This window comes from Capnocytophaga sp. ARDL2, assembly GCF_041530365.1.
In the GTDB taxonomy this organism is placed as follows: Bacteria; Bacteroidota; Bacteroidia; order Flavobacteriales; family Flavobacteriaceae; genus Flavobacterium.
Map to the genome: position 1 here is coordinate 2,012,283 of NZ_CP168034.1, position 230,686 is coordinate 2,242,968.

The following is a 230,686-nucleotide window of genomic DNA, read 5'->3' on the forward strand; positions in this document are numbered from 1 at the left end:
ATATGAAAAAATGGTATGCAATAGTATTGTTTTCAGCGTATTTGGTTGGTTGTAATACCTATCAAAACGCTTTGAAAGTTGATGACTCTATGTATAAAAACGAAGTAGCGGATCAACTGTTTGAACAAAAAAAATATAAAAAAGCCATTAATCTCTATGCTCAAGTGTTTAGCAAAGAAAAATGGGATCAAAAATTGGCTTCTACTTATTACAAATACGGTAAATCTTTGTATTTAGTAGAAAGATATGAGCTGTCAAGTGCTTTTCTTAAAGGATACAACAACAATTTTCCTTTGAGTCCATTTAGAGAAGAAACCATGTATTTAGAGGCAATGTCTGATTATCACTTATCAGACGATTATTCGCAAGACCAATCCAATACAATCGGAGCTATTGCAAAATTTGAAAATTATTTAGCTCAATTTCCCGAAGGTGAAAATGCTGAAAAAGCAACACAAGCAATTAGCGAACTCAAAGGAAAAATAGAGAAAAAAGCCTACGAAGCAGCAAAGTTGTACAACCAAATTGGTGAATACACACGCGATTACAATGCCGCTATTGTCGCTTTGGACAATTTTCTTTTAGATTATCCAGGATCAAAATATAAAGAAGATGCCTTGTTTTACAAATTTGATTCTGGTTACCGTTTGGCAATGAATAGTGTACAACATAAAAAAGAAGAGCGATTGAAAAACGCAATTTCTTTGTATGAATCACTCATTTCATTCAACGAATCTACAAAATACAAGTCGCAAGCTGACGATATGATTAAAAGAGTACAAAACGAATTGAAACAATTTTCTAAATAGTCAACGAAAATGAATTTAAAAAAGAGTAAAGCACCAGTAAACACGGTAACTTACAACAGAGATGCTGTAGAAGAAGCTACAGGAAATATCTACGAAGCAATCACAATTATCGCAAAAAGAGCAAGCCAAATCAACACCGAAATTAAAAAAGAATTGGTGGACAAATTGGACGAATTTGCTACTTACAGCGATAGCTTGGAGGAAATTTTTGAAAATAAAGAGCAAATCGAAGTGTCTAAATACTACGAAAAATTGCCAAAACCTCAAGCATTGGCTGTTGAAGAATGGTTAAACGGCGAAATTGCTTACAGAGAAAACAAAAAACAATAAACTGATTTGAGATGGTTTTAAGCGGTAAAAAAATAGTACTGGGTATAACTGGTGGTATCGCCGCCTATAAAACCCCAATCTTGATTAGACAATTTATAAAAGCAGGTGCAGAAGTCAAAGTAATAATGACTTCTGCAGCTGCTTCTTTTGTTTCTCCTCTCGTGTTGGCTACACTTTCCAAAAACGATGTCATCACTGATTTTACTTCAGAAAACAACGATTGGAACAATCATGTTGAACTCGCTCTTTGGGCTGATGCTATCATTTTTGCTCCACTCACTCTCAACAATTTGGGCAAAATGGCTAATGGCTTGTGCGACGAATTTCTTCAAGCCGTTTACTTTTCTGCCAAATGTCCAGTGTTTTTTGCTCCTGCAATGGATTTGGATATGTACCAACATCCAACTACTGAGCAAAATATCAACTTGCTAAAATCTTTTGGAAATATCGAAATCGAAGCCGAAGAAGGCGAATTAGCCTCTGGATTGATTGGTAAAGGTCGAATGGCAGAACCTGAAACGATTTTTCAATCGGTGGTAGATTTTTTTACTCAAAAACAGACACTTACTGATAAACATTTCCTCATTACCGCTGGTCCAACCTACGAAGCTATAGACCCTGTGCGTTTTGTAGGTAATCATTCTACAGGAAAAATGGGCTATGATTTGGCATTAGAAGCTGCCAATCAAGGTGCAAAAGTTATCTTGGTTTCTGGCCCCTCTTACCTAAAAATCAATCATCCAAATGTGCAATTAATCAAAATTCAATCGGCTCAGCAAATGTTGGAAATATGTGAACAAAATTTCCCAACTACTGATGTATTTATTGCAGCTGCAGCTGTAGCTGATTATCGACCAAAAAATATTGCAACCCAAAAAATTAAGAAAAACAAAGATTCATTTATCATAGAATTAGAAAAAAATCCCGATGTTTTGGCTACCTTAGGCAATAAAAAAACACATCAATTTGTGGTGGGATTTGCCTTGGAAACCGAAAATGAAATCGAAAATGCCAAAGGAAAAATTCAAAGAAAAAATCTAGATCTGATTGTCCTCAATTCGCTCAACGACAAAGGAGCAGGTTTTGGACATCCTACTAATAAGGTAACTTTTATCGATAGGAAAATGAATATTTTTCCTCAGGAATTAAAATCAAAAAAAGAAGTTGCCAAAGATATTATCAACCAAATCATCAATTATTATGAAAAATAAATGGATTTTTAGTGTAATTGTTCTCATCTTTTCAGGAGTATCTTATGCTCAAGAATTGAATTGCAATGTAGTAATCAATCACGACAAATTAGCTCAGTCCAATACTCAAATTTTCAAGGCATTGGAATCTTCTGTGCGTGATTTTATGAACAATACAAAGTTTACTTCGTACGAGTTCGCTACAAATGAAAAAATCGACTGTCAATTGATTTTCAACATTGTAGGCTACGAAAACAATAGCTTTACAACCACATTGACGGTTGGTTCATCACGCCCTATCTACAATAGCAATTACAACTCTCCAGTGTTTTCGTATAGCGAAGAAGGTGTAGTATTTCGTTATATAGAATTTGAACCTATTGTGTATTCCGAAAATGCCTATACCTCTGAATTGGCTGCCCTCCTATCTTTTTATGCCAATCTTTTTATAGGTCTGGATGGAGATACATTTGCTGCTAATGGTGGAACAGAAAATCTGAACAAAGCACGAGCAATCATGCAATTTGCACAGGCAAACGGAGGATCAGGTTGGCAACAAGGTTCATCAACCAACAACAGATATTATTTAATAACTGATATATTATCAACGCAATTTTCGAGTTATCGTCAAGCCTTATATCAATATCATATCAACGGAATCGATTTGTTGGCAAGCGAACCAGAAAGAGCGAAAAAGAATATGAATAACGCATTCAAATTGCTAAACAACAATCACAACACCAGACCAAACAACCTTACTAACCAATTGTTTTTCAATGCAAAAGCAGATGAAATCATCAATATATATTCAGGAGGACCAGAATTTGATAAAAAAGAATTGGTAGAATTATTAAATAAAATCAACCCTGGTAACAGTATGAAATGGTACCGTTTGTAGTGACAAATCGCAATTTGCCCCTACCGTTATATTATCAATGAAATAAATTTTATGTTAACAAAATTAAACATCAAAAATTTCGCATTAATCAGCCATACTACGGTTGATTTTTTTTCCGATTTTTCAATTATTACAGGAGAAACAGGTGCAGGAAAATCTATTATATTGGATGCATTGGGATTGGTTTTAGGAAAAAGAGCCGATTTAAATGCCTTGCGTGACAAAAAAGAAAAATGTGTAATTGAGGCTGTTTTTTCGATTGAAAATTATCCTTTACAAGCATTTTTTAATGAGAATGATTTGGATTACGAAACAGAAACCGTGATTCGTAGAGAAATTTTACCTTCTGGAAAATCGCGTGCGTTTGTCAATGATACCCCTGTAGCATTGGCTACTTTGCAAGAATTAGGAAATTTTCTCATCGATATTCATTCCCAACATCAAACACAGGAATTATTTGACGAAAATTACCAATTACAATTGGTTGATGCATTTGCTAAAACTGATTCGTTGATAGAAAATTATAAAATCGAGGGAAAATCATATAAAAATTTGTTGAAAGAACTCGAACATCTAAAAGAAACACAAGACCAATTGACCAAAGAATTGGATTACAACAGTTTTCTTTTAGAGGAATTGTCACAGCTCAATTTGCAAAAAGACGAAGAAGAAGAATTGAAAGAAGAGGAAAATCTATTATCAAATGTAGAACGTATTCAAGAGGGTTTTTCGACAGTTTTACAATTGTTTTCGGAAGAAAATTATGGAATTTTAGAACAATTGAGAGAAATAAAAAATCAATTGAATAAATTGGACAATTTCTCAGATTTGTCGCAGCGAGTAGCTTCTGCTGAAATCGAATTGCAGGATATTTCACAAGAAATCCATCAAAAAACAGACGGATTGGTTGCCGATCCACAACGATTGGAGTTTATCCAAACTAGATTACAAACTATCGAGCAATTGTACCGTAAACACAAGGTACAAACCATCGCCGAATTGTTGGAAATACAAGAAGATTTGTCGGAAAAAGTTCAAAAAGGACATTTCATCGACCACGAAATCGAAGCAAAACAAAAAGAGTGTACAGCACAAAAAACAAAAGTAGATACAATAGCAAAAAAATTGCACGAAAAACGCTGTGAAGTATTGCAAACTTTGGAACAATCGATTCAAGAAAAATTACAACCGTTGGGAATGCCCAATGCCAAATTTCAATTTGAACTCACCTCAACAGATCAATATTTTTCCACAGGAAAAGACCAATTGCAACTGTTATTTTCTGCCAACAAAGGAATGGATTTTGGTTTGTTAAAAAAAACAGCCTCAGGCGGAGAATTGTCGAGAATTATGTTAGTAGTAAAATCTATTTTGGCGAGTAAAAGTCAGTTGCCAACCATTATTTTTGATGAGATAGACACAGGAGTTTCAGGCGAAGTAGCCGACAAAATGGGAAATATTATGAAAGAAATGGCGGGGTATATGCAGGTATTTGCCATTACACATTTACCACAAGTGGCAGCTAAAGGAACACAACATTACAAGGTTTACAAACACGACCAAAACGACAAAACCATATCAGAATTAATAGCTTTGGATACAAAAAATCGAGTAAAAGAAATCGCACAAATGCTTTCTGGAACATCGATTACCGATGCGGCACTGCAACAAGCGAGAGAGTTGTTGGGAAAAAATTAGTTGACTTATGAAAACTATCCTAATTACCTTTTTAGCGAGTTTATTTTTTATCAAATGTGAAAGAAAATCAAAGACAAATGAAAGTTCAGAATCATCCAACGATACTCTATTGGTAAAACATGAGATAGAAATAGACACAACAAAAAATTATTATCAAAAAAAGCAAACTGATTATTTTTGGATTTTAGCACAAGACACTATGGGTTTGCAACTAAATGTGAATAAATCATACGGCACAACAAACAATATTTGGATTGGGATACATCACGAAAAACCTTTGAATTTCACTTATGTTATAAAGAAAATAAACGAAGCCATACCAATGATTTTGGAAGATTTTGATTTAAATGAAATGAGTGCAATTTATTTTAAAACACCTATGTATTATCCAGATTTGTCATGGGAAATTTATGAAAAATATCAGCCATATTTTGGAGAAAAAGAAATAAGACAACACCAATTGACTGACTTTCTAAAAACAACAACTATTGATAATCAACTAAATAGCTTACTAACACCATTCAACAAAAAAGTTTTTTCATATAGCATTGAAAAATTACATAAATCTAAAAAAGAAAATTTTCAGAATTATGTTGAAGACTATGATCTTTCAGAATATCCAGATTTTGTCTTTTATGGTGGTGGATTGTATGTACAATTTAAAGAAAAATAACAAATAAAAGTGCTGATTTTCATCAACACACTTTATTTTATTTAAAAATCAAAATCATTCGTTCGGAAGTTTCTTTGTTGAATTTGTGCAGTTTGTAATCCGAGAAAACATCTAATAAATACATTTCGTTTTCTTCTAAAATTTGTTCAATATCGTTTAGAGATATTACAGGATATTCATCTTTTTTATCAATTAAAATAGCTCCTTCACTTTCAACTTTTAATGAATATTCCATCAAATCTCCCTTTCTCTTCACATTTGTCAAGGCTTTCACTCCTTCATTTTCAAATTCGCTTTCAATACCCTTTATATAATCTTCGCAATCTGGATTGTCCATTTCTAATACAATCAATCCAAATTCGGTAATCGAATTTTTAAACTTTTGAATCAATTCTACAAATTGCCCTTTCGATTCAAATCGTGAAATAATCGAAATATTAAAAATGGTATCGTATTTTTCATTGAATACTTTCTCATTGAATCTATCGTCTTCTCCATTGTCGTAAAGTACTACTTCACAACCAATGTCTTCTTTCAATAATTCCAAATAATTAGTCAATCGATTCATATTCAAAACCTTTGACTCTTCCGAAAGATTGACATATTGCAACAAAGGATCTATTTCACTGAGAAACTCTCTATACACTTCTATATTTTTTTCCATTTTGTAGTCTATAAATTTATTTACCCAACAAAATTACATTATTTTTGCAGTTTACAGAAATTAAAGACATAATATTGTGGGATATTTTTACACCTACGGTGTTTGAGATGGCACGAATTACATGAATTTCGATGAATTATTATTCATAATTAATTAGTGTAATTTGATTCTCAACATTCGAGAGAAATCCTCAGTTCTTGGCTTATAATAAACAATGTATGTAATTGTACTCCGTACTGTTAGGCAAAGTCTTGGGGGTGAAATAAAAAATTTGTGAAAATTAGTGTAATACGTGGCTAAAAAAAAATAACAAATGAAAAACTTTCAAATGGTAGCCAAAACCTTTTTTGGTTTTGAAGATATATTGGCGGAAGAACTCCTACAATTGGGAGCCCAAAAGATTGAAAAAGGTACGCGTATGGTGAGTTTTCAAGGAGACAAAGGTTTTATGTACAAAGCCAATCTTGCCTTACGTACAGCTTTGAAAATTTTGAAACCTATCAAACAATTCAAGGTCTATAACGAAAAAAGTTTGTATAACGGTATCAAAAGCATCGATTGGTCGAAATATTTGAAACTACACCAATCGTTTGTGATTGATGTCACGGTAAATTCAGAGCAGTTTACACATACACAATTTGTTGCCTTGAAATCTAAAGATGCGATTGTCGATCAATTTAAAGAAAATTTTGACGACAGACCTGACATCGACAAAGAATATCCCGATTTGCGTATTCATGTACATATTCAAAAAGACCAATGTACCGTATCTTTGGACAGTTCGGGCGAATCTTTGCACCACCGAGGCTACCGTACTGCAACCAATATCGCACCCATCAACGAGGTATTGGCTGCAGGAATTTTGCTATTGAGCGGATGGAGTGGTAACAGTGATTTCTTAGACCCAATGTGTGGTTCTGGAACATTTTTGGTCGAAGCGGCTATGATTGCTTGTAATATTCCACCCAATATCAACAGAAAGGAATTTGCTTTTGAAAAATGGAACGATTGGGATGCCGATTTGTTTGAAACCATCGAGGAAAGTTTATTAAAAAAAATCAAAGATTTCCCATACACATTGACAGGTTTTGACAAAGCACCATCGGCTGTAAAAAAAGCCATTGACAATATCGAAAATGCCAATTTGAGTGAATACATCGAGGTAAAACACGAGAATTTCTTTGAAACCAAAAAAGAAGAAAATCGTCCGTTGCACATCGTATTCAATCCGCCGTATGGAGAACGATTGAATATCGAATTGGAAAGATTTTACAAAGAAATTGGCGATACGCTAAAACAAGGTTATCCAGATACTCAAGCGTGGTTTATCACTGGAAATATCGAAGCCTTGAAATATGTAGGATTGAAACCCTCGAGAAAAATCAAACTCTTTAACGGAAAGTTGGAATCTCGTTTGGTAAAATATGAAATGTATGCAGGAAGTAAAAAACAAAAATATCAAAATCAATAAGTTATGAACAAAAAAACGAAATCCTATATCGTATCATTTCTTTGCTTTTTCGTAATTTTTATTGTCATTCGTACAATATTGAGCGAATTGCAATTAGCTGAAGGAATTTGGCTACCAATTGTAAGTGCTTTGATTACGAGTTTCATAGCACCCCAATTTAAAGTTTTTCGCATCGACGGAAAAGACATCATTTATGTTGCTTGGATTTTTTCAAAAAAAGGAAGAGCATTGCCTTGGTTGTAGAGCAAGGTACAGAATATTAAGTATCCCGAAAGACTCGGGACAGGCAATAAAGTATTAAGATTTAAGAATTTTCAATTTTAAAATAAAAAAACTATGTTTGATTTAATGGGAATGATGGGCAAATTGCAAGAAGCCCAAAGTAAAGTAGAAGAAACAAAAAAACGTTTAGACACCGTATGGGTGGACGAATCTTCGTCTGATGGATTACTAAAAGTAACGGTTACAGCCAATCGTCAAATCAAATCATTAACAATTTCACCAGAATTGTTGGAAGATGCTGAGCAATTAGAAGATTATTTAGTAATGGTATTAAACAAAGCCTTGACAAAGGCAGAACAAATCCACGAAACAGAAATCGCTGCTGTTGCAAAAAACAATATGCCGAATATTCCAGGAATGGATCTATTTAAATAAAATAAAATGAAAAAAAGAGCTATCTTTTCACTATTGTCGGCTACTGTTTTATCTTGCTCACAATCTCCTAAAGGAAATACAGTAGTAAAAGGCGAAATCGAAGGATTGAAACAAGGAACCCTGTACATACAGAAGTTGGCAAACAACCAATTGCAAACAGTAGATAGTGCTGTGGTTTCCAAAACCTCAACATTTGAAACTTCATTTGATTTAGATGAAGCTGAAGTGTTGTATTTGACCTTAGACAGAGGACAAACCATTTCAGAAGACAATCATATCTTATTTTTTGCAGAACCAGGAAAAATCACTATCAACACTACTTTGGAGCATTTTTCGTATGACGCAACTGTATCTGGGTCGAAAACTCATGAAGATTTGAAAAAATATTACATCTCTAAAAAACAATGGATAGACCGTAAAAATGAATTAATCAAAGAGCAATTGAATGCCGCTAAAAATAAAAATACTCAAAAATCTGATGAATTGCACAAAGCTATCATCAATAATGATCAAAGAATAATGCTCAATGCTGTTCAGTACTCTCTAAAAAATCCAGAAAGTATTGCTTCTGCATATATTACATTAACAGACGTATTACCATTGAGTGACAAATATTTAGACACCATCTACAATAGTTTACGTGCAGATGTTAAAAAACATAAATATGCTCAACTCATCAATGAATATCTGACTCATTCAAAGTCTGATGTAAATATCAGATAAAATAAAAAAAGAGGTTGTTCTTACGAGTAGAACAACCTCTTTTTACATTTGATTTGTTAGAATTTCTTTTAATAAAGAATAATCATGTTTTTCCAATTTCAATTATTGGATAAACATCCAATATCCCTCACCCCTATTCCACTATTAATTTTCTAAAAAAACTACCTCCGTTGTGTGTAGTAAATTTCAACAGATAGGTTCCTTTTTCCAAAAGCGAAATATCTATCAATGGAGATTCAACTACTTTGTTAAACATTTGTTTTCCTGCAATATCAAAAATTTGTACTACATGGATTTCCTCCCATTTTTCTACTATTATAAAATCTTTTGCAGGATTGGGATATATAGCAAAACCCTCAATTTCTACCGATTGTGTACTTAATGAAACTATTTGTACTTTTTTGGTTAGTGAATAGGTACAACCGTCTTTTGACAGCTGTAATTTTATTTCCTTTTCCCCTACCGAATCAAAGGTATGGGTATCATTGTCCAATGTTGTTTCTACTCCATCGATATGCCAACTAAAAGCATCGTATCCAATAGAATTGTTTTCTAAAGTTACGGTAGCATTGGTTACAGTTACCTGAAAATCAACATAGGTTTGCGATCCTATACGCCATTCACTTAAGGAATTGAATACGGTATCATCTGCTAAAGTTTGTAAATAATGAGCTAAAGTTTCGTCTGTGCCTACAAAAGTAGATGGATATACAGGCGCTGCAAACAAAGTAGTATAAACAGACGCAGCTACCAAATACGAACCGTAGTAATTGGGATGTACATCGTTGTACATCGGGTGCAACAAAAGATTTTGATTGTCGGTATAATGGGCTCTAAAAGCTTCGCCTGCTGGAATATACGGTACATTCAACGCAGTGGCAATAGTGGTAATGGTATTTTTTATAGCCGTTTGCGTTTGAAAATACAAATTGAAATTTGGTTGATTATTGGGAGCAGGTATTCCATTGGAAACCTCGTAAATAAAAATTCTTGCACATTCGTTTTGAGCTTTTACCAAATTGACAATCGTCTGTGCGTGTTGAATGGTCTGATTTACAGGTACTTGACCTCCAGATTCGGCTGTACCAGGTTGTATGATTACGATATCCCAATCCAACGAATTGATTTTGTTATGCAAGGCTGTCTGTGCTGAAAGATACGCCAAACCAGCTCCACCAATCGTAAAAGAATCGACATATACATCTTTGCCTTTACTCTCCGCCAATTGACGAAACAACTGTGGCATACCGTTGTAATAAGTCATGCTATTTCCGATAAATAATATGTTTTCCTGTGCAAGGATAAGTGATGTTTGCAATAAAAATGCAAAAAAGAATAATGTTTTTTTCATGATATTATTTTTACTTGGTAAAACTAAGGATATTTTTCAAAATAAAAAAATCGCCAAAGACATCATATTACTGATTTCTTTAGCAATTCGTATTTATTGTGAGCAAACTACTTGCTACTATTTAGTTGAACAAGAAGAAACACATGCTTGAGTTTCGATAGGCAATTGTGTAGTTTTGATTTGTCCAAAACCTCCGATTACATCGATCATATTGTGATACCCTCTTGCTTTCAAAATCGAAGCGGCAATCATTGAGCGATATCCTCCAGCACAGTGCAAATAAGTGGTCTCTTTTTCAGGAAAATCTGCAATGTGTTCATTGATATAATCCAAAGGGATATTTGGTACTTTAGTAACATGGGCTGAGTTGTATTCACCTGGTTTTCTTACATCGATGATTGGTTGTTTTCCTTCGTTGTAGATTTCTTCCAACTGTGCAGCTGTAATCCTCTGAATAGAATCTGTCTGCATTCCGTCTTTTTTCCATTGTTCAATTCCACCTTTTAGATATCCCAAAGTATTGTCATATCCTACACGAGCCAAACGCGTTATGGTTTCTTGTTCTCTTCCTTCTGGAGTTACTAACACGATATTTTGTTGAATATCTGGAATCAAAGCACCCACCCACGGAGCAAATCCACCGTCAATTCCGATGAAAATAGACCCCGGAATATGCTCTTTTGCAAAGCTATCTGCATCACGTACATCCAATATCAAGGCATCGTCTGCTGCTCTTTTAAACTCTTCTGAACTAAACGCTTGATTTTTATTTAGCACACTATCAATAGAAGGATAACCTTCTTTGTTTAAACGCACATTTTCTGGAAAATACGCCGGTGGAGGCAACAATCCGTCTGTTACTTCTTTTACAAATTCTACTTCAGTCATATCAGCACGCAACGCATAATTTGTTTTCTTTTGTTCTCCCAAAGTTCCTACAGTTTCTTTGCTCAAATTTTTTCCACAAGCCGAACCTGCACCGTGAGCTGGATATACGATTACCTCATCTTCCAACGGCATGATTTTATCTCTCAAACTGTGGAATAAAGTAGCTGCCAATTGCTCTTGCGTCATATTTGCAGCTTTTTGAGCCAAATCGGGTCTTCCTACATCACCCAAAAACAAAGTATCTCCACTGAAAATCGCATGATTTTTTCCTGTAGTATCTTTCAACAAATAAGTAGTACTCTCCATTGTATGCCCTGGAGTATGCAAAGCTACAATTTCAATATCCCCCAATTTAAAAACTTCGCCATCTGTTGCAATATGTGCGTCAAATTTTGGATTGGCTGTTGGTCCATAAACGATTTTAGCTCCTGTTTTTTCAGCCAGTGTAACATGTCCGCTTACAAAATCTGCATGAAAATGCGTTTCGAAGATGTATTTGATTTTTGCTCCTGCTTGATTGGCTTTATCAATATATGATTGTACCTCACGCAATGGATCGATAATAGCTACTTCGCCATTACTTTCGATATAATATGCTCCTTGAGCTAAACATCCTGTGTAAATTTGTTCTATTTTCATTAATTGTAATTATTATTAGTTATTGTTAAAAAATTTCTTTCCTTAATATAAAAATTGCCATTGCTAAAATAAACCAACCAAATATTTTTTTCAATTTGGCATCTACTATTTTCTTTGACCATCTGATTCCGACAAAAATACCGATAATTGAGCAGAAACAAAACATTAGTAAAAACGTCCAGTCGATAGTCAAGTGCTTTACATCACCTAAAAAACCAATCAATGATTGAATAGCAACGATAATTAGGGAAGTTCCCATTGCTTTTCGAATGGGCAATTTTGCAAACATCATCAAAGCTGGTACTATCAAAAATCCGCCACCTGCTCCTACCAATCCTGCTACCAATCCTACAATACCCCCCTGTAGTACAATCCAAAAATGATTGATTTCTTGGTTATCATCTTGAGTAACTCTCACTTTGTTTTGAATCATTTTCAAAGCCGAAAACAGCATCACTATAGCAAACAACACCATAATAAAGGTGTTTTTGGAAAAGGAAATCGTTTCGGACAATCGTATCGTTTCGGATATTGCAGGAACAATCACCGAGCGTGTCATAAATACTGTGAGCAACGATGGTATTCCGAAAAGCAATGCTGTATTAAAATCGATATTTTTATCTTTAGAATTGAGAACACTCCCTGTCAATGCGGTACTTCCGACGATAAAAAGTGAATAGGCTGTAGCTACAACAGGCTGAACCCCAACAATATATACCAAAATCGGTACAGTAAGTATAGAACCTCCACTCCCCATAAATCCCAAAGTAATACCAACAAAAAAAGACAGTAGCAATCCTATGGTAGTAGGTAAATCCATAATCTTTTATTCCGAAAACTGACTGATTAGATAATTGATCAAATCTGTGGTAGTAATCATTCCTACAATTTGCTCTTCTTGTACTACAGGCAATGCTCTAAAATCATGAGAGTTCAAAATTTCCGCTGCTTCTTTGATTGTTGTATAGTGAGGAATCGAAATTACATCTTTGGTCATTACTTGTTCAATAGAAAACATATTGAAAACCGTCGTTTCTACACATTCATCGTCATCGCTAAAATCTGCAAAAGAAGCCTTCAATAAATCGGTATAACTCAACATACCCACAATTTTATTTGCAGAAACTACAGGAATATGTCTGATTTTATGATTTTTAAACAATTGTTCAGCTTTTGACAAAGAATCGCTAAGATTTAACTTTACGATTTCTTTACTCATGATATCCGATACTGGAACTTTTATTTTCATTTCTTTTGTTTTAAATCTCCTCAAATTTACGAAAAAAATATGGTTATATACTATGTATTCACACTTTTTAAAAACTTTTTCGGTTCAATAGTTTCTTTATCTCTAAACATGAACTGTAAAAAAGTTGAAAATCTTTTATTTTAAAAAACAATAATTTTAACATTCTTTCTAAAAACATTTTAATAATTTTACCAATAACTAAAAAAACTCATTATGAAAAAACTTATTTTACTTACTATTTCTTTACTGTGTTTAGTATCATGTAAAGAAGACGAAAAACCAATTGATATCGACCCTGTAGATTTATTACCTCCAGCTACGCAACACGGTGCTGTAATGTTTGCTTGTACAGTAAATGGTGAACCCTACATTTGCAAAGGATATGACCAAGTAACCAGCTACTACCAATGGGTAAATGGTGGATATGGATTTGTTGTTACAGGTAGAAAAAAAACAAATCTAATTTGGACAATTACAATAGGGAATCGAGGTAACTCTCCCATACAGATGGGTACATTTATATTAAATCACGAAAATCCAGGTTATGCTGGAGGGGGGGGGGTAATAGGAGGAGTAAACAATTCCTATCAAACATCCCTGACTACTAACATATACACAGGAGAAATGACAATAACAAAGTTTGATTTACAAAACGAAATCGTGTCAGGAACTTTTTGGTTTGATATAGAAAACCCATGGACAGGCGAGACTATTGAAATCCGAAATGGTCGCTTTGATACACATTTTTCTCAATAATAAAAAATGCTAATAATTTTCAAAATTTAACATTTTTATAAAAATATTTTTATAGCTTTACAAATAATTCAAAACCTTTTCATTATGAAAAAACTTATTTTACTTACTATTTCTTTACTGTGTTTAGTATCATGTAGAGAAGACGAAAAACCAATTGATATCGACCCTGTAGATTTATTACCTCCAGCTACCCAACACGGTGCTGTAATGTTTGCTTGTACAGTAAATGGTGAACCCTACATCTGCAAAGGCTACGACCAAGTAACTAGCTATTACCAATGGGTAGATGGTGGCTATGGGTTTATCGTAAGAGGAAGAAAAAAAACAGATTTAATGAGGAGTGTAGCTCTATTTAATCGACAACATGCTCCAATGGAAATAGGCACATTTATACTTAATGGCGAAACACCTGGTTACGGAGGGGGGGGGTATATAATCCGAGAATTTAATCAAATAGAAATATCCAGAACTAATTCAAAGTACACAGGAGAAATGACAATAACCAAATTTGATTTAGAAAACGAAATAGTATCAGGAACTTTTTGGTTTGATATCGAAAATCCTTGGACAGGTGAGACTATTGAAATCAGAAATGGTCGTTTTGATACGCATTTTTCTCAATAACAGAAAATACAAATATTTTCATAATCAATTAAAAATCTTCACATTATGAAACATTTTATTTTACTTACTATTTCTTTACTGTGTTTAGTATCATGTAGAGAAGACGAAAAACCAATTGATATCGACCCTGTAGATTTATTACCTCCAGCTACCCAACACGGTGCTGTAATGTTTGCTTGTACAGTAAATGGAGAACCTTACATCTGCAAAGGCTACGACCAAGTAACCAGCTACTACCAATGGGTTAATGGTGGGTATGGTTTTGTTGTAACTGGTAGTAAAAAAACAGAATTAATGTTAACGGTTGGATTGTTTAATCGTGAACATGCTCCAATAGAATTAGGTACATTTATTCTTAATGATGAAAAACCTGGTTATGGGGGGGGGGGGCATGTTAGAAAACAAACATTACAAACTAATGTTTCATACACTAATTCAATATATACCGGTGAAATGACAATTACCAAATTTGATTTACAAAACGAAATTGTTTCTGGAACTTTTTGGTTTGATATCGAAAACCCATGGACAGGCGAGACTATTGAAATCCGAAATGGTCGCTTTGATACACATTTTTCTCAGTAATAAAAAATGCTAATAATTTTCAAAATTTAACATTTTTATAAAAATATTTTTATAGCTTTACAAATAATTCAAAACCTTTGCATTATGAAAAAACTTATTTTACTTACTATTTCTTTACTGTGTTTAGTATCATGTAAAGAAGACGAAAAGCCGATAGATATTGACCCTGTAGATTTATTACCACCTGCTACGCAACACGGTGCAGTGATGTTTGCTTGTACAGTAAATGGTGAACCCTACATCTGCAAAGGCTACGACCAAGTAACTAGCTATTACCAATGGGTAGATGGTGGCTATGGGTTTATCGTAAGAGGAAGAAAAAAAACAGATTTAATGTGGAGTGTAGCTCTATTTAATCGACAACATGCTCCAATGGAAATAGGCACATTTATACTTAATGGCGAAACACCTGGTTACGGAGGGGGGGGGTATATAATCCGAGAATTTAATCAAATAGAAATATCCAGAACTAATTCAAAGTACACAGGAGAAATGACAATAACCAAATTTGATTTAGAAAACGAAATAGTATCAGGAACTTTTTGGTTTGATATCGAAAATCCTTGGACAGGCGAGACTATTGAAATCCGAAATGGTCGCTTTGATACACATTTTTCTCAGTAATAAAAAATGCTAATAATTTTCAAAATTTAACATTTTTATAAAAATATTTTTATAGCTTTACAAATAATTCAAAACCTTTGCATTATGAAAAAACTTATTTTACTTACAATTTCTTTACTGTGTTTAGTATCATGTAAAGAAGACGAAAAACCAATAGATATTAACCCTGTAGATTTATTACCACCTGCTACGCAACACGGTGCTGTAATGTTTGCTTGTACAGTAAATGGAGAACCCTACATCTGCGAAGGCTACGACCAAGTAACCAGCTACTACCAATGGGTTAATGGTGGATATGGATTTGTTGTAACAGGAATTAAAGAAACCAATTTATTATATACTGTTGGGATATATAATAGAGGAAATGCTCCCATTGAACAAGAAACATATTTTCTAAATGGGGAAAACCCAGGTTATGGAGGAGGGGCTGGAGTTACTAGAAATTTAAATGAATTGGAGGGGAGTAAAACGGATTCAATATACATCGGCGAAATGACAATAACCAAATTTGATTTAGAAAACGAAATCGTATCAGGAACTTTTTGGTTTGATATAGAAAACCCTTGGACAGGCGAAACCATTGAAATCAGAAATGGTCGTTTTGATACGCATTTTTCTCAGTAATAAAAAATGCTAATAATTTTCAAAATTTAACATTTTTATAAAAATATTTTTATAGCTTTACAAATAATTCAAAACCTTTGCATTATGAAAAAACTTATTTTACTTACTATTTCTTTACTGTGTTTAGTATCATGTAGAGAAGACGAAAAACCAATTGATATCGACCCTGTAGATTTATTACCACCTGCTACACAACACGGTGCAGTGATGCTTGCTTGTACAGTAAATGGTGAACCCTACATCTGCAAAGGCTACGACCAAGTAACTAGCTATTACCAATGGGTAGATGGTGGCTATGGGTTTATCGTAAGAGGAAGAAAAAAAACAGATTTAATGAGGAGTGTAGCTCTATTTAATCGACAACATGCTCCAATGGAAATAGGCACATTTATACTTAATGGCGAAACACCTGGTTACGGAGGGGGGGGTATGTAAGAAAAGGAATTAATCAATTAGAATCATCAAAAACAGATTCTAATTACACTGGCGAAATGACCATAACAAAATTCGATTTGTCTAATGAAATCGTATCAGGAACTTTTTGGTTTGATATAGAAAACCCTTGGACAGGTGAGACAATTGAAATCAGAAATGGTCGTTTTGATACACATTTTTCTCAGTAATAAAAAATGCTAATAATTTTCAAAATTTAACATTTTTATAAAAATATTTTTATAGCTTTACAAATAATTCAAAATCTTCACATTATGAAACATTTTATTTTACTTACTATTTCTTTACTGTGTTTAGTATCATGTAAAGAAGACGAAAAACCAATTGATATCGACCCTGTAGATTTATTACCTCCAGCTACCCAACACGGTGCAGTGATGTTTGCTTGTACAGTAAATGGTGAACCCTACATTTGCAAAGGATATGACCAAGTAACCAGCTACTACCAATGGGTTAATGGTGGGTATGGATTTGTTGTAACTGGTAGAAAAAAAACTGATTTAATGTTGACAGTTGGATTATTTAATCGCCAACATGCTCCAATAGAAATAGGTACATTTATTCTTAATGGCGAAACACCTGGTTATGGGGGGGGGGGGGAGATGTTAGAAGACAAACGTTACAAACTAATGTTTCGTACACTAATTCAATATATACAGGTGAAATGACAATAACCAAATTTGATTTAGAAAACGAAATAGCATCAGGAACTTTTTGGTTTGATATCGAAAATCCTTGGACAGGTGAGACAATTGAAATCAGAAATGGTCGTTTTGATACGCATTTTTCTCAATAATATTAATTTTAAAATTTTTGTACTATGAAAAAATACATTTTATTTTTAGCCTTAGGGTTCTTAGTGCAAATAGGTTTTGCACAAAAAGACCCAAATAGTTTTGTCAATAGGCAGTATGCCGAACAAGCACACGCTATTTTTGGAAAACTGGAACGAGACCGTATCCCTTATGGTCTTTTAGATGATTATGCCTTTCCTTTCACAGACTTAAAGGCATACAATGGTACTCTAACTGATAGTACCAAAATCGATGTCAATGTATATGGCGAAATCTACAAAACATTACATGCAGCTCGAATGACTCCTCAAACGGGTAATGATTTTATGGATTTTGAGGAATTAGCTACTAAATGGGCTACCTATCGAATGAATAATAATACAGATGAAAATGATGTTACTTTGATTCTGTCTGGTTTGTACTACAAATACGCAAGTATTGACAGTAATTCCATCATAAACGGAAAGCTAAATGTCGAAAACAATGAATTGCACGATGTCTATGTAAATGGAGTATGGCAAAATCCTTATAAAGTACATGAAACAGTTGCAATTGCACCTCCTGTTTCTGTAATCAATTCGCTAAACTTTAGCGTATTACTGCCTTCAGAATTGTTTTTGTCGAATGCAAAACACAATAAAATAGTGAATATTTCAGCTGATTTTGATAACAATAATGGTTATCAGCCTATTGCATTTAACCAGAAAATAAATGTACATTATCAAAATGCAGGAACCTATAATTGGAAGTTTAAATTAGAAAAACAAAATGGAGGATTTTTATTTATTCAAATCCCTATCATCATTAAAAATCCAATTTTCTCGTTTCCAACAAATGGAAAAAACAATGTGCTTATCAGCCATACCAATCACAATGCTATATTGAGGATAGATTACGCACCAAGCAGTAACAATAAAATAATGAAACCACTCATAGTAGTAGAAGGTTTTGACGCAGAAAGTGTTTTGTATCCCGAAACAATAGGAGGCAGTGTTACTTTAAAAGATTTTTTTAAATCTATTCAAACAGTACAAAACAGTCAATTAAATAACTTATTAGATGGAAATACCCAACAATACGACATCATTTATGTAGATTGGAAAAATGGTGTGGGTGACATCAGAGAAAATGCCGAAACCCTTATCAAAGTCATCGAGTGGGTAAACCAAGAAAAGGTTGCAAATGGTAGTCTAGCAAAGAATGTGGTATTGGGGCAAAGTATGGGAGGATTGGTTGCCACATATGCCTTGAGTAAAATGGAAAAAACACCTGGCAAAAATCATGATACTTCCTTGTTTATCGCTCACGATTCTCCGTTTCAAGGGGCGAATACTCCTGTGAGTACTCAGTTTTTATTTCGTCATCTAAGCGATGTTTATTTTAGTAACCCATTAGCAGTTGCTGCTGGTGAAATGATATTGCCTTTTATTCAAAATTTATCTTCACTAATGGGAAGTAATTTTTTATCACAATATGTTTCTCCAAATACGATTTTAGGAATACAAGATACACCTGCTGCATTGCAAATGACAAAGTATCATATAACACCAAATAATCAAGTAACAGATATTCATTTCAGCACTTGGAGAAATCAATTTGAAGCAATGGAATATCCTCAACAAACACGAAATGTAGCCATTAGTAATGGTAATATGTGTGCAGAACCTCAAGAGGTAAATGCTGGAGAACAAATGTTTTTAATAAGTGAAACTCTGAGTACTAAAAATGGTCTTAAAGAATTTTTATACCATTTAGGAGCATCTCTTTGGGGAATTACGAGCAGAAATTATGAATTAGGAATAGTTGCTTTAATTCCAGGCAAAGCAAAGATTGATTATGTAGTTGATTTAAGAGCTATACCAGAACAATCTCAAAATAATCGATTGGTTTATAGAGGAAAAACACGTTACCATGTAAAGCTATTCGATTTAGGTTTTTGGACTCCGACTATTTCAACAGATGTTGTTCCGTTAAGAGAAAAATCAGCCCCCACTTTTACGTACCCTTTAGAAACTTTTTCAGGAGGAGTTAACAGTTTGAAAAGTGTTGTTGATGGAGTAAATTTCATTAATTTTCCAGATTATTATTTCAAAAAACCTCGTTATGGTTTTATTCCAGTTGCAAGTGCTTTAGATATTAGAAGATCAAATGGAAATCTAACTGTTAATGATTTTAAAACTCCTTATTATCATCCTGTGCTAAGCGATGCAAATCTTTCTACTCCATTTGATAATTTTGTTACAGAAAAAACTGTAGGAAATAATGCGAATTTTGGTCATATTTCTTTTAGTTTGAAAAATAGTAACTGGTTAGCAACTGAACTTTTGGCAAATGCAAATTCGACTAATAATTTTCCTGAAAACTGTTCATTTTTGTGTGAGGCTAATGAAATTTTTGGTAATAACAGAGTGTGTTCTTTTATAAACTACACCTATTCTATACCTACACCACCAGCAGATGCTACCATTCATTGGACAGTAGACGGAATGGAAATAGTTTCTGGACAAGGTACACCACAAGTAGTTATTAATACTTTAAATATTTCAGGCACAAAGAAAATCAAAGTAACCATTACATCTCAAGAATGTGGCGTTGTAACTCTACAAAAAAATGTGAGAATTGGCGTACCAACAATGTTTGGAGACATCGAAGGAAATAATACAATTACCGTTTACAATAATATAAACATAAATACCCCTCTGACATATACTGCACCATCAGCAATAGGAGCTACCTATTATGAATGGATATTACCTGGAAATTTTGAAATAGTGCAAAGTTTTGGTAGCCATTCAACTACACCACAAAACTGGCAACTATTGGCATCTACTCAAAATAGTAACCAAATACAAGTAAAATCGCCTCATCAAGGGCAAGGACAGATAAAAGTAAGAGCTTGTAATGATTGTGGATGTACAGCATATACCTCATTAAATGTAAATCATGTTTATAAAAATCTTCCTCCAGGTTTTGAAATTATTGCCAATCCTGTAGAAGACGGAATACTTGGTATTTCTTGGAACAACAATATTGGAACCCCTCCAGTTTTCTACAACAATGAAACGACTGTTTCTATTTTTGATTTACAAACAAGATTGGTACATCAGTTTCAAATGAATAATCAAGGAGGAACAACTAATGTTCAACATTTATCAAACGGTTTTTACAAAGTACATATAGATTTGCAAAATGGAAGTCATCAAACGTTAAATTTAGAAATGTCAAATAATTAATCTTTACTAATCAAGAGGTGGAAATTAAATTCCGCTTCTTGTTTTGTTTTAAGAAAAATTAAATCTATCTACAAATTCAATTTCCCCTAATATTCGTATCTTTGCACGTTAAACGTTTTATTTGACCTATTTCATCACACCATGGAAAATAGAAAAAAAGTAGCCTTTTACACCTTGGGATGTAAATTGAATTTTTCGGAAACTTCTACCATCGCTCGCAGTTTTTCTGACGAAGTTTTTGACCGTGTAGATTTTGAAGATGCCGCTGATATTTATGTCATCAACACTTGTTCGGTAACGGAAAACGCCGATAAACAGTTTAAACAAATCGTGCGAAAAGCTCTAAAAACCAACGAAAAAGCTTTTGTGGCTGCTGTTGGATGCTACGCTCAACTCAAACCTGAAGAATTGGCAGCTGTTGACGGTGTAGATTTGGTATTGGGGGCTACGGAAAAGTTTAAAATTACCGACTATATCAACGACCTTTCGAAAAATGACATGGGTGAAGTGCATTCTTGCGAAATCGAAGAGGCTGATTTTTATGTAGGTAGCTATTCTATCGGCGATCGTACGCGTGCTTTTTTGAAAGTGCAAGATGGTTGTGATTACAAATGTACTTATTGTACTATCCCATTGGCTCGTGGTATTTCTCGCTCTGATACGATGGAAAATGTAATGAAAAACGCTGCTGAGATTTCCGCTAAGGGCATCAAAGAAATCGTTTTGACTGGTGTAAATGTGGGCGACTATGGAAAAGGTGAATTTGGAAATAAAAAACACGAACACACTTTTTTTGATTTGATACAAAACCTCGATACTATCCCTGGTATCGAACGATTGCGTATTTCATCTATCGAACCCAATCTTTTAAAAAACGAAACTATCGACTTCGTAGCTCAATCACGTACTTTTGTACCGCATTTTCACATACCCTTGCAATCAGGGTCAAATGAAATTTTAAAGAAAATGAAACGCCGCTATTTGCGTGAATTGTACGCTGATAGAGTTTCTAAAATCCGTGAAGTGATGCCCAATGCTTGTATTGGTGTAGATGTAATCGTAGGTTTTCCTGGCGAAACAGACGAATTGTTTTTGGAAACCTACAATTTTCTAAACGAGCTAGACATCTCATATCTTCATGTATTTACCTATTCAGAAAGAGACAATACCGAAGCCATACAAATGGACGGTGTGATTCCTAATAATGTACGTGCAAAACGCAGTAAAATGTTGCGAGGATTATCGGTAAAAAAACGCAGAGCCTTTTACGAAAGTCAATTAAACAGCTCACATACTGTATTATTTGAAGGAGAAAACAAAGAAGGATACATCCACGGATTTACTGAAAACTATGTAAAAGTAAAAACTCCTTGGAATCCAGAATTAGTAAACACACTACACAAAATCAAACTGACTACCATAGACCAAGATGGTATTGTACGCTTTGAATATGAATCATAAACAAAAAAGACGTTTCTATCGAAACGTCTTTTTTGTTTATTTATTAATAATGTGAATATCTCGTTGTGGATACGGAATATTAATCCCCTCTTTATCAAGAGCTACTTTAATTTTTTCTTTTAATTCAAAGTACATTTTCCAATAATCCTCCCTCAATGCCCAACATCTCACATTTAGATTTATCGCACTATCTGCCAATTCGCTTACAAACACAATCGGCGGATCATCTCTCAACACCTTATCATTTTGCAAAACAGTTTCTATAATGACCTCTTTGGCAACTTTTATATTAGATTCGTATCCGATTCCAATAATAAAATCCATACGTCTTCTCGAAATTTTTGTAAAATTTTGAATAACAGAGTTTGCTAAACTACCATTGGGACTATATACTTTGATACCTTCCAAAGTTGTCAATGTAGTATAAAGCAAATCGATTTTTTCAACTGTACCACTGGTACCTGAGTTGTTTTCGATATAATCACCAACTTCAAACGGTCGAAACAATAAAATCAAAACCCCTCCCGCAAAATTGGAAAGTGAACCTTGTAATGCCAACCCCGTCGCCAAGACAATACCTGACAACGCTCCCAAAATGGCGGACGTTTGCAATCCCAAATTTTGCACCACCAACAAAAGCAATACTGCATACAAGACAAACTTTAATACAGATAATAAAAATCCTCTCAAAGAAGCATCAACATTTCTTGCCTCCAATCGCTGCTTGATAAAACGCATCAAAATACGGATGATAAACAACCCTACAAACAAGGCAATCAAGGCTCCAATAATCGATGGAATAGAATTGACTAACTTTATCGACAAAACCTCAACATACTTTGACATTTCACCAAATTGATTTGAAAAACCTTCTTTTAACTCTTCGTTCATTGTGTACTCTTTTATTTTGTATGCGAAAATAAACATATCTTTTCAAAAATCTACCAATCTTCTATTTTTATTGTCATTATTCAACATAGTTTAACTATTTTTGCATTTCTTTAAAAAATAATCAACATGAGTGCTACCGTCATTTTATCAATATTTATCATTTACTTTTTAGTTTTGATATCTATTTCGCATTTCATAGGGAAAAAAGATAGCAGTAATCAAGCGTTTTTTTCTGCCAATCGCAATTCTAAATGGTATTTGGTTGCCTTTGGAATGATTGGGACTGCTCTATCGGGGGTTACGTTTATTTCTGTACCGGGAGAAGTAGGAGCTGCCGCAGGAAATCAATTCAAGTATTTTCAGTTTGTACTGGGAAATGCCGTTGGGTTTATCATTACCGCAACCGTTTTGTTGCCGTTGTATTACAGATTACAACTAACTTCGATTTATGAGTTTTTTGAAAATCGAATGGGAAATCACACTTATAAAACGGCTTCGGGAATCTTTTTGATTAGTCGTAGTATTGGGTCTGCCTTTCGTTTGTATTTGGTAGTGATTGTATTGCAACGTTTTGTTTTTGACGAACTCCATGTACCCTTTGTAGCGACTGTGGCAGTTTCGCTTGCTCTCATTTATGCCTATACGTACAAAGCTGGTTTGAAAACCATCGTCATCACAGACACTCTTCAGACGTTTTTTATAGTAGCCTCTGTCGTTTTCACAATTATCTTTGTGAGTAATCAGCTAAATTTTTCATTGGTAGAAGCCTTTGAAAAGGTAAAAAACAGTGGATATAGCAAAATCTTTTTCTGGGAAGATTTTATAGAAAATAAATTTCACTTTTCAAAACAGTTTATTGGTGGTATATTCATCACAATTGCTACCAATGGGTTGGATCAGGATATCATGCAAAAGAGTTTGAGCTGTTCAAATATCAAAGATGCTCAAAAAAACATGTTTAGTTTTACAACTATTTTTGTCATTATCAATTTGTTGTTTTTGGGTGTTGGTGCCTTGTTGTATTTGTATGCCGAACAACAAAATATTGGTATCCCAACAGATGCTATGGGAAATATACGTACAGATTTGTTATTTCCTTATATTGCATTCAATGATTTTTCGTTTTTTCCTGCGTTGATTTTCCTTTTAGGATTGATCGCAGCAACTTTTGCAACCACTGATTCTGCCATTACTGCACTGACGACATCGTTTTGTGTAGATTTTTTAGGAATGCAAAAAAGAAAAGACGAAAACAATGCAAAAGACATACGTACAAGAAAACTCATTCACTTGGCATTTTGCTTTGTATTATTTGCCATTATAGTGATTTTCAATAGCATCAATGATGCCTCTGTAGTAAGTATGATTTTCAAGGTAGCCTCATATACTTACGGACCATTATTGGGATTATTTGCCTTTGGGATATTTGTAAAAAACAGACAAGTAATTGACAAAATCGTTCCTTTTATATGCATTGCGGCTCCATTGATTTGTCTTTGGATTAGCTACAATTCACAATCTTTGACGGGATATGCCTTTGACAACGAAATCATCGTCATCAACGGATTGGTTACTTTCATCGGTTTGTATCTGATTTCAAAACCAAAACAATAAAAATATCGCCTCATAGGTTCAATTCTACGAGGCGATATTATTTTAAACTATTTCCGCAACAACAAAGGTGCTACCACCTACATAAATCATATCGTTGACAGTCGCATATTTTTTGGCAATTTCCAAGGCTTGAGCGATACTTTCAAAAGCGTGTACTTCCCTACCCTTTTCCTTTAATTTATGATACAAAATCTGAGCTTCCAATCCACGAGGTACATTGGGTTTTGAAACCAAATATATTGCATCCTGAGGAAACAAATCGATGATTTTGTCCACATCTTTGTCATTGACCATTCCTATAACAATGTACAATTTTTCGTAGATCTGTTCCAAAATCTGAGGAATTACTTCTTTCAATCCGTGTTCGTTGTGAGCAGTATCTGCAATAATCAAAGGTCGCTCGTTGAGCTGGTGCCATCTCCCTAATAGCCCTGTCAAAGCTACTACTTTTTGCAAAGCAGTCTGAATGTGTTGCTCTGTAATGTTAAAATGCTTTTTCAACAATTCGACTGCAACTCTTGCTGTTTGGATATTGTGTTTTTGATAATTTCCTTTCAAATCTGAAGTGTAATTTTCATCAAATTTGACAGTATCAGCAAAAACAATCGTTGTTTCTACTTCATTAGCTTTTTTTCTAAAAACATCTTCTGTTTGAGGGTCAGAAACACCGATTACGGCAGGAACATTTGCTTTGATAATCCCAGCTTTTTCAGTAGCAATTTCCTCTATCGTTTCACCCAAAATCGCTTGATGGTCTTTTCCAATATTGGTAATTACCGACACCAATGGAGTAATGATATTAGTAGAATCCAATCTTCCACCCAATCCCACTTCGATAACCGCAACGTCCACATGTTCTTTAGCAAAATAGTCAAAAGCCAAACCAACAGTCATTTCAAAAAAGCTCAACTTTTGGGCAACCATAAATGATTGATGTTTCTCTACAAAATCAACAACAAATTGCTCAGAAATTGGTATCCCATTGATTTTTATTCGTTCGCGGTAATCTTTCAAATGTGGAGACGTATATAATCCTACTTTGTATCCAGCTTCTTGCAAAATAGCTGCAATCATAGACGAAGTTGAACCTTTACCATTGGTTCCGCCTATGTGTATGCTCTTGAATTTTTCTTGTGGATGATCTAAATATGCTGCAAATGCCCAAGAATTATCCATTTTTTTTGTATGAGCATTCATTCCAATTGATTGATAAATAGGCAATTGTAAAAACATCCATTGTACCGTTTCTGTATAATTCATTTTTTGATGTAAGCTAATAGTTTTTTTATTTTAGCAAATGTAAAAATTTCCTACAAACATTTTATCAAAAATTGTATTTCGGACGTTTGACTGTATAATAAACTGTAATTTATTTATACTAAAACTAATTCTCTTTCAATATATTAAATTTATTTAGTAAAAATAATTTTATATTATTTAGAATAATTAAAATAATATAGTTACTTTTGCCAAAATTTTTGTTAGAAACCTATAGTTCTTTCACATAAATCTAACAAATAAACACAATATATAAGTAAAAATAAATTTTAATTAAAAACTTTTATTAAATAAGAAGATAAAATGAAAAACAAGTACATTTTAGGACTTATGCTCATGGGAGCAATTGCTGCAAATGCACAAACACAAGAAAAAGAGGAAAAAAATCATGAAGAATTGGAAGAAATTGTGATTTATTCGCAATTTATCTTTCCTGAAAAAGACATGAATGAAAAGGCTTCATCAAACTTTTACATCAATACAAAAGAATTGAGAAAATACAATTACACGGATCCAAATCGTGTTTTGATGGGAAAAAATGGTATATCTGTAATCGAAGAGGACGGTTTTGGTTTGCGTCCGAACATCATTTTGAGAGGTGCATCGTCATATCGTAGTTCATCTATCAACTTGATGGAAGATGGAATCTTGGCTGCTCCAGCTCCATATCTGGCTCCAGCAGCGTATTACTTCCCAACAATGGGTAGAATGGCGGGAGTGGAAGTGCTAAAAAGTAGTGGTCAAATCCTTTACGGCGAAATACTGTGGGAGGAAGCGTAAATTTGATTTCTACTCAAGTTCCTAACTCTTTTGGAGGAACAATCAACCTTGGATATGGTAGTTTTGATACAAAAAACTTGTTAGTAAATGTTGGTGATCGTATTGGAAAATTTGGATACTTGGTAGAGTATTTCAATGGTTCGTCTGCTGGCTTTAAAACATTGCCTGGGAATAAAAACACAGGATTTAACACCAACGACGGAGTAATCAAATTATTGTACGACAATTCGGATGCTGAAATTCCAAACAAATTGCAGTTCAAATTGCAAACTTCTTCGCAATTGGACAACGAAACTTATTTAGGTCTTACAAAAGAAGACTTCAACAAAGATCCGTACCAACGCTACATCGCTTCAGAATTGGATTATATGAAAAACCATCATAGACAATATGTGTTGTCGTACGAAATCAAACCTGCGGAAAAATTGTCTTTGAACTTGGATGTGTACCACAACGACTTTAAACGTAACTGGCACAAATTAAACGACATAAAAGTAGAAGACGGAGACAAAATCGGATTGAGCAAATTGCTAACTTATGACAATGCTACCGACGAAATTGCCGTTTTGAAAGGTGAATATGAAGGAAAAAACACATTGTATATCCGCAACAACAACCGTTTGTACTATTCGCAAGGTATCCAGTTGAATGGTAATTACCAATTGACAGACAACGGTAAATTGCGTTTTGGTACACGCTATCACAGAGAGGAAGAAGACCGTTTCCAATGGGACGACACCTACTCTACTAAAGCCTTGGGAATATCATTGAACAAAAAAGGTGAAGGAGGAAGTCATTCAAACAGAATTTCAAATGCAAACGCATCAGCATCGTATGTACAATACCAACACACTTTAGACAAATGGGTATTGACAGGAGGATTGAGATACGAAAATATTTCGATGAAACAGAAAGACTTTGGAAAAACAGACCCAAAGCGTACGGGTGCTAATGCCAAAGAAAAATCACACAAAGTAGATGTAATCATTCCTGGATTTTCGGCATTGTACAACTATAGTGACGAAGGTTCAGTGTTTGCAAGTATCCACAAAGGTTTTGCACCTCCGGGAATCAACGAAGGACAAAAAGCAGAAAGTAGCTGGAATTACGAATTGGGTACTCGTTACAAAAACGAATTTTGGGATGCTGAGGCAAGTGCTTATATCAACAATTACAGCAATATTTTGGGTGCTGATACCAATGCAGTTGGAGGAAATACAGGTCAAGGAGATTTGTTCAACGCAGGAGAAGTGCTGGTAAAAGGAATCGAATTGTATGGAAAATACACCATCAATGGTAAAAACAGCGAAATCAATTTCCCTATCAGTGTAAATTATACATATTTTGATTCGTCATTCAAAAAAGACTTTAATTCAACCACTTACGGAAATACATTAAAAGGTGATGCCTTGCCATTTATTCCAAAACACATGTTAACAGTAGAGGCAACAGCAAACTACAAAGACTTTACTTTTGGAACTATCTGGCGATACAGAGGAGATGTGAGAAACAAAGTAGGACAAGGAGCAATAGCAGAAAAAGATTTGGTGCCAAGTGTATTGTTGGTTGACGCTGTAGCGAGATACCAAGTTTCGTCAAAAGCCAACTTCTTTGTTACTGCACAAAACTTGTTGGACAAAAAATACTTAGCATCACTCAACCCTGCAGGATACAGACCAGGAATGCCATTCTTTGTGTCAGTTGGTACAAATGTTAAGTTTTAATTTGAAGTAATTTTGCAGACAAAAGACCATTTGATTTTCTCAAATGGTCTTTTTTTATTTATCAACATGTATTCAAAATATCAAACAATTTTACTAATTTTGTTGTTTCAATTTTTTAGTAAAAATTCATGCAATCCAAAGACGGTTTTTTTATTGGTAGAATAAAAAGCATCAAGTATGCTTTCAAAGGTTTTTTTATCTTGATTACCACCGAACATAGCGTCAGAGCACAGTTTTTTGTGTTGCTGGCTTGTGTGGGATTGGGAATCTATCTACAAATTTCTCCTTATGAATGGATGGCAAAAATCCTTGCCTTTGGGTTGATTTTTACTGCCGAAAGCCTTAATACCGCTATCGAAGAAATTGCAAATTTTATTCATCCTGAATATCACAAACACATCGGAAAAATCAAAGACATTGCAGCGGGTGCCGTTACCTTTGCTGCATTGACCACTTTTATCGTATTGTGTTTTATCTATTTACCAAAATTTTTCGCTTAATCAATTATGAGTAATAAAAAATCTACAGATAAAAAAACAACTCCATCTACTGAAAAAGTAAACAACAAAAAACGCATACTTTTTAGCATTAGTGCTATCTGTATGCTCACCTCTATTGCTTTTTTGCTGAGTTTTACTTCGTATTTCTTTACAGGAGAATATGACCAAACTACTATTGATTCATTCAATGACCGTGAGGTTACTACCGAAAATTGGTTAGGCAAAATCGGTGCCTATCTATCACATACTTTTATCTTTAAAGGGTTTGGAATCGCCTCATTTCTTTTTGTGAAAATATTCGCAGCCTTTGGTTTTTGGTTTGCTGATAAAATGAGTACTTCTAAATTGCGTGCCTGGTTGTTTTGGGATTTATTTGCTTTATTTACTTTGACAATTTCTTTGGGTACTTTTGGAAAAAATTATCCTTATTTAGGCGGAGTTACTGGTCATGAAATATATTTGTTTTTGGAACATTACATTGGAAAAATCGGAACACTGTTCTTAGTAATGTTTTTAGTAGTATTTTTCTTGGTTTTCAGAATCAAACTTTCACCAGCAAAATTTACATCCATTGTAGATAGTAGCAAAGAAAAAATCAATCAGACAATTGCTACATCAAAAGAAATCTTCAAAGAAAGTCAAGAGAGGATGGTAAAAGAAGGTGAAATTGTTGCAGAAAAACCATCTACTACTCCTCAAAAAGTTGAACAACCATTTATTGTTGATACTCCAGCTTTTGACCAAGTAGAATTTGCACCAATAGAAACAAAAGTAGAAGAAAAAGAACCAATATCTACTTCAATTTCTATCGAAAATACTTCAGTTGAAAACACTACTCCAATCATAGAAACAGACGATTTCATTGTAGAACAAGCAGTGGAAGAACCTGTTATTGAAGAAAATTTGGCTGCAAAATTGGTTGAAGATTTTGGAGAATTTGACCCTACTTTGGATTTGGCCAACTTCAAATTTCCTACACCAGAATTGTTAATAGAACATTCCTCAGGAGGAATTACCATCAACCAAGCCGAATTGGAAGAAAATAAAAACCAAATCGTAAAAACACTCAACAACTACAAAATCGGAATTGATAAAATCAAAGCAACGGTAGGACCTACTGTAACGCTGTATGAAATCATACCGGAAGCAGGAGTTCGTATTTCCAAAATAAAGAGTTTGGAAGACGATATCGCCTTGTCATTGGCTGCATTGGGTATCCGTATCATTGCTCCTATTCCTGGAAAAGGTACGATTGGTATCGAGGTACCTAATACGCAACCTACTGTTGTATCTATGCGTAGTTTGATTACTTCACCAAAATTCCAAAATGCCGAAATGGAATTGCCTATCGCATTAGGTAAAACCATTTCCAACGAAACTTTTGTAGTGGATTTAGCAAAAATGCCTCACTTGTTGATGGCGGGTGCTACGGGACAAGGTAAATCTGTCGGATTGAATGCTGTATTAACTTCGCTTTTGTACAAAAAACATCCAGCGGAAGTAAAATTCGTTTTGGTTGACCCGAAAAAAGTAGAATTGACCTTGTTTAACAAAATCGAACGACACTATTTGGCAAAATTACCAGATACCGAAGATGCGATCATCACCGACAATACAAAGGTAATCAACACTTTGAACTCATTATGTATCGAAATGGACAACCGTTATTCTTTGTTGAAAGACGCTATGGTTCGTAACATCAAAGAATACAACCAAAAATTCAAACAGAGAAAGCTCAACCCAAACAATGGACATAGATTTTTGCCATACATCGTATTGGTAGTCGATGAGTTTGCCGACTTGATTATGACCGCAGGAAAAGAAGTAGAAACTCCAATCGCACGATTGGCACAGTTGGCTCGTGCAATTGGTATTCACTTGATTATCGCTACGCAAAGACCATCGGTAAATGTAATAACGGGTATCATCAAAGCCAATTTCCCTGCGAGAATAGCGTTTAGAGTATCTTCAAAAATCGACTCAAGAACTATTTTGGATGGACCAGGTGCTGACCAATTGATAGGTCGTGGAGACTTGCTTTACACTCAAGGAAACGATATGATTCGTGTGCAATGTGCCTTTGTTGACACACCAGAAGTAGAAAAAATCACAGAGTTTATTGGTTCGCAAAAGGCATACTCAGATGCATATTTATTACCAGAATATGTAGGAGAAGAGAGTGGCACAGCTCTTGATATTGATATATCCGAACGCGACAGTCTATTCAGAGAAGCAGCCGAAATCGTTGTAACTAATCAGCAAGGTTCGGCTTCGCTCTTGCAACGAAAACTAAAATTGGGCTACAACCGTGCCGGTCGATTGATTGATCAATTAGAAGCAGCAGGAATTGTAGGACCTTTTGAAGGAAGTAAAGCAAGAACTGTAAACTTTACAGATTTGACGAGTTTGCAGAGTTTTTTAGATAATGAATAACACAACAACTATGAAAAAAATCATCTTATTATTTGCATTATTAGCGACAACAACCCTTTCATTTGCTCAAAACAATGCTAAAAAATTATTGGACGAGGCAATCGAAACCATCAAAAAACAACCAAAATTTTCGGCAAATTTTTCAGTTTCTATCAATGGGAAAAATCACAACGGTTCACTCGATGTGGACAATCAGAAATATGTTATCAAATTGATGGGAATTACGCAATTGTACGACGGAAACAAAACCTATCATATTAGCCCATCAGATGAAGAAGTAACTATTTCAAAAAGCAAAGCAGCAAGTGATTACAATTTGGCAAATCTCTTGACCATGTATCAAAAAGGGTTTACCTATACAATGGATACTAAAAAAACGGAAAACAAACGCAATATTCAATACATAAAACTCGTTCCAACGGATAAAAACAACGCCTTTAAAGAAATTGTTTTAGGTATTGATACACAAAATAAACAGTTGTACAAAAAAACAGATGTGTTGAAAAATGGAACTAAAACTACTTTAACCATTCAATCGTTTAATGTTTATCCAAAATTTTCAAAAACACATTTTACATTCAACAAATCGGCTTATAGCAGTTATTTCTTTAATGAAATAGATTGATTTGTGAGTAATTAGAAAGCAGTAAAGAGTAAATAGAAATTAAAGAGGGAGATTTTTCTCCCTTTAAACATACATTACATAAATGAACAAAGACATCATCACGCATACTGAATGGATTGAAAATTGGCATTCAAACAAAATTATGTTTCTTTAAGGGCATTAAACATCACCTCCTATGTTTTATTAATTAATAAAATGTTTCCTTGTGAAAATCATAGATAAATACATTTTAAAAACATTCACCAAAATTTTCTTATCGGTCTTTGGCATCCTGTATTTCATTTTTATTTTACAGGCGGTATGGTTGTTTGTCGGTGAATTTGCAGGAAAGGATTTGGACGGTTGGATCATCGTACAATTCCTTTTTTACTATTCTCCCAATATGATTCCAATGGTATTGCCATTGACGGTACTTTTGGCTTCTATCATGAGTTTTGGAGAACTCTCAGAACATTATGAATTTGCCGCAATGAAATCAGCTGGTGTTTCACTTCAAAGAGCTTTAAGACCATTGTTTTTTATGATGATAGGTCTTAGTATTCTTTCATTTTGGTTTACTAATAATGTAGCTCCGAGGGCAGAATTCAAATCTCAAAACATCAAACAAGAAATCATTCATACCAAACCTGCCATGGCTATTACTGCAGGTCTTTTCAACGATGTGGGTAATATGAACATTCGCGTGGAAAAGAAAACCGGCGATAGAGGACAATACCTCGATCAAGTAACCATGCATCTCAAAAACGATAATGGTATGACCAACTCTACCGTTATCAAAGCAGACAGTGGAGTGATTACAACCTACGAAAACATTCAGCTTTTGAAATTGAAATTGCTCAATGGTACCTATTATGAAGATGTAAAGGAGAAATCATATTCTAACAGGATTTATCCTCATGCAAAAGCAACTTTTGACACTTATACCATCAATGTGGACTTGTCAAAACTAAACAACAAGCAAGAATTGGAAGAAATTAACAATACTGCAAAAATGATGAATATCAACCAATTAGTAAAAACAATTGATTCTTTAAAAATTGAAAAATCAAATGAAGAAGAATCTTTTATTGTAAACAATAATTCGATGTTGTTTAGAAAATATTCAAAACGAGAAATTGTAGAAGTACAAGATACACTTTCTAATCGATTGGATTTATACAAACCAAGAGAAAAAGCAAATATTTTACGAAATGCACTTTCAACCACTGAAAGTATGTTTTCCTCTTTGCAAAACAATACAGTATATACCGACGAATTGCAAAAAAACATCAACAGACATTGGATTATTTTCAACGAAAAATTTGTCATAGCTTTTTCTTGCATTCTTATGTTTTTTATCGGAGCACCTTTAGGAGCTATTATTAGAAAAGGTGGTGTGGGATTGCCTATGATTTTAGCTATTTTGATTTTTATCATTTTCCATTTCATCAATACCTTTGGAAGAAAAGTAGCTCAAGAAAATGGAATGAATCCCTTCTTAGGAGCGTGGCTTTCTACATTAATTTTGTTACCTTTGGCGTTTTTTAACACCTATAAAGCAGCAAAAGATAGAGGAATCAACAGTTTGGACAACACCCTCTACCCTGTTACACAATTTATCAAAAAACACATTAAGAAATTAAAAAAACAAAAAGATGTCTGAAATAAAATTAAATACCATAGAAGAAGCCATTGAAGATATTCGCAATGGGAAAATCATCATCGTAGTGGACGACGAAGACCGTGAAAATGAAGGAGATTTTGTAGCTGCAGCTGAAAAAGTTACTCCAGAAATGATCAATTTTATGGCAACGCACGGACGCGGATTGATTTGTGCTCCACTCACGCAAAAACGCTGCGAAGAGTTGGACTTGCAACCTATGGTTCACAACAATACAGTATTGCACCAAACAGCTTTTACAGTTTCTATCGACTTGATTGGTCATGGGTGTACAACGGGAATTTCTACTTACGACCGAGCAAAAACCATCGAGGCATTGACCAAAGACGAAACCAAACCAGAAGATTTGGGTCGCCCTGGGCACATTTTCCCTTTGATTGCCAAAGAAGGAGGCGTATTGCGTAGAACAGGACACACCGAAGCATCGGTGGATTTGGCTCGTTTAGCAGGTTTAAACCCAGCGGGAATTTTGGTTGAAATTCTAAACGAAGATGGTACAATGGCTCGCTTGCCACAATTGGTGGAAGTGGCTAAAAAATTTGATATGAAATTGATTTCTATCGAGGATTTGGTAGCCTACCGAATGAAACACGACAGTTTGATTCAAAAGAAATTGGATTTTGACATTCAGACAAAATTTGGCTTATACCGATTAAAAGCCTATCAACAAATTGATAATCAACAGATGCACATTGCTCTAACCAAGGGAACATGGAATACAGGCGAATCGGTTTTGACTCGTATCAGCTCAACGAATGCCAACAACGACATTTTAGATTTATTGGCAAATCAATCTGCGGATGAAAAATTAAACGCAATGTTTAGTGCCATTGAAAACGAAGGCAGAGGAGCGATTGTTTTCATCAATCAAGAAAATCCAACCATTGGATTGCTCAAACGCTTAGAAGAATTGAAAAATCTACAAGTAGAACAACCAAATGAAATCATTGCACCACCAAAAGTGGCAATAGACAGTAAAGATTTTGGAATTGGGGCACAGATTTTACACGAATTGAATATTTCTAAAATCAAATTGATGACTAATTCTTGGCAAAGCAAACGCGTAGGAATCGTAGGTTACGGTTTGGAAATTACGGAATATGTAAAATATTAACGTATATCTGTTCTAATTGCATTTTACTCTAAAAAATGTTTTCTTTTATTCAAAAATTCGCAATTGAAATTCAATAGTTTAAAAAATAATTCGATTTTTTATTAAAAATTATTTGGAAGATTAAAAAAAGTATTATACTTTTGCACCACGATAATTCAGAAAGGCATTTGCTAAGTAAGATATCATATCGACTGGAGAAATGGCAGAGTGGTCGAATGCGGCGGTCTTGAAAACCGTTGACTGTAACAGGTCCGGGGGTTCGAATCCCTCTTTCTCCGCAAAAAATAGGCTGGGGAGATACTCAAGCGGCCAACGAGGACGGACTGTAAATCCGTTGGGAAACCTTCGCAGGTTCGAATCCTGCTCTCCCCACAAAACTGTTGAAAATATTCAACAGTTTTTTTTTATATAAACATTTGTCAAAAATATTTTTTTTATTATTTTTGCAAAATATTTGAATCAACCTCTGGCGAGGTACGTGTATGTTGGTTCGAGGTTAATTAATAAATTTTTATAAAATGTCTTTAGATTTAGTAAAATTCGTACAAGACGAATTTGTAACAAAAAAAGATTTCCCTGAATTCAAATCAGGAGACACAATCACTGTGTATTACGAAATTAAAGAGGGTGACAAAACTAGAACTCAGTTCTTTAAAGGTGTTGTTATCCAAAGAAGAGGAGCTGGAACTTCTGAAACATTTACAATTCGTAAAATGTCAGGAAACGTAGGTGTAGAGCGTATCTTCCCTATCAACATGCCAGCTTTACAAAAAATTGAAGTTAACCAAAGAGGTAAAGTTCGTAGAGCGAGAATCTTCTACTTTAGAGAACTTACTGGTAAAAAAGCTAAAATCAAAGAATTACGTCGTAAATAATCATTTGATTTTTCAATCTAAAAACTGCTTGCGTTCATTTACAAGCAGTTTTTTTTTATAGTATTACTCTCTCTTTATTTCTTTGGTCTTTTCGATTATAAAAATTATCTTTGCACATATTAAAATAATATATATGGAATCATTATACAAACCTAGTCCGGTTGAAAAATTTTTATTAAAACCCGTAAACTCATTCATCAGCAAATCTACAACTGGTGGAATAGTATTATTTGTAGCAGCTGTAATTGCTATCTTTTTTGCAAATTCGCCGTGGGCTGATGCATATCATCATTTATGGCACCATGAAATAGGAATTAATTTTGACGGAAACGAATTAAAAATGAGTTTACATCATTGGATCAATGATGGTCTGATGGCTATTTTCTTTTTCGTTGTAGGTTTAGAACTCAAAAGAGAATTGACTAATGGAGAATTGGCTTCTCCTAAAAAAGCGATGCTTCCTATTATCGCAGCCATTGGAGGAATGGTATTTCCTGCTATGATTTACCTTGCATTCAACGGAGGAACCGATGCTTCTCACGGTTGGGGTATCCCTATGGCTACAGACATTGCATTTGCATTAGGCGTAATGTATTTATTAGGAGATAAAGTACCATTGCCATTAAAGGTTTTCTTGACGGCTTTAGCCATTGTAGATGATTTAGGAGCCGTATTGGTTATTGCATTATTTTATACTTCAGAATTAAACCTTACTTTCTTATCAATCGGTATTGCATTGTTTATATTATTACTGATATGCAACAAGTTAGGATTCAAAAGCCCTGTTTTTTACGGAATCATAGGTATCGGTGGAATCTGGTTGTGCTTTTTACTTTCGGGTGTACACGCAACCATTGCAGCAGTATTAGCAGCATTTGCAATTCCAGCCAATGCACGTGTAAACGAAAAATATTTCAACTATAAATTTACTGAGTTGAAAAACAAATTTATGGCAATTGACCCTTCCGATAAAAATCCAGAATTGACAGGAGAGCAGATTCATCTTATAGAAGAAATGAATGTTCTCACAAAAGATGCATTACCTCCTTCACATCGATTAGAACATGGTATGCACCATTTGGTAAGTTTTGTAGTAATGCCTGTTTTTGCATTATGCAACGCAGCCATCAAAATAGATTTCAGCAACGGATTGAGTGTAATCACTATCGGTGTAGCCTTAGGACTTTTATTAGGAAAAGTATTAGGAGTGTTTGGTTTGGTAGCTTTGATTTTAAAATTGAGATGGATACCAAAACCAGAAGGAATGACTATGTCAAACCTTTTAGGTGTAGGATTTTTAGCCTCAATTGGATTTACAATGTCGTTATTCGTAACCGAATTGGCATTTGATGCTAAATTACATCCAGATTTCCCAGAAGAAGCTAAAATGGGTATTATCATTGCATCTGCAATCGGAGGTTTGTTAGGTTTCTTAATCCTAAAAATGTCAGGGAAAAAGAAGTAATTTTTGTAAACTGCAAAAAAACTATTTGACTTCCCTGCTCTTTTACTTCGGCATAGGACAAATACGCAGCCAAAATTTATTTTCAAAATTATGGCATTCGTCCGCAAAGAGATATTATTAAAATTGACGAAAAAGGAATTCCTACTCACGATATTTTGTGTGGAAGATTTCCGTATCAGACATTTTCGATTGCAGGAAAAAGAGGCGGTTTTGAAGATACAAGAGAAACGCTTTTTTTTGATATTGTACAAATTATAAATCACCATCAGCCAAAAGTTTTATTTTTAGAAAATGTAAAAAAATTAATGTCGCACGATGATGGAAATACCCTAAAAATAACCGTAGATTTTTTGCAGGAGTTGAACTATTTGGTAAATTATGCGATTCTAAATTCGAGCGATTTTGGCTTGCCTCAAAACAGAAAACGCATTTATTTTGTGGCGTTTCACAATAGTTTAGACAGTTCGGTTTTTCATTTTCCAAACGCTTTAAATATCCCGATTTCGCTTCAAGATATTTTAGAAAAAATCCTACCGATGCCAAAAACATCGAGCAAGAAGATATGGAGATTTACAAAAATTTTCAGCATCAGAACGACCTTTTTGGAGTAGCAGAAAAGCCCAATAAACCTATCCAAATAGGAAAGTAAACAAAGGCGGACAGGGCGAACGGATTTATCATCCTTCGGGTCAATCCATTACACTTTCTGGCTATGGCGGTGATTTAGGAGCCAAAATCAAGATTGTATCTCATCGACGTAAAAGTACGAAAACTCTCACCAAGAGAATGTGCTAGACTACAAAGATTTTCCAAAGAATTTATCATCAATCCATCGCAAACACAAGCCTACAAACTGTTTGGCAACACTATTTCTATCAATGTTTTAAAAGAAATTTCTAAGGAAATAATCAAAGACAAATTAATTTTAATCTTTTGATCTTAAAAGATGATTTTATATTAGAAGAAATTAGAAAACATTCTTATTCAAAAAAATATATAGACAATTTAAATGCGATTTTATAAAAAATGAACTATACCATCAAGTTAAAATCACAATCCGTAGCCTCATCACGAAAAGCATCTCGTTCGCTATCAGGAAACTGACGCAAAAACTCATTTTGTCCCTCTGGGTCATCTTTAAGACCTTCCAACTCGTTGCGTAAAAACGAAACCGCACCAATATCCACCATATTACCCACATCATTTTTAGTAGGCTTTTTAGGGTCGTCCACAATAGAAAAACCATACACATCAAAAAAACCCTCCAAAGAATATTTAGCAGGAATAAAAATACGATACAACCCACTTTTTGTCTGTCCATTGTTATTACGTTGGTTCACATCGCTATCCTTCCAAATATTCAAAAACTCCTTACCTCCCTTTTTCATAGCATTCACAGTACTCACCACCATAGCCTTACCCACAATACTACTACCAATACGGTGCGAAGTCTTTACAATATTCCAATATTGGTCAAAAGGAACTTCCTTTGGGTACTTTCCAGCCTCGTCCAAGAGCGACAAGAAAATCCTATCACCGTCCATAGCGTTTATTTCCGTATTATGCCATTTGATAGTCGTTTCCAAACCAACACTCTCTCGCACCTTTTCACCAATCTTTCGTTTACGAGACTGTTCCGTAAACACCAATTCCGTTTTAGGAGTTGTATTACCGTCTGTTTCAGGCTTAAAATAAGGAGACAATCGTTTAAACGAACGCACCAATCTCGCAAAAATCTTTCTCGCATCTGTACCCTTTTTAGACACAATACCCAACTCCTTATTCTCGTGAATCGTCCCCAAATTCAGCAACTCACTATTACCCAAAGCACTCGCCCCAAAACGGCGATTCTTTACATAATCCATACCATAGCAACGAAAATCAGCCTTACAAGCCTCCCAAAAAAGCATCAACTCATTTTGAATAATACGAAACCTCGGAAAATCGCTCTCCTCTCGATAATTCTGTAAAAAAAACCAATAACTCGGAGCAAGATACACCAATTCGTTTCTACAATACATCCACCTACCATGCTCACGATAATAAAACTGCTCCTCAATAAACGGAAAAAACTTAGGCAAAGTCCAATTATCCGAAGACATACCCTCAGGCAACAACTGTCGCTTCCAAACCTGCTTATGCGTAGGCAACCCATAATTCAAAACTTTGTCATCTGCAGGAGCTTCAGGCAGACCAATTTTTAAACCCATTACCTCCCACACACTACCAAGCGTACCATCTTTAGAAATAATCACAGTATCAATATCAGCATTGTACCCATAAGACCAAAGATTTAGAGTATTTCGAGCCTTACGCAACTGCTCATCAATCTCAACCCTTTTACCCAAATAATAAAACATACTTTGTACTTAATTTAGTTACTTCTTAGAAAACTTCTTCAACAAATCTGTAGGATTTACCTCCCTATCATCAGGCACAGTTCCATTGATTTCATGCTCCAAAACCTCAATCTGACTCGTATAATATTTCGTATCATCTGTAGCAATACGTTTCGCCTTTAGCACATTGTGCAATTTATCATCACTCAAATCAGGGTCAATATCCCTCTCCATAATCTCAAAACATTGCTCAATCAACAATTTCATTTTGTCAATCAACTCCAATTTTATTTTTTTAGAAAAATCCATAAAAAACTATTTTTCGTACACAGCAAAAACATCTCTATTCCTTAGGTGAAACACCTCTTTACCATTCATAAAAATTGGCAACAATTGTCCAGTATTACACAACACCTTATCACCTTTTTGCACATCACAATCAATCAACTCATCATTCAAAACCTCCAAAAAATACTCTTTTTTAGGCTTCTCCCAAACAATATTTACAAGATTAGAAGTTCCCCCTTCGGAAGTTAGGGAGCTTGTAACAACCAAATTATCCCTATACCCTCTCCACTCATCACTCGCATTTCGTCTGTACAAATAAATCATACTCGCAGGTATCTTGTACAACCCCCTATCCTTATCAATCGTATAGTTGTTTTCAATCACCCCACTATCCGAAATAAAACGCAAAAAAGTAGAATAATCAATAAACACCTCATAACCTACCTGTATTTCATCTTCAATATCAAGCAAAGGCAAAGCCACCACTTTTGCAATTTGGTTAGCCAATCGGTTTTGTAAATGTCGCTTATCTCCAAAAAGCACCAAACCACCAACCGTAGTAAAACATTCGTTAAACTCATGCGAAGACTCAATAATAAAATGATAATTACTCCTCATATTAAATAAATTTTATTTTACACAAATTTAACAAAAATGTTAAAAAAAAATCGGAATACAATATTCCGATTTTATCATCAATACCTATACTCAATATTCTTCATTTGTTTTTCAATCTTTTTGTTATACTCCTCGTCCAATTTTTACATATAGTCAGGAACTTCCATTTTTTGCAACAATTCTTGCATTTTACCTTCAGATTTCTTTATCCTATCATTTATATATACATCTTCAGTTCACAATTTTATAAAATCTTCAAACTCCATAGGCTCTTCACCCCATTCTAGTTCCTCAGCCTTATATTCTTCATACGCTTTTTTAGCATTCAGAAAAGGCTTGTGTTCGTGCTTAAAGTTCACACCACCTGTCATCGTACCTACAACTATCATAGCATCAAAAATATCAAACCCATTAGTATCGTCACTCAATTCGCTCATACCCCTTATCACATCAGTTTGATACAAATCATTTAGCGTACTCAATGACATAGGAGCAACATTCTCAAAACTAAACACATCTTTCCCAAACCTTTTGATACTAATCCTGCCATCTTCTGTATATTTGATATTTCCAGATGCCATACCATAAACCAAACCAATACCAGGTGCTAATTTGTTTTCAAACAAAGTACCCAAAAGTACATTAGTAGCACTATACCCTGATTCATTCAGCTTTTTCAACTCCTCTTCGCCCCATTCATCTGTACGTCTGTAAGAATGAATATTGTATTTATTACTAGTTGCAATATTAGCCCCCCAACTGAGTAATCTACCACTACTTACAACCATAGATTTCGTACCACCCCATAGATTGTATTGCTGTTTTGCACCTTCCATATTACGCATCGTTATCGTACCAAAATCAGTATCTCGCCAATCCAGTGTTATCTTAGCCTTTCTAAACTCGTAAATATCCTCAATAGGCACCCCCCATTTTTCCTCTTCCTCTTCACGATTTGCCCACAAATACGCTTTCAAAGTAGCATTGTAAAAGAAAGTCATCAAACCAATACTCACAGATTTCGTTACCAAATTCATCAAAAACGCCTGTCTATACATCTTGCGAGTAGTAGCACTACCACCACCAAAATAATTTGTAGGATTTATCATATTCAATTGCGAAGTCATCAAACGACCCGAATACAACAATATAGAAGAAAGCTCTGTCAATCCGCTATATTTACTATTAGGATTGTAAGTAAAACTACTGGTAGGCTTACCACCATTTATATTTGCCACATCCTCTCTATTACGCTCCCAACGATAGTTAGCCGCACCAGTCAGCGTGTTAGTAGTCATCGCCAAAAGGTTAAACTCTTCAGGATGCGTTTCGAAAGTTTTACCCTCGTTCATCAATCGCGTAGCCTCCAGCGTAAAAATCTCTATACGCATTTGGTTCAAAAATGCCGAAGTACCTCGTTCAATACTCATCGTTTTCATACCAAATCTCGACAAACCTTTATCAAGACGACTTTGTAGCATAGAAATTGCGTCATTGTGAAAAAATCCCTCCTCTTGCACCCTACTCATCGCTGTAGCTTCCGTCAGTCGCACACCCGTTTGTTTCATCAACTCATACATAGGGTGAGTTTTCATTTCCTCCAAATGTCTATCATAAACCTTGCTGTTAAAAATACTATTCCATCTCTTTAAAGCCCTTATATACTTTCTAATACCACCTTTCTGTGCTATCAAATACCCCTGTGCAAAACCCCCTTGAATACCAATAGCAGACAAATCCCCTGTAGCGTGGCTACCTCGTATAGTATTAAAAAACCCTAAAACATAATTCCCTATTATTCTTCCCCAACCTCTGTTTTTTCTTCTCGCTATCAGCCACGCTTCCATATATTTATCCTTAGCATCATCTCGTTTGCGTTTCAGTCTTTGTACCTCTTTATTCATAGGGTGCTTATTAGGTAGCGGAAGATAAAAATTCTTTTCCGCCAACATTCGCTCATACCTGCGTTGCTGTGCTTCAATAATTTTTTTATAACGTTCCAACTCTTTCTCATCTGTAATACCTTGATCTTTCTCCAAGCGTTTCTTATCAGCCTTTAGCTCCTTAATTTCACGCTCCAATTCCGTAATTCTCTCACTCATTACCTCACGCTTCCTGTTACCCACCTCTTGCTTTATCCCACGCTCCAAATCGCTAATATCTTGCTCCAGCTTTCGCTTCATTCTCTCCAACATCTTTTCCTTTGCAGAAACCTCTTTCGCTTCAGTAGTACCATTAGCATCTTCAATTTCCTTTTTTAACTTAGCAATCTCCTTACGCTTTTTACTCAATTCGTCTTGCAACTCCAACTCTTTATCAGACATCTCCCTTGCACTTTGCTCATTCATCGGCAAAATACCATTATACAAATCTATCAAATCACTCTCAGCCTTTTCAATCATTCGAGCCAATCGCTTCTCATTACTTTTAGACTTTTCAGCATCTGTCAATTGTTTTTTATGCTCACCATCATATTGCTTCATCAATTCACGCAATCGTTTTTGCAAAGCCGTCTTTTTCAATTTCAGCAACTCATCATTAGAGACAGGCTCTTTCCTCTCTTTGCGTTTAGGTATATAAGTACCATTTTCAATAGACACAATTTGGTCAATCAAGCGTTGAATATCTTTCATCTCCTTGATTTTATCACGCACCTCATTGCTATTCCTTGGCTGTTTACGATAGTACCCCATTATACTATCCTTTATCAATTTAGCCGACACCAAATCATTATCCCCAAACATATCCACCTTGATAGCTTCCGCAATCTCCATAATAGAGTTTTTACCATTCATCGCATATTCCATCAATTTACCAATAGGCACAGAAACACTACCATCATCTTTCAAGTAGATAAGCTCTTTCGCTTCATCATTTATACTCTCAAACAGATTTCTATACTCATTCACAGCCTCAATTTGTTCAGCCTTTGACAATCGTTTATACCAACCAGACTTTTTAATATATTGCACACCTTTACGCACAGCATCATACAATTTAGCCCCACCCTCAATCGCAGTAGCCGTAATTTCCAACGCACCATTATACAAAGCTTGAGGAATAGCAATTGCATTCAGCGTATTGTCTTTTATTTTCAATTGTCGGATTTTGTCAGCAATCGCTTTTCCCCTTTCAGAAACAATCGTTTGCTGTGCTTTTTGCATAGCATCTAAAATTTTCTTACCCTTTTCGTAGGAAAATTCCACCCCATGCAATAAATTTGCAAGACTAATAGAGCCATTACTTGCGACCCTAACCCTACCGCCATTGGTCGGAGCGGAGTGAGGTAGTAGCACTATATTAGAGTTGTTAGGTTTGGGGTCGCCCTTGCTTTTAGCATCGGTTACTAAAGTTCCACTTAGCAACTCTATTTTTGTTGCTTCATATGAGTAAGAATTTATAGGAGTATCATTTTCACGAGTATTCTCTTTTAAAGTTACTTTTACACGATACACATACCCATCAATTTCTACCGAACCATAAACTCTATGAATAATTACATTCTCGTTTACACCATTTTCAGGAATTCTTTTACCATCTTCACCTTTTTTAAAATCAGAATGTTGCTCTGCTACAATACCGCTGTTAATAACATGTGGCAAAACCTTTAATACAGACAAATGCACATCTTTACTATCGCTTTTATCAATAGCACTTTCCGAAAGGTATTTGTTTATAACATTATTACTTATTTTTATTTTGCCCTTACCACCAGTCTCTTCATCAGAATAAGTTTTAGCAATATTTTCTTTAGCCCATTGCTTAGCCTCAGTAAAATTCTTAAATACATTTTTTTTAGCTTCAACCACAGCAATTTCCGTGTCCAAAGGCAAATTAGCCACCCTCAAATTAGGGTCGTTGCCCTCCACTCTCCGCATATTTGCATTACGCAACGCCCTACCCTTTTCAGCCAATTGTTTAGCCAACGCTTTGCTTTCAGCCTCTTCCAAACCTTCCATAGCCTCTTCAATCTCCTTTGCAATAGACCTATCTTCCTCATAATACAGCTCCATTTGTCGCTTCTCTTCCATATTCATTTCCCTACCCACAAAACGCACAAAATCACGCTCCAATTCTCGTTTCGCATAACGTGGATCTAATTCGTACAACCTACGCAACATAGACAAAACCCTCGCACTTTGCCTAATCTCGTTATCAAAAGCACCAATAAAAGTAGATTGCTTTTCTATATAAAAATTCATCTGTTCAATATCGTTGTGACTTTTGTAAAAATGAATATAATCCTCATATCCCTCAAAAATATTCTTGTACATCGCCACCAACATTCCACCTTTAAAATAACCGTCCTCAAAAAACTCACGCACCAAATTCAAATCCCTCAAACCATTATATCCCATAGGAGCAAGTTCATCAAACCAAGCATTTGTCTCATCAATCGCTCGTTCCTGATTTTCCACCTCATACAATCTATTCAACCTATCCAAAGCCATCATCGTTTCCTCGCTATGCTCACCCCTTCTCATTCTATCAATATGAGTTCTTATACCTGTACGATAATCGCTTTTCGATTTATTTTCAACTTCCGAATTCCCATTTTCAGACACTTGTATATTGCCCAATTCAAAATCATTTTGTATGTTTGTATCAGACAAGTTTTGCGTACGGCTGGAAAGGGCACCAGCCTCCTCCGAATTTTCAGAGGGCAGTATGAGGAGTTGCCCGTCCTCACGCAAAGCTTGTTTTTTTACTTTCTCAATCCCCTTTTCATTAAGGAAGTGCCAGTTTACAATCTCTACATTGTCTTTCTTATTATTTACCTCCAATACTACCGAAGCATTTCTATCAGCCAAATGAATTACAATCCACCTATGCGGTTTTTTAGCTTTCTGATTTTGCCCATACAAAGTTGGGTCATACAGTGCCTTGTCCAAAATCATTCTACTATCATCAGGAGACAAATCTTTATGGCTTTTTGCATTCTTCTCAAAAATATTTTTTTTGATAATTACAGGCTTACCATTCGCACCAATAGCACTATCAACAGTTGCAGACAAAGCAGGTAGCCTAACCGTACGGCTCGGATTACTAAAGTCATCATCTGTCAATTCATCAATAGAATGTATAAGTTCCGTTACCAACTTCCCATTTATATCCACACGATTTCCCTGTGTATCCACAACATTATATTTTTCTAAATATTCTCGCCTTACCTCTTCCCTTAGCTCAGACCTTCTTTGCTCTATCTTACGACGAACCTCCCTTTTCTTTATAGCATCAAACCCCCTCTTTATCGATACCAATTCATCAACAACATTTTTATCCAATCTACCCTCAAAATGTTGCTTAAAATCATTAGCATTCATCACATCTGTCGTAGAATATTTCCTATACACATCTGCCAATTCGTTATACAAATCAGCATCAATCTCTTTTGACAAATTACCCAACAAACCCCGCAAACGCAAAACCGCATTCTCATCACTACCAATATGAAAATCCAATTCATTACTCACATCACTATTTAGCATAGCCTCCGTTAGGTTATGCTTTCTTACAAAATATTCAGGGTTTTGCTGTATCTTTCCGTACAGCACATCTGGTCGATAAGTACGACCTTCATATTTCAAACAATCCATAAATAAATACTTTAGTTAACACAAATTTAACAATATATCTCATACAAAAAAAAGGAGCTAAAAATTCAGCCCCTTCTTTTCAAAAAACAAAAACACATTCACAATATTCCTATGCCATAGACAGCTTAGGTACTTATATCCAACTATTTGTTTTTAGACCTTGTGTTTTTTTTACCCTCACTCTGTTCTACATTTGCCTTTTCGTTGATTTTATCCGCAATAGCCTGTAAGGTAGAGATTGCAGTTTCGTTGTTTTTACTCAACAACGCCCCCAATTTTTCCAAACCATTTTCACCCTGTCCGATTGACACCACTTCGCCATCATTATCAGCCCAAACCACCGCCGTATGGTATGCATTAAATTTCAAAACCCCTGAAACCAATCCCAACGCACCCAAATACTTTTTCTCAAAAGCAGAATCTTTAGTCACATTAAGCAATTTAGTAGGAGTTTCCATAGCCAATTTACGCAACTTCAATTGGATAGTTTTTTCCTCAAAGGACATAGCCCCCATACCAATTACCAACAAGCCCAAAGCCTTCAATTCAGCACCTTTGCGACCTGTAATTTCAAGTGTAGCTTGGTCGATTTGTTCAAACTCTGACAACTCTCTTTCAGTCTCGGCTTTGCTATTAAACAATTCAAATCTTCTGTCGAAATGACCATGGTTTGTCAAAAAATCGTACAAATTTTTATCCACATCATCAAACACCAATTCCGTACGTTCTGTCATTTCATTAAATTCAAACGCTGGTACAAGGCTGGGTTTTATTTTTTCATTATCCTCAACAAAAATACTATCCCTACCTTTAAAATAATTAATTTCTTTAATTACCCCACTCTCTGTTTTCGCAAAAACGCTACTCTGTGAAACTTGCCAACTCCTTGGCGACGATTTTTTTACTCTAAATGTTACTAATGCCATATTTTTTTTACATTTTATGCCGTAGGCAGAAAGCAGTAAGCAATATGCAAATTGGTTCACAGCTGAAAATTATTTTATAGAAAATATTCAACTTTATAAAAACAAGCATCTTGCCTACCTGTCCCACCTAATATGAGAAAACATTCTGCTTACACCTTTGTTATTAACACAAAATTAACTAAAAATGTTAAATAACAAAAATATCAACAAAAAATATATAGCAGATACACAACAGATAAATATATTTGTAGTAACCAAAGTAATAAATTTATGAGAAAAGAATTTGGTAAATGGTTATTAGATATATCCAAATATTTAGTAACAGCCGTTTTTATATCAAATATTTTTAGCGAAATGAAATACAACCCACTATTAATATTTGTAGGCATAGGAATAATTCTTCTCACATTCATTATCGGAATGATTATGGTAGATGATACAGAAAACAAGAAAAAGTCAAACATCAAAAAAAAGTAAACTATGGAATTTTTACCAGCTTATGCAATGTTGTTTTTAGTGCTATTTATAGCCGTAGGAGGGTACTTTTATTTTACATATAAAGACAAAAAATAATAAAAAACTCGGAGTATGTGGCTCCGAGTTTTTACATTCTCAAATATACATCACCTTGAAAGAGGTTAGAAAGCTTTACGGATAGAAAGAATCATCTCTACGACCAACAAAGAAGTTGTTAGCACCCACAACCCTTGTAGTAGCCTCAGTGATAGCCTCTACCGAGCTTTCATCTTTAGATTGCTCAACCCCAAGCAAACCAAAGAATTTTATTTTTTTCTTTCTATCCACCTGCCCCAATCTTTTGTACAACACATCAAAATAAGGCTTCAAGTGTGTAACACCGTCAATTTTCACCTCATTTTTCTGACCAGTCGGAATACCAACATAAGCCAATGAAGTATTTGAAAAACCAGCCGCACCCAAAAGCGTAGGGTCATCTAACAACTTCCACGGCTTAAAGTGAAACGTAACACCGTCCAAATGCACAGAGCTAAAATCCAATCTCAAAGCCATATCTTTGTCGTTTTTAAAAGCCCCATAGTGCGAACCATTCACAAACGAAGCATTCAATCCCGCACACATCTCACGGAAATAACGCATTTGCTCGTGGTCGCACCAAAATGTAAACTCTCGACAAGTACCCTCAATTTTAGCACGTTTAGCAATCGCAGACAAGTAATCAAGATTTTTGATATAATCGTTTCCGATATTCCCACCTTCCTCAACGATTTGCACCAAACCTTTCATACCCAAATTGTTGCTATCGGCATTAAAAGTATCCGAACCACTTTTCACTCTTTCGTGCAAAATAGCATTCAATTCCACCTTGTTGTCGTGCAACAACATATTACGTTCCAAGTTTAGATTAAACCATCTATGCGTACCATCAGGCAAACGCAACCAAGTAGTCGACGCCATATCAGACTCCGCCACACTAAAGAAAGACTTAATGATTTGCGGATAATTTTCTCTAAACTTTGGCTCCCATACCTTACCTCGTGTAGGAGCTTCCGAACCTTTTGGATAACGATTTGAAAAATCAGCCAAAACAGTTACTGTAGTAAAACCACTAAATCCACTCCCCTTATCGTTTGTAGCAACAAACACAGTAGGCGAAGTAACAGACTGAACAGTAGCCTGTGTTTCCTCCGAACCATTAGAAATTTTGATTACATCTCTCGGTTGCAACCCATGTGCTTTTGGCGAAGTAAAGTTGTTACCTGAAATAGTAACACCCTTCAAAACATTGTGCAATCTACCCATTTCAGCATGTTTGATTACATCACTCGCAAAAGAATTATCTCTCTTACCAGTCGTCAAATCTATAAACTCTTGGATAGAACCTGAACCATAAGAAAACAACAACTCCTTAAACAAATCAGGTTGATAAACCATTGTATAATCATACAAGGTAATAAAACTTGACGCCGTCGGTTGCAAAGCATTAGTATCCTCAACTATTGGCAACCCCCCAGATAAATTATGCTCTAATAACATTTCAAATTAATTTTTAGTTAATTATTTAAAAATTTCACTTAGTGGCACTATTTTCACCCCGTCCTCTGTTTTGTTAGGCACAGTACTACCAGACTCCTTAAAAGAAGCATTACTCCTACCCTTCAAAACCTTTTCCGTAGCGTGTGCCACCGCTTGATTGATATAAGCGTTGATTTGTTTCTCCCTAAATTCAGGGTCAACCCACGCAAAATTTTCATTATATGATTTGTAATCAAACCCTCCTTTACTATCTACATAACGACCAAAAACAGACTGTACATCATTACTTAGCTCAAGCATCTTTTTTCTGTCTGTATCAGTAATTTCGTAACTCAATTCCAAATCCTCATTTGTGCCGTCAAAGTCAAGTTTCACTTTCATCTTAGAAGCAGTAATACCATTCACAGCCTCTTTATTCTCTGACAAAAACAAACTTCTACTATCTTGCATCTTATCAAAATTTTCTTTGCTCATTAACGTACCATCTTCCAAAGAAACCATATCCACAAGACTATCTTTCTTTTCAATTGGAGTATTGTACTCAATTTGCAATTTTTCCAATTCCGATAAATCATTTTTGATATATTCACGCAACTTTACTCGTTCCGTTACGCTCATTTCGTCCGAAATAAAAATATCCAACTTTTCGTTCAAAAACTCGTCCACCTCTTCATCAGACAAATTCAAACCAGTTTCTTTTCGCACCAATTCTCTTGCAAAATCCACATCGTTGATAGACTTCAAATCCCTTTGTACCAAAGCAAACTCTTCTTTTCCCCTACCAGTCTTTTGTTGGTATTCATAAAAAGCTCGTTGCTCATCATCTTCAAAAGTAGACAACTTCAAATCTTCCAATTTTTCAACCTCAATACCCTTACCCTTCAAATACGACAGCACAGCCTCATCATCAACAACATTTTCCTTTACCGATTTATCAGCAAAAGAATTATCCCCACTATACATATCCGTTGGGTCGCTGGGCGTAGTCGATGCCTCCGTATCAGGCAAAGCACCCTCCGTTTCAGTCAAAGCACCCTCCACAGGCGACGCTTCCCCCTCTGTCGTTGGGGAGCTTGTAATCGTGTTTAAATCTTCCATTTGAATATCAAATCCCATAGCAATAAAATTTTTGTTCAAAATTAACAATTTATTTTCAAAATTAACAAATAATTATAAAATATCCCCACAAAAAAAGGGACATACCCTACAGCAGTCCCTTAATACTTTGTACATAACACTTTGCACCTACCTCCTCATCTCCAGTTTCTCACTACTCCTCACCGCTCTATTCACAGCCTCCGCAAGATTGATACTCGTCCTCGAAGTCAAATCCCACAACTTATCTACATCACAAAGCAATTCGTAATAATCCTTTACAAATTTACCCATTTTTCCTGTACATCTAAACAACTTATTCCTCACCAATCTATCCGTTTTATACACCTCTAAATAACCAAGTTTTTGCAAACTCAAAATTTTTGGATAAGAAGCCTTATATCCATATTCCCTCAGCATTTCCATACTCACAAACTGTTTAGGAAACAACCACAAAAACAAATCAATATCCTCATCACTCATATCCGAATATCTTTTCAAAATACTCTTCCTCAAAATATACTGATTTTCCAAAAAATCATACCCCTTAGGAATTCTCTCAAAACGAAACCTTGAATACTTATCAACTCCAGACTTTACAACCTGAACCCTTCCCTCCAGCATCAATTGATGCGTATGCGGAAACCTCTCACTCATTTCCGCTTTATAACCTCTCTTTGCCATAAACCAAATCAATATCTTTCTCAAAATTAAACACAACACCCTCAACACCCTCATACAAAAACACCCTGCCAATAATCCCAAAATAAGGCGAAACCACATCTCCCCTTTCCACACCAACAACACTATCACCCAAACCAACAACCCTGTATTTCGGAATACCATCCTTCACGCCCAAAACCAACCCTTTCGGCTCGTTTTTCAATCGCACACACAAAATATTCCCACCAAGAATCGTAGGCACACGCAACCCATTCACAACCTCCAAACACCCATCAAAAACACCCTTCCAGCTATCCAACTCACGATAAAAACACCCACGCAAAGACAAACCACACTTCAATTCGTTTTTAAACTCTTTCGTACCACCAATCACAAAAAAACCCTCGTCCCAAGCCTCGACAAACTGCCAAACCTCCTCCCAACTAAACACACCCTTTAGCTCATCAACCAATTCCATATCGTCCATTACAAAAAGTTTCATCATCAACTCATCTCCCCAAATAAATACCTTATATCCCATATCTTTTGCCATAAATCAATTTTATTAAAACAACACAAAGTTATAAATAAAATCTATTCAAAATAATTTTAACAAAAAATTTATCCCAAAACCAAACCAACCTCGAAATTTAAATGAATAACTGTAAAAATACAAACACACAAATCCAAATCTAAAATATATAAATACATACAAGACCCACCCCCCACAATCTCGACAAAGCCCCTACAAAAAAAACGCACTATCTTTGGGTATAGGGGTAAAGCAAAGCACAACCTTAAAAATATTTTTACCTTTTTTTGGTTTGCGTATGCTTTTACTTTTTTGGTGGATACATCTACTATATATAACTACTATACCTTTTATGTATCACAATAGATTTTACCTATAATTTTAAAAGAAAAATCGATAGTAAAAACATGTATTTTTCTAAAGTGTATTATATTTCAATAAGTTATATAAATTTTCCCGATATTTTCCCAAAAACTATACAAAACACACATAAAACACCCAAAGCAAAAACAAAAACCACAAAACAGAACCACACGAGGACAAAGCTAATTTTATAGAATTCTTCCAGCCAAGCACAAAAACAGCAAAACAAGACCATACAAATTAAAATCATTCAGCAAAAACACAAAAAACAGAACATTTCACCATTTATTACATCTAAATAAACACAATTTAAAGCGTTAAAATTTTCAATCAAAAAACAATGATATTTTATCATTAAAAAACGGCATTTTATAGCGTTTTTAAGCTCTATTTATAATTAGTCCAAAGTCCTTACAGCGTTATTTTTCCGATTTTGGTCTAAAAATTTACGGTACTAATACAAAAATATTGAACTTACAGCGTTATTTTTTACATTGTTTAGACAAAATTAAAATAATTTACGCCCATTTTCGGAAATTTCACGATTTTAATGATATTTTGTATTTATTTTTGTCACAAAATTGCACCATTTTGGCTGTTTTTTCATCATTTTTTTTCTTTTTTGTTGTCTGAATTGGTTTTATTTAGGGGTTGTTATATGGTTTGGAGCCTCTATATCGTTGCGAAATTGCTTTTTTTGTTGATTTTTAGCATTTTAATTAGATTTTAGTTATTTTGGATACTTTATATGTTTGTATTGGGTTATGTTGATGTTTTCGGCTTTATATCGTTGCGGAACGGCTTTAATTATTGGCTTTTTGCGGTTACATTGGTTATTGGCGTTATTATATTGCTTTATATAGTATTTTTTTTTGTTTGTGAAGTGTTTTTTGGGAGTGTGCTTTATATCGGTGCTGATTGAGTTTTTTTGTTGGTGAGGGCGTTTTATTTGCGTTGTAGAAATTAAATGTTAAAATGTTTTTTTTACTTATTAATATATACCTGTTGTGCATTATGAAATAAAATAAAAAAAGTTGTTCATTTAACTGAAATTCAGTATATTTAGTTCGCTAAAACAAATAAAAAATGAACAACTTAGAGCAAATATACGAAAGAATTTTAGAAGTTTTAGAAGATTTTTTTCCTCATCAACTTTTACCTTATCAAAGGAGAAAGCCAAAAATGAGTGATTTAGAATTGGTGAGTTTAAATTTAACAGCAGAATATTTAAGTATTGATAGTGAATTACAACTCTTTAGAAAAATACCTAATTCTTTGAAAAACAAAATAGAAAGAAGTGTTTATAACAAAAGAAAACGAAATCTTTTTTATTATATAAATCAGATTAGGGAAAAACTTGCAATGTGTTTTAATAGAGAGGAGAGTTATTTTGTAATTGATAGTATGCCTTTGAAAATATGTGAAAATGCTAGAGCAATGAGAAGTAAAATTTGTAGAGACGAAAGTTTTTCATATCCTGATTATGGTTTTTGTGCTAGTCAGAAGTTACATTATTTTGGATATAAATTACACATAATCTGTTCAATAGAAGGTATTGTACAAAGTTTAGATATGACTCCAGCATCTGTTCACGATGTTCATTATTTAAAAGATGTTAGTTCTCAAATTCAAAATTGCGTTTTGATTGGTGATAGAGGTTATATATCGTCACAATATCAATTAGATTTGTTTAACACTGCTACTATTCAGTTAGATACACCTAAAAGAATAAATCAAAAAGATTACAAACCTCAATTTTATTTATTCAAAAAGAAGAGAAAAAGAATCGAAACTCTATTTTCTCAACTTTGTGATCAATTTATGATTAAAAGGAATTATGCTAAATCATTCAACGGTTTTAAAACACGAATTATCAGTAAAATAACTGCTTTAACCTTAATTCAATACATTAACAAATTTGTATTAAAAAAGGAAATAAATAAAATTAAAGCAAGTATAATTTAAAATGCACAACGGGTTAATATATTTATATTTGTGGTATAATTAAACAGCCATTAAAATATGGAAACAAACGCAATAAAGAAAAGTATTATCAATGCTTTTTATGAAATCGTGAACGATTTGACATTGTCAGAGGTTGAAGATTTGCAAGACGTGTTGGCGGTTCGTGAAGCTCATCTTACAGATGATGGAGATTATATAACTTTAGAAGAGTTGAAGAAAGAGTTAGAACTCGCACAAGATTAAAAACTTTCTGTTTTTCATAACAGAGAATTATTTATTATTAACTACCTCGCCCCAGTTGTAAAATTGGGGCGTTTTTTTATTTTATATTTTTCATTCATTTTCAAACACTTACATTTATCACCTTGTTAAAATTTCGTTAAAGTGATAAAATTATTTGCATTGTGTTTGTTTTCTGTCGTATGTTTGCAATGTTACAATCGGTCGCAATAGCCATTTAAAAATATTGCAAGTCAAATAAGACTTAAAAATATAACCCTAAAAAAAGGTGTCGCTATATAGTAATATATAGCAAATTAATCGCATAGCGACTGATTGTAACAACACCCACTTTTTTAGGGTTTTTTGTATTAAAAACTTTTTAAATAATTATAAAATGTTACAATCAGAAAAAACCGCACCTATCGTGAATAACAGTAGCGAGGTTGCACAAAGCAAAAGAGAAAACACTTCAGACTTTACAACATTCAATGTTTATGTATCGACTTGGAAGAGATACAACGAACTGGGCGGACTTTCAGGTCACTGGGTTGACCTATTAGACTTTGATACCGTGGGGGATTTTTTCGACTATTTAAACGAAACATTTCCAGATGAGCGAGGGCAACACGAATATTGCTTTTTAGATTACGAGGGCTTTTTACCTTTTGATGAAAATTACATAATTACAGATGAGTTTTTAGAGTTGATAAAAAAACTCTCCAACCACCGTGACCCAAAAAAGATTATTGAATATGCTGATATAAGAGGTATAGAATTAACTATTGACACAATTGAGGAAGCGGAGTCTGCGTTTTGTTGCGAAGCCAAAAATGATTATGACTTGGGTTACTATTTCGCCCACGAATTAGAATGTTTAAAAATTCCCGATAACCTTATGTGTTATTTTGATTATAAAAAATACGGAAGAGAAGTAAGACACGACCTAATCGAAAGCGAAAATTATTGCTTTTTCTATTAATAAAAATCTCATTTATTTATTAACCTAAACCTGTTGTGCATTATGAAATAAAATAAAAAAAGTTGTTCATTTAACTGAAATTCAGTATATTTAGTTCGCTAAAACAAATAAAAAATGAACAACTTAGAGCAAATATACGAAAGAATTTTAGAAGTTTTAGAAGATTTTTTTCCTCATCAACTTTTACCTTATCAAAGGAGAAAGCCAAAAATGAGTGATTTAGAATTGGTGAGTTTAAATTTAACAGCAGAATATTTAAGTATTGATAGTGAATTACAACTCTTTAGAAAAATACCTAATTCTTTGAAAAACAAAATAGAAAGAAGTGTTTATAACAAAAGAAAACGAAATCTTTTTTATTATATAAATCAGATTAGGGAAAAACTTGCAATGTGTTTTAATAGAGAGGAGAGTTATTTTGTAATTGATAGTATGCCTTTGAAAATATGTGAAAATGCTAGAGCAATGAGAAGTAAAATTTGTAGAGACGAAAGTTTTTCATATCCTGATTATGGTTTTTGTGCTAGTCAGAAGTTACATTATTTTGGATATAAATTACACATAATCTGTTCAATAGAAGGTATTGTACAAAGTTTAGATATGACTCCAGCATCTGTTCACGATGTTCATTATTTAAAAGATGTTAGTTCTCAAATTCAAAATTGCGTTTTGATTGGTGATAGAGGTTATATATCGTCACAATATCAATTAGATTTGTTTAACACTGCTACTATTCAGTTAGATACACCTAAAAGAATAAATCAAAAAGATTACAAACCTCAATTTTATTTATTCAAAAAGAAGAGAAAAAGAATCGAAACTCTATTTTCTCAACTTTGTGATCAATTTATGATTAAAAGGAATTATGCTAAATCATTCAACGGTTTTAAAACACGAATTATCAGTAAAATAACTGCTTTAACCTTAATTCAATACATTAACAAATTTGTATTAAAAAAGGAAATAAATAAAATTAAAGCAAGTATAATTTAAAATGCACAACGGGTTAATATATTTATATTTGTGGTATAATTAAACAGCCATTAAAATATGGAAACAAACGCAATAAAGAAAAGTATTATCAATGCTTTTTATGAAATCGTGAACGATTTGACATTGTCAGAGGTTGAAGATTTGCAAGACGTGTTGGCGGTTCGTGAAGCTCATCTTACAGATGATGGAGATTATATAACTTTAGAAGAGTTGAAGAAAGAGTTAGAACTCGCACAAGATTAAAAACTTTCTGTTTTTCATAACAGAGAATTATTTATTATTAACTACCTCGCCCCAGTTGTAAAATTGGGGCGTTTTTTTATTTTATATTTTTCATTCATTTTCAAACACTTACATTTATCACCTTGTTAAAATTTCGTTAAAGTGATAAAATTATTTGCATTGTGTTTGTTTTCTGTCGTATGTTTGCAATGTTACAATCGGTCGCAATAGCCATTTAAAAATATTGCAAGTCAAATAAGACTTAAAAATATAACCCTAAAAAAAGGTGTCGCTATATAGTAATATATAGCAAATTAATCGCATAGCGACTGATTGTAACAACACCCACTTTTTTAGGGTTTTTTGTATTAAAAACTTTTTAAATAATTATAAAATGTTACAATCAGAAAAAACCGCACCTATCGTGAATAACAGTAGCGAGGTTGCACAAAGCAAAAGAGAAAACACTTCAGACTTTACAACATTCAATGTTTATGTATCGACTTGGAAGAGATACAACGAACTGGGCGGACTTTCAGGTCACTGGGTTGACCTATTAGACTTTGATACCGTGGGGGATTTTTTCGACTATTTAAACGAAACATTTCCAGATGAGCGAGGGCAACACGAATATTGCTTTTTAGATTACGAGGGCTTTTTACCTTTTGATGAAAATTACATAATTACAGATGAGTTTTTAGAGTTGATAAAAAAACTCTCCAACCACCGTGACCCAAAAAAGATTATTGAATATGCTGATATAAGAGGTATAGAATTAACTATTGACACAATTGAGGAAGCGGAGTCTGCGTTTTGTTGCGAAGCCAAAAATGATTATGACTTGGGTTACTATTTCGCCCACGAATTAGAATGTTTAAAAATTCCCGATAACCTTATGTGTTATTTTGATTATAAAAAATACGGAAGAGAAGTAAGACACGACCTAATCGAAAGCGAAAATTATTGCTTTTTCTATTAATAAAAATCTCATTTATTTATTAACCTAAACCTGTTGTGCATTATGAAATAAAATAAAAAAAGTTGTTCATTTAACTGAAATTCAGTATATTTAGTTCGCTAAAACAAATAAAAAATGAACAACTTAGAGCAAATATACGAAAGAATTTTAGAAGTTTTAGAAGATTTTTTTCCTCATCAACTTTTACCTTATCAAAGGAGAAAGCCAAAAATGAGTGATTTAGAATTGGTGAGTTTAAATTTAACAGCAGAATATTTAAGTATTGATAGTGAATTACAACTCTTTAGAAAAATACCTAATTCTTTGAAAAACAAAATAGAAAGAAGTGTTTATAACAAAAGAAAACGAAATCTTTTTTATTATATAAATCAGATTAGGGAAAAACTTGCAATGTGTTTTAATAGAGAGGAGAGTTATTTTGTAATTGATAGTATGCCTTTGAAAATATGTGAAAATGCTAGAGCAATGAGAAGTAAAATTTGTAGAGACGAAAGTTTTTCATATCCTGATTATGGTTTTTGTGCTAGTCAGAAGTTACATTATTTTGGATATAAATTACACATAATCTGTTCAATAGAAGGTATTGTACAAAGTTTAGATATGACTCCAGCATCTGTTCACGATGTTCATTATTTAAAAGATGTTAGTTCTCAAATTCAAAATTGCGTTTTGATTGGTGATAGAGGTTATATATCGTCACAATATCAATTAGATTTGTTTAACACTGCTACTATTCAGTTAGATACACCTAAAAGAATAAATCAAAAAGATTACAAACCTCAATTTTATTTATTCAAAAAGAAGAGAAAAAGAATCGAAACTCTATTTTCTCAACTTTGTGATCAATTTATGATTAAAAGGAATTATGCTAAATCATTCAACGGTTTTAAAACACGAATTATCAGTAAAATAACTGCTTTAACCTTAATTCAATACATTAACAAATTTGTATTAAAAAAGGAAATAAATAAAATTAAAGCAAGTATAATTTAAAATGCACAACGGGTTAACCTAAATATTCCCCTTGTTTACGAGGGCAGGGGGATTATTTTCTAAAATTTCGAGGAAAAATGAAAATAAGATTGACAACCACACAGAAAAAAGAAGCACAGATAGAGCAAATTATAGAAGCAACAGGCATCACAAATAAATATATTATCGAATTATACGAAAAAGAGTATCGTATAAAAAAGAAAGATAAAGAGTTGTTTAATATTCTTAAAGATTGGAGTAGAGGATTAGATATTAAATTTAAAATCAATAAAAACGGAGCTATAAAAATCGTTGGCATCGATTTTTTTGGAAATATTGAAGTAGATTTTTTTGTTGTCAAAAATAGGCGTAAAATAGAGACAATAGCAAACAGAATATATAAAAGCGTTATGTTAACGGACGATGCAAAATACTTTTTTATAGAATTAAACACAGATATACAAGACTAAAATTTAAAAATTCTTACAAAATGAAAGCAACAATAATATCAACTCTAAAAATAGGTAGATACACAATAAAAAATACAGAGCAATTGGCAAAATTAGCACTATCAAAAGGTAAAAGAGGAATTTGTCCACGCAATTCTTCATTAAAATGTATAAGCATTGAAACAGAGCTATACACGTATACAGGAGTTATAAAATGGGCTAATGAATTTGGGCAACTAATTTCTGAAAACGGATATTGTTATGATATAAACCACTTTTTAAATAAAAAAAAGATATGAAAACAACAATAACATTTAAAAAAAATTGATTTATGGAAAAGTTAGAGATTTTAAAGGATGTACAGGAGACTTTAAGAGGTTTGAGGATTACTCCAAATGTTAAAAGTATGTTGTTTGAGGGGTACGAGGAGCGTTTTTATTTTGATGGTTATTTTATGCTTGATGATATTTTAGAAAATAAGGAGGTATGGGGCAATTACGTTTACAAAGTTTTCTCAAATATGGGGTTATCTGCAGGAAATTGTGAAATGTACACACGAAATTTTATATCATCGGTTGAGTACAATAAAAAATACTTTGGAGAGGATTTAATTAGTATTTCAAAAAGAAACGCTTATTCAAATCGTTTGTACCCTAATTATGTAACTATTGGGGATATACATTTAATTGATTTAAAGTATTATGATAGGGGTAGTTTTATTTTTAGGACAATAAAAAAAGTGATAGATTATGTAACAGAGCAAATTTATATAGATTATTCCGATGTTTTTATAGAGGAATAATATTGAGAAACAAAATCGCCCAATTTTTTAAGGGTTGGGCGAAATTTAAAAAAATAAGTTTAATATTAAAGATTATACAGAATGGTATTTTGATTTTAAAAACAACCCTCAAAATATCATTACAGAGGTTCAAAAAGAAAGAATGGCTGAAGCAATCGAACAAAACAAATTGAGAATATTTAAAGCAATAAAAAGTTAAAATTATGAAAGTATCATTAAATGTAAATAGAGGTAGTTATTTAGCAAAGCACAACGGAAGAAAATTTAAAGTTGTTCAAATATTAGCAAATAGATTTTTGTGTATAGATGTAGATGGTGCTTTATGCGATATTTCAGTACACGAGGCTAAAATCAAACCTAAACATTTAAAAAAAATATTTCCATTCCTAAACAGAAAAATAGATAGAATTTTATTACACAATAATATTTCCGAACTACTACCTTACATTTTCGTTTATTACAATCATCAACATAACGAGTTCAAAATTTCAGACGAACGAGGGCAAACAAAAGTAGAGTATTTCATACCTAACGAGGTTAAAAATCTTACTGATTTAATGGATTTTGTTATTAACGAAGTTAGGAATTAGAAGCATTATACGAAATTATTTAATTTAAAAAAAAACAGATATGATAGTAAGTAGTTTTTTTTCTTTAAACGAAAAAGTTTATGAATTTGAAAAAACAAAAGAAAACCCTTATAACGATTTAGGGAAGTTATACAGCATCTTTAATAAAATTGCTTTTAACACAATAGGCAAAAGAGTATGCGTAGCCGATGCTATAGAAATGATGATAGATAGAGGCTACAAACCTACTTGGGACAAAAACTATAAAAACCCTTTTATTTTTCTCAAAGACGATGAAATAGTTAATTTAACTGTTGCGAAGCTTAAAATACATTTCTTGTTTGCACATTTTTTATACAAACAAAATTCTTCCGCAAAGCCTTAATTTATTTAGAAATATTACAATAACTTTAACAAATAAAACAAATACACGAGGGCAAAAGTATTAATTTTGCCCTTATTTTTTAACTTTAAATCAAATTGATATGGATATAAGAGAAAGATTGAAAGAAATACGATTGCTGAAAGGATTAAGCGTTAGAGCCACATCTAAAGCAATAGGAAGTAGTCGTCAAGCGATTATGTATTTTGAACGAGGCGAAAAAAATCCTACGTTCAAATTTGCACAAAATTACGCAAACAAATTTGGGTATGATATTCTGTTAGTACCAAAAAAACTAACCCCTGAAATCGAGGGTAAAATTAACGACTTTGAGAGTAAATAAAACACTTTTTTAACTTTTTGTGTTAAATTTTTATTTTTACCTTTTGAGAAAATGAAGGGAAAATTTTTATAAAACACTGATTTTCAGAATGCTTTGGAAAGTAAGTAGTTTTTATATATTCTCGTGGTAATACAATGCGTTTGTCAATGAATTTACTTGCACCTACCTTAGTACCTGGGCATAGTAATTTTCCAGTACACCCCATAGAGCATCGAAGTATAACAGTGCGCGAAGCAGCTGTTATTACAGGTTTTCCTTTAAAATACAAATTTATTGGAAGCCATTCTAAACGATGTGAACATGTAGGCAATGCAGTGCCTCCTCCACTAGCTAATGCTATCACGAAAGAATGTGTAAAGTATTTAGACAATCTACCCTAAAAGGCAAATCAATCAGTTGGAAACAAACAAATCGCTGATTATCTTTGACATTCTCAAAGATAGAGAACAATTTGCATCAGAATGAATGTAAGTGGTTCAGAAAATAAAAAATGCACCAATTTAAGATAAATCCTACGGAGTTATTTGAAGTTGAAGACACCCTTAATACAAAACAAATTCTATGACAATAAAAGAAGTAAACACTAACGAACAAGAACAATTGTTTTACCAATTGCCTTTATATATTTACAAAAATGACACTCAGTGGATTCAACCTCTTGAGCAAGATGTAAAAAAAGTATTTGATACCAATCAAAACAAATTGTTTCAAAGAGGTGGTACCGCTATTCGTTGGAATCTATTTGATGATAAAAACAATCACATCGGTCGTATTGCCGCTTTTGTAAATCCTAAATACGAAGGCAAATCCCCAGTAGGAGGTATCGGCTTTTTTGAATGTATCAACAACCAAGAGGCGGCAAACCTACTTTTTGACACAGCTAAAAAATGGTTGCTCAATCACGGTATGGAAACTATGGATGGCCCTATCAACTTTGGTGAACGCGACCAATGGTGGGGATTACTCGTAGAAGGTTTTTACGAACCACTATACGGTATGAATTACAACCCTGAATATTATATTCAATTATTTGAAAATTACGGTTTTAAAACTTATTTCAACCAAGAATGCTTTGCCTTGCCTGTAAAACAAGCATTGCAACCAAAATTTCAGGAACGTTACGAAGCTATTTCAAAAATACCAGGTTTTAAAGCCGAACACTTAAAGAAAAACAACATAGAACGCTACATCAAAGCGTTTCACGAAATATACAACAAAGCCTGGGCAACTCACGGCGGTGGAAAGGAAATGAGCTATAAACAAGCCGAATTGACTTTCAAAAAAATGAAACCTGTGATTGATGAAAAATTGGTTTGGTTTGTTTTTAAAGACGAGCGACCGATTGCTTTTTGGCTGAATTTACCCGACTTGAATCAGTATTTCAAACATTTGAAAGGAAAATTTGGACTGTTGCAAAAATTGCAATTCCTTTATTATAAAACATTTGCAAAAAGTAAACGAATTGTAGGTTTGGCATTTGGTGTTATTCCAGAATACCACGGTCAAGGAATTGACAACTATATGATTATCGCAGGTAAAAACGAATTTTCAAAAATGCATTACACCGATTATGAAATGCAATGGATTGGAGATTTTAACCCAAAAATGATCAATGTAGCCAAAAATCTCGGCTCAAATCTTAGCCGAAGATTACGTACTTACCGCTATCATTTTGACAACACAAGACCAATAGAACGACATAGAACACTATAATTAATACACAATGATAAAAACAGTAATTTTTGATATGGACGGAGTAATTGTTGATACAGAACCTGTTCATAAATACGCTTATTTCAAACATTTTGAAGAATTGGGCATCGATGTAACCCCAGAATTATACGCCACTTTTACGGGAAATTCTACCAAAAATGTTTACCAAAAAATCAAAAATTTATTTGGAGTAGAAGGTGAAGTAAATGATTTGGTTTTGAGAAAAAGAGCTATTTTCAACGATGCATTTGATACAAAACCCAATTTGGAATTGATTTCAGGTGTTGAAAACCTCATCAAAGATTTACATAAAAATGGTTTGGAATTGATATTGGCTTCATCAGCTTCTAAAAGTACGATTGAAAGAGTATTCCGCCGTTTTTCATTAGACCAATATTTCTCTCACAAAGTAAGTGGAGAAGATTTTCCAAAATCTAAACCAGATCCATCGATTTTCTTACACGCAGCATCGCTATCAAAAAATGCAAAAGACGAGTGTATCATCATCGAAGATAGTACAAGTGGAGTAAAAGCTGCCAATGCAGCTGAAATTTTCTGCGTAGGGTATCACAGCAAAAACTCAAAATTGCAAAATTTAGACGGTGCTAATATGACCATCAATGATTTTAGTGAAATCAATGCGGAAATTGTTAAAAAACTGAACTAATATTTAACGTATTCCTATTGATTATTTTTCTCAAAACATTCGACTTTTTCAAAAAAAATTCAGATATTTGAGTAATTTTTACTGTAACAATTAAAAACACTATTTGTTTAATATAAAAAATATAAAGTATATGCCGTTATATCACAAATTGGGTAATATACCTCCAAAAAGACACACCATCTTCAAAAAACCAAATGGAGATTACTACTACGAGCAATTGTTTGGTACGATTGGATTTGATGGAATGTCAACCAACTCGTATCACGAACACAGACCTACTCAGGTAAAAGAAATCAAAGGTTCGTATTGCGTTGCTCCAAAAATTGCTAAAGCAAACAACATTCAATCATACCGATTGAGAGGATTTCAAGTAAAACCAGAGGTAGATTTCTTAGAAAGTAGAAAAGCGGTTTTAACCAACAGCGATTGTACCATTGTTTTGGCAGCTCCGACTGGAAAAACGCAAGATTATTTCTACAAAAACACCGATGCAGACGAATTGATTTTTATTCACAAAGGTTCTGGAAAATTGAGAACCATGTTGGGTAATTTAGATTTTAAATACGGTGATTACTTGTTGATTCCTCGTGGAATTATCTACAAAATCGATTTTGACACAGAAGACAATCGCTTGTTTATTGTAGAATCTCGCCGACCTATTTATACACCAAAAAGATACCGCAACTGGTTTGGACAACTTTTGGAGCATTCTCCATTTTGCGAAAGAGACATTCGTCGCCCAGAAGAATTGGAAACTTACGACGAAAAAGGAGATTTTTTGATAAAAGTTCGCAAACAAGACGAAATTTTTAATATGGTATATGCCACTCACCCTTTTGATGTGATTGGTTATGATGGATACAATTTCCCTTATGCCTTTTCAATTCACGATTTCGAGCCGATAACAGGACGCATACACCAACCGCCTCCAGTACACCAAACTTTTGAAACGGATGCGTTTGTAGTATGTTCGTTTGTCCCTCGTTTGTACGACTATCACCCAGATGCTATTCCAGCACCATACAACCATAGCAACATTGATTCTGATGAAGTTTTGTATTATGTAGACGGAGACTTTATGAGTAGAAACGACATCGAACCAGGACATATTTCATTGCACCCAGCTGGTATCCCACACGGGCCACACCCAGGAGCAATGGAAAGAAGTATTGGTCAGAAAGATACTCAAGAATTGGCAGTAATGGTTGATACTTTCAAACCTTTGATGGTAACAGAAGAAGCTATGAAAATCGCCGACGAACAATATTACCAATCTTGGTTAGATTAAGATATTTTTCACCACAATAGAAACAGAGGAAACATAGTTTTTTTTTCTCACAACAACTTATGTTTTCTTTTAAAACGAAGTTCCTCTGATTCACTGTAGTAAAAAAATTAGGTGTCCATGTAGTAAAGAATTAACCTTCCCCACCCTTTGGGCACCCCTTCCTAAAGGAAGGGAAATTCGTAAAACTAAACAACAATAGTAATTAACAAAATAAGTCAAATTATGGCACAAGAATTAAAATCTGTAGAATACGGATTAGAAAAAATATTTGAAGGAGCACAAGATTTCCTTCCTATTTTAGGAACTGATTATGTTGAATTTTATGTAGGAAATGCAAAACAAGCGGCACATTTCTACAAAACAGCTTTCGGATTTCAATCAGAGGCTTACGCTGGATTGGAAACTGGAATGAGAGACAAAGCGTCTTATGTAGTAAAACAAGACAAAATCCGAATTGTATTGACTACGGCATTGAACTCTCAATCTCCAATCGGAGAGCATGTGAAAAAACACGGAGACGGTGTAAAGATCGTTGCTTTGTGGGTAGAAGATGCTCGTTCTGCTTTTGAAGAAACTACTAAAAGAGGTGCAAAACCGTATTTGGAGCCAACTATTACTTCTGACGAAAATGGTGAAGTAGTACAAGCAGGTATCTATGCGTATGGTGAAACTATCTTCATGTTCACAGAGCGTAAAAACTACAACGGAAAATTCTTACCAGGATATGTAGATTGGAAATCTGACTACAACCCAGAGCCAGTAGGATTGAAATACATCGACCACATGGTAGGAAATGTGGGATGGAACCAAATGAATGTATGGGTAAAATGGTTTGAAGACGTAATGGGATTTGTAAACTTCTTGTCTTTCGATGACAAACAAATCACTACTGAATATTCTGCATTGATGTCTAAAGTAATGGCAAACGGAAACGGAAGAATCAAATTCCCTATCAATGAGCCAGCTGAAGGATTGAAACGTTCGCAAATTGAAGAATATTTGGATTTCTACGAAGATGAAGGTGTTCAACACATTGCAGTAGCAACTGACGACATTATCAAAACGGTTTCTGCTATGAAAGCAAGAGGAGTTGAATTCTTATCAACACCACCTCAAGCGTATTATGATGCGATTCCAGAGCGTTTGAAAGACCACATGAGCAAATTTAAAGAAGATATCAACGAATTACAAAAATTGGGTATTATGATTGATGCTGACGACGAAGGGTATTTGTTGCAAATCTTTACAAAACCAGTAGAAGACCGTCCTACTTTGTTCTTTGAAGTGATCCAAAGAATGGGAGCAAGAGGATTTGGAGCTGGTAACTTCAAGGCTTTGTTCGAATCTATCGAAAGAGAACAAGAATTGAGAGGTACATTGTAATATATGTTTCCATAATATATTTGTTTTAATTTTGTGAAAAAAGCAGTCGAAATCGACTGCTTTTTTTTATTCCAACTTCAACCCCATTTGTCCGTCTTCTTCGATTTGTAATATACTTTCGTCCAAATCTTCAAAAAGTGTAGTTGATACTTCTTCTACTGGTGGCTCGTAGGGTAATGATTCTAATAAATTGATGTTTTTTATTTTGTCTGAGGTCAATTGATTTCCTTGGGCTTTAATACCTTTTACAGCAATAAATTCTTCAAAATTTACCGTAATTGATTCTTTTTGCACTCCTTTACTCTTGGCAAAAATCACCTCGGCCATTGGTCGATAATCCGTGGAAACTATTTCCAATCTCGCATACGGATGTTCGGAAATAAACAATTCTTCTTTGTTTTCGTTTTCAACCATAAAACGTTTTACAAAATATTTGTCTTTTTCTGGATCAAAATAGATAGCTGAAATCGGCTTGCCTTTAATCCATTTTTCCAACACAATCATATCATCATCAAAATGTGTGGTCAATTCTGGAACGATGGTTTTCAATTTTCCTGATTGTGAAATAATCAATAAGCGATCTTCTGGCTTGAATTCGCCCAACAACTCCCCTCTTCCATCTACATTCAATCGCATAACGGCATCGTCAAACCAAATTTTTCTTGGTCGTAGGGTTGATATTCCCTTTTCTTTCAATTCAATTTTCTTTATCGAATATTTAGACACTAAATTTCCTTTCGACGAACGACCTTTGATGAGCAATTCTGCAAAATCTAAGTCGAATTTCAACTTTTTCACATTGCTCAATTGTCGTAACAATACAGTTACCACCTCGGCTTCACCGTTTGGATTGGCTGAGAAATACAAAATCTGAGAACCTGGTTTTCCTTGGGTTAAATCATACACTTTATCACGAGTTACCCCATTGACATTGAAGCGTTTTACATACGATGCACCGCTTTTTCCATCTCGGTAAATCATATTGTAAATGGTGCGTTTGTCGTTTTTGTCAAACACCGCTACATGGATTATATCTTTTCCTATGAATTTTTTATCATCTACTTTGGTAATCACCATTTCACCATTTCGCAAAAAGACAACCACATCGTCTATATCCGAACAATCTGCTACATATTCGTCTTTTTTCAAACCTGTTCCGATAAATCCTTCGGCTCTGTTTACATATAATTTGGTATTTCTCAACACCACTTTTGTTGCCTCGATGGTATCGAAACTACGCAATTCGGTTTTTCGTTCTTTTCCTTTACCGTATTTTTCTTTCAACTGCGAAAAATAATTGATAGCAAAGTCGATGATGTGTTCAATATTGTATTTTACACGCTCTATATCGCCTTCCAAAGCATCGATTTTTTCTTGGGCTTTATCAAGGTCAAATCGAGAAATTCTCTTGATTCGTATTTCGGTCAATCGCACCAAATCGTCTTGAGTTACCGCTCTACGCAAGTGTCCGATATGAGGTTGTAGTCCTGTATCGATGGCGTGTAATACACCTTCCCAGGTTTCCTCTTCCTCGATGCGGTGATAGATGCGATTTTCGATAAAGATGCGTTCCAAATTGGCATAATGCCACATTTCTTCCAATTCGCCCAACTCGATTTCCAATTCTTTTTTGAGCAAATCCACCGTTTGATGAGTAGAGCGTTTCAACATTTCAGACACACCGATAAACAATGGTTTATTGTCTTGAATCACACACCCCAATGGAGCAATCGACACCTCACAATTGGTAAAGGCATACAACGCATCTATGGTTTTGTCTGGCGAAACACCCGACGGAAGATGAATGAGGATTTCTACTTCTGCTGCGGTATTGTCCTCTATTTTCTTGATTTTGATTTTTCCTTTTTCATTGGCTTTCAATATACTATCAATCAATGAAGAAGTATTGGTAGAAAACGGAATTTGTGTAATCACCAGCGTACTCTTGTCTAACTGACTGATTTTTGCACGAACTCTCACACGACCGCCTCGCATACCGTCATTGTAGTTGGATACATCGGCAATCCCCTGTGTTGGAAAATCGGGATATAAGGTAAATGGTTTATTTTTAAGTATTTTTATAGACGCATCAATCAATTCGTTGAAGTTGTGTGGCAATACTTTGGTCGAAAGCCCCACGGCAATTCCCTCGGCTCCTTGAGCCAATAGCAACGGAAATTTCACTGGCAAATTGATGGGTTCGTTTTTACGACCATCATACGACAATTGCCAATGCGTAATCTTTGGAGAATACAATACTTCCAAGGCAAATTTACTCAAACGAGCCTCTATATACCTCGATGCCGCTGCTTCGTCGCCTGTATAAACATTACCCCAGTTTCCTTGAGTATCAATCAACAAATCTTTTTGACCAATCTGAACAATGGCATCGGCGATACTCTGATCTCCGTGTGGGTGGTATTGCATGGTATGCCCCACCACATTGGCTACTTTGTTGTACCTACCGTCATCTAACTCTTTCATAGAGTGCATAATACGCCTTTGAACGGGTTTAAAACCGTCTTCGATAGCGGGTACAGCTCGTTCCAAAATCACATACGAAGCATAGTCGAGAAACCATTCTTGGTACATACCCGTTACACGGATAATACTCTCATTGGCAGGTTCTATCGGCTCGTTTTGCAATTCGTTTTCTTCATTTTCTAAGGGAGAAAGATTTGCATCTATTGGGTCTTGATTGATTTCGTTACTCATTTTTGATTTTCGTAAAATATTTTTTGGGTTTACGCAGATTTTCAATTGAAATCACTTTGCGTTTACTTTGATTTTAGCAGATAACACAGATTTTCACACTATTATGAATAAACCTACTGTTTAAAATACACCTAGGGTGTTAGAAATATAGCCACGAATTACATAATTTTTCATATTTTTTTCACCTACGGTATTTGAATTTACACAAATTATTTCGCTCTGTCGGCTTTGCCTCTTATCTTAATACTTGATACTTAATACTAAAAAACTACTTCTCTACTTCGTCTAATTCTACTTTTAGATTGTTGATGATAAATTCCTGACGGTCTGGAGTATTTTTCCCCATATAAAATTCCAACAACTGCTCAATGGACATTGATTTGTCGAGCATTACTGGGTCTAAACGAATGTCTTCGCCTATGAAATTTTTAAATTCGTCAGGTGAAATTTCCCCCAATCCTTTAAATCGAGTGATTTCTGGTTTGGGTTTCAATTCTTCAATGGCTGCAATACGCTCTTCTTCGGTGTAGCAATAAATGGTTTTCTTTTTATTTCTCACACGAAACAAAGGTGTTTGCAATATATATAAATGTCCGTCTTTGATTAATTCTGGGAAAAATTGCAAGAAAAAGGTAATCATCAACAGGCGAATGTGCATTCCATCGACATCGGCATCGGTTGCCAATACAATATTGTTGTATCGCAAATCGCCCATGTCTTCTTCTATATTCAATGCAGCTTGTAGCAAATTGAATTCCTCGTTTTCATATACAATTTTTTTGGTCATTCCGTAAGTATTGAGTGGTTTTCCACGCAAACTAAACACGGCTTGAGTATTTACATCTCGAGATTTGGTAATCGACCCGGAAGCCGAATTTCCCTCTGTGATAAACAGCGTACTTTCTAAATATCTTGGATTTTTTACATCGGTCAAATGAATACGGCAATCACGCAATTTTTTGTTGTGCAAACTTGCCTTTTTTGCTCGTTCTTTTGCCAATTTTCTGATACCAGACAATTCTTTTCGTTCGCGTTCGGCTTGAAGAATTTTTCTGAGCAATGCATCGGCAACTTCTGGATTTTTGTGCAAGAAATTGTCCAAATGCGTTTTCACGAAATCGTTGATGTATGTTCGTACCGTTGGCAAATCAGGTCCCATATCGGTAGAACCCAATTTGGTTTTGGTTTGTGATTCAAACACCGGCTCTTCTACCTTGATAGAAATAGCCGCCACGATAGACTTACGAATGTCTGATGCCTCAAAGTTTTTGTTGTAAAATTCTTTCAGCGTACGCACCACCGCCTCTCTAAAAGCTGCTAAATGCGTACCCCCTTGCGTAGTATTTTGTCCGTTTACAAAAGAAAAATACTGTTCGGAATATTGTGTTTTACTGTGAGTTAAAGCCAATTCTATGTCATAACCTTTTAGGTGAACAATAGGATAAATGGCTTCCTCTTGGGTAATATTTTCTTCTAATAAATCTTTTAATCCGTTTTCAGAAACAAATTTTTCGCCGTTGAAAATTATGGTCAATCCCGTGTTGAGATAACAATAATTTTTCAACATGCGTTCTATGTATTCTCGTCTGTATTTGTAATTTTTGAAAATTGTATCATCGGCAATAAACGAAACTTTTGTACCTTTTCTGCGAGTGGTTTCTGTGATAGGTTCTTCTTGGGTGAGATTTCCTGCCGAAAACTCAGCCGCTTTCAGTTGATTATCACGCACTGATTCTACACGGAAATAAGTAGAAAGGGCATTTACTGCCTTGGTACCTACTCCGTTGAGTCCGACAGATTTTTTAAAGGCTTTGGAATCGTATTTTCCACCGGTATTCATTTTAGACACTACATCTACCACTTTCCCCAACGGAATACCACGACCATAATCGCGTACGGTTACGGTTTTGTCTCTCAGGGTAACCTCGATGGTCTTACCAGTACCCATAACAAATTCGTCGATACTGTTATCGATTACCTCTTTTATCAAGATGTAGATACCATCATCGGGTGTAGAACCATCTCCGAGTTTTCCGATATACATACCCGGACGCATACGGATATGCTCTTTCCAGTCGAGTGATCGGATATTATCTTCGGTATATTGTGTGTTTTGCTCCATGAAAATACAGTTTGATGAGAATATAGTGCAAATATAATAAATTTTAATGAGTAGTAATCAGGTATAAACAGGTGGATTTAGAATGTAGTATATTTTGATATTTTACAAGAAAAAAGCAGTCCTTTTAGACTGCTTTTATTTAAACGTTAAACAATTAATTATTATAAAATCAAACAACTTCTTAATAACTATTTGCTTCTTTTCTTGCTGCTTCGATCATATCATCATTTGCAACAATTGCAAATTCAACACGACGGTTTTGAGCACGACCTTCAGCCGTATCATTAGATGCAACTGGGTCAGCTGCTCCCATTCCTTTTGTATTGATACGTTTTGTACCGATACCTTGAGAAACTAAATATTTTTTTACAGCATCAGCTCTACGTTGAGACAATTTTACATTGTATTCATCTTTACCTACGCTATCAGTATATCCATAAATCATCACTTCCGTTTGGTGATTGTCAATAAACACTTTAGAGATTTTTTTCAAATTACTTTGAGCAGTAGAAGTCAAATCAGAAGAGTCAAAACCAAAATTAACAGTATTTTCTTTCAATACTACACGGATTCCTTCTCCTACTCTTTCTACTTCAGCACCAGGCAAAGTAGCTTGAATATCTTGAGCTTGTTTATCCATTTTACGTCCGATGATAGCACCTGCAGTCCCACCAACAACTCCTCCTAAAACAGCTCCTAAAGCACTGTTTTTATTTTTTACATTGTTTCCTACTACTCCACCTAAGATAGCTCCAGCGGCAGCACCTACTGTAGCACCTCTTTGAGTATTGTCACTGTTTTTTACAGCATTACAGCTTGTCATTACAGATCCTAAAACCATAGAACCTACCAATAAACTAATTCCTACTTTTTTCATATTACACTACTTTTTGTATTATTATTTTCCGTTTTTTTCAAATGTGTACGTGATCGTTGCCTCTGTAGAGTTGTCAATCAACTTGAATGATTCTTTGGTTACATCATACAAATACATTGCATACCCCTCTTTCATATCTTTTGCTTTTACACCATCAACAAATTTTAACTGAAAGGTTCCATCCTGTTTTACATTCCAAACAAAATTTGAAGTAAATTCAGGACATTGGCTACCTGTACCTTGCATAGTCAACACACCTTTATTGTTGTTAGGTACAAATTTCCAAACAGTACCTTCAAAACACGAAGCATCTGCTACATGAAAAGGTTTTACTCTGTAATTTTCAGACACACTTACACGTGCTAATGTCCACTCTCCTTTCAATTTGATTTGAGTTGGCACATCATTTTTATTTGCTGTTGCAGATTTACATCCTACAAATCCCAATGAGAAAACTGCTGCAAGCATAAAAACTGTTTTTTTCATATTCAAATGATTTTTTATTTATAGGCAAATATAAACAATAATCATACCTTTCTACTGAATTTATTATATTTTTTAACAGTTTTTTTTACTTATCATTACATAAAACAATAATCTTTTCAACAAAACTCAATTTTACTTTCAATTCAAAATATTAATAGCTAAAAAAAGGTTATAAATTATTATACAATTCATTTTCAGAAACATAATTTCTTTATGTAAAATTTCAAATAAAATTTCATAAAAATTATTTGCATAATCAAAAACAAAATTCTATCTTTGCAAAGAATTTTTCAGACGGGGTGTAGCGTAGCCCGGTTATCGCGCTTGGTTTGGGACCAAGAGGTCGCAGGTTCGAATCCTGCCACCCCGACAACTGCAAAATAATATTTTGCAGTTTTTTTTTATCATCACTCAGTATGTACAACTCTATCCAGTCATTTTTTAAGAAAAAAAAATATGGTAAACGTGCTCTCGTTCTTATCATTAGTACGTTGTTTTTCCTTGCATGGGTGTTGTTTTTAGATACTTATTCTTACAGTGATCGATTGAAAATTACCAAAGCCATTGACAGGCTAAACGAGGATAAAAAATATTATTTGGAACAAATAGAATTGGATAAAGCTGAAATAAAACGTCTGGAAAATATCGAAGAACTAGAAAAACATGCTCGACAAAAGTACTTTATGAAACGTACAAACGAGGATATTTACATCATAGAAATCGACGAACAATACAAATAATCAATGTCCACTCCTTTTGATTTCCCTTATATCTCTGCTAAACAATGGAAAAATTCTATTCAATTTCAATTGGACGGAGAGGATTATGCTACGCTAATCAAAAAAACTACTGACCAGGTTTCTATCAAACCGTTTTATCACCCAGATGAAGATTTTCACACTTTAAACTGGAAAATAAACACTCAACTTTCGTTGTGTTTTCCTCTTTTTTTTCATCCAGAAAGAAATTTTTCAATCGATGCTTCAGAGTTTAATTATAGTCAAAACATTTCTTGGCATTTTTCTTCTAAGCTTTCTTTGATTGAAAATACTTTTTCTTTACCAAAAGATATTCATCAGCAATTTGTCTTTTTTAATAAGTACGACGAAAATTCGGTTATTTCTTTTTATAAAAAATATTCTTCATCAAACATTCATTTGGCTTATGACCCAATTTATCATTTGGCAAAAGAAGGAAATTTTTATGACAATTATAAAAATGACATCAAACTTTATAAAACAATTTCAACCCAGTTTTCTAAATTTTTTTCTCTATTTATAGACACTACAATTTATGCTCAATCGGGTGCAACTGACGTACAGCAAATTGCTTTTTCTTTAGCTCATCTCAATGAATATTTGACAATTATACCAAATTTTGAAGGAAAAATCATAATAAAATGGGCGATTGGAACTGACTTTTGGGTAGAAACAGCAAAATTTCAAGCGTTTGAATATTTATTACAAATTTTACTTGCTGAATATTCTACCAACTGTTCGTATGAATTTTTCACAACTGCGTCCAATCGTTGGACTTGTAATATCAATAGTGAATGGAACGAACTCGCACTAAACAATGCCTTACAAATCGCTCATACAATAAATAGTAGTTTTCACGAAATTCGAACAGCAAATCAAAAATCGAAACGAGATTTTAACGAAAACAAAATAGCATACAATCGTAGTAAAAAAATGCTCGATGAATGGTCACTCCCTACTACAAATACTTTATTTACAAATAGTTTGAGTGTACAATTGGCAGAAAAATCGTGGGAATTATTCAAAAAAATCGAGAGAAATGACGGTCTTATTTCTCAATTGTTTAAAGGTACTATTCAAAAATCTATTGCTGAAGCGGAACTAAAATCGACGGAAAAATTTTTAAATAACAACAAAGAGTATTTCATTAGTTTTGAACCTATTGCAAAAGAATACATACAAAATCATACAATGTATTTCAAAAAGATTTTAAGTAAAAATATAAGAAAAACAAAAATACGTCCGATTATAGAAAAAAATGTATGGACACCTTTTTATCGAAACATTTTTTATAAAAAATAATTCACAAAACTAATTATGCGAAAAAATTTTCAAAATACTCATCTAAACATCACATCTTCTGATTTTGAACATTTTCCTCAACTGTTTACAGCTGCTGGTTTTTCGCCATATATCCGTGGATATGAAGTGTTGCCAAAGTCTGTAATAAAATGCTATTCTTTTGAAAAGGAAAAAAACTACTTTATTGACAGCAATCAATCTTCAAAGGTTCAAAAGATAGTTTTTGATTTAGAAAGCAAAGTTCCAACAATTGAAATAATAAATTCAAATGAAAAAATTGTTTATTGTTGCAATCATCAAACTATAGAGGAATTGAACAATTTTATTGACTTTTTTATTAAAAATTACTCAAAAAACACTATTTTCGGTATTAATTTCACAAAAAATCTCATTAAAAACATTGCACTAGTTCGTGCGTTAAGAGCTCATTTTTCGCAAATCAACCCTGCTTTCAAACCAGAAATTGCCTTTATAGTTTCGGAGGAAAACATTCAACTTTCTGATTATTTTTCTACGATAAAAACAGCGAGTGAATGTGAAATTACTTCTATATTTTTCAACGAAATTCCAACTATTCAACCAGCAACTCAGTCCTTATTTTCATCATCATTTTCTCACCCTATCGACCCTTGGGCTGGAAATGATGAAGTAGAACAATTTACTTTGGAATTTATTGTAATGTTACAAAACAACTTATAATTGTTTCATATTTTCGGCAAATTTTGCTCGAATATCCATATAATTTTTAAAATACGTACTCGAAAAAACCACCAAAGGCGTTTGATTAGAAACCAAATAACAATATTCTTGGTGACGTCCTCGCGTACGAAAATTTCTTAATACAAAACCATCAAAATCTGAATACGCATATACATACGTACGTCCCAAACCTAAAAACTTTTTTACTTCAAATCCGTTTTCAGTAAACGAAATTTTTGCCATTCGCATATTGATTTCTACAAAAAGTCCCCAAAAAAGCACAAAAAAATTGATGATTCCTAAAAATACATAAAAAACCGTCAATCCCCAATTTCCATCTAAATATTGAAACACCTGTTCTATATTTGAAAATTTATACAACAAAAATTGAATAAGTGGAAATGTAATAATTAAAAGGGCATAAAAATATGCGGTTGTTGTAAATTGAGATTTCATATTTTAGAGATATTTTTACAAATGTAATTTGAATTTATCTTTTTCGAGAAATTTCCTATCAAATTTCTTAGTATTTTTGCCAAATTTAAAAATTATGACTGCAGCTACTCTTTTTTATATTATCGTTTCTATTTTTGTCATAGAACATCTATTAGATGAATTTATTGACTACAAAAATGCTAAAAATTTTAGTGCACCTATCCCAAAAGAATTGGAAGGCGTTTATAATGAAGAATCTTATGTAAAATCACAAAATTACAATGCTGAAACGTATCGTTTTGGTGTATTTTCTTCATGGTTTTCATTCGTTCTTACCTTGATTTTTTTACTTTGTGATGGTTTTGCCTATATCGATGAATTTATTAGACAATATTCTGATAATGAAATCATTTTATCATTACTATTTTTCGGAATCATCATGATTGTAACAAATTTGATAGGACTTCCATTTTCATATTATGGCACCTTTGTCATCGAAGAAAAATATGATTTCAACAAATCTACTCGTAAATTGTTTTTTATGGATTTTATCAAAGGGCAATTCGTTTCAATTCTTTTAGGAGGAATCATCTTAGTAGCTATTGTCTGGTTTTATCAACTAACAAAATCAGATTTTTGGCTTTATGCTTGGGGATTAATCAGTGGATTTACCATTTTGATGACCTTTTTATACACCAAACTTTTTGTACCATTGTTCAATAAGCAAACTCCATTAGAAGAAGGAGCATTGAGAGATGCTATTGAAAATTATGCAAAAAGTGTTGATTTTCAACTTAAAAACATTTATGTAATTGATGGTTCTAAACGTTCAACCAAAGCAAATGCATATTTTTCAGGATTTGGAAAAACAAAACAAATCACTTTGTATGACACGCTAATCAACGATTTGACTACTGATGAAATTGTTGCAGTATTGGCTCATGAAGTCGGTCATTACAAACGAAATCATATCATTTACAACATTGCAATAAGCACTTTGCAAACTGGATTTACATTGTTTATTTTATCATTATTCATTGAAAATCCAATCATTTCTGAAGCATTGGGAGTAAAAACTCACAGTTTTTATATAGGAATTGTAGCTTTTGGGTTGTTGTACAGTCCTATTTCTACCATTACAGATTTGTTTCAAAATGCTCTTTCAAGAAAATTTGAATACCAAGCAGATGATTATGCAAAAGAAACTACGCATCAACCCAACCATCTCATTAGTGCATTAAAAAAATTGTCTAAGGATAGTTTGAGCAATCTGACACCACATTCTTGGTATGTTTTTTTCAATTACTCACATCCAACTCTTTTACAGCGTGTGAGAAATTTGAAAAAATAATCCATTACGAACTGCATGACAGCATACTACAGCCCAATACATCATTATAATGTGTTGGGCGTTTTTGTTGAAAGTGTTCGTAGCGAGTTTCATACGGATTTTCAATAGCTTTTATCAGTTGGCATAGCATTTCACTATCACCATTTTCAACTCTTTGAATGCAATCATACAACAAATAATTTCTTAGAATAAATTTGGGATTGTGCGTTTTCATCAATTTTAAACTTTCTTCTTTTGTAATGGTATTTTGCTCTAATCTTGCTAAATATTCATCAAAAAATTGATTGATTTTTTCTCTATCTATTTTCTCTTCAGATAAATAAGAAGTAGTAGCTAAATTTTGAATTCCAGTTTCTCTTGCTTTTTCCAACTCTACAAAAAACAATGTGTAATCCATTTCCTCGGACAACATCAAATGTTGCCAGCGAATAAAAAACTCTTCATCTGAAACTTTTACCCCATCAAAACCAAACTTTTTTGCCAACATTTCATCATGTTTTTTCCAAAAGTTTTTACCGAATTTTTCCAATATATTTTGTAGAAATTCCGCATCGTTTATCAACGGAAACAACGCGTTTGCCAATTGCCACAAATTCCATTGAGCCATTTGTCCTTGTTTCCCAAAAGCATATCTTCTACCAGGCAAATCGGTGGTGTTTGATGTAAAATTCAAATCGTATTCTTCGAGCATCGCAAATGGTCCATAGTCGATGGTTTCGCCTAAAATCGACATATTGTCTGTGTTCATCACACCATGTACAAATCCCACTCTCAACCAGTTGATAACCAAATCCAATGTTCGCTCGGCGATTTTTTCAAACCAAAGAGCGTATTTATTAGGTAAATTTTGTTCTATTTCTGGATAATAATTTTCAATGGTAAAATCTGCCAAATTTTTCAATAAATTTTCATCCGATTGCAAACTCGCAAATTCAAAATGTCCGAAACGTAAAAAACTTTCACTTGTACGTAAAACCACAGCTCCATTTTCCTCCTGAGGATTGCCGTTGTACAGCATATCCCTCACCACTTTTTCTCCTGTAAAACAAAGACTTATCGCACGAGATGTAGGTACTCCCAAATGATGCATTGCCTCGCTCATCAAATATTCACGCAAAGACGAGCGAAAAACCGCTTTTCCATCGGCATGGCGAGAATAAGGTGTCAACCCAGTCCCTTTCCATTGCAATTCATAAATTTTTCCAGATTCATTAGAAATTTCTCCTGCATAAATGGCACGACCATCGCCCAACTGCCCTGCCCAATTTCCAAATTGATGTCCTGCATACGCTGTGGAATACGGTTGAATAGTATCAGGCAAATCATTCCCTACCAAAAACGGAATTTCATTTTCAGAAAACGATCCTAAACCGATTTCATTAGCCAATTTCTGATTGAAAAGCACCAATTTAGGAGAAGTAAAATTATGAGGTACAACCCACGAATACAACACATTAGGAGTTTGTCTTGGATAGGGATTGAGTGATTTATCTCCTGGAAACTGAAAAAATCTTTGAGTTATTTGATGTGTGTTCATTTAACGTATGAAAAAAAAATTCAATAAAACCTTGGTTTTATTTGTTGTTGAGCTACAAAAGTATAAAAAACTGAGAAATTAGTTTTAAAATACGACTTGATTGATTGACAAATTCAATGATAAGCCCTATTTTTGCACTTAACACAAAAAAGAACTATCCGATAATGAAAAAAATAATCCTTGCACTATCCTCACTTTCACTTTTATTATTTTTCTGTAATCAGGAAAGAGCTGTTACAGATCCACCAAAAACGAATAAAAACACACAATTTCAAATACCTTTTCATTCGGTTTCTGCAAAGTATAAAGTAGAAAAACGTATGGCTATAGAAGAATTTTATGAAAACGAAATCAAAGATAGCTATTGGGGTGGTATTTTGGTCGCTAAAAATGGTGAAATTCTTTTTGAAGACTATCAAGGATATGCCAATTTTGAAGAAAGAATCAAATTTGACAAAGATACTCCGATGCACGTTGCCTCTGTGGGAAAAGTAATTACAGCAGTAGGTATATTGCAATTGGTGGACAAGAAAGCATTGACATTAGACCAAAAGGTAAGTGATATTATCGAAGGATTTCCGTACGAAAAAATCACTGTTCGCATGTTACTCAATCATCGTTCGGGCTTGCCAAAATATGAAAATTTTGCTGATAAAAAGTTGTGGGACAAAAAGAAAACCATTTACAACGAGGACGTAATTTCTATTCTGAAAAACAAAAAACCTCCGTTGATGTTTACTCCAAATACCAAATTTACATACTGTAATACCAATTATGTATTGTTAGCCTCAATTGTAGAAAAATTGACCAATAAATCGTTCCAACAAGCAATGGAAACATTGATTTTCAAACCTTTGGAAATGAACAACACCTTTGTAATGGACGATTTATCAAAAAAATGGGAAGTAACACAATCTTATGACCGCTACAACAAACGCATGCGTTGGGACTATATGGACGGTACGTATGGCGATAAAAATATTTATACTACGCCACGAGATTTACTGAAAATGGATCTGGCATTGTACTCTGATAATTTTTTGAGTAAAGAATTAAAAACACAAATGTTTAAAGGATACAGCTATGAAAAGATAGGAAAGAAAAACTACGGTTTGGGAATACGTATGGTAGAACCCACCTATGCAGATGACGATTTGTTTACCTTTCACAACGGTTGGTGGCGAGGAAATAAGCCTTCGTACATTACTTTGAGAAAAGACACCGTAACAATCATCTGTTTCGACAATAGAAACACAGCCAAAGCCTACAAAGCCAAACACCTTGCAAAAGAATTTGGTAGATTTTCGTTCTTACAAAATGATGAAGAGTAATAGAGAGGTTGAGATTTTAATCAACACGAACTTTGTCAAAGTTTCTAAACTTTGACAAAGTTTTTATCTTTTGAAAAGAATATACTTTGAAGACACTTTATTTTCAAATTAAAAAACAGGGCAGATTACAAATTTCTTACACTACATTGTTTATAAACTATAAACAACATAAATAAATTTATGAAAAAAGTACTACTTTTAATTTGCACAACAACTATTTTTTTTGCAACCGCATGCAAATCTTTTGACCGAAACAAACATTTGCAAACTGAAATACCCGTTGAAAAATTAATCAAAGACATCAATTATGTAGAAAAAAACTTGTTTAAAATGCATCCTAAAGTGGATTGGTACATTTCTAAAGAACAACTTTCTGCCGAATTTGACTCTTTACGTGCTTCACTAAAAAATCCGATGAAACCCAACGAGTTTTATTTTGTCATTGCTCCTACAATTGCAAAAGTAAGACAGGGACACATGCGTTTGGCTCCTATACACCATACCTATGACAAAGCTCAAAAAAAGAAATACAAACGCTCTGAAAACCCTATGTCTAATATAGATTTTATCTATCAAAACGATAAACTCTATATCAAAGATCACTTTAGAAAACATCCTAATGACAGTTTGCTCACCATTGGGTCTGAAGTATTGGACATCAACGGTCTAAAACCTGTATCTCTGTACAATAAATACGAATCTACCATCACTGCCGACGGTTATGTAAAAACGATGCACCCTTATTATTTTGCTCGCATTATCAACCAATTGTATGCTTTTGAATTAGGATATCAAGATAGTTTGAGATGGACTTTAAAATGTGGAGATTCTATTTTTCAACATACGACCTATCGAATATTTCGCAATGATGATTTCGTCCCTCCTTACAAAGCAAAAATGGATTCTATTTACAAATCTTTGACCAAAGAAGAACGTAAATTACGCAACAAAAGACTGGACGAAGAATACAGTACTCGATATAAAAAAAATCGTCAGTACGGTTGGGATTATAAACGAAAAGTATATAGTAAAGAATTGAGCTTTCCAGTTGTCAAAGACAGCACTGTAGCTGTACTTACCATCCGAGATTTTACCAAAGGAACTTACAGAGTATATGATGAAATTTTTGACAAAATAAAGGAAAAAGAAGTAGAATATCTCATCATAGATTTACGAGATAATCCAGGTGGACGATTAAAAGAACTGCATACATTGACCAAGTATCTAAATGACGAACCATTTACCTTAATTGATTATCCGACGGTAAATTCTCAACTCTATTTTTTTCACAATTTTAGACAAAAATCACCTGTATTTTACACCTTAGCAGGACCAATTGTTGGAACTTATGGATTGATTCATTCGATAACTAAGACATTTAAAGATAACGAAGGAACTTGGCGTGTAGCTATGCCCTCAGCAGAACTCACCGATCCCAAACCAAATGCATACAAAGGAAAAATTTATGTCATAACCAACGGAATGACTTTTTCGGCTGCATCAATTTTGGCTGCCCATTTAGAAGCAAAGAAAAATGTATTAATGGTTGGTGAAGAAACAGGTGGTACCTACAATGGAACAGTTGCTGGACAAATGCCTGAGTTGAAACTACCACATTCCAAATTGAATTGGCGTTTGGGCTTGATGACTATTGCTCCGAGTAACAAAAAAGAAGAAGGAAGTGGTGTGCAACCTCGAGTTCCCATCACTCGTACGGCCGAGCAATTCTTTGATGATATCGACCCTGAAATGGATTGGATATTGAGAGATATTTTCAAACAAAAAAATAGAAAGAAATAACAAATATAGTTTTCGTATATTTGCCAACCTAAATCAAACGATATTCGCATTATGCAATTTGAATTATTGAGTACTGATCCACTTTCGTCTGCACGTGCTGGAAAAATCACAACCGCACATGGCGAAATAGAAACACCTATTTTTATGCCCGTTGGTACAGTGGCAACTGTAAAAGGTGTACACCAAAGAGAATTGAAACAAGACATCAATCCCGATATTATTTTAGGTAATACCTACCATTTGTATTTACGTCCAAAGACAGAAATTTTGGAAAAAGCTGGTGGTTTGCACAAATTTATGAACTGGGATCGCAATATTTTGACAGATTCGGGTGGTTTTCAGGTATATTCGTTAGCTGGTAGAAGAAAAATCAAAGAAGAAGGAGTAAAATTCAAATCGCATATCGACGGTTCGTACCACTTTTTTTCTCCAGAAAATGTAATGGAAATTCAGCGTAGCATTGGTGCAGATATTATCATGGCTTTTGACGAATGTACACCTTACCCTTGCGATTATCGCTATGCCAAACGTTCGATGCACATGACCCATCGATGGTTAGACCGCTGTATTGCTCACTTGGAAAAAGTTCCACCAAAATATGGTTATGAACAAGAACTTTTCCCAATTGTACAAGGCTCTACTTACAAAGATTTACGAGCTCAATCTGCTGAATATATTGCCAATGCTGGTGCATTTGGAAATGCCATTGGTGGACTTTCTGTAGGTGAACCTGCTGAAGAAATGTATGCAATGACAGAGGTGGTAACCAACATTTTACCAAAAGAAAAACCAAGGTATTTGATGGGAGTAGGTACACCTATCAACATATTGGAAAATATCGCTTTGGGTATTGATATGTTTGATTGTGTGATGCCTACACGTAATGCACGAAATGGAATGTTGTTTACCGCTGAAGGAATTATCAATATCAAAAACAAAAAATGGGCAGATGATTTTTCGCCTATCGACCCAATGGGAATCACGTGGGTGGATACAGATTACTCAAAAGCCTACCTACGTCACTTATTCGTTGCCGATGAATATTTGGGAAAACAAATTGCAACCATTCACAATTTAGGATTTTACATGTGGTTGGTAAGAAAAGCACGAAAACAAATTTTAGCTGGAACATTTTATGCTTGGAAAGAGCAAATGGTTAAAAAATTAGCAACAAGATTGTAATGAAACTCATAGATTGGTATATATTAAAACGTTATTTAGGAACATTCTTCGTATTGTTCCTAATGTTTATACCTATTGCCATTGTAATCGATGTCACTGAAAAAATCAACAAAATATTGCAAAATGAAGTTCCGATGAGCGAAATCATCAAATATTACTTTGATTTCACCATTTATTTTGCCAATATATTATTCCCAATCTTTTTGTTTATTTCTGTTATATGGTTTACCTCAAAACTTGCAAATAACACCGAAATTGTCGCTATTCTGAGTTCGGGTATTTCTTACACCCGATTTTTACGACCGTATTTGATTGGTTCTACGATTATTTCTATTATGGCATTATTGATGGGATTGTTTATCGTTCCTAAAGCCAGCGAGGGATACAATAACTTTAAATTCAAATACTTAACAAGAAGTCAAGCCAGAGCCAATGCCAATGTGTACAAACAAATTGCACCAGGAGAATATATCTATATTAGCAATTTTGATTACGACATCAAGTTGGGATACAACTTTACTTTGGAAAAATTTAAAGAAAATTCCAACGAATTGGAATACAAAATCGAAGCCTATCAATTGAAATACATTGATACTTTGAGTCAATATCGACTGACTAAATATATAAAACGTACTATTGGCGAAAAAGACGACCTCATTGAGACTCATGATGAAATTACAATGCCTTTCAATTTTGAAGTGGACGATTTGACTCCGACTATTTATGCGGCAGAAACCATGCAATTGAAGGATCTGAATAACTTTATCGAAAAAGAAAAAATGCGTGGTTCGCCCAACATTGGGTTTTACGAAGTAGTAAAATACCGAAAATACAGTGTTCCTGTTTCGGCGTTTATTCTTACAATCATCGCAGTAGCTGTTTCGTCTATGAAGCGAAGAGGAGGCATGGGAATCAATTTGGCAATAGGAGTAGCTCTTGCCTTTTCGTATGTATTTTTCGATAAAATATTTGGCACATTGGCAGAGGCATCCAATTTTCCACCCTTATTAGGAGTATGGATTCCAAACGTTCTCTTTGGTATATTAGCAATCTACCTATTAAAAAATGCTAAACGATAATCTCAAAAACCAATTTCACCTACATTTCATCGTATTTATTTGGGGGTTTACTGCCCTTTTAGGTGATTTAATATCATTACAAGCACTCCCTTTAGTGTGGACACGTATCCTCATTGCAATTGCTTGTATTTACGGATATATTTTATTCAAAAAAAAATCTATTTTACTTTCAGGCAAAACCATTGCCCGATTGATGCTATATGGAATCGTCATTGCCTTGCATTGGTTTACTTTTTTCTATGCAATAAAAGTATCTAATATCTCTATTACTTTGGCGTGTATTTCTACCGGAGCATTTTTCACTTCCCTACTCGAACCTATCTTTTTTAAACGAAAAATGGTGTGGTATGAGGTGTTTTTAGGTTGTTTGGTAGTATGCGGATTGGTCTTGATTTTCAGTTTTGAAACTCAGTATATCGAAGGTATAATTTTTTCTTTAATTTCAGCTTTCTTGTCAGCTTCCTTTTCTATCATCAATGGAAAACTGGCAACACAACACGACTCTGTTATCATTAGTTTTTACGAATTAATTGGTGGTTGGTTGTTTTTAGGTATCTTGATGCTGGCTTTCGGACAGTTTCAATGGGAATTTTTCCAATTTCAACCCTTAGATTTTCTATGGTTGTTTATTTTGGGGAGCATCTGCACCGCGTATCCATTTATTGCAACGATAGATATTATGAAATATTTGTCGCCCTATACCGTCATGCTTTCAATCAATATGGAACCCATTTATGGGACTATTTTGGCAGTATTAGTATTTCCAGAAAAAGAAATGATGACAGCGGCTTTTTATTTGGGAGCTTTGATTATCATTGGCACAGTGATTTTAAATGCGTATTTCAAACAACTGTCAAAAAAGAAATTAGTAAATACTAAATGATATGTGGGAATATCTACAATTTTTATGGAAATCTACCAATGAACACGGCGTTCATTCACCATTTGTATTTCAATTTTTAACAAGAGGAATTTATGATTTTCCGTTAAAAAAACAGTATGTTCATCCAAGAGAAAGATTGTTACAATCGGCAGTATACTATTTTCAACCAAAAACTATTTTTACAACAAGTAACTCATTTCCTTACAAGTTAAACGTTTTGACCTCAAATGACATTTTATCCTCTGATTTTATCATTTATTATGAGGAAAACAATCGTTTAACAATAGATGAAATCCTCGAACAATTGACACCTCATCAATTATTGTGGATTGTACCCACAGACAACCGAAAAAACATACTATCAAAAGCAAAAAAAAATCCAACAATCACATTGACTGTGGATTTTTTTCATGGAATTTTAGTTTCAAAACGTACCGAACAACTCAAGCAAACCTTTTATTTAAGAAGCTTTCGATATTTTGGAGATTTTAAAATTTAAAACCTATTTTTCAATCGATCCAATTGTATTTTGGTATCACGTTCCTTGATAGTTTCGCGTTTATCATGCAATTTTTTACCACGAGCGAGAGCAATTTCCACTTTTGCCAATCCTTTTTCATTGGTAAACAACCTTAATGGTATAATCGTCAATCCTTTGTTTTGAACACTTTTTTGCAGAGATTTCAACTCTTTTTTATTGAGTAATAATTTTCGTTCGCTTTTAGCTTTGTGATTGTAATGCGTACCAAAAGAATATTCCTCAATATGCGAATTTATCATAAACAATTCACCATTATTAAACTCACAAAAACTATCGGCAATACTCGCTTTTCCCAAACGAATGGATTTGATTTCTGTTCCAACCAAAACAATTCCTGCGGTATATTTTTCTAAAAATTCGTATTCAAATTTTGCTCGTTTATTCTGAATATTTACATTCTTTTGCATGATACTTTTACTTTAAAATGAAATAATTTCCCTTTGATTATAATCAAAAAGACAACAAATATAGCAAATATTCACATTGAATAATCGTCCTGCCTCCTATTTTTCTATTTAAGAGAAAAATTAGTTGACAAATTGATATTTTTCGTTGATGAGATTATATAAAATCCAAACATTTAACTATTTTTGCAGAAAATATTTTTCAACTCAATAAATTAAATATGAGCACAATTGTAAAAATTCATGCCCGTCAGATTTTAGATTCACGCGGAAATCCTACTGTAGAAGTAGATGTAATCACAGAAAATGGAGTGTTAGGTAGAGCTGCAGTACCATCTGGAGCATCGACTGGAGAACACGAAGCCGTAGAACTAAGAGACGGTGGAAAACATTGGATGGGAAAAGGTGTACTCAACGCCGTAAACAATGTAAATGAAGTAATTGCAAAACATATTGTAGGATATTGCGTTTTTGAACAAAATGCTATCGACCAATCGATGATCGAATTGGACGGAACGCCAAACAAATCAAACATTGGTGCAAATGCGATTTTAGGTGTATCGTTGGCTGTGGCAAAAGCAGCTGCAAACGAATTGGGAATGCCTTTGTACCGCTATGTTGGTGGAGTTTCGGCAAACACTTTGCCAGTGCCAATGATGAACATCATCAACGGAGGATCGCACTCAGATGCTCCTATCGCTTTCCAAGAATTTATGATTATGCCGGTTTTGGCAAAAAGTTTTACTGAGGCAATGCAAATGGGGACTGAAGTATTCCACCACTTGAAAAAAGTATTGCACGACAGAAACTTGAGTACTGCTGTTGGTGATGAAGGAGGTTTTGCTCCAAACCTTGCAGGAGGAACAGAAGACGCATTGGATTCTATCAAATTGGCAGTAGAAAATGCGGGTTATGAATTTGGGAAAGACATCATGATTGCTTTGGACTGTGCTTCATCAGAGTTTTACAATCGCGGATTGTATGATTATACAAAATTTGAAGGTGTAAAAGGTATTGTGCGTACATCGAAAGAACAAGCAGAATACTTGGCATCTCTTTGCGAGAAATACCCAATCATCTCAATCGAAGACGGTATGTACGAAGACGACTGGGAAGGATGGAAAATATTGACAGACAAAATCGGTGATAAAGTACAATTGGTTGGAGACGATTTGTTTGTAACCAATGTAGAACGCTTGGAAAGAGGAATCAATAAAAATACAGCCAATTCAATCTTGATCAAAGTAAACCAAATCGGAACATTGACAGAAACGATTGCTGCGGTAAATATGGCTCACAATGCGGGATACACATCAGTAATGTCGCACCGTTCGGGAGAAACAGAAGACAACACCATTGCAGATTTGGCAGTAGCATTGAACTGTGGACAAATCAAAACAGGATCGGCTTCTCGTTCAGACCGTATGAGCAAATACAACCAATTGTTACGCATCGAAGAAGAATTGGGTACTGTAGCTTACTATCCGCAAAACAAAGCATTTAAAGTAAAAAGATAATTGTAGAAAACTGCTCGAAAGGGCAGTTTTTACTTTTAGATTTAGTATATTGTATATTGTATATTGTATATTGTATATTGTATATTGTATATTGTATATTGTATATTGTATTATGATAAAATTTCATAAATAACACTATATTATCCTTAAAAGCGTAGCATCTCAGATTCTCAATGTTGAAAAAAAAGCTTTGAAGTTATATGGTTAAACAAAAAACTATTCACAATATCATAAAAATTAAAGTATATTTTTAATAATACAAATGTTCAATTTTGATAAAATAAGTAAAATACAATTCTACAATTTACATTATACATTTCAAAATCAAATCACACAAAAATCATGAAAACACTTGTCTTAGGAGCGTCTGAAAAACCAGAACGCTATTCAAACAAAGCCATCAAAATGTTAAGAAGATATCAACACGAAGTAGTGGCAATCGGAAACAAAGTAGGAACTGTAGAAGGAGTAGAAATCCATAAAGGAATGGTCGATTTTAAAGATATTCACACCATTACACTCTATATGAATCCAAAAAATCAAATACCTTATTACGATTATATCCTGAATTTACAACCCAAACGAGTAATATTTAATCCAGGTACAGAAAACCTTGAATTACAATCACTTTTACAACGAAACAACATTGCTTTTGAAGATGCTTGTACTTTGGTACTCTTGAGTACAGACCAGTACGAAAGATAAAATGCTTTTATAAAAAATGAGTAATGAGAAGAAATTAGTAAATAGAAAAATTGTTTCAAATTTGAACAATGAATCTATGATTTCTCTAAAAAGCGGAAGCTTCTCTGTTTTCTAAAAAGAAAATCGCTGTTTCTTGGTTGTAAAAAGCGGAGATGTAAACATTCTCCAAAAATTGTTTTGAAGTTGTATATTTAAACACAGCTCAACTCATAAAATCTGGGAAAACTTCTCGTCCCATACCGTCAAAATTTTCAAAACATTCGGAGACTTCTTTATCGTAATAGAGTTGATAAAACTCTTCCTATTCTAAATTAAAAAATCCACAACCTGTCAAAAGTACCAACGAAGCTACAAAAAACATGCTTTTAATCATAATATTATTTTTTCTATTCAAATTCTCTCCTTTCATTCCATAAATATAAACAAAGTAAATGAAACCCAATTAATCCTATTACAAAAGGAAAAACGAATATTTGAAGGACAATATTGTTAATAACATTTATAAAAAGTCTTAAAATGAAATGTACAACTGACAAAGATGCTGATATGATAGTATAACTACATACGATTCTGTAGAATAAAGCAAAAAGAATAAAAGACAAGTTTTGCATTTGAGCATTTTGCTTTTCGCTTTTGAATAAAATAATAAAATGCTAAATGTATCAATGAAACAGCAGTAAAACATGGAGCTATAAATTCTTTTCCATCATCCAAAGCTAAAAATACATAGCCAATCATCAATGTAAATACCAATGACAATAACATAAAGTATATAGCTTTTCTTTCCACATTTCAAAGGTAAAACAAAAAACCAAACCATCAAAAGTTGATGATCTGGTTTTTGATTGAAACATTATTCTTGAACCACAGTTTCTGAGGTAGTAACCATTGTCAATTCTTCTTTTTCTGGATGTTTGTCCAAAACGATTTTTGCATTTTCTTTGATGGTACCATTGACAATTTCCTCTGCCAATAAATCTTCGATGTATTTTTGCACTGCTCGTTTCAAAGGTCTGGCTCCGTATTGCTTGTCAAATCCTTTGTCGGCAATGAAATCCATCGCAGCGTCAGTCAAGGTCAAATCATAGCCCAATGCTGCCACTCGCTTATACAATTTGTCGATTTCTATGCGAATGATTTTCAAAATATCTTCCTTTTCCAAGCTATTGAATACAATCACATCGTCGATACGGTTCAAAAACTCTGGAGCAAAGGCTTTTTTCAAGGCACTCTCTATCAATGATTTTGAAGCCTCTTCTTGTTGAGCTTGTTTGCTCTTTGTTCCAAATCCGATACCTGTTCCAAAATCTTTCAACTGACGAATACCTACATTGGAAGTCATGATAATCACCGTGTTTTTGAAATCTACTTTTCTTCCCAAACTGTCGGTCAGATGTCCGTCGTCCAATACTTGCAACAACATATTGAACACATCGGGATGGGCTTTTTCTATTTCGTCAAACAATACAACACTGTACGGCTTACGGCGAACTTTCTCTGTCAATTGTCCTCCTTCTTCATAACCTACATACCCTGGAGGTGCACCAATCAATCGAGAAACAGCAAATTTTTCCATGTATTCACTCATATCGATACGAATCAACGAATCTTCTGAATCAAATACTTCTTTTGCAATTACTTTTGCCAATTGTGTTTTACCTACTCCCGTTTGACCTAAGAAAATAAACGAACCAATCGGTTTGTTTGGATCTTTCAATCCCGTGCGGTTTCTTTGAATCGCTTTGGCAATTTTTTCTACAGCAGCATCCTGACCAATTACTTTTCCTTTTATAGCCTCTGGTAGGTTTTTCAATTTATTCCCTTCAGCCTGAGCAATTTTGTTCAATGGAATACCCGTCATAATCGACACAACATCGGCAATATCCTCTTCGCTTACAATTTCTTTATGCTCTTTATTTTGTTTGTTCCACTCGTCGATGGCTTGTTGCAATTGAGCCGAAAGTTGCAATTCTATAGTTCTATGCTCTCCAGCTTCTTGATAGTTTTGCGTATCAACAGCTGCTTTTTTCATTGCTTTTACCTCCTCAATTTTTTGTTCAAGGTCGATAATATTTTGAGGTGTTTTGATGTTTTTGATGTGGATTCTTGCTCCAGCTTCATCCATCGCATCAATTGCCTTGTCTGGCAAGAATCGATCGCTGATGTAACGGCTGGTCAATTTCACGCACGCTTCCACAGCCTCTGGCGTATAGATTACTTGGTGGTGTTCTTCGTAAGTTTCCTTGATGTTGTTCAAAATCGTAATCGTATCTTCAATTGAAGTCGGTTCTACAATCACTTTTTGAAAACGACGCTCCAATGCACCATCTTTTTCGATATACTGACGGTATTCGTCCAAAGTAGTCGCACCGATACATTGGATTTCACCCCTTGCCAATGCTGGTTTGAACATATTTGACGCATCCAACGATCCTGCCGAAGCTCCTGCCCCAACAATGGTATGAATTTCGTCGATAAACAAAATGATGTCTGGATTTTTTTCCAACTCGCCCATTACGGCTTTCATGCGTTCTTCAAACTGCCCACGGTATTTCGTCCCAGCCACTAAACTTGCCAAATCCAATGTTACCACACGTTTGTTGAACAACACACGAGACACCTTTTTCTGTACGATACGCAACGCCAATCCCTCTGCAATAGCCGATTTACCAACCCCAGGTTCACCGACCAACATAGGATTGTTTTTCTTTCTACGGCTCAAAATCTGAGAAACACGTTCGATTTCTTGCTCACGCCCCACTACAGGGTCTAATTTTCCTTTTTCAGCCAAAGCGGTCAAATCGCGACCAAAGTTGTCTAAAACAGGCGTAGCAGGTTTCTTTCCAGACGATTTATCAATCGGTGGAAGATTGTGGCTAAAACCTTCTGATTCCTCTTGGTTGAACGAATATTGTGGAGAAGAAAACGAATCCGAAGCCATATTTGAACTTTCGTTTTTCATGATTTTTTCGCAAGATTCGTAGTCCACACCAAATTTTTTCAACAAAATAGTTGACGGATCATTATCGGTACGCAAAATAGACAACAACAATAAGTCAGTATCGATTTCGTCTTTTTTGTACACTCTTTTTTCCAAATTGGTTCTCTTTAGAGCCAATTCGGCTTGTTTGTTTAGATTGACATGTCTATTTTCATTTGCAAACACATTTTCTTCATTGTGCTGCAAAATACTTTTAAAACGACTCTCCAAACCTTCGATATCCACATTCAACGCACGCAAAATTTGCATGGCTTTATGTTCATTTTTAGAAAGTACCCCCAGCATTAAATGTTCGGTACCTATAGTATCGTGATTCATTTGAGTAACAACCAACCTTGCATAGTTCAGCACGCCTCTCAATTCTTCTGAAAAATGTTCTATATCCATAGTTTTATTTTATTTTTCCATCTTTTTTATTTACAAAATGCATTCCTTAATAGCAAAAACTGACGAAATGTCGGAGATTTTCTCCCTCAGAGGTTTAATTGTTCCTCAAGTGTTTTTTCTCCTTCGGAGTATAACAGTCAAAGTCCTTTAATACCACCTCTTTTTATTCTTTTTAGAAGCATCTGATTTTCTAGATTTGCTGCCGTTTTTAGGGGCATTGCCAAATCCTTTTCGATAGTCTTTTTTCGCACCAGTTACTGGCTCTTTCCACGGATACGGATTGTCTTTGACTACTTTTACCTGCAATCTAATCAATTTTTCAATATCATGCCAATATTTTTTTTCATCTCGCCCTACAAAACTCAAAGCCAAACCTTCGTTTCCTGCCCTACCCGTACGACCGATGCGGTGTACATAAATTTCAGGAATATTCGGAATATCAAAATTGATTACCAAAGGCAAGGCATCAATATCTATTCCCCTCGAAGCCACATCCGTAGCTATCAAAATATCCGTTTGTCTGTTTTTGAAATCTTCCAAAATTTTCAAACGCATACTTTGCGATTTATCACCGTGCAACGCCGCCGCTTTGTAACCATTTTTTTCTAAAAATTCTGCCACACTGTCCGCTCCTTGCTTAGTACGGGTAAAAACGAGCATATTTTCAAAGTCCAACTGTTGCAAAACATAGTGCAATAACTTCCTTTTATCCTCTTTTTCAACCATATACACCTTTTGATTGATCAATTGCGAAGTATTTTTAGCCGAATTGAGCGTAATATGCACCGCATCAGAAATAAATTCCTCAGCCAATTCACGAATAGGCAAAGGCATTGTTGCCGAAAACAACATTGTATGACGGTTGGTCGGACTCAATTTGATGATTTTTTTCACATCGTTGAGAAAGCCCATATCCAGCATCAAGTCCGCCTCGTCTATAACCAATTGATGCATACCGTCGAGCGAAATATGTTTTTGTTTGTACAAATCCAAAAATCTCCCAGGGGTCGTAATCAACACATCTACCCCTTCTTTCAGAGCATCAACTTGTTGATTTTGTGCCACTCCCCCATAAAGAACCAGCGTACGAATTTGCGTATATTTTGCCAATTCGTCAAAATTTTCAGCAATCTGAATCGCTAATTCTCTCGTAGGCGACAGCACTACAGTACGGATTTGTTTACGCTTTTTTCCCGACCCTACAATGCGGTGAATATTGTTTATAATCGGTATAGCAAACGCTGCCGTTTTTCCAGTCCCCGTCTGAGCACACGCCACCAAATCCTTTTCATCAAGCAAGACAGGAATCGCCTTTGTCTGAATCGGCGTAGGCTCGGTATAGTTCAAATCTTTGACAGCTTCCAACACATTATTGTTCAAAGAAAATTGTTCAAAAGTCATGTTAGTTTTCGATTTATTTACGCAAAGATAGTGTTTTATTTTTTAATGATTTTCGTTTGGGCGTATCCCTTCCCCTTCCTCCTATCGTCGTCGGTACAGGGTCGGGCTGTACGCTATATCTTTTGTGAGGCAATTGACTCACAAAAGGATGCCGCTCCCATCCCTTACGCGGTATTTTTTTTATAGTTTTTCGTGTAGTTTTATATTTTCAAAGGAATAGTTTTCTATTCACAAAGAAGTAATTTACTACGTACATTCCGATAGTTCCCAATAGTTATGAGAACGGGACAAGCCCTCGAGTCGTGGCAAAAAATAAAAAAACACCATAGGTGTAAATCTGAAGTAAAAAAACTCAAAAAATTGTAAATCTACAAAAAATCAATCAAAAAAAATGAAACAAACTATCATGATATTTAGCATTTTGCTTTTCGCTTCTACAACCTCAGCACAGCTATCCAATAAAATGGGTATCAGTGCAGACTAAACCTATCGCAGTAGAAATGTAGTAGGAATAGGATTAGAATACAGAATCAGCGAAATAAAAGAACCGGCATTCAACCTTGCCGGAAGGATATTATATACCCAAGTCAATCAAAAGTCGGTAATAGTACCCGAATTTAGAGTAGATTACAGTGTCGGCTATTTGTTATATTTGGGTACATCCATTACGCCCTATGCGATAGAACCAAGAGTTGGTATCAATTTGCTGAATGCGATTGTTATCCACACAGGATATGCCCTCCCAACAGAGAACAAAAAACAATTCAACGGTATCACATTCGGAATCAGATGGAATACACCTATGCGTAGTCAAATACATCAAGGTTTTACGATTATTTCCAAATGGGACCTTTAACGAATTTCAAAAACACTGATTCCATAGGCGTTTTCTTCTATTAAATAAATTTCTTTTTGATCTTGGTCACGGTAGAAATTTTCAAACTAATTGCCTTCTATTTTCTGACAGTTTTAAAATTGTACTTTAATTTTGTCAAAAAAAACTTCGCCAAAGTTCAAAATGCTTTGCAAACTTTGGCGAAGTAGGTATTTGGTTGAAATTTTTATTACATTCCCTTTATCAACTCTTTGGCTTTTTCTAAGGTGTAAGCTCCTTTTATGGGCTTGTTTTCAAAAATCATCATATAAACAAAATCTTGTCCTGCTTGTCGTTCCCATTCTGTGCCTAATCTGCATTTTGCTTCACTATCTGAGCCGTCTAAATAGTCACCTTTGGCTTCTATTAAAATAATTTTTCCAGATTTGGTTTTCATTATAAAATCAGGGTAATACCTAGATTTAAAACCGTTGATAAAGAACCCTTTACCGTTACCTTTATCTAAGTTGCGATGCCAAAACAAAATATTTTCAGATGTTCCTATTTCCATTGCCACTTTTTCCTCAAAATTATTCATACTGCCTTCTTTTTCATAGAGCGAATTGGCAATGTTGGAACTGATATCTTTAGGTACAATTTCTTTACTGAACACCCACTGACTTTTCGTGTAAATTCTTTTGGATTTTAGCATATCATTGAAAAGGACTTCGGCATAATTGCTGGCTAATTGACCAATTTTGTGCTTGAAAATTTTTTTATAACTCTCTTTTCGTGCTATTACATCTCGCAATTGTTCGTCTTCCATAGCGTCTAAAACCCTACTGATGTACTTTTTAATTTCTTGGTCTGCAATGGGATACATATTGCCAATAATATTCACAATTTGATGTGTAATATCTTTTATCTGCTTGTCTTTGGGTTGCGAAAAAATGTATTTAATCACATCATCTTTAATCGAATTTTCTTCTATTTTAGTAAAACTTGGTCGGTAATCTTCATTGGTTATTTGTTCTAAATCCACTTTGTAGAGTTCTGCCGAAATTTTCTCAAAATCAATCTTTATATCTTCGGTAGACAATTTAAAATCTTTGAGTAAAGATTCTCGATTGAGTAATACTTCACTTGTTCCAAATAAATCACTTCCTTTTGTTTGAATAAAAAACTGTGGTATTGACACGTCTTTTATAGCTTCCTTTTTTGAATTTACTATTTTATATCGCTTTACTCTATCACCCATCTCTTCTATGTTTTCATTTATTGGTTCTTTTTCCAATTGTTTGATTTGAAATTCCATTTGTTCGGCTTGTTCTTTGGAAATGGCATCTATGGTTTTTAATACTTCATTCTCTTCCTCTGTTGCCGAATGTGTATTTTCTTCTTCATTGGGATTGAATGAAATACGAGTTAAATCAATTTCTTCAGATTCATTAACCGTTTCAGTTTTTGTTGGTTCGTTTTGTTCAGGAAAAAGTACCGATTGAAAGGCTTTTTCTGTTTCGATGGTTTTGGCTTCTTCTGGCATTGTGTCTATCTTGCGATAATCTTTTTCGCTAAATCCCGACTCTTGCAATCCTTTGACGATGCTTTGTAAAGTTTCGTTAAATCGCACCGAAGCAGTGAGTACATACGATAGATTGAGTTGATAATTTTGATGTTTTTGTACATACGGTTGTCTTAAAACCCTGCCTAAAATCTGTTCTACATCTACTCTGCTTGATTTGTCTGCCAACGAAGCCAAAATATAAGCAAACGGACAATCCCAACCTTCTTTCAAAGCGTTGATGGTAATGATGTATCGCACTTCACAGTTTTTACTCATTAGATTGATACCTTTAAGCTCGTCTATACTGGCAGTTTTTATTTTGATTTGTTGCTCTGGAATACCGAGTTTTAGCAATTGTTCCTTTACTTTTTCAAAAGTGGTATTGTCGTCTTTGGTTTTGGGTTCGGCCTGAAAAAGCACTATCGGACGAATATATTTTCCGCCGTTGGCTTCTTGGTTTTTGGCAAGCGATTCCAATTTGCGTTGTAGGTGCAATGCATTATTGATTACTTCCGTTTTGTCGTAGCTATTGTAAACAATCACAGGGAGTTTTACCATATTCTCTTTTTTGAGTTCTATGGCAGGAACAAAACTCACGATGTTGCTATTGTTTTTGGGTGTAGCCGTAAGGTCGAGAATGAGGGACGGATTGAGGTTTTTGAGCATATCTACACTCAAATCACTTTCTGCATTATGACTTTCATCTAATACCACCACAGGATTGAAATATCTAAAAACATTTATCAATGCCGTAGGGTCTATATTAGATAAAAGATGTCTATCGTTTTTGTAGTGAGCCACAAAACTTTCCAACTGACCATTTTCTTGATATACTTTTCGGTCGTTTTTGTTTATTTTCTTTACTAATTCTTCATTATTAGCATCTTGATTATCAGAATTAATTTTGGTTTTTAAACTAGCATAACTCATCACCACAATGCTGAGTTGCTCTTTGACCACAGACGGATTGAAATTTGCCCCTTGCAACAAATCTTCTTTTTGATAAACTTGTACACGATGGTTAAACAACGCATTGAGTTTCTGACGATATGGATGTTCTGGATTTGACAAGGCATTGACCGTTTGTTGTAATAAATTGCTCCAAGGCACCAGCCAAATAACCACTTTGGGATGATGCGGATTAAAAGCCGAAAAAATGGTATGCAAAGCATTGACCGCGATAAAAGTTTTACCTCCAGCAGTGGGTACTTTTATACAAATATGAGCTGCATTGGGTACATTGTTTTTATAAGGTTCCATACCCGTGCCGTCCAATGGGTTGTATGCACCTATCTTGTCTTCCCAATATTGATTAAAGGCTTTTGGAAGATTTTGATATTTTTCCACATATTCCAAATAGGATTGGAGGTTTTCTATTACTTTTCGTTGGTAACTTTTTAATTCCATTTTCTATAATTTTGAAATATCACGAGGTATTTTCTTAAAAACAATGTTGTTTTTATACATAAAATCATTAGGCAACAAACAATTGTCTGCGTAAATAATATATTGGTCGGCTTTGGTTTTGATAAGTTCCAATGAATCAAAATCCAAAGTGGTGATTTGGTCTTTTTCGTAATAGAAATAATACGCCGTGTCTAAGTGCTTACCCAAAAAATATTCCTCTCCCAAATCATCATTCATCATTCCTAAATCATAGTTAGATTTCGTTTCGGAATACCATATATATTCTTTGATTTTTTCTATACCCACGGATTCATTGAGGTTGTGATTTTCATCAAAGAGCGGTTGCCCCAACTTATAAAAATCAAAACTCCCGCCAGTGCCTTCGGCGGTTGGTGAGTCTGCCGAACCATAGCCGTTGATGACGCGTTTTACCCTTTCTGCGGTGATGTTTTCGGCATAGTCTTCCATTTCTATCAAAATAAACTTGCGATTGCCTCCGTCTTGTTTGTTGAGGTTTAGCACTGCGTGAGCTGTTGTGCCACTCCCCGCAAAACTATCAAGGATAATGGAGTTTTTGTCGGTGGAATGTTTAATAATAAATTCTATTAATTGATATGGTTTCGGAGTATCAAATCTGTCTTTTTCACCAAAAATTTGTGTTATAGTTTTTGATGCGTCAGCGGTATTACCGTTTTTTAATAAAATACTTCTCTCTTTTATTTTTACAGTTTTATCATTTTCTTGATAAGTTTTCTCATAAGGAATATATTTTCCATTTCTTTTTTCCCAATGAACCAAATTGTCTTTTATTAAATTATCCATTCTTTCTTTTCCAATTCTCCACCTTCCATCATTTCCATCAGGAGCTATTGGAAAATATTCTTCATTTTCTGGATTTATAATTGAAAAATACATTGTTGGTCTATCTTCTCTTCGTGCTCCACTTCCCCATTTTTCAAGTTTGGTTAGTTTGAAATTACCTTTTTCGTCTGATTTGTTAAAATCTTTATCAGTCAAGATTTTTTCTTTATCTATCCATTGAAAAAAATGTGTCTTTTGATAGACTGAAATATATTCGTGTTCTGTTACATAATATTTATCCGTTTGTCCTCCACCTTCTTTTTTTCTCCAAATAAGATTTCCAATATAATTGCTCCCTCCAAAAATCTCATCGCAAATCAATTTTAGGTTGGCTTGTTCGTTATCGTCTATGGAAATAAAAATAGCACCGTCTTCGGCAAGGAGTTTATGTAGGAGTTTTAGGCGTGGGTACATCATACACAGCCATTTGTCGTGTCGGCTGAGGTCTTCGCTTTCTTTGCCCACCACTTGCCCTAACCATTTTTTGATTTTTGGGTCGTTTACATTGTCGTTGTAGACCCAGTTTTCGTTGCCTGTGTTATAAGGTGGGTCTATGTAGATGCATTTGATTTTTCCTTCATACTGAGGTAATAAGGCTTTTAAGGCTTCGAGGTTGTCGCCGTGGATAATAGCCCCTCCCGACCTCCCCAAAGGGGAGGAGTTATCCTGAGCTCCAAAAGTGTACTGATGTTCCAAAACTTTAAACGGAACCTCTTGATGATGATTGATGACTTTATCTTTTCCTATCCAATTCAGTGTAGGCATACCTATTTTATTTATGCCAAACAGGTACTTCATTGGCGGTTTGATTCTAAGCAAAAAAATAAGGCGTGTACCTCTGCTTTGATTTCTCCTCCTCATTGGTATCCCCATACCGTGTACAGAATTGAAAACAGCAGAGGACACGCCCAAAACGGACGCATCCACTGAACTGTTTCTCTCTGTACTTTAAAATTGGGGATTTTATGAGGAAAGAAACGGTTTAGCAACGCTAATTTGTCTATATGTTATTTATTTTTTATGTCTTTTTTGCTTGTAAAATTTTATAATTAAGGTGCAAAGATATTAAGAAAAATGATTGGTTTCATCTATCAAACCTAAAAAATTACTACAAAAAAATCCCATTCTTTACGAATGGGATTTTTTTATTGCTTCGGTCGCTGACCGTTACTTCACTTCTTCAAAATCTGCATCTTGCACTTCGTCTCCGTTGTTTGGTTGCGACTGTTGTGCCCCTGCTTGTTGAGCGTCTTGCTGTGCTTTGTAGATGTCTTCTGACGCAGCTTTCCACGCTTCGTTGATTTTGTCTAATGCTGGTTGGATAGTTGCTACATCTTTGGTTTCATAAGCTTTCTTCAACTCCTCCAACGCACCTTCGATAGCTGTTTTGTTGTTTTCAGCAATTTTGTCTCCGTATTCTTTCAACTGTTTTTCAGTTTGGAAAATCATAGAGTCTGCTTCGTTCAATTTGTCAGCTGTTTCTTTTGCTTTCTTATCTGCTTCGGCATTTGCTTCTGCTTCTTTTCTCATTCTTTCGATTTCTTCTTGAGTCAATCCTGAAGAAGCCTCGATGCGAATATCGTGAGATTTTCCAGTTCCTTTGTCAGTTGCCGATACTTTGATGATACCGTTGGCATCAATGTCAAATGTTACTTCGATTTGTGGCACTCCTCTTTGTGCTGGTGGAATTCCGTCTAAGTGGAAACGACCGATTGTTTTGTTGTCGTTTGCCATAGGTCTTTCTCCTTGCAACACATGGATTTCTACTGATGGCTGGTTGTCAACCGCTGTAGAGAATACTTGCGATTTTTTAGTAGGAATTGTCGTATTTGCCTCGATTAATTTCGTAAATACACCTCCCATCGTTTCGATACCCAATGAAAGTGGAGTTACATCCAAAAGCAATACATCTTTTACATCTCCTGTCAATACCCCTCCTTGAATCGCAGCTCCTATAGCAACTACCTCATCTGGATTTACTCCTTTAGATGGTTTTTTACCGAAGAATTTTTCTACTTCTTCTTGGATAACAGGGATACGAGTTGATCCTCCTACCAAGATTACCTCATCAATATCAGATGTTGACAATCCTGCGTCTTGCAATGCTTTTGCTACTGGAGCCATAGAGCGTTTTACCAAAGAATCTGACAATTGCTCAAATTTTGCACGAGTCAATGTTTGTACCAAGTGCTGAGGTCCTGCTGCTGTTGCAGTGATATATGGCAAATTGATTTCTGTTTGTGCAGAAGCCGACAATTCGATTTTTGCTTTTTCAGCAGCTTCTTTCAATCGTTGCAATGCCATTGCATCTTTGCGTAAATCTACTCCTTGAGCAGCGTTGAACTCGTCTGCCAACCAGTCGATGATTACCTTGTCGAAGTCGTCTCCTCCAAGGTGTGTATCTCCGTTTGTTGACAATACTTCAAATACTCCGTCTCCTAATTCCAAGATAGAAATATCGAAAGTACCACCACCAAGGTCATAAACTGCGATTTTTTTGTCTTGCCCACCTTTGTCCAATCCGTAAGCCAATGCTGCTGCCGTAGGCTCGTTGATGATACGCATTACTTCCAATCCTGCAATTTGACCTGCTTCCTTTGTAGCTTGTCTTTGAGCATCGTTGAAGTATGCTGGTACTGTGATAACGGCTTGAGTAACAGTTTGTCCTAAATAGTCCTCAGCTGTTTTTTTCATTTTTTGAAGTACCATAGCCGACAATTCTTGCGGTGTATAAAGTCTTCCGTCGATATCAACGCGAGGTGTATCGTTATCACCTTGTACTACTTTGTATGCAGAGTTTGAAATTTCGTTTGCTACTGTCGAATATTTCTCTCCCATAAAACGCTTGATAGAAGCGATTGTTTTCGTTGGGTTGGTTACCGCTTGGCGTTTTGCAGGATCACCTACTTTGATTTCACCATTTTCTACAAAAGCGATAACAGATGGTGTAGTTCTTTTTCCTTCAGCGTTAGGAATTACTACTGGTTCGTTACCTTCCATTACAGAGACACAAGAATTTGTTGTCCCTAAATCGATTCCGATAATTTTGCTCATATTTGTTTTACTTTTTCTTTATTGTTATTATTAATTGATTTTTTGTGATTCGTTCACGCCTTTAATTAGTCAATTGTTGTGCCAGTGGATTTTTTTCTCCTTTTTGTCAGAAAATGATTAAAAAAAGTGAATTTACGCTGTCATTTTGTCAAAATTTTATCATTTATACTGACATTTTTTATTTCTCTTCCATCAAAAACAAGGTTTGCATCTATGATGTTTGATCAACCCGTTGTGCATTTTAAATTACACTTGCTTTTATTTTATTTATTTCCTTTTTTAATACAAATTTGTTAATGTATTGAATTAAGGTTAAAGTAGTTATTTTACTGATAATTCGTGTTTTAAAACCGTTGAATGATTTTGCATAATTCCTTTTAATCATAAATTGATCACATAACTGCGAAATCGAAGATTCGACGAAGTCAAAATAATGTTTCGATTCTTTTCCTCTTTTTCTTGAATAAGTAAAACTGAGGTTTGTAATCTTTTTGATTCAGTCTCTTTGGGGTATCTAACTGAATAGTAGCAGTGCTATACAAATCTAATTGATATTGTGACGATATATAACCTCTGTCACCTATCAGAGTGCAATTTTGAATTTGAGAACTAACATCTTTTAAATAGTGAACATCGTGAACAGATGCTGGAGTCATATCTAAATTTTGCACGACTCCTTCTATAGAACAGATAATGTGTAATTTATACCCAAAATAATGTAACTTCTGACTGGTACAAAAAAACATAATCAGGATATGAAAAATCTTCGTCTCTACAATTTTACTTCTCATTGCTCTAGCATTTTCACATATTTTCAAGGGAAAAACTTTTTAAAACCTACTGAAAGATATTTAACAGCTAAAAAAGTAGCTGATTTAAGGATTTTACAAAAACTCACCCCCCTTTAATAACACGTATTTACATAAATATTTTTATATAAACATTGATAATTAGGTATTTAAACAAAAGCACCTGTTTTTTTTATTTATACACAATCTTATTAAATGTATTACTTGTACATTACGCCTCGCCTAAATAGGTACTATTAAACCCACTGGCAGGGCAATAATTAACGGCTTGGCTGAATAAGAGGTTGGGATTGACTTGGTTGGCTGGATTTATTGACTGACTTACTTTGTGCCGACTTTAACGCCTGTATCTCAGCCTCTAATTTGGTGATTTTCTCCTCCTGCAGGGTGTTTATTTTCTCTAACGAACAATTATTTTTCTTTAATAACTCGTTGTTTTCCTCCAACATAGCTACGTATTTATCATTTGCTGGTCCCGCCGATGATTGGTCCTGCTCACTTTTAAGCATAGAGCCATTACCTGTAAGTAACCATTCGGCGTTGATTTCATAGTCGCCTATCAATACAGATAATAAATCAACTCCTACATTCATTCTTTAAGAATTTCTGAAAATTTAGATGCTGTTATCCCAAATTTTTCTGATAAAAATGATTTTGAAGGAACTTTTTTTTCTGAAATAAGAAAATTTACCACCTATATAAATATCTGATTTACAATATTTTTACTCATAAACATAAAATTACTTTCAAAATTTATGAAATTTAATTTGTTTAATTCATAATTTCTGTATTTTATTTACAACATCAATTTGAAAGAGCAAAGTAGTGAAAAAAATACGAGTACATCCAGATTTGAAGAAACAAATTGTTAAAGAATTTCAAGAAACAATGCAAAGCGTGGATATGAACCTTAAACATGTGTTCAACTCCGAACAGGCAAAAGCTATCCAGCAACGAGCAAAAGAATTATTACAAGCCGAAAGCGAACCTATTAAAACAGATGTAAAACAAGTAAATCAATAAGTTATGAAAAACCTAATCACACACCCACAATTTGGGGAAATCAGAATGAAAACAGAAAAAGGAGAGCCATTATTCTGTGTTAAAGATGTATGAGAAATTTTAGGGTATACAAATCCGAGTATCACAATTCAAATGTTAGATGAGGACGAACGGGGTAAGAAAAATTTAGGTCGTCAAGGTGAAGCGTGGTTTTGTACAGAATCTGGACTTTACGCTTTAATTCTTAAAAGCAACGCACCGAAACCGTTTTGCAAGAAGCGGAGCGGCAACACAATGAATTTCGCACTTTGGAAGGTCAAAGTGATGGTGACTTTTTCAAAAGGCAAATCAAGAAACTGTATAGGTAATTATGTTGAGCAGAAACGCCCACTTGTTTATAAGTGGGCGTTTTTTTATTTTTTTTCAAAAAATAAAACTAAACGGCAAAATTAAGCAAAAAGCTGTAATATACACATTATAAGCCACTTTATTTTTTATCAGGGAAATGTTGGAAAGCAAGGCATAGGGTAATTTGACGGGTAAAAACAAAGTTAGGTTTCTAAATCGTTACCTAATGGTGGTTTTAAATATTTTAAGTAAAAGACTATATTTCAGTGTTTTGCACTTATCTTCATAGCGTATGGTAACTCAATAGAAATTAATTTTGTAATTTAAAAAGTTGAGTTATGCAAGTAAAAAAATCAACCTTCAAAGTGCTTTTCTATTTGAAGAAAAATGCTCCTAAGAAAAACGGAAAAGTAGCCATTATGGGTAGGATTACCATTGATGGTAAAATTGCCCAATTTAGTACTAAGCTCGAAATTTTTCCCGATAAATGGGATTTGAAATTCGGCAAAGTCTTAGGTAAGAGTGAAGAAGCTCTTTCATTAAATCACAAATTGGAAGAGCTGAAAACTCGTTTGGTCAATCAATATGACCATCTGATGAAAATGGATGGATTTGCCACTGCCGAAAAGCTTAAAAACAGTTTTTTAGGCATTGGAACAATGGACGATTCGCTTTTGAAAGTTTTTCAAAACTTCAATGCTGATTTTGAAAAAATGGTTCAAAAGGGTGTGAGAGGCAAACAAACCTTGGCGAAATATCAAAGCGTGTATACACATCTTTTGGACTTTATAAACTACAAATACCATCGTACGGATATGGCTTTTAGGGAGCTTACAGCGGATTTTATTAAAGATTTTGATTTTTATCTTCGTGTTGATAAAGGTTTAACACACAATACGATATGGGTGTATATGATGCCTTTGTGTAAGATGATTGACATCGCTTTGGAAAAAGATTTGATTCACAAGAACCCATTCCGAGAATACGAAATCACAATGCAGGAAAAAGACCGAGGTTATTTGCTAAAAGAAGAAATTGAGCAGTTGTTGAGCTGTACTTTTAAGAGTAAAACCCGCGAATTGGTGCGTGATTTGTTCGTGTTTAGCTGTTTTACAGGACTTTCGTATATTGACATCAAACAGCTTAAAAAGAACCAAATTCAAACCCTTTTTGATGGCAATCGTTGGATTCTTTCTCGTAGGCAAAAAATGAGTAATCCTTCCAATGTTCGCATACTTCCCATTGCTCAAAAAATCATTGATAAATACGAATCCATCAGTAAAAATGACTTTGTATTTCCTGTTCCGAGCAACGCCTCTTGCAATCTTCATTTAAGAGAAATCTGTTTAAAGGCAGGTATTAACAAAACCCAACCACTGAGTTTTCATTGGGCAAGGCATACTTTCGGAACCTTATTTCTTACAGAGGGTGTTCCTTTGGAAAGTGTTAGTAAAATGATGGGACACAAGAATTTGAAAACCACACAGATTTATGCTAAAATCACCAATGAAAAAATCAGTAAGGATATGGAAAAAATCGCTTATAAATTCAATGATTTTGGTGAGCGATTAGTCGCTTCATTATAACGTAGTTGATTGTCTATCAAAGATATTCGATTTTAGTATTTACCGATACAGGGATTGTTTACAATTTTTGTATCGGTTTTTTTATTGGCTTTTATTCGGCAGAGGAAGGCTACTTCATTTCATTTTAGTTAGTAATGGTGTGTGCGTTTGTTTATGGTATTTTCTCCTGTTTTATTTATGAGGTAAGAAGCCGATATGGGTGTTCGTTTTCGAGAGCAAAGGTATTTCTGTGTTTGTAACGCTGCCACAAGGTCAAGCCTTTGGTTTTCAAAAAAATCTCCACACCCGTTTTCAACAGGGGTTGTATTTTTTTGAAAAACCTTGTATCCGCTAAACACAGACCTTTTAGGCTCTCGAAACGACAACCGCATATTCCGGCTCTTTATACGAATAAAAAAAATGTCGAAAATGATAAAAATGAACGCACTACTTACTACTTGTTTTAATGAAACGACTTCGCTCTTCCTCTCATTGCCGAATTAAAAATTTTCAGATATAGAGAGCGGAGAAGCAGGGCGGACAAAACATTTCGCAAAACGCAACTCAAAACCCAAACATTCACACTCAAAAATAAAGAATATGACAAGAGAAAACACACCTATCGCCACAAGATTCGTATCGTGGGGAGTATGTACTTTAAACCAATTAAAAGACACTCGTGCCTACATATTGCGTCAGAAAATCAATGAGAAACAGCCCTTGTCAAGAGCGGAGAAAAATTGGATAACCTACCAAGTCAATCACAATTCGTATTTCAAAAATGCCATTCCTGTTATGGGATACCGCTTTGATTTTTCAGACGTTTTAAAAACTTTTTTGGTACTACAATACCAACAATGGTACGAATATAAAGCCCTTGACAAAACAAGCCTTCGGGCAATGCTTTATGGAAAAATTTGCCTTATTATCGAAATTAAAAAACCTTAAAATACACTAAATAGTATGAATATCATTGGAAGATTGACAAGTGATGCACAGGTGCAAACCTTGTCTAACAAAAAACAAGTTGTTAATTTTTCGGTAGCGGTCAATGATAACTACCGAAATAAAGAGGGAGAAACCATACAGCAAACCACGTATTTTGATTGTGCGTATTGGATAAGTGTCAATGTAGCTAAGATATTGACCAAAGGGGCTTTGGTGGAGCTTTCGGGCAGGGTCAGTGCAAGAGCTTGGATAAATGCACAAGGCGAACCCAAAGCAGGATTGAATTTTCATACCTCAAAAATCAAATTGCATCAAGTTAAAAAGTCGGAAGCAACCACCAACACGCAACCCCAAGAACAAAAGCACTCCACAACAACGGACGAAGATTTTGACGATTTACCTTTTTAAACATTTTAAAACCAAAGAGATATGAATTATATCCTAAATGAAATACGTATTTATGTAGGTACATATAAAAAATACAACGAGGGTAATTTATTTGGTAAATGGTTTACTTTATCGAACTATGATGATATAGAGGCGTTTTATGACGACTGCAAACGACTACATCAAGACGAAGAAGACCCCGAACTAATGTTCCAAGATTGGGAATGTCCTCCAATTTTTGACGGATTTATAGGCGAATGCCATTTGGAAGAAACCATTTTCGAAATCGCTTCCCTTTTGGAAGCAAAGAGCGATGACGATATGGAAATCATACAAAATTATATGTATCTGACGGGAATACCCCTAAATGAGCAAACCATCGAAAAAGCCCAAGAGCGGTATATCGGTTATTTTTCGAGTGAAACCGAACTTGCCGAATATTATGTAGAAGAAACAGGACTACTCCAAAATATTCCTGATGAGGTGGCAATGTATTTTGATTATAAAGCCTATGCAAGGGATTTGGATTTTATGGAACACAATAACCACTATTTCTATAATTATTAACCTAAAACAACAAAAATGAAAATAGCAAACACAAATACAAAACATATCCTAATAAAAGCCCATACCAATAGCGATTGGGATACCTGCGACTTTGCCATCATTCAAATAGATGAAGCGTGGAAAAAGGAGTTAAAAAAACGGCTAAAATTAGTTGAGTTCATTGATGATATGCCTAACCTTGTTTCGGTTTTGTTTCGAGATAGTGCCGTGAGTTTTTACGCCACTAATGAAGATGACACGCCCCATATAGATACCCTTTTGGGGGACAAAAATTGGCAATTTGTGAGCCTCGAAAACAACGAAACGAACCATTTTAACACCCCCACAAGTACGCTGAATTTATATCAAATGGTAGTTTGTAAAGGTGGGTATGCCTACTTCCAAGCCTTTGGAAAACATACGGGGGAAGAATTTTACACAGATGATTTTAACCTTAATACACTCATAGAAAAATTATGACGATAAAAGATATAAATGGAAACATCGTGCAAGTAACCGACCTTGATAAGGCTTTACAACAAGCCAATGATTTTAGAAAATACAAACATACCGATAATAAACATATTTCTTTTGATAGAGAGCAAAAAGCCTATTGGGAAGATATTTACAAGAAATTAAAAAAACTCAAACAAAAACAATAACATAACTCTAAAAACAACCGCCTATGAAACGTATTTACATCGCCTACTTTACCGATAGTTGGCATAGTACCGATAGTCGTACTCTTATCCGAGTATGTTCTAACAAAGAAAAGGCTATTCAAGAGATTAAAGCCTACTGCAAAAAGTATCGAATTCCTTTTACCCAAGCAGACCAATATCATTTAGAAACCATAAGTCAAACCCAATGCAGTGAGCGAGATATGGAGTTTGAAATCGAACCCCAAACAATGGATTAACATTTTAAAAATTAGTCTTATGACCCACATAAAAACAACCGAATTTAAAGCCCTTTACGTGTTGGGAGAAATCGTGAGAGATTTTGAAAAATTACATTTTTTGCAAATGCAAGATAAAGACCAAAACCAACTGCGAAAAGCACGGAAGATATTAGAGCATATCATCTATAAAAATGGCTATCGAGTTGTGTATCGCACCCAACAAGCCATTTGTAAAAAATAAAACCATCGTAAAAACAAGTTAATAACACTCAAAAAAGGAAGCACAATGGAAACGAATTTTTTTAATCAAATCGCAATGATGAATGTAGTGGGAACGCTACAAATGACCCTCCAACAAGGACAAAACGGGCAATATATTGTGTCGGTATTACTACAAAACGACCAATGTAGCGACCCTGCCAAAAATGGTATTCCTCCCCTTGTATTAAAGGGAACGGCAGAGGAATTGGACGGCGGATTTTTTCAAAGCATCGTCCGACCCCTTGAAGAAACTTCATCGCTTTTGGTCAATATGGAAAACTATATCCAAGCCCAAGAACACGCCAAAAGACAATCGGCAATGGAAAAAGAAAAGACAGAAAAAGCCCAAAAGAAATACGATGAAGCGATGAAAAAAGTTTCGGAATTGGAAGCACAAGGCAAGTATCGGGAAGCGTGGACAAAATTGCCACCCCCCGATGAATTTCCCGAACAAGCCGAAAAAATCCGCAAAAAAAGGGCTGAATTATCGGCTCATTTTACCCCTACTTTGTTTGAAAATGCAGAATAAAATCTAATTTATCAATCTATAAAAAAGAAAAATATGTTAATCGCAACCCAACTCAAAAGAGTGTTCGTATTTAAAAATAATGGACAAGAAACACGATTAGACGACCCCAACCAAGAATGGTCGGTAGAAATGGTACAGCATTTTTACGCCCCTACCTATCCGATTTTAACCACCGCCAAAATATCTGCACCTCGTGTAAATGGCGAATATGTAGAATATCATTTTGAAACTTCCATCGGAACAAAAGGTTGAATTTTTAGCAATTAGTGGTTAGTGTATAGTGATTAGGATATAAAATCACACTTTAACCACTTACTAACTAATCACTCAATAACTAACCACTAATCGCTAATCACTTAATAACTAACTATGTATGCAATCCAAAATAAAAGGCAACATCAAGCCGATACACGACCCCAAAGAGAGCGAGTTACACAAAAAACTCTCGGAGTTTGCCCAATGGGTAAGCCGTCCCAAAGACCTTGCCCAAATTCGACAAGAGCAGAAAACCACCGCACCGAAGTCCCTTTTGCCAATGGTTTTCTAAAACATCGCTTTTTGCCCAAAGTTGGAAATTTTAGCGACTTTAAAGGGATACATATAAAAAAATTACAAGGAGATTTACAAAAATCATTGGAGAGAATGGCAAATTTTTATGGTTTTCAACCCCTTGATATGAGTAAGTATGAATTTCCATACAATGTAGCATTGGCACTTGACCAAACCCAAAAACACCTGCAACAAAATGACGATTGTTGGCATCGGATACAAGTGTGGCAAGATACAAATCCAACGGCTTTTTTATCGTTTTTCTTTTCCGTAGAGGAAACTTTTCGCACAAACAATACATTGTTTTATATCCCTATATTACCTGTTTATAAACTGCTGAAAGACAAGGATAAAAAACACAAAAAAATAGGGCAATTATTGCTTTCGGTTTTTACTTATGTATGCCATAAAGCGTATGTACCATATTACACACAAGACGATTGTTTTTTGGGATATATATACGAAAGTTTTAACGATTGGATAGTAAATGATTGGGACGAACCGCAAGAAAAAGAAGTTGCCCTGCTCCATTTACGACAAGCCCAATATGTAGGCGAAAGGCTGTATCAAAAAATCCGAAACTCCAAAAACTTACAACTTTTTGAAAAACGGATAAACGATTTTAAGGCTTGTAATGAAACGGAAAAAGAGATATTGCAAATATCAAAAGCCTTTTTTGATTTATGGCAAAATTTTCCCTCTGCCAACTTATATACCTATTTGAACCGAGAAGAAATATCTGATGAAGCAGAATTATTTACCATTGATAAATATGTTTCATTTTCCTTTGATACGCAAAGTGATTTTTTTCAATATCATATTGTTGAAGTAGTAAACGGCGAAGTTTCACAATGCAGTGAAATAGAAGAACCCACCTTTGTGAATCGTTTTGACGGAGTGTCCTCTCATTTTAATTTTGATTTTGAAAACCTTTTTTTCTCGCTTTTACATCGGTTAATCAATCTTTTAAATACTTTTTAAACCTTTAAGAACTCTTTAAAATGGACACAAACATTCAAACCTCATTAAAAGACCTTACAGAAAACTTTGGGGAACTCTATTATCCTACTTCGGCGATAGTCTTTTACCAAACTACCCAAAAATATAACACAAAATGTTACACGGAATTTGTACATCTTGACGCGGACGGAACACCCTTATCGGCACAACCTCTATGTAAAGAACAAGCCGAAAACCTTTCTAAAATTCTTACTTCCACCGATGATAAAAGCAACGGATTTTGGCAATCCAACGGCTTACTTCCTGCCAATGTGTTATATATCAATTCTGCCGAAAATGGCTATGTAATTTGGTACACAAAGGCTCAAAGGCAAAAACTATTGTTTGCCCCATTGCTTCAAATGGAAAATATATCTGTGAGTATTCCGCCCCTTGTGTGGAAAGCCTATAAGGACAAACTTTTTGTATATGCTCTTGCAAAAAATAGAAAGCCAAGCCTAAAAACCCCTTTGCATTACGCTCCCTTTTTCAATGTGTATGAAAATGGCAATGTCTGTATGGGGTCGGTACAAATTCAGATTAATAATAGCACCTATTTAGAAAACTTTATACAACTTTGGGAAAGCTATTTTTTTGATAGTTATTTCTCACATCAATTAGGAAATTATCCCATTATCAAAGGCAAAACCGATTTAAAAAGCCTTTGGCAAGAACTCTCAAAAACGCAAAAGCCTTTTCCTACTGAACTTTTACAGCCTAACCTTCAATTATTAGAAAATATTTTGTAAGAGACAATCATTAGAAGAATTCAGAAATATTAGAAAGAAGTAGAAAATTAGAATTAAAAAGAAAAGCAATGAAAAACACACATATTTCCATTAAAAAAAGAGTGCATTTTGTACATAAATTCTTGCTCAATGCCACCAATCCCATAGAGGTACATTTAATTGGAGCAGGGGGAACAGGTTCACAGGTGGTAACGGCTTTGGGGCGTATGCACCACGCTTTACAGCAACTCTCACACGCAGGTTTTTGCCTAACGCTTTGGGACGATGACACCATCGCCCAAGCCAATTTAGGCAGACAACTCTTTGCCGAAACCGAATTGGGGTTACATAAATCCACCGCACTAATAAACCGTATCAATAGATTTTTTGGTACGGATTGGAAAGCACAACACCGAAAATTTGATACCGATACTTTTTCTGTTGCTTCCCAATCAATGCAGGGAAGTATTTATATTTCGTGCGTAGATACGGCAAAGGCTCGTTTTGAAATAGCCCAAATACTTACCGATTTAAAACGTCCCAATCATTATCATAATACCCCACTTTATTGGTTGGATTTTGGTAATAACCGCCATACGGGACAAGTAGTTTTGTCTACCATAGGTTCACACCCACAACCCCAGAGTGAGGAAACCATAGGTATTGAAAATCTGCCTTTTGTAACCGAAGAATTCTATGATTTTTTTGTAAGTGCCGACCAAAATGAAGATACTCCAAGTTGTTCTCTTGCCGATGCCTTGCTCAAACAAGACCTTTTTATCAATGCCACCCTATCGCAAATGGGAGCTTCCTTACTTTGGAATTTGTTTCGGAATGGGCTTACCGACAAACGAGGCTTTTTTCTGAATTTGCAGGATTTTAGAAGTCAGCCAATACCGGTTTGATATTTAAGTTGGGGGTTCAAGGTTCTCTGTTTGATGTTTAAGGTTTAAAGTTCCCCCTTTCGGGGGATAATTGCCTGTCGGTGCTACCGACCTTCTTTTCTTTGTTTTGCGGACAAAGAAAAGAAGCAAAAGAAAACCGCTTACTTACAGATGGTTATTTTATGGGTTTATAATAGAAGGTTTGTTTTGTAAATCGGTCATTTTATTTTCTGTAACTTCTATAATTTGTCCTATACCTATTGCACCATATTTTCTAAAACATTCTTCACCCTGAATAAATCTAATTGAAGCATTTTTTTCTATATGATACTTTAAGACATTTATAACCTTTCTTTTTTTTATTTTTTTTATCACTCCATTTATAGAAAAAATAACGTTATTTCCCCTTAGTCTGTTAATGTATTTTCTCGAAAAATATGGTCTGTTTGCGTTAATTAAATATAATTCATTCTCTGATATATAGACAATCTTTTGATTCTCAAACTCATCAAAAAGTTTGTTTCTTAATCCTTTTGATTCTTTTATTAGGATTCTTTTACCAACAAAAATAGTGTCATTCTCTTTCGTGTAATGAAAGAAAATCTTAGCATCAGACATTAAGTCCCCTTTACGCATTATTTCAACACAAAGTTTCTCTTTATCAAAAGTCAAATAGTGCTGTCTTTTATGAAAATCAAAATTTTTATCATCTGATAGATAGTAAGTTATGTAAATTTTATCTTTATTTTGGGAAAACAAAGATAAAGTAAATGATAAAAAGAAGAAAAGAAAACTATTCCTTAACATAAATACGTGGTGTTTCTGTAATAAATATTTTTACAAATTCAATATATGACTTATTCGGATTTTCCTTATGAAAGCCAAATTCGTTGAGATAGCCCGATTTATATGTATTATTGTTTATTATATCAGAAAGTGATGATTTGGAGTTTAATTCTTTTGATGAAATGTTTTTATATAAATTACCTATCTTGGGTTCTGCTATTTTTATTATGACATCAATTGTAATGTCTTTCATATGTATGATTTCCTTAACTCCAAAATATTCTTTATCTTCTTGAATAATAGTATTAATTTGTTTTGTTCTAAAAGCATCTAACATATCCTTCTCTTTAATTTTAAATGCAACTTTTAGAATACCATCAAATGCAAATTGTCTTTTATAAGCACTTAATTCATCGGTTGTGTCGTATAGAAAACCTGGTATATAATCTCCATCATCTGTTTTTATAAAATCTATTTTGCCTGTTTCATATTGAAAAGCGTGATGTAATTCGTGTAATATGGAATCTAAATTCCCGTGTTGTACTTCAATTACATTATCACCTTTGTAGTTTATTTGAGGAGCATTTTTATTTTTCTTGAAAATATACCTTGTAGCTGTATTTTCTAAAAATTCAAGTTCATACACTGCTGTTTTTAATTCTTCTATTCTAAAATTTAGATTAGATGTATCTTTACCTTGAGCGACACGCTGATTTCTCTCTTTTTCTAACTTTGAGATTCTTTTTATTACCTTTTCTTTTATCTTCTTTATTTTTTCTTTATCTCCATCTGAATTTTGGAAATAAGTCTTATTTTCGAATTTATTTATATAAGACTGACAGTTTTCAATGTAAGGAGTTATACTTGAAAAATTACCTCTTCTATATTGACATCCTATCTGAAAAAGAGTAAAATCTATTTTTTCTTTTATATTGTTAATCACATTCATAACCCTATCTTTATTGTATGAGGTAACAAATGTAATCTTTATTTTCTAAATATCAAATTTTCTATACAAGAGGGCTTTACAGAGAGAAATAATGAAGAATGGCAAGAGATTATTTGTGATAATTCGCTTCTAAAATATGTTGTAAATCACTTTCTTTAAAAAGGATTTTTCCACCGATTTGAATGTATGGAAGTAGCTTGTCATCACGATATTGTTGTAGGGTTCTTCTAGTGATATGCAGTAGCTCACAAACCTCTTTCCCCGTTAGGTAGATTTCACCACCAAACACAGGACGAAAGTTTTTAAGGATAAATTCCGTTTGGGCTTTTAGGGCTTCTATTTGAGCCATATAATCGGTAATTTCTTGGTTATGATGCGTGAGTAATTTCATTTTCGGTCACTTTGGTGTTTTGAGAATTTTGAGAAGCCAACAATTGTTCTACATCGCTTCGTTTGAAATAATTCTTGCGTTGAATGGACGAATACGGCAAAATTTTTCGGTCTTTGTAACCTTGCAATGCCCTTTTGCTGATACCAAGCATTAAACAGACCTCTTGGGTGTCCAACCACTTTTCTTGTAAACAAAGTCCTTTGTAGCTATTCACTACACTTTGTAAGGTTCCTATAAGCTGTTCTAATTCTTGATGCGTTTGCTCAAAAATCGCTTTTTCAATGACAATCACTTCCATTATTCTGTATTTATTTAAGGCAAAGCTATAAACAAAATACGCCTAACGGATACATTAGGCGTATTTTGGAAGTCAGTGGTCGGGATTGGCAGAAATTACGTAAATGCTGTTTTAAAATATTTCAGATGAGCTTTTCATTCCTTCTACTTGCTTTCCCTTTGCATTGGTATATCCTTGAATTACCTTTTGCAAACGAGGATAGGTGATTTCTTGGCAAATATTATTTTCATTATTGGTACATACTATAAATTTTCGATTGCCATTGTCTTGGCTATTGGCTTTCAGCACAGCGTGTCCTGTGGTTCCTGAACCTGCAAAAAAATCCAAAATGCGTATCTCTTTATCCTTAAAAAGTTGGATACAGAACCTTACCAATTCGGTTGGTTTAGGAAATTTAAACGTATGTTGGGGTAATATTTGTTTTAATTCCTGACTACCTTCTGTATTCAAAAATTCAATAAGTCCTCGAAAAGGAAGCTTTCGCTTATAGGGTTCGTTTTTATTATTGACAAATTGGTATTGTTTTATATACACTTTCCACTGTTGTTGTCTCTTTTTAAAAACAATAAAATCATTTTCAATACCCCATTTTACCTTGTCTTTACTCCATCGCCAAGTGGTAGGTTTACCCAACTCTCCTCCTGCATAAATCATTGAATCATCGGGAGCTCGAATGGGAAAATCAGCAGAAGCATTGTAAGTTCCTTTATATGCCAAATCTCTCAAATAATATTTCCCTCTGTATGAAAAATGATTGTCTTTGAATTTGTATTTTGTATCGTTCTCTACTGCAATGGTTTGTTTTTCAAACACTACTTTATGCTTATTTCGTGCATAGCAAAACATATAATCATATTCTATGGCTATCCATTTGCTATCGTGTCCTGCCCCTGTTTTGTTTTTTCTTACAAATTGAGCTATAAAATTTTCTTCACCAAAAATACTGTTACATAAAAGTTTAAGCGGAGCAACCTCATTGTCATCAATAGAAATAAAAATAACCCCTTTTTCAGACAATAAGTTCTTGGCTAATCGCAATCTTTTGTCCATAAACGAAAGCCATCTACTATGCTTGTATACGTCATTATTATTCATATACTTATCTGTATAGGTAAGTTGGCTTTTCTTACCCGTGTTATAAGGAGGATCGATGTAAATAAGGTCTATTTTTTGACGATGTGTTTGATTTAATACACAAAGAGCGTGATAGTTATCACCTTCTATCAACATATGTGCTTCTTGCGAAATATGGGTAATAATTTCTTTGGAAGTATCCTCTACCAATATGGGCGTTTTACGTAGGCAATCTTCGATAACAGCTTCGGAGTATTGCTCCCAAACCAAGCCATATTTTGCATCACAATTTAGTTCGTTTATTTTCTTTGACAACGACATACTATTGTTAAAATTTATATTTAAAATACCCCTGAAAAATCCAACGTTTTTTCAGGGGCACGCTGACTTCTACGAGTTTTTTATTTCTCTTTTCTGATATTAGTAAACTCAAAATCTACTTTTTGTTCATTTCCGAAAGAATCGCTTATCCATATGGAAAACATTTGGGGAACTTCTGAAAGTGATTTGTAATAAAGCCGAAAAATTTTATCGGGTAACTCATACGTGTCATTGGGTAGTAAGGGTGCTGCATTTCCGATACGTAAATTTCCATTGCCATCAAACTGAAAGTACCGAATGAAATATTGATTTTCCACATAGTTTTCAGGTGTCGTAATTTGACAACGAATTTCCACGATTTGCCCTTGACTTACCAATTTGGGAACAGGCATTACCTTTACCTCAAAAGGAAAATTCTGTTGTACATTAAGCTCTTTTTCACAAGAGGTTAGCAATGTAGCTATCATCAAAAACAGACTTGCTAAAACGAATTTATATACTTTTGTTTTCATTGATTATTGATTGAAAGATTAAAGAATTAAAAGATTAAAACATATAACGAACTCCCAATCCTACTGAGGGACGCAAACGCTCCAAGGAAGTACCCCATAGGGTTTGTAACTTACCTTGCATAAGCAACACCCAATGATTGGTCAGATAGGTTTCCACTGAAATTACACCTGCCACACCATAGACCCATTGGCTTTGATTTTGTAAAATCGCTCCGTCATAAAGCCGTCGTTTATCTCCATTAACCATTTCATAACCCAAAAGTCCATACATTCCTCCATTTACGGCAAGAGTTCGGGTGGATTCGCCTAAAAGAAAAAAACTATACCCGCCTTCGAAAAGATACGTTTCCGTAGGAATTTTTACCTCTTTATACGTGTAATACCGTGTGCTATATTCCAATGCTACACGTTTATAGCTTCCATTTTTAGCATTTATCGTTAGCCCCAATCCCGCTGAAAAATCACTCATTGAAAAGTTATTTCCAAAGACACTTACAGGAAACGCCACAGCAATTTCCAACCCCTTTTGACCGGGAAACAATCGCTGAGCAAAAAGCGTATTATACCCACTCATTGCCAAGATTATACATAATAAATAACGTATCATTGAATTAAAATTTTAGGTGAAACTGTTCAATAGGACGTGCTTTGCTAATATCTTCATTGGTAAGTAAAAACGACTGATAACGGCTTCCGTTCTTTTCAAAGATTTCAATGCGAAGCACTTTGTCATCGGATAAGGTAAACCCTTCCAACATATATATGCAACGAGCATCTTTTTGGGGTTTAACGACTAATAAAGGCTGATACATACGCAATGGTTCTATGGAAATTTCTTGCACAAGGCTTTGCTTGGTTGTTTTTTTATCAACCATTTTAAAAGAGATAAAATCCACCTCAAAAGGCATACGACTTCGGTTTTTGAGCTTGATATCCAAGTACAATTTCCCGTTGTGTACATACATTCCTTTCAGTAGCCACGAGATTCCTGCATTTTGCGAACCAATATGTTTTATAAACTCTCGTTTTTGGTTGTAAATGGAAGTCATAATCATTTGAGCCACCGCAGGCGATTCCCAACCCGTGTCAGAGAACAATATATCCGACTTAACGCTATTGCCTTGTGGAATATTTCGGGCAAAATCCAAGGTAAGCAATTTCGGAGAAGGATGATAACACACCTCGAAACTGAAAAAACCACCATCTTCGGTAATAACTGAAAGATTGGTCTTTTGTTCAAAATCGGTTACCGCTGCCTTAACCCGAAGTACATTTTCAGCTTCTTTGGCTTTGTCTGCAATCAGATGCTCACTTCCTAAATCCACATAACGAATTGCTGAAGGAAAAATCAAATGGGTGGTTTTGTCATAAGTAACCTCTAATGGATAAGGCGTTACTTGTGTATTTAATGTAGCTGTCGATGATTTATTCGTAGTCGACATTTCACTGCCCGTTTGGGCGTACGATAGGACAGTACAAACTGCCATTAGAAAAAACATTGGTGTTTTCATTGTGTTTAATGTATTAAATTGATATTTATTTTTTTCATTCTATTTTTCTAAACTTCCTATTTTCCTTTTATGTTAGAATCTTATTTTTTAGCCACTAACAACACCTGATATCCTGCTTTGACTTTTATAGCGGGTCGGATGATTTTTTTGGATAGGTAAGAACTTGTTCCTTGTACAACACTTTTGGTCATATCCGAAATAATTTGGTCTTTGGCAGAAGAATTAAACGTAAAGCTAGTACCTGAGTTGCCTCCCATTGAGGCGGCTATTTCCCGAAAGGCATTGGCATCGGGAGTGTAAGGTAAATATAAACCTTGCTGTCCGTCCAAATCGTAGGCAGTGAGAGCTATGGGAATAACTTTACCTTTATATTCCAATGAATGAATATCCAAAAGAAGCCTATCGCCACTGACTTTTGCGGTGGCAGTGAGTAGTTCCCCTTGGGGAATAAGCATTTGGGCTACGCGAATGGGTTCCAACAGTCGTAAAGGTACACGAGTATTTTCTCGGATGGATTGTTGCCAATGTACACAGGCTCGTATGCTGTTTTTAAGGGGAGTTGCTGTTTGTTTAAAACTTTCTGCTCCGACAAAGTTGCGTTGATTTTGCGTAAGCCAATGCTGTGTCAAAACGCTATCATTTTCCTTTCGGGGTAAACGACTTACTACTTTATTTTCGGTGGTATATACAGGAAGTACCGAGGCTTTTTCGGTAGTAGGCACGGAATTAGTAACCTTTGTATTCTCTGAAAGTCCATCAGAAGGTAAAGTAGAAGTACCATTGGTATTTTGAGGTAAATATTTTGATGCCATCTGATAGGATTTTTCCATCAGTGCCATTTGAGTATCAAGAGGGTCTTGATTTTCTTTTTCAGAAAGTTGAGCTTTGAGCATCTCGATTTCTTCTTCCAAGCGTTGCTTTTTTTCCATAGCCGAATTGTCTTGATAAAAATTGCCCAACGTGTGATGAATATCCCGATAGGTGTGTGCCGAATGGGCTATGGCATTGGGCGTGGAAGATTCTTTTTTTCTTTGAGGAGCCTGTGAATGTGTTGTTTGAGAAATCTCATCTTGTGACCAATAATCGGACAGCACCCCCAAAGCAGCTTCCTGCTGAGATTGTTTTTGGTCGAGCAAGGCTTGTTCGTAGGCAATTTCCTTGTCAGAGGGCAATACGTTTTCTTTAGCTTCTGGCACTAATTCATCTATACCCTTTGGATCGTTTTCGGAAGAAGTACCCCCTCCAAAAAGCAGGTACATACACCCCAAAAATACCAATCCCATTAGGGTAAAAACAAGCCATTTTTTGTATTGCTGTTTTCGAGCAAGGGCTTTTTCTTGGCTCTGTTGCTCGTATTGTTTTTCCTCCTCTTCGGTGAGAAGGACACTTATCTTTTGCTTAGCCGATGGCTGTGTATTGTTATGATTTTCCATATCTTTATGTTTTTGTTCCTTGTTCTTTGTTCCTTGTTCTCTGTTATTTGAATTTTATCAGTACGATAAAGGTCAGTAACACGTAAATTATAAAACCGATGATGATATAGTTTCTTCGTGTTTTTAGGGGGAGTTGTTGGCAGTACTGCTCAATACGATCATTGAGTTTATTTCGGTATTTTAAAAGGTATTGTATCATCGTTCTACGGTTCTAAGGTCTTTGTTTTCAATAACGGTAAATTGCTCCATAATAAACCCTTGCGGATTGTTATCTGAACGTACGGAGTTCACTAATCGACAAGCCGTTATAAGGCTTCGCTCGGTGATATTACTCTGACGGGTGATAAATTGCTTAGCAAAGGTTTGTACCTGATATGGATAATGTTCAAAATCACAGTGAATACTATCGATAACCACACGCTGTTGAATATTCCCTGAAATCATCCGATGATAAAATCCTTTTTCGTTTAAATCCTTATAGTAGTCAAAAGCCGATTTGTCTGCTAGAAAAAACGCTCTCTTGGTATTGTCCTCAATGGCTTTTTTATCAGGGGCTACATTGAAAAACAGTTCGTGAAATCGGCGGATGTGCTCACGAGCTTCCACAGGGCGGTTGATTTTCGTATCTTGTGAAAGAGCCAACATCAGAGATTTACCATTGTCTAACACATAAATTTTCTCGCGTTGTTGTTGAGCAAAATGATAGGCATATCCCACCGAAAACAAACTTATTAACAGACAAAAACTAGCAAAGACAAGAGTGTACATCCGAATTTGCTTAAATCCGTTTTCGATATTTCTAAAAATTTTAAATTCCATTTTTCTGTTTTTTTTTGATGTTATTTCTTTAAGCGGTTGATTGATGGAAATAAACCTATATCAATCAACCACCTATCAGATTATTTTTTCAACAATTGTCCCGAAATATTTCCCGTAGCGGCACCTGCTCCGGCTCCTACAACATTCCCCGTTTTGGTAGCCGTTTGATTGATATTTCTGCCGAAATTGCCCATACCTCCGGCTTGTATAATCCAACCGGAAACCGTTGGAATGGTAAAATATCCGATGATGCCGATAATCATAAAGATGATATACACCGTATTGGAAGTATCGGGAATAAAATGAGGGTCAGATAGTTGTTCGATGTCTTTTTCGATAATAAGCGATTGAATACGAGCCAAAATGGCACTGAACAAATCCGATACGGGAAGCCACAGATATACGCTTACATAACGGGTAATCCATTGGGTCATTGTCGATTGAAAGCCATCCCAAACCGAAATGGCAAATGCCAAAGGTCCTAAAATAGAAAGTACAATCAGAAAGAAAGTACGAATGGTATCAATCACCAATGCTGCTGCTTGAAAAAGCATTTCCAAAAGCTCTCGAAACCACGCCCGTATGCTTTGTTTAAGGTCATACATTCCTCGCTCAATGTACATTCCTGCCATTACCGCCATATCCGAAGGACTCCAACCCAATTCTTCCAATTTTTTGTCAAAGGCTTCATCGGAAACCAAATAAGCCGTCTCGGGATTTCTCAGTTGTGCCTCTCGTTCCAAGCGGTCTTTTTGTTGTTGGAGTTTGTGTAAATCCAAGGTTTGAGATTCTAAAATATGGTGCGTTCCTGTAACCACAGGGCTTAGTACGGCATTCATCGTTCCTAAAACTAACGTGGGAAAAAACAGCACACAACCACCAATGGCAAAAGGTCTAAGTAGTGGATATACATCCACCGCTTCGGCTCTTGCCAAGGCTTGCCATACCCGCATCGCCACGTAAAACAACGCTCCCAACCCCGCAATGCCTTTGGCAATCCCTGTCATCTGTGCCGTAAGAGGCATCATATCATCGTATAAACTCCTGAGGATTTCGTGTAAATTTTCCATCTCTTCAATTACCAATATTTCATTTCATTGCCATAAAGGGAAAGCACCCGTTGTGTATCGTTTTTCTTCTTGGCTCTGAGATAACTTACCGAAATGTTTTTTTGAGTGTAATACCGCACTAACAGATAATATTCCTTGACTTCTTTATGTACCCTATCGATGATATCCAAACGCTCTTTATCGTTCATCGATAAAGAAGAAGCATTGACAATCTGCTTTAAATCTTTCAGTAAATTAGAACTCTCTGCCAAAAGTTTAGAATACCCAAAGGCTATGGCATTGAGTTCTTCAGCCGAAAAATTGGCATCTTGGGTCATCTTTTTGAAATTGGTAACGTACATTTGAGAAATATCTCCCACCATCAGTACCGTTTCTTGTACCTTTCGGGCATCTTTTACCAAATTATTGACACTTTTAAGAGCATCGTAATATTTTTTTCCTTGATTATACACCTTTTCTACCTCTTTAAAATTGTTGAGCATATTTCGGGCGGTAGAAGAAGTTTGTACAATCTGTTGGGTGGTATTGACAATACTTTGAGCTAAATTCGTGGGGTCTGTAACCACCCATTGTGCTTTTACACTGCTGAACATTAGCAGTAAAAACATTCCTGTTACAATGTGTCTTGCTTTCATCTTTTTCTTTTTTTGTTAAACATTTTGTCTATTTTTCTGTCTATTGCCTATTGCCTGTGTTTATTGTCTACTCATCTGTTCAATGGCTTTTTCTAAATTGCCGTCGAACTGTCCGGTGAGTTGCATCAGTTGGTGTTTTTCGCTCTCTTCGGTAGTGTACGCAAAATATTCCTGACGGCTTACCTCAGTGGCGTACACAGCCGAATGTGTCCCTCCCAAACCAATCCACACTTCTTTGTATTTGCGTTTCGGGTCGTTATTTAAGTTGATAGAAAGAATTTGTGCTTTTTCCTTTTCTGTAAGCCCTAACATCGTTTGAATTGCATCGAACTTATTCATATACTTGCGTTGGTCGAGCAAAATTTTGCAATCCGAATTGTTGATAATACTTTCTTTGACAATGGGTGAATGGATAATATCGTCCACCTCTTGGGTGACAATTACCGCCTCACCGAAGAATTTACGCACCGTTTTAAACAGGTATTTGATGTATTCCGCCATACCTTCCTTAGCAATGGCTTTCCACGCTTCCTCTATCAGAATCATCTTACGAATCCCTTTAAGCCTTCGCATCTTATTGATAAATACTTCCATAATGATAATGGTTACCACAGGAAATAATATCGGATGGTCTTTGATAGCATCTATTTCAAAAACGATAAATCGCTTGGAGAGCAAATCCATTTCTTTGTCGGAATTGAGCAAATAATCATATTCTCCACCTTGGTAATATGGCTCTAATACATTTAAGAAATTAGCTAAATCAAAATCCTTTTCGCGTACTTTTTTCTCCTTTAAAAGTGCTGCATACTCGCCTTTGACAAATTCATAAAAGCCATTGAAAGCAGGTTTTTGATGCTGATTTTCTTTAACCTGTTGAATGTACAGGTTCACTGCATTGGAAAGGGCTACCTCTTCCGAACGGGTGGGTGGCTCATCATCGCGTTTCCAAAGGGTTAGGATAAGCGTTTTGATACTCTCCCGTTTTTCAATATCAAACACCCCATCGTCCGTGTAAAACGGATTAAAGGCTATGGGATTATCTTCCGTATAGGTGAAATAAATCCCATCTTTTCCTTTGGTTTTCTGATGTATCAGTTCACACAATCCTTGATAGGAATTTCCCGTATCCACTAAAACAATGTGTGTCCCTTGCTCGTAGTATTGTCGAACCAAATGATTGGTAAAAAAAGATTTACCACTGCCCGAAGGTCCTAATACGAATTTATTTCGGTTGGTGATAATTCCTTTTTTCATCGGCAAATCCGAAATATCCAAATGAATAGGATTACCCGTAAGCCTATCTGCCATTTTGATACCGAAGGGACTTGGCGAGTTTTGATAATTCGTCTCTTGGGTGAAGAAACACAAGGCAGGTTCAATGAACGTGTAAAACGTTTCTTCGCTCGGAAAATCAACTCCGTTACCTGCAATGCCCGCCCAATAAAGTGTAGCCGTATCAATGGTATTATGTCGGGGTTTGCATTCCATCGAAGCCAAGGCACTACCCACATCGTTTTTGAGCGTCCTAAGTTCCTGAGGGTTATCCGACCACGCCATTACATTAAAATGAGCTCTCACAGATGCCAAGCCTTGCGAATGAGCTACATTGAGGTATTCTTCTATCCACTGCTTATTGATTTGATTGGCTCTACTGTACCTCGAAAGCGAGTGCATATTACGAGCTGATTTTTCAAACTTTTGTAGGTTTTCCTGTGAATTGTCTAAAAACAAATATTGATTGTAAATATGATTGCAACTTAGCAGTAGTCCAACAGGTGAGGCAAACGATAGCAAACAATCACTCTTATCCGTGGATAAACGTTCATAACGGCTCTCAGGGGTAACGCTTGTTGGTAAATCCTCCGTATCGGAAAGCGTATGCAAACACAACTTCTGATTGCCAATACGCATCTGTTCTGCCGAAAGACAAATATCCTGCAAGGATACATTATCATCGGTGGAAAGACTTAAATACTGCTCAAAGAGTCCTTTTTTATCTTTTGTACCAATGTAATCTGTTTCGGTGAGTTGTGTAATGTGCAAAAATCCCGAATCGTTTAAAATACGTTCCATCTGCCTAACAGCCTCCAAAAATTGAGAGATGTACTCTTTGTTTCTGATTTCTTTGGGTAGAAAATTGCCTTTACAAAGCGATGAAAAATTACTCTGTGACTGCATTCTGTTTTTGGTGGTTTTGGTCAAAAACAAGTAACATCGGTGATGCAAAAACGGTCGTTCATTGAAATGTTTTTCATACGAACGAGATAGAAAAGTAGTGTTTTCCGATTGTAAATTAGGAGTGTAGTTCTCTTTGAGAAACCAATCTTGTTTATGAATCACCGTGTATTCGGGAAGTACTTTTATAGCCTTATACCAAAGTGAATGCAACAGCTGATAATCTTCTCCTGAAAGGGTAAAAAGCTCGGGCAATTGCACGGAAAAACCAATAGTAATGTCGGCTTCTTTGCTCAGCAAACAGTCGTTTTCAATGGCAAGAATCGGGAATTTACTTTCCAAAGCACTGATTTTAGAGGTGTTTTTCATCTTTTTGTTTTTTGTGTTTTTTTAGTTTTTTGTGTTTGAACTAGTACGGATAAACAAGCGAACGGATTTTTGGTTTCTGAGATATTTGGGAAGGCGTTTACTAGCTGCCTTTTTCATCAGGCCGTATTCACCATATTTTTGATTCAGTGAGAAAGTCTGCCAAACTACAAGACTTGCCAAGCCTACGCCCAAACCTAAACACAAATATGGCTGTACTCCAACAGTGTAGAGAATCATTACCAAAATCAAAACTGCCAACAATCCGCCCGCAAAAATGAATAAGTATTGAGCTTTAAGCCCTTTAAATTCTACGCTTCTGCCAATACCCTTGTTGATGGCGTATGTCTTTCGGGTTTCCATTTTACAAAAAGAAAGAACGTAAAATCGTAGCCGCCACAATCAAGAAAATACACGCTCCAAACCAACTTGCTGCCGTTTTGCTCGTGTCAGGATCGCCACTACTGAACTTGTTATAAACCTTTACCCCGCCGATAAGTCCCACCACGGCACCTATGGCATAAATCAGTTTGGTAGCAGGGTCAAAGTACGAGGTAACCATTTTGGTAGCCTCATTGATACCACCCACTCCATTGCCCTGTGAAAAGGCAAAATTCGCCATCATCAAAAGCGATAAAAACAACTTTTTTTGAATTAATTTACGTGTCATTTTTTTAACCTTTTTAAAATTTTAAGGCAAAAGTAGATTCATAATATCTGCTAAAAATCAAAGTGGTAGTAAATGGAAGAAGATGGCAGGGATTGGCAGTTGTTAAGAGTTATTTGTATATTTGCAATACCTTATTTATAATTGAAAAATGATCGTAAATATATATCTGAAGGAACACGAATTTTTAAAGCTAGAAACTCCCCAAACCTTAAATTTTGGAGGAAAGTATCTGTATAATTTTGAAGAGCAAGGTCGCAATCTTTATGTGACAAAAAAGTTGAATGAAAAATACATTCCTGATTTTTTTAATATTTCTGGAAGCCAATGTAAAATAAATTTACTCAGTGCTATTGTTGGAGCAAATGGTGTTGGGAAGTCATCTGTTTTAGATATCATACGAAATATATTTGCTAATCCTGGCTATAACGGAGCTTTCCCTCATAATCTTTGTGTAGTTTTGGTGGAAGAGAATGGGCAAACCAAGGTTTTGTATAAAGCAGGTTATACTAATATTTATATAAAATCTGATAGTGGTGAAATATCCGAGTTAGAATATGCTTCAAAACAAGAATACCAATCTATTTATTACTCTCCCCATTTTGATTTAAAGTACAATCCGGATTTTGATGAAGTAGATAAATATGATATTTCTCTCGATCGATACATCAAACAAGATTTAGAAGAAATCAAAGAAAGAGACAACCGTTTTAAATATGATTTTCACTGGGAATTGAAATACAAAAATTCATTGAGGCAAATTGACTTTCTTAATTCTTCAATTTTTGATGAAAACATAATATTTAGGGAAGTATTCAACCTGCCCAATTACAAAACAGGAATATTATATTTCAGAGATTACAATCTCAATTATAACGATAAAAAAGAAATTATCTTTAGAAATGTACCTCTCCCTCTAAGACCTATCATAGAGCATATATTGTACAAAATTGAAAAAGAAAGAGAAGATTGGCATATTTTCCGAGATCAAAATTCAAAATTAAACAAAAATCTAAGACAAGCCCTAGTAAACAGATATTTGCTTGAAAGATTTGTAATTAAAGCATTTATATCTATGGTTATTTATCAAATGGATAAAGAAAATACCTTCCTTGAGGAGGGGAAAATTGAGGATCCATATAACACAGAAAGATTTAGTAACAGTTCTGCCAAAGAAGTCTTTTACTATTTCATAAAGGAGAGCTATATTCAAATAGGAAACCGTAAGAAGCATATTTTCAATTCAGAGGATGTTATTGCTTTTATTGAGAAGCTATTTACTCTTCTCGAAAAGGAAACAGATCCATATAATCTCTTAAGAGAAGATATTCCGTTAAATTTAGATGAATTGAAAGAAGTACTTGATTTACATAAAAAGGTGGTAACTCGCCTTTTTAAATATCACCTTGCTCTTGAAGGATTAGTTGAAAAGAGTAATTATGTAGAAGGAATACTATCATTCAACCCTACGGATAGAAATATGAGCTCAGGCGAAATAGCATTGCTTAATTTTATGTCTAAGTTGTATTATTTTATTGATATGAATTTAGTAGAAGAAAGAAAATTTCTGCCAGATAAACAAAACTATATCCTATTGTTAGATGAAGCCGATTTGGGCTTTCATCCACTTTGGAAGAAAAAATATGTAAATGCTATACTAAAAACCTTACCATACTTTTTTGAAAACCTTAAAGTAAAACCCAATTTACAGATTATTATTACCACACACGACCCTTTGACTTTGTCGGATTTACCAATGAATAATGTGGTTTTCATACAAAGGCAGGGGGATTTTTTAGAAGTTGTTCCCGAAGAAAACAAAGTACAAAAAACATTTGGAGCAAATATTACGGATTTGTTAGCACACTCCTTCTTTGTAGAGAACGGATTGATTGGTGATTTTGCCAAATCGAAAATAGAAGAAACCATTATTTGGATAAATGAAAATAAAACCAATAAGGGTGAAAATTTTGAAAAAGAATTGGAATATCATAAGAAAATCATCAATTTGATTGATGAAAGAGTACTAAAGTTAAAACTTACCGAAATGATTACTGAATTGGTTCCCGATGACCATTATTACAATCAAATCATCGAAGAAGAAATTGAAAAACTAAAAAGATTGAAAAAATGATTTACATAGATATAAATAAATCTAATATTATTAAGGCGAGAGAGAGGCATTATGAAATAATGAGGTATATCATTAGAAAACGAATTTACGGGAATAAGGTAAAAAAAGATGAAATGCCAATTCCAAAAATGCGAATAGATAAAATTAAAAAGGTTGGTTATAGAATAGAAAAATTCTTTGAAGATGAAGATAATTTGCGAAAAGTTTTAGTAGGAAAACCTAATGAGTTAGATGAAATAAAAACTTTGTTTTCTAATAAACCTGAAATAAAACAAATTTTTCATTACAATAATTGGATAAAATACGATAAATATAACGCTTATGATTTGGCAAGAGAATTAGATATTCCCACTTGCCCATATTGTGGGAGAATGTATACAAAAACAGTGATTTCAGAAAAAGGAAAGAAAATTGTGCGTCCTGATTTTGACCATTGGTTTCCAAAAAGTAAATATCCTCTTTTAGCTTTGTCGTTTTATAATTTAATCCCTAGCTGTAATATCTGTAATAGTGGATTGAAGGGAGCTTATGATTTTGAGTTAGATACTCATTTTCATCCTTATCACAAAGCAGAGGGTTTTAAATATACTTTCAGTTATGATTTAGATGCCTATCAAAAACCTTGTGTAAAAATATTAGCAGAAAAAGGAATTTCCAAAAACTCTGTAGAGGATTTTGAATTGGAGGAAATCTATAAAACGCATCAAGACGAAGTAGAAGATTTACTAAAAATTCGCCAAGCCTATTCCGAAAAATATATTGAAATCTTGAATAATTTTAGTGGAATTAACCTTAGTAAAGAAGAAGTTTACCGTTTGGCTTTTGGGGCTCATCTTGCCGAAGATAAATTTGACCGAAGACCACTCAGCAAAATGAAAAAAGACATCTTAACCGAATTAGGAATTATAAAACCTGAAATGAAATGAATATAAACAAAAACAACTTTAAAATTATCGCATTAGAAGTATTGGCAGACTGTGATAAAACACATTATAAATTACTTACCCCCAATCAAATATATTACTTTTATACAGATTACAAAATTGAAGGAAATAATGTAAAATTCCCTAAAAAAGATTTAGATTTATATTCTGTTTCGAAATATTCAGATAATAATTTGAGGATAAGTATTTCTGCATTGGTAGGAAAAAATGGAAGTGGGAAAAGTACTATTATTGAACTACTTATTAAGGCAATAAACAATATAGCCTTTATGATAAAAGAAAAAAACAGTAGTATTTCGCACGAGATTAAACTAGTAGAGGGTATAAATTTGAACATCTATTATCTAATAAATAACACAATATACAAGTTGAATATAAGTGATAAAAACTTTATAATTGAAAAATACGATGAAAAAAGTATTGGTTTTGTTAAGGATAATGAATTTAAATTAGAAAATTTCTTTTATACGGAAGTAATTAATTATTCATTGTACGCTTATAACTCAAATCAAGAAGGAAGTTGGATAATAGATATTTTTCATAAAAACGATGGCTATCAAACACCAATCGTATTAAATCCAATGAGGAATGAAGGGAATATAGACATCAATAAAGAAAATTATTTAGTGTTTCAACGATTATTAGCAAACCTATTGACTTATGATAATAAAGACGAGTTACATTTAAGTTTAGGAGATAATTTGCAAGCAGAATCAATTACATTGAAATTAAAAAATGATACGGATGAAAACGGATTAAATTACTATGAAAAGAAATCAAAGGAGAGTTGGGGTATAGAGTTATCCAGTTTTGATGAAGAGGATAAAAATCGATTAATAAACAAACTAATAACCACTTTATCTGAAAAGAACCAATCAATAAGCAATGAAATAGATAAGGATATTATAGAGCTTTCAAAACAATATATACTTTATAAGTTGATAAGTATTTGTAAAAAGTATGAGAGATATATAAAATTAAATATAGATTTTAATAAAGATATAACTAGCTGGGAATCTTCGTTTTCAATGTTAAAGGAAGATAAAAGCCATATCACATTTAAGCTAAGACAGACGCTAAATTTCCTAATCCACAACCACATTGAGTATTCACATAGTGAGAGTGAAAATAAATTATCAGTAGAAAAGTTTGCTGAGAAAATTAAAGATTTAGCTAATACTGAAAAGATAATTAACTTTTTACCTCCTCCGATTTTTGAAGTAGATATTGAGATGAAATCTACAAAATCTGGTGAAGATAAGATTAAATTTTCATCATTAAGTTCAGGAGAAAAACAACAAATCCACTCAATCAATTCCATTTTTTATCATTTGATAAATTTGGAATCCATCTCAAAAGATGAGGGTAGAATGTCTTATGAGTATATCAATATCATTTTGGAAGAAATCGAATTGTATTTTCATCCAGAATATCAACGAACATACATATATAAACTAATTCAAGGAATTGAAAAATTAAATCTCAAAAAGATTAAAGGTATCAATTTTATCTTTGTAACCCACTCTCCTTTTATTCTATCCGATATTCCAAAGCAAAATGTATTATTTTTAGGTAATAACGAGTGTGAAGGTAAAACTTTTGCAGCTAATATTTCAAAGATGTTCTCTAATTCGTTTTTTATGACTGATTTGATAGGAGAGTTTGCAAAAAATAGAATCAATCAATTATTAGAAAAACTGAATCAACAAAAAGAAGAATATAGAAAGGAGGAAGAAGATAAGAAAAAAACAAATAAAAAAGAAGAAGATAAGTATAAAGCACAAATAATAATATCTGATAACGAAAAACCAGAAGCCCTTGAGTTTATAAAACTAATAGATGAACCTATTTTAAAGTATAAGCTTAACGAGATGTTCTGTGAGGCATATCCTAATTTTTGCAAAGAAAATGAGAAAAAAATCAGAGAAAATGAATTAAAGGCTCTTGCAGAACAATATGGATTTAAAATAGAAATTAAAAAATAAATTGAATAAAATATGCCTCAAAAAGACATTTTACATTTTTGGAGAAATGTAGAAATCTTCAATTTTCCTGACTTAGATAAGGATTCTGTTATAGAAATAAAAAATCAACTTCCTTGGAATACACCCAAAACTATTGAAAAAGGTAAAAAAAGAATCTACACACTGTTTTTTGGGGAAATTTCAAAAGAGAATATTGTAAATCATATTGAAAATTTATTTCCAAGCAAGGAAAAGGTACTTTGGGAAGAGAAAGTGAGTGGTTTTACTTGTCTTTCTTCAATTATTCTTGATGAAAAAGGACAACCTGATGCTAATAGCTATACATTAGCAAGTTATGTTTTGGGATTAAATGTTTTACACAACAAAAGAGATATTTCTTCCGTGTTTCAATTACTTCAAAATGTACAAGATGAGTATTCTGAACGGTTTAATATTCTCAAAAATCAAGATAATGAAAACTCAAAAGGTGAAGTTATAACTCGGGATTTTATAAATAAAGAAATAGACTATCTCAAACAATTAACTCCTTGGAATACAAAAGAAATAAAAGTTTATTATCTTGAAAAAGATGTTAGCATAAATACTAAGCTTGATGCTCCGTTTCTAAATAGCTTTTTCTTAGAAGATTTGAATAATTTGATTGATAAAAAAACTGAATTATCACTCACATTGCAAGATTATTTGACTCTTACTCCCTATCAGCAAAAATTAGATTTGATTAAAAATAAAGAGGAACTTTTTAAAACCATCCATCCAGAATATTTAACTGAAGGAAAATGGGCTTCGTCTCCTCAATATGGACTTTGTACTGCTCAATTAGGTGCTGTAAATTCTATTTTTAAAGATTTGAATAACAACTCAGGTTTGCAAGGCGTAAATGGACCTCCCGGAACGGGTAAAACCACACTTTTGTTAGATGTGATTGCTCAAATCATAGTGGATAGAGCCAAGTATATTACTAACATTGGCACTGATAATCTTTTTGGAAAAGGTGTAAAATTAGATTTTAAAGATAGATACCAATATGTTTATCCTTTAAATGCTTCATTACAAAAGAATTTTGGTATTGTTGTAGCGAGTAATAACAATGCAGCGGTGGAAAATATCAGTAAGGAATTGCCTCAGTTGAAAAAAATTGACAAAAAAGCCTTTTCAAATGCAGATTATTTTGGGGAATTTGCAAAAGAGGAATTAACTGGCAGTGAAAATTGGGGAATTTTAGCTGCTGCATTGGGGAATTCCGAAAATAAAAGTAAATTCCACAATCTCTTTTGGAAATCATTTATAAAAGATGAAAATGGAAATAGCATAGTTGATAAAGAAGTAAATAACTTTCAAAATTATTTAGTAAAAATTCAATCAGAACAAGAGAAAAATCCAAGTAAAAAAAGGGAAATCCTATCAAATTTCGAAAACGCAAAAAATAATTTTGAGAAAAAATTGAAAGAGTTTAATACTTTCAAAACGATAGCAGTCGATTTTCACAATAGATTTGATGAGTTTAGAAAAAATATAGCTTTAAAAAAGGAGTTGGACATTTCTAAAATAGAAAAAGAAACCGCTAAAAATCAATTTATTAATGATTTAAAGGCATTAGAAATTAGAAAAAACGAAAAAGACAAAGAGCAAGAAAATGTAAAAATTTCTTTGAATTTTCATAATAATAAAAAGCCTATTTTCTTTTTCTTCCAAAAGTTGTTTAATACAGAAAATTATAAAAAATGGAACAATGAAATAAGTGAGATTTTAAGCGAATTTGATAGTATTTCATCGGAAATAAAGCAACTTAACTCTCAAATTGAGAAAAAGAGTTCTGAATTGAATATTGTTGAAAATCAACTAAAAAGCTTTCAAAATCAATTAAATCAAATTGAGAGATTTGAAAAAGAATATGAAAACTTAAAATCTCAACTTACCCAAGATTACAAAATTGAGGAAAAGAATCTTTTTGATGAAAAATTCTATGGTAAAGATTTGAAAGAAATTCATTTACTCTCTCCATATCATTCAGAATTTATAGCAAAACTTCGTAGTGAAATATTTTTAAATGCTCTCGAAGTTCATAAATATACAATTCTTAACAACGCCAAACAATTCAAAAATAATTTGAATTCTTTTTTTGAAATGATTACAGGTAGAGCGAAAATTGATGAAGAACTAATACAATCACTTTGGGATACTTTCTTTTTCTGTGTTCCAGTGGTTTCTACATCATTAGCTTCGGCAAGTAAATTGTTTCCTAATATGGCAAAAAATCAAATCGGATGGTTATTAATAGATGAAGCAGGACAAGCCACGCCTCAATCAGTTGCAGGTCTGATTCAACGCTCAAAACGATGTGTTATTGTAGGTGATCCAATACAAGTAGAGCCTGTGGTTACTATTCCCAAAACTTTGGTTGATGGATTGATAAAACATCAAAATATTGATTCTGTTTGGTCTCCATACAACGGTTCTGCTCAACAGTTAGCCGACAGAATTTCCAAATACGGAACACAAATGGGAGATGTTTGGACTGGATTTCCACTGAGAACCCACCGAAGATGTTTTAACCCAATGTTCGATATAGCCAATGAAATAGCGTACGAAAATCAAATGGTAAAAGGCACGAAAGATAAAAACGAACAAGAATATATTGGTGAATCTTATTGGTTTGATGTTGCTGGTAATGGTTCAGGAGATAGCCAAGTTATTAATGAGGAAATTGAATTACTCAAAGAAAAAATCAGTGAATTAAGAAAAACATATTTAGAGGATATTTATGTAATATCTCCTTTTAAAGCAGTTGCAGATAAATGCAGAGGAGCATTAAATAATTTCGAAAATGTTCAATGTGGTACGATTCACACATTCCAAGGAAAAGAAGCAGATGTAATATTCCTTGTTTTAGGAAGTCATCCAGATAAAGTTGGTTCTCGTCAATGGGCATCTACAAAACCTAATATGCTCAATGTAGCTCTTACTCGTGCAAAAAAACGCTGCTATGTGATTGGAAACAAAGAATTGTGGGGCCAACAACCTTATTTTAGTGTGATGGGAAAAGTGTTGAAAATGAAATAATATTGATATAAAGACCACATAGAAGCTAATGTTTTTATGTGGTTTAAGTATTTATAGAAACCCAAATATGTGTCAAGTGAATATCATCATTTGCTCTGTGAGCAATAGATCCTAATACACAAAAATCCAAATTTGACTCTTTTAATGATAACCTTTCGTCACTTTTCCAACTTGAATTGTCAGTTTCAGATAATTCAGTAATCCAATTATTTACCGTTGTATTCCAATAATTAAAATTTTCCTTTTCTACAAAACCTAATAAACCACATTTTTTTAAGCCCTTGCCGTGTTTTTCAGTTTTATAGCGTTCAATACCTCCGTTATTTTTACTTCCAATTACATATTCTTTTTCTCTATATTTTTCAGGAGCAGGTAATCGCTTAGCTTCTACTGAAAAAATAGAAGCAGTGGAGGCTCCCTCTTCATTAGGATAAAAGTAAAAATCTGATATACCTTTACTTTGATTGGTAATATCACGATAACTAGAGCTTACATTAAAAGGATAATTCCTATTTCTTATTAATATTTGAGTTTGTTCTACATAAGTTTGTGTAAAATCATCCTCATTCAAATTTTTCTTATTATAAAAATCTGAACGAAGATAGGATTTAAAGTTATTAACAGATTGTTTCATTATCTCCTTAATAAGAGAAATTTTACCAATATCTGAAATACTAATATTAGGAACTTGTTTATTATATAAATTTTCCTCTGCAATCATACTAATAACCTGCGTTTGAAAAATCAGAAAAACATTTATCTGCATCTCGGTAAGCCGTTAATGAAAGCCAATACCTATATTGATTTGGTTTTACAAAAACAATGGTATCTTTTTCAGGATATAATTTTATTATCCTATTTACCGATAAATAAACCGAAATATCGTTAGTTGTAAGTCCTTGAATGTCTAATTCAGACAAATCTTTATGGAATTTAGGTTCTGTATTTTCATTATCATACTTAAAAACAGTTGCTATTAATGAATTTTTCAACTGAACGACATCAGATAGTCTAAATTTATGGCTTTCGTTTTGATAAATCGTATTTAATGCTCGTGAAAATTCGGTTCCATAATTTGAAATAATGGAAAATAAATTATGCTGTTTTATTGGTTGTAAGGCTTTTGAATTTTCTCCATTTCGAAGAAACTTTTGAAAGAAATTCAATACATCCTCTACGATATTGTAATCAAAATCTGAAAGAAACTCTTCTGTTACATATCTTAAGTTATATAAGTCATAAGCAAGAATCGCAGTATTTCTATTTCCTAATAATTGAGCACTTTTAATTATAAATTGCAAAATGTAAAGTTTTTCATACTTAACTATATTGTTAAAAATAAATTCTAAAGATTTTAGGTCTTTGTTGGGAGAAGAAACTCCTACATATCTATTCTTAAAAACTAAATCCTCATTACTATTAATAGCTAAATTAATTATAGCTGAATCAATATCAATCGTTTCACTAATGATAAGGCTAGGTTTATGGTAAGGAAGAATATTATTAATTTTTATCATTTCCTCAGGAGAAATAGTTTCAATTTTATTTGCATCAATTTTTTTATTTATTATTCCCTTTAAAGAAATTAACCTCCTGTTTATATTAGTTGGATTATTTGATTTAGTTTTTAATGTTCCGTGCCCTTCTTGAATAGTATATCCCTTTGAAATTAAAAAAGATTTAAATAATGGGAGTTTTTCTAATTTCTCAAGTATTTTTTTTATTCTTCCGCCCCCGAGTAGATTTATTTTCCAAATAAACTCGTTATCTATTGCTGTTTGGCGATTGATAAAATGTAAATCATAATCATCTATTTCAAAAACTATTCGCTCTTTGGTTGCTTTTGTTCTCCTAAATGTTAAATGTAAAATATTTCTATAAAAATCTGGTTTTTCATTTCTAATAAATATGGCAGCAGATGCAACATCAGCACCATTATCCCAAAGTGATTTATTCCTTGCCAATGCTGTAAAATCTAATATTTGAACAACATTAAAATTACTAAACAAGATTTTTTTATATTCGTTGGAAGTGCTATTGTATAGCAATCCTGACGATTTTATAATCAAGGAAATCAATCCCTTAGGTTTTAAAAAACTGAATGATTCCGAAAGAAATTTTAACGCTATTTGTCCTTGTGGAATTTTTACTTTTTTATCCTCTACTTTCCAAATGTTTGAGTAACTAGAAATTGCACCTCTTACAAAAGGCGGATTTCCTATTACCAAATCAAATTTCTTATTTTCAATGGCTTTACATTCAAAAAAATCAGAATGAATTAAATTTGTTTTTGTTAAATCATCAAATTTCAATTCATTTAAAATTGTAATAGGATTCAATTCGTTACACAAAGCCAAACTCAAGCTGAATGATGCCAATCGTACTGCTTGTTCCTCTTTATCAACACCGTAAATGTTTTTCAAAATTGATTTTAAATCATCAATATTTGGAGTTGCCATATTATTTTGGAGTCGCCATATCTGCACTAATCGCTTAAAAGCCACTACCAAAAAAATTCCCGAACCACAAGCTGGGTCTAAAATCGTATATTCCTTTAAGTCAATGTTTTTATATTTTTTTAACGGAATACATTCATCAACCAATAATTTTGCTAGATGCGAGGGGGTATAATACAATCCTTTATCTTGTTTATCCTCTGCTAAAAACTCTTCATACAAACGACTGATCAACTCAACAGGAATAAACTTAAATTCAAAATACCTCCAATCGTTAAATTCTAATTCTAGTTGATTAGAATTCAAGTTTGTTTTATTAGTTGATAATAAATCAGCAAGAATAGACAAATCTAATTTTTTTAGATTATCTTCTTCTGCACTATCCCATCTAAATACATTTCCATTAAAATCTTTGTTTAAATCCGAAAGAAGTTCTACAAATTTACCTTGTTGTTTTAAAATATCACTAAAAGACAACGCATTATCGTATTTTTGAAAATATTTCTTTGATAATAATTCATTACCATTGCCATCAATGGTTTCTTCTAAATATTTTATCAGTATCGATTGAACAATTATCTTATTAACTATTTCAGTTGAAATAGTACTAAACTTAGTAGTTAGTTTTTTTGACACATAACGAATATTGTCAATCAATTTATCATAAGCAGAATTTTGGAATTTAAACTTATTTTTCAGTTCTTCTTCTTCCCAAAAAATTCCACTTTTTATTTTTACAGCAAATTGTTCATTATATAATTCGTGAACCTTTCCTGTTAGCTTTAACTCTTTTACTAAATATTCGGGTTTATATTCTTTTGTTATATGCTTTGTGCAGTCAAGAATTTTAATCTCCGTATTATAAAATATACAAGCCAATGGTGCTTCGCCACTGCTCCAGATATTAGTTTGAATTTGAGCTAGTTCGGATTCGTTTGTCTCTTCAAAATTTCTATCGGTAAAATCAAACAGATATACTTGAGGCTTGTAGCTTCCATTAAGTTGTTTTCGTAAATAGATAGCCGAAGCACTTAATTTTCGGGCCTTATCCAAATGAAATTGAATTTGAGGCTCTGCTAAGTTATCAGTATTATCTATTAAGTATAGGCAATCATCCTCTGTAGTAAATCCAAGATTTACTATGTTTTTTTTAAAAGTTAGGTAATGATTATCCATAATGAATACTTTTATACAACCCACAAAAATATAAAATAAAAATAATACAGCTAATAATTCTTGTTTAAAATATTTAATTATTCTTTCAATAAACTGAATGTCAGTGATATAAAAATATTTTTTTATAGAGTTTTTTAATTCCCTATCACACAAACTCCTCAATATCAAAATCTCCATTTGGCTGAGGAGTTTGTGGCAGTACGGCATCTAACAGCTGAGCTACTTTTAGGGAAGCCTCAGGTAGGGCTTTTTCAATTTCTTCCAATAGATTGGTACCAACCACTTTTTGGGCTAGTTCTCTGTTTTCTGTGGTGGAAGATGCATTTTGGCTTAGAAAATCGGCTACTTTTTCCAAATCCTCAAAAGACAAGCCTGTGGCAAAATCATTGTCTTGCTCAGAAGTTCGCATCGCTCGTAAATCCTCTTCTTCATCTTCAAAATCAGGCAGATTGCTTTCATTTTCCTGCTCAAACTCTGCTAAAATTGCCTGTTTTTCAGCCTCTGTTAATGGATTTTCTTGCTTTGTAGGTACAAATTTACTTTTCCCCATTATAGAAATATTTTGCTCGGGCTTTTCAGGTGTTTTTTTGCATTCGGGCAAGGGGTTGGAATATTTTTTCCGTTCGATTTTCAATGAAAATTTTTCCGATAATAACAGAAAAATAATCAGTATCAGCAGTATGATGATGAGTTTTTCCATAACTAAAAAATAGGTTTGTATTTTTCTTGAAAACTTTCGGTGATTTCTTGTTTATATTGCTCAAAATGAGCTTTTAAAACATTATCCAAATAAGTATAAATACTAATTTTGTCCTCACCGATAACTTGAACAATTCGAGCAATACGTTGATGGTATTCCGAGCGAATATACACAGACTTCCCTTCTCTTGCCGATGTATCCCCCTGCCTAAAAAATAGGGTTTCATACGAAAGATTATCGGATTTTACCTTTCGAGGCGATTCTTTTTTGGAAGCAGGTTTTTCGTTTGTCGTTTGAGGATTTTTCTCTTGCGTTTTTGAAAAAGCATCAACATCCGAAGAAGTCCCTGCCATCAGTTCCATCAGCTCGTTTTCATTGATAAGGGGGGTCTTTTCTTTCATAATAAATAGTGTATTTTATTGTAAATTACTGATTTATAGAGAAACGATTTGAATGAATTCCGTTATAAAATCGTCTAAATGACAACCTTTCATCAATCGTTCATCGGCAGGTAATAAAGTAGAACGAAACGCCCATTTTTGATTGTCTGTCCCGTCTTTACTAAAACGCTTACTATCAGAGATATAGGCATTCATCAGCGGTAAGTTCAAATCGGCAATTACCTTTTCGTAAATTTTATACAAAGGCGATTTTTCCCTACCATCGACCTGATTCCAAAACAGATGTACACTTTCAATGGCACTTTGGGTATTTTTAGCGATAATGTTGGAAAGGACTTCGGTAAAGCTCAGTGTACTTTCAATGACCACCCTGTCAGCGGTAATGGGTGAAAAAATATGGTGCATCTGTGAAAGCACTGTCAGCACCCCTGCCGTATTTACCGTACCGGGCATATCAAACAATACCACATCTATCTGAAAAGGATTTTCAGCAAGAAAAGATTGTGCCTTTTCAATGGCTTCATTGGGTTTACAGGTAATAATCGGATAGGCTTTTTTGTTAATTTGACTGAATTGCTTGTGAGCAGTATGTTTAAAATGTTCGTTTTGCATTACCGTTTTAAGGTCTTGCTCTCGCATACGACTCAGGCTATACTGCGGATAATCGCAATCCAAAACGGCTACATTGTATCCCATTCGATAGTGTAATAAACTCGCTACAAGTACGGTAAAAGTGGTTTTACCGACTCCTCCTTTTTGGGTAGAAAAACTGACAAATTTGGTGTTTTTGGCTTTCATATTTTTATGTGTTTATGTTTATATGTTTTTACAATTTTATGTACTTAGAGATTTGCATAAGTGCGTATCTGTATGTGTACTTATTTACGTGTTTACTTACGTACTTATATACAAAATCAAGTAATTGAGTATATATGTGTATATGTATGTATCTATATGTGTATTTCTGTAAGTAGATACGTACTTATCCAAATATTTACACATATACACAAATGAGTAAGTGTGTAAGTATTTACGTTTGCAGATAATCACATAGGTATTATCGTATTTGCTTACGTACGTATGTACATATGTAAGTACGTTGGGACGTAGCTACGTAGCTACATACATATGTATGTGCGTACAAAGAAACATACACAATTACACACGTATTTACATAAGGAAGTCTTTGGCATTATAAGGCATTCAATGGCAAGGAATGATATACCTGCTAAATGATTGAAATTCGGTTGTTTTGCACAAAAACAAAAGACAATGATTTTGGACGGATTTTCTTTCTTTTTCAAAGCTAACTTTAATGCGACCGATAGGAGCATTTTCTGTTCACCCGAACAGAGCAAGTTGTGTTTTGAGGCACTCTAAGGCGTATTAGTGCCTCAAAACCACTTGTCCTTGCAGGAAGCCTAAAACCCCTCCAAAGTCGTGGTTTTATTTGACTTACTACTGAATTTATGAAAGATACTTTAAATACAGAAAACACCCATTATCATCGCAATAATGGACGCAATAAGAAATTAAATCCGACTACACATCGGTATGTATTTCGGTTAAATGATGAAGATAACGCCAAATTTCTTTCCTTATTTGAACAATCAGGAATGAAAATCAAAGCTCATTTTATCACTTCGGTATTATTTTCCAAAGAAATCAAAAGTGTAAAAATCGATAAATCAGTAATGGATTTTTATATCAAACTCACCGAACTCTACGGACAATTTCGGGCAGTGGGCGTGAATTACAATCAGATAGTAAAGATTTTGTATCGCAATTTTTCCGAAAAGAAAGCTGCTGCCTATCTGTTTAAACTCGAACAACAAACCGCTCAAATGGTAGCTATCTGCAAAGAAATTATGGCTATTTCACAACAATTAGAACAACATATCACTGAAAAAAACACAAAAAATGGTCGCTAAAATACATCGAGGAAGCAATCTTTTGGGAGTGCTTCTGTACAATCATAACAAATTAGACAAGCAAGAAGCTACGATTTTACACACTCAAAACATCATTCAGCCTGTCAATGGAAACATAGGGACATCGGAAATTATCCGTTCTTTTGCTCCGTATTTGTTTGCCAATCAAAAGACCGAAAAGCCAATTCTGCACATATCCCTCAATCCCAATCCAAAAGATGCCGTGTCTGATGAAGTTTTTGTAAAAGTAGCACAACAATATATGCACGAAATGGGGTGGGGTAAGCAACCCTTTGTGGTGTATAAACATTCGGATATTGAACGAGAACATATTCATATCGTATCGCTTGGCATTGATGAAAGCGGCAAAAAAATAAACGATTCATTTGAAAAAATCCGCTCAATGAAAGTGTGTAGAAATATTGAAAATGAATTTGGACTCACCCCTGCTATTGCTAATAAAAAAGGAGTGGAATTAGAAAATGATTTTGAGCTTACACAAAAGGAAAATCATCTTGCAACGCTCAAAGTGGACTACACTCAAAACGAAGTAAAAAAACAGATTGCTTCGGCAGTTAGGCAGGTCATAAAAAACTATCAGTTTCAGTCTTTTGGAGAATACACGGCTTTGCTTAGTAGATTTAATGTAGGCATCGAAAAAGTAGAAGGCGAATTGCAGGGTACATTCAAAAAAGGGTTGGTTTATTTTGCTTTGGACGAAAACGGCAACAAGGCAAGTCAGCCTTTTAAAGCCTCCAAAATGGTAAAATCCTTGGGACTTCCTTTTTTAGAAAGGCAATTTCAAAAACATTTGAACTTTCATAAAACACAGGACACGGATTTTCTAAAAGGTGAAATTTTAAATGCCCAACATTCCACTCAAAGTACAAAGGATTTTGTAAAAATGTTAAACACGAAAAATATAGATGTTGTCATACGAAAAAATACCGAAGGACGGTTGTATGGTATCACTTTCATAGACCATAATTCACAATGCGTATATAACGGCTCTCGGCTTGGAAAAATATTTTCTGCCAATAGTTTTGACTTATGGGAAAAACAAGTGGAAAGTAACAAAAAACAAGAAATCAAGAATCAAGGTGGCAAGAATCAAAGAATACATAGCAAGGAACAAAAACCAAGTAATCAATCTATTAGAGAAGAAAGTAATAACCATTTTTCTATTGATTTTCAATGTAATGAATCCTACCAAAAAGATTTTGGAACAGATTCGGCATTACATAGTTTTTTGAATTTATTTTCATTGGATACACAAGCCGTTAATTACGAGGAAGAAAGTTTTATCCGACAAATGCAACGAAAACGCAAAAAGAAATCTAAAAGAATCACCTCTTAATCCTTTCCCTCTTTCTATTTTTTTAATGTTTCAATTTTTTAATTTTTTAATCTTTTAATTCTTTAATATTTGAATGTTTTAATCTTTTAATCCTTTAATCTAAACTGAATAAATATGCAAAACGATGATGATTTAAGAGCTTTTGCCAAAATTATGGCATTTATGAGAGCGGTAAGTATTTTGATAGTGCTAATGCACTTGTATTGGTATTGTTACGGCTTTTTTCAAGCCGAAAAATGGATTTTAAATGTAGTGGATAAAATCCTTGCCAATTTTGAGCGAACGGCGGGACTTTTTTCACATCCACTATATACCAAATGTTTTGCTCTTGTGTTATTAGCATTGAGTTGTTTAGGAACCACCGGTGTTAAAAACGAAAAAATCACTTGGCGGAAAATTCATATGGCGTTGATAGTAGGTGTTTTATTTTTCTTTGGAAACTTTTGGATTTTATACCTAAAAGCTTCCCGCTTCTCTTGTGGCGTTTTTCTATATTTTTACCACAGCCATTGGGTATATTTCACTACTGATGGCAGGTTCGTGGATGAGTCGTTTATTAAAAAACAACCTGATGGACGATGTCTTCAACAACGAAAACGAATCTTTTATGCAGGAAACACGGTTAATGCAAAATGAATACTCTATCAACCTGCCTACACTTTTCTATTATCAGAAAAAATGGAACAAAGGTTGGATAAATGTAGTCAATCCCTTTCGGGCAACCATCGTGTTGGGAACGCCGGGGTCAGGAAAATCCTATGCCATTGTCAATAATTACATCAAACAACAAATCGAAAAAGGATTTGCTATGTACATCTATGACTTCAAATTTGATGACCTTTCTACCATTGCCTATAATCATTTGTTAAAACATTTGGACAAATACAAAGTACCTCCTAAGTTCTATGTAATAAACTTTGACGACCCCCGAAAAAGCCATCGCTGTAACCCCATCAATCCCGATTTTATGACGGATATTTCCGATGCCTATGAAAGTGCCTATACCATTATGTTGAATCTGAATCGTTCGTGGATACAAAAGCAAGGTGATTTTTTTGTAGAATCACCCATTATCCTTTTAGCGGCTATTATTTGGTTTTTAAAAATATATGAAAACGGAAAATATTGTACTTTTCCGCACGCCATCGAACTACTAAACAAACCTTATGCCGATGTTTTTACGATTTTGACTTCCTACCCTGAATTAGAAAATTACCTTTCGCCCTTTATGGATGCGTGGCAAGGCGGAGCACAAGACCAACTACAAGGACAAATCGCTTCGGCTAAAATTCCGTTATCGAGAATGATTTCGCCACAGCTCTATTGGGTAATGACAGGCGATGATTTTTCATTGGATATTAACAATCCCAAAGAACCTAAAATCCTTTGTGTAGGTAATAATCCCGACAGGCAAAACATCTATTCGGCAGCTTTGGGGCTTTACAATTCCCGGATCGTAAAACTCATCAACAAAAAAGGACAACTCAAATCTTCCGTGATTATTGATGAGCTTCCCACCATTTATTTCCGTGGATTGGATAATCTTATCGCCACCGCACGAAGCAATAAAGTAGCCGTGTGTTTGGGATTTCAGGATTTTTCACAGCTTACCCGTGATTACGGAGATAAAGAAAGTAAAGTAATCCAAAATACCGTAGGTAATATTTTCAGTGGACAAGTGGTAGGAGAAACTGCCAAAACACTATCCGAACGTTTCGGGAAAGTATTACAACAACGCCAATCCAAAACCATCAATCGCAATGATGTTTCTACCTCCATCTCCACGCAATTGGATAGCTTAATTCCTGCTAGTAAAATTTCCAATCTTACACAGGGAATGTTCGTAGGAGCTGTATCCGACAATTTTGACGAGCGTATCGACCAAAAGATTTTCCACGCTCAAATTGTAGTGGATAATCAAAAAGTAAGTGCCGAGATGAAAAATTATCAGAAAATTCCACAGATTCTATCCTTTGTAGACGAAGATGAAACGGATAAAATGCAAGAACAAATACAAGCCAATTACAAGCAAGTGAAGTTAGACATCGTAGAGCTCATCAAAAACGAACTTGAACGCATCGAAAACGACCCTGATTTGGCTCATTTAGTGAGCAAAGAGGAGGAGTAATATAATGAAAGGAAGCTGTTCTTTTGAACAGCTTCCTTTCAGTTTTTAAACCAGCAGGGTTTATTCTAGCTTAGATTCAACTAACAAATGCAACTTTTAGAAAGGATGAAATATTTTTTTTCAGAAAAGAGAAGAGAAAAACCTCTTCCCTTTTGCTGAAATGGAAAAAATTCTCATCTTGCTCCTCGTCCAAAAATCACAACAATGAGTCATTTAACCCAAGAGCAAAGATACAAAATTCAAATATTACTTGAACAAGGCTTTTCACAAAGTTACATCGCCAAAGAAATAAATCGCGATAAGTCTGTTGTAAGTAGAGAACTGAAAAGGAATTCAGATCGAAGGAACGGTGTTTATAAAGCACAATTAGCGGAAAAAAATATGCTTATAGACAAAAGACTAAAAGGAAAAACATACGATTAACCCCTGAAATACAGAAAGATATAGAGAGTTTGCTCAGAGAAGATTATAGCCCAGAGCAAATCGTTGGATTCAGAAAACTCTTAGGAAAAGATTGTGTGTCAATAGAGCGAATTTATCAGCATATTTGGGCAGACAAAAAGAAAGGAGGAGACCTATATACCCATTTGAGAACAAAGGGAAAAAAGTATCGAAAACGAGGAGCTAAAAAAGACAAAAGAGGTCAAATACCCGATAAAGTGAGTATTGAAAATCGTCCAAAAATAGTTGATGAAAAAATTAGAATTGGTGATATAGAAATAGACTTAGTAATTGGCAAAAATCACAAAAAAGCTATTTTAACAGCAAATGATAGAGTAACGGGAAAAGCCAAATTGGCGTTATTGCAATCAAAATCATCAGAAGAAACTAAACAAAAAGTCATTGAAATTCTAAGCCAATGGAAGCCATTTTTAAAAACAATCACCTCTGATAATGGAAAAGAATTTGCCTTACATAAGGAAATTGCCACATCATTAGAAATAGATTATTACTTTGCAAGGCCTTATCATAGTTGGGAAAGAGGTTCTAATGAAAACCTAAATGGACTTATAAGACAGTATTTTCCAAAGGATTACAATTTTAATTTAATCACAGAAAAAGACATAAAATATGTAGAAGAAAAACTAAACAATAGACCAAGAAAAAGATTTGGATTTTTGACTCCAAATCAAGTACATTTACAAAATATTAACCACGAGGATAAAGTTGCATTTATAACTTGAATCCGCCTTTTCTAAAAAACGGTTCAAAAATTATTTAAAACTAGTTAGGAAAAGGAAATGGAGGGTCTTGCAAAGGACTCTTAGTGAGAATTTACTTACGGCAAAGGCGTGGCAAATACGAGAGAATTTCAAGTATTTGTTTAGTTTAAAAGATTGTATAGCAATTAATTACGAACTATGGAAAAATAATGCAATAAGTCAATCCATAACCGCTGTAAATGAAGTGATAAAGACCTTTGATAATCATTTACAAGGGATTATCAATGCGATAGTTACTCAAACATCCAGTGCAAAGCACGAAAATATGAATGGAAAAATACAATCCGTTATTTCAAAAGCAAGAGGATTCTTAAACTTTGAGCGTTTCAGAATAAACACCCTCTTTTACTTCGGTAATCTCAAGTTTAGCTCACAAAAAAATTAGTAATGCCATATTTTAAAAGTTACTCCATAAACTAATCACAAGCCGATTTTTAATAAACTCGGCTTGTGATTTTACAAATCCCCCCTCCCCAAGCAAAACAAAATTTAATCATTTGATTAAAATATTTGGTTAATTCAAAAAAGTGATTTAACTTTGCATCGAAATAGATTTGAAAATGGCTAAAAACAACCAAACAAAAGCAATTGACACCTCCACCGAAGAGAAAATAAAGGAGGCAGCAAAGGTGGTTTTCCTCAAAAAAGGATATGCCGCCACGCGTACTCGTGATATTGCCGAACAAGCCGAAATTAACCTTGCATTACTGAATTATTACTTCCGAAGTAAGGAAAAATTATTCAATATCATTATGTCCGAAACCGTGTCTAAGTTTATGCAAGGAATGGTTGCGGTGCTGAATAACGAAGAAACGTCCCTAAAAAGGAAAGTGGAGCATATTGCCGAAAAATATATCGATTTTATATTGCTCGAACCCAATGTGCCGATGTTTATTTTGAGCGAAATTCGCAATAATCCAGAGGCGTTATCGGGAAAATTGCCTGTGAGAAGGCTGTTTCTCGAATCTGTCTTCGTAAAGCAGCACCAAAAAGCCGTGGAAATGGGCGAAATTACAGAACCCAATCCGTTGCATTTCTTGGTGAACCTTTTAGGATTGGTAATTTTTCCGTTTGTTATAAAACCAATGTTGCAACATAACGGCGTTGTGAGTGAAAGCCAGTTTGAAAAGCTAATGCAAGAACGCAAAAGACTGATTCCTATCTGGATAGAAGCAATGATGAAGGCATAACTAATTTTTTTTGAACCAAATTTAATCAAATGATTAAAACTAAATGTTAAATGATATGTATAAAGTGATGCAAAAACAAAAAACAATGTGGCTGGTAGGGCTTTGGCTGCTGTGTAGTCATTGGATGGCAGGGCAGCAAATACAAGTTTTGACGCTGGACGATTGCTTGGAAAAGGCAAAACAGAACTATCCCCTCATAAAGCAATACGCTTTGATAGAAAAAACCACCGAGTATTCCATTTCTAACGCCCAAAAGGGATATTTACCCAAATTCGGGGTGTCGGGACAGGCTACGCATCAGTCGGCGGTTACGCAAGTGCCTATCGCTGTGCCAAATATGGACATTCCTACCCTGAGCAAAGACCAATACAAACTCTATGGGGAGCTGTCGCAGTCCATTACCGACCTTTTTACCGTGAAAAAGCAAAAAGAAAACATCCAAACCAATTCGGAAATCGAAATGCAGAAGGTAGAAGTGGAATTGTACAAATTAAACGAACGCATCAACCAGCTTTTCTTCGGAATTCTGCTCGTTGAAGCCCAAATTCAGCAAACAGAATTGCTCAAAAAAGACATTCAAACGGGCATCGATAAAACTAAGGTCGCCATTGCCAACGGCGTTGCCCTCCAAAGTGCCGCCGACAACCTCCAAGCCGAGTTGCTCAAAGCCCATCAGCATACAACAGAGCTAAAAGCCACCCGCAGAGGCTATGCCGATATGTTGGCACTCTTCGTGGGCGAACCTATTCACGAAAATACGCAACTCGATAAGCCCAAACGGCAACCGATTATCAATCAAACGATTAATCGTCCTGAATTAAGGCTTTTTGACTTGCAAAAGAAATCGTTTGAAGTGCAAAAGAAGCTACTTAATACCAAAAAACTGCCTCAGTTGGGGCTATTCATTCAAGGGGGAATGGGCAAACCCGCTCTGAATATGCTAAGCCCTGATTTGGAAAGCTATTACATCGCTGGGGTGCGGCTAAATTGGAATATTGCTAACTTTTACACCCATAAAAATGAAAAAAGAATCCTTGCCAATAACCAAAAATTGGTGGATACACAAAAAGATATCTTTCTGTTTAATACCAATCTCACCCTCAAACAGCAAAATGCCGACATTGTAAAGATGCAAGAGCTGATTGAAACCGATAAAAACATCGTGAAACTTCGTGAAAACGTGAAAAATACCACCCAAAATCAGCTTACTTACGGAACGGCAACCACCAACGACTATCTCATCGCCGTAAATGCCGAAGACCAAGCCAAGCAAAACCTCATTTTGCACGAAATTCAGCTTTTGATGAACGAATATAACGCTCAAATCACCATAGGAAACAAATAATTTTAAAAATATACGAATATGCACCAAATAAAAAACATCACAATGGCAATGGGCATCGCTATAATGCTTGTTGCTTGTAATCGGAACAACACTTCGTTTGATGCTTCGGGAAGTTTTGAAGCCGAAGAAACGCTTATTTCCTCCGAAGCCGTTGGGGTTATCAAACAATTCGATATTGAAGAGGGGCAAACGCTCAATGCAGGGCAAAATATCGGCTATATCGACAGTTTGCAATTGCATCTGAAAAGAAAACAATTGGAGGCTCAGATTGTTTCCATTTTGGGAAAGAAACCCAATGTTTCGGTACAGCTATCGGCTTTGCAAGAACAGCTTCGCAATGCTGAAAATGAGAAGATTCGCATCAGTAATTTGCTCAAAGGCGATGCTGCTACGCCCAAACAGCTCGATGATATTAACAATCAGGTTGCGGTGCTGAAAAAGCAAATCGAAGCCCAGAAATCTACCCTGAATATTTCCAGCGATGGCTTAGGAAAAGACGCTCTTGCCTTACAGGTACAGATAGAGCAACTCAATGATCAGATTGCTAAATGCAAAATTACGAATCCCATTTCGGGAACGGTGCTTACCAAATACGCCGAAGCCAACGAGATGACCGCCGTAGGGAAACCGCTTTATAAAATTGCAGATTTGTCCAACATTCTATTAAGGGCGTATGTTTCTGGAAATCAACTTCCGCAGATAGCACTGAACCAAAAGGTAAAAGTGCTTACCGATGATGGCGAGGGAGGTTACAACCAAACCGAAGGCACGATAATTTGGATTAGTAGCAAGGCGGAGTTTACCCCGAAAACCATTCAGACCAAAGAGGAAAGAGCCAATATGGTGTATGCGATTAAGGTAAAGGTAAAAAATGACGGATTGTACAAAATAGGAATGTACGGTGAGATTTTGTTTTCAGATAAATGATTTTTTAGGAAGAAAATTACGTGTGTAGGGGCGTATTGCATACGCCCGAAACAAAATTGATGTCCGTAGGAAAGGAAAACGAGTCCGTAGGAAGCGAAATGAAGTCCGTAGGAAGCAAATTTAAGTGCTGGGAACACAAAATCAAGTGTTGGGAAAGCAAAATGAAGTACTGGGAATACAAAATGAAGTGTTGGGAACATAAAATAAATCATTGTGAATACAAAAACCACACAAGTAGGGGCGACCCGAACAAAGTGAATTGGCGAAGCAATTGCATACACCCAAACCAAAAACACAACGCATCACATTTCGGGTGTATTGCATACACTCCCACATAAAAAAATAAAAATATGAAAGATGTAGTATTAAATAATATCGTAAAAACGTATAACAAAGGAAGCGTAAAGGCGGTTGATGATGTTTCGTTTGCGGTGAATAAGGGCGAATTATTCGGACTTATCGGGGCGGACGGAGCTGGGAAGTCCACTATTTTCAGGATACTCACTACGCTGATGCTTCCCGATAGCGGAACAGCCACCGTCAATGGGTATGATGTGGTCAAAGACTACAAAACCATTCGCAAGAATGTCGGGTATATGCCGGGGAAGTTCTCGCTATACCCCGATTTGACCATTGAGGAGAATTTGAACTTTTTTGCTACGGTATTCAACACTTCGGTAGCGGAAAATTACGATTTGGTAAAGGACATTTATGTGCAGTTAGCCCCTTTTAAAGATCGCCGAGCGGGAAAACTCTCGGGGGGAATGAAACAGAAGTTGGCTCTTTGCTGTGCGTTGATTCATCGCCCTACGGTGTTGTTCTTGGACGAGCCTACTACGGGGGTAGATGTGGTTTCGAGGAAGGAATTTTGGGAAATGCTCAAAGGATTAAAAGAGCAAGGCATCACGATAATGGTTTCTACGCCTTATATGGACGAAGCCACCCTTTGCGAACGCATCGCTTTGATTCAGAATGGGAAAATTATGACCATCGACACCCCCGATAACATCATCGGGCAGTATCCTGATGCGTTATTTGCTGTAAAGGCAGACAATATGAGCCGTTTGCAACGTGTTTTGCGTGAAAATGAACAAATAAAAAGCTGTTTTTCCTTTGGCGAACATCACCATATTACATTTTATAATGAAAATGAACAACTGGCAAATGAATTATTACAGTATTTACAAAAGGCTAATTTCCAAAATATTGAAATAAAACCAATCACCCCCAACATTGAAGATTGTTTTATAAACTTAATGAACTAATATGACCAACAAGATTGTAATAAAAACCGACAAACTCACCAAGCGTTTCGGCGATTTCATTGCTGCCAACGAAATTACCTTTGAAGTGTACGAAGGTGAGATATTTGGCTTTTTGGGAGCCAACGGAGCAGGGAAAACCACCGCAATGCGAATACTCTGTGGGCTTTCTGTACCCACCTCGGGGAGTGCTACTATCGCGGGGTTCGATATTTATAAGCAAACCGAAGCCATTAAGAAGAACATCGGGTATATGAGTCAGAAATTTTCGTTGTATGAGGACTTGACCGTTTTGGAAAATATTGAATTTTTCGGAGGTATTTACGGCTTGACCGATAGACAATTGAAAACAAAGAGCGAGGAACTTATCCAGATGCTTGGGTTGCAGTCCGAAGCCAAGAAATTGGTAGCTTCTTTGCCTTTGGGCTGGAAACAGAAGTTGGCGTTTTCGGTGGCGATTCTGCACGAACCCAAAATTGTCTTTTTGGACGAACCCACAGGCGGCGTTGACCCCGTTACAAGGCGGCAGTTTTGGGATTTGATTTACGCAGCGGCGGACAAAGGCATCACTATTTTCGTTACCACGCATTATATGGACGAGGCGGAGTATTGTAACCGCATTTCGATGATGGTAGATGGCGTTATCAAAGCCTTGGACACGCCCAGTAACTTAAAGAAACAGTTCGCTGTCAGTACGATGGACGAAGTTTTTTATGAATTGGCAAGAAAAGCCAAACGAAAATCCGACTAAATCCGATTCGCTATGAAACAGTTTTTATCATTTGTAAGAAAAGAGTTTTATCACACCTTCCGCGATAGCAAAACCTTGCTGATGCTCTTCGGTATGCCGATTGTGTTGATTGTGCTTTTCGGTTTTGCCGTAACTAATGAGATTAAGAATGCCAAAATCGTCATTTGTGATTATGCCAAAGACGATGCCTCGCGGGAAATTATCGATAAATTATCGGTAAATACCACTTTTAACATAAATGAAACCTTGCTGAACCACAATCAAATAGAAGCGGCTTTCAAAAAGGAGAACATCAAGCTGGCGGTAATCTTCCCAACGAATTTTAATAAGGATTTGTTGCATCTGCATAAAGCCCAAATCCAAATTATTACCGATGCTTCCGACCCGAATATCGCCAATACCCTTACGGGATATGCCACTTCGGTAATTATGCGGTATCAACAAAGTTTATGGCAAGAAACGGGCGTTCCTTACAGCATTTCTTCCGAAATAAGAATGCTCTACAACCCCGAATTGAAAGGGGCGACGAACTTTGTGCCGGGGATTATGGCGTTGGTATTGCTTTTGGTTTGCGTATTGATGACCGCCGTGTCCATAGTACGCGAAAAAGAGTCGGGAACAATGGAAATATTGTTGGTTTCGCCCTTCAATCCGTTGTTGGTAATCATCTCAAAGGCACTTCCTTACTTATTCTTGTCGCTTATAAATCTGGGGGTTATCCTTGTATTGAGCGTTACGCTGCTTGATATGCCGATAAACGGAAGTATTGGGCTACTCATCGCCGAAAGTACGCTGCTTATCATCTGTGCGTTGTCATTGGGCTTATTGATTTCGAACAATACCAAAACGCAACAGTCGGCAATGTTACTTTCAATGATGGGAATGATGATACCTACGATGCTCTTCACGGGGTTTATGTTTCCGTTAGAAAATATGCCGACCATCTTGCAATGGGTATCGAATATATTTCCGTCCAAATGGTATTATATCATCGTGAAATCGATAATGATAAAAGGATTGGGATTTTCAGCCATTTGGAAAGAAACTTTGATTCTGTTGGGAATGACCATTTTGCTGTTGGCATTGAGTTTTAAAACATTTAAAAAGAGATTGGAATGAGAACACTCAAATTTTTATTACGAAAAGAATTCAAACAGATATTGCGAAACAAAGCCATCTTGCCGATGATATTCATCGCCCCGATTATACAGCTTCTTATCTTGCCTTTGGCGGCTGATTACGAGGTGAAAGGCATCAACATTTCGATAGTGGACAACGACCGCTCCACATATTCGCAACAGCTGATTTCGAAGATTACCGCCTCGGGATATTTTCAGCTTTCGGACTACGGAAATTCCTACAAAGAAGCCTTCACACAGATTGAAAAGGACAAATCGGATTTGATTTTGGAAATTCCTAAGGATTTTGAGAAGAATTTGGTCAGCGGAAATTCGGAAAAACTGTTCATCGCCGTGAATGCCATCAATGGTGTCAAGGCGAGTTTGGGCGGGGCGTATCTTTCGCAAATCATTTCGGCGTATAACAATGATATTCGTTTGCAACGGATGCCTCAGCCCAAGTTTAGTGCCGTTCCGCAGATAGAAGTAACGGCATCGAATTGGTTTAATCCGCATTTGAATTACCAATTTTTTATGGTGCCTGCCATATTGGTGGTTTTGGTTACGATGGTTGCGGCGTATATGTGTGCGTTGAACATCGTGAAGGAAAAAGAAGTGGGCACCATCGAGCAAATCAACGTAACGCCGATTAAGAAATACGAATTTGTCATCGGGAAACTGCTTCCGTTTTGGATTATAGGCATTTTTGTTTTCAGTGTGGGCTTGTTTGTGGTGGCTCGTTTGGTTTACGGGATTGTTCCGTTGGGAAGTGTGTTTTTGTTGTACGGCTATTTGTTGCTTTATCTGATAGCGATTTTGGGATTGGGTTTGCTGATTTCTACTTTTGCCGAAACGCAACAACAAGCGATGTCCATTACCTTCTTTTTCATAATGATTTTTATGCTGATGAGCGGTTTGTTTACCTCTATCGATAGTATGCCTACTTGGGCGTATTACATTGCCCGACTCAGCCCCGTAACCTATTTTATTGAGGTGGTACGAATGATTGTTCTCAAAGGAAGTGGCTTTGCCGACATTCAGTATCACTTTCTGATAATGCTGGTTTTCGTGTTTGTTTTCAACGGATTAGCCATTTGGAATTATAAGAAAACAAGTTAGATTGTAAAGCATAATAAATTACGACTACAACCACAAAATAGTATAATTTTTTAGGGTTGTAGTCGTGAAATGTTATAGTGTTGAAAGGAAATGAATGTGTGTTGAAATGCTCCCAAGCCTTTTGATATCAACGTAAAATTATTACAAAATTCAACTTTATAAAGACACTATCCACATACCCCTGTAAGTATTTGACGACTTTACTATTTGGAGAGGGGAATGTAAATGGTGTAGGCTAAAATAAAGAAACCGCTCCAACTTTTCAGTCGAAACGGAAGTGAGGTATAAGGCTTTTAGTTTAAAAGGATGAAAAATTAATTTCAAATCATTTCCCTTGTTCTACTCGTTTGAGAATTTCGTTATCTTTGGTTTGAAATTTAAAATTTTGAAAATCAGCATCTTTAGGAATGTCTATATCAATGCCTTGTAGTTCGGAAATTTCTATTTTTAGATTATTACCTACGAAATCTAATAGGTGTCCGCCTTGCTTTTTATCTTTTGAAAGAAAATGGAAATGATAACCTTTGCTATTGATTCCGTTTAAAAATTCTGGCATATAAAACCCTATCAGAGTACCTTCGGTTTTGGTAAATTCAAAGAAATTTTGTGTGTCAAAAAGTTCTGTAATTACTGGAAAAGGCTCACTTTTTACTGGCGGAAAAGCTCTTGTTTTTACAAAATCAAATTTCCCTGTTATTTTTATAGCATATATTCCATTTTTATGTTGTAATTTTTCTGAAATCAATGCCCAAAGTGCTTTTTCTTGAATGCTTTTATCTACATTGAAAAAAGTATCGGCTTTAAAAAATGTGGTAAACAAAATAGAGGTTTTGAAATCATCTTCGGGTTCTATGGTCTGTCCTGTGGCTTTTGTTTGATAAATTCGACCGTCTAACATAGTCAGTTCTCCGTACAACATATCAGGAGCTCCGAGTCCAAAATCACCTTTAAATTTTATTTCACCAATAGGCAAAGTGCCTCGATATAAACCATTTACGAAACCGTCTGCTATACCATATTGATAAAGTCTATTGTGTTTTTCGTGTTTTTCTGTTTGCAGTTTTTCTAAATCGGTAATAATCACTCTATTTTTCAACATTTGTGGCATAAATATCTTTTTTGTTTTTGAATCGAAGTAAATATCTGCAATACCTTCTTCGGTCAGATAAAGTATTGATTGCTGATTTTTTAAATCATATTTCCAAATTTTTCCAAATCCTTTGGTCGGATATGTAACCCAATCAGAAATAAGTAAAGTGCTGTCATCGAGCCATTCCACACCGTCAAAAAATCCATTGGCAATGTTAGGAAGCTCCACGAAATCACCATTGTTTGTGCTGAGGTAAACCGAACCTTCACCCAATGTTTTGCCATTAGAACATACGGCTATTTGATTGGTGTTTTTATTGAAAAAAATTAAGGTTTTATGAGTGTCCAAGCGTTTTTTTGAGAGATTTGATAGTAAAATGACCAAAAAGCAAAAAGCGGAAGATTTACAACAAGCTAAAAGGAGCTTTATGAAGTCTTAGCAAAATCATTTATAGAACGACTAAAACCTATTCTTACACCGTATATTGAATAAATTGATATAACAGATATGATTAAAAAACCTAAACGAGACAGAACTCAACAATTTTATGAGACGGTAAGGAATGAATACCGCCGTCTTTCTGAAATTACAGAGTATGGAAAGCCAAAATACAGTACGGAGCGTATTTTGGCGGAGTTGGCTTGTCGTTTCTTTAAGTCTGAAAAAACGATTGAAAATATTGTATTTAATAGGGTTTAAGTCTCCCCACCCCACCGAAAGAGAGGTTTTTTTATGGAATTACGAAGCCTGTGTCTTCCTCTTTCATTAGTTCTGCCGTGATGTGTTCTTCTACTTCTTCGGGCATTGCGTTATCGTCTTGAACGATACAACTAAAAGAAATTCGGTACAAGTTCCCTGCTCCGCCTGTGTCTTCTGGAGCAAAGCCTAAACGCCTCATTGCACTGTAATAATTGCCCTCCGAACCGTGAAAATACTGATGTATTTTGTCTTTCAGGGTTAAAAATTCAAGGGCGGAATCTTGATTAAATGCTCCGTGATAGGTGTCTGTAAAGGTTTCGTAAAAAAGGTAAAAATCTACCTGCAGACTTACTTCCTGCCCCAAACCGCCCAAGTCTTGCGTACCAATGGTGCGGAAGGATAAAAAGACAGCTGGAGTGCGGAACGGAAATTCTTCCTCTAAAAAATTAACCTGGTTATGCCAAAGGTCTATCCATAATATTTCTGGGATTTCTCTCTGAATAGCGTTGGCAAGTTCTTTGTATAATTCGTTGTACATAATAAATAAATTTGTAAATGTGAGAATTAGGTAATTTGAAAATTATCTCATTACCTCATTCTTGTATTGTTTTTCTATATGCTTTTTCAGTTCGGTGTCTAATAGCTTTATTAGTGTGGCACTTTCTCCTATAAACTGGCGTTTTGGAAATTTTAGGAGGATGTGGTTTTTCTTGCTTAGTGCCATCCACTTCCACTTTTCATTGTTGGTTTGTTTGTACATATACCAAAAATACTTCCTACTCTTTTTAGTGATGGGAATATTGAGTGTGCCGCCCTCGTTGTGGATTTTGGCGTATTGGGCATACGAACCTATGGTGAGGCTGTTGTTGGTTTTATCGGCTACCTCTATACTATCCCTCAAATGTCCCGAACTGGTCAAAATTGCCCCACCTGGTCTGTAATCGGGTTGTTTTCTACTTTCCCATTGCTGAAAGGAGGTATCTGTGAACCCTTGATTGAAAAAGGATTCTTTGAAAAAATTAACCGCTTCTTTTTCTGCAATAATGATAGCGTCTTTGATAATTGTCTTTGCCAAAGCTGAAAAATTGGGCGTTGGAAAATCTTTTTTATTCATTTTAAAGGTTTTTTAAATGGGGTTTAAAAAGTTTTTGTATATTTGCAGTGCTGAGCGAGTAAAGTCAATCAGCTACCAGAAAAATCCCTAATAGCAATATTGGGGATTTTTCCGTTATTGTAGTTGCCAAATCAGAAAAATTAGGTGTTGGAAAATCTTTTTTGCTCATTTTAAAGGTTTTTTATTGGTAGTTTAAAAAGTTTTTGTAATTTTGTGGCAATATATCGCGGGAGGTGGGAGACCCCTACCGCTACCACATTAAACCCCTGACTTCGGTTAGGGGTTTAGTGATTTTATGCTTTCTAACTTTTTAAGAACAGAAACATAATCCTTTAACAACTCATCTTTGGTAAAAGAAATCGCTTTATTACCATTCACAAAATAAATTTCATGTAGCCAATCCGCTTGTTTGTAATTCATAATTTTACCTTTTAAATTTTTGGTTATTTCACTTGCTTTCCAATCTTTAAACTTCGTAATATCATAAACAATACTCTGATTGCCTTGTTTTCTTGCGGTTTCCAAGTTACTTTTGATACTGGTATAAGAGCTTGTTTCCTTTCTATCTGCCAACTTTCCATTAATTTCATACTCTGGATTCTTGTGGTTTTGTAAATTAATATGTGCCCTAATCTTTACATCTATTCCCAAATGATCCACGATAACCCTAGCGGTCTCTACATTGGGGATTAGGTCGGAGGTATCGGCATAAGGGCTTACAAATACTTTCTTTTTGTGTTTGCCGTGATAGGCAATGTCCATCGGCATATTGTACTTTAGAAGCTCGGCATTGATTTTGGCTTTAAAGTCTTTGTTGAGGAGTTTAAAGAATGAGACTTTGGAGGTGAGAATTTCCTCGTCAAGGGCGGTGTTGCCGTGAAATTCTGGCTTTACGGTTTTGTCCTCAAATTCTCCTTCTGTTACTTTTTCTGCGGTATTCATCACGGTACAGCGACAACGCCAGCCATTGGGTGGGTAGTAAGTACGCCAAAATGGGTCGTCTATGGGTTTTACGATTCCGCTGAGAGTGGCGTGTTCTGGTCGCACTCGGCCATCGCCTACGGTTCTATACACAAGGTTGGGGAATAGATGTTTTTGCTCTTGGAACTTTGTCCACAAGTGAGCCATTTGGGCTCCACGCTTGGCGGTTTGGTATTCGGCTTGTAGGTAGTTCTTGTTGTACTGCACATTCATTTTCCGTACATCTTGCATAAATTGATGTTCGGGTTTTATTCTTCCGTTTTTGTCTATCAGTAGGCTGTTGATCATTTCCAATTCGACTAATGTTTTAGCACAGGAAAACTGCCAAAGGTTTTTCTTAAACTTTTGGATAAGGTTGCCAGGTTCTTTGTAATCGTAATTAATCCACTGTTTGCCCAATTCCTTTTTTACAGGCTCGGAGACATCGTTGTAAATCTGCTCTACCAAACGGCTATCCAAGTCGGAGGGTTTGAGTTCTCCGCTTTGGATTTGCTGAGCAATTTCTTCTATGAGTTTGGTGTAGTTGCCTAAATTCCCCACCCCTGCCCCCTCCCCGAAAGAGAGGGGAATGCTGCAAACATCGTGGTCGCAAAGGTGCTGATATTGAGCTTCTACTTCACGGAAAAAGGAACGAAGGTATAGGCGTTTATTGATATTCGCCTGTGTAAAGGCTCTAATACTATTTATTTTTTTCATTGTTGTAGGGAGTTAGATTATCTCCCCTCTCTTGGTGGGAAGACCCAGCCAACGGACAAGAATGGGTATTTTATGAAGGTATTAGTTGTGAAATAATAAATTAAAATATAACAGAATATGACATTAGAAAACATCGATCTTCGTACCCCACTCCAAAGACAGAGGGACGAAAGAAACAAAGAAATTTTCCGAATATATAAGGAAATAAAAAGAAAATTACCTAATGATACACCAGAGCTTTCGATTTATAGAATAATTGGCGAACAATTTAAACTACAAGCTCAAGGAGTACGTTCGGTAATCAATAAAATGAAATTACAAAAACAGTAAAATTCTAAAGTTATGAAAGAACTAATCAAAATCACAGAACAAAATGGTAACCGAGCAGTTTCTGCAAGAGAGTTACACGGATTTTTAGAAGTAAAGTCAAAGTTTGCCGAGTGGATAAATCGTAGAATTGAAGAATACGGATTTATAGAAGGACAAGACTTTAGTAGTTTTTCCGAAATTTCGGAAAAACCTAACGGTGGCAGACCGACAACAGAATACGCAATTAGTATAAATATGGCAAAAGAGCTTTCTATGGTAGAGCGAAATGAGAAAGGAAAATTAGCAAGGCTTTATTTTATAGAAATGGAGAAAAGAGCTACACAAAAAGAATTATCTGTTTCTGATTATCCCAATCAAAACAAAATATTACAAGCAGAATTGTTTAGTCTTATCAAAGCAAATTTATTTATAGGTGATGTAACCAAAATTGCAAGAGAAAATGGTTTTAACAGGAATACAGTAAATAGTGTTGTTCAAAGACGGTCATACTCTCCAGAGATTATAAAAGTACTGTATGAAAAAGCGTTGGAAAACAAATCTAAAAGAAGAGCAGAATTAGAAGAGATGATTTCAGTTTTAAAAGCGTAATAGTTATGGAAAATCTTTATAAAGTACCTGTATCAGAAGTATCAGTTGGAGAATTGATAGATACATTGAAAAGAGAATTGAATATGTCAAAACCTAAAGAGTACAAATACGGAATCAATGGTTTGGCAGAAGTATTAGGTTGTAGCCGTTCTCAAGCAATTAATATTAAAAACTCTGGAATATTAGGCAAAGGCATTATTCAAAACGGCAGAAAAATAATTGTCGATGTAGAATTGACTTTACAAAATTTCAACCAAAAACATAAATAGCTATGATAAATCCACATACACCACTTTGGCAACTGACAGTTAGCGAATATACTGAGCTGAATAAATCAATATTAAGATCAATAATAGAAGGTTTAAAAGGAGTAAGAGGAGAAAAAAAATATGAATATGGTTTAATTGGTCTTGCAAAAATATTAGGCTGTAGCCGTTCAAAAGCAAGTAGAATAAAAAGTACAGGAATACTCGACGAAGCAATATCACAAGACCAAAGAACAATAGTAGTAGATAGAGAAAAAGTATTGGAAATACTAAGAGAAAAGGGAATTAAATTAGATTAGGAATAATAGGAAAATGGAATCTATAGGGTTGATAAATAAATTTTGGAAATTACACGATGAGCATATTTTTGATAATGCTTCCATATTGTTGTATTTCTATTTGCTGAATGTATGGGAAAACAATTCAAACAATGATTTTGAATTGTCGGATAGAGTTTTAGACCAAAAAATCAAACTATCTCGTAATACCATATTTAAAGCAAAAGAAAATCTGAGAAATTTAGGTTTGATTAGTTATCAATTCCGAAAAGGAACTCCAACTTTTTACAAAATAATCACGGATTATAAATTCAAAGGAAAAGTCATTCCTGCAGAAAAAGAAGAAACAATTGAAATTCCTAAAGCTAAGATTCCTACACAACAACCAACGATTCCTATTCCACAAGTTCCTATTGTTCCTCCAACAACTGAAACATCTAAAGAGAAACCAAAGGAAACACCTAAAAAAGAAGTTCCAAGTATTCCAACAAAAGAAACTCCAAAAACCAAAACAACAGTACCAACAGTACCTGTTCCAAGCTTGGAAGAATTTATTGAATTTGCTAAAACATTAGAAGTATATAGTGAGGATTTGTTGTTTGCCCTAAAAGCAAAATACGAACAATGGAATGAAAGTAATTGGATAAACGGATTTAATAAACCAATTTTAAACTGGAAATCAGCTTTGAAAAATTCAATTCTACATTTAGGAAAAACACAAAACAATGTATCCATTCCTAAAATAAGCAGACCAAAAACCACATACAACGAATAAATTATGAAAACATTTGAAATCAATGAAAATGGAGTATGTACTAATCCAATAATAGTACACGAAATCTATTCAGACAAGAAAGAAAGATTGCAAATCTTTGCCTATACAGCACTAATAGAAAATCAATGGCGAGGTTCGTTTTGTATATTTTCTTTGTCTTTTTATTCTACAGGTCCTTTATCAAAATATTCTAAAGGTTTTGAAACCGAATTTGAAGCTCTACAATATGCAATGATTAGTATCAAAAATATTATCGCTGATAAAAGTAACAATGAAACAGAAGAAAATCTATTAACCAAAGCAAAAAATATTCTCGACCAATGGCAGTTCAAACTGAAAATATAAATTTAAAACTTGAGCAAGAAGTTTTAGGGGCGTTAATTCAGAAGCCTGTTTTATTAGATGAATTGGTTAGTTCTTTAAGTGAAAATTTATTTACCAATACAGAACACATTCACATTTATACAATCATCAAAGATTATTGGAATGAATATAAATGTATGGATTTATCAATCTTAGGGATTGAATTGCAGAAAAGAAATTTAGTACATTTAGTTCCCTATACTGTTGATTTGGCAATGTCAATTGCAAGTACAGCACACACGGAACACCATATATTTTTGCTCACTCAATTGTCTGTAAAAAGAGATTTTATTTTAAAATTCAAACACTTATTAAATATAGCCAATTCCGATACAGATATTTTTGAAATCAGAGATAAAGCCTATCAATATTTTGATGATTTATTCATTGACAAATTCATAGAAAGAAACAAAAAACAAGAAACTTTTTCAGATTTGATTGAAAAAGTACAGCAAAAGTTTGAAAGAATACATGCAGGACAAGTGCCAGGAATTCCAAGTTCACTGAATATAATAAATAAAGCCTTTGGTGGTTGGCAAAATTCAGATTTAACAGTTGTTGCAGGTCGCCCGGGTATGGGTAAAACAGCCTTTATCGTACAACAAGCCGTTGATGCAGCTTTACAGAATTTAGCCGTTGGAATATTTTCGTTAGAAATGAGTGCAGAGCAAATTGCAAGTAGAATTTTAACCAATATTACTCAAATACCCAATTCATCGGTATTGAGAAAAGGTTTAAAACCACATGAAATACAAGTATATTTACACCATAAACCGAATTTACAAGAATTGCCTATTCATATTGATGATACACCAGCAATCACAATAGACAATCTAAAAACAAAGGCAAAAATGATGAAATTACGACACAATATACAGATATTATTTGTTGATTATTTGCAACTGATAAATCACAATTCGGCCAAGAGTAGAGAGCAGGAAATTTCAACTATTTCAAGAGAATTGAAAGCCTTGGCAAAAGAATTAAATATACCTGTAATTGCACTTTCTCAACTGTCAAGAAATGTTGAACAAAGGCACGATAAACGACCCTTACTTTCAGACTTGCGAGACAGTGGAGCAATTGAACAAGATGCAGATGAAGTTATCTTTTTGTATCGACCAGAATATTACGGAATTACCCAATGGGGCGAAGAATATGACGGAGAACCAACAGACAACGAAATAGAAATTATCATACAGAAAAACAGACACGGAGGAATATTGTCCGAACGCTGTGAGGTAAATTTAGCAACATCGAAGTTTCACAATATAAATTATACAAATTATGGATACAATTAAAAATTATCAAGCAGAGATACATTGGATGTCAAAGGTAAAACCTTGTTTTTTCATAGCTATTGGATTACCTTCTTTAATTCTTTTACCTTATGGAATTAAATATGAATCGTGGTTTAGTGTAGCTTTTTTATCAATTTTTATCTATTTGTTCATAGTAGGAATTTATAAGCTATTATTGGTAAACAGTATCAAAATTGAAATTGGACAACAATTTCTTACAGTAAAAGAGGGAATATTAGTAAAGCGAACAGCCGATTTACTATTATTCAAAATGGAAGGAATTGGCATGTATGAATCTGTTTTAGGTAGAATGTTGGGGTATGGAATATTGACCATTTCAACAGGAGAAATAGCTCAATCATTTATGATTGCCAATCCAAAAGAATTTAGAGAAAAATTGTTAGAAAATAAATATAGGTAAACCTATTATAATGTCGAAAAAAATACACACCAAAATAGCAAATGTTTATAAATGGTTACAAAAAAATGAAGAAATAGTAATCCCTTTATTTCTTTCAATTTTAGCTATTTCAATTTATCCGTTTGCAAGAAAGAAAGAAAAGGAAATTAAAATAACACAAAATATAGAAAATATGAAACATTACGAAGTAATTTCAGAACACACTTGTAAAATCAGATACAGAAGTTATGTGTATGCAGAATCGGAAGATGAAGCAAAACACAAAGTACAAAACAACTATGAAGAAATAGGAATGTACTACATAGATGAACAAACAGATAAAGTTAAAGTTGAAAAAGTAGAAGAGATATGACGGAAGAAGTTAGACAAAAAATAGCAAAAGTATATGAGTTGGTAAAAAGGGGAGTAAATGGAGAAAAACAATCTGCTGAAAGAGCTTTGGAGCGATTGATAAAAAAATACAATTTATCAGCTCAAGAAATTGAAAAAATGCACCTAAAAATGTATAAATTCAAATATACTTCGGATTTAGATAAAATGCTATTGTGTCAATTACTTACTTATTTTTTTGAAGGAAAATATAAAAAATACACACTCTATACAGGCGATGTCAGAGAAATTGGTATTGAAATGGAGTATTTGGATTATGTGCAAATAGAGTGTGCGTATGAGTATTTTAAAAGACATATGAACCAGCAATGGCGAGAATTTGCCTTGCCATTGGTTAAGAAAAAACGTACTACAAAAACCAAAAACAAACGTCGAAAAGAGCTACAAGACATATTTTTTAGCAAATATATTTTGTCCTCTAAAATTTATTTGGTACGACAAGTTGGCGATGGAAGTAACTACACTCAAAAAGAGTTGGAGGATTTATACGCCTTAAGAGGTGTAGAAGGAGGAACATACCATCAACAAGTAACAACAGGATTATATTTAAAATAGAAAGATTATGGAAAACATTACCGAAAAAGACCTTAGAATATTAAACATAGTGTTAATGTTTAGTTTAATGATAGTATTATTAGTATTTATATTTTTGATGCATCTTGCAGGGATTTTCTTTATAAAATATTATTTTTTTGGATGAAATTTCTTGATTCCTTTCATTTAAAGTTAATAGCCATAATAACAATGGTCATAGACCATATTGGTTATGTGTTTTTTCCTTCAGAAGAAATTTTTAGAATTATTGGGAGGATTGCATTTTTTCTATTTGCATTTATGATAGCAGAAGGAATGGTACATTCAAAGAATGTAGTAAAGTATAAGGGTAGATTATTATTATTTGCCCTTTTGTCGGAAATTCCTCACGATTTGCTGTTTTACAACAAGTGGTTAGAATTTGAACATCAGAATATATTCTTTACACTTTTTCTTTCTGCATTTCTAATATATTTATTAAGAAAACCTCTATCATTATTGCATAAATCATTGGTAATTTTATCAGCTTTGATATTAAGTACTGTAGGTAATTTAGAATATGGTATTTACGGATTGTTATTGATAGTAAATTTTTATTTTATAAAAGATTGTGCAATAAAAACAATTATTGCACAATTATTGAGTACATTTGCAGTATTTATTATCAATATACTGCAATTTTGGGCAGGATTAGGAATTGTTCTATTGCTTTTATATAATGGTAAAAAAGGGATTAATACAGGTAAAATATTTTATTATTTTTATCCTTTTCATTTGAGTGTACTTTACATTGTAAAAATATTGATTAACTAAAAAAAAGATTTATGAAAAAAGTATTTTTTATTTTAGCACTTGCAACTGCTACATTAACAAGTTGTGATAAAAATGATTCAGAAACAACTGTTGTTTCATCCAATGAAGAAGATAAATTTATTGGAACATGGAAAGGAGAAAAAACAGTAGTAATTACAAATCAAGAAATATTCAACGATGAAGATGCCTTGAATATAGATGACTGTGAAAAAAACGCAGAAATAATTTTTTCTAAACAAAACGGAATATATCAATATTTGTTTAAAAATTTCTGTCCAAATGAAGCTAATGACCTTGTTTATTTTAAAGCTGAAAATGGTGAAATTACATCTACAGGAATAAAATTACTTAAATATTCATTTCAGTCAAATACAAAATTAATTCTTGAAGTACACCCTAACTTATTCCCTTCTATGACAGGTTACACTTATCGTTGGGAACTAACTAAACAATAAAATAGGAAAATAAAAAATCAATATGAAAAAAGTTTTACTTACTACTACAAGTATGTTTTTATCGGTAGTTTGTGGATATTCACAAACAGGCGAAGTAGAAGACAGAATTATACCGTATTCTGTAAAATTGGTTGATAATGGAGTGAAAATCAATGATGAAATCACATTGAAAAAAGGCGACAAATTGTTAGTTTTTGTTCCTTTCAACAATCAAAAAGATTTTGCGTATATTGAGAAAAAAGAAGGTTTTTTAAGCGTGAAAAATCTATCAAAAGCTGTAGATATAGTTGGAGTGGGTGCTATGGCAGTAGGAATGGGTTCAAACAATTTAGAAACAATGATGGGAGCGTATGATGTTATGCGAAAAACACAATCTGTTTCTTACGGATTAGAAGTTTTGGACAGAATTAATGAGTTGCCTATTTCAAAAAATGCAAAGAAAATTGCAGGTAAATATTTTGAAATTACTAAAATAGAAATGGACGGTTCTGATTTTGTTCTATTGGAAGGATTAATAGAAAAAAAGAAATATACCGTTTATCTAAATCAAGCTCTTATGTTAGGAGAAATTAGATTGAAACAATAACAAAAACAGCCTTGAAAATTGTATTTTCAAGGCTTATATTTTATCTTTTGAATCCTCTCGGTTTATCTTGTTGTTGTAGTTTTTCCAATTGTTTTTCCAATTCTTCTAATAAGGGCAAAACTTTTTTCTTTATTTCTATTTCCATTTTTGGAAAAAAAACATCTCCTCTTTTTATTACATCACTTATAATTTCTTTATTTTTTAACTGTTGTTCTCTCGAAGTATATAATTCTTCTGAAGGGAAGATTGTTTTATTCCATTCATTGTTTTCAAGACTGTATGTAACTAAATGCTCTTTCCCTTGATAGGAATGTAAGTGTATTTTATCAACGGCTTTTTCATTATAAAGTGCGTCTAAAGACTTTCCAATTCCTTCTACGGCTGAATAATACGAATTAATATCGGCTAATCGTCCATATCCTTGAAATTCTATTTCTTCCTGGTATCTAACATACAGACCTAATTCCGTAAATATGGAAGGAGATGAAATTGCTAAGGCTTCTACATGAAATCCGTTTTCTTTAAACATTTTTGCAGTGTTTAAAGGCACTTGCGGATTTCTCATTGTACCCTCAACGATAATATTGTATTTGTTTTTAATAGCTTCTTTTATCAATTCTTCAGTGAAAAAGTTGGAGAAAATTTGAGTCTTTTCAGAAAAAGTTTGAGGGGCTTTTTTTAGCTCCATTGCATTCGGATGAAAATCTCTATAAACATCCCCATTTACAAACAAAAACTGTTTATCAGAATTAGTAGTTTGAATATAAGTTCCTAATTTACTTTTTCCTGATGCTGGTTGACCTCCTAAAATAAAAGCTAATGGTTTTTCTTGTCTTTCTAATCCTTTTAGAAGTTTTATTTTCTCAAATTCGTAAATTTCTTTAAGTTTATGCAAATCCATTGATTCTTTTTACTAGAGGACTATAATAATTGATGATTTTATCATATATAGTCAGTTTCAACAATTCATCACTTCCATATAAAATTCTCTCTTCATTGAGGTACATATCAATCTTACTATCTAATTTATCAATTTCTTCTTGATTTTGAGCTACTTTCATTTCTTTGATAGCATTTACTTTTAACGCTCCTACAATCGCTAATGCGGTATCTAGACTTATTATATTTTCCATAAATATTATTTTTATACAAAATTACTCATTTTCTTTCAATTATATCAACTCATTGTTATTTTTAACTAATCAATCTCCGATTTCTTTCATATAGATTCGAATTTTGCTATATTCTGAAATTGGAAAATCGTAGATATTCACTACCTTTTGAGTTTTGTTAAAATTTCCTTCTTCAAACCAAACTACAATGTTTGCTTTTTTGTGTGTAAGTACCCAAGTTCCTTGTTTTTTACCTTGTTGTAAAATGATTGGTTCTTCGGTTTGTTTGTTCAATTCTTTTTCTACAAAAATATTTGGTCAGTGCAGAATATTTTGTATCTTCGCAACAACAGAACCCAACTGCATACCACAAGAACTGCTTTTGGGTCGTTTTTTTTATAAAATAATCCAAGAGAATGAAAAAGGCAACCACCGTAGAGGAACAAATAGAAATATTGAAAAGTAGAGGAATGATACTTGATTTAGAAACTGAAGAAATCAAGAAAATTTTACTCAATATTGGTTATTATCGGTTAGGATTTTATTGGCATTATTTTCAAGTAAATAAAGAGCATCAATTCAAAGAAAACACGAAGTTTTCAGACGTAATTGCTCTGTATAATTTAGATGCCAATCTTCGTTCGTTGCTAATGAATATTATCAATCAGATAGAAATCAATTTTAGAACTAAATTAATTTATTGGGTTTCAAATGAGTATAAAGAAAGTCCTACTTGGTTTGCAGATACTCGTATAGTGGAGCGAAAGTATGTAGAGGATTTAGAAAAAATTTACGATAACAAGTTTAAAACCAATAATAAGGCGATACAAAGACACCACCTAAAATACATCAATGACTTATATGCTCCTGCGTGGAAAACATTAGAGTTTTTTACTTTTGGCAACATTGTTTATCTCTATAAAAACCTAAAAAACAAGGAACTAAAAGCCAAAATCGCAAAAGAATTTGGTATAAAAAAGGTTCATATTTTTGAAAATTTTATTCAAACAACTATTTTTATCCGAAATATATCTGCTCACGGCAATATTTTATATGATTGTAACACTTCTAAACGCATAGAAAAATTTCCACTTATTGATTTTGAAAATGAAGACAGACATAATTTAAAGTCGTGCATCAAAGTGATTTTTTACTTATTAGGAACTTTTGCTCCAGAAAGTAGAATAATGTATGAAAAAAAGTTTGGTAGTTACATTTCAAAAATTATTGATAATAATGATGTTATCAAACAAATTTTAAAAAGAGGACTTATTTAGAATTGTTTTTATTTATTTTTTTTTATCTTTGCAGAAGAAATAAAGTGCCCAATCGTACAATGGCTACGACACACTGCACTATAATATTAGAATAGTATAAGCCCCAAACATTTGCTTTGGGGCTTTTTTACTTCCTAAAAGCTGATTTCTGTTGCGTTTCTTCGGTTTGTTTGTTCAATTCTTTTTCTACAAAAATATTTGGTCAATGAAAAACATTTTGTATATTTGCACCAACAGTACACACCGCGCTACCCACTTGAACAGCGTCCCAGGGTGTGTCTTTTTTATTATTATGTTTGATAAACCCGCACTTACTATACCACAACAAATCAGCCGTTTAGAAGAAAGAGGATTAATTATTGAAGACATATCAATTGCTTCACATTACTTGTCAAATATAAGAATCAATTTTGAAATTTCGTGCAACGTATCAAATATTTCAGCTGATTTTTTATATATCGGTTGGTCAATAAAATCTCTTTTCATCTAATGTCTTTTATTCAAGTTATCCAATTCTTTGTATCGTTCGCTAATTCCCTTAGCATAAATATAGGACAATACAACTCCTTTTTTTCCATCCAAAATCCCCATTCTGATAATGTATCTACTAAAAAAAGTATAAATAGGGTGAAATATCTTTTTCAAAAACGATGGCTTGTAGCCTTTTTCATATTTTTCTATGGCTTTTAAACGATTGTAATAAACTACTTTTCCTAAATAATGTTCAAAACTTTCGTATGAATAATGTGAAAGTGCATGTTTCAATGTCCCAATTGGTTTAGCGACTGTTGGTTTTTCGTGTACCAAACCTTTGTAACGCACACCGTTTTTTCTAAACAATCGCAAATTTTTATCTATTGTCAATCCTGAAAATCGCACCAATTCGCCTTTGAAATAAAATTGTCGTTTGATGTAAAATCCATTTTCTTTTGGATTGCTATTGATTACTTGCGTGATTTCCTTTTTCAATTGGTCACTCAATCGTTCATCTGCATCTAATACCAATACCCAATCGTGTGTAGCGTAGTCCAAACTGTAATTTCGCTGGGTTGAAAAATCTTCAAATTTGTGCTGATAAACTTTTACTTGTGGGTATTTTTTCAATAAATTAATTGTGGCATCTGTACTCACTGAATCCACAACGACTACCTCATCAGCGAAATCTAAATTGCCAATGAGTACATCGATATTTTTTTCTTCGTTGTAGGTTATGATTACTACAGATAATTTTTCAGTCATATATTTTTTTACGCTACGCTTTTGAATATAATATTTTAAACCACAAAGAACACAGTAGAAACATAGAAATAACTTTGTAAAAATAAATAGACGCTTCGCTTTTTAAAGCAAACATAAATTACTAGGTTAAAAAACTTAGCCTATTTTAGAAAAAATCAGCAATTGTGCCTCTATTTAATTCTTAATCCCCCCCAAATGCCTATTCAAAAATGTCTTCAATTGATTTTCAAACAGTTCAAAAGTCAGGAATTTATAAAACTCAAATACTTGTTTTTTAATAGTTTTTTGTGAGATTCCTTCCAATTTTTCGTGCATAAAATCTGCCAAATGGGTACTCACATGATTGATACTATCTTCAAAACTCGCCCATGCCTTTTTCTCAATCCATGGCGAAAATACAATAAAAGATGGTTTTTCCAATGCTTTTGCCATATTTATTGCTCCTCCGTCATTGCCTACAATCAAATCACAAGCGTCCATAATGACGATAAATGCTCGTAAATCATCACCCAATAAATCAAAAAATACTTTTTGCTGTACTTCCCTACTCAACGCATCATATACTTGTCGTGCTTGTGAAATCTGTGATGGAAAATAATTGAATAATATATTGACTTCGTAATTTTTTCCGATATATTCCACCAATTTTGCCATTTCAGCCAAAGGCAATGTTTTGGTTTCATCTGATCCCAACAAACTAATCATCACCGTTTTGCGTTGAGGATGTAAACCGTGTTTCTGAAATTCGACTTGAGCAAATTGCTTTTCTTTTTCAGTTACATATAGTTTTGGGAAATGCACCGTTGGGTTATCAATCCCCAAAGGTTGCAACAACGCCAAACGATGCTCAATTGCCAAGCCTAAATGTGATTTTGGGTTAAAATGTTTTTCTATATTGTGCGTATAGAGAAACGAACGACCTCTTTTTTTGTAAGAAATTTTCTTTGGAGCATTGTTGAAAAAAACAGTCAGCCAACTGATTAATTTTGAATAGGCATCAATCACCACATCGTATTGATTTTGATTGATTTTTCGTGCAAAACCTATCATTTTTTTCAACCCTTTGTGTTCTTTTTCATCAAAAACAATCAGGTTGTCAATATAAGGATTGTTTTCCAACACAGGCAATGTATTGGAATTGACCAAATAATCAACTTGAACATTAGACAAATGCTTTTTGATATTTTCACACAAGAGCGAACATATCAATACGTCACCTATCATTTTATGCTGAATTATTAATATTTTTTTCATTTTTAGTCGTTTCTACAATTGGCAAATATATCAAAAAATTCGAGTATCTTTGTCGGTATGAAAAGTAATGTTTCTATTATAATCAGCACTTATAATTCTCCTGCATGGCTCGAAAAAGTTTTGTGGGGATTTTCTGTACAATCGTATCAAGTATTTGAAGTTTTGATTGCAGATGACGGTTCGGGCGAAGAAACTCAAAACCTCATCAAAGTTATGCAAGAAAAAATGCCCTACCCTATCAAACATATTTGGCACGAAGACAATGGTTTTCAAAAGACGATTATCCTAAATAAAGCCTTACAAAATTGTACTACCGATTATGTAATCATGACCGATGGGGATTGTATTCCTCGTCCCGATTTTGTGGAAACTCATATAAAATTGAGAGAAAAAGGTCGTTTTCTTTCGGGAGGATATCACAAATTGTCAATGCATTTGTCGCATAAAATTTCTAAAGAAGATATCATAAATGGCAATTGTTTCAATATCGATTGGCTTACCCAAAACGGTATAAAATCTTCGTTTAAAAACAACAAAATCACAGCCAAAGGTTGGTGGAGCAAATTCCTCAACTTCCTCACGCCTACTACTCCATCATGGAACGGTCACAATGCGTCGGGTTGGCTGGCTGATATTTTGGCAGTAAATGGATTTGACGAACGCATGGAATACGGTGGCGAAGACCGAGAATTAGGCGAACGATTGGAAAACAATGGCGTAAAAGGAAAACAAATTCGATACAGCACCACTTGTATTCACCTCGATCATGCTCGGGGATATATTCGAAAAGAAGCATTGGAACTCAACGAAAGCATCCGAAAAGCAACGAAAGTAAACAAAAGCGTTTGGACGGATTATGGAGTAGTAAAATAAAACTATGTCTCTAAAAACTCAAAATACAATATACCCTATTCTGATAGCTATTAGCTTGGCTCACTTGCTCAACGATATGTTGCAAGCTGTGATTCCTGCAATTTATCCGCTATTGGAAGCCAAATACCAATTATCGTATGCTCAAATTGGGATGATTACGCTTTGCTATCAGTTTTCGGCATCGGTGTTTCAACCCATCGTTGGAGCCTATACAGACAAAAATCCCAAACCATACTCGCAACTCATCGGTATGTTTTTTACGATGATAGGAATTGGACTTTTGGCTAATGCTCAAAATTACTATTTGATATTGATTTCGGTGTTTATGGTAGGAATTGGTTCGAGTATTTTTCATCCAGAATCTTCTCGTGTGTCGTTTTTGGCTTCGGGCGGAAGGCGTAGTTTGGCTCAATCGGTGTTTCAAATCGGTGGAAATACAGGTACTGCACTTGCTCCCCTACTGATTGCCTGGTGGATTTTACCCAACGATAGTTCCTATCTGATTTATTTTATCGGGGTGGCAATTTTGGCACAAATCATCTTGGCATATATTGCTCAATGGTACAAAAACTACCTAAAAACCAACCGTTCTACTCAGAAAAAAACACTCAAAATTCCTGAATTGTCTCAATTGAAAATCACAACTACTGTAGGCATTCTCTTGGTATTGATTTTCTCAAAATACTTTTATGTGGCAAGTATCACCAGTTTCTTTCAATTTTATACTTTGAAAAAATTTGGGGTAAGTACAGCACAGGCTCAGATTTATTTATTTTACTTTTTATTGGCAGTAGCCATCGGAACGCTTATCGGCGGATTTTTGGGCGATCGATTCGGACGCAAAGCCATCATCGTATTTTCGGTATTTGGTGCCGCACCTTTTGCTTTGTTATTGCCTTATGCTACTTTGGAATGGACAGTAGTACTCACCATCATCATCGGTATGATTATGGCTTCGGCATTTCCTGCAATACTGGTGTACGCACAGGAATTATTGCCTAAAAAATTAGGAATGATTTCGGGCTTGTTTTACGGTTTTGCCTTTGGAATGGCAGGTGTAGGTTCGGCTGTATTGGGCTATTTTGCAGACAAAACTTCTATCGAATACATTTATCATATATGTAGCTTTTTGCCATTGATAGGTTTTGTTGCATTCTTTTTGCCTAATTTGAAAAAAATCAGTTATCGAATTTTTTAATCAACAGTCAATTGACCTAAAATAATTTCCTCCATAAAAGGTCCACCAGGATAGCGAGCTGTATAATCCAAATTGAGCCATACATGCCCTCGTTCGTCGATGTGATAATGAATATTTTTCCCACGACTTTCCTTTACAAATAGCCGCTCTTTGATTAGAAAAATAGCATATTCCAAATCAGATTTATCACCAATATACAATTCGGGATATATATGTCCTTGTGTATGTATCAATCGCGTTACACCTCCTATGGCTTTTATAGAGGCACTCATCAAAATGGCGTGGTCTTCACAATCACCAGAAAAATGTTGTACTGACTCAGATGCTTTGGCTATATACTCTCTGTTTTTTGGATCATTGACATAATTCCATCGATCGCGTATTTCTTTAAAAATGGCAAAACTTTGCACCATTCGCCTGCGACTTTCGCTTTCTTTATGGTCTCTAAAGTGTTTAGAAGTTGCCATCAATGCAAAATTTCTCACCTCGGGATGATTGTACTCAATAGCATTTAAAATATTTTTTTTGTTGGGAAAAGGCAAAAGTTTTGACACAATAATATCCTGAGGATTGGCATCTTCGCTCATTGCATACATCATTACTCGATAATCTTCGTATACCTCTTGTATGCCATACGAACGAAAAAATGTCCCTTTCATAAAATACAATAACATCAACAAAATCCCCCAAATCACAATGCGTTTTACCTTTGATAAAAGCCAATATAAAACAAACACCAAAAGGATAAAAATCGTTATTCTATCGAGATTATATGCCCAATCAATATCGTGAATATTTTGATGAATGATGATAAACAAAGGGATAATCACCAATATACTAAATAGCAAAATCAATACACTGCTCCATGGTTTGGGCAGTGTATAGGAAAAAATTTGCTTTATTTTAGTAATCAATGATTCTTGCATTTTTATTTTATAACTTTTTCAAAAGACAAAAGTTCGTTCAAAAGATTCCATTCTATCAACGATTGATTGAGTGTTTCAAATTCTTTTTTACTGTAGTTTTTTTGTGACCAACGTGTAATTCCCATCCATTGACGGATATTTTCCACTTTTTGAGCAAATTGCACACTCAAAGTCTGGTCTATCGATGGAATTTGTTTAAACTCTCTTGTCGTCTGATTGATAATTTCAAGCAATTGTTTTACCAAAGCTATATTTTCATCATAAAAAGTTTTTCTCACAGCTACTACAAAGGCAGACCAAGGCGTAGGACATATTCCTAATCTTCTGAAAATCTGTGCATCAACAGTAGGTTGGGTCATAAATTGTTCCCACATAAAATAATCGGCTTCTCCATTTTGCAATACTTTGATAGCATTATCAAATGACTGAACCACAACATATTCCAATTCATTGATATCCCATCCCATTTGTTTTGCAAAAACCATTGACATCAAATGAGATCCAGACCCCAAGCGTGAAACCGCTATTTTTTTTCCTTTCAAATCTTCCAAAGAGTCATAGTTACTTTCATGAGCCACGTGTATTCCCCATTGCAGAGGTGTTTCGATATATTTTTGAACAATATATGATTCATTGCCATTAGAAATATCTTTACATATTCCCTCTGTAAGTACAATAGCTAAATCGGTGGTTTCATTTCGCAACATTTCACATATTCTACCTGTTCCTTCGGGTATATCCTCCCATTCTAAATCTATTCCATATTGCTGAAATTCACCGTTTTCAATACACATTTTCCAAGGAAAATTGAAATGCTCTGGTACGCCAATGATTTTTACATATTTCATAGTCAAAAAACTTTCATTGAATTTTTTGCTAAGTTACTAAAGTCCATTAATATTTTGCACGTAACTTTGTGAAATAAATGTTTAAATATCTGAAATGAAAATCGCATTAGTTCAATATGACACTATTTGGGAAAATAAAATTGAAAATTTAAAAAAAATTCAACTCCTGCTAAACGGTCTGAACTCAAAAGTAGATTTGATTGTTTTGCCGGAAATGTGTACCACAGGTTTTACAATGAATCCTAAAAATGTAGCTGAAATCGAAAAAGGTGAAACTCTTTCTTTTTTACAAAATATAGCTAAAGAAAAACAATCGGCTGTTGTTGGCAGTTGGGTCATCGAGGAAAATGGTCATTTTTTTAATCGATTATTTTTTATTTTTTCCGAAGGAAATTATCAGACTTACAACAAAAAACATTTATTTACTTTAGCAGGTGAACAAAATTCTTATTCCTCAGGTGATGAAAAAATAATCATAAATTACAAAGGGTGGAATATTTGCCCTTTGATTTGTTACGATTTGAGATTTCCTGTTTTTACCCGCATTGTAGATCAGAATTATGACCTTTTAATTTATGTAGCCTCTTGGCCTGAAAAAAGAATTTTTGCTTGGGATTCATTATTGAAAGCACGAGCTATCGAAAATATGAGTTATACAATTGCAGTCAATCGTTGTGGAATAGACAATCAACAAGTAAATTACTCAGGACATTCTCAAGCTATTGATTATATGGGAAATTACATCGTTGTACCTATGCACGACGAACAAATACAAATTGTAGAAATAGATAAAGATGCACAAGAAAATGCTCGAAAAAAATTGGCTTTTCTAAATGATGCAGACAAATTTGAGTTGAAATAAACGTAATGTTTTCATAATTTACACTACCTTTGTTTCATTGTTTTAGATTTTTTAATTTCATTTTATTTCATACTGATATTAATAGATTTTATTTTGATTTAGTATGAAAACTTGATTTTCGCAGATGTTTTTTTTTGATATATTAAAAAAACAAAATCTGTGGTAATCTGCTTTAAACCGTAGGTTTGATCGTTTTTAAGTGCAGTTTTCTTAAATCATTTCAAAATATCTGTATTTATCTATGAAATCTGCATGAGAAAAAAGTCATAAACATCTTCATATTCCTCAACTAAGAAAACTAACAAAAAAAATGAAAAACACATTGATTGCTCCATCGGTATTGGCTGCCGATTTTGGAAATTTACAACGCGATGTAGAAATGGTAAACAACAGTGCGGCTGATTGGTTTCACATCGATATTATGGACGGAGTTTTTGTTCCAAATATTTCTTTTGGAATGCCTGTACTCGACGCTATCTACAAACACGCAAAAAAAACAATAGATGTACACTTGATGATTGTAGATCCAGATCGTTACATTCAGACTTTTAAGGATTTGGGAGCTGATGTACTAACGGTTCACTACGAGGCATGTACGCACTTACACCGCACTTTACAAGCAATACGCAATGCAGGTATGAAAGCCGGAGTTGCTATCAATCCGCATACCAATGTAGCCTTGTTGGAAGATGTGATTCATCAATTGGATTTGGTTTGTATCATGAGTGTAAATCCAGGTTTTGGTGGACAATCCTTTATCGAAAACACTTACAAAAAAGTGGCTCAACTCAAAGAAATCATCACGAGAAACAACGCCAATGTGTTGATAGAAATCGACGGTGGTGTTACCGACAAAAACGCTAAACAATTGGTAGAAACCGGTGCCGATGTATTGGTAGCTGGTAGTTTTGTTTTCAACGCAGCAGACCCTATCACTACGATTCAAAATTTGAAAAATATTACTACGCTATAGCTATAGAAATTATTTCAACTTTTAATTTGTAGTATTATTTCACGCTGATATAACCAGATTTTATTACGATTTATAATAACACTTTGATTATCGCAAATATTTTTTTGATAAATCAAAAAAATAAATTTGTGAAAATCTGCCTTAAACCGTAGATTTAATAATTTTAAAGAATAGTTTATTGAAAAATCTGTGCTTATCTGTGAAATCTACGTGAGAAACTTCCCTCTTTTTAGAGGATAAATGCGTGAAACACCAAAATAATATTTATAAAATCGCTGTAAATTTATGAAGATTCAGACAGCAACTCTGTGCCAGTTGATTGAGGCAAATTACACAGGAGTTCAAACGGAATTTTTACTACAAGATGTTTCTATTGATAGCCGTTCGCAGAAAAATACTGCGGGTGTACTCTTTTTTGCTATTCAAGGAAAATTTCACGATGCGCATCATTTTTTACCCGAATTGGTAAAGCGTGGAGTAACTCATTTTGTGGTAAATTACATTCCTAAAGAATTGGCTTCCAACACTTCACTACATTTTTTTGTAGTAAAAGATGTATTGAAAGCCTTTCAACAATTGGCTGCTTATTACCGCTCGTTGTTTCCTATTCCAATCATCGGAATCACGGGAAGCAACGGAAAAACAATGGTCAAAGAGTGGCTGAATCACCTGTTTAGTGAAAAATTCAACATTATCAAAAGTCCCAAGAGTTACAATTCGCAAGTGGGCGTGCCTCTTTCGGTTTTTGGTATCAATCAAGCTCATAATTTTGGAATTTTCGAAGCGGGAATTTCTACCGTAGAGGAAATGAAAAACCTGCAACCCATCATCACTCCATCGTTTGGAATTTTTACCAATATAGGCGATGCTCACAGCGAAGGTTTTTTATCAACTGAGGAAAAAATCAAAGAAAAAATGCTATTGTTTTCTCAGGTTGAAAAATTGCTTATTCCCAATCAGTTGGAAATAAAAAAATTCACAAAAAACATTTCTACTATTTCGTGGGGAGCTACACCAGATAGCGATATTTTTTTCGAGGAAATTTCTGAAAATTTATTCAAAGTTCACTATCAAAATCAATCTTTTGACATTTCTTTTCCTTTTTCAGACAAAGCATCGATTTACAACGGAAAAATTTGTGTAGCATGTGGATTGTATTTTGGTTTAAATTCAGAGGAAATTATTGCAAAAATTCAAACATTACCTTCTGAAAATCTGCGATTACAAATCAAAAATGGAAAAAACAATTCATTGATTATCGACGACAGTTACAGTTCGGATTATCAATCATTAAAAATCGCTTTTGATGTATTGGAACAGCAAAAAAATCATCAAACCAAAACGGTGATTTTGTCCGATATATTGCAAAGTGGTTGGCAAGATGAAGAATTGTACGAAAAAATCGCTCAAATCATCAAAAATTACCAAGTTGATAAAGTCATCGGAATAGGCAAACGCATTGCGAAACATTTGCCCAACTATTGTTCGGGAGTGTTTTTCGATACTACAGTCGAATTTTTACAGCATTACAACATCGAATCATTTGTTGATGAAACGATTTTAATCAAAGGATCGCGTGTTTTTTCTTTTGAAAAAATCGTGGAAGAATTAGAAGAAAAAACCCATGAAACGGTTTTGGAAGTCAATTTAGACGCCATCACGCACAACTACAATTACTACAAGAGTTTTTTACATCCCACTACCAAAATGATGGTGATGATCAAGGCGTATGGTTACGGTCATGGTTCGTACGAAATAGCCAAACAACTCCAACATTTACAAGTCGATTATTTAGGAGTAGCCTTTGCAGACGAAGGCGTACAATTGCGAAAAATGGGGATTTCTTGCCCAATCGTAGTGATGAATCCTGAAAAAAGTGCGTTTTCTCAAATGATTCATTATCAATTGCAACCAGAAATTTATTCTTTAAATTTGTTGAAATCTTTCGTGAAAATCCTTCAAAAACAGGAAATTTCTCAATACCCTATTCATCTGAAAATCAATACGGGAATGAACCGTTTGGGATTTACAACAGACCAAATTCCGTCTTTGTTGGAATATCTTACAACCCATAATGAAATTGAAATTTCATCGATATTTTCTCATTTGGCAACCAGCGATATTCCCAAAATGAGCGATTTTACTTTACAACAAATTCACAATTTTAAAAAAGACGCTCAATTGATTTGTGAAAAATTGACTTATCAACCTCTATTGCATATTCTCAACACTTCAGGAATTTCCAATTTTTCCGAACATCAATTAGATATGGTGCGTTTGGGAATAGGATTGTACGGCGTGGCAAACGATGCAGACGAACAAGCAAAATTGGAATCGGTTGCCAAACTAAAAACTGTGGTTTTACAAATCAACGAAATACAGTCAGAGGAAACGGTGGGGTACGGAAGACGATTCAAAACCGAACAACCGACAAAAATTGCGACGATTCCTATTGGATATGCCGATGGTATTCGCCGTATGTACGGATATGGTGTAGGCAAAGTATTTATCAAGGGAAAACGCTATCCTATTGTAGGCAGTATTTGTATGGATATGCTTATGGTAAACATTGGCAAAGACGACATCAACATTGGTGATGAAGTGGAGATTTTTGGTAAAAATATTTCAATAAATGAAGTAGCTAAAAAGTGGCATACAATCCCTTACGAAGTGATGACGGTCATTTCTCAACGCGTGAAAAGAGTGTATTATAAAGAATAAAAAAACCGCCTTTTGGGGCGGTTTTAATTTAAAGTTACACTGCATTGACAGTAGAATTTTTAGACTTTAACAAAGAATTATAAACTTCAATCTCTTCTGTCAACTGATCAAAATTTTCTTCAAAATCATTGGGTAATTTTTCAATTTTCACATTCAAATTACCTCTGCCTTTATGAGTAGTAATCTCCATAAAAGCTTTTTTACTCAAATCTAAAGTTTTACCTTTAACAAATGGACCTCTATCAGTTACTGTTACAATTACAGATTCGTCATTGTCGATATTCGTAACTCTCAATTTAGTACCAAAAGGCAACGTTTTATGAGCTGCAGTCAACTCGTTGTTGCTAAATACTTTTCCACTTGCTGTTTTTCTACCATTGAACTTGTCATGGTAGTAAGTTGCAATACAATTTTCATTGATTACCTCAACACTTTTTTCCAATTCTTCTAATTGAAGGTTCAATTGATTGATATCTAATGTAGGTACTTCGATATCATCTACAGAAACTGAAATTGAATCTTCTTTTACAAGATACATAGCCATTTCTTTAGATTTCACTTCTTCTTCGTTTGAAAAAGAAACAGCATAGCCCATTGGAATAAAAAGAGCAAAGCTCATCAAAAATTTTTTCATCAATTTTAATTTGGTTACACTTTCTCTTGTGTTTGCAAGATACTAAAAGTCTAATTCAACCAATTGTCCCACGGAATTCTTGACATTAATAGAATAAATCCAATCCCGTACAACAATGTGATTGTTTTAAATTTAGAAGCAGATTGCTCCTGTTTTTTGTGTTTTGAAAATCCGATGGTAATCAAAACAATAGCTATTAAGTTTATCAAAGGGTGTTCTAAAGCATACAATCTCAAACCTGAATTTTTCATTGCATCTCCGATTGGTACAACCATTGGTGATACAAAATATAAAATAATTCCCACCAACATTTGTAAATGACTAAAAGCCAATCCCAACAATGCAATGGTTTTATCCATCGGTTTGAAATCTCTTTTTCCAATCCATCCGATTAGTGCATTAAACGCTGCTAATCCAACGAAAAACAACACCAAATACGCCATATATGAATGCGCATGTTGTAATCCTACCATATTTTTTTAGTTGTTAGTTATAAAGACAAAGTTAGAAAAATATTTTAAATTACCAAAACTTTGTTTCTACCTTATTATTTTTAAACATTATATCAATTTCCATTTAAATTATTTTTATCTATGCCTTTTTCTTCAAAGTTTTTATCCAACTGATTAAACTGTGAAAAACTTTGCATAAATAAAAATATACTTAAAAACACCAAAATCACTCCTACTGCTTTGCGAATTCTATTAGCTCCTCTTTCTTTTAATCGATTGTGAAAATTCTTTGCTAAGTATATCTTTGTCAAATCTATGAGTAAATAGGTTATGATAACTATTGACAAATAAAGAATAAACAATTTAGTATCTGGATATTCTTTTCGTATAAAAATAACAGTAACTAACCAAAAAAGTACGACACCTATGTTGAGAATATTTAATAAAAAACCATTAAAAAAAGTTTTTAGATAATTTTTCCCTACGATTTGACCTTCGTTTGCCAATTTCATTTTCGTCTTAGAGAAAATCATAAAAAGTCCGTATGCAAAAATAATCAATGAAGAAATACGATAAAAACTAGGATATTGATCGATAATTTCAATAATATCTTGACTACTGTAGTAGGCTGCAACAATGCACAATATATCAGCAACGATGACTCCAAAATCTAAAAACAGTGCATGTCGAGCCCCACGAGTTAGACTTGTCTCTATCAATAGAAAAAACACAGGTCCTATAAAAACCACACTCAACATAAATCCTAATCCGATTGCTGATAATATTAGTTCTGCCATAAATTTGTAGTTAAGGCAACAAAAATACGATAATTTATCAACATTCTAAAGATTTACTTGAGTATTCCTTGATGAAATATCACAATTAAATAAAAAAGCTGTCATTTCTGACAGCTTTTATTATATTATTTTACGATAGTTTGTTTTCTATCTGGACCTACCGAAACAATGCGAATAGGCACTTCTACTTCTTGCTCAATAAATGCGATATAATCTTTCAATTCTTGAGGCAATTCGTCATACGTAGTCATATTCGTAAGATCTTGACTCCAACCTTTTTTCTGAACAAATACTGGTTTTACATTTTCTGGTTCTATATTGTAAGGTAAATGCTGAATCACTTCTCCTTTGTATTCATATCCTGTACATACCTCGATGGTATCAAAACCTGAAAGCACATCTCCTTTCATCATATACAATTCTGTAACACCGTTTACTTGCACAGCATATTTCAATGCAACTAAGTCTAACCAACCACATCTACGAGCACGACCAGTTACAGAACCAAATTCATTTCCAACTTTTGCCATGGTAGCACCAATTTCGTTGGTCAATTCTGTTGGGAATGGCCGTGAACCCACACGAGTTGTATAGGCTTTGAAAATACCGAATACTTGTTTTACTTTGTTTGGAGCAATTCCCAAACCTGTACAAGCACCTGCAGCTGTTGTATTTGAAGAGGTTACAAATGGATAAGTACCAAAGTCGATATCTAATAACGAACCTTGAGCACCCTCTGCCAAGATAGATTTCCCTTCTTTCAATGCCTTGTTTAGGTAAGCTTCAGAATCGATAAACTGTAATTTTTTTAATTCTTCAATCGATGCGAAAAACTCTTTTTCCATTGCAGGAAGGTCGTATTTCAATTCTACATTGTAGAATTTGATCATTTCGATGTGTTTTTCAGCCAAAGCTTGGTAACGCTCTTTAAAATCTGCTAATTCGATATCCCCTACTCTCAATCCATTTCTACCTGTTTTGTCCATATAAGTCGGACCAATTCCTTTCAATGTAGAACCGATTTTCGAATTACCTTTCGATGCTTCAGAAGCAGCATCCAACAAACGGTGTGTTGGCAAAATCAAATGAGCTTTTCTCGAAATCAATAAGCGATTGTAAATATCGATATTAAATTTTTCTAATCCTTTGATTTCTGAATCAAAAACCACTGGATCGATAACCACACCATTACCAATGATGTTGATAGAATTTGTGTGAAAAATTCCTGAAGGAATCGTACGCAATACGTGTTTGATTCCATCAAATTCTAATGTATGTCCAGCGTTTGGACCACCTTGAAAACGTGCAATAATATCGTATTTTGAAGTAAGGACATCTACAATTTTCCCCTTACCTTCATCTCCCCATTGAAGACCAAGTAGCAAATCTACAGTCATGATGTTTTGTAATGTTTATAATTTTTATGGAGGCAATTACCAACCGACAATTCGCCCTTTTAATGTTATTTATTATGCGTTTTTCTTTTTCCGTAAAAATACAAAGAGTGATTTTCTATTTCTACTCCAAACAACTCCTCAATTGTTTCTTTGATTTGTTGAATACGTGGATCACAAAACTCCAATACCTCTCCAGAATCCGTCATAATCAAGTGATCATGTTGCTTGTCAAAGTATGATTTTTCGAAATGTGATTGATTTTGACCAAATTGATGTCTTCTTACCAATCCACAATCTTGCAATAATTCGATTGTATTATAAAGCGTAGCTCTACTCACTCTATAATTTTTGTTTTTCATTTTCAAATAAAGTGATTCTATATCAAAATGGTCATCACTTTCATAGATTTCATGCAAAATTGCATAACGTTCTGGAGTTCTACGATGCCCGTTTTCTCCTAAATACTTAGTAAATACTCTTTTTACTATATCTTGATTGGTTTCTTTTTTCATAATCCCTTGACTATTTTGTGCAAATATACTGTTATTTTATAAATTTAAAAAAAAGAATAGACTAAAAAATCTAGTCTATTTCTTTTATTTTGAATGGTTATGATTTATATAGCTAAGCAGTTACTGGTGTTACTCTTAATCGTCCACCTACTGCTTTTAAAACTTTCATTATGGTTGAAAATTGAGGTTTTGCCCCTTCTGATAATGCTTTATAAAGACTCGGTCTGCTCATTCCTGTATTTTCTGCTATTTTTTTCATTCCAATAGCTTTTGCAATATGACCAATCGCTACAATCACATCTTCTTCATTTCCTTCTTCAAATACAGAATTGAGATATTCTGCAATTATTTCATTATCATTTAAATAATCTGCTATTTCAAATTTCGTAGTATTCATATTTTATTTTTATTTTTTCCCAAATTATTTTTTCTTTTTCAATATCTTGTTGCTGAGACGATTTGTTTCCTCCAATTAACAAAATAATAATCACCCCATTTACTTCTTTGAAATAAATTCTATATCCTTTTGCATAATGTATTCAGAGTCCGTGAATACCATTTCAAATAGATTTACAATCGCCAAAATGCCCTTTCTTTTTCTAACTTTTGAAGTCTAAATAATATTTTGGCTTTTGCCTTTAAATCATTTAGTTTTCTAAACCATTTATCAAATGCATCTGTCTTTTCTAAAGAATAGAGTGTATTCATTTGGATACAAATTAAAAAAATATTATCAAATTAAAAAACAAAAAGCCAAAAGACTATTTCTTCTTTCGGCTTTTATACTAAAAATTTAATTTACTCTTGTAACTTTCTCTACTCCATCAATTTTTAGGATACTATCAGTCAGTTTTTTCAAAACTGAACTATTTGGAACGATTACCGTAATTTCTCCTGTAAAAATCCCAGCATTTCCACTCAATGATATACTTTGTATATTAACCCCCATTTGATTGGAAATCACTTTGGTCAATTCGTTGGTCAATCCTAAACCATCGATTCCCTTGATTTCTAATTTTGCATTGAAATCCTGCATTGATGAATCTATCCACTCGGCTGAAAGAATGCGATATGCATAATTTGACTGCAACGCAATGGCATTGGGACAATTGCTTTTATGTACCTTTATTCCTTCATTGATGGTTACAAATCCAAATACATCATCTCCTGGGATTGGATTGCAACAACTCGACAATTTATAATCCAATTTTTCTTGGGCTTTTCCAAATACCAATAAATCCAATTTTGTTTCTGCATTCGTTTCTTTGGAATCTGATATTTTGATGGTCTTTTTGAAAAAGTTGATAATAGGATTTGAATTTTTATGATTTCCAAATTCTTTCAACTGCTGATTGTCGATAATTCCACAACCTACCTTGTAAAACAAATCCAAACTCGTTTTCAAGCGGAAATGATTTACCAATTCGTTGATAGTCTTTTCATCAAAATTGATTTTCAAATGACGCATTTTGCGGATTAAAAGTTCTTTCCCTTCTTCTCCAATGCGTTTCATTTCCTCGTTCAACACATTTTTGATTTTGTTTTTGGCACGAGCGGTAGTTACAAATTCTAACCAATGTGTTGTAGGTTTTTGGTTTGAGGCTGTGATAATTTCTACCTGATCACCGCTGTTCAATTCAAAATTCAATGGCACCAATCGTCCGTTTACTTTCGCACCACGCGTTTTGATACCTATATCTGTGTGAATTGAAAAAGCAAAATCCAAGGCTGTTGCTCCTTTTGGCAACGGTTTGATTTCTCCTTTTGGTGTAAACACATAAATCTCTTTTGAATACAAATTCAATTTGAAATCTTCCACAAAATCCACCGCATTAGTTTCTGGATTTTCAAGGGCTTCTTTCAACAAATTCAACCAAATATCCAAACTGTTTTCTTCTGTCACACCTTGTTTGTATCGATAGTGAGCGGCATATCCTTTCTCTGCAATTTCGTCCATTCGTTCGCTGCGAACTTGTATTTCTACCCAACGTCCTTTTGGTCCCATGACCGTAGTATGCAACGCCTCATATCCTGTTGATTTAGGCGAAGAAATCCAGTCTCTCAATCGACTTGGAGACGGACGAAAATGGTTGGTAATGATACTATAAATCTTCCATGCAATAAATTTTTCATCCTCTGGACGAGATTTATAAATGATACGCAAGGCAAATTTGTCATACACTTGATCAAAAGAAATTCCTTGCGTTTTGATTTTTCTATAAATCGAATACACAGATTTTGGTCTTCCTTTGATTATGTATTCAAAATCTTCTTTTTGCAACGAAGCGTCCAAAATATCCGAAATTTCCTTGATATACCCCTCTTGTTCCTCTTTTGATTCGTTGATTTGATTGGCAATATCGTTGTATTCTTCCGGTTCGGTATATTTCAATCCCAAATCTTCCAATTTAGTTTTGATGTTAAACAACCCTAAACGATGAGCCAATGGTGCGTAAATATACAAGGTCTCCGAAGCAATTTTTGCTTGTTTGTAAGCAGCCATCGACCCCATAGTTTGCATATTGTGTAAACGATCGGCAATTTTTATCAAAATCACTCGTACATCATCATTGAGTGTCAACAACATTTTACGGTAATTCTCTGCCTGAAGCGAAATATCCGCATCGGGTTCCATTTGAGAGATTTTGGTCAATCCGGCAACAATTTGAGCAATTTTAGGATTGAACATTCGTTCGATATCCTTTACCGTTACATCGGTATCTTCTACCACATCGTGCATCAAAGCTGCTGCGATAGACGTTGCTCCCAATCCGATTTCATTGGCAACGATTTTTGCCACAGCAATTGGGTGAAATATATATGCCTCACCCGACTTTCTTCGCTGATCTTTATGTGCTTCTACAGCTACATCAAAAGCCTTGCGAATCATTTTTTTATCTTCATCAGTAAGCGTTTGATAACTCACGCTCAACAAATCTTTATACTCCCTTGCAATGGCCTTGTTTTCCTGTTCTAATTGTTCTTCTGTCATCATAGTCTGTAGCTTTTTATCTCTTTTTTCTTGTTTATTTATGTTTTACGTGCTAAATATAATCAATTCTTAAATAAAACAAAAAAAAGCCCACTATTTTTCACTAAAAAAATGACAACACAAAAAAACCGCCCATTCCAGGCGGTTTCTATTTTTATGATTGTGAAAAATACATTTCTTTGAAATTGATATTTTTTCCATGCTCGATACGTTTGTGGAATACATCTGGAGTAATTTCTGTAGGCTTTGAGAAACCACATGCTCCGATAAATTCTCCAAAGGCTTTCATTGTATTTTTGTGGAATGTGGCTACACGAACCGATTTGTCTGTGATATCCATTCCTTCGTACAACAATGGATCTTGCGTTGCGATACCTACAGGACAGTGCCCGCTATCACATTGCAACGCTTGGATACATCCAAGAGCAAACATCATTCCTCGTGCTGAATAACAAGCATCTGCTCCCAACGCCATAGCTTTTGCCAAATCAAATGCAGAGATTACTTTTCCTGCTGCGATGATTTTTACTTGATCTCTCAATCCGTATTCTTTCAAAATTTTGTTGGCAAATACCAACGCATCCGAAAGTGCCATACCCATATAATCGATAAACTCTAATGGTGCAGCACCTGTACCTCCCTCAGCTCCGTCGATTGTGATAAAGTCTGGACAAATTCCCGTTTCTTTAAACGCTTTTACAATGTCTTCAAACTCAGATTTTTTACCAATACAGATTTTAAATCCAATTGGTTTTCCACCTGATAAGTCTCTCAATCGCTTGATGAAATACGCCAATTCTGTTGCATTTCCAAACGCTGAGTGAAATGATGGTGAGTGTACCGTTGTATGAGGTTTTACATTACGGATTTTAGAAACCTCTACTGTATTTTTCTCAGCTGGCAACAACCCTCCGTGTCCTGGTTTTGCACCTTGAGATAGTTTCAACTCAATCATTTTTACTTCTGGATATTGCGAACGCTCTGCAAACAACTGATCATTGAAGAATCCTTGCTCATCACGACAACCAAAGTATCCTGTACCAATTTGCCAAATCAAATCTCCTCCCGAACGGTGGTAAGGCGACAAACCTCCCTCTCCAGTGTTGTGAGCAAATCCTCCTAATTGAGCACCTTTGTTCAAGGAAATAATCGCTTTTTTACTCAATGCACCATACGACATCGCGCTAATGTTATAGATACTTGCACTATATGGTTGTTTACATTGATCATTACCGATTGTGGTACGGAAGTTAAAATCACTAACTTCTTTTGGATAAATAGAGTGAGCTGCCCATTCGTATCCTAAACGATTAGGATCATCTTGCATACCAAAAGAAATAGTTTGCTTTTCGTTTTTCGCTCTTTGATAAACAATCGAACGCTCACGACGGTTGAATGGTTTTCCGTCCAACTCTCCTTCGAAGAAATATTGTCTCATCTCTGGACGAATCGATTCTAACATATATCTCAATCGTCCGATGATTGGGTAGTTTTTTCTAATAGTGTGTTTGGTTTGAAACGCATCAACAAATGCCAATCCGAACAAAATACCAGGAAGTACTAAAATTAAAAAATTGTATTCCTTAAAGATTACTAAATACAAGCTAAAAAGCAAGTAAGTAATCACAAAAGCCCAAATGATTTGTCTGATTACAAATCGATTGAAAAATTTTTGGTGTAACATAGATTAGTTGCTAAATTATCTTTTTGTTATGGTTGTAAATTTCTTTACTTTTTCAAATGCAAAGGTATAAAAACTATTCTATTATTCTACTTTTTTCCACTTAATATTACATCCAATACTTGGTTTTTGTAAAGTATTGATTTTACGACTATAAAGCAATGAATCTATGGCATTTCGCAAATCCGAACCACTTACTACAATACCATTTTGTGGTCGAGAGTCGTCGAGCTGACCTCTATAAACCAATTTGTCATATTCGTCAAACAGATAAAAATCAGGTGTGCAAGCCGCATCATAGTCTTTTGCTACTTGTTGTGTTTCATCATACAAATACGGAAAAGAAAATCGGTGTTCCAAGGCAAATTCGGTCATTTTTTCTGGCGAATCGTCGGGATAATTTTCCACATCATTGCTCGAAATAGCAATCGTAGATACACCTTCTACTCGATAATCATTGGCAATGCGTACAATTTCCTCAATTACATGATGAACATACGGACAATGATTGCATATAAAAACAACCAAAGTTGCTTTTTTACCTTTCAACTGCTGAAAAGTTTTCATTTTTTGCCTTGTAGTATCAAACAATTCAAAATCCATTGCTTGTGTTCCTAATGCCAACATATTGGATGGAGTTCTTGCCATAGTGTGTTTATATATTGTGATAGTTTGAATTTTTATTAGAAATACGTTCTGTGAAAATACAAAAAATATTCTTTCGTTCCAAAAATCAACAAAAAAACCACACAATAAATACTGCATGGCTTTTTGAAATAAAATATAAATATAAAAACTTTCTATTAATAGTAAGTATATCTACGTACGTTTGCAACATATTTTGCCAAGCGAATTACTTGATGGCTATATCCATACTCGTTGTCGTACCAAATGTACAATACGATGTTTTTACCGTCTGCTGAAACGATTGTTGCATTTGAATCATAAATAGAAGGTGCTGATGTACCGATAATATCTGATGATACCAATTCGTTGTTTAAAGAATATTTGATTTGCTCAACCAAATTTCCTTCCAACGCATATTTTTTCATGATATCATTGATTCCTTGTACTGAAGTTTCTTTACCTACTTCCAAGTTCAATACTACCAATGAACCATTTGGCACAGGTACTCGGATTGCGTTTGAAGTCAATTTACCTGCCAAAGAAGGCAATGCTTTTGCTACAGCAGAACCTGCCCCTGTCTCTGTTATAACCATGTTCAACGCTGCTGCTCTACCTCTACGGTATTTTTTGTGCATGTTGTCCACCAGATTTTGGTCGTTTGTATATGCGTGGATAGTTTCTAAGTGTCCTTTTACTACCCCAAGAGTTTCTTCGATTACTGCTAATACTGGAGTAATTGCATTTGTAGTACAAGAAGCCGCTGACCAAATGTTTACTTTGTCGATGTTGTAATCTTCGTGGTTTACACCATATACGATATTTGGCACACCTTTTCCCGGTGCAGTAAGGATTACCTTATCAGCCCCTTTTGATTTTAAGTGACGAGACAATGCCTCTTCGTCCTTAAAAACACCAGTATTGTCGATAACCAAGGCGTTTTCAATTCCATATTTTGTATAATCGATATCTTCTGGTTGTGCTGCAGAAATCATTTTTACAGGAGACCCATTGATGATCAATGCTTCGTTTTCTACGTCAACAGAAACTGATCCTTCAAAATCTCCGTGAATAGAATCTAAACGCAACAATGAAGCTCTTTTCTCCAATGATTTTGCGTCATTTTTATCGCGAGTTACAATCGCTTTCAATCTCAATTGTTGTCCAGTTCCGATTTTTGCCATCAATTCACGAGCCAACAAACGTCCGATACGACCAAATCCGTACAATACTACATCTTTTGGAGTAATGTTTGACGTATTTTTTGCATCTTTCAATTTGTTTGCAACAAACGAAGTTGCATCTGTACCATTTTCTACATGGTATTCGTATGTCAATCTTCCTAAGTCAATACGTGCTGGTGGCAAATCAGCCGCGATAATAGCACGTGCAATTTCAACAGTATCAAAAATATTAATTGGCTTTTCAACGAATTTTGCTGCGTATTCATGTAAGTTGATAATATCACTCACACTACGATCCAACAATTGGTTGCGGAAAATTACCAATTCGATTGATTTGTCATACCACAAATCGTTTACCATCTTGATAAGATCTACACAAGCTTTTCTTCTGTCTGCTTGAAAAGCTAATTCTTTTTCAAATGTGTTGTTTTCCATATAAATCAAAAATATGTGTTTTTTATAACTGCAAAAATATTGTTTTTTTGAATTGTTTAAATACTTTATTCGTTTATTTTTTAATAAAATTTATAAACACCTCTTCTTTTTCTTTCAAATTAGTATATGCTTCATAACTTCTATCCCCATCAATTATCAAAACTTTGGCTGTATTTGGAGTAATAACACCTTCATTTTTGGCAATTATTTTCAATTTATTTTCCCCCTTTTCAATTGGAACATTCAATAGCTTTATTGACTTTTTCACTTCATAATCCTTCAATAATGATTTATTATCAACATAAACATCTATTTTATCTCCATCTTCTTTTCCTGCGTCCCATATTTTAATTATCACTTTATCAGTTTTTACAAATACATTCAATTGTTCGTTTTCTGTCAATGTATTCATTTTCAAACTATCCATAATTTTCACAGGATTGTACTTTTCTCTGATCACTTCGTCTATTTTTTTAGATTTATCTAACTTTTTTAACAATTTTGTTACCTGTTTTTCTACTTTTTCTATCTTTACTAATTCTATAGAACCATTGATACATTTGGTGCCATCAGAAAATTTACCTAAAAAATCTCCACTGATTTTTGCATTTTGTTTATTTAGAGTAATGGTTCCTGTATAGTGTACGAAACAAAATGAATATTTATTTACCTTTGATTTGGTATATAAAATTTCTTGCTCTGAAAATTTCAAGATTTTGTTTTTTAAATCATAAGTACCTACTATCTCACTTTTTGTTTCATGTAATCCACCAAAATCAGTTACAGAATACCCCTTTATTTTCCCTTTCTCTTCTTCAAAAACCAAGCGATAAGAAATAATTATTTTGTCATTTTTATTTAATTTCAAAACACCAAGAAACTCATAATTAACACTTTGTGCTATTGAACAAAATGGAAGCAAAAATAACATTAAAAAACACCTTAACATATTTTTTTTATTTACTTTTTCAAAAGTAATAATAAATTTTTTTACAATATGAAATTAAAATTATTTTTCGTATCATTATTGTTTATACTGATAATGAGCACATTGCAATCTTCTTTTCCTGTTGAAAGAGCAGAGGCATTAGCATCTACAAAAGTTGTTACTGAGACAAATGACAATGTAACTACATCAATTGTAGATGAAATAAAAACAGCTGAAAGCGAATACACTTCACCTGTTGCTACTATGAGTGGAAAAAGCCAACTTATCGCATTATTGCTATGCGTATTTGTCGGAGGATTAGGTATCCACAGATTCTACTTAGGATATAAGACAGAAGGTATTATCCAACTGTTGACTTTAGGTGGATGTGGAGTTTGGGCTTTAATTGACCTAATCCGCATCGTTACTGGTGACTTACAACCTAAAAATGGAAGATATACAGAAACTCTTTAATTTTGAAAGAAATAGTTTTTCTAATACGTCATAGTTTAGTGGTTTTCACTCCAATTGTTCTAATATTTCTACCTGCAAATTATTTCGATCATGGACAATCTGTTTGTTTATCAAAATCTTTGGCTGGTATAGAGTGTTGGGGATGTGGTAGTACCCGTGCAGCTATGCATCTTTTACATCTAAATTTTGAAACTGCATGGAACTACAACAAAATGATATTTTTCATCATGCCATTATTAATTATAGTATGGTTGAAATCTGTTTTCCAACTTTTCAAAATTAAACAACCTAAGTATTTTGACTATTTATAATAAAATGCCGACTAAAAATAGTCGGCATTTTTCTTTGTTTATGTATCTTTGCCCTTTAATCATATAGTAAATGAAAGAACTCCAACGCCTGAATAAATATTTCAAAAAATACTACAAACATTTTGTTTTAGGGATTATCATTACCATTCTATCTCAAGTATTTATGGTAATGACGCCTGAGTTTGTAGGTGATGCCATCAATATATTAAACGATTTTTTAGCGGATAAAATTACAAGCGGTTTTGCTAAAAACGAATTGTTTAAACTATTGGGCTATATCATTGGTGCTACTTTACTTTCAGGCTTTTTTACTTTTTGGATGCGACAAACCTTGATTGTCATGTCTCGTCATATCGAATTTGATATGAAAAACGAAATTTTCAAACAATATCAATCTCTTTCTCTCGATTTTTTCAAACGCAACCGCACAGGAGATTTGATGTCGAGAATCTCCGAAGATGTTGCCAAAGTGCGCCAATATGTCGGACCAGCTGTGATGTACTCATTAAACACAGTGGCTCGCATGGGGATTGTTTTGATTCAAATGTTTATCATTTCTCCCAAACTTTCGCTTTATGCATTAATTCCAGTGCCTATTTTGATGATTGGAATGATGAAATTGATGAAATTAATCAAATCGAGAAGTATAGCATATCAACAAAATCTTTCCAATTTATCGTCGTTTGTACAAGAAAATTTTTCTGGAATACGAGTAATCAAAGCTTATAACCAAGAAAAAAGATTGAGTGGTGATTATCTAGATTTGACCGAAAACTCTAAGAATATTTTTTTGAAATTGACCATTGCCAACGGTTTGATTGCTCCTATGATGATTGGTCTCATTGCTTTGAGTAATATATTCGTAGTGTATATTGGGACCAAAATGTACATCAACAACGAAATTTCCGTTGGGGTCATTGCCCAGTTTATCATGTATATCAATATTTTGACTTGGCCTATTGCCTCTTTGGGATGGATTTCGTCTATGGTACAAGAAGCCGAAGCTTCTCAAAAGCGAATCAATGAATTTTTGAACGAAAAAAGCGCCATCACTTCTACCCTTTCACCTGTACAAACACCAATTTCTGGTGCTATTGAGTTTAAAAATGTTTCGTTTACCTACTCTGATACAGGCATCAAAGCATTGGAAAATATTTCCTTCCAACTACCAAAAGGAAAGACATTGGCAGTTTTGGGAAGTACGGGGTCTGGAAAATCAACACTTTTACATCTTATCACGAGATTATATGACGCTGACCAAGGTGAAGTTGTTATAGACCAACATAATGTAAAAGACTATGAAATTCAAAACCTTCGCACAGCTGTTGCAACCGTACCACAAGATGCTTTTTTGTTTTCGGATACGATAAAAAACAACATTAAATACGGAAAACCAACAGCTACGGACAAAGAAATCATCCGTTATGCAAAACTCGCCGATGTCGATAAAAATATTGAAGCCTTTACCGATGGTTACGAAACCATGCTTGGCGAAAGAGGTCTTACACTTTCGGGAGGACAAAAACAACGCGTATCTATTGCGAGAGCTCTTATCAAACAATCTCCAATTTTATTGTTGGACGATTCGCTTTCTGCTGTGGATACCGAAACAGAAGAAAATATCCTAAACAACCTAAAATCAATCACACAAGATACCACCACGGTAATTATAACACATCGCATTTCGGCTGCAAAACATGCCGATTGGATAGTGATACTCGAAAAGGGTCGTATTATTGAACAAGGAACGCATAGTCAACTCATCAAAAACAATGGGTACTATGCCGAATTGTACGAAAAACAATTGTAAAAATGGAAGAAATCATCAACCACGGTGAATTGCTCACTAAAGAAGAAAGCCAACGATTCTTTGAAGAAATCAATCAATCGATTACTTGGCTGAAAATAATAAATTTAGGAGAAAAAACAGCTTTTTTTTCCTTTTATGGTTCAAAAGATTTTACGATTCCATCTTTGTTTTCAGAGCAAAAGGCATTGCCTTGGACAGAAGAATTACTTGCATTGAAACAATTAATCGAAATATACACCAACCAAAGATTTAATGCCTGTGTGATTATAGCTCAATCTAAAAACAAACCTTTTTCAATGAAACTCCAATCGATTTTAGAAAATTTAGAAGAAGAAAGTAGCATTGCTTTTATCAATTTGAAAAATTCAGTAGAAATATCATTAAACCATCATACATCAAGCATTCAAAATAGACAATTGATTGAACATCCGATTACGTTTAACCAAAATGAAACAATTAAGATAAAAGGTACAAACAATCATTTTACACTCATTTATTTCAAAATAAAAAGCTGATTAACTTTACCATTAATCAGCTTTATGTTTATTATTTTCACATATATTTTCAGCATTCCATTCTATTTCTTTCACAAAAGAATGTTTTCGCATAGAGCAATCGTTTAGATTACATAGCGAACAAGAAAATTCTCTACAAGCGTCCAAATGTACAAACATTTCCACTCGATCGCCAAAATAATCTTTGACAATATCCTCAAAAACTTCGATCTCTCGATGCCCTTCCTCTGTATTATAATACCACGGAATCGTCATGTGACAATCGATATGCAAAGTTGCTCCGTATTTGATAATTCGCAAATTATGTACATCTATCCAATGTTTCCGACGATTGTTTTGAAGCAAAATTGCTATCGTTTGCAACAATTGTTGATCGGTTTCGTCCATTATTCCTGAAACACTTTCACGCAAAATCGAATAGGAAGTGTAAAGTATCAACAAGCCAAAAATCAAGGCAGTAACACTATCAATCCATAATATATTAGTCATAGAAATCAGTACCAATCCGATGATAATTCCCAAGGTACTATACGTATCGGTTTGCAAGTGTTTTCCAGTAGCAACCAAAGTAGGCGAATGTTGTTGCTTTCCTTTTTTAATTGCCAAATATCCCATAGCATAATTGATCAAAGCAGTAAAAGCTATCAGGTACGTTCCATAAGCCACACTGCTTAATTCTGTCGGATGAGCAAAACTTTCATATACTTTATACAAAATACTCAAACCTGCAATTCCAATCAAAATTCCTTCGATAGACGCCGAAATAAATTCGATTTTTCCATGACCATACGGATGGTTTTTATCTCGAGGCAAAGCAGACAAATACAAACTATACAAAGCAAACATCCCACTAAATACATTGATAGTGCTTTCCAAGGCATCGGTCAAAATAGCCACAGATTGCGTAAGAAAATAGGCGATAAATTTTACAACAAAAAGCAAAATTCCAACACCTACTATCAATAGTTGAAATCTAAAATTTTGATTGTTTTGAATAGTTTTCATCAATATTCGCGTTCTTTATTGAGCAATTCATCTTGGTCGAGCAGTTCCTGTGGAATCACTTTTAGATATGATGGATGTTGCTCTATGGCATATTCTATTTTTTCGATGATATCCTCTACACTATCATCTTCATAATCAATTTTCAAAAGTTCTTTGATGACAAAAGATTGCAAAATCCCCTTTTTTTTCATAAAAATTCCCTTTTTATCAAACGACCTACGAAAACCATCGATTACAATCGGAACTACAATAGGTTTATGTTGCTTGATAATGTGAGCTGTGCCTTTTCTTATAGGTGAAAAAGACTTGGTCGTCCCTTGCGGAAAAGTTATTACCCAACCGTCGTCCAACGCCTTTTTAATATTTTCAGTATCATTGGGATTGATCTGCTTTTTTTCTTCTAGATCTTTTCCTTTATCACGCCAAGTACGCTCTACTGTTATCGCACCAACCAAACTGAGAATACGAGGCAAAAGTCCCGCTTTCATTGTTTCTTTAGCAGCTACAAAATAGATATTCAACTTGGGATTCCATATATAAAAAATGTTTTTTATATTATTTCTTCGCCCTTTCAACGACGCATTAAACACATGAAACATAGCAACTACATCAGCAAAATAGGTTTGATGATTTGAAATAAACAATACACCATTTTCTGGTAATTCTCTGATGATTTCAGAACCTTCGATTTGTAGCGAATTAAAACCTTTATATCGTCTATGCGTGAGAAATCCAAAAATACGAATAAGCCATTTTTTTAGGTAAATAATATTTCCAAATGGATCTTTTTTCAACATTTTATTGACTTGTTTGAATGATTCACAAATATACTACTAATGATAAATTAAAAAAAAGGAATACTTTGAAATTTATTTTGTAATTTTGAAAACTATAATAAAAATTTTGAGATGACTCCTACAATTTTAGAATTAAAAAATGTAACTATATATCAAGAAGAAGCACCCATTTTAAACAATGTAAATCTTCAAATCAACAAAGGTGAATTCGTTTATCTCATTGGAAAAACAGGTTCAGGTAAAAGTAGTTTAATGAAGACACTTTATGCCGATTTATTATTAAAATCAGGTGAAGGTTGCATAGTCGATTATGATTTAAAAACTCTAAAAGAAAAAGACATTCCATATTTAAGACGAAAAATTGGTATTGTTTTTCAAGATTTTAAACTATTACCAGACCGTAGTATTTATAAAAATTTAGAATTTGTTTTAAAAGCTACAGGATGGACTACTAAAGCAGATATAGACCAACGAATTTCCGAAGTATTATCTAAAGTTGATATGGTAAACTCTATCAACAAATTGCCACATCAACTTTCTGGTGGAGAACAACAAAGAATAGCAATTGCACGTGCCTTACTAAATGACCCTGAGTTGATTTTAGCAGACGAACCTACTGGTAATCTCGACCCTCAAACGAGTATTGAGGTAATGGAGGTATTGAGAAAAATCAACCAAAACGGTCGTACAATTTTGATGGCAACGCATGACTATGCCCTTTTGGTTAAATTTCCTTCTAAAACGATTAGATGTGAACAAGGAAAAGTATTTGAAGTAATCCAAAAAAACGTCTAAAATGTTATCAGTACTCATTCCTACTTACAAATACGATGTAACCCAATTAGTTATAGACGTTTTTAAACAATGTACATCAGCAAACATCCCGTTTGAAATCATTGTTTATGATGACGGCTCAGGAATACTGTACAACAACGAAATAATCAATAGTTTTTCTAATTGCACTTATACTGCATTGCCCAAAAACATCGGTAGAAGTGCAATTAGAAATTTATTAGCACAAAAAGCAAAATACTCTTGGCTACTATTTTTAGACGCTGACGTACAGGTTATTAAAGAAGATTTTATTGCCAATTATCTAAAAGAAATCAACAAAAACACTACACCAAAAATCATCTACGGAGGCATAGTATATCAATCAAATAAACCCGAAAAATCACAATTATTACGTTGGTTTTATGGGAATAAAAGAGAAGCAATTCCTGCTAATCAACGTAAAAAGGAAACCTATTTAGCTTTTCTTACACTAAATTTTGTCATTCACAAGCAAATATTTGAAAAAGTACGCTTCAACGAAAGAATACCAAATCTCCGTAACGAAGATTTATTGTATTCTTATGACATCCAGCAACAGCAAATTCTATTAAGCCATATAGACAACCAAGTATGTCATTTGGGTATCGAAACTACGGATATTTTCTTAAAAAAAACAGATGAAAGTACGTTGAGTTACATTTATTTATGGGAAAACAAACTACTCCCATACAACTACACACCTTATGGGAAAATGTACAAAAAACTACAAGACTTCCATCTCATATCATTAGTAGGCTTAGGATTTAAAATTCTAAAACCATTTTTGACTTACAACCTAAAAAGTTGCCATCCATCGATTACTATATTCGACATGTATCGCATGGGATACGTTTGTACTCTAAACAAAAAAGAAGTACTATCACAGTTTAAATAATTATGAAAACCGACAGTAATTGCAGTTTTTTATTTTTATAATTTGACGTGTCGCTTTGCATTTCCTTTTTTGAAAGAATATTAAATAGAAAAAATACAATTAGAACTCCAGAAGAAATTTATTTTCAAAAAAACAAAGGAAAATACTTGCGTCATATCGTCTGCTGTACTATTTGTTTCGATTTACACCTCACAAAATAACATCGCCTCATTCCTCACTCAAAAATTTCTGCTTACATAGATTATTTCCTCTTCGCAAATTTAATGCCTTTCAAGTACTTATTGTCAAAATATTCATTCTAAAATAAATACATAAACAAAAAAATCCTAATAGTTTCGAGTCAGAATTTTTAAGGAAAGCCGGCAACATACTCTCCCACACCATAACGCAGTACCATCTGTGCTATTAGGCTTAACTTCGCTGTTCGAAATGGGCAGGAGTGAGTCCAACGCTATAACCATCTTATTTTTTTATAAAATCAAAATAAAGTTCTTTTTTCTTTTTTATAAGAAAGATAGCTAAGTATCAATGGAATAATGATAAATCCTAGTCCTTTCAATAAAGATACCGACAAAAGACCTTTCATTTCAGACAACAATATACAATCCATTTCGTATGAAAATATTTCATATAAAAACCATCCAAATGATAGAAAAACATACGAAAACAAAGCTCTAAATATCAATAATTTCATAATTCCATAACTTTATATACTACCAGTTACTGCTCCATATACAGTTGCAGCTACCATTCCAGCCAATGCTCCTAAAGGTCCTAATGCTACACCTCCAAAAACAGCCCAACCGACCATTCCAAATGCTCCTCCTAATACATCACTTTCTGTTCTTGTTCTAGTTTTATTTATTTTCGGTCCTCCTTTACTCAAAGCTTCTTGAGTATAAAACAATCTGTAATTCCCATACCACCTTCAATCTCAAGAAAACAGATTTTAGCAGAATTTTTAGCAATTGGATAATATGGTTATCAACACAATTTTACTTTACTAAATATTTCAAACAAGCTTTATTTCTCACTCTTTAAAGATCTTTATTTAGTATTTCAAAAGCAAATATACTTTATTAGCACCTACCTCATTATTTTAAATCATATTAAAATCATTTATCCTTTTTAAAAGCCTCCTTAAGAATAACAACTCCTAATACAATAACAAAAACATTAGAATAAATAAACGACTTAATAACATCATTTTCTGAAAAATCCAATAAATTATAATTATTTACTGTACAAAACAAAAAATGATTAAAACTTACTAATAAGAGATAAACAATTAATATACTCAATACTTTTTTCATCTATCCAAAAAGAGCTGACGCCATAGCAGATTCAACAGCTACCCAAACAAAAGCACCACCTGTTAAAGCAAAACCTGCAGGCCCAAACATCACTCCCCATGCTCCGTAAGCCGCAACCCCCAACATCCCTGTAGTCATTCCTTGTGCATCTGCTATTGCTACATTTTTCCAATTTTTCTTGCCTTTTTTATTACTCATAAAATAGGGACTTCTCTTCTTTAATAAGGAAAATCCTAAACCACTTCCTCCTTCCTCAACGGATGCCCAATAAAAAGAAGATTCCTTTAAAGTCTCAATATACAACAAAATTGGTGTTTTAAACATTTTTCGATTATCAGATTTAACATCACCAACTAATTTATCTAAAGACATGTTTAGGTCTCCTATATCTGAAGAATCAAAAAGAATCTGATTAGCTTGATCAATATACATTTTTTCCCAATCATAGATTAGTAAATCCTGAGACTTCTCGACACCAGCAACATTTTTTGAGAAGTCAACTACTTGCTTCAATGTAATATCTCTAAAATCACTCATATAAGTATTATACAGATCTTCTACCAATTCTAATTTTTCATTCTCACTATATAAATAAACATCTCCTCTACTCATATGAATATTATTCAATATTTCATTATGCATATTAGCCATTTTCATTATTTGCTCATAAGACAATTCTTCAAAACTATCCATTTGATTTAATTTTTTTTGTCTAATGTTATTCAATTTCTTTAATTCTACTTCATCTAAAACTTCTCTCCTCCCAAGATTACTTTCATTCATTGATAGATTTTCATTTCCAGTCGACGAATCCGAAGAACAAGAATAAAAAGTTGTTAAAAACTGAAAGGACAACAACAAAGTTAATGTAATTTATTTTAAAACTTTCGTTTTTATTTATATTTAATTAAAATTTCTTATTTATCAAAAAAAAAACTCTAATTTATTTCAATTAGAGTTTTTAACTTAAAAAAAGGCGGCGACATACTCTCCCACGCTATGACGCAGTACCATCTGCGCTATTGGACTTAACTTCTCTGTTCGGAATGGGAAGAGGTGAGCCCCAACGCTATAACCACCTTAAATCGGTTCTGCTAATTTATATTATCTAATTTAGCAGGAATATCGTACATATTGTAAAACACTTCTATTGATACTTTATAAAAGCAACTCTTAGAGCACATAAGCTTACGGGTGATTAGTACTACTCGACTTTGACATTACTGCCTTTACATCTATAGCCTATCAACGTTGTCATCTCCAACGACCCTTCTAAAGAAATCTCATCTTGTGGTGGGTTTCGTACTTATATGCTTTCAGCACTTATCCCTTCCCAACGTAGCTACTCAGCAATGCACCTGGCGGCACAACTGATACACCAGAGGTTAGTCCAATTCGGTCCTCTCGTACTAGAATCAGATCCACGCAAATTTCTAACGCCCGCAGTAGATAGAGACCGAACTGTCTCACGACGTTCTGAACCCAGCTCGCGTGCCACTTTAATGGGCGAACAGCCCAACCCTTGGGACCTTCTCCAGCCCCAGGATGTGACGAGCCGACATCGAGGTGCCAAACCCCCCCGTCGATGTGAGCTCTTGGGGGAGATCAGCCTGTTATCCCCGGCGTACCTTTTATCCTTTGAGCGATGGCCCTTCCATACGGAACCACCGGATCACTATGCTCTACTTTCGTACCTGTTCGACTTGTAAGTCTCGCAGTCAAGCTCCCTTTTGCCATTGCACTCTACGCACGGTTACCAAGCGTGCTGAGGGAACCTTTAGAAGCCTCCGTTACTCTTTTGGAGGCGACCACCCCAGTCAAACTACCCACCAAGCAATGTCCTCTCTAAAAAAAGAGTTAGTCCTCAGATAAGCAAAGGGTGGTATTTCAACAATGACTCCCTGAATCCTGGCGAACCCAGTTCATAGTCTCCCACCTATCCTACACATCACTTATCCAAGAACAATACTAAGCTATAGTAAAGGTGCACAGGGTCTTTTCGTCCCACTGCGGGTAATCGGCATCTTCACCGATACTACAATTTCACCGAGCTCATGGCTGAGACAGTGTCCAGATCGTTACACCATTCGTGCAGGTCGGAACTTACCCGACAAGGAATTTCGCTACCTTAGGACCGTTATAGTTACGGCCGCCGTTTACTGGGGCTTCAATTCAATGCTTCGATTAATCTAACATCTCCTCTTAACCTTCCAGCACCGGGCAGGTGTCAGGCCCTATACTTCATCTCTCGATTTTGCAGAGCCCTGTGTTTTTGATAAACAGTCGCCTGGACCTTTTCACTGCGGCCAGCTTGCGCTGGCGACCTTTCTCCCGAAGTTACAGGTCTATTTTGCCTAATTCCTTAGCCATGAATCTCTCGAGCACCTGAGGATACTCTCCTCGACCACCTGTGTCGGTTTGTGGTACGGGTTCTTATAATCTATGTTTAGAAGCTTTTCTTGGCAGCCTTTAGGTACACTATCTCATCATCCGTAGATTCCGAGTACTATCAGTTTTCGCCAAACTCTACGCATTTTACTATAAAGTCTATAGCTACGACCTTTAACGAACTATTCCGTCAGTTCGCGGTACTTTCACCACTGCGTCACTCCATCACAACTATAAGAAGTACGGAAATATTAATCCGTTGGCCATCGACGTCCCCCTTCGGGTGTGCCTTAGGTCCCGACTAACCCTCAGCTGATTAGCATAGCTGAGGAAACCTTGGTCTTACGGTGTGCGGGTTTCTCGCCCGCATTATCGTTACTTATGCCTACATTTTCTTTTCTAAACAGTCCAAAATACCTCGCAGTACTTCTTCTACCCAGTTTAGAATGCTCCCCTACCACAGTATATCTGTCCATAGCTTCGGTAGTATACTTATGCCCGTTTATTATCCATGCTCGACCGCTCGACTAGTGAGCTGTTACGCACTCTTTAAATGAATGGCTGCTTCCAAGCCAACATCCTAGCTGTCTAGGCAGTCAAACCGCGTTTGTTCAACTTAGCATACATTTCGGGACCTTAGCTGATGGTCTGGGTTCTTTCCCTCTCGGACATGGACCTTAGCACCCATGCCCTCACTGTTTATAATCATTTATTAGCATTCGGAGTTTGTCAGGAATTGGTAGGCGGTGAAGCCCCCGCATCCAATCAGTAGCTCTACCTCTAATAAACTATAATAAACGCTGCACCTAAATGCATTTCGGGGAGTACGAGCTATTTCCGAGTTTGATTGGCCTTTCACCCCTACCCACAGGTCATCCGAAGACTTTTCAACGTCAACCGGTTCGGTCCTCCATTTGGTGTTACCCAAACTTCAACCTGCCCATGGGTAGATCACACGGTTTCGCGTCTACCATTACTGACTATAACGCCCTATTCAGACTCGCTTTCGCTTCGGCTGCGTGACTTAATCACTTAACCTCGCCAGCAACGGTAACTCGTAGGCTCATTATGCAAAAGGCACGCCGTCACCCAACTAATGGGCTCCGACCGCTTGTAAGCGTATGGTTTCAGGTTCTTTTTCACTCCGTTATTCACGGTTCTTTTCACCTTTCCCTCACGGTACTGGTTCACTATCGGTCTCTCAGGAGTATTTAGCCTTACCGGATGGTCCCGGTGGATTCAGACAGGGTTCCACGTGCCCCGCCCTACTCAGGATACCACTATTTAATACATCGTTTACCTATACGAGACTATCACTCTCTACGGTGTATCTTTCCAGATACTTCTAGTTCCCTTTGATTAAAATATCGTGGTCCTACAACCCCAAAATTGCCAAAACAACTTTGGTTTGGGCTTTTCCGATTTCGCTCGCCACTACTCTCGGAATCACTTTTGTTTTCTTTTCCTCCGCCTACTTAGATGTTTCAGTTCAGCGGGTTCGCCTCCTATCGGATACTAGTTCTTCAAACTAGTGGGTTGCCCCATTCGGATATCTACGGATCTAATCGTATGTGCCAATACCCGTAGCTTTTCGCAGCTTATCACGTCCTTCTTCGCCTCTGAGAGCCTAGGCATCCCCCATACGCCCTTATTTTGCTTATTGTGCTCTTTTTATCTCTTGTAATATCTCTATCACAAAAAATCGTGCTTTTTATTTTTCTATCTATTTGTGTTTTCCCAATATGTCTATGAACTTGTCTTCCTCTCGGATTTGTGGAGAATAAGGGAGTCGAACCCTTGACCTCCTGCGTGCAAGGCAGGCGCTCTAGCCAGCTGAGCTAATTCCCCATACATTCTACGAGTTATTTGTTTTGCCTTATCTACCGCATAACTGCTCAACTTCTAGAATTTCCTATTTAATACTAGTAGTCCCGGGCAGACTCGAACTGCCGACCCCTACATTATCAGTGTAGTACTCTAACCAGCTGAGCTACGAGACTCTGTATATCCTTCTATTTTATCCATTTATTTGAACCAACAGCGAGAGGTAAAGTCGGACATCTCTAGAAAGGAGGTGTTCCAGCCGCACCTTCCGGTACGGCTACCTTGTTACGACTTAGCCCCAGTTACCAGTTTTACCCTAGGCAGCTCCTTGCGGTCACCGACTTCAGGTACCCCCAGCTTCCATGGCTTGACGGGCGGTGTGTACAAGGCCCGGGAACGTATTCACCGGATCATGGCTGATATCCGATTACTAGCGATTCCAGCTTCATAGAGTCGAGTTGCAGACTCCAATCCGAACTGTGACCGGCTTTATAGATTCGCTCCTTGTCACCAAGTGGCTGCTCTCTGTACCGGCCATTGTAGCACGTGTGTGGCCCAGGACGTAAGGGCCGTGATGATTTGACGTCATCCCCACCTTCCTCACGGTTTACACCGGCAGTCTTGCTAGAGTTCCCGACATCACTCGTTGGCAACTAACAACAGGGGTTGCGCTCGTTATAGGACTTAACCTGACACCTCACGGCACGAGCTGACGACAACCATGCAGCACCTTGTAAATTGTCCGAAGAAATATCTGTTTCCAAATAAGTCAATCTACATTTAAGCCCTGGTAAGGTTCCTCGCGTATCATCGAATTAAACCACATGCTCCACCGCTTGTGCGGGCCCGTCAATTCCTTTGAGTTTCACACTTGCGTGCGTACTCCCCAGGTGGGATACTTATCACTTTCGCTTAGCCACTCAGTCCGAAAACCAAACAGCTAGTATCCATCGTTTACAGCGTGGACTACCAGGGTATCTAATCCTGTTCGCTACCCACGCTTTCGTCCATCAGCGTCAATCCTTTGTTAGTAACCTGCCTTCGCAATTGGTATTCCATGTAATATCTATGCATTTCACCGCTACACTACATATTCTAGTTACTTCACAAAAATTCAAGAACTACAGTATCAATGGCAATTTTACAGTTAAGCTGCAAACTTTCACCACTGACTTATAATCCCGCCTACGGACCCTTTAAACCCAATGATTCCGGATAACGCTCGGATCCTCCGTATTACCGCGGCTGCTGGCACGGAGTTAGCCGATCCTTATTCTTACGGTACCGTCAGTTTGCTATACATAGCACGTTTTCTTCCCGTACAAAAGCAGTTTACAATCCATAGGACATTCTTCCTGCACGCGGCATGGCTGGTTCAGAGTTGCCTCCATTGACCAATATTCCTCACTGCTGCCTCCCGTAGGAGTCTGGTCCGTGTCTCAGTACCAGTGTGGGGGATCTCCCTCTCAGGACCCCTACCCATCATCGTCTTGGTATGCCGTTACCACACCAACTAACTAATGGGACGCATGCTCATCTTATACCGATAAATCTTTAATATCTAAATGATGCCACTCAAATATACTATGAGGTATTAATCCAAATTTCTCTGGGCTATCCCTCTGTATAAGGTAGATTGCATACGCGTTACGCACCCGTGCGCCGGTCTCAAACTACTAAAGTAGCTCTACCCCTCGACTTGCATGTGTTAGGCCTGCCGCTAGCGTTCATCCTGAGCCAGGATCAAACTCTTCATCGTATATTTTTTATATTAATGATGTTTTATCCCAACTTTACTTGTTCTCTCAGGTATGCTGTTAATTCAATAAAATATTTTCTATGATCGTCTCTTGTTTTACTTTCACTCCCCTCTCAGAAAGCGAGTGCAAAAGTAGAAAGAATTTTTAAAACTACCAAAATTTATTTTGTTAAAAAATTTGTTAAAGTTTTTCTCCCCCTACTTACAAAACGCTTCGTTTCTAAAGCGGTTGCAAAAGTAGAAAGTTTTTTCTAAAACACAAAACTTTTTTAGTTTTTTTTCTTTCGTGGGCGATGAGGGATTCGAACCCCCGACCCCCTCGGTGTAAACGAGGTGCTCTGAACCAGCTGAGCTAATCGCCCCCTATCTCTTTGAACGGATTGCAAAGATAGAACAAGTTTTTGTTATCTTCCAAATGTTTTGAAGAAAAATTTTGAAATATTTTTTAAACAATTGGTTTTCAACGGATACTTTCGATACGCTTTGTGAATTCTCTCGCAAATTACACGGATTGTCGCTGTTTTTTTTCTTTTTACAACAAAAAAACAGAGATGCTATGCTTTTGGAGGAAATAAGGGAGCTGTTTTCGAGTATATAAATAATAGTTATATGTGGAAATGTAGTGGAAATCCCTATAAAAACATATCACCAAAATCCTATCCTTAACGATAAAAACTTGGTGATATTTTACTCCTTTCCTACTCTGGATAATATCCTGAATCTCCTAATTTTGTTTTCCAATCGGCTTTCATTTTTGCACGATTAAATTGCAAAACTGGAGTTACATAATGTATTCTACGTTGATTTGCTAACTCTTCTAAAAGATATTCGATATAAAAATCTTCGATGTTTTGATTGGGATTGAATTGGGTTTTCAAGTTGATGTTAAACATTTTTGCCGTTTGATTTGACCAAAATGCAGACCAGCCACTTTTAAATTCTTTTATCAAATTAAAGGTAGATTGTCCCGTTTGTCTATGAATCAATTTCACCAAAATCTGACCATCTTTTCTCGACAATTTCTTCAAAGGCTCTTCAAACTTTTCTTTCAAAAGCTTTTCTTGAGTTTTAATGTATTTGTTTTTTTCACGGATTGTAGATTTTTTATCCAATTCAGAATTGAGTGCCATCAGGTTTTCTGAAGTTGCCACTACATACGGATACACGCGTAAAATTCTTCGGCGTAAAATATTCATCGTTTGTTCACGTTCGATTTCTTCGCGTGATATATTGATAAATATTTCAGGCAATTCTACATAACCGTCTGCGTTTGCCTCTTTTACCATTTTGCTTACATTTTTGAAGTATTTTTCAATATCTTCTCCTTCTTGGGCAAATCCTATTGTTCCTAAAAACATGAATATTCCTAAAAGTATTTTTTTCATTTTTTTACTATTTTAATTCAAAATTACTACTAAATTATTTCATTCTTCTTATTTTTGATAAAATTTTTACATTATGAGTACATCGATTTTAAATGAAAATTCTATCGCATTTGTTACCAATTATTTAAACAATTTTTCTCCAACGGGTTACGAATCTTCTGGGCAAAAACTTTGGATGAATTATCTAAAACCTTTTGTTGATGAATTTTATACGGATAAATACGGTACCGCAGTGGGTATTATCAATCCTAATGCCAAATATAAAGTGGTCATCGAAGCTCATGCCGATGAAATCTCTTGGTATGTCAACTATATTTCTGAAGACGGACTGATTTATGTCGTGAGAAATGGTGGTAGTGACCAAGTAATCGCTCCTTCAAAAAAGGTATATATCCACACACCAAAAGGTATCGTAAAAGGTGTATTTGGTTGGCCAGCTATTCACACGAGATTGAGACTGGGCAAAGACGAACCTACTCCAAAAATCGAGAGTCTTTTTATCGATTGTGGATGCGAATCTCGCGAAGAAGTTGAGTCTTTGGGCGTGCATGTAGGGTGTGTCATTACCTATCCCGATGAATTTGAAATTCTAAATAAAGACAAATGGGTAGGTCGTGCGTTGGACAATCGCATCGGTGGTTTTGTGATTGCCGAAGTGGCTCGTTTGCTAAAAGAAAACAACAAAACACTGCCTTTTGGATTGTATATCGTAAATGCTGTACAAGAGGAAGTGGGATTGCGTGGTGCCGAAATGATTACTCAAGCCATCAAACCCAATGTGGCTATTGTAACGGATGTTTGCCACGATACCACTACACCGATGATTGACAAAAAAATCGAAGGGGAACAAAAAATCAACAAAGGGCCTGTGATAGGCTATGCACCTGCGATTCACAATATCTTGAGAGAACTGATTGTTTCTACAGCCGAAAAGCAAAACATTCCTTTTCAGCGAAATGCCCTTTCGAGAGTTACAGGTACAGACACCGACGCTTTTGCGTATAGCAATGGAGGTACACCGTCGGCTTTGATTTCGTTGCCTTTGCGTTATATGCACACAACGGTAGAAATGGCTCATCAAAACGATATCGAAAACCTTATCCTATTGATTTACCATACCCTACTCAACATCAAAGGAAACGAAAGTTTTTCGTATTTTGAATAAAACAGAAAAAGACTGTCAGAACTAACATTCTCTGACAGTCTTTTGTTTTACTCCAAGCCGATTATTTTTTCCAATTTTGCTCTTTTTTCTACCGAAAGCACCTCCAATTGTTGTGCAAAATAGACTTTAAACTCTTTTCGTTCGCACAATTGTTTGATAGCTTTTCTACAAAAATTCACAAACCTTGTATTGTGATGTACCAAACCGTCAATCAATGGTGGCAGAGCGTTTTTATCCAATGGATTTACATACCACAGGGCTTGAATGGCATTTTGTCTTACGTCGGCATTATAGCGTTCGGTAGTGTAATCATGTAATTCTTTGTACCATTTGGCTTTCTCATTTTGTTTATATTCGGTTTTCAAAGCCATCATCAACCAAGAAATTCTAAAATTCTTATCCCCCATTCCTATGATATCCTGTGTATCATCCAACAGCTGAATTCGGTTTTCTGGTTTTTGTAACCACAGATTTTTAAACACTAATTCTTTTGTAATGTAGGAATCGTCTTGTAAAAATTTTACATATTCCTCATAAAATTCATCGGGTATTTCTTGAATGATTTGTACCAACGCTTGACGTAATTTTACATTTTTTGACTGTGCTACATAATGATAAAACGCCTTTATATCTTCAAAATTTTCCTTATGCAATTGATAAATGACTTCTTTTTGGGTATAAATACCGTTGGTCTCATCAGTTAAATAGTTCCACAACAGCTCTTTCTTTTCTTTAAAAGACAGTTTTTGTAGTTCGATGACCTGTAAATATGTAGTTACCCACTGACTATTTTCCTTTGCAATTTGTATCAAATCAATAGGGAGACCGGAATTATACAGCCAGTTGTTTTTAAATGTTTCCACATCAAAGGTTGGACTCACATTCTTTATCTCTTGCAAAAAATCTTCGGTAGTTACTGAGCGAAATGCATGTTTTTGCAAAAACAACTTCAATACCTGTCTAAACTTTTCTTCGCCCAACTGCAACGATAGGTTATAAACTGCAAGAGCAGCCTTGTCATAATAGGTAGTAGTAGTGGCTTTTGGTGAATAAATCACTGTATTTTTGTTTACCTTGGCATCGAGAGACACTTTTTCATTCATTTCATACATTTTCCAATAGTAATAATCATCTCCTTTCAGCTGTTTTTCGATATACCAATCCAGATAGGTTGCAAATCCCTCTTGAATCCAGTGGTCTTCGGGATGTTTTGCTGTGATGAGATTGCCAAACCAATGATGTGCCATTTCGTGAGCATCTACATTGAGGTACGAACGGTCGATGGCTCCTATTTTATCCACCACAAAATTTTGATGAAAAGTAGTTGCTGTGGTATTTTCCATACCGGCATACATAAAATCGTATACGGGAATATTGCGATAGACCTTCCATGGATAGGGCACTTGAAGAAATTCCTCCAAAATATCCATTATGATAGGTGTATTTTGATACGTATAGGTGTAATGTTGATGAGCATTGTGAGGAAGATAATTTTCAATAGGCACTCCCGACTTTGAATATTCTACCTTTTTTTGATAGTTACCGATGGCCAACATCACCAAATACGAGCTCATAGGTTGCTGCATCTGATAGTACCACGTACAGTCAGAGGTATCACAGGTTTTATCGACCAATTTTCCGTTAGAAATCACCTGAAAATTTTTATCAAAACGGATGTTCAGGTTAAAAATCACCTTTTCGCTAGTATCGTCAAAGCTAGGGAGCCAATGGCTGGTATATTTTCCCTGCCCCTGCGTCCATATCTGAGGACTACCTTCGTTATCCACAAAATACAACGCCTGTTTAGGAGACGTCTGATAGGAGATTTTCACGGTATTTGCCCCTATTTTTACCTCGCTTGAAAAGGAAATAATTTGTTGATTGTACAAATATTCCACCGATTTTCCATTGACCTCTACCCGATCTATCTGCATCTCTTTTGCATCAATACCCACTATAGTATTTTTTTCTGAACAAGTAAAATGATAAAGTATTTCGCCTTTTACCAACTTATGTTCCGTATCAAAAAAAATCGACGCATCGCCTTGCACAAAATCTACCGATTGAGCAAACAAGACCTGCGTACCTACAATAAGCCAAAATGATAAAAATACTTTCATAATAATATAAAAAGAGGCTGACAAATGTACAACCTCTTTATAATTTTAGTAATAAAATGTTATGCCATAGTGTGAAATACGTTTTGCACGTCGTCGTCTTCCTCTATTTTTTCCAACAATTTTTCCACATCAGCGATTTGCTCTTCGGTCAATTCTTTCGTAACCTGTGGAATGCGGTCAAAACCAGACGAAAGTATTTCCATATTGCGTTCCTCCAACTCTTTTTGGATAGCACCAAAACTATTGAAAGGAGCGTAAATCATAATACCATCTTCGTCTTCAAAGATTTCTTCTACCCCAGCGTCGATCAACTCCAATTCAAACTCTTCCAAATCCAGTCCCTCTACCTTTTCGATTCTAAAATTGCATTTGTGGTCAAACATAAATTCTACCGAACCCTGTGTCCCCAACGTACCATTGCACTTATTAAAATACGAGCGGATATTTGCCACCGTACGGTTGTTGTTGTCAGTAGCTGTTTCGATCAAAATCGCAATACCATGAGGTGCATATCCTTCAAACAACACTTCTTTATAGTTTGCTGTATCCTTGTCAGTAGCTCTTTTGACAGCTCTATCCACGTTGTCTTTAGGCATATTTGCCGCTTTTGCGTTTTGCATCACTGCTCTCAGACGCGCATTGGTTTCAGGGTTTGGACCTCCTTCTTTCACCGCCATTACGATATCTTTTCCAATACGAGTAAACGTTTTTGCCATAGCAGACCAACGTTTCATTTTTCTTGCTTTTCTAAATTCAAAGGCTCTTCCCATTTTGTATCGTTATTTGTTGTTTTGTTGTTTAATATTTCTAATGCAAAAGTATAAAAAGCTATTTTACGTAAAAAACATCTGCTTTGTTTTTTTTCAAATTATTTACATATTCCACCATTTTCATACGGCAGATTGTCCTTTATCAGATTCACAACCTTACCTATTTTTGGCGTAGGCTAGTAGATATCACAAATAAAAATTCACGACAAACTTTCATAAACCTTTTTAAAAGACCAAATAATCTCTCGAAGTTCATCTTCCGTCCAGTTGGCAAATCCCAATCGTATTCCGCAGGTCGATTTGTCCTGAAAGAGGATGTAGTCGGGCAGTAAAACATCATATTTTCTGAGCAATTCTGCAAAAGTTTTGAGGGAAATATGCGGAAAAAACTCTATCCATAGAGCCATACCACCACTCGCCTTTTGGATTTTTATCTCGTGTGAAAAGGTAGCATGTAGCAAATCGATAGCATGCCCCATACGTCTTTTATTTTCGAGGAGGATTTTTTTCTGAATACGGTGAATATCTCCTTCGATGAGCATTTCGCTGAGAATTTTATCGGTAAAATCATCATGTCGATAGTCGATGATATGTTTGTAGTGCCTTACTTTTTCAATCAGATTGTTTGGTGCCACCACAAAACTACGATGAAACAATGGTAGCAACTGCGTCCCAAAACGTCCGATATAGATCACAGCTCCCTGCGTGTCGAGTCTGGCCATTGATACCTGCTGATGCTCGTGATTCCACTCGTTATCAAAACATTCTTCTACTATGGCAAAGCCATATTCGTAGGCGAGTTGCAGCAATTCTATCTTTCGGCGAAAACTCATCGCCACCGTCGTAGGATAATGCCTTTGTGCATTGACATACACCATGCGTACCTCCCCTTTTCTAAACTTTTGGCGAATATACTCTACCGAAATCCCCTCGCTATCATAGGGTATCTGATGAATCTTTGCTCCCAAATGTCGCAATGTGGCATTGACCACCTGATGATTTTTATACGACACCAGCACCAGATCATCTTGTTGCAAAACAGTCTGAGCTACAATATAAAAAGCCCCCTCTACAGAGCGAAACACAGACAGATTATCTGGCGAAATCTTAAAGCCATAACTCGTTTTCAGATAGTTGCACAAGTGATTATTGAGTTTACTGACACGCACTACAGGAAAATCACTCTGTACAATCTGAGATTTTTTTGCCGAGCTATGCAACCATCTCGACAGCAATTGAGTAGGAATCAACCGCACATCGGGTACGCCGTCGTTTAGGGTATATTTCAAAGTATTTTTTGGAAAGGGAATCTGCAAAAAAGGATTTTCTTTTAGCTCAAAAAGGGTTTCAGTAGCAAAAAGGTCTTCGTTGGAAGTCCCCGCTTTTAGTTTGTTGTTAGGAAGGACGGCACTGACAAAAGTTCCACGATTGGGTATAATTTCCACCCACCCCATCGCAGCCAGTTCGTCATAAATCATCGAGGCAGTATTGCGGTGGATCCCCATACATTGAGCCAATACACGCGTACCAGGCAAAGGGGTATTATGAGCCACCTGCCCTCGCTGAATCATCTCCACCACCTGATGAGCTACCTGTAGATACACAGGATTTTTAGACAATTTATCTATCGAAATTTGCTCTGCAAATAACGACACAACCGGACTATTCATAAATTCAAAAACTGGACTATAATTACAGACCGGAAAGTTACGATATTTGCCCAGCAAAACAAAAAAAGCAAGAAGGTATTTTGGGCGTGCCCCTACGCAATGCCCTATTATATAGGGATAGTAAAAGTAAAGAGTACATCAAGAATATATAGGAATATAGTAGTACAAAATCACATTGGGGCAATGCTATGGGTCGGGTCGTCCGCTATATCTTTTGTGTCGGCTGTCGCCTCCACAAAAGGATACCGCTCCCACCCCTCACGCGTAAAACAAAAAACACCTCCCCTTGAAAAGCACAGATATGGGGAGGTGTTCGGATATTTGGAAAAGCAATTTTTAATCTGCTGTTTCCTCATCATTGTGTATAGGCTCGTCATTTTGTCGAGTTCTACGACCGCTGCGTTGAGCGATAGTATCACGCCATTTAGAAATACTCACATTGGCTTTGCGAACCAAAGTTTCGAGTTCATCGCTTGGTTGCAAAATAGCCAAAGCGGCAGTGACATCCCTCAACTTTTTAAATACATCATCGAGAGCCTTGCGTATATCTTTCATATTGTACGACTCTCTACTAGCGTATTCATCGCGGCGTTGTAGATACAGAGTGTGAAAGTTTTCATTGGCAGTAGCCAAAGCATCTATCCACTCTCTGAGACCAATAGCTTTAGCGTCCTGTACAAAGTTGGGAGCACGAAGATCTAAAATAAGGTTTTGAAGCTCTACGGTTTGCTTTTCATAATTACTTGAGATGATTCTACCGTAGGCATCAAATACGATTTTTACCTTTTCAGCAGACTTTCGTCTATTTATATCAGGGTGTAGCATTTCGCTTTGCACTCTGTGCATCATACCTCTGTAGAGATGGTCTCTTTCCTCGTCGAGGATACCCAGCTCTTTGGTATATTTGCTTTTAGTGATTTGCTTTTGAGCCTCTTCGGATAGCTCTACAAATTTTGTGAAATCAGCTTTCACATCGTTTAGCTGTGCTATGGCAGATTCTTCTACCAAATGTAGCATCTCTGTCATCAATGCCAAATGTTCGGCATTATGCAGTCTTTTTAATTCTAATGTGTTCATATTTAATAATTTTAACGTTATTCACAACAAATATAAAAAAACTTTTTTTATATATTTAACATTACAAAAGTTTTTTATTTAAAAAATTAAAAAACATACCAATAAACAGAGCAAAATGTAACAATATATAGCTATATGATATAAAATTTTGATATGAAAAATCACAAAGCACTTCTGAAAAGTATTGAAACTTCTCAGAAGTTTATATACTCAAACTATACAATCTCAAAAATGATTGCACAAGAGAGTTTGAAAAAGTTTTGAGACTTTGACAAACTATTCTACCAAAAAGAAAATAAAGGATTATATATCAGCACAAAATGGAAATTGTATAAATCAACTATAAAACAAGGTAGCCCTAAGTAGAAATTGTATAAATCAACTATAAAAAAAGGTAGCCCTAAGTAGAAATTGTATAAATCAACTATAAAACAAGGTAGCCCTAAGTGGAAATTGTATGAATAAACTATAAAACACGGTAGCCCTAAGTGGAAATTGTATGAATCAACTATAAAACACGGTAGCCCTAAGTGGAAATTGTATGAATCAACTATAAAACACGGTAGCCCTAAGCGGAAATTGTATGAATCAACTATAAAACAAGGTAGTCCTAAGTAGAAATTGTATGAATCAACTATAAAACAAGGTAGTCCTAAGTAGAAATTGTATTGTTAGATTACAAAACAAAAGTTCGGAATAACACATTTTGGCTACAAACTTTGTCAAACATCATAACAAATATTGAGACTATACATATTTTGTCTCTACAGCAGGATTTCAAAATTTTTATTTTATATAAAATAAATATTCAACCATGTAAAAATTGCGTGAGGGATAGAGGCATTGTCGGAGCTCTTTTGTGAAATGAAACAAAGTGGAATGAACAAAAAGCGACTGCCGATAGCCCGACCCAAAGGGGCACGCCCAAATAAATATTTTATTCATTTGAAACCTAAAATAAATGGAAAACAAATATGCATATATAAAAAATTGAAAATTTCTATATACCTAATTTTCTAAATCGCTAAATTATTTAATACACTATATGAAAAACAAATTATTTTTAGCAGCGTTATTACTGCCGTTATTTACTCAGGCTCAGGAACAGGAGGTTGAGGAATTGTCAGAATTGGTTATTACCAAAGAGCCGCTGGAGATGCCGTTTGGCGAATCGACACGCAGTGTGCAAATTATCACCAAAGAGGATATCAGAAAACTGCCTGTGAGCTCTATCAACGAGTTGCTTGCCTATGCAAGTGGTGTGGATGTGCGTCAGAGAGGGCCATTTGGTTCGCAGGCTGATGTGAGCATCGACGGAGGTACTTTTGAACAAACCATGATTTTGTGGAACGGAATGAAAGTAGGCGACGCCTTGACGGCTCACCACAATCTAAACCTTCCGATCCCCTTTGAGGCAATTGAAAGAATCGAGATTTTGAAAGGTTCCTGCTTCTCGTATTTATGGTATCAACTCACTGACAGGTGCTATCAATATCGTTACAAAAACCAGCGATGAGACCTATGCTCAGGTGCATGCCTATATGGGTTCGTCTTTCAAGAGTAAAGAGGCTGGCGATGGAGAGGGGACTTATGCTTCTGGTGGTATCAATGCTACGATTGCTGGAAAGACTGGTAGTGTGGGGCATTTGCTGAGTGCTACTAAAGAGGAAACTAACGGTCAACGCTACAACTCGGCGGCGGCTAATAAAAAGCTTATGTACCAAGGACAATGGTCTGCTGATGTCAATAATCATTTTAACTGGATGGGGGGATATATTCATAATCAGTTTGGTGCCAATGGTTTTTATGCTGCCCCAGGCGATAAGGAATCTTTTGAGGTGGTAAAAACCTTGCTCTTTAGCATGGGGAGTAAACACAAAATTGGAAATATAGTGTTAAAACCTCGTATCAGCAATCGCTACAATGAGGACGACTACCGCTACTTTAGACACGACTTGAGCAAGGCTCGTTCGCTACATTATCTAAACGCGGTGATGGGAGAATTACATGCTTTGTATGCAACTGACTTTGGTGACTTTAGCGTAGGGTACGAAGCCAGACATGAAAAGGTAAACAGCTCTAATCTACAACAGCACGAACGTACCAACCATGGATGGTTTGCCGAATACAAAAACAGATTTGCGGATAGATTATTTGTGAGTGTGGGTGCTTATTGGAACTACAACTCGGCTTTTGGTTTTCAGTGGTATCCTGGTGTAGATGTTTCGTATGAAATCAATGAGGAATGGAAGGCTTCGGCGAGTGTAGGGTCGAGTCAGCGTATTCCGTCCTTTATGGATTTGTACTTGAAACAGCCTTCGAATGTCGGAAACCCATCGCTACAACCTGAAAATGCATGGCAATACGAAGCGGGGGTGTATTATACTAAAGGTAACAAGAGGTTTCAAGCAACGGTTTTTGAAAGAAATATTCATAACTTTATAGATTGGGTGCGTATTGATAGTAGTGTGCCATATACCCCAGAGAATTTTGATCAGCAAACCCTCAGAGGGCTTCAGTTCTTGTGGCAACATAAAGTAGATTTGGGCAATGAGCAAAGTTTGGGATACAAACTGAGCTATCAATACCTGAGTCCAAAGGCGAAAATGCTTTCGGGTGGTTTGATTTCGAAGTATTCGTTAGAGAGCTTAAAGCATCAGGCTATCGGTGGGGTAAACTACAACTACAAAAAATGGAGTACGCAATTGCAGGTGCGCTTTGTAGAAAGAGAACTCAACGACCCTTATACTGTCATCGATGCAAAGCTAAACTATCATTTCCCTACCCTGACGGTGTATGCTCAAGCAACCAACCTTACAGATGCTCAGTACAATGAGGCTGGTGCGGTACCTATGCCTACCAGATGGCTGAGCTTGGGTGCAATCTTTAAGGTGAGATGGAATTAATAAGTTGATTCATTTTTCTATTGCGTTTTACCATAATGAAATGATTTTACTTGAGTAATAGTCTTGGTAATTTCAAATCATAAATGGTAAAAAAAAGCTGTTTGGGGTTTCCAAACAGCTTTTTTGATAGTGTTATTGTAGAATTATCTTTCTAAGATGATAAATTCTGAACGACGGTTGATAGCGTGTTGCTCTTCTGTACAGTTGTCTCCACAATCTACTTTTGGTTGAGACTCTCCGTATCCTTTTGCTATCATACGCTCTGCTTCGATACCTTTAGATACAAGATATTGGAAGGTAGCCGCAGCTCTTTGTTGAGATAGTTTCAAGTTGTAATGGTCATTACCTCTTGTATCTGTGTGCGACTCGATTCGGATTTTCATACTTGGATTTTTACGCATGATGTCCACTACTTTGTCCAATTCAAAAGCACCCTCTTGTGTGATGTTTGCTCTGTTGAATTCGAAATAGATATCATCAATTTCAAGGCGTGTATTTACTACAATCAAGTCGATTGGACGCAATCCTACGCTTACCGGGAATTTTCCATCGCGTGTTCTTTCCAATTCGATGCTCTTTCCTGCATAATCTACTTTGTCCACTCTCAACGAATAGGTTCTATCACAATCTACATCGTAGGTTACTACTCCACGAGAATCTGTTGTTCTTGTTTCTACTACGTTTCCTCTGTGGTCTATGATGGCTACTTTTGCATCAGATAGGGTTTCGCCAGTTTTTTCGTTGACTACTGTGATTACAAATTCATTCAAACATACTGGTTTTACTACATAGATATCATCTCTTCCTACTCTATTAGTAGATAAGAATCCGATTCCCTTTGTAGGATATAATGACAATGCAAAATCGTCTTTTGGTGTGTTGATCGGATCTCCTAAGTTTTTGATTTTTGCCCCTGGAGCTGTCAGGTCTATTTCATACACATCCAATCCTCCAAACCCTTTGTGAGCATCAGAGGCAAAGTAAAATTTTCCTGTTTCAGAAATAAATGGAAACGACTCTCTACCTTCTGTATTGATTCTATCTCCCATATTTACTGGCTCGCCAAATGTACCGTCTTCGTTGATGGCTACTTTCCATATGTCCATTCCTCCGTATCCGCCTGGCATATCAGATGCAAAATACAAAGTGGTACCGTCTGGAGAAACACTCGGATTACTTACATGATATTCACCTGAAATGAAAGGCAATTTTCTGATTTTTGTCCAAGACTTTCCATTGTATGTCGCTTGGAACAATGCTACTTTACCTTTTTTCAGACGTTTTTCTTTATCTACTTCATACAAACCTTCTCTGAAAGATTCTGAAGCAAAATACATTTTATTACCATCGGAAGTAATAGTTACTGGTCCGTCGTGGTATTTTTCGTTTAACTGAGATACAGGTTTGATGTCTTTGATCTTGTATTCCAAATCGTCTAATGTTCCTACATATACATCAAGGTATGGTTCTGAATTCCACCCGTATTTTTTCTTTTTCTCTGTACGTGTAGATGCAAAATAAAATTGATCATCATGAGTTAAAATCCCTGCAAAGTCAGAGAACTTTTCGTCGTTTAATCCTTTTAAATTTTCAAAAGTAAACAACGCCTCTTGACTTCTCAAATTTGGAATGTAATCAGGGTCTTTTAAAAATTCTACAGCACGAGAATCGTCTGGTTTCAAATCTGCAAATTTTTTCATTGCCTTGTTAGAAGCCTCATAACGTCCACTAGCTTTGAGCATCTGAGCGTATTTGAAGTAGGTTTCGCCATCAACTTCGGGATTTTTTTCGATGGCTTTGGCATACCATTTAGCTGCCTCAACGCTATTGAAAATATTGTAATACGATTCTGCTAACTGCACATAGATATGAACATCGGTTTTTTTACCTCTAACTAATTTTTTGTAATGTTCGATAGCCTGCACATATTCAAATCTTTCAAACAATTTATCAGCATAAGCCAATCGTTGCTCTGGAGAATCAAGATCTTGTGCAAATGTGGCATTCATTGAGCACAATAGGGCTAATGTAATATATATTTTTTTCATATTTTATCAACGAATTTAAGCATTAGAAATAACGTGGTGAACTTGACACTTTGCGTTTAAAGTTGATATCAAACAATAGAAACGCTTCGTGAGAGCCGCTTGTTTTGTAATTTAATGGAGAGGTAACGTAGTCGTACGCGTAACCTATTCTCATATTAGACATCACTGCATAGCTAATCATTGCACCAAACGAATCTTGGAATCTATACATTAGTCCAAAGTCTAATTTGTCTTTGTAGCTTGTATTCAAGTTTACATCAAACGACACTGGCGAATACATTGCGTATTTTACCATAGTGTGTGGTTTTAATTTCCAATCAGGGTTTAGCTCAAACACATATCCTGCTGTAAAGAATCCGTGCATTGCATCTGATCCGTACTTGATATTGTTTTTATTTACATAATTATTAGGCAATAAGTTTGGAACAGAAAGTCCTACATAATATTTGTCTGTATAATAGAAAGCACCAGCGCCCACGTTGAAAAACGAATTGCTCGAGTTTTCAGCAAATACTGGGTCATTTGCATCTGGTACATGTGTACTAACTTCAGAAAAATATCTTGTGTCTTGAAGCGTCATTCCTCCTTTTACCCCGAGTGCCAATTTATGACCAGGAGCCAATTTGATAGTATATGACACATCTGCATAAACATTGTTTTCTGAAGTAGGTCCAATCTTGTCAGAAATCACAGAGATACCTGCTCCTACATTTTTACCTAAACTTCCATGTCCAAAAAATGTAGAAGTAACAGGAGCACCCTCAAGTCCTACCCATTGCTGTCTGTGCAATACCCCTAAAGCTAAACTCTCTTTACTACCCGCATAAGCTGGGTTGATTACACTTTGGTTATACATATACTGTGTGTAGTGAGGATCTTGTTGAGCATTTGCAGAAGAAGCTATCGCTGTAATCCCCATTAGTGTAATTATTTTTCTCTTATTGAAACTCATAAAATTATTGTATTATAAGTGTTAATTATTATTTTATTATCTACTCAATTCTATCCATGACGTAAATTGGGTTGTCATGGTTTGCACTTCTAAGAAATATGTACCACTTGGCAAATCTCCTCCACTCAAATCTTGACCTTTCCATTGGTTGGTATATCCTAGCCCATGTTCATATACTACTTTACCATAACGATTGTAAATTGTTACTTTCAACGACCTATAATTGGTCAAATCTAATTGATCATTTTTTCCGTCACCATTAGGAGAAATACCTTTAGGCAAATCGCATGGCTGTACCTCAACGTTGTATTCTATAAATGCCTCACAATTTAAATCAGAAAGCAATTTGATTTTTACAACATAATTTCCTATAGGCAAAACATCACCAGCTGGAACATCATTTTTAACATCGATGATAGCCCCTGAAATAGGTTCTATTTGTTTAATTTCGTGATAAGAAAACAAAGGATCTGGCAATTCTGGCAACACAAACGAATTACAAATCACTACATTTTCTGGTTGAGCCATCGCTGGTACTGGTGCTGGGACAAAATTCACAGGTCGAATACCAAAACATTCTGTTTGGTTGTGAACCACTTTTATATACACCGTTTGTGGAATAGGATTTACAGAATACACAGTAGGATTTGCTATTCTATTTTGTCCATTTTCAGCATCTGCTTGACTTCTATAAAATTCAACAGAATATTCTGATGCGTTGGTTAAATTTTGAGTTACGTGTGGGATAAATGTTTCTAAATTATAGTTTGGAAACTCATTTTCATATACACATAACTGTACATCTGGAATAGAAGGTAAATCAAACTCTTCTAGCATTTTTATGTTGAAAGTTTCTGATAATACCAATTCTTGACCACAATCTTCGAAAGTTAAACGAGCTTCGATTACAGTTGATGGATTTGTAACAGTAAAATCAATATCTTTTTCATTGCTGATCAATACACCATTTGCATACCAAGCAAATTCAACAGTTGTATCTCCACTTGGCTTAAATCTCCATGCTTCTTCTTGAGCATTCCAGTTGCCTGTATTTCTACCTGGTGGTGTGTATGCGAGTGTTCCTTGTTCGTTTTGAATACCTAAAACACCATTTCCATTTTGCCATGCATTACAAGCATTTCTTTGTTTTACGTAAACTTCGATAATATTAGTAATTTCGTACAGTACAACTTGTGTTGTTGTACGAAATTGTGGAGAATTACATTCCGTATTATACGCCGGAACTTCATTAAAGTTTACAACTAATGCTCTACACGGATATTCACCAATTACTTGATAATTGATTTGTGAATTTGGTCCTGGATTATTTGTTGTATACATATCCTGAAACACACCATAAATAGCATTTTTTATTGATGTATTTTGATTAGGTATTGGAGCATTTATTGTCCAAGGACAATATTCTCCTTCCACTTCTGTAAAGGGCAATCCAAATGTAATTACACCATTATCTCCAATTCTACAATAACTGTATTTGTTTTCAAAAAAACAAAAATCAAATGGTAAATTAAAACTTGCAGTATAGTCATCATCTGAAGTAATAGACATAATATTTCCCCCTAAAAAAGGATAAGGTGGATTGTATTCTATTTCTTCTACTTCATACGTTGATGTAGCTTTGAAGTGTTCTGCATCAAAATCAGCGGATAAATGTACTTCATTGCTTTGACCAGGACAAATCACATAATCTCCAGAAGAGTTGGCATTTAAGCTAATATCATTTAATGTCAATTTTGCACAAGCCTCTGGCACGAAATCTGAAAAAGCTACAGGGGTAGACCATGCACTTCTCACTTCGTTTGTATCAATAGCTCTAACATATACCTCATAATCTACATCTCTTTGATGTGAAAAAGTATAATTAGGATTTGAAACAAAAACTATATTTTCATTGTCATTGGTTGGTACTCCAGAGTTTTTTTGTTGAACAACTAATTCCCAACCGTTTACATTTTGAGCTACATCCCAAGTAATAACAAACAGACCATTTTGTAATTTTACTTGTATATTATTTGGTGTTTGAACATTTAAATATTCATTTGACAAAATTGTTTCTGCAACTTTTTTTTGTTGTGTCAGTTGTGTACCAACTGATTGTTCAGCAACAGAACTATCTGTAAAATATACAGATGAAATGTTTAACGATTTTTCAATCCATTCTTTACTATTCCAATCTAAAGAATTAGAAAAATTTGCAAACACTACACCTGAAGCAAATAGACCTAATATATAAGTATATTTTTTTTTCATTATATCTAGTATTTTGGTTATTGTTTTTAAAGTTTATAGTTTTTATCTACTCAATTCTATCCAACCCTCGATAGTTTTGTTCATCAGTACTACTTGATAAAAGTAAGTACCAGATGGCAATAGATTTCCAGATTGGTCTTGACCTACCCATTGTTTTGTGTATCCTAATCCATGTTCATACACTATTGCTCCGTAACGGTTATATATAGTTACTTTTAAAGGATACATAATAGTCAAATCTAAGGCATCATTTTTTTCGTCACCATTTGGGGAAATACCATTAGGAACACTACATGGAACGACTCTAAATGTATAAGCCTTTTCTTCTTCACATGGATCTATTGTAGAAACTACGTAAATAGTATGTTCGCCAACACCAAAAACGTGACCATCAGAAAACACCTCTCCTCCTTTGTTTGGAGCAGAGAAACATACCTCTCCATCTAATAATGTAGGTAAAACAAATTGTTCGCAATATACTGCACCATTTTCAATGTCTGTAAAAGGTAATGCTCCTTGAATTTCAATTTTTAAAGGCATTGAAATCCAACATTGAGGATTTCCTATTGGAATAACTTTTACAAACACAGTTGTATTCTGTGGAGTAAAAGAAGTAGCATTTGTTATACTATTCGTTCCATTTTCCAAATCTGCTTCAGTAAGATAATATTGGAAAGTATAAGCACTTGCAGGTTGACCATTTAATATTTCACCCTGTACTTGTGTAAGATTAACATTCTGATCCTTAACTAAATCACATATTACTAGAGTATCAGGTTTATTTAAAATTTCATTTAGATTAGGTAAAATTTCAACAATAATTTGTGCTTCAAAATCACATGTACCTGTAGGATCTATAGCAAATATTTTATAGGTTCCAGATTCAGAAACAATATACGTATTTGATGTTGCACCTGGTATAGCAACATCATCTTTATACCATTGAATATCTGTAACAGTAGCTGGTAAATCGACTGTCAACGTTTTTGAATCTCCATGGCACAACGCATTGTTGTTTTCAGAAATAAGATTTCCTCCAAGATCTACACCTCCAATATTGAAACTTCCTCCTTCTAAGAATACTGCTGAATCTAGTAATGTGTCCGAATAATCAGCAATAACTATCTTTATTCTATAGGTTTTACCAGGTTCAACTGTTGCAGATGCGGTCATTGGTACGGTATCACCATTAAAATTAATAGGAGCTGTCAACGCTGCTGCTTCAGAGGAATTATAAAATGCATTAAAATACTCGGGATTTACAGAGACACACCCTCCATTATGAGCATTATTACGAATAGTAGTTACAGAAATAGGCGTAGTAGTATTTGGTACTACAGCCAAATTGGTTGTTTCATTGGTTTCTAAATTCGTCAAAAAGAATGCAAAAGCATCTGAATAATTACATTGAAAAGTACCGTATTCATTTGATGCAAAAATAAAGTTGAAAGAAAAATCACTTGCAGTAGGCACAAAATCAAATGATACATAAGCTACATCTTGTATATCATTATTTTGTCCCATATTTTGCAACATGGCATTTAACTGAGCATCACTTCCACCATCATTTGAATTAGAATTCGATTGTTGATATATTTTTTGATCCTGAGCTCTCAGAGCATGACCTGTTGATAATACAATACCATTTTCAAATGGGAAAGTTGAGTTGTTTTTTTCAAAATACCCAATACTTCTATGCATATAATTAGTCGAATGTGAATTATGTGTAATATTACTTACCGAAGCACAACTCCCGTTCAACAAAACTTCTGTAACCATTTGTTCTACAGTATAAGTTTGCGTATTCACAGAAATACGATTATTAGGGGTTGTATTATCTAATGTTTGAATATCACTCAAAACTATTTCTGCTGACATAGGAACATTTTGAATCGATTGTCCTAACACCAATTGATATTCTGCACCTATTTCTAAATTTGATATATCGAATGAAGTTCCTTTTTGGAAGGATTCAACATGTTGAAGTTCATTTGGTGTAACTTTATACAACGAAATGTTTAAATATCTAAGCATCTCAGAAGTTGTAGTTACCCCTACTCTTTTTTCTGTTTGGTCTGCAACAAAACTATAATTTACTCCATTAGAAGTATTTAAAGACATTACTGAAGAAACAAAAGGAATTTCTACCTGATGTTTTCCAAGATTTGCACCTTCTTGAGCATAAAAGGCATAAATATTGAATAAATAAAAAGCAGCTATCGCTTTTTTGAGTAATCCTCTACGCATATATCAAATGGTAATTTTTTATTAAATGAACTATTTATTTTTTAACAATTCCCAAATATATAGATATTTTCTTTTACAACATTAGTTTTTTTTATTTTTTTATATTTTGATATGTGTTAAACTTTCCAATCTACTATTTCATTCCTTAATAAATCGTTTTGATTATTGTATTAATTATTATCAATCAAAGTTAAAAAATCTATTTTTTATTTAAAAAAAGTTACTCAACTTTAGTTAAGCAACCTTTTATAATTTGATATATTAAACTACAATTTAATCTTTTGACAATTTCAAATTTTCAACACCATTTTTACCTTGTTCGATTAATTCATCAAAAGACAATCCACTGTATACTTTAGCTTTACTTGTTTCTTTTTTTACTCCATACCAATTAAACATTTTTTCATTGAACCAACGAGCTCTTTGAAAACTTATCTTAATTTTTGTCCCAACTGTTTGAATTTCTTCTTCATTAATATAGCGATGTTGGGTAACTTTGTCATTTTCATCTATATCCGTTTTCAATAGATAGGTATTTGGTCTGATTGGTACAAATCCATTTTTGATATACAATGGTGAAGTCGCTCTTTGCAGTAGTATTTCACGTATAGCATTCTCTTTTCAAGCTATTTCTTTGACCGGTGTAAAGGGGATCCAATTGAGTGGTGCATTGTTTTGAAATAAATATTTATAATCTGCATCTTCTTTTTCTACATTACCCATTGTGCATTATGAAATAAATAAAAGAAGTTGTTCATTTAGCTGAAAATCAGTATGATTATTTCGCCAAAACAAATCAAAAATGAACAACTTAGGACAAATCGAAGATTCAACAAAGTTAAATATACGAAAGAATTTTAGAAGTTTTAAAAAAGGTTTTACCTCATCAGGTTTTCCCTCATCAAAGGCGAAAGCCAAAAATGAGTGATTTAGAACTTGTGAGTTTGAATTTAACTGCAACTGTTCAGAAAACCACCTAATTCTCTGAAAACCAAAATATAAAAGAGTGTTTACAACAAAAGAAAATAGAAATTTTTTATCATATAAATCCATTATTTTGGGTATAAATTACACATTATCTGTTCTGTAGAAGAAATTATCCAAAATCATTCAACAGTTTTAAAACACGAATTATCAGTAAAATAACTGCTTTAACCTTAATTCAATACATTAACAAATTTGTATTAAAAAAGGAAATAAATAAAATTAAAGCAAGTATAATTTAAAATGCACAACGGGTTATATACCTCTTATTTTTATTTAACAACGATTTCTCCAATATGTTTGCCTATCTCTGAAAAAAAATGTACTTTCGCTCAGAATTAATTGTCTTTTAAAATTTACAATATACATGAAACAAGTACCTTTAAATGATGTACATGTCGCTTTGGGAGCGAAAATGGTTCCTTTTGCGGGGTTTAATATGCCTGTGCAATACGAAGGCGTAAATGTAGAACACCACACTGTGAGAGACGGCGTAGGTGTTTTTGATGTTTCTCATATGGGATTGTTTAAAATCTCTGGTGATAAAGCATTGGATTTGATACAAAAAGTATCTTCAAACGACGCAAGTGTAATGACCAATGGAAAAGCTCAATATAGCTATTTGCCCAACGCTACAGGTGGTATAGTGGACGACATCATCACTTATAAAGTAAACGATACCGAATATTTGATGGTAGTAAACGCCTCTAATATTGATAAAGATTTTGCATGGATTTCTTCTCAGAATTCTATGGGAGCTACTTTGGAAAACCTTTCGGATGCGTATTCATTGTTGGCTATCCAAGGCCCGAAAGCAAACGAAGCCATGCAATCTATTACCAATGTAAATTTGGCTGACTTGAAATTTTATTCGTTTGAAACGGGTACTTTTGCCGGAGTAGATAACGTAATTGTTTCTGCAACAGGTTATACAGGTTCGGGTGGTTTTGAGATTTATGCAAAAAACGAAGACATCGAACATATATGGAACGAAGTATTGAAAGCCGGAGCTGATTGGGGTATCAAACCTATCGGATTGGCTGCAAGAGATACTTTGCGTTTGGAAATGGGATATTGCCTATACGGAAACGAAATCAATGATGAGACTTCGCCATTAGAAGCTGGATTGGGTTGGGTTACAAAATTCACGAAAGATTTTGTAAACAGCGAAGCCTTGAAAAAACAAAAAGAAGAAGGTATCAAAAATCGTTTGGTAGGTTTTGAATTGGTAGAAAAAGGAATTCCTCGTCACGACTACGAAATAGTTGACGCCAAAGGAACTGTTATTGGCAAGGTTACTTCGGGTACGCAATCTCCTTCGCTTGGAAAAGCAGTGGGTATTGGATATGTACCGATTGAATATGCCAAAGAAGGAAGCGAAATCTACATCCGCATTCGTAAAAACGATGTAAAAGCGGTAGTAGTAAAAATGCCTTTTTACAAGAAATAAATTTCTTTTGTTTTTTAAATATCAAGAGACTGTTTAAAATTAACAGTCTCTTTTTTTTAAAATAAAGTTTAATAATATCCTGTTTTTCTATATCATTTCACGCACTTTTCGTGATTTTTAACCCACTTTTAACAAGAAAATTTTAGGTAGTTTTCTTTCTTTGCAAATGTTAAAATATTAGAGAACTTAAAAAATATATGGAACTAACAAACTCACATTCAGACATACGAATGATCAACGAAAAAATCGAAAGAGAAAGTGCTTTTATCGATTTACTTACTGCCGAAATGAGCAAAGTAATTGTAGGACAAAAAGATATGATAGACCGACTTTTGATTGGTTTATTGGCAAAAGGACACATTTTATTGGAGGGTGTACCTGGATTGGCAAAAACTTTGGCTATCAATACTTTGTCTAAAGCTGTGGACGGTTCTTTTTCTCGTGTGCAGTTTACGCCCGACTTATTACCTGCCGATGTAGTGGGTACTGTGATTTACAATGTAAAAGAAAATGATTTTAGTATAAAGAAAGGTCCTGTATTTGCCAATTTTGTTTTGGCAGACGAAATCAACCGTGCTCCTGCAAAGGTGCAATCGGCTTTGTTGGAGGCTATGCAAGAACGCCAAGTTACCATTGGTGATACGACGCTTCCTCTTCCCTATCCTTTTTTGGTAATGGCAACTCAAAACCCTGTAGAACAAGAGGGTACCTATCCGCTACCTGAAGCTCAAATGGATCGTTTTATGCTAAAAGCGGTGATCGATTATCCAAAATTGGAAGAAGAACGATTGGTTATGAGAAGTAATCTTTCGCCAAATAAACAAGAAGTGCGTCCTGTGGTTTCGCTTGAGCAAATCACTCGTGCTCAGGAGACAGTGAAAGAAGTTTATATGGACGAAAAAATTGAAAAATACATCTTGGACATCATCTTTGCTACGCGTTTTCCAGAGCAATTTGGATTGGCAGACATCAAACCTTTTATCAGCTATGGAGCATCGCCTCGTGGAAGTATCAACCTAGCAAGTGCAGCAAAATGTTACGCCTTTATCCGTCGTCGTGGCTATGTAATCCCAGAAGATGTACGAGCTGTGGTAATCGATGTATTGCGTCATCGTATCGGTCTCACTTACGAAGCCGAAGCCGAAAATGTAACAACCGTGGATATTATCAATAAAATCATCAACGAGATAGTGGTTCCTTAATTTGTATAATGTAAAATTGTATAAAGTATATTGCTTATTCTATCATTGTTAAATAATTTTTCTAAAAAAATGAAATAAATTTTAAACTGTGTAACAATGAGCATTATACAATACCTGTTCCGAGAAATTCGGAATACAAGAATACAATATACATAATTAAAGCATAAAATAATGAAAGACATCCTACAAAAAATTCGCAAAATAGAAATAAAGACCAAAAAACTGAGCGATCATATTTTCTCAGGGGCTTATCACACCTCGTTCAAGGGAAAAGGCATGTCGTTTTCAGAGGTGCGTCAGTACCAATTTGGTGATGATGTTCGTGCGATTGATTGGAATGTAACTGCCAGATACAACGAACCTTTCGTAAAGGTTTTTGAAGAGGAAAGAGAATTGACCGTTATGCTGATTGTAGATATTAGCCAATCGTTGGATTTTGGTTCTTCTGATGATTTTAAACGAGAAAAACTCACAGAAATTGCCGCTACTTTGGCGTTTGCTGCTATCAAAAATAATGATAAAATCGGATTGATTTTATTTTCAGACAACATAGAATTGTTCGTTCCTCCCAAAAAAGGAAAAGCCCATGTGCTGCGAATCATTCGTGAATTATTGGTATTTCAGCCCAAAAGCAAAGGAACAAACATACCGTTGGCATTGGATTATTTCCAAAAAATAATCAAGAAAAAAGCGGTGGTTTTTATGCTTTCAGATTTTATGGACGATATATCATCATTTGAAAAACCATTGCGTATCGTTGCCAAAAAACACGATTTTACTGCAATAAAAATCAACGACATACGAGAAAAAGAACTCACAAATATTGGTTGGGTATGGATGCAAGATGCCGAATCAGACGAAGGAAAATATGTCAATACCGCCGATTTGCAATTGCAAAGAGAAATTCTCATACAATTTGAAGAACAAAATGCACAATTCAAACAGTTGTTTTCTTCGGTAGGTGCAGGTTCGTTGCAATTGTTTACCCACGAAAATTATGTAAAAAAATTACTTTCGTATTTCAAAGCCAGATAAATGAAAAAAGTATCCTACATAGTAAGCTCGATAATAGCGTGTCTTTTCTCCTTGTCTATTTTGGCACAGGACAAAATTTCTGCTACCCTAAATCGTGAAACTATCAAAATTGGTGAAACGGTAGAACTGACCCTAAAAACACAAACGGCACCAGATGCAAGTGTAGTTTTCCCAAAAGACATTGCATTTCAACCCTTTGAATTGTTGGAACAAACAGCTACCGACACCATCAAAAACGACGGTCAGTGGGAATGGGTGAAAAAATATACTTTGATACAGTTCGATTCGGGTACACATCACCTGAAACCTTTGCCAATTTTTATCAACAAAAAAGAATACGCAACTCCAGAATACAAGATCTATGTTTCTGATGTAGAGGTGGACACTACCAAACAACCTATGTACGACATCAAGGCGACTATCGAAAGTACAACAGAAGAAAGTCGCTCGTTTGGTTATTGGATTGCTTTAGCATTGGCTGCGATTTTGGCTGCGATTTCGTATTTTATTGTAAAATACATTCAAGGAAAAAATCTTACAGAGGAAGATCATTATCGCACTCCTTTGGAACGATTGACCAAAAAATTGAAAAATGTTGATGCAAAAAAACAAATTGTCAATGGAGATATAAAAGGATATTATTCAGAAATCACTTTCCTTTTGAGAGATTATATCGAAGAAGTATTGGAAATTCCTGCCAAAGAAAGCACCTCTACCGAATTGATTCAGATGATCAATCAAATGATAAAAAAAGGAGCATTAAAACTGAATAAAGACATTGTAAAACAGTTGAACAACCTTCTTCAAACCGCGGATTTGGTGAAATTTGCTAAAGTAGAGCCGTCTTTTTCTCAAATAGAAACCGACCGAAAAACCATCGATTTGCTTTCGACAGATATAGACAAAACGGTTTCAACCTATGAAGAAGAGCAACGTATGCGTGTATATTTGCGTGAACGCCGCTATAGAAAACGCAAACAATGGCGTATTTTTACTCCAATTACTGTGGCTTCTGCTGTACTATTGATTACAGGAATTGTCTATGTCAATCAGATTTTTGACGAGGGCAGACAATGGAGTGTATTTCAAAGCAATAAATTGTTGTACAAACGCGAATGGGCAACCAGTGCTTACGGTTACCCTACGATTCATTTGTCAACACCTGAACCGATGTTGAGAATCACCAAAATGATTGATACATCAGAGGATTTCCTATATCAAAACGAAAATACACAATTGTGGGTATATGTTTCAACCGAAGATATAAAAAGCGATTTTTATCAAACATTCAACATTTTAGACGAAAACAACAAACCAAAAGTTGAGGAATACCTCAATTTAAAATTGTCAATGCTCAGTAGTAAATTTCATTTGATTTCACCCAAATTTGACAAAGTAAAAATCAATGATACCACTTGGAAAACAACGGTAGTGTTTTCACAAAAAGTCCAAGAAAAAACTATAGAAATGTCAGCTGAAATTTATCTTTTTTCAAGTGATAAAGGATTTCAGATGGTAGCGATTGCCCATCCATTGAAAGACAAATACGGAAAACAAATTGCCGAAAAAGTAATGAATTCTGTACAACTAAACCCAGATAAAAACAATGAGTAACATACAGTTTGTAAACCCCTATTTTTTATTGTTGATACTGCTATTAATTCCTCTGTTTTTGCATTGGCGTTTCAACAAAAAAAAGCTACAAATACCCTTTAGGTACAGCCGATTAGATTCGATTCCTACGCAAAAAAACTCACTCGAAAAATGGATGACTTTTGTACAAATACTAAGAGGTGTCGCATTGGTTGGAATCATCATCGCATTGGCAAGACCTCAGAGTATCGACACCAATGTTACGATCAATCCGTCAGAGGGAGTCGATATTGTTTTGTCTATGGATGTTTCGGGGTCTATGTTGGCTCAAGACTTACAACCCGACCGATTGGGAGCTTTGAAAAAAGTAGCGGGCGAATTTATCAACGAGCGTATCAATGACCGCATCGGATTGGTGGTTTATGCTGCCGAAGCCTACACCAAATCGCCAGTAACGAGCGACCACACCGTAATTTTGACAGCATTGAACAGTATCAAATACGACAACATTATTCAAGACGGAACCAATATCGGAATGGGATTGGGCGTGGCTATCAACCGATTGAAAAACAGCATTGCAAAAAGTAAAGTCATCGTTTTGATGACCGACGGAGAAAACAACTACGGACAGATAGCCCCAATTTCTGTGGCACAAATTGCCAAACAACACAATATAAAAGTTTACACCATCGGAATTGGAACCATCGGAAAAGCAAAAGTTCCTATGGACATCAATCCCGATAAAACTTTTAAATACGGAATGGTCGATGTGCGAATTGATGAAAAATTGATGCAAGAAATTGCAAAAATCACCAACGGAAAGTACTATCGAGCAACCGACAACAAAAGTTTAAAGGAAATTTACAACGAAATCAACCAATTGGAAAAAACAAAAATCGACGAAAACAAATACACCAAAAAAACAGAGTGGTTTCGTCCGTTTGCCTTGTTTACTTTATTAGCGTTGATTGCGGAATTTATCCTTAGAAAAACAAAATTGAGAGCAATTGTATAATATTTTCTCTTGAGAATTGCGAAAATAAAAGTACACGTCCCCCTCTTTATAGAAGGAAAAGCGTGAAACCAAAAAATTAAGATAAAATGTGGAAACTCGAACAACCCATATATTTCATTTTATTGCTTTTAATACTCCTATTAATTTGGGTATTTAAAAGAAATGAACAGTGGAAAAAAACAGCCACTGACCGATTTGGAAGTGGTAATTATCTAAAGAGATTAGCTCCGCTTTCGGTACATTCGTTAGCAAAAACGAAATTCATAGTATTATCAATTGCTTTGTTTTTTGTGGTATTTGCCTTGGTCAATCCAAAGGTAGGTTCGCAAATCGAAAGTGTAAAAAGACAGGGCGTTGATATTGTTTTTGCCATAGACCTTTCCAAAAGTATGCTGGCAGAGGATGTAGCTCCCAACCGATTGGAAAAATCCAAGCATTTGATACAGCAAATCACTAATCAACTCGGTGGCGATCGCGTGGGATTGGTTGCCTATGCGGGGTCGGCTTTTCCTATGATGCCTATTACCTCCGACTACAATATGCTGCGAATGTACACTAAAGATTTGCACACAGGACTGCTTTCTTCGATGGGTACAGCTTTGGACGAAGCCATTTACGGAGCCGTAAATTATTTCGACACTCCCGATGCGAGTAAAGTAATCGTACTGCTTTCCGACGGCGAAGACCATAGCGAAGGTATTACTCAAGCGGTGGAAATTGCCAAACAAAACAAAGTAAAAATCATCACAATCGGAGTTGGAACTACCAAAGGAGCAAAAATCCCTTTAAAAGAAAACGGACAAGTGCAAGGATACAAAACCGATGCAAATGGTGAAGAAGTTATCACGAAATTATATCCCGAAATTTTGCAACAATTGGCAAAAGAAACAGAAGGAATCTATATTTCAAGTCAAAACACACAAGAAATAATAAAACAACTACAAACCGTATTGGCAAAAATTGAAAAGAAAGACTACGAAACCAAACAAGTATCTGATTTTCAATCGCAATTTCAATGGTTATTGGGTATCGCATTGATTTTGTTGTTGATAGAATCTGTGTTGTTTAATAGAAAAATGAAATTATCAGGCAGTTGAAAAACTGCGACACAGTATCGTAGTTTTGCCTTGAAGTTATTATAGAAGTTATCTCGACTTTTAAATCTTAGTTTTATTTCACGCCGATGAAGATAAGTTTTTATATTTTTTCTGTTGATTTGATTTTTCGCTGATGTTTTTTTAATAAATCAAAAAAACAAAATCTGTGATTATCTGCCTTAAACCATAGATTTAATCATTTTTAAAGTACATTTTTTTTATCATTTCAGAAAAAATATGTGATTATCTGCGTGAGAAAAAAAGTCAAGATAAATTCATAATTTATTTTTAACCGAAATGAATAAAAAATAAATCATTCTTTTATGAAAAACACCATATACCTTATCTGTTTATTGATAACAACATTTGCTTTTGCACAAGTGAAAAACAAAACGGCAGAAGGCAATCAATCGTATAAACAAAAAAAATATACAAGCGCTGAGCAACAATTTCGCACAGGGGAAAAAGACCATGCCGCTGCGGTGTACAACCGTGGAAATTCGGTATATCGTCAGAAAAAACAAAACGAAGCAATTCAAAGTTTTCAATCTGCTGCTAAAAAAGCTACTACCAAAGTAGAAAAACACAAAGCTTTTCACAATTTAGGTAACGCCTATATTAATCAAAAGGAATATAGTCAAGCGGTCGAAGCCTATAAAAATGCTTTAAGAAACAATCCTACCGACGAAGAAACGCGTTACAACTACGCCCTAGCTAAAAAAATGTTGGAACAAAACGGCGGTGGCGGTGGTGGAAACGACAATCAAGACAATCAGGATAAAAACGACCAAAAAGACCAACAAAAAGAAAACGAGCAACCAAAAGATCAAAACCAACAAAACGAGAATAAAAAAGAAGAACAACGCAAAGATCCTCAGCAAATCCAAGCGGAAAATGTACTCAACGCTATGGAAAAACAAGAACAAGGTATTTTGCAACGCATCAATAAAAACGACCAAAAAGGCGAACCTGTTCGCAATACTCAAAAAGATTGGTAATAAAAAAAAGCTGCCCATTTCGGACAGCTTTTTACTATTATTATTTTCCGTAAACAGCCAAAGCAGCTTTCAAAATCTCTGCTGATTTTATCAAATCTTCTTTTTTCAAAACATACGCCAAGCGAACTTCCTGCTGACCTACATTTTTAGTAGAATAAAAACCTGCTGCTGGTGCTACCATTACCGTTTCTCCGTTCAAATCAAATGATTCTAATAACCATTTTGCAAAATCTTCTGCATTTTCTACTGGCAATTTTGCGATACAGTAAAATGCTCCTTTTGGTTTTGATACTTCTACTCCATCGATTGAGTTTAACGCATTTACCAATGTATCTCTTCGTTCTTTGTACTCTGTAATCACATCGTCAAAATACGATTGTGGCGTTTGTAAAGCTGCCTCTGATGCAATCTGTGCGTAAGTTGGTGGCGATAATCTCGCTTGGGCAAATTTCATCGCTGTATTCATCAACTCTTTATTTTTTGATACAATACATCCAATACGAGCTCCACACATACTAAATCTCTTGGATACAGAATCAATCATAATCGCATGTTGTGCAATGCTCTCTTCGTTCATCACTGAGAAATGTTGGAATCCGTCGTAAACAAATTCTCTATACACCTCGTCTGCAATCAAGAATAAATCATGTTTTTTCACCAATTCTGCCAACTGCTGAATTTCTTCTTTGCTGTACAAATATCCAGTAGGATTCCCTGGGTTACAAATCAAAATGGCTTTGGTTTTTGGTGTAATCAATTTTTCAAAATCGACAATGGCTGGTAAAGCAAATCCGTTTTCAATTCCAGACATTACTGGTACGATTTTCACACCATTTTGTGTTGAAAATCCATTGTAATTTGCATAAAACGGCTCTGGAATGATGATTTCATCGCCTTCGTCCATTGTAGAACCGATTGCAAAAATCAAGGCTTCTGAACCGCCTGTTGTGATGATAATATCTTCTTTGTTGATTGGCAAGCCTTGGTTTTGATAGTATTTCGCAAGGTTTTCTCTGTACGAATCAAATCCAGCTGAATGACTGTATTCCAATACTTCTACTGAAGCGTTTTTTACTGCTTCAATAGCTACTTCTGGTGTTTTGATGTCGGGTTGACCAATGTTTAAATGATATACTTTATGTCCTTTTTGTTTTGCTATTTCCGCAAAAGGTACCAATTTTCTAATTGGTGATTCAGGCATATTTTGCCCTTTTACTGATACTTTTGGCATGGTTGTATTTTTTATTCTATAAATGTAAAAATATGTTCTGTGGATTTGCGTACTTTTTTCTGACCGTACTGCCAATCATTGTCGGCATCTTTGTATCCCAATGGCAACAACAATACAGTTTTTAATCGTTGCGTATCCAATCCTAATATTTCATCGACTTCTTTTGCGACAAATCCTTCCATCGGAATCGAATCTACTTTTTGTACGGCAGCTTCGCACAATGCCATTCCCAACGCAATGTATGCCTGACGAGCGGCGTGTTCTATTTGCTGTTCGACAGACAAACTCGACAACAATTTGATAACGCTGTTTTTATATCCGTCTGAAAATCCTTTGGGATGCTGGCGAACTTCCTCATACAAATCA

The 230,686-nt window shown here is 34.7% G+C and carries 218 protein-coding genes, 6 tRNA genes, 4 rRNA genes and 7 pseudogenes (1 of these 235 running past the window's edge); 138 read left to right on the top strand and 97 right to left on the bottom strand.

Annotated features, from left to right (window positions below; all coding sequences use genetic code 11):
- Positions 1 to 2 precede the first annotated feature (2 nt).
- Genes AB4865_RS10135 through AB4865_RS10160 form a run of 6 tightly spaced genes read left to right on the top strand, consistent with a single transcriptional unit; the run spans position 3 to position 5,598 of the window.
- Positions 3 to 809 carry an outer membrane protein assembly factor BamD gene (locus AB4865_RS10135; RefSeq protein WP_372473160.1) on the top strand — a complete coding sequence of 269 codons (807 nt, stop codon included), beginning with the start codon at positions 3 to 5 and terminating at the stop codon, positions 807 to 809.
- A 9-nt stretch (positions 810 to 818) separates the two neighbouring features.
- Entirely contained in the window at positions 819 to 1,139 is a 321-nt protein-coding gene (locus AB4865_RS10140) for a DNA-directed RNA polymerase subunit omega (protein WP_372473161.1), read from the top strand.
- Positions 1,140 to 1,150: 11 nt separating this feature from the next.
- Positions 1,151 to 2,350 carry a bifunctional phosphopantothenoylcysteine decarboxylase/phosphopantothenate--cysteine ligase CoaBC gene (gene coaBC / locus AB4865_RS10145; protein WP_372473162.1) on the top strand — a complete coding sequence of 400 codons (1,200 nt, stop codon included), beginning with the start codon at positions 1,151 to 1,153 and terminating at the stop codon, positions 2,348 to 2,350.
- Positions 2,340 to 3,227: a DUF4835 family protein gene (locus AB4865_RS10150; RefSeq protein ID WP_372473163.1), complete on the top strand. Its 888-nt coding sequence runs from the start codon at positions 2,340 to 2,342 to the stop codon at positions 3,225 to 3,227. Before coaBC ends, AB4865_RS10150 begins: the two co-directional genes overlap by 11 nt.
- 51 nt (positions 3,228 to 3,278) lie before the next feature.
- Entirely contained in the window at positions 3,279 to 4,925 is a 1,647-nt protein-coding gene (gene recN / locus AB4865_RS10155; protein WP_372473164.1) for a DNA repair protein RecN, read from the top strand.
- Between the two features lie 7 nt (positions 4,926 to 4,932).
- Complete coding sequence (locus tag AB4865_RS10160; RefSeq protein WP_372473166.1) at positions 4,933 to 5,598, top strand: hypothetical protein; 666 nt, start codon at positions 4,933 to 4,935, stop codon at positions 5,596 to 5,598.
- 37 nt (positions 5,599 to 5,635) lie between these two features.
- Here AB4865_RS10160 and AB4865_RS10165 read toward each other — a convergent pair whose 3' ends face one another.
- Positions 5,636 to 6,262: a hypothetical protein gene (locus tag AB4865_RS10165; RefSeq protein WP_372473168.1), complete on the bottom strand. Its 627-nt coding sequence runs from the start codon at positions 6,260 to 6,262 to the stop codon at positions 5,636 to 5,638.
- 313 nt (positions 6,263 to 6,575) lie between these two features.
- Between AB4865_RS10165 and AB4865_RS10170 the strand changes: the two genes are divergently transcribed.
- The 4 genes from AB4865_RS10170 to AB4865_RS10185 all read left to right on the top strand — a co-directional run bounded on the left by AB4865_RS10170 (position 6,576) and on the right by AB4865_RS10185 (position 9,113).
- Positions 6,576 to 7,733 carry a class I SAM-dependent RNA methyltransferase gene (locus tag AB4865_RS10170; protein WP_372473172.1) on the top strand — a complete coding sequence of 386 codons (1,158 nt, stop codon included), beginning with the start codon at positions 6,576 to 6,578 and terminating at the stop codon, positions 7,731 to 7,733.
- A gap of 3 nt (positions 7,734 to 7,736) precedes the next feature.
- On the top strand, positions 7,737 to 7,976 hold the full coding sequence (locus AB4865_RS10175; RefSeq protein WP_372473174.1) for a hypothetical protein: 240 nt from the start codon (positions 7,737 to 7,739) through the stop codon (positions 7,974 to 7,976).
- A 93-nt stretch (positions 7,977 to 8,069) separates the two neighbouring features.
- Positions 8,070 to 8,390 (top strand): YbaB/EbfC family nucleoid-associated protein, encoded by a 321-nt coding sequence (locus AB4865_RS10180; protein ID WP_372473176.1) that lies wholly within the window; start codon positions 8,070 to 8,072, stop codon positions 8,388 to 8,390.
- 6 nt (positions 8,391 to 8,396) lie between these two features.
- Positions 8,397 to 9,113 (top strand): DUF4369 domain-containing protein, encoded by a 717-nt coding sequence (locus AB4865_RS10185; RefSeq protein ID WP_372473179.1) that lies wholly within the window; start codon positions 8,397 to 8,399, stop codon positions 9,111 to 9,113.
- A gap of 133 nt (positions 9,114 to 9,246) precedes the next feature.
- Here the strand turns inward: AB4865_RS10185 and AB4865_RS10190 are convergent, their stop codons facing one another.
- The 4 genes from AB4865_RS10190 to AB4865_RS10205 form a co-directional block, all read right to left on the bottom strand.
- The gene (locus AB4865_RS10190; protein WP_372473180.1) at positions 9,247 to 10,464 is read right to left on the bottom strand and encodes a GDSL-type esterase/lipase family protein; all 1,218 of its coding nucleotides are present in this window, start codon (positions 10,462 to 10,464) and stop codon (positions 9,247 to 9,249) included.
- A 117-nt stretch (positions 10,465 to 10,581) separates the two neighbouring features.
- A complete protein-coding gene (locus tag AB4865_RS10195) occupies positions 10,582 to 11,991 on the bottom strand; it encodes a rhodanese-like domain-containing protein (protein ID WP_372473182.1) in 1,410 nt (469 codons plus the stop codon).
- A 25-nt stretch (positions 11,992 to 12,016) separates the two neighbouring features.
- Positions 12,017 to 12,811 (bottom strand): sulfite exporter TauE/SafE family protein, encoded by a 795-nt coding sequence (locus AB4865_RS10200; protein ID WP_372473184.1) that lies wholly within the window; start codon positions 12,809 to 12,811, stop codon positions 12,017 to 12,019.
- Between the two features lie 6 nt (positions 12,812 to 12,817).
- The gene (locus tag AB4865_RS10205) at positions 12,818 to 13,240 is read right to left on the bottom strand and encodes a CBS domain-containing protein (RefSeq protein WP_372473185.1); all 423 of its coding nucleotides are present in this window, start codon (positions 13,238 to 13,240) and stop codon (positions 12,818 to 12,820) included.
- Between the two features lie 213 nt (positions 13,241 to 13,453).
- On the opposite strand from AB4865_RS10205, the gene AB4865_RS10210 reads away from it, so the two are divergent.
- The 11 genes from AB4865_RS10210 to mtaB all read left to right on the top strand — a co-directional run bounded on the left by AB4865_RS10210 (position 13,454) and on the right by mtaB (position 22,394).
- Positions 13,454 to 13,996, top strand: coding sequence for a hypothetical protein (locus tag AB4865_RS10210; protein WP_372473187.1), 543 nt, complete (start codon positions 13,454 to 13,456; stop codon positions 13,994 to 13,996).
- A gap of 84 nt (positions 13,997 to 14,080) precedes the next feature.
- Positions 14,081 to 14,620 (top strand): hypothetical protein, encoded by a 540-nt coding sequence (locus tag AB4865_RS10215; protein WP_372473188.1) that lies wholly within the window; start codon positions 14,081 to 14,083, stop codon positions 14,618 to 14,620.
- 45 nt (positions 14,621 to 14,665) lie between these two features.
- Positions 14,666 to 15,205, top strand: a complete 540-nt coding sequence (locus AB4865_RS10220; protein ID WP_372473190.1) for a DUF6252 family protein — start codon at positions 14,666 to 14,668, stop codon at positions 15,203 to 15,205.
- 84 nt (positions 15,206 to 15,289) lie between these two features.
- Entirely contained in the window at positions 15,290 to 15,829 is a 540-nt protein-coding gene (locus AB4865_RS10225; RefSeq protein WP_372473191.1) for a hypothetical protein, read from the top strand.
- An 84-nt stretch (positions 15,830 to 15,913) separates the two neighbouring features.
- Entirely contained in the window at positions 15,914 to 16,453 is a 540-nt protein-coding gene (locus AB4865_RS10230) for a hypothetical protein (protein ID WP_372473192.1), read from the top strand.
- Between the two features lie 84 nt (positions 16,454 to 16,537).
- A complete protein-coding gene (locus AB4865_RS10235; RefSeq protein ID WP_372473193.1) occupies positions 16,538 to 16,888 on the top strand; it encodes a hypothetical protein in 351 nt (116 codons plus the stop codon).
- Between the two features lie 56 nt (positions 16,889 to 16,944).
- The gene (locus AB4865_RS10240; RefSeq protein WP_372473195.1) at positions 16,945 to 17,076 is read left to right on the top strand and encodes a hypothetical protein; all 132 of its coding nucleotides are present in this window, start codon (positions 16,945 to 16,947) and stop codon (positions 17,074 to 17,076) included.
- Between the two features lie 84 nt (positions 17,077 to 17,160).
- On the top strand, positions 17,161 to 17,574 hold the full coding sequence (locus AB4865_RS10245) for a hypothetical protein (protein WP_372473198.1): 414 nt from the start codon (positions 17,161 to 17,163) through the stop codon (positions 17,572 to 17,574).
- The gene (locus AB4865_RS10250) at positions 17,571 to 17,702 is read left to right on the top strand and encodes a hypothetical protein (RefSeq protein WP_372473199.1); all 132 of its coding nucleotides are present in this window, start codon (positions 17,571 to 17,573) and stop codon (positions 17,700 to 17,702) included. Before AB4865_RS10245 ends, AB4865_RS10250 begins: the two co-directional genes overlap by 4 nt.
- Before the next feature lie 24 nt (positions 17,703 to 17,726).
- The gene (locus AB4865_RS10255) at positions 17,727 to 20,933 is read left to right on the top strand and encodes a hypothetical protein (protein ID WP_372473201.1); all 3,207 of its coding nucleotides are present in this window, start codon (positions 17,727 to 17,729) and stop codon (positions 20,931 to 20,933) included.
- A gap of 141 nt (positions 20,934 to 21,074) precedes the next feature.
- Positions 21,075 to 22,394, top strand: a complete 1,320-nt coding sequence (mtaB, locus tag AB4865_RS10260) for a tRNA (N(6)-L-threonylcarbamoyladenosine(37)-C(2))-methylthiotransferase MtaB (RefSeq protein WP_372473202.1) — start codon at positions 21,075 to 21,077, stop codon at positions 22,392 to 22,394.
- 36 nt (positions 22,395 to 22,430) lie between these two features.
- Here the strand turns inward: mtaB and AB4865_RS10265 are convergent, their stop codons facing one another.
- A complete protein-coding gene (locus AB4865_RS10265) occupies positions 22,431 to 23,285 on the bottom strand; it encodes a mechanosensitive ion channel family protein (RefSeq protein WP_372473203.1) in 855 nt (284 codons plus the stop codon).
- 126 nt (positions 23,286 to 23,411) lie between these two features.
- On the opposite strand from AB4865_RS10265, the gene AB4865_RS10270 reads away from it, so the two are divergent.
- A complete protein-coding gene (locus tag AB4865_RS10270) occupies positions 23,412 to 24,899 on the top strand; it encodes a sodium:solute symporter (RefSeq protein WP_372473204.1) in 1,488 nt (495 codons plus the stop codon).
- 42 nt (positions 24,900 to 24,941) lie between these two features.
- Here the strand turns inward: AB4865_RS10270 and AB4865_RS10275 are convergent, their stop codons facing one another.
- A complete protein-coding gene (locus AB4865_RS10275) occupies positions 24,942 to 26,159 on the bottom strand; it encodes a folylpolyglutamate synthase/dihydrofolate synthase family protein (RefSeq protein WP_372473205.1) in 1,218 nt (405 codons plus the stop codon).
- Between the two features lie 321 nt (positions 26,160 to 26,480).
- Between AB4865_RS10275 and AB4865_RS10280 the strand changes: the two genes are divergently transcribed.
- From AB4865_RS10280 to AB4865_RS10340, 13 genes and pseudogenes are all read left to right on the top strand, one after another.
- Positions 26,481 to 26,957 (top strand): TonB-dependent receptor plug domain-containing protein, encoded by a 477-nt coding sequence (locus AB4865_RS10280; RefSeq protein ID WP_372473206.1) that lies wholly within the window; start codon positions 26,481 to 26,483, stop codon positions 26,955 to 26,957.
- Complete coding sequence (locus AB4865_RS10285) at positions 26,942 to 28,681, top strand: TonB-dependent receptor family protein (protein ID WP_372473207.1); 1,740 nt, start codon at positions 26,942 to 26,944, stop codon at positions 28,679 to 28,681. The genes AB4865_RS10280 and AB4865_RS10285 overlap by 16 nt, the downstream gene beginning before the upstream one ends.
- A 128-nt stretch (positions 28,682 to 28,809) precedes the next feature.
- A complete protein-coding gene (locus AB4865_RS10290) occupies positions 28,810 to 29,181 on the top strand; it encodes a diacylglycerol kinase (protein WP_372473208.1) in 372 nt (123 codons plus the stop codon).
- A 6-nt stretch (positions 29,182 to 29,187) separates the two neighbouring features.
- Positions 29,188 to 31,614, top strand: coding sequence for a DNA translocase FtsK 4TM domain-containing protein (locus tag AB4865_RS10295; protein WP_372473209.1), 2,427 nt, complete (start codon positions 29,188 to 29,190; stop codon positions 31,612 to 31,614).
- Positions 31,615 to 31,624: 10 nt separating this feature from the next.
- The gene (locus AB4865_RS10300) at positions 31,625 to 32,239 is read left to right on the top strand and encodes an outer membrane lipoprotein carrier protein LolA (RefSeq protein ID WP_372473210.1); all 615 of its coding nucleotides are present in this window, start codon (positions 31,625 to 31,627) and stop codon (positions 32,237 to 32,239) included.
- 205 nt (positions 32,240 to 32,444) lie between these two features.
- Positions 32,445 to 33,881 carry an LptF/LptG family permease gene (locus tag AB4865_RS10305; protein ID WP_372473211.1) on the top strand — a complete coding sequence of 479 codons (1,437 nt, stop codon included), beginning with the start codon at positions 32,445 to 32,447 and terminating at the stop codon, positions 33,879 to 33,881.
- Complete coding sequence (ribB, locus tag AB4865_RS10310; RefSeq protein WP_372473212.1) at positions 33,874 to 35,013, top strand: 3,4-dihydroxy-2-butanone-4-phosphate synthase; 1,140 nt, start codon at positions 33,874 to 33,876, stop codon at positions 35,011 to 35,013. Before AB4865_RS10305 ends, ribB begins: the two co-directional genes overlap by 8 nt.
- Positions 35,014 to 35,206: 193 nt before the next feature.
- A tRNA-Ser gene (locus AB4865_RS10315) sits at positions 35,207 to 35,291 on the top strand.
- A 13-nt stretch (positions 35,292 to 35,304) separates the two neighbouring features.
- Positions 35,305 to 35,385: transfer RNA gene (locus AB4865_RS10320), tRNA-Tyr, on the top strand.
- A gap of 146 nt (positions 35,386 to 35,531) precedes the next feature.
- Positions 35,532 to 35,888 carry a 50S ribosomal protein L19 gene (gene rplS / locus AB4865_RS10325; protein WP_372473213.1) on the top strand — a complete coding sequence of 119 codons (357 nt, stop codon included), beginning with the start codon at positions 35,532 to 35,534 and terminating at the stop codon, positions 35,886 to 35,888.
- 133 nt (positions 35,889 to 36,021) lie between these two features.
- Entirely contained in the window at positions 36,022 to 37,353 is a 1,332-nt protein-coding gene (nhaA, locus tag AB4865_RS10330; protein ID WP_372473214.1) for a Na+/H+ antiporter NhaA, read from the top strand.
- 68 nt (positions 37,354 to 37,421) lie between these two features.
- A pseudogene (gene dcm, locus AB4865_RS10335) lies at positions 37,422 to 37,964 on the top strand (DNA (cytosine-5-)-methyltransferase); the annotation flags it as partial.
- A gap of 131 nt (positions 37,965 to 38,095) precedes the next feature.
- Entirely contained in the window at positions 38,096 to 38,290 is a 195-nt protein-coding gene (locus AB4865_RS10340) for a DNA cytosine methyltransferase (protein ID WP_372473215.1), read from the top strand.
- A 94-nt stretch (positions 38,291 to 38,384) separates the two neighbouring features.
- On the opposite strand, the gene AB4865_RS10345 is transcribed toward AB4865_RS10340, so the two are convergent.
- The 5 genes from AB4865_RS10345 to AB4865_RS10365 all read right to left on the bottom strand — a co-directional run bounded on the left by AB4865_RS10345 (position 38,385) and on the right by AB4865_RS10365 (position 47,121).
- Positions 38,385 to 39,713: a hypothetical protein gene (locus tag AB4865_RS10345; protein ID WP_372473216.1), complete on the bottom strand. Its 1,329-nt coding sequence runs from the start codon at positions 39,711 to 39,713 to the stop codon at positions 38,385 to 38,387.
- 18 nt (positions 39,714 to 39,731) lie between these two features.
- Complete coding sequence (locus tag AB4865_RS10350) at positions 39,732 to 40,001, bottom strand: hypothetical protein (RefSeq protein WP_372473217.1); 270 nt, start codon at positions 39,999 to 40,001, stop codon at positions 39,732 to 39,734.
- A gap of 6 nt (positions 40,002 to 40,007) precedes the next feature.
- Entirely contained in the window at positions 40,008 to 40,598 is a 591-nt protein-coding gene (locus AB4865_RS10355) for a hypothetical protein (RefSeq protein ID WP_372473218.1), read from the bottom strand.
- A gap of 236 nt (positions 40,599 to 40,834) precedes the next feature.
- Positions 40,835 to 46,195, bottom strand: a complete 5,361-nt coding sequence (locus tag AB4865_RS10360; RefSeq protein ID WP_372473219.1) for a hypothetical protein — start codon at positions 46,193 to 46,195, stop codon at positions 40,835 to 40,837.
- A gap of 143 nt (positions 46,196 to 46,338) precedes the next feature.
- Complete coding sequence (locus tag AB4865_RS10365) at positions 46,339 to 47,121, bottom strand: hypothetical protein (RefSeq protein WP_372473221.1); 783 nt, start codon at positions 47,119 to 47,121, stop codon at positions 46,339 to 46,341.
- 270 nt (positions 47,122 to 47,391) lie between these two features.
- Between AB4865_RS10365 and AB4865_RS10370 the strand changes: the two genes are divergently transcribed.
- Complete coding sequence (locus AB4865_RS10370; RefSeq protein ID WP_372473222.1) at positions 47,392 to 47,598, top strand: DUF6722 family protein; 207 nt, start codon at positions 47,392 to 47,394, stop codon at positions 47,596 to 47,598.
- Between the two features lie 171 nt (positions 47,599 to 47,769).
- Here AB4865_RS10370 and AB4865_RS10375 read toward each other — a convergent pair whose 3' ends face one another.
- The 4 genes from AB4865_RS10375 to AB4865_RS10390 form a co-directional block, all read right to left on the bottom strand.
- Positions 47,770 to 49,134, bottom strand: a complete 1,365-nt coding sequence (locus tag AB4865_RS10375) for a hypothetical protein (protein ID WP_372473223.1) — start codon at positions 49,132 to 49,134, stop codon at positions 47,770 to 47,772.
- A gap of 21 nt (positions 49,135 to 49,155) precedes the next feature.
- Positions 49,156 to 50,271 carry a hypothetical protein gene (locus AB4865_RS10380; RefSeq protein WP_372473224.1) on the bottom strand — a complete coding sequence of 372 codons (1,116 nt, stop codon included), beginning with the start codon at positions 50,269 to 50,271 and terminating at the stop codon, positions 49,156 to 49,158.
- Positions 50,272 to 50,379: 108 nt separating this feature from the next.
- Positions 50,380 to 50,913, bottom strand: coding sequence for a hypothetical protein (locus AB4865_RS10385; protein WP_372473225.1), 534 nt, complete (start codon positions 50,911 to 50,913; stop codon positions 50,380 to 50,382).
- A complete protein-coding gene (locus AB4865_RS10390) occupies positions 50,894 to 51,445 on the bottom strand; it encodes a hypothetical protein (protein ID WP_372473226.1) in 552 nt (183 codons plus the stop codon). Before AB4865_RS10390 ends, AB4865_RS10385 begins: the two co-directional genes overlap by 20 nt.
- Before the next feature lie 1,428 nt (positions 51,446 to 52,873).
- Here AB4865_RS10390 and AB4865_RS10395 point away from each other — a divergent pair.
- From AB4865_RS10395 to hppD, 18 genes are all read left to right on the top strand, one after another.
- Entirely contained in the window at positions 52,874 to 53,752 is an 879-nt protein-coding gene (locus AB4865_RS10395) for an IS982 family transposase (protein ID WP_372472445.1), read from the top strand.
- Between the two features lie 57 nt (positions 53,753 to 53,809).
- The gene (locus AB4865_RS10400; RefSeq protein ID WP_372473227.1) at positions 53,810 to 53,995 is read left to right on the top strand and encodes a hypothetical protein; all 186 of its coding nucleotides are present in this window, start codon (positions 53,810 to 53,812) and stop codon (positions 53,993 to 53,995) included.
- Between the two features lie 373 nt (positions 53,996 to 54,368).
- On the top strand, positions 54,369 to 54,953 hold the full coding sequence (locus tag AB4865_RS10405; RefSeq protein WP_372473229.1) for an antirestriction protein ArdA: 585 nt from the start codon (positions 54,369 to 54,371) through the stop codon (positions 54,951 to 54,953).
- Between the two features lie 114 nt (positions 54,954 to 55,067).
- Positions 55,068 to 55,946, top strand: coding sequence for an IS982 family transposase (locus AB4865_RS10410; RefSeq protein WP_372472445.1), 879 nt, complete (start codon positions 55,068 to 55,070; stop codon positions 55,944 to 55,946).
- Between the two features lie 57 nt (positions 55,947 to 56,003).
- Positions 56,004 to 56,189 carry a hypothetical protein gene (locus AB4865_RS10415; protein ID WP_372473227.1) on the top strand — a complete coding sequence of 62 codons (186 nt, stop codon included), beginning with the start codon at positions 56,004 to 56,006 and terminating at the stop codon, positions 56,187 to 56,189.
- 373 nt (positions 56,190 to 56,562) lie between these two features.
- Positions 56,563 to 57,147, top strand: a complete 585-nt coding sequence (locus tag AB4865_RS10420) for an antirestriction protein ArdA (protein WP_372473229.1) — start codon at positions 56,563 to 56,565, stop codon at positions 57,145 to 57,147.
- Positions 57,148 to 57,261: 114 nt separating this feature from the next.
- Positions 57,262 to 58,140: an IS982 family transposase gene (locus AB4865_RS10425; RefSeq protein WP_372472445.1), complete on the top strand. Its 879-nt coding sequence runs from the start codon at positions 57,262 to 57,264 to the stop codon at positions 58,138 to 58,140.
- Between the two features lie 77 nt (positions 58,141 to 58,217).
- Positions 58,218 to 58,589 (top strand): hypothetical protein, encoded by a 372-nt coding sequence (locus tag AB4865_RS10430; protein ID WP_372473230.1) that lies wholly within the window; start codon positions 58,218 to 58,220, stop codon positions 58,587 to 58,589.
- Between the two features lie 20 nt (positions 58,590 to 58,609).
- A complete protein-coding gene (locus AB4865_RS10435; protein WP_372473231.1) occupies positions 58,610 to 58,867 on the top strand; it encodes a hypothetical protein in 258 nt (85 codons plus the stop codon).
- Positions 58,868 to 58,899: 32 nt separating this feature from the next.
- Entirely contained in the window at positions 58,900 to 59,370 is a 471-nt protein-coding gene (locus tag AB4865_RS10440) for a hypothetical protein (protein WP_372473232.1), read from the top strand.
- 203 nt (positions 59,371 to 59,573) lie between these two features.
- On the top strand, positions 59,574 to 59,960 hold the full coding sequence (locus AB4865_RS10445) for a hypothetical protein (RefSeq protein WP_372473234.1): 387 nt from the start codon (positions 59,574 to 59,576) through the stop codon (positions 59,958 to 59,960).
- Positions 59,961 to 60,000: 40 nt separating this feature from the next.
- Positions 60,001 to 60,324 carry a hypothetical protein gene (locus tag AB4865_RS10450; protein WP_372473235.1) on the top strand — a complete coding sequence of 108 codons (324 nt, stop codon included), beginning with the start codon at positions 60,001 to 60,003 and terminating at the stop codon, positions 60,322 to 60,324.
- Positions 60,325 to 60,424: 100 nt separating this feature from the next.
- Positions 60,425 to 60,664, top strand: coding sequence for a helix-turn-helix transcriptional regulator (locus tag AB4865_RS10455; RefSeq protein ID WP_372473236.1), 240 nt, complete (start codon positions 60,425 to 60,427; stop codon positions 60,662 to 60,664).
- A 146-nt stretch (positions 60,665 to 60,810) separates the two neighbouring features.
- Positions 60,811 to 61,044, top strand: a complete 234-nt coding sequence (locus AB4865_RS10460) for a DNA cytosine methyltransferase (protein ID WP_372473238.1) — start codon at positions 60,811 to 60,813, stop codon at positions 61,042 to 61,044.
- Positions 61,045 to 61,225: 181 nt separating this feature from the next.
- Positions 61,226 to 62,377 (top strand): hypothetical protein, encoded by a 1,152-nt coding sequence (locus tag AB4865_RS10465; RefSeq protein WP_372473239.1) that lies wholly within the window; start codon positions 61,226 to 61,228, stop codon positions 62,375 to 62,377.
- A gap of 10 nt (positions 62,378 to 62,387) precedes the next feature.
- Positions 62,388 to 63,044 (top strand): HAD family hydrolase, encoded by a 657-nt coding sequence (locus AB4865_RS10470; RefSeq protein ID WP_372473241.1) that lies wholly within the window; start codon positions 62,388 to 62,390, stop codon positions 63,042 to 63,044.
- A 130-nt stretch (positions 63,045 to 63,174) separates the two neighbouring features.
- Positions 63,175 to 64,332, top strand: coding sequence for a homogentisate 1,2-dioxygenase (locus AB4865_RS10475; RefSeq protein ID WP_372473242.1), 1,158 nt, complete (start codon positions 63,175 to 63,177; stop codon positions 64,330 to 64,332).
- 222 nt (positions 64,333 to 64,554) lie between these two features.
- Positions 64,555 to 65,715, top strand: coding sequence for a 4-hydroxyphenylpyruvate dioxygenase (hppD, locus tag AB4865_RS10480; protein ID WP_372473243.1), 1,161 nt, complete (start codon positions 64,555 to 64,557; stop codon positions 65,713 to 65,715).
- Between the two features lie 66 nt (positions 65,716 to 65,781).
- Here hppD and AB4865_RS10485 read toward each other — a convergent pair whose 3' ends face one another.
- The 4 genes from AB4865_RS10485 to AB4865_RS10500 all read right to left on the bottom strand — a co-directional run bounded on the left by AB4865_RS10485 (position 65,782) and on the right by AB4865_RS10500 (position 71,915).
- Complete coding sequence (locus AB4865_RS10485; protein ID WP_372473245.1) at positions 65,782 to 68,430, bottom strand: DNA gyrase/topoisomerase IV subunit A; 2,649 nt, start codon at positions 68,428 to 68,430, stop codon at positions 65,782 to 65,784.
- 268 nt (positions 68,431 to 68,698) lie between these two features.
- Positions 68,699 to 70,552, bottom strand: a complete 1,854-nt coding sequence (locus AB4865_RS10490) for a DNA topoisomerase IV subunit B (protein ID WP_372473247.1) — start codon at positions 70,550 to 70,552, stop codon at positions 68,699 to 68,701.
- A gap of 181 nt (positions 70,553 to 70,733) precedes the next feature.
- The gene (locus AB4865_RS10495) at positions 70,734 to 71,429 is read right to left on the bottom strand and encodes an OmpA family protein (RefSeq protein WP_372473249.1); all 696 of its coding nucleotides are present in this window, start codon (positions 71,427 to 71,429) and stop codon (positions 70,734 to 70,736) included.
- Between the two features lie 21 nt (positions 71,430 to 71,450).
- Complete coding sequence (locus AB4865_RS10500; RefSeq protein ID WP_372473251.1) at positions 71,451 to 71,915, bottom strand: lipocalin family protein; 465 nt, start codon at positions 71,913 to 71,915, stop codon at positions 71,451 to 71,453.
- Positions 71,916 to 72,210: 295 nt separating this feature from the next.
- On the opposite strand from AB4865_RS10500, the gene AB4865_RS10505 reads away from it, so the two are divergent.
- From AB4865_RS10505 to AB4865_RS10520, 4 genes are all read left to right on the top strand, one after another.
- Positions 72,211 to 72,285: transfer RNA gene (locus AB4865_RS10505), tRNA-Pro, on the top strand.
- 46 nt (positions 72,286 to 72,331) lie between these two features.
- Entirely contained in the window at positions 72,332 to 72,655 is a 324-nt protein-coding gene (locus AB4865_RS10510) for a septum formation initiator family protein (RefSeq protein ID WP_372473253.1), read from the top strand.
- Positions 72,656 to 72,658: 3 nt separating this feature from the next.
- On the top strand, positions 72,659 to 73,975 hold the full coding sequence (locus tag AB4865_RS10515; protein WP_372473255.1) for a methylmalonyl-CoA mutase family protein: 1,317 nt from the start codon (positions 72,659 to 72,661) through the stop codon (positions 73,973 to 73,975).
- 15 nt (positions 73,976 to 73,990) lie between these two features.
- Complete coding sequence (locus AB4865_RS10520; protein ID WP_372473257.1) at positions 73,991 to 74,674, top strand: hypothetical protein; 684 nt, start codon at positions 73,991 to 73,993, stop codon at positions 74,672 to 74,674.
- On the opposite strand, the gene AB4865_RS10525 is transcribed toward AB4865_RS10520, so the two are convergent.
- Entirely contained in the window at positions 74,669 to 75,130 is a 462-nt protein-coding gene (locus AB4865_RS10525; protein WP_372473259.1) for a hypothetical protein, read from the bottom strand. The genes AB4865_RS10520 and AB4865_RS10525 overlap by 6 nt on opposite strands.
- 94 nt (positions 75,131 to 75,224) lie before the next feature.
- On the opposite strand from AB4865_RS10525, the gene AB4865_RS10530 reads away from it, so the two are divergent.
- Positions 75,225 to 76,460 (top strand): M48 family metallopeptidase, encoded by a 1,236-nt coding sequence (locus tag AB4865_RS10530; protein WP_372473260.1) that lies wholly within the window; start codon positions 75,225 to 75,227, stop codon positions 76,458 to 76,460.
- 4 nt (positions 76,461 to 76,464) lie between these two features.
- On the opposite strand, the gene AB4865_RS10535 is transcribed toward AB4865_RS10530, so the two are convergent.
- Positions 76,465 to 77,997 carry a YdiU family protein gene (locus tag AB4865_RS10535; RefSeq protein ID WP_372473262.1) on the bottom strand — a complete coding sequence of 511 codons (1,533 nt, stop codon included), beginning with the start codon at positions 77,995 to 77,997 and terminating at the stop codon, positions 76,465 to 76,467.
- Positions 77,998 to 78,161: 164 nt separating this feature from the next.
- On the opposite strand from AB4865_RS10535, the gene AB4865_RS10540 reads away from it, so the two are divergent.
- From AB4865_RS10540 to AB4865_RS10565, 6 genes are all read left to right on the top strand, one after another.
- The gene (locus AB4865_RS10540) at positions 78,162 to 79,328 is read left to right on the top strand and encodes a serine hydrolase domain-containing protein (RefSeq protein ID WP_372473264.1); all 1,167 of its coding nucleotides are present in this window, start codon (positions 78,162 to 78,164) and stop codon (positions 79,326 to 79,328) included.
- Between the two features lie 180 nt (positions 79,329 to 79,508).
- The gene (locus AB4865_RS10545) at positions 79,509 to 81,128 is read left to right on the top strand and encodes a S41 family peptidase (RefSeq protein WP_372473265.1); all 1,620 of its coding nucleotides are present in this window, start codon (positions 79,509 to 79,511) and stop codon (positions 81,126 to 81,128) included.
- A gap of 51 nt (positions 81,129 to 81,179) precedes the next feature.
- Positions 81,180 to 82,310: a tRNA guanosine(34) transglycosylase Tgt gene (gene tgt / locus AB4865_RS10550; protein ID WP_372473266.1), complete on the top strand. Its 1,131-nt coding sequence runs from the start codon at positions 81,180 to 81,182 to the stop codon at positions 82,308 to 82,310.
- Positions 82,310 to 83,389: an LptF/LptG family permease gene (locus tag AB4865_RS10555; protein WP_372473267.1), complete on the top strand. Its 1,080-nt coding sequence runs from the start codon at positions 82,310 to 82,312 to the stop codon at positions 83,387 to 83,389. Before tgt ends, AB4865_RS10555 begins: the two co-directional genes overlap by 1 nt.
- Positions 83,376 to 84,272: a DMT family transporter gene (locus tag AB4865_RS10560; RefSeq protein ID WP_372473268.1), complete on the top strand. Its 897-nt coding sequence runs from the start codon at positions 83,376 to 83,378 to the stop codon at positions 84,270 to 84,272. The genes AB4865_RS10555 and AB4865_RS10560 overlap by 14 nt, the downstream gene beginning before the upstream one ends.
- Position 84,273: 1 nt before the next feature.
- Entirely contained in the window at positions 84,274 to 84,771 is a 498-nt protein-coding gene (locus AB4865_RS10565) for a hypothetical protein (protein WP_372473269.1), read from the top strand.
- On the opposite strand, the gene smpB is transcribed toward AB4865_RS10565, so the two are convergent.
- On the bottom strand, positions 84,768 to 85,220 hold the full coding sequence (smpB, locus tag AB4865_RS10570; protein WP_372473270.1) for an SsrA-binding protein SmpB: 453 nt from the start codon (positions 85,218 to 85,220) through the stop codon (positions 84,768 to 84,770). The two genes, AB4865_RS10565 and smpB, sit on opposite strands and share 4 nt — an antisense overlap.
- A 218-nt stretch (positions 85,221 to 85,438) precedes the next feature.
- Here smpB and eno point away from each other — a divergent pair, with 218 nt between their 5' ends.
- Together eno and AB4865_RS10580 are read left to right on the top strand one after the other, a co-directional pair.
- Positions 85,439 to 86,734 carry a phosphopyruvate hydratase gene (eno, locus tag AB4865_RS10575; RefSeq protein ID WP_372473271.1) on the top strand — a complete coding sequence of 432 codons (1,296 nt, stop codon included), beginning with the start codon at positions 85,439 to 85,441 and terminating at the stop codon, positions 86,732 to 86,734.
- Between the two features lie 342 nt (positions 86,735 to 87,076).
- Positions 87,077 to 87,439 carry a CoA-binding protein gene (locus tag AB4865_RS10580; protein ID WP_372473272.1) on the top strand — a complete coding sequence of 121 codons (363 nt, stop codon included), beginning with the start codon at positions 87,077 to 87,079 and terminating at the stop codon, positions 87,437 to 87,439.
- Positions 87,440 to 88,292: 853 nt separating this feature from the next.
- On the opposite strand, the gene AB4865_RS10585 is transcribed toward AB4865_RS10580, so the two are convergent.
- Together AB4865_RS10585 and AB4865_RS10590 are read right to left on the bottom strand one after the other, a co-directional pair.
- Positions 88,293 to 90,827 (bottom strand): ATP-dependent Clp protease ATP-binding subunit, encoded by a 2,535-nt coding sequence (locus AB4865_RS10585; RefSeq protein ID WP_372473273.1) that lies wholly within the window; start codon positions 90,825 to 90,827, stop codon positions 88,293 to 88,295.
- Between the two features lie 147 nt (positions 90,828 to 90,974).
- Positions 90,975 to 92,228 carry a DEAD/DEAH box helicase gene (locus AB4865_RS10590; protein WP_372473274.1) on the bottom strand — a complete coding sequence of 418 codons (1,254 nt, stop codon included), beginning with the start codon at positions 92,226 to 92,228 and terminating at the stop codon, positions 90,975 to 90,977.
- Positions 92,229 to 92,880: 652 nt separating this feature from the next.
- On the opposite strand from AB4865_RS10590, the gene AB4865_RS10595 reads away from it, so the two are divergent.
- Positions 92,881 to 93,084 (top strand): hypothetical protein, encoded by a 204-nt coding sequence (locus AB4865_RS10595; protein WP_372473275.1) that lies wholly within the window; start codon positions 92,881 to 92,883, stop codon positions 93,082 to 93,084.
- Positions 93,085 to 93,292: 208 nt separating this feature from the next.
- Here AB4865_RS10595 and AB4865_RS10600 read toward each other — a convergent pair whose 3' ends face one another.
- The 5 genes and pseudogenes from AB4865_RS10600 to AB4865_RS10620 form a co-directional block, all read right to left on the bottom strand.
- Positions 93,293 to 96,013 (bottom strand): DEAD/DEAH box helicase family protein, encoded by a 2,721-nt coding sequence (locus AB4865_RS10600; RefSeq protein WP_372473277.1) that lies wholly within the window; start codon positions 96,011 to 96,013, stop codon positions 93,293 to 93,295.
- Between the two features lie 3 nt (positions 96,014 to 96,016).
- Positions 96,017 to 97,639, bottom strand: a complete 1,623-nt coding sequence (locus AB4865_RS10605; RefSeq protein WP_372473278.1) for a site-specific DNA-methyltransferase — start codon at positions 97,637 to 97,639, stop codon at positions 96,017 to 96,019.
- A gap of 402 nt (positions 97,640 to 98,041) precedes the next feature.
- Positions 98,042 to 99,928, bottom strand: a complete 1,887-nt coding sequence (gene dnaK, locus AB4865_RS10610; protein ID WP_372473279.1) for a molecular chaperone DnaK — start codon at positions 99,926 to 99,928, stop codon at positions 98,042 to 98,044.
- A 241-nt stretch (positions 99,929 to 100,169) separates the two neighbouring features.
- Positions 100,170 to 100,749, bottom strand: a pseudogene (locus AB4865_RS10615) (IS982 family transposase); the annotation flags it as partial.
- A 248-nt stretch (positions 100,750 to 100,997) separates the two neighbouring features.
- Positions 100,998 to 101,330, bottom strand: a complete 333-nt coding sequence (locus tag AB4865_RS10620; protein WP_372473280.1) for a hypothetical protein — start codon at positions 101,328 to 101,330, stop codon at positions 100,998 to 101,000.
- Between the two features lie 232 nt (positions 101,331 to 101,562).
- On the opposite strand from AB4865_RS10620, the gene AB4865_RS10625 reads away from it, so the two are divergent.
- The 15 genes from AB4865_RS10625 to AB4865_RS10695 all read left to right on the top strand — a co-directional run bounded on the left by AB4865_RS10625 (position 101,563) and on the right by AB4865_RS10695 (position 110,405).
- On the top strand, positions 101,563 to 101,760 hold the full coding sequence (locus AB4865_RS10625; protein ID WP_372473282.1) for a hypothetical protein: 198 nt from the start codon (positions 101,563 to 101,565) through the stop codon (positions 101,758 to 101,760).
- Positions 101,761 to 101,856: 96 nt separating this feature from the next.
- The gene (locus AB4865_RS10630) at positions 101,857 to 102,192 is read left to right on the top strand and encodes a BRO family protein (protein ID WP_372474908.1); all 336 of its coding nucleotides are present in this window, start codon (positions 101,857 to 101,859) and stop codon (positions 102,190 to 102,192) included.
- 233 nt (positions 102,193 to 102,425) lie between these two features.
- Positions 102,426 to 103,673 (top strand): site-specific integrase, encoded by a 1,248-nt coding sequence (locus AB4865_RS10635; protein WP_372473283.1) that lies wholly within the window; start codon positions 102,426 to 102,428, stop codon positions 103,671 to 103,673.
- A gap of 579 nt (positions 103,674 to 104,252) precedes the next feature.
- Positions 104,253 to 104,600, top strand: a complete 348-nt coding sequence (locus AB4865_RS10640) for a molybdenum ABC transporter ATP-binding protein (protein ID WP_372473284.1) — start codon at positions 104,253 to 104,255, stop codon at positions 104,598 to 104,600.
- A gap of 15 nt (positions 104,601 to 104,615) precedes the next feature.
- Positions 104,616 to 105,008 carry a single-stranded DNA-binding protein gene (locus AB4865_RS10645; protein WP_119653196.1) on the top strand — a complete coding sequence of 131 codons (393 nt, stop codon included), beginning with the start codon at positions 104,616 to 104,618 and terminating at the stop codon, positions 105,006 to 105,008.
- A gap of 21 nt (positions 105,009 to 105,029) precedes the next feature.
- Complete coding sequence (locus AB4865_RS10650; RefSeq protein WP_372473286.1) at positions 105,030 to 105,554, top strand: antirestriction protein ArdA; 525 nt, start codon at positions 105,030 to 105,032, stop codon at positions 105,552 to 105,554.
- Between the two features lie 15 nt (positions 105,555 to 105,569).
- On the top strand, positions 105,570 to 106,013 hold the full coding sequence (locus AB4865_RS10655) for a hypothetical protein (protein WP_372473287.1): 444 nt from the start codon (positions 105,570 to 105,572) through the stop codon (positions 106,011 to 106,013).
- Complete coding sequence (locus AB4865_RS10660) at positions 106,010 to 106,195, top strand: hypothetical protein (protein WP_372473288.1); 186 nt, start codon at positions 106,010 to 106,012, stop codon at positions 106,193 to 106,195. Before AB4865_RS10655 ends, AB4865_RS10660 begins: the two co-directional genes overlap by 4 nt.
- 23 nt (positions 106,196 to 106,218) lie before the next feature.
- On the top strand, positions 106,219 to 106,452 hold the full coding sequence (locus tag AB4865_RS10665; protein ID WP_372473289.1) for a hypothetical protein: 234 nt from the start codon (positions 106,219 to 106,221) through the stop codon (positions 106,450 to 106,452).
- Between the two features lie 19 nt (positions 106,453 to 106,471).
- Complete coding sequence (locus AB4865_RS10670; RefSeq protein ID WP_372473290.1) at positions 106,472 to 106,675, top strand: hypothetical protein; 204 nt, start codon at positions 106,472 to 106,474, stop codon at positions 106,673 to 106,675.
- A 45-nt stretch (positions 106,676 to 106,720) separates the two neighbouring features.
- On the top strand, positions 106,721 to 107,224 hold the full coding sequence (locus AB4865_RS10675; RefSeq protein ID WP_372473291.1) for a PRTRC system protein E: 504 nt from the start codon (positions 106,721 to 106,723) through the stop codon (positions 107,222 to 107,224).
- A gap of 33 nt (positions 107,225 to 107,257) precedes the next feature.
- A complete protein-coding gene (locus AB4865_RS10680; protein WP_119653162.1) occupies positions 107,258 to 107,476 on the top strand; it encodes a PRTRC system protein C in 219 nt (72 codons plus the stop codon).
- A 117-nt stretch (positions 107,477 to 107,593) separates the two neighbouring features.
- Complete coding sequence (locus tag AB4865_RS10685; protein ID WP_372473292.1) at positions 107,594 to 108,754, top strand: hypothetical protein; 1,161 nt, start codon at positions 107,594 to 107,596, stop codon at positions 108,752 to 108,754.
- A 20-nt stretch (positions 108,755 to 108,774) separates the two neighbouring features.
- Positions 108,775 to 109,521, top strand: coding sequence for a PRTRC system protein B (locus tag AB4865_RS10690; protein ID WP_372473293.1), 747 nt, complete (start codon positions 108,775 to 108,777; stop codon positions 109,519 to 109,521).
- A 68-nt stretch (positions 109,522 to 109,589) separates the two neighbouring features.
- Positions 109,590 to 110,405, top strand: coding sequence for a PRTRC system ThiF family protein (locus AB4865_RS10695; RefSeq protein ID WP_372473294.1), 816 nt, complete (start codon positions 109,590 to 109,592; stop codon positions 110,403 to 110,405).
- A gap of 159 nt (positions 110,406 to 110,564) precedes the next feature.
- On the opposite strand, the gene AB4865_RS10700 is transcribed toward AB4865_RS10695, so the two are convergent.
- The 15 genes from AB4865_RS10700 to AB4865_RS10770 all read right to left on the bottom strand — a co-directional run bounded on the left by AB4865_RS10700 (position 110,565) and on the right by AB4865_RS10770 (position 123,397).
- Positions 110,565 to 111,191, bottom strand: coding sequence for a hypothetical protein (locus AB4865_RS10700; protein ID WP_372473295.1), 627 nt, complete (start codon positions 111,189 to 111,191; stop codon positions 110,565 to 110,567).
- Positions 111,178 to 112,119, bottom strand: coding sequence for a hypothetical protein (locus AB4865_RS10705; RefSeq protein ID WP_119653216.1), 942 nt, complete (start codon positions 112,117 to 112,119; stop codon positions 111,178 to 111,180). Before AB4865_RS10705 ends, AB4865_RS10700 begins: the two co-directional genes overlap by 14 nt.
- 109 nt (positions 112,120 to 112,228) lie before the next feature.
- Entirely contained in the window at positions 112,229 to 112,510 is a 282-nt protein-coding gene (locus AB4865_RS10710) for a helix-turn-helix domain-containing protein (protein ID WP_372473296.1), read from the bottom strand.
- Complete coding sequence (locus AB4865_RS10715; RefSeq protein WP_119653200.1) at positions 112,488 to 112,808, bottom strand: helix-turn-helix domain-containing protein; 321 nt, start codon at positions 112,806 to 112,808, stop codon at positions 112,488 to 112,490. The genes AB4865_RS10710 and AB4865_RS10715 overlap by 23 nt, the downstream gene beginning before the upstream one ends.
- A gap of 111 nt (positions 112,809 to 112,919) precedes the next feature.
- Positions 112,920 to 114,197: a site-specific DNA-methyltransferase gene (locus AB4865_RS10720; RefSeq protein ID WP_372473297.1), complete on the bottom strand. Its 1,278-nt coding sequence runs from the start codon at positions 114,195 to 114,197 to the stop codon at positions 112,920 to 112,922.
- An 86-nt stretch (positions 114,198 to 114,283) separates the two neighbouring features.
- Complete coding sequence (locus AB4865_RS10725; protein WP_372473298.1) at positions 114,284 to 114,715, bottom strand: TraQ conjugal transfer family protein; 432 nt, start codon at positions 114,713 to 114,715, stop codon at positions 114,284 to 114,286.
- A gap of 34 nt (positions 114,716 to 114,749) precedes the next feature.
- Positions 114,750 to 115,322 (bottom strand): conjugal transfer protein TraO, encoded by a 573-nt coding sequence (locus tag AB4865_RS10730; protein ID WP_372473299.1) that lies wholly within the window; start codon positions 115,320 to 115,322, stop codon positions 114,750 to 114,752.
- A gap of 4 nt (positions 115,323 to 115,326) precedes the next feature.
- Positions 115,327 to 116,202, bottom strand: coding sequence for a conjugative transposon protein TraN (gene traN / locus AB4865_RS10735; protein WP_372473300.1), 876 nt, complete (start codon positions 116,200 to 116,202; stop codon positions 115,327 to 115,329).
- A gap of 104 nt (positions 116,203 to 116,306) precedes the next feature.
- Positions 116,307 to 117,659, bottom strand: coding sequence for a conjugative transposon protein TraM (gene traM / locus AB4865_RS10740; RefSeq protein ID WP_372473301.1), 1,353 nt, complete (start codon positions 117,657 to 117,659; stop codon positions 116,307 to 116,309).
- Positions 117,660 to 117,854: 195 nt separating this feature from the next.
- Complete coding sequence (traK, locus tag AB4865_RS10745) at positions 117,855 to 118,478, bottom strand: conjugative transposon protein TraK (RefSeq protein ID WP_119653168.1); 624 nt, start codon at positions 118,476 to 118,478, stop codon at positions 117,855 to 117,857.
- An 80-nt stretch (positions 118,479 to 118,558) separates the two neighbouring features.
- Positions 118,559 to 119,548 (bottom strand): conjugative transposon protein TraJ, encoded by a 990-nt coding sequence (traJ, locus tag AB4865_RS10750; RefSeq protein ID WP_119653169.1) that lies wholly within the window; start codon positions 119,546 to 119,548, stop codon positions 118,559 to 118,561.
- Between the two features lie 8 nt (positions 119,549 to 119,556).
- A complete protein-coding gene (locus AB4865_RS10755; RefSeq protein WP_372473302.1) occupies positions 119,557 to 120,183 on the bottom strand; it encodes a DUF4141 domain-containing protein in 627 nt (208 codons plus the stop codon).
- 60 nt (positions 120,184 to 120,243) lie between these two features.
- Positions 120,244 to 122,730, bottom strand: a complete 2,487-nt coding sequence (locus AB4865_RS10760; protein WP_372473303.1) for a TraG family conjugative transposon ATPase — start codon at positions 122,728 to 122,730, stop codon at positions 120,244 to 120,246.
- A 21-nt stretch (positions 122,731 to 122,751) separates the two neighbouring features.
- A complete protein-coding gene (locus tag AB4865_RS10765) occupies positions 122,752 to 123,090 on the bottom strand; it encodes a DUF4133 domain-containing protein (RefSeq protein ID WP_372473304.1) in 339 nt (112 codons plus the stop codon).
- A 1-nt stretch (position 123,091) separates the two neighbouring features.
- The gene (locus tag AB4865_RS10770) at positions 123,092 to 123,397 is read right to left on the bottom strand and encodes a DUF4134 domain-containing protein (RefSeq protein WP_013997380.1); all 306 of its coding nucleotides are present in this window, start codon (positions 123,395 to 123,397) and stop codon (positions 123,092 to 123,094) included.
- Positions 123,398 to 123,545: 148 nt separating this feature from the next.
- On the opposite strand from AB4865_RS10770, the gene AB4865_RS10775 reads away from it, so the two are divergent.
- The 4 genes from AB4865_RS10775 to AB4865_RS10790 are packed head-to-tail and all read left to right on the top strand — an operon-like array spanning position 123,546 to position 131,517.
- A complete protein-coding gene (locus AB4865_RS10775; protein ID WP_372473305.1) occupies positions 123,546 to 125,528 on the top strand; it encodes a hypothetical protein in 1,983 nt (660 codons plus the stop codon).
- The gene (locus AB4865_RS10780) at positions 125,525 to 126,454 is read left to right on the top strand and encodes a hypothetical protein (RefSeq protein WP_372473306.1); all 930 of its coding nucleotides are present in this window, start codon (positions 125,525 to 125,527) and stop codon (positions 126,452 to 126,454) included. The genes AB4865_RS10775 and AB4865_RS10780 overlap by 4 nt, the downstream gene beginning before the upstream one ends.
- Positions 126,451 to 128,457, top strand: a complete 2,007-nt coding sequence (locus tag AB4865_RS10785) for a hypothetical protein (protein WP_372473307.1) — start codon at positions 126,451 to 126,453, stop codon at positions 128,455 to 128,457. Before AB4865_RS10780 ends, AB4865_RS10785 begins: the two co-directional genes overlap by 4 nt.
- Positions 128,458 to 128,469: 12 nt before the next feature.
- Positions 128,470 to 131,517, top strand: coding sequence for an AAA domain-containing protein (locus tag AB4865_RS10790; RefSeq protein ID WP_372473308.1), 3,048 nt, complete (start codon positions 128,470 to 128,472; stop codon positions 131,515 to 131,517).
- A gap of 43 nt (positions 131,518 to 131,560) precedes the next feature.
- Here AB4865_RS10790 and AB4865_RS10795 read toward each other — a convergent pair whose 3' ends face one another.
- From AB4865_RS10795 to AB4865_RS10815, 5 genes are read right to left on the bottom strand one after another with little or no spacing between them, the layout of a single operon-like run.
- Complete coding sequence (locus tag AB4865_RS10795; RefSeq protein WP_372473309.1) at positions 131,561 to 132,238, bottom strand: hypothetical protein; 678 nt, start codon at positions 132,236 to 132,238, stop codon at positions 131,561 to 131,563.
- Between the two features lies 1 nt (position 132,239).
- On the bottom strand, positions 132,240 to 135,326 hold the full coding sequence (locus AB4865_RS10800) for a class I SAM-dependent DNA methyltransferase (protein WP_372473310.1): 3,087 nt from the start codon (positions 135,324 to 135,326) through the stop codon (positions 132,240 to 132,242).
- Positions 135,295 to 135,849, bottom strand: a complete 555-nt coding sequence (locus AB4865_RS10805; protein WP_372473311.1) for a hypothetical protein — start codon at positions 135,847 to 135,849, stop codon at positions 135,295 to 135,297. Before AB4865_RS10805 ends, AB4865_RS10800 begins: the two co-directional genes overlap by 32 nt.
- 2 nt (positions 135,850 to 135,851) lie before the next feature.
- The gene (locus tag AB4865_RS10810; protein ID WP_372473312.1) at positions 135,852 to 136,250 is read right to left on the bottom strand and encodes a DUF3408 domain-containing protein; all 399 of its coding nucleotides are present in this window, start codon (positions 136,248 to 136,250) and stop codon (positions 135,852 to 135,854) included.
- 33 nt (positions 136,251 to 136,283) lie between these two features.
- Positions 136,284 to 137,048, bottom strand: coding sequence for a ParA family protein (locus tag AB4865_RS10815; RefSeq protein WP_372473313.1), 765 nt, complete (start codon positions 137,046 to 137,048; stop codon positions 136,284 to 136,286).
- Between the two features lie 671 nt (positions 137,049 to 137,719).
- On the opposite strand from AB4865_RS10815, the gene mobA reads away from it, so the two are divergent.
- The 12 genes and pseudogenes from mobA (at position 137,720) to AB4865_RS10875 (ending at position 150,601) form a co-directional block, all read left to right on the top strand.
- The gene (mobA, locus tag AB4865_RS10820) at positions 137,720 to 138,181 is read left to right on the top strand and encodes a conjugal transfer protein MobA (protein ID WP_372473314.1); all 462 of its coding nucleotides are present in this window, start codon (positions 137,720 to 137,722) and stop codon (positions 138,179 to 138,181) included.
- Positions 138,171 to 139,538 (top strand): conjugal transfer protein MobB, encoded by a 1,368-nt coding sequence (mobB, locus tag AB4865_RS10825; RefSeq protein WP_372473315.1) that lies wholly within the window; start codon positions 138,171 to 138,173, stop codon positions 139,536 to 139,538. The genes mobA and mobB overlap by 11 nt, the downstream gene beginning before the upstream one ends.
- Positions 139,539 to 139,652: 114 nt before the next feature.
- Positions 139,653 to 141,666, top strand: a pseudogene (gene mobC / locus AB4865_RS10830) (conjugal transfer protein MobC).
- Positions 141,667 to 141,870: 204 nt separating this feature from the next.
- Positions 141,871 to 142,850: pseudogene (locus tag AB4865_RS10835) on the top strand (IS30 family transposase).
- Between the two features lie 37 nt (positions 142,851 to 142,887).
- Positions 142,888 to 143,274 (top strand): annotated as a pseudogene (locus tag AB4865_RS10840) (transposase); the annotation flags it as partial.
- A gap of 175 nt (positions 143,275 to 143,449) precedes the next feature.
- Positions 143,450 to 144,079: a TetR/AcrR family transcriptional regulator gene (locus tag AB4865_RS10845; protein ID WP_372473316.1), complete on the top strand. Its 630-nt coding sequence runs from the start codon at positions 143,450 to 143,452 to the stop codon at positions 144,077 to 144,079.
- A gap of 67 nt (positions 144,080 to 144,146) precedes the next feature.
- Positions 144,147 to 145,424, top strand: a complete 1,278-nt coding sequence (locus tag AB4865_RS10850) for a TolC family protein (RefSeq protein WP_372473317.1) — start codon at positions 144,147 to 144,149, stop codon at positions 145,422 to 145,424.
- Positions 145,425 to 145,442: 18 nt separating this feature from the next.
- Entirely contained in the window at positions 145,443 to 146,351 is a 909-nt protein-coding gene (locus AB4865_RS10855) for an HlyD family secretion protein (RefSeq protein WP_372473318.1), read from the top strand.
- A 350-nt stretch (positions 146,352 to 146,701) separates the two neighbouring features.
- Positions 146,702 to 147,616 carry an ABC transporter ATP-binding protein gene (locus tag AB4865_RS10860; protein WP_372473319.1) on the top strand — a complete coding sequence of 305 codons (915 nt, stop codon included), beginning with the start codon at positions 146,702 to 146,704 and terminating at the stop codon, positions 147,614 to 147,616.
- 1 nt (position 147,617) lies between these two features.
- Complete coding sequence (locus tag AB4865_RS10865) at positions 147,618 to 148,364, top strand: ABC transporter ATP-binding protein (RefSeq protein WP_372473320.1); 747 nt, start codon at positions 147,618 to 147,620, stop codon at positions 148,362 to 148,364.
- 12 nt (positions 148,365 to 148,376) lie between these two features.
- Positions 148,377 to 149,483, top strand: coding sequence for an ABC transporter permease (locus AB4865_RS10870; RefSeq protein WP_372473321.1), 1,107 nt, complete (start codon positions 148,377 to 148,379; stop codon positions 149,481 to 149,483).
- A complete protein-coding gene (locus AB4865_RS10875; protein WP_372473322.1) occupies positions 149,480 to 150,601 on the top strand; it encodes an ABC-2 transporter permease in 1,122 nt (373 codons plus the stop codon). The genes AB4865_RS10870 and AB4865_RS10875 overlap by 4 nt, the downstream gene beginning before the upstream one ends.
- A 325-nt stretch (positions 150,602 to 150,926) precedes the next feature.
- On the opposite strand, the gene budA is transcribed toward AB4865_RS10875, so the two are convergent.
- Entirely contained in the window at positions 150,927 to 152,039 is a 1,113-nt protein-coding gene (gene budA / locus AB4865_RS10880) for an acetolactate decarboxylase (protein WP_372473323.1), read from the bottom strand.
- 159 nt (positions 152,040 to 152,198) lie between these two features.
- Between budA and AB4865_RS10885 the strand changes: the two genes are divergently transcribed.
- Positions 152,199 to 152,390 (top strand): hypothetical protein, encoded by a 192-nt coding sequence (locus AB4865_RS10885; protein WP_372472699.1) that lies wholly within the window; start codon positions 152,199 to 152,201, stop codon positions 152,388 to 152,390.
- Positions 152,391 to 152,421: 31 nt separating this feature from the next.
- Here AB4865_RS10885 and AB4865_RS10890 read toward each other — a convergent pair whose 3' ends face one another.
- The 3 genes from AB4865_RS10890 to AB4865_RS10900 form a co-directional block, all read right to left on the bottom strand.
- Positions 152,422 to 152,928 carry a hypothetical protein gene (locus AB4865_RS10890; RefSeq protein WP_372472698.1) on the bottom strand — a complete coding sequence of 169 codons (507 nt, stop codon included), beginning with the start codon at positions 152,926 to 152,928 and terminating at the stop codon, positions 152,422 to 152,424.
- Positions 152,929 to 152,970: 42 nt separating this feature from the next.
- Complete coding sequence (locus tag AB4865_RS10895) at positions 152,971 to 153,504, bottom strand: phage virion morphogenesis protein (RefSeq protein ID WP_372473324.1); 534 nt, start codon at positions 153,502 to 153,504, stop codon at positions 152,971 to 152,973.
- Positions 153,505 to 153,780: 276 nt separating this feature from the next.
- A complete protein-coding gene (locus tag AB4865_RS10900) occupies positions 153,781 to 155,181 on the bottom strand; it encodes a phage minor head protein (RefSeq protein ID WP_372473325.1) in 1,401 nt (466 codons plus the stop codon).
- A 117-nt stretch (positions 155,182 to 155,298) separates the two neighbouring features.
- On the opposite strand from AB4865_RS10900, the gene AB4865_RS10905 reads away from it, so the two are divergent.
- The 13 genes from AB4865_RS10905 (at position 155,299) to AB4865_RS10965 (ending at position 162,281) form a co-directional block, all read left to right on the top strand.
- Positions 155,299 to 155,511 carry a hypothetical protein gene (locus AB4865_RS10905; RefSeq protein WP_372473326.1) on the top strand — a complete coding sequence of 71 codons (213 nt, stop codon included), beginning with the start codon at positions 155,299 to 155,301 and terminating at the stop codon, positions 155,509 to 155,511.
- A 12-nt stretch (positions 155,512 to 155,523) separates the two neighbouring features.
- The gene (locus AB4865_RS10910; protein WP_372473327.1) at positions 155,524 to 156,099 is read left to right on the top strand and encodes an antA/AntB antirepressor family protein; all 576 of its coding nucleotides are present in this window, start codon (positions 155,524 to 155,526) and stop codon (positions 156,097 to 156,099) included.
- 5 nt (positions 156,100 to 156,104) lie between these two features.
- Positions 156,105 to 156,368 (top strand): DUF3853 family protein, encoded by a 264-nt coding sequence (locus tag AB4865_RS10915; protein ID WP_372473328.1) that lies wholly within the window; start codon positions 156,105 to 156,107, stop codon positions 156,366 to 156,368.
- Between the two features lie 2 nt (positions 156,369 to 156,370).
- Positions 156,371 to 156,664 (top strand): DUF3853 family protein, encoded by a 294-nt coding sequence (locus tag AB4865_RS10920; RefSeq protein ID WP_372473329.1) that lies wholly within the window; start codon positions 156,371 to 156,373, stop codon positions 156,662 to 156,664.
- Between the two features lie 13 nt (positions 156,665 to 156,677).
- Positions 156,678 to 157,418, top strand: a complete 741-nt coding sequence (locus AB4865_RS10925; protein WP_372473330.1) for a transcriptional regulator — start codon at positions 156,678 to 156,680, stop codon at positions 157,416 to 157,418.
- Positions 157,419 to 157,421: 3 nt separating this feature from the next.
- A complete protein-coding gene (locus AB4865_RS10930) occupies positions 157,422 to 157,763 on the top strand; it encodes a hypothetical protein (RefSeq protein ID WP_372473331.1) in 342 nt (113 codons plus the stop codon).
- Positions 157,739 to 159,082 (top strand): replicative DNA helicase, encoded by a 1,344-nt coding sequence (locus AB4865_RS10935; RefSeq protein WP_372473332.1) that lies wholly within the window; start codon positions 157,739 to 157,741, stop codon positions 159,080 to 159,082. The genes AB4865_RS10930 and AB4865_RS10935 overlap by 25 nt, the downstream gene beginning before the upstream one ends.
- Positions 159,069 to 159,503 (top strand): PH domain-containing protein, encoded by a 435-nt coding sequence (locus AB4865_RS10940; RefSeq protein ID WP_372473333.1) that lies wholly within the window; start codon positions 159,069 to 159,071, stop codon positions 159,501 to 159,503. The genes AB4865_RS10935 and AB4865_RS10940 overlap by 14 nt, the downstream gene beginning before the upstream one ends.
- 172 nt (positions 159,504 to 159,675) lie before the next feature.
- Positions 159,676 to 159,855: a hypothetical protein gene (locus AB4865_RS10945; protein WP_372473334.1), complete on the top strand. Its 180-nt coding sequence runs from the start codon at positions 159,676 to 159,678 to the stop codon at positions 159,853 to 159,855.
- Positions 159,852 to 160,448 (top strand): hypothetical protein, encoded by a 597-nt coding sequence (locus AB4865_RS10950; protein WP_372473335.1) that lies wholly within the window; start codon positions 159,852 to 159,854, stop codon positions 160,446 to 160,448. The genes AB4865_RS10945 and AB4865_RS10950 overlap by 4 nt, the downstream gene beginning before the upstream one ends.
- Positions 160,449 to 160,589: 141 nt before the next feature.
- A complete protein-coding gene (locus AB4865_RS10955) occupies positions 160,590 to 161,240 on the top strand; it encodes a TraX family protein (protein WP_372473336.1) in 651 nt (216 codons plus the stop codon).
- Between the two features lie 11 nt (positions 161,241 to 161,251).
- Positions 161,252 to 161,695: a hypothetical protein gene (locus tag AB4865_RS10960; protein ID WP_372473338.1), complete on the top strand. Its 444-nt coding sequence runs from the start codon at positions 161,252 to 161,254 to the stop codon at positions 161,693 to 161,695.
- Between the two features lie 22 nt (positions 161,696 to 161,717).
- Complete coding sequence (locus AB4865_RS10965; RefSeq protein WP_372473340.1) at positions 161,718 to 162,281, top strand: hypothetical protein; 564 nt, start codon at positions 161,718 to 161,720, stop codon at positions 162,279 to 162,281.
- A 40-nt stretch (positions 162,282 to 162,321) separates the two neighbouring features.
- Here AB4865_RS10965 and AB4865_RS10970 read toward each other — a convergent pair whose 3' ends face one another.
- The 3 genes from AB4865_RS10970 to AB4865_RS10980 all read right to left on the bottom strand — a co-directional run bounded on the left by AB4865_RS10970 (position 162,322) and on the right by AB4865_RS10980 (position 163,687).
- Positions 162,322 to 163,182, bottom strand: coding sequence for a zeta toxin family protein (locus tag AB4865_RS10970; RefSeq protein WP_372473341.1), 861 nt, complete (start codon positions 163,180 to 163,182; stop codon positions 162,322 to 162,324).
- The gene (locus AB4865_RS10975) at positions 163,169 to 163,414 is read right to left on the bottom strand and encodes a hypothetical protein (RefSeq protein ID WP_372473342.1); all 246 of its coding nucleotides are present in this window, start codon (positions 163,412 to 163,414) and stop codon (positions 163,169 to 163,171) included. The genes AB4865_RS10970 and AB4865_RS10975 overlap by 14 nt, the downstream gene beginning before the upstream one ends.
- Positions 163,415 to 163,483: 69 nt before the next feature.
- Complete coding sequence (locus tag AB4865_RS10980) at positions 163,484 to 163,687, bottom strand: hypothetical protein (protein WP_372473343.1); 204 nt, start codon at positions 163,685 to 163,687, stop codon at positions 163,484 to 163,486.
- A gap of 122 nt (positions 163,688 to 163,809) precedes the next feature.
- Here AB4865_RS10980 and AB4865_RS10985 point away from each other — a divergent pair, with 122 nt between their 5' ends.
- Both AB4865_RS10985 and AB4865_RS10990 read left to right on the top strand, forming a co-directional pair.
- Positions 163,810 to 164,670 carry an Abi family protein gene (locus AB4865_RS10985; RefSeq protein WP_372473344.1) on the top strand — a complete coding sequence of 287 codons (861 nt, stop codon included), beginning with the start codon at positions 163,810 to 163,812 and terminating at the stop codon, positions 164,668 to 164,670.
- A 205-nt stretch (positions 164,671 to 164,875) separates the two neighbouring features.
- Positions 164,876 to 165,160: a hypothetical protein gene (locus tag AB4865_RS10990; RefSeq protein ID WP_372473345.1), complete on the top strand. Its 285-nt coding sequence runs from the start codon at positions 164,876 to 164,878 to the stop codon at positions 165,158 to 165,160.
- On the opposite strand, the gene AB4865_RS10995 is transcribed toward AB4865_RS10990, so the two are convergent.
- Together AB4865_RS10995 and AB4865_RS11000 are read right to left on the bottom strand one after the other, a co-directional pair.
- Positions 165,157 to 165,909 carry a glycosyltransferase family 2 protein gene (locus AB4865_RS10995; protein ID WP_372473346.1) on the bottom strand — a complete coding sequence of 251 codons (753 nt, stop codon included), beginning with the start codon at positions 165,907 to 165,909 and terminating at the stop codon, positions 165,157 to 165,159. The genes AB4865_RS10990 and AB4865_RS10995 overlap by 4 nt on opposite strands.
- Positions 165,910 to 166,083: 174 nt before the next feature.
- A complete protein-coding gene (locus tag AB4865_RS11000) occupies positions 166,084 to 167,163 on the bottom strand; it encodes a glycosyltransferase family 9 protein (protein WP_372473347.1) in 1,080 nt (359 codons plus the stop codon).
- A 57-nt stretch (positions 167,164 to 167,220) separates the two neighbouring features.
- Between AB4865_RS11000 and AB4865_RS11005 the strand changes: the two genes are divergently transcribed.
- A complete protein-coding gene (locus tag AB4865_RS11005; protein ID WP_372474909.1) occupies positions 167,221 to 168,036 on the top strand; it encodes a glycosyltransferase family 2 protein in 816 nt (271 codons plus the stop codon).
- 4 nt (positions 168,037 to 168,040) lie between these two features.
- A complete protein-coding gene (locus tag AB4865_RS11010) occupies positions 168,041 to 169,234 on the top strand; it encodes an MFS transporter (RefSeq protein WP_372473349.1) in 1,194 nt (397 codons plus the stop codon).
- Here the strand turns inward: AB4865_RS11010 and AB4865_RS11015 are convergent.
- Entirely contained in the window at positions 169,231 to 170,160 is a 930-nt protein-coding gene (locus AB4865_RS11015; RefSeq protein WP_372473351.1) for a transglutaminase, read from the bottom strand. The two genes, AB4865_RS11010 and AB4865_RS11015, sit on opposite strands and share 4 nt — an antisense overlap.
- A gap of 2 nt (positions 170,161 to 170,162) precedes the next feature.
- Positions 170,163 to 171,008, bottom strand: coding sequence for an ABC transporter substrate-binding protein (locus AB4865_RS11020; protein WP_372473352.1), 846 nt, complete (start codon positions 171,006 to 171,008; stop codon positions 170,163 to 170,165).
- A 94-nt stretch (positions 171,009 to 171,102) separates the two neighbouring features.
- On the opposite strand from AB4865_RS11020, the gene AB4865_RS11025 reads away from it, so the two are divergent.
- The 3 genes from AB4865_RS11025 (at position 171,103) to AB4865_RS11035 (ending at position 175,564) form a co-directional block, all read left to right on the top strand.
- Positions 171,103 to 171,870 (top strand): nitrilase family protein, encoded by a 768-nt coding sequence (locus AB4865_RS11025; RefSeq protein ID WP_372473353.1) that lies wholly within the window; start codon positions 171,103 to 171,105, stop codon positions 171,868 to 171,870.
- Between the two features lie 310 nt (positions 171,871 to 172,180).
- Positions 172,181 to 172,843: a ribulose-phosphate 3-epimerase gene (gene rpe / locus AB4865_RS11030; RefSeq protein ID WP_372473354.1), complete on the top strand. Its 663-nt coding sequence runs from the start codon at positions 172,181 to 172,183 to the stop codon at positions 172,841 to 172,843.
- A 285-nt stretch (positions 172,844 to 173,128) separates the two neighbouring features.
- On the top strand, positions 173,129 to 175,564 hold the full coding sequence (locus AB4865_RS11035) for a bifunctional UDP-N-acetylmuramoyl-tripeptide:D-alanyl-D-alanine ligase/alanine racemase (protein ID WP_372473356.1): 2,436 nt from the start codon (positions 173,129 to 173,131) through the stop codon (positions 175,562 to 175,564).
- 139 nt (positions 175,565 to 175,703) lie between these two features.
- On the opposite strand, the pseudogene AB4865_RS11040 reads toward AB4865_RS11035, so the two are convergent.
- The 12 genes and pseudogenes from AB4865_RS11040 to AB4865_RS11095 all read right to left on the bottom strand — a co-directional run.
- A pseudogene (locus AB4865_RS11040) lies at positions 175,704 to 176,183 on the bottom strand (septal ring lytic transglycosylase RlpA family protein); the annotation flags it as partial.
- Positions 176,184 to 176,248: 65 nt separating this feature from the next.
- A complete protein-coding gene (locus AB4865_RS11045; protein WP_372473357.1) occupies positions 176,249 to 176,671 on the bottom strand; it encodes a hypothetical protein in 423 nt (140 codons plus the stop codon).
- 92 nt (positions 176,672 to 176,763) lie between these two features.
- Positions 176,764 to 177,447 (bottom strand): LysE family translocator, encoded by a 684-nt coding sequence (locus AB4865_RS11050; protein WP_372473358.1) that lies wholly within the window; start codon positions 177,445 to 177,447, stop codon positions 176,764 to 176,766.
- A gap of 125 nt (positions 177,448 to 177,572) precedes the next feature.
- Entirely contained in the window at positions 177,573 to 178,844 is a 1,272-nt protein-coding gene (locus AB4865_RS11055; protein WP_372473359.1) for an adenylosuccinate synthase, read from the bottom strand.
- A 65-nt stretch (positions 178,845 to 178,909) separates the two neighbouring features.
- Positions 178,910 to 179,356 carry a Fur family transcriptional regulator gene (locus AB4865_RS11060; protein WP_372473360.1) on the bottom strand — a complete coding sequence of 149 codons (447 nt, stop codon included), beginning with the start codon at positions 179,354 to 179,356 and terminating at the stop codon, positions 178,910 to 178,912.
- A 112-nt stretch (positions 179,357 to 179,468) separates the two neighbouring features.
- A complete protein-coding gene (locus AB4865_RS11065; protein ID WP_372473361.1) occupies positions 179,469 to 179,753 on the bottom strand; it encodes an addiction module antidote protein in 285 nt (94 codons plus the stop codon).
- 173 nt (positions 179,754 to 179,926) lie between these two features.
- Positions 179,927 to 180,064: a hypothetical protein gene (locus AB4865_RS11070; protein WP_372473363.1), complete on the bottom strand. Its 138-nt coding sequence runs from the start codon at positions 180,062 to 180,064 to the stop codon at positions 179,927 to 179,929.
- Between the two features lie 85 nt (positions 180,065 to 180,149).
- Positions 180,150 to 182,348, bottom strand: a complete 2,199-nt coding sequence (locus AB4865_RS11075) for a bifunctional (p)ppGpp synthetase/guanosine-3',5'-bis(diphosphate) 3'-pyrophosphohydrolase (protein WP_372474910.1) — start codon at positions 182,346 to 182,348, stop codon at positions 180,150 to 180,152.
- A gap of 154 nt (positions 182,349 to 182,502) precedes the next feature.
- Complete coding sequence (locus AB4865_RS11080; RefSeq protein WP_372473364.1) at positions 182,503 to 184,032, bottom strand: FMN-binding glutamate synthase family protein; 1,530 nt, start codon at positions 184,030 to 184,032, stop codon at positions 182,503 to 182,505.
- Between the two features lie 81 nt (positions 184,033 to 184,113).
- A complete protein-coding gene (locus AB4865_RS11085; protein ID WP_372473365.1) occupies positions 184,114 to 184,677 on the bottom strand; it encodes a thioredoxin family protein in 564 nt (187 codons plus the stop codon).
- Positions 184,678 to 184,832: 155 nt separating this feature from the next.
- A complete protein-coding gene (locus AB4865_RS11090) occupies positions 184,833 to 186,272 on the bottom strand; it encodes a glyceraldehyde-3-phosphate dehydrogenase (protein ID WP_372473366.1) in 1,440 nt (479 codons plus the stop codon).
- Positions 186,273 to 186,345: 73 nt separating this feature from the next.
- Positions 186,346 to 187,140: a hypothetical protein gene (locus AB4865_RS11095; protein ID WP_372473367.1), complete on the bottom strand. Its 795-nt coding sequence runs from the start codon at positions 187,138 to 187,140 to the stop codon at positions 186,346 to 186,348.
- Between the two features lie 174 nt (positions 187,141 to 187,314).
- Here AB4865_RS11095 and AB4865_RS11100 point away from each other — a divergent pair, with 174 nt between their 5' ends.
- The 4 genes from AB4865_RS11100 (at position 187,315) to AB4865_RS11115 (ending at position 190,310) form a co-directional block, all read left to right on the top strand.
- Positions 187,315 to 187,674 (top strand): TM2 domain-containing protein, encoded by a 360-nt coding sequence (locus AB4865_RS11100; RefSeq protein WP_372473368.1) that lies wholly within the window; start codon positions 187,315 to 187,317, stop codon positions 187,672 to 187,674.
- A gap of 2 nt (positions 187,675 to 187,676) precedes the next feature.
- Positions 187,677 to 187,985: a DUF2752 domain-containing protein gene (locus tag AB4865_RS11105; protein WP_372473369.1), complete on the top strand. Its 309-nt coding sequence runs from the start codon at positions 187,677 to 187,679 to the stop codon at positions 187,983 to 187,985.
- A gap of 70 nt (positions 187,986 to 188,055) precedes the next feature.
- On the top strand, positions 188,056 to 189,795 hold the full coding sequence (locus AB4865_RS11110) for an ABC transporter ATP-binding protein (RefSeq protein WP_372473370.1): 1,740 nt from the start codon (positions 188,056 to 188,058) through the stop codon (positions 189,793 to 189,795).
- A 2-nt stretch (positions 189,796 to 189,797) separates the two neighbouring features.
- On the top strand, positions 189,798 to 190,310 hold the full coding sequence (locus AB4865_RS11115) for a hypothetical protein (protein ID WP_372473371.1): 513 nt from the start codon (positions 189,798 to 189,800) through the stop codon (positions 190,308 to 190,310).
- Between the two features lie 12 nt (positions 190,311 to 190,322).
- Here AB4865_RS11115 and AB4865_RS11120 read toward each other — a convergent pair whose 3' ends face one another.
- Positions 190,323 to 191,315: a cation diffusion facilitator family transporter gene (locus AB4865_RS11120; RefSeq protein WP_372473372.1), complete on the bottom strand. Its 993-nt coding sequence runs from the start codon at positions 191,313 to 191,315 to the stop codon at positions 190,323 to 190,325.
- Positions 191,315 to 192,112: a lysophospholipid acyltransferase family protein gene (locus tag AB4865_RS11125; RefSeq protein WP_372473373.1), complete on the bottom strand. Its 798-nt coding sequence runs from the start codon at positions 192,110 to 192,112 to the stop codon at positions 191,315 to 191,317. The genes AB4865_RS11120 and AB4865_RS11125 overlap by 1 nt, the downstream gene beginning before the upstream one ends.
- A 111-nt stretch (positions 192,113 to 192,223) precedes the next feature.
- Between AB4865_RS11125 and AB4865_RS11130 the strand changes: the two genes are divergently transcribed.
- Both AB4865_RS11130 and AB4865_RS11135 read left to right on the top strand, forming a co-directional pair.
- Positions 192,224 to 192,907 carry a cell division ATP-binding protein FtsE gene (locus tag AB4865_RS11130; protein WP_372473374.1) on the top strand — a complete coding sequence of 228 codons (684 nt, stop codon included), beginning with the start codon at positions 192,224 to 192,226 and terminating at the stop codon, positions 192,905 to 192,907.
- Between the two features lies 1 nt (position 192,908).
- Positions 192,909 to 193,820, top strand: a complete 912-nt coding sequence (locus AB4865_RS11135) for a glycosyltransferase family 2 protein (protein ID WP_372473375.1) — start codon at positions 192,909 to 192,911, stop codon at positions 193,818 to 193,820.
- Positions 193,821 to 194,174: 354 nt separating this feature from the next.
- Here the strand turns inward: AB4865_RS11135 and rrf (AB4865_RS11140) are convergent.
- The 11 genes from rrf (AB4865_RS11140) to AB4865_RS11190 form a co-directional block, all read right to left on the bottom strand.
- A 5S ribosomal RNA gene (rrf, locus tag AB4865_RS11140) occupies positions 194,175 to 194,285 on the bottom strand.
- A 13-nt stretch (positions 194,286 to 194,298) separates the two neighbouring features.
- Entirely contained in the window at positions 194,299 to 194,514 is a 216-nt protein-coding gene (locus tag AB4865_RS11145; RefSeq protein ID WP_372473376.1) for a hypothetical protein, read from the bottom strand.
- A gap of 12 nt (positions 194,515 to 194,526) precedes the next feature.
- The gene (locus AB4865_RS11150) at positions 194,527 to 194,706 is read right to left on the bottom strand and encodes a hypothetical protein (protein ID WP_372473377.1); all 180 of its coding nucleotides are present in this window, start codon (positions 194,704 to 194,706) and stop codon (positions 194,527 to 194,529) included.
- Between the two features lie 427 nt (positions 194,707 to 195,133).
- Complete coding sequence (locus tag AB4865_RS11155) at positions 195,134 to 195,916, bottom strand: hypothetical protein (protein WP_372473378.1); 783 nt, start codon at positions 195,914 to 195,916, stop codon at positions 195,134 to 195,136.
- 188 nt (positions 195,917 to 196,104) lie between these two features.
- Positions 196,105 to 196,216: ribosomal RNA gene (gene rrf, locus AB4865_RS11160) — 5S ribosomal RNA — on the bottom strand.
- Positions 196,217 to 196,310: 94 nt separating this feature from the next.
- A 23S ribosomal RNA gene (locus AB4865_RS11165) occupies positions 196,311 to 199,184 on the bottom strand.
- 111 nt (positions 199,185 to 199,295) lie between these two features.
- Positions 199,296 to 199,369 (bottom strand) — tRNA-Ala (locus AB4865_RS11170).
- Positions 199,370 to 199,447: 78 nt separating this feature from the next.
- Positions 199,448 to 199,521 (bottom strand) — tRNA-Ile (locus AB4865_RS11175).
- Positions 199,522 to 199,588: 67 nt separating this feature from the next.
- Positions 199,589 to 201,104: ribosomal RNA gene (locus AB4865_RS11180) — 16S ribosomal RNA — on the bottom strand.
- The 16S, 23S and 5S rRNA genes sit together here with 3 tRNA genes alongside, the layout of an rRNA operon.
- Positions 201,105 to 201,391: 287 nt before the next feature.
- Positions 201,392 to 201,466, bottom strand: a tRNA-Val gene (locus AB4865_RS11185).
- A 336-nt stretch (positions 201,467 to 201,802) separates the two neighbouring features.
- Positions 201,803 to 202,489: a DUF4294 domain-containing protein gene (locus AB4865_RS11190; protein WP_372473379.1), complete on the bottom strand. Its 687-nt coding sequence runs from the start codon at positions 202,487 to 202,489 to the stop codon at positions 201,803 to 201,805.
- A 73-nt stretch (positions 202,490 to 202,562) separates the two neighbouring features.
- Between AB4865_RS11190 and AB4865_RS11195 the strand changes: the two genes are divergently transcribed.
- Entirely contained in the window at positions 202,563 to 203,654 is a 1,092-nt protein-coding gene (locus AB4865_RS11195) for a M42 family metallopeptidase (RefSeq protein WP_372473381.1), read from the top strand.
- 47 nt (positions 203,655 to 203,701) lie between these two features.
- On the opposite strand, the gene AB4865_RS11200 is transcribed toward AB4865_RS11195, so the two are convergent.
- From AB4865_RS11200 to AB4865_RS11215, 4 genes are all read right to left on the bottom strand, one after another.
- Complete coding sequence (locus AB4865_RS11200) at positions 203,702 to 205,774, bottom strand: M1 family metallopeptidase (RefSeq protein ID WP_372473382.1); 2,073 nt, start codon at positions 205,772 to 205,774, stop codon at positions 203,702 to 203,704.
- Positions 205,775 to 205,833: 59 nt separating this feature from the next.
- Positions 205,834 to 206,544 carry a YebC/PmpR family DNA-binding transcriptional regulator gene (locus AB4865_RS11205; RefSeq protein ID WP_372473384.1) on the bottom strand — a complete coding sequence of 237 codons (711 nt, stop codon included), beginning with the start codon at positions 206,542 to 206,544 and terminating at the stop codon, positions 205,834 to 205,836.
- Positions 206,545 to 206,744: 200 nt separating this feature from the next.
- Positions 206,745 to 208,214: a PLP-dependent aminotransferase family protein gene (locus AB4865_RS11210; RefSeq protein WP_372473385.1), complete on the bottom strand. Its 1,470-nt coding sequence runs from the start codon at positions 208,212 to 208,214 to the stop codon at positions 206,745 to 206,747.
- A 336-nt stretch (positions 208,215 to 208,550) separates the two neighbouring features.
- Positions 208,551 to 209,291, bottom strand: a complete 741-nt coding sequence (locus AB4865_RS11215) for a DUF6261 family protein (RefSeq protein ID WP_372473387.1) — start codon at positions 209,289 to 209,291, stop codon at positions 208,551 to 208,553.
- 1,120 nt (positions 209,292 to 210,411) lie between these two features.
- Here AB4865_RS11215 and AB4865_RS11220 point away from each other — a divergent pair.
- A complete protein-coding gene (locus AB4865_RS11220) occupies positions 210,412 to 210,807 on the top strand; it encodes a TonB-dependent receptor (RefSeq protein WP_372473389.1) in 396 nt (131 codons plus the stop codon).
- 13 nt (positions 210,808 to 210,820) lie between these two features.
- Positions 210,821 to 212,197, top strand: a complete 1,377-nt coding sequence (locus AB4865_RS11225) for a TonB-dependent receptor plug domain-containing protein (RefSeq protein ID WP_372473390.1) — start codon at positions 210,821 to 210,823, stop codon at positions 212,195 to 212,197.
- A 143-nt stretch (positions 212,198 to 212,340) separates the two neighbouring features.
- Here the strand turns inward: AB4865_RS11225 and AB4865_RS11230 are convergent, their stop codons facing one another.
- From AB4865_RS11230 to AB4865_RS11250, 5 genes are all read right to left on the bottom strand, one after another.
- The gene (locus AB4865_RS11230) at positions 212,341 to 214,245 is read right to left on the bottom strand and encodes an OmpA family protein (protein WP_372473391.1); all 1,905 of its coding nucleotides are present in this window, start codon (positions 214,243 to 214,245) and stop codon (positions 212,341 to 212,343) included.
- A 22-nt stretch (positions 214,246 to 214,267) separates the two neighbouring features.
- Positions 214,268 to 215,197: a type IX secretion system membrane protein PorP/SprF gene (locus AB4865_RS11235; RefSeq protein WP_372473392.1), complete on the bottom strand. Its 930-nt coding sequence runs from the start codon at positions 215,195 to 215,197 to the stop codon at positions 214,268 to 214,270.
- 36 nt (positions 215,198 to 215,233) lie between these two features.
- Complete coding sequence (locus tag AB4865_RS11240; protein ID WP_372473393.1) at positions 215,234 to 217,468, bottom strand: gliding motility-associated C-terminal domain-containing protein; 2,235 nt, start codon at positions 217,466 to 217,468, stop codon at positions 215,234 to 215,236.
- Between the two features lie 42 nt (positions 217,469 to 217,510).
- Positions 217,511 to 219,715 carry a choice-of-anchor L domain-containing protein gene (locus tag AB4865_RS11245; protein ID WP_372473394.1) on the bottom strand — a complete coding sequence of 735 codons (2,205 nt, stop codon included), beginning with the start codon at positions 219,713 to 219,715 and terminating at the stop codon, positions 217,511 to 217,513.
- A gap of 273 nt (positions 219,716 to 219,988) precedes the next feature.
- Positions 219,989 to 220,288: a hypothetical protein gene (locus AB4865_RS11250; RefSeq protein ID WP_372473396.1), complete on the bottom strand. Its 300-nt coding sequence runs from the start codon at positions 220,286 to 220,288 to the stop codon at positions 219,989 to 219,991.
- 229 nt (positions 220,289 to 220,517) lie between these two features.
- On the opposite strand from AB4865_RS11250, the gene AB4865_RS11255 reads away from it, so the two are divergent.
- From AB4865_RS11255 to AB4865_RS11295, 9 genes and pseudogenes are all read left to right on the top strand, one after another.
- Entirely contained in the window at positions 220,518 to 220,643 is a 126-nt protein-coding gene (locus AB4865_RS11255) for a hypothetical protein (RefSeq protein WP_372473397.1), read from the top strand.
- Between the two features lie 160 nt (positions 220,644 to 220,803).
- A pseudogene (locus AB4865_RS11260) lies at positions 220,804 to 220,941 on the top strand (IS982 family transposase); the annotation flags it as partial.
- A gap of 125 nt (positions 220,942 to 221,066) precedes the next feature.
- Complete coding sequence (gcvT, locus tag AB4865_RS11265) at positions 221,067 to 222,149, top strand: glycine cleavage system aminomethyltransferase GcvT (protein ID WP_372473399.1); 1,083 nt, start codon at positions 221,067 to 221,069, stop codon at positions 222,147 to 222,149.
- A 197-nt stretch (positions 222,150 to 222,346) separates the two neighbouring features.
- Positions 222,347 to 223,351, top strand: a complete 1,005-nt coding sequence (locus AB4865_RS11270; RefSeq protein ID WP_372473400.1) for an AAA family ATPase — start codon at positions 222,347 to 222,349, stop codon at positions 223,349 to 223,351.
- Positions 223,352 to 223,522: 171 nt separating this feature from the next.
- Positions 223,523 to 224,386, top strand: a complete 864-nt coding sequence (locus AB4865_RS11275; protein ID WP_372473401.1) for a DUF58 domain-containing protein — start codon at positions 223,523 to 223,525, stop codon at positions 224,384 to 224,386.
- Positions 224,387 to 226,000 carry a hypothetical protein gene (locus tag AB4865_RS11280; RefSeq protein ID WP_372473402.1) on the top strand — a complete coding sequence of 538 codons (1,614 nt, stop codon included), beginning with the start codon at positions 224,387 to 224,389 and terminating at the stop codon, positions 225,998 to 226,000.
- Entirely contained in the window at positions 225,993 to 226,994 is a 1,002-nt protein-coding gene (locus AB4865_RS11285) for a VWA domain-containing protein (RefSeq protein ID WP_372473403.1), read from the top strand. The genes AB4865_RS11280 and AB4865_RS11285 overlap by 8 nt, the downstream gene beginning before the upstream one ends.
- An 86-nt stretch (positions 226,995 to 227,080) precedes the next feature.
- On the top strand, positions 227,081 to 228,091 hold the full coding sequence (locus AB4865_RS11290) for a VWA domain-containing protein (protein WP_372473404.1): 1,011 nt from the start codon (positions 227,081 to 227,083) through the stop codon (positions 228,089 to 228,091).
- Between the two features lie 323 nt (positions 228,092 to 228,414).
- A complete protein-coding gene (locus AB4865_RS11295) occupies positions 228,415 to 229,089 on the top strand; it encodes a tetratricopeptide repeat protein (protein ID WP_372473405.1) in 675 nt (224 codons plus the stop codon).
- Positions 229,090 to 229,129: 40 nt separating this feature from the next.
- On the opposite strand, the gene AB4865_RS11300 is transcribed toward AB4865_RS11295, so the two are convergent.
- Together AB4865_RS11300 and AB4865_RS11305 are read right to left on the bottom strand one after the other, a co-directional pair.
- Entirely contained in the window at positions 229,130 to 230,320 is a 1,191-nt protein-coding gene (locus tag AB4865_RS11300) for a pyridoxal phosphate-dependent aminotransferase (RefSeq protein ID WP_372473406.1), read from the bottom strand.
- A gap of 11 nt (positions 230,321 to 230,331) precedes the next feature.
- A protein-coding gene (locus AB4865_RS11305) for a nitroreductase family protein (RefSeq protein WP_372473407.1) crosses the window boundary here: on the bottom strand, positions 230,332 to 230,686 show its 3' portion. It continues 278 nt past the right edge of the window; the window shows 355 of its 633 coding nt (coding positions 279–633); the start codon falls outside the window, past its right edge; the stop codon is at positions 230,332 to 230,334.

Bases quoted from the DNA above. Each gene is read 5' to 3' on its own strand.
- AB4865_RS10135 (WP_372473160.1), top strand. From the start codon at position 3: ATGAAAAAATGGTATGCAATAGTATTGTTTTCAGCGTATTTGGTTGGT.
- AB4865_RS10140 (WP_372473161.1), top strand. From the start codon at position 819: ATGAATTTAAAAAAGAGTAAAGCACCAGTAAACACGGTAACTTACAAC.
- coaBC (WP_372473162.1), top strand. From the start codon at position 1,151: ATGGTTTTAAGCGGTAAAAAAATAGTACTGGGTATAACTGGTGGTATC.
- AB4865_RS10150 (WP_372473163.1), top strand. From the start codon at position 2,340: ATGAAAAATAAATGGATTTTTAGTGTAATTGTTCTCATCTTTTCAGGA.
- recN (WP_372473164.1), top strand. From the start codon at position 3,279: ATGTTAACAAAATTAAACATCAAAAATTTCGCATTAATCAGCCATACT.
- AB4865_RS10160 (WP_372473166.1), top strand. From the start codon at position 4,933: ATGAAAACTATCCTAATTACCTTTTTAGCGAGTTTATTTTTTATCAAA.
- AB4865_RS10165 (WP_372473168.1), bottom strand. From the start codon at position 6,262: ATGGAAAAAAATATAGAAGTGTATAGAGAGTTTCTCAGTGAAATAGAT.
- AB4865_RS10170 (WP_372473172.1), top strand. From the start codon at position 6,576: ATGAAAAACTTTCAAATGGTAGCCAAAACCTTTTTTGGTTTTGAAGAT.
- AB4865_RS10175 (WP_372473174.1), top strand. From the start codon at position 7,737: ATGAACAAAAAAACGAAATCCTATATCGTATCATTTCTTTGCTTTTTC.
- AB4865_RS10180 (WP_372473176.1), top strand. From the start codon at position 8,070: ATGTTTGATTTAATGGGAATGATGGGCAAATTGCAAGAAGCCCAAAGT.
- AB4865_RS10185 (WP_372473179.1), top strand. From the start codon at position 8,397: ATGAAAAAAAGAGCTATCTTTTCACTATTGTCGGCTACTGTTTTATCT.
- AB4865_RS10190 (WP_372473180.1), bottom strand. From the start codon at position 10,464: ATGAAAAAAACATTATTCTTTTTTGCATTTTTATTGCAAACATCACTT.
- AB4865_RS10195 (WP_372473182.1), bottom strand. From the start codon at position 11,991: ATGAAAATAGAACAAATTTACACAGGATGTTTAGCTCAAGGAGCATAT.
- AB4865_RS10200 (WP_372473184.1), bottom strand. From the start codon at position 12,811: ATGGATTTACCTACTACCATAGGATTGCTACTGTCTTTTTTTGTTGGT.
- AB4865_RS10205 (WP_372473185.1), bottom strand. From the start codon at position 13,240: ATGAAAATAAAAGTTCCAGTATCGGATATCATGAGTAAAGAAATCGTA.
- AB4865_RS10210 (WP_372473187.1), top strand. From the start codon at position 13,454: ATGAAAAAACTTATTTTACTTACTATTTCTTTACTGTGTTTAGTATCA.
- AB4865_RS10215 (WP_372473188.1), top strand. From the start codon at position 14,081: ATGAAAAAACTTATTTTACTTACTATTTCTTTACTGTGTTTAGTATCA.
- AB4865_RS10220 (WP_372473190.1), top strand. From the start codon at position 14,666: ATGAAACATTTTATTTTACTTACTATTTCTTTACTGTGTTTAGTATCA.
- AB4865_RS10225 (WP_372473191.1), top strand. From the start codon at position 15,290: ATGAAAAAACTTATTTTACTTACTATTTCTTTACTGTGTTTAGTATCA.
- AB4865_RS10230 (WP_372473192.1), top strand. From the start codon at position 15,914: ATGAAAAAACTTATTTTACTTACAATTTCTTTACTGTGTTTAGTATCA.
- AB4865_RS10235 (WP_372473193.1), top strand. From the start codon at position 16,538: ATGAAAAAACTTATTTTACTTACTATTTCTTTACTGTGTTTAGTATCA.
- AB4865_RS10240 (WP_372473195.1), top strand. From the start codon at position 16,945: ATGACCATAACAAAATTCGATTTGTCTAATGAAATCGTATCAGGAACT.
- AB4865_RS10245 (WP_372473198.1), top strand. From the start codon at position 17,161: ATGAAACATTTTATTTTACTTACTATTTCTTTACTGTGTTTAGTATCA.
- AB4865_RS10250 (WP_372473199.1), top strand. From the start codon at position 17,571: ATGACAATAACCAAATTTGATTTAGAAAACGAAATAGCATCAGGAACT.
- AB4865_RS10255 (WP_372473201.1), top strand. From the start codon at position 17,727: ATGAAAAAATACATTTTATTTTTAGCCTTAGGGTTCTTAGTGCAAATA.
- mtaB (WP_372473202.1), top strand. From the start codon at position 21,075: ATGGAAAATAGAAAAAAAGTAGCCTTTTACACCTTGGGATGTAAATTG.
- AB4865_RS10265 (WP_372473203.1), bottom strand. From the start codon at position 23,285: ATGAACGAAGAGTTAAAAGAAGGTTTTTCAAATCAATTTGGTGAAATG.
- AB4865_RS10270 (WP_372473204.1), top strand. From the start codon at position 23,412: ATGAGTGCTACCGTCATTTTATCAATATTTATCATTTACTTTTTAGTT.
- AB4865_RS10275 (WP_372473205.1), bottom strand. From the start codon at position 26,159: ATGAATTATACAGAAACGGTACAATGGATGTTTTTACAATTGCCTATT.
- AB4865_RS10280 (WP_372473206.1), top strand. From the start codon at position 26,481: ATGAAAAACAAGTACATTTTAGGACTTATGCTCATGGGAGCAATTGCT.
- AB4865_RS10290 (WP_372473208.1), top strand. From the start codon at position 28,810: ATGCAATCCAAAGACGGTTTTTTTATTGGTAGAATAAAAAGCATCAAG.
- AB4865_RS10295 (WP_372473209.1), top strand. From the start codon at position 29,188: ATGAGTAATAAAAAATCTACAGATAAAAAAACAACTCCATCTACTGAA.
- AB4865_RS10300 (WP_372473210.1), top strand. From the start codon at position 31,625: ATGAAAAAAATCATCTTATTATTTGCATTATTAGCGACAACAACCCTT.
- ribB (WP_372473212.1), top strand. From the start codon at position 33,874: ATGTCTGAAATAAAATTAAATACCATAGAAGAAGCCATTGAAGATATT.
- rplS (WP_372473213.1), top strand. From the start codon at position 35,532: ATGTCTTTAGATTTAGTAAAATTCGTACAAGACGAATTTGTAACAAAA.
- nhaA (WP_372473214.1), top strand. From the start codon at position 36,022: ATGGAATCATTATACAAACCTAGTCCGGTTGAAAAATTTTTATTAAAA.
- AB4865_RS10345 (WP_372473216.1), bottom strand. From the start codon at position 39,713: ATGTTTTATTATTTGGGTAAAAGGGTTGAGATTGATGAGCAGTTGCGT.
- AB4865_RS10350 (WP_372473217.1), bottom strand. From the start codon at position 40,001: ATGGATTTTTCTAAAAAAATAAAATTGGAGTTGATTGACAAAATGAAA.
- AB4865_RS10355 (WP_372473218.1), bottom strand. From the start codon at position 40,598: ATGAGGAGTAATTATCATTTTATTATTGAGTCTTCGCATGAGTTTAAC.
- AB4865_RS10360 (WP_372473219.1), bottom strand. From the start codon at position 46,195: ATGGATTGTTTGAAATATGAAGGTCGTACTTATCGACCAGATGTGCTG.
- AB4865_RS10365 (WP_372473221.1), bottom strand. From the start codon at position 47,121: ATGGCATTAGTAACATTTAGAGTAAAAAAATCGTCGCCAAGGAGTTGG.
- AB4865_RS10370 (WP_372473222.1), top strand. From the start codon at position 47,392: ATGAGAAAAGAATTTGGTAAATGGTTATTAGATATATCCAAATATTTA.
- AB4865_RS10375 (WP_372473223.1), bottom strand. From the start codon at position 49,134: ATGTTATTAGAGCATAATTTATCTGGGGGGTTGCCAATAGTTGAGGAT.
- AB4865_RS10385 (WP_372473225.1), bottom strand. From the start codon at position 50,913: ATGGCAAAGAGAGGTTATAAAGCGGAAATGAGTGAGAGGTTTCCGCAT.
- AB4865_RS10390 (WP_372473226.1), bottom strand. From the start codon at position 51,445: ATGGCAAAAGATATGGGATATAAGGTATTTATTTGGGGAGATGAGTTG.
- AB4865_RS10395 (WP_372472445.1), top strand. From the start codon at position 52,874: ATGAACAACTTAGAGCAAATATACGAAAGAATTTTAGAAGTTTTAGAA.
- AB4865_RS10400 (WP_372473227.1), top strand. From the start codon at position 53,810: ATGGAAACAAACGCAATAAAGAAAAGTATTATCAATGCTTTTTATGAA.
- AB4865_RS10405 (WP_372473229.1), top strand. From the start codon at position 54,369: ATGTTACAATCAGAAAAAACCGCACCTATCGTGAATAACAGTAGCGAG.
- AB4865_RS10410 (WP_372472445.1), top strand. From the start codon at position 55,068: ATGAACAACTTAGAGCAAATATACGAAAGAATTTTAGAAGTTTTAGAA.
- AB4865_RS10415 (WP_372473227.1), top strand. From the start codon at position 56,004: ATGGAAACAAACGCAATAAAGAAAAGTATTATCAATGCTTTTTATGAA.
- AB4865_RS10420 (WP_372473229.1), top strand. From the start codon at position 56,563: ATGTTACAATCAGAAAAAACCGCACCTATCGTGAATAACAGTAGCGAG.
- AB4865_RS10425 (WP_372472445.1), top strand. From the start codon at position 57,262: ATGAACAACTTAGAGCAAATATACGAAAGAATTTTAGAAGTTTTAGAA.
- AB4865_RS10430 (WP_372473230.1), top strand. From the start codon at position 58,218: ATGAAAATAAGATTGACAACCACACAGAAAAAAGAAGCACAGATAGAG.
- AB4865_RS10435 (WP_372473231.1), top strand. From the start codon at position 58,610: ATGAAAGCAACAATAATATCAACTCTAAAAATAGGTAGATACACAATA.
- AB4865_RS10440 (WP_372473232.1), top strand. From the start codon at position 58,900: ATGGAAAAGTTAGAGATTTTAAAGGATGTACAGGAGACTTTAAGAGGT.
- AB4865_RS10445 (WP_372473234.1), top strand. From the start codon at position 59,574: ATGAAAGTATCATTAAATGTAAATAGAGGTAGTTATTTAGCAAAGCAC.
- AB4865_RS10450 (WP_372473235.1), top strand. From the start codon at position 60,001: ATGATAGTAAGTAGTTTTTTTTCTTTAAACGAAAAAGTTTATGAATTT.
- AB4865_RS10455 (WP_372473236.1), top strand. From the start codon at position 60,425: ATGGATATAAGAGAAAGATTGAAAGAAATACGATTGCTGAAAGGATTA.
- AB4865_RS10460 (WP_372473238.1), top strand. From the start codon at position 60,811: ATGAATTTACTTGCACCTACCTTAGTACCTGGGCATAGTAATTTTCCA.
- AB4865_RS10465 (WP_372473239.1), top strand. From the start codon at position 61,226: ATGACAATAAAAGAAGTAAACACTAACGAACAAGAACAATTGTTTTAC.
- AB4865_RS10470 (WP_372473241.1), top strand. From the start codon at position 62,388: ATGATAAAAACAGTAATTTTTGATATGGACGGAGTAATTGTTGATACA.
- AB4865_RS10475 (WP_372473242.1), top strand. From the start codon at position 63,175: ATGCCGTTATATCACAAATTGGGTAATATACCTCCAAAAAGACACACC.
- hppD (WP_372473243.1), top strand. From the start codon at position 64,555: ATGGCACAAGAATTAAAATCTGTAGAATACGGATTAGAAAAAATATTT.
- AB4865_RS10485 (WP_372473245.1), bottom strand. From the start codon at position 68,430: ATGAGTAACGAAATCAATCAAGACCCAATAGATGCAAATCTTTCTCCC.
- AB4865_RS10490 (WP_372473247.1), bottom strand. From the start codon at position 70,552: ATGGAGCAAAACACACAATATACCGAAGATAATATCCGATCACTCGAC.
- AB4865_RS10495 (WP_372473249.1), bottom strand. From the start codon at position 71,429: ATGAAAAAAGTAGGAATTAGTTTATTGGTAGGTTCTATGGTTTTAGGA.
- AB4865_RS10500 (WP_372473251.1), bottom strand. From the start codon at position 71,915: ATGAAAAAAACAGTTTTTATGCTTGCAGCAGTTTTCTCATTGGGATTT.
- AB4865_RS10510 (WP_372473253.1), top strand. From the start codon at position 72,332: ATGTACAACTCTATCCAGTCATTTTTTAAGAAAAAAAAATATGGTAAA.
- AB4865_RS10515 (WP_372473255.1), top strand. From the start codon at position 72,659: ATGTCCACTCCTTTTGATTTCCCTTATATCTCTGCTAAACAATGGAAA.
- AB4865_RS10520 (WP_372473257.1), top strand. From the start codon at position 73,991: ATGCGAAAAAATTTTCAAAATACTCATCTAAACATCACATCTTCTGAT.
- AB4865_RS10525 (WP_372473259.1), bottom strand. From the start codon at position 75,130: ATGAAATCTCAATTTACAACAACCGCATATTTTTATGCCCTTTTAATT.
- AB4865_RS10530 (WP_372473260.1), top strand. From the start codon at position 75,225: ATGACTGCAGCTACTCTTTTTTATATTATCGTTTCTATTTTTGTCATA.
- AB4865_RS10535 (WP_372473262.1), bottom strand. From the start codon at position 77,997: ATGAACACACATCAAATAACTCAAAGATTTTTTCAGTTTCCAGGAGAT.
- AB4865_RS10540 (WP_372473264.1), top strand. From the start codon at position 78,162: ATGAAAAAAATAATCCTTGCACTATCCTCACTTTCACTTTTATTATTT.
- AB4865_RS10545 (WP_372473265.1), top strand. From the start codon at position 79,509: ATGAAAAAAGTACTACTTTTAATTTGCACAACAACTATTTTTTTTGCA.
- tgt (WP_372473266.1), top strand. From the start codon at position 81,180: ATGCAATTTGAATTATTGAGTACTGATCCACTTTCGTCTGCACGTGCT.
- AB4865_RS10555 (WP_372473267.1), top strand. From the start codon at position 82,310: ATGAAACTCATAGATTGGTATATATTAAAACGTTATTTAGGAACATTC.
- AB4865_RS10560 (WP_372473268.1), top strand. From the start codon at position 83,376: ATGCTAAACGATAATCTCAAAAACCAATTTCACCTACATTTCATCGTA.
- AB4865_RS10565 (WP_372473269.1), top strand. From the start codon at position 84,274: ATGTGGGAATATCTACAATTTTTATGGAAATCTACCAATGAACACGGC.
- smpB (WP_372473270.1), bottom strand. From the start codon at position 85,220: ATGCAAAAGAATGTAAATATTCAGAATAAACGAGCAAAATTTGAATAC.
- eno (WP_372473271.1), top strand. From the start codon at position 85,439: ATGAGCACAATTGTAAAAATTCATGCCCGTCAGATTTTAGATTCACGC.
- AB4865_RS10580 (WP_372473272.1), top strand. From the start codon at position 87,077: ATGAAAACACTTGTCTTAGGAGCGTCTGAAAAACCAGAACGCTATTCA.
- AB4865_RS10585 (WP_372473273.1), bottom strand. From the start codon at position 90,827: ATGGATATAGAACATTTTTCAGAAGAATTGAGAGGCGTGCTGAACTAT.
- AB4865_RS10590 (WP_372473274.1), bottom strand. From the start codon at position 92,228: ATGACTTTTGAACAATTTTCTTTGAACAATAATGTGTTGGAAGCTGTC.
- AB4865_RS10600 (WP_372473277.1), bottom strand. From the start codon at position 96,013: ATGGAATTAAAAAGTTACCAACGAAAAGTAATAGAAAACCTCCAATCC.
- AB4865_RS10605 (WP_372473278.1), bottom strand. From the start codon at position 97,639: ATGCCTACACTGAATTGGATAGGAAAAGATAAAGTCATCAATCATCAT.
- dnaK (WP_372473279.1), bottom strand. From the start codon at position 99,928: ATGAGCAAAATTATCGGAATCGATTTAGGGACAACAAATTCTTGTGTC.
- AB4865_RS10620 (WP_372473280.1), bottom strand. From the start codon at position 101,330: ATGAATGTAGGAGTTGATTTATTATCTGTATTGATAGGCGACTATGAA.
- AB4865_RS10635 (WP_372473283.1), top strand. From the start codon at position 102,426: ATGCAAGTAAAAAAATCAACCTTCAAAGTGCTTTTCTATTTGAAGAAA.
- AB4865_RS10640 (WP_372473284.1), top strand. From the start codon at position 104,253: ATGACAAGAGAAAACACACCTATCGCCACAAGATTCGTATCGTGGGGA.
- AB4865_RS10645 (WP_119653196.1), top strand. From the start codon at position 104,616: ATGAATATCATTGGAAGATTGACAAGTGATGCACAGGTGCAAACCTTG.
- AB4865_RS10650 (WP_372473286.1), top strand. From the start codon at position 105,030: ATGAATTATATCCTAAATGAAATACGTATTTATGTAGGTACATATAAA.
- AB4865_RS10655 (WP_372473287.1), top strand. From the start codon at position 105,570: ATGAAAATAGCAAACACAAATACAAAACATATCCTAATAAAAGCCCAT.
- AB4865_RS10660 (WP_372473288.1), top strand. From the start codon at position 106,010: ATGACGATAAAAGATATAAATGGAAACATCGTGCAAGTAACCGACCTT.
- AB4865_RS10665 (WP_372473289.1), top strand. From the start codon at position 106,219: ATGAAACGTATTTACATCGCCTACTTTACCGATAGTTGGCATAGTACC.
- AB4865_RS10670 (WP_372473290.1), top strand. From the start codon at position 106,472: ATGACCCACATAAAAACAACCGAATTTAAAGCCCTTTACGTGTTGGGA.
- AB4865_RS10675 (WP_372473291.1), top strand. From the start codon at position 106,721: ATGGAAACGAATTTTTTTAATCAAATCGCAATGATGAATGTAGTGGGA.
- AB4865_RS10680 (WP_119653162.1), top strand. From the start codon at position 107,258: ATGTTAATCGCAACCCAACTCAAAAGAGTGTTCGTATTTAAAAATAAT.
- AB4865_RS10685 (WP_372473292.1), top strand. From the start codon at position 107,594: ATGTATGCAATCCAAAATAAAAGGCAACATCAAGCCGATACACGACCC.
- AB4865_RS10690 (WP_372473293.1), top strand. From the start codon at position 108,775: ATGGACACAAACATTCAAACCTCATTAAAAGACCTTACAGAAAACTTT.
- AB4865_RS10695 (WP_372473294.1), top strand. From the start codon at position 109,590: ATGAAAAACACACATATTTCCATTAAAAAAAGAGTGCATTTTGTACAT.
- AB4865_RS10700 (WP_372473295.1), bottom strand. From the start codon at position 111,191: ATGTTAAGGAATAGTTTTCTTTTCTTCTTTTTATCATTTACTTTATCT.
- AB4865_RS10705 (WP_119653216.1), bottom strand. From the start codon at position 112,119: ATGAATGTGATTAACAATATAAAAGAAAAAATAGATTTTACTCTTTTT.
- AB4865_RS10710 (WP_372473296.1), bottom strand. From the start codon at position 112,510: ATGAAATTACTCACGCATCATAACCAAGAAATTACCGATTATATGGCT.
- AB4865_RS10715 (WP_119653200.1), bottom strand. From the start codon at position 112,808: ATGGAAGTGATTGTCATTGAAAAAGCGATTTTTGAGCAAACGCATCAA.
- AB4865_RS10725 (WP_372473298.1), bottom strand. From the start codon at position 114,715: ATGAAAACAAAAGTATATAAATTCGTTTTAGCAAGTCTGTTTTTGATG.
- AB4865_RS10730 (WP_372473299.1), bottom strand. From the start codon at position 115,322: ATGATACGTTATTTATTATGTATAATCTTGGCAATGAGTGGGTATAAT.
- traN (WP_372473300.1), bottom strand. From the start codon at position 116,202: ATGGCAGTTTGTACTGTCCTATCGTACGCCCAAACGGGCAGTGAAATG.
- traM (WP_372473301.1), bottom strand. From the start codon at position 117,659: ATGGAAAATCATAACAATACACAGCCATCGGCTAAGCAAAAGATAAGT.
- traK (WP_119653168.1), bottom strand. From the start codon at position 118,478: ATGGAATTTAAAATTTTTAGAAATATCGAAAACGGATTTAAGCAAATT.
- traJ (WP_119653169.1), bottom strand. From the start codon at position 119,548: ATGGAAAATTTACACGAAATCCTCAGGAGTTTATACGATGATATGATG.
- AB4865_RS10755 (WP_372473302.1), bottom strand. From the start codon at position 120,183: ATGAAAGCAAGACACATTGTAACAGGAATGTTTTTACTGCTAATGTTC.
- AB4865_RS10760 (WP_372473303.1), bottom strand. From the start codon at position 122,730: ATGAAAAACACCTCTAAAATCAGTGCTTTGGAAAGTAAATTCCCGATT.
- AB4865_RS10765 (WP_372473304.1), bottom strand. From the start codon at position 123,090: ATGGAAACCCGAAAGACATACGCCATCAACAAGGGTATTGGCAGAAGC.
- AB4865_RS10770 (WP_013997380.1), bottom strand. From the start codon at position 123,397: ATGACACGTAAATTAATTCAAAAAAAGTTGTTTTTATCGCTTTTGATG.
- AB4865_RS10775 (WP_372473305.1), top strand. From the start codon at position 123,546: ATGATCGTAAATATATATCTGAAGGAACACGAATTTTTAAAGCTAGAA.
- AB4865_RS10780 (WP_372473306.1), top strand. From the start codon at position 125,525: ATGATTTACATAGATATAAATAAATCTAATATTATTAAGGCGAGAGAG.
- AB4865_RS10785 (WP_372473307.1), top strand. From the start codon at position 126,451: ATGAATATAAACAAAAACAACTTTAAAATTATCGCATTAGAAGTATTG.
- AB4865_RS10790 (WP_372473308.1), top strand. From the start codon at position 128,470: ATGCCTCAAAAAGACATTTTACATTTTTGGAGAAATGTAGAAATCTTC.
- AB4865_RS10795 (WP_372473309.1), bottom strand. From the start codon at position 132,238: ATGATTGCAGAGGAAAATTTATATAATAAACAAGTTCCTAATATTAGT.
- AB4865_RS10800 (WP_372473310.1), bottom strand. From the start codon at position 135,326: ATGGAGATTTTGATATTGAGGAGTTTGTGTGATAGGGAATTAAAAAAC.
- AB4865_RS10805 (WP_372473311.1), bottom strand. From the start codon at position 135,849: ATGGAAAAACTCATCATCATACTGCTGATACTGATTATTTTTCTGTTA.
- AB4865_RS10810 (WP_372473312.1), bottom strand. From the start codon at position 136,250: ATGAAAGAAAAGACCCCCCTTATCAATGAAAACGAGCTGATGGAACTG.
- AB4865_RS10815 (WP_372473313.1), bottom strand. From the start codon at position 137,048: ATGAAAGCCAAAAACACCAAATTTGTCAGTTTTTCTACCCAAAAAGGA.
- mobA (WP_372473314.1), top strand. From the start codon at position 137,720: ATGAAAGATACTTTAAATACAGAAAACACCCATTATCATCGCAATAAT.
- mobB (WP_372473315.1), top strand. From the start codon at position 138,171: ATGGTCGCTAAAATACATCGAGGAAGCAATCTTTTGGGAGTGCTTCTG.
- AB4865_RS10845 (WP_372473316.1), top strand. From the start codon at position 143,450: ATGGCTAAAAACAACCAAACAAAAGCAATTGACACCTCCACCGAAGAG.
- AB4865_RS10850 (WP_372473317.1), top strand. From the start codon at position 144,147: ATGCAAAAACAAAAAACAATGTGGCTGGTAGGGCTTTGGCTGCTGTGT.
- AB4865_RS10855 (WP_372473318.1), top strand. From the start codon at position 145,443: ATGCACCAAATAAAAAACATCACAATGGCAATGGGCATCGCTATAATG.
- AB4865_RS10860 (WP_372473319.1), top strand. From the start codon at position 146,702: ATGAAAGATGTAGTATTAAATAATATCGTAAAAACGTATAACAAAGGA.
- AB4865_RS10865 (WP_372473320.1), top strand. From the start codon at position 147,618: ATGACCAACAAGATTGTAATAAAAACCGACAAACTCACCAAGCGTTTC.
- AB4865_RS10870 (WP_372473321.1), top strand. From the start codon at position 148,377: ATGAAACAGTTTTTATCATTTGTAAGAAAAGAGTTTTATCACACCTTC.
- AB4865_RS10875 (WP_372473322.1), top strand. From the start codon at position 149,480: ATGAGAACACTCAAATTTTTATTACGAAAAGAATTCAAACAGATATTG.
- AB4865_RS10885 (WP_372472699.1), top strand. From the start codon at position 152,199: ATGATTAAAAAACCTAAACGAGACAGAACTCAACAATTTTATGAGACG.
- AB4865_RS10890 (WP_372472698.1), bottom strand. From the start codon at position 152,928: ATGTACAACGAATTATACAAAGAACTTGCCAACGCTATTCAGAGAGAA.
- AB4865_RS10895 (WP_372473324.1), bottom strand. From the start codon at position 153,504: ATGAATAAAAAAGATTTTCCAACGCCCAATTTTTCAGCTTTGGCAAAG.
- AB4865_RS10900 (WP_372473325.1), bottom strand. From the start codon at position 155,181: ATGAAAAAAATAAATAGTATTAGAGCCTTTACACAGGCGAATATCAAT.
- AB4865_RS10905 (WP_372473326.1), top strand. From the start codon at position 155,299: ATGACATTAGAAAACATCGATCTTCGTACCCCACTCCAAAGACAGAGG.
- AB4865_RS10910 (WP_372473327.1), top strand. From the start codon at position 155,524: ATGAAAGAACTAATCAAAATCACAGAACAAAATGGTAACCGAGCAGTT.
- AB4865_RS10915 (WP_372473328.1), top strand. From the start codon at position 156,105: ATGGAAAATCTTTATAAAGTACCTGTATCAGAAGTATCAGTTGGAGAA.
- AB4865_RS10920 (WP_372473329.1), top strand. From the start codon at position 156,371: ATGATAAATCCACATACACCACTTTGGCAACTGACAGTTAGCGAATAT.
- AB4865_RS10925 (WP_372473330.1), top strand. From the start codon at position 156,678: ATGGAATCTATAGGGTTGATAAATAAATTTTGGAAATTACACGATGAG.
- AB4865_RS10930 (WP_372473331.1), top strand. From the start codon at position 157,422: ATGAAAACATTTGAAATCAATGAAAATGGAGTATGTACTAATCCAATA.
- AB4865_RS10935 (WP_372473332.1), top strand. From the start codon at position 157,739: ATGGCAGTTCAAACTGAAAATATAAATTTAAAACTTGAGCAAGAAGTT.
- AB4865_RS10940 (WP_372473333.1), top strand. From the start codon at position 159,069: ATGGATACAATTAAAAATTATCAAGCAGAGATACATTGGATGTCAAAG.
- AB4865_RS10945 (WP_372473334.1), top strand. From the start codon at position 159,676: ATGAAACATTACGAAGTAATTTCAGAACACACTTGTAAAATCAGATAC.
- AB4865_RS10950 (WP_372473335.1), top strand. From the start codon at position 159,852: ATGACGGAAGAAGTTAGACAAAAAATAGCAAAAGTATATGAGTTGGTA.
- AB4865_RS10955 (WP_372473336.1), top strand. From the start codon at position 160,590: ATGAAATTTCTTGATTCCTTTCATTTAAAGTTAATAGCCATAATAACA.
- AB4865_RS10960 (WP_372473338.1), top strand. From the start codon at position 161,252: ATGAAAAAAGTATTTTTTATTTTAGCACTTGCAACTGCTACATTAACA.
- AB4865_RS10965 (WP_372473340.1), top strand. From the start codon at position 161,718: ATGAAAAAAGTTTTACTTACTACTACAAGTATGTTTTTATCGGTAGTT.
- AB4865_RS10970 (WP_372473341.1), bottom strand. From the start codon at position 163,182: ATGGATTTGCATAAACTTAAAGAAATTTACGAATTTGAGAAAATAAAA.
- AB4865_RS10975 (WP_372473342.1), bottom strand. From the start codon at position 163,414: ATGGAAAATATAATAAGTCTAGATACCGCATTAGCGATTGTAGGAGCG.
- AB4865_RS10985 (WP_372473344.1), top strand. From the start codon at position 163,810: ATGAAAAAGGCAACCACCGTAGAGGAACAAATAGAAATATTGAAAAGT.
- AB4865_RS10990 (WP_372473345.1), top strand. From the start codon at position 164,876: ATGAAAAACATTTTGTATATTTGCACCAACAGTACACACCGCGCTACC.
- AB4865_RS10995 (WP_372473346.1), bottom strand. From the start codon at position 165,909: ATGACTGAAAAATTATCTGTAGTAATCATAACCTACAACGAAGAAAAA.
- AB4865_RS11000 (WP_372473347.1), bottom strand. From the start codon at position 167,163: ATGAAAAAAATATTAATAATTCAGCATAAAATGATAGGTGACGTATTG.
- AB4865_RS11005 (WP_372474909.1), top strand. From the start codon at position 167,221: ATGAAAAGTAATGTTTCTATTATAATCAGCACTTATAATTCTCCTGCA.
- AB4865_RS11010 (WP_372473349.1), top strand. From the start codon at position 168,041: ATGTCTCTAAAAACTCAAAATACAATATACCCTATTCTGATAGCTATT.
- AB4865_RS11015 (WP_372473351.1), bottom strand. From the start codon at position 170,160: ATGCAAGAATCATTGATTACTAAAATAAAGCAAATTTTTTCCTATACA.
- AB4865_RS11020 (WP_372473352.1), bottom strand. From the start codon at position 171,008: ATGAAATATGTAAAAATCATTGGCGTACCAGAGCATTTCAATTTTCCT.
- AB4865_RS11025 (WP_372473353.1), top strand. From the start codon at position 171,103: ATGAAAATCGCATTAGTTCAATATGACACTATTTGGGAAAATAAAATT.
- rpe (WP_372473354.1), top strand. From the start codon at position 172,181: ATGAAAAACACATTGATTGCTCCATCGGTATTGGCTGCCGATTTTGGA.
- AB4865_RS11035 (WP_372473356.1), top strand. From the start codon at position 173,129: ATGAAGATTCAGACAGCAACTCTGTGCCAGTTGATTGAGGCAAATTAC.
- AB4865_RS11045 (WP_372473357.1), bottom strand. From the start codon at position 176,671: ATGGTAGGATTACAACATGCGCATTCATATATGGCGTATTTGGTGTTG.
- AB4865_RS11050 (WP_372473358.1), bottom strand. From the start codon at position 177,447: ATGGCAGAACTAATATTATCAGCAATCGGATTAGGATTTATGTTGAGT.
- AB4865_RS11055 (WP_372473359.1), bottom strand. From the start codon at position 178,844: ATGACTGTAGATTTGCTACTTGGTCTTCAATGGGGAGATGAAGGTAAG.
- AB4865_RS11060 (WP_372473360.1), bottom strand. From the start codon at position 179,356: ATGAAAAAAGAAACCAATCAAGATATAGTAAAAAGAGTATTTACTAAG.
- AB4865_RS11065 (WP_372473361.1), bottom strand. From the start codon at position 179,753: ATGAATACTACGAAATTTGAAATAGCAGATTATTTAAATGATAATGAA.
- AB4865_RS11070 (WP_372473363.1), bottom strand. From the start codon at position 180,064: ATGAATACACTCTATTCTTTAGAAAAGACAGATGCATTTGATAAATGG.
- AB4865_RS11075 (WP_372474910.1), bottom strand. From the start codon at position 182,348: ATGACAGAAGAACAATTAGAACAGGAAAACAAGGCCATTGCAAGGGAG.
- AB4865_RS11080 (WP_372473364.1), bottom strand. From the start codon at position 184,032: ATGTTACACCAAAAATTTTTCAATCGATTTGTAATCAGACAAATCATT.
- AB4865_RS11085 (WP_372473365.1), bottom strand. From the start codon at position 184,677: ATGGCAAGAACTCCATCCAATATGTTGGCATTAGGAACACAAGCAATG.
- AB4865_RS11090 (WP_372473366.1), bottom strand. From the start codon at position 186,272: ATGGAAAACAACACATTTGAAAAAGAATTAGCTTTTCAAGCAGACAGA.
- AB4865_RS11100 (WP_372473368.1), top strand. From the start codon at position 187,315: ATGAGCACATTGCAATCTTCTTTTCCTGTTGAAAGAGCAGAGGCATTA.
- AB4865_RS11110 (WP_372473370.1), top strand. From the start codon at position 188,056: ATGAAAGAACTCCAACGCCTGAATAAATATTTCAAAAAATACTACAAA.
- AB4865_RS11115 (WP_372473371.1), top strand. From the start codon at position 189,798: ATGGAAGAAATCATCAACCACGGTGAATTGCTCACTAAAGAAGAAAGC.
- AB4865_RS11120 (WP_372473372.1), bottom strand. From the start codon at position 191,315: ATGAAAACTATTCAAAACAATCAAAATTTTAGATTTCAACTATTGATA.
- AB4865_RS11125 (WP_372473373.1), bottom strand. From the start codon at position 192,112: ATGTTGAAAAAAGATCCATTTGGAAATATTATTTACCTAAAAAAATGG.
- AB4865_RS11130 (WP_372473374.1), top strand. From the start codon at position 192,224: ATGACTCCTACAATTTTAGAATTAAAAAATGTAACTATATATCAAGAA.
- AB4865_RS11135 (WP_372473375.1), top strand. From the start codon at position 192,909: ATGTTATCAGTACTCATTCCTACTTACAAATACGATGTAACCCAATTA.
- AB4865_RS11145 (WP_372473376.1), bottom strand. From the start codon at position 194,514: ATGAAATTATTGATATTTAGAGCTTTGTTTTCGTATGTTTTTCTATCA.
- AB4865_RS11155 (WP_372473378.1), bottom strand. From the start codon at position 195,916: ATGAATGAAAGTAATCTTGGGAGGAGAGAAGTTTTAGATGAAGTAGAA.
- AB4865_RS11190 (WP_372473379.1), bottom strand. From the start codon at position 202,489: ATGAAAAAAATACTTTTAGGAATATTCATGTTTTTAGGAACAATAGGA.
- AB4865_RS11195 (WP_372473381.1), top strand. From the start codon at position 202,563: ATGAGTACATCGATTTTAAATGAAAATTCTATCGCATTTGTTACCAAT.
- AB4865_RS11200 (WP_372473382.1), bottom strand. From the start codon at position 205,774: ATGAAAGTATTTTTATCATTTTGGCTTATTGTAGGTACGCAGGTCTTG.
- AB4865_RS11205 (WP_372473384.1), bottom strand. From the start codon at position 206,544: ATGGGAAGAGCCTTTGAATTTAGAAAAGCAAGAAAAATGAAACGTTGG.
- AB4865_RS11210 (WP_372473385.1), bottom strand. From the start codon at position 208,214: ATGAATAGTCCGGTTGTGTCGTTATTTGCAGAGCAAATTTCGATAGAT.
- AB4865_RS11215 (WP_372473387.1), bottom strand. From the start codon at position 209,291: ATGAACACATTAGAATTAAAAAGACTGCATAATGCCGAACATTTGGCA.
- AB4865_RS11230 (WP_372473391.1), bottom strand. From the start codon at position 214,245: ATGAAAAAAATATATATTACATTAGCCCTATTGTGCTCAATGAATGCC.
- AB4865_RS11235 (WP_372473392.1), bottom strand. From the start codon at position 215,197: ATGAGTTTCAATAAGAGAAAAATAATTACACTAATGGGGATTACAGCG.
- AB4865_RS11240 (WP_372473393.1), bottom strand. From the start codon at position 217,468: ATGAAAAAAAAATATACTTATATATTAGGTCTATTTGCTTCAGGTGTA.
- AB4865_RS11245 (WP_372473394.1), bottom strand. From the start codon at position 219,715: ATGCGTAGAGGATTACTCAAAAAAGCGATAGCTGCTTTTTATTTATTC.
- AB4865_RS11255 (WP_372473397.1), top strand. From the start codon at position 220,518: ATGAACAACTTAGGACAAATCGAAGATTCAACAAAGTTAAATATACGA.
- gcvT (WP_372473399.1), top strand. From the start codon at position 221,067: ATGAAACAAGTACCTTTAAATGATGTACATGTCGCTTTGGGAGCGAAA.
- AB4865_RS11270 (WP_372473400.1), top strand. From the start codon at position 222,347: ATGGAACTAACAAACTCACATTCAGACATACGAATGATCAACGAAAAA.
- AB4865_RS11275 (WP_372473401.1), top strand. From the start codon at position 223,523: ATGAAAGACATCCTACAAAAAATTCGCAAAATAGAAATAAAGACCAAA.
- AB4865_RS11280 (WP_372473402.1), top strand. From the start codon at position 224,387: ATGAAAAAAGTATCCTACATAGTAAGCTCGATAATAGCGTGTCTTTTC.
- AB4865_RS11285 (WP_372473403.1), top strand. From the start codon at position 225,993: ATGAGTAACATACAGTTTGTAAACCCCTATTTTTTATTGTTGATACTG.
- AB4865_RS11290 (WP_372473404.1), top strand. From the start codon at position 227,081: ATGTGGAAACTCGAACAACCCATATATTTCATTTTATTGCTTTTAATA.
- AB4865_RS11295 (WP_372473405.1), top strand. From the start codon at position 228,415: ATGAAAAACACCATATACCTTATCTGTTTATTGATAACAACATTTGCT.
- AB4865_RS11300 (WP_372473406.1), bottom strand. From the start codon at position 230,320: ATGCCAAAAGTATCAGTAAAAGGGCAAAATATGCCTGAATCACCAATT.